Source organism: Rhodovulum sp. P5, assembly GCF_002079305.1.
GTDB lineage: Bacteria > Pseudomonadota > Alphaproteobacteria > Rhodobacterales > Rhodobacteraceae > Rhodovulum.
Map to the genome: position 1 here is coordinate 879,827 of NZ_CP015039.1, position 226,463 is coordinate 1,106,289.

Consider the following 226,463-nt stretch of genomic DNA (forward strand, 5'->3'; position numbering starts at 1 on the left):
GGGCCTCGGGGGCCGCTGTCGCCACCTCTTCGAAAATGTTGCGAGACTTGGTGTCGCGGGTCTTGCGCATGGACCGGCCCCCTTGCTTTTTCGCGGGCAGACTAGGCGCGGCGGCCCATGGCCGCAAGACATACAAGTGCCGCCTTTGGGCATGGTTCTGGGGACGCCGGAGCGGCGTGAATCACCGTTCCATCGACGGGCCTTGGGTCAGCCCAAGGCTAACGCCCCTTGACCCCGCGCATCGGTTGTCCGGCCCGAGCGATACCTCGCGGTCAAGACTTCGGGCCGCCCCTTAGTCCGCCCGATCCCACCACCGGGTCAGTTGCCGCATCATCCCGTGGAAGATCTGGACGTCGGCGCGGGTCAGGGGCATCCGGCTCCAGACATTGCGCAGGGCCAGCTTCATCCCCGGCGCCTTGGTCTCGGGGAAGAAGAAGCCCGCCTCCTCCAGCCGCGACTCATAGTGGTCGGCCAGTTTTTCGACCTCCAGCGCCGTGGCCGGATCGGCCCCGGCCATCTCCATCCGCTCTGGCACGATCTCAACCGTCTGGCGGCGCCATTCATAGGCGGTCAACAGGACCGACTGCCCAAGGTTCAGCGACGCGAACTCCGGGTTCACGGGGATCGAGATGATCGCATTTGCCCGGGCGATATCGTCGTTTTCCAGCCCCGCCCGCTCCGGCCCGAACAGCACCGCCACCCGGCGCCCCTGCCCGATCATCTCTCGCGCCTGTTCCATCGCGCGTTCGGGGGTGACGATGGGCTTGGTCAGGCCGCGGCCCCGCGCCGTGGTGGCAAAGACATGGTCGCAGTCGGCCACGGCCTCGGCCGTCGTCTGCGTGATCCCCGCCTGATCCAGCAGACGCCCGGCGCCCGAGGCCAGTGCAACGGCCCGCGGGTTGGGCCAGCCATCGCGCGGGTCGACCAGCCGCATCCGCTCCAGCCCGAAATTGTACATGGCGCGCGCGGCCGCCCCGATATTCTCCCCCATCTGGGGCCGGACGAGGACAAAGACGGGCTGCGCGATCATGGGGTGCCTTTCCTAGGGAACGGGGCGCGTGATACGCGGGCGCCGCGCGTGGTTCAACCCGTAGCCAAGCCCGCCAAACCCCGCTATAGCGACCGCACGTCAAGAAGGAGCCCAAGAATGGCCGATCCCGAGCGCCCGCAAATCTATCTGGTCACGCCCCCTGCCTTCGACCTCGACACCTTTCCCGACCGGCTGGCCGCCGTGCTGGATGCCCATGAAATCGCGTGCTTGCGCCTGTCGATGGCCACGAAGGACGAAGACAGCGTGGCCCGCGCCGCAGACACCCTGCGCGAGGTTGCCCATGCCCGCGACGTGCCGCTGGTGATCGAGACGCATGTCGGGCTGGTCGAACGGCTTGGGCTGGACGGGGTCCACCTGGCGGACGGCTCGCGTAACGTCCGCAAGACCCGCAAGGCGCTGGGTGCCGATGCAATCATCGGGGCGTTCTGCGCGGCCTCTCGCCATGACGGGATAACCGCGGGAGAGGCTGGCGCCGACTACATCGCCTTCGGCCCGGTGGGATCGAGCGCACTGGGAGACGGGACGCGGGCAGAGCATGACCTGTTCGCCTGGTGGTCGGAAATGATCGAATTGCCCGTCGTCGCCGAAGGCGCGCTGGATGCTGGCATCATCGCAGAGCTTACCCCCGTCACCGATTTCTTCGCCATTGGAGAGGAGATTTGGGGTGAGGAGGACGCCGCAGCAGCGCTTGGACGGCTGATCGCCGCGATGGAGTGACACGCAGGGGTGATGCCTAGATGCGCGCCGTCTGCCATTCCCGCCAGATGAGGAACAGGGCGCAGATCACCAGCGCCACATCGATATAGGCCCCGAGGAAGAAAATACCGAACAGGCCGAAATGCAGCGTGGCAAAGGCTGCGAAAAAGGTCAGAAGCCTTGGCCGCGGCGGCGTCGCCAGACACAGCAGACCGCAGATCATCAGCAGCGTGGGGCAGTTGACGACGCCCAAGGGCGACACGATAGCCGCGTTCAGCAAGATCGGGGGCTCGACCCAGTGCAGGTACCAGAAGCCGAAGAGAAGCCCGAGGGTCGCAACGCCCTTGTCGATGCGTCCAAGCGCGGTCAGATCGAAAGCGATTTGCCCCGATAGCAACACCCGTGCGCCCAGCAGGAAGATCGCCGAGAACACCAGGGTATTCGGCGGCAGACCGTACAGGACCGAAACGACAGCCGCAGAGAGCGCCAGATAGGCGATCAGGCCCGCAAGAAGCCGCGACCTGAAGCGTTCGAGAACAAGGCCCGCCGTCAGAACCACCGGCACCGCGACATGCAGCCCGCCGGAGTATAGGCGCAGGTCATGGGCGATCCCGGCAAGCACCGCGCTGATCTCGGCTGGCGGCTTCATGAAAGTCATCGCCACCGATACCGCAAGGAGGACGGCGGCCCCGCCCCATGCCAGTTTCGATTTGTCGAACGCAACCATATCGCGACGCCCAGCCTCGGCTCACGGTCTATTACAACAGTCTGCCGGGTATTCGCGTCAACGGTGTGACGCCTGAACCTCTGTCAGCGCCCATAGCCCGGCCGATCAACGTTCAGACGACGACCGCGGTCAAACTGGCAAAGCCCCCGTGCCCATCGCAAGGTCAGACGGCAACCCGGACCGAACCGACGCCTCACAGGCTTTCGCCAAGGCCTTGCGGTCAGCGAAATCGGCCACCTTCAACGGCGGGTGATAGACCAGTTCCACACCGCCCTGCGGTTTCGCCGCCAACACCTTCAGCAGATGCGGACCGAACCCCATATCGCCCCACCAGCCGTAAAAGGCCGGGTCTTGCCCTTCGGGCGCCGAATAGATCACCGTGACCGGTTGGATATGCAGAATGTCCTTCAGTTCATCCGTGAAGAACGCCGCGAAAAGCGTTGTCTTGAATGGCAAAATACGCCGCCCGTCGGTCGAGGTTCCCTCCGGAAAGAACAGCAGCTTATGGTTCGCCTTCAGCCGCTTTTCGAACAGGTTCGCCTGCGCCTTGGCCTCTCGCCGGTCGCGGTTGATGAACACCGTGCCGGTCGCCCTTGCTAGCCAGCCGATGCCGGGCCAGTCGGCGACCTCGGCCTTCGAGACGAAGTAGATCCGTTTGCGGGCGTTCAGCGCGAAGATGTCCAGCCAGGACGAGTGATTGGCCACCACAGCGCCGCGGGCGCGCATCATCCGGCCGCGCACCGAATAGCGCATGCCCAGAATGACAAAGGCCATGCGGCAGACAAATTGCGTGATGAATGGCGTGACCGGCCGATGCCAGCCAAAGATCGGACGCTCCACCAGTCGCACCAGCAGCAAGAGCCCGAGACATCCGAAGGTCACGACCCCCAGCGCAAGCCCGCGCCACAGAACCCGCCCCCAGACCCAACCGCGGATCACCGGCATGTCGGTGGGCTCCGCCCCGCGCCAGGTGGTCACGTCTGCCTCCGCATATAGCGCTCGCGGCTTTTGGCATTCATCCGGCCGGTATCCATCAACAGGCACACATCGGTGGTGTTGAAGGCATGGTCGACAAACGCACCCTCTCCCACGAAACCGCCGAGGCGAAGATAGGCCTTGATCAGAGCGGGCATGGCCAGCATGGCGCGCTTGCGGTCGATGGTCTCGGGCGCGATCAGGTCCATGGTCTGAAAGACCTCAGGCCGGACGCGCACGCGCATGGACTCGGGCGCAAGGAAGTTCTGGTGCAGATAGGACAGCGGTTCGGCCAGGTCGTCGATATCGGTGCCGTGGAAACTGGCCACCCCGAACAGAACCTCCACCCCGTGGTCCAGCACGAAATCCGCAAGGCCGTTCCACAGGTGATAAAGCGCGGTGCCCCCGCGATAGTCCGCATGAACGCAGGACCGTCCAAGCTCCAGCAACTTGCGGCCGCTCGCCTTCAGCGCGGTCAGGTCGTATTCGTCCTCGGAATAGAACTTGCCCAGACGCGCGGCGCCATCGCTGGTCAACAGCCGGTACACCCCGACCACGTGATCCAGCGCCGCCGCGTCGCGACGCGTGTCGATCAGCAACAGATGTTGGTAATGGGGGTCGTATTCGTCCCGCTCAAGCCGGGCCTCGTGGTCGACAAGCGGACCGTCGCCACCCAGTTCGGCTACGAAGACCTCGTAGCGCAGTCGCTGCGCAGCGCGCAAATCGTCGTCCGACGCGGCCAAGCGAAGCTGGAAATGCTCTTCTGGCGGTTGCATTTAGATGTCTGGCTCCCGCGCCGTTTCCGTTACGGCATCGGTGCCTTCTATGGTGCCCGGCGCATGAGTGCAACTGTGCTACCCTGACACGGGCACAAGCGGCATTAAGCCGGCGTTAACGATGTTGATGCAGCTTGGGCGCCAGCCTTAGACCCTCAGGACTCGAATACCGGCATGAGCTCCACCCGCCCACCGTTTATGACCACCTTGCCCGCATCGCGGAAATTGACGGTGATCCGCCCGTCGATGACCGATTGCACCTGTCCCAGCCCCCAATCGGGGTGTTCGGGATTGCGCACCAGCATGCCGGGCTCCAGAATATCGTTAATCGGATGCATTGCGTTCCTTTCCGCCGTAGGGGAAGCCCAAAATGACTGACCTCACCGCCCTTGTCGGCTCTCGTATCTGTCACGATCTAATTAGCCCGATCGGGGCCATCGGCAACGGGATGGAGCTTTTGGCGATGTCCACAAGCGCCGCCCCCGGCGGCGCCCCGACCGAGGAACTGGCGCTGATCACGGACAGCGTAGAGCGGGCGAATGCCCGTATCCGGCTGTTCCGCCTGGCCTTCGGCGCCGCACCCCCCGAGGCAGAGGTGGCCGGGCGGGAGGTTTGCGACATCCTTGCCAACTACTATGGCGGCGGCCGGCTGACCGTGACGGCAGACCCGCCTTCGGGTTTGCCCCGCATGGATGCCAAGATCGCGCTGCTTGCCGTTCTGTGCGCCGAAACCGCCTTTCCACGGGGCGGCCGCATCGCGCTGACCTTCCAGCCGGGGGAGGTCACCCTGTCCGCGGAAGGGCCGAAGATGACGCTCGAAGACCGGCTCTGGCACCCGCTGACGGAGCGCAGGTCCCCCGCGGACGAGCTGCGTGCAGCAGAGGTGCAGTTCGCGCTTCTACCCCTCGCGGCGATCGAGGCCGGGCGCTATATCAAGCTGCGCCATACCGAGACGCGGCTTGACCTGACGATCTGAGAGAACGTCTAACGGGAAACGCGGCCGTCAGGGCCGCGTCGTCCCGTCACCATCGACAAGATACTTGAAGCTGGTCAGTTGCGTTGCCCCCACGGGGCCGCGCGCATGCAGCTTGCCGGTGGCGATCCCGATCTCGGCGCCCATCCCGAATTCGCCCCCATCGGCGAACTGGGTCGAGGCATTGCGCATCAGGATCGCGCTGTCCAACCGTTCGAAGAACCTCGCCGCGGCCGCGTCGTCCTCGGTTATGATCGCGTCGGTATGGCCGGAGCCGTAGGTCCGGACATGGTCAATGGCCGCGTCGATATCGGCCACCACCTTTGCGGCGATGTCCATATCCAGATATTCCCGCCCCCAGTCGTCCGCGGTCGCAGGCGTCGTGCCCGGCAGTTTCGCCAGCGTCTCATCCGCATGAACCCGCACGCCCGCCGCCACCAAGGCGGCCACCAGATCGGCGCCGAGGGTGTCCACCACGTCCGCATGGATCAGCAGGCATTCGGCCGCACCGCAGATACCGGTGCGCCGGGTCTTGGCATTCAGCACCACATCCAGCGCCTTTTTCGCATCCGCCGCGCGGTCGACATAGACATGCACGATGCCTTCGAGATGGGCAAAGACCGGAACCCGCGCCTCGCGCTGCACAAGGCCCACCAGCCCCTTGCCACCGCGGGGCACGATGACGTCGATGAAGTCGGTCATGGTCAACATCTCGCTGACCGCCGCCCGGTCGCGGGTGGGCACGCGCAAGATCGCGTCCTCCGGCAGCCCCGCCGCCCGCAACCCCTCGACCAAACACGCATGCAGCGCGCCGGAGGAGTGGAAGCTTTCCGACCCGCCGCGCAGGATCACCGCATTGCCCGCCTTCAGGCACAGCGCCCCGGCATCTGCCGTCACGTTCGGGCGGCTTTCATAGATCACGCCAATCACGCCGAGCGGCGTACGCACCCGGCGAATATGCAGGCCAGAGGGCATGTCCCACTCCGCCATCACCTCCCCCACCGGGTCGGTCTGGGCGGCCACGGTACGCAAGCCCTGCACGATGCCTGCGATCCGGTCCTCGTCCAGCTTCAGCCGGTCGAGCATGGCCGGGCTCAGCCCCTTGTCACGGCCGAACGCCATGTCCTTGGCATTGGCGTCCAGAATGTCCGCCTGCCGGGCAAGCACCGCATCGGCCGCGGCCTCCAACGCCTTTTGCTTGGCCTCGGCCGGGGCGAAGGCCAGGTCCGCAGCGGCGGCTTTGGCCCGGCGGCCCAGATCGGCCATGACGGCGGGAATGTCGTTCAGATCCTTCATGTCGCCATATCGTCCCTGTGGATGAGCGCAGCCCGACCGGGATAGCCCAGAATTGTCTCTATGTCACCCGAGCGGCAGCCCTGGATCAGCCGCGCCTCTGCCCCCGTATAGCGCGACAGCCCGTTGCCCAGCCCCTCGCCATTGGGTCCCAGGATCGCAACCGGGTCGCCGCGCCCGAAATCGCCGGTGACATTCGTCACGCCCGCGGGCAGCAGCGACTTGCCCTTGCCGAGCGCCGCCATCGCGCCATCGTCGATGGAAACGAACCCCTGCGGCTTCATCGATGCGATCCAGCGTTTGCGCGCGGCCTGCGGGTCGCCCTTGGGGCGGAACCACGTCGCGGGCGCCCCCTGTTCCAGCGCCTGCACCGGGCGCAGGCGGGAGCCTTCGGTGATCGCCAGCGCGCAACCCGCGCCGGTGGCGGTCTTGGCAGCCATTAGCTTGGTCTTCATGCCGCCCTTCGACAGGCCAGACCCGGCATCGCCCGCCATCGCCTCGATCTCCGGCGTGATATCCTCGATCATGTCAAAGCGGTGGGCCGTCGGGTCCTGCGCGGGATTGGCCGTGTAGAAGCCGTCGACATCGGACAGAAGTACGGTCACATCGGCGCCCACGGTCACGGCCACCTGCGCGGCCAGCCGGTCATTGTCGCCAAAGCGGATCTCGTCGGTGGCGATGGTGTCGTTCTCGTTCACGATCGGCACCACGCCCAGTGACAGAAGCGTCGCCAGCGTGGCCCGGGAATTCAGATACCGGCGCCGATCGGCGGAATCCTCCAGCGTCACCAGCACCTGCGCGGTGGTGATTCCGTGGGGGGCAAGCGTGTCCTCATAGGCGCGGGCCAGCCGGATTTGCCCCACCGCCGCCGCGGCCTGCGCCTGTTCCAATGGCAGCGCCCCGGCCGGCAATTTCAACGCCGCCCGCCCCAGCGCGATGGAACCGGAGGAGACCAGAACCACATCGGTCCCCCTCGCCTTCAGCATCGCGACATCCTCGGCCAGAGCGCGCAGCCAGTCGGCCCGCAGCGCGCCGGTTGCACGATCCACCAGCAGGGCCGAGCCGATCTTGATGACGATCCGTGTCGCGTTGGTCAGGGACGCCAAGGCTCTACCTCCACGCCCGCGGATTTGTGGCGCAGGCGATCCTCGTCGATCTCGGCCCGCAGCGCGCGCAAGACCTCGGTCACGCCTTCGCGGGAAACACCGGACATGCACAACACGGGCCGGCCGACCTCTGCCTCCAGCTCCGCCTTCTTTTCGGCCCGCTCTTCGTCATCCAGCGCGTCGATCTTGTTCAGCACGGTTACCCGCGGCTTGTCGGCCAGATGGCCGCCATAGGCCTCTAGCTCATGGATGATGGTATGATAGTCCTCGGCCACGCTGTCGGAGGTCGCATCGACCAGATGCAGCAGCACGGCGCAGCGTTCGACATGGCCCAGAAACCGGTCGCCGATGCCGCGCCCCTCATGCGCGCCCTCGATCAGGCCGGGAATGTCGGCAATCACGAATTCCACACCGTCCACGCCCACGACGCCCAGATTGGGGTGCAGCGTGGTAAACGGGTAATCCGCGATCTTGGGCCGGGCGTTCGACGTCGCGGCAAGGAAGGTCGACTTGCCCGCATTCGGCAGACCCAACAGCCCCGCATCGGCGATCAGTTTCAGCCGCAGCCAGATCTCGCGCTCCACCCCCGGTTGGCCGGGGTTGGCATGGCGCGGTGCCTGGTTGGTGGAGGTCTTGAAATGCAGGTTGCCAAAGCCGCCATTGCCGCCCCGAGCCAGCAGCACCCGCTGGCCAAGTTCGGTCATGTCGGCGATCACCGTTTCCTCGTCTTCCTCAAGGATCTCGGTGCCCACGGGCACGCGCAGGACGATGTCGTCGCCGCTGGCGCCCGTCTTCTGGCTGCCCTGCCCGTTCTTGCCGTTCTTGGCGAAGAAATGTTGCTGATAGCGGAAATCGATCAGGGTGTTCAGCCCCTCGACCGCCTCGGCCCAGACATCGCCGCCGCGCCCGCCATCGCCCCCGTCGGGGCCGCCGAACTCGATATATTTTTCCCGGCGGAAGCTGATACAGCCATTGCCGCCGGCACCGGACCGGATTTGGACCTTTGCGAGGTCAAGAAATTTCATGGGAAGCCTCGAAGGTTCTGCGCATCAGGCGATACTGGATCTTGGGCGCGGGCTCAAGCCGGGCCAGAGACCGACCCGCGCCTGTGCCCATCCGGACAAACCCCAGTTTCTCCAGCACGCGGCCAGAGGCGGGATTGTCTGCGAAATGGTCCGCGACGACGATGTCCAGACCGGAAAACCGGGCGAATGCCCCGGCCAGAAGACCCCGCGCGGCCTCCGTCGCCAGCCCCTGCCCCCACATCGCCGGATCGAGGAAGTAGTTCAGGGAGACCGGCGCCCCGACCAGCCCGGCCGCACCGATCAGCGGGCCGTCCCGGTGCTGAAGCGCCACCCGGAACCCGACCGTGCCGCGATAGGGCCAGCGCGCCACCCAGTTCCGGGCGGCATCGTCACTCCAATCCAGCGGGATCGACCCCATCATCGGCGCCACCCGCGGGTCGCGCCCGATCCGCACAAGATCGGTAATATCACCGGGATCGAAGGGGCGGAGGATCAGGCGCGGCGTCTGCACCCGGAACTCGTCCGCCCCGGCCATGACTCAGCCGAGTTTCTTCAGATAGGTCCAGGTGCCAACCTGCGCGTTGCGCGCAACCGAGAACGCCTCGGCATCGCCGATATACTCGAAACCGGCATTGGTCAGCACCCGGGCGGATCCGGGATTGTCCTGAAAGACCTCGGCAAAGACCGTGTTGGCGTTCTGCGGATTGGCGGCCAGAAGGGCATTCACCGCCTCTGACGCGATGCCCGTGTTCCAGAAGGCCGGCGCGACCCAATAGCCGATCTCGGACTGATCCCGTTCCATCCGGTCCAGCGCGATTGTGCCCAAGACCTCCGACAGGCCATGATCGGCGCCGTCCATGACCCACACATCCTCGGACCGCGCGGGATTGCGGGCACGTTCGATAAAGGCCTCGGTCGCGCCGGGCGGCAGCGGATGGGGGATCGAACGCGTGAACCGGGCCACGCGCAAATCCCCGGCATAAAGGTTCAGCAGACCGGCGTCGGATCGGCGTACCGGCCGAAGCACAAAACGCTCGGCCTCGATGACGGGCTGACTTGAAATGGTGTCAATCTTCATACCGTTCCTCCTCCGAACCGACTGACCGGGGCATATGCCTGCTGGTCTGCGCCGGACCTGTTCCCCCTCCGGACAGGCACGCGCGTCGTTTTCTGCAATCCACCGGTCAAAACCACGGGCGAAATGCACGCCCAACCCCAAACCAGAATAGCATTCCAGATGGCCGCCGGTATGATCTTGCGCAAGCGCGAGGGCGAAATTCGCCCCATCAGGACACCGGGTGTTTCCCCTTTAAAAACAATCCCCATGGCCCACATGGCCTTGTCCCTTTTAACGAAACGAGGGACCGGCTGTCTGCCGATCCCCCGCCTTGTCTCGTCTCGCCTTGCGCGGTGTCGGCTTACTCAGCGGCCTCCGCCACCGGGAGAACCGAAATGAACGTGCGGCCCTTGAGCCCCTTTCGGAAGCTCACCGCGCCTTCGCAGACGGCGAAGATCGTGTGATCCTTGCCCATGTCCACGCCTTCGCCCGGCCAGAACTTGGTGCCGCGCTGACGCACGATGATGTTGCCCGGGATGACCTGCTGGCCACCGTAGATTTTCACGCCCAGACGGCGTCCGGCGGAGTCGCGACCGTTACGCGAGGAGCCGCCTGCCTTCTTGTGTGCCATATCGTCGTCTCCTCTCGCTTAGCCTTTGGCCAGGGTCTTGGCTTGCTCGACCCAGCCCTCTTTCTCGATCTTGCCCTTCAGGCCCAACCGGTTGTCCATGGCGATGACCTGCTCCGGCGTCCAGCCTGCGATTTGGGCGAAGCTCTTGATGCCCACTTCGTGCATCTTCTTCTCCATCGCGGGGCCGACACCGGTCAGCTTTTTCAGGTCGTCGCCAGCCGGGGCCGCAGCCGCCGCAGGGGCTTCGGACTTGGGCTCTGCCGTCGGCGCCGCGGCCTTGGGCGCGGCTGCTTTCGGGGCGGCCGCCGCAACAGCGGCACCCGAAACGCTGCCCGCACCGATGGCGGCCTTCACGCCGGTCTTGTCGCCGCCGGTTTCCAGCAGGTCGGTCACGCGCAGCAGCGTCAGTTGCTGGCGGTGGCCCTTGCGGCGCTGCGAGCTGTGCTTGCGGCGACGCTTGACGTAGTGGATGACCTTGTCACCCTTGATCTGGTCGATCACCTCGGCCTGGACGGCCGCACCGGCGACGGTCGGCATGCCGACCTGGGACCCGATCATCAGAATCTCGTTGAATTGCACCGTTTCACCGGCATCGGCGGCCAGCTTTTCGACGCGCAGCACGTCGCCCGACTGGACCTTGTACTGCTTGCCACCGGTTTTGAGGACCGCGAACATGGGCCTTCTTCCTTTTCTCTCTTCCGCGTCCTTCGGCCCCGCCTGACTGGCGGCGTTCATGGCATCTGCGCCTTCGGACAGCGCGCCCCGCAAGGGACGGCATCAACAACAATGGCCCGAAGCGTCCGCCCGGGCCGGAGACGTGCGTATGTTCGATTTTCCGCGACAAGTCAAGCCTTGCGGCGGTCAGATATCCTCCCCCGCGAGGAAAAGCGCCGCAGCCATGCCCAGTTCGCGCGAGATATCGGTAAAGACCAGATCGAAGCCCGCGAAAAGGGCCGTGTTCAGCGCCTGCCCGGCATCGGTCTGCGACAGCGCGATATAGCTTTCAAGGGCGCTGTCGGGCAGCGGATCATAGGCCATGGCGAGATAGGCGAACAGCCATGTCTGCATCTCGTCCCGGATCTCGGGCGCCTGGCTGGCCACGTCGATCAGCATGTCTTCCTCGGTGAAATCGCCGTCGAAGGCGCCCCCGCGGGACAGGCCGGTATAGAAGGCAAAGTTGGCGTTCAGCGCACTGACCACATTGGCCTCGACCAAGCCGTTGGCGGCCTCGAACCTGTCCAAAAGCGCAAGCCGCGGGTTTCCGTTGCTTTGCATCGCTTCCAGCCGCGCACGGCTTGCGGCCTCCACATCGGGCAACAGCAGCGCGCGGCGAGCCGACAGTTCAAGGCGGATGATCCGCGCGCCGGTATCGGACCGGAAGAACCCCGTCAGCGTGTCAAGGTCGCGCGCGTCAAGTTCCGCCGCCAGACTGCCCCGCAGAATACGCACCATCCGGTCGGTGTCATAGGCCCGCGCGACGGCCTCTTTCCACAGGGCCCCGCCGCGACCGGGGAAAAGCTCCTCCTCGATGGTCGCGCCATAGCCAAGCCCCTCCTCGTGGACGATCTCGACCAGTTCGTCAAAAGCCATCGCCTGCAAAAGCGCATCGACCTGCGGCGCCGCGAAGACACGAACCGGAGAAAGCAAGAACAGCACAAGAAGGACGGGCAGAACGGAAAGACGCTTCATCGCGGACCCCTGACTTTGGTTATCAAAGGGTAACGCCTGTTAACGATTGCGCCAAGAAAAAGGCAGCATATGGTTACCCCGACCGACGTCTGCGCCCTGCGATCACCCCGCCAGATGCAGGTTGACGCGGCGGTTCTGCTTTCCCTTCTTCTCGATCTTGCCAAGGCGCACGGGGCCGATTTCCCCGGTCCGGGCCACATGGGTGCCACCGCAGGGCTGTAGATCGACCTGCTCGTCCACCTGCCCGATCCGGATCAGTCGCACCCGGCCCGCGCCCATCGGCGGCTTGACCGACATGGTCTTCACAAGCCCCGGATTGGCGGCCAGTTCCGCATCCGTGATCCAGTCCTCGGTCACCGGAAGGTCCCGCGCGATCAGGGCGTTCAGTTCCGCCTCCAGCGCTTCCTTGTCCTCCGGCGCCTCGGGCATGTCGAAATCGAGCCGGCCCTTCTCGGTGCCGATGGCGCCGCCGGTCACCGGCAACGGGATCACCACCGACAGCAGGTGGAGGGCGGTGTGCACGCGCATATGCGCATGGCGGCGATCCCAGTCGAGGATCTGGGTCACCGACGCGCCGACCGGCGGCAGGGCCTCGCCCTCTGCCGGGACAAGGACGATATCGTCGCCATCGCCCTTGACCGCATTGGTCACCGTCATCTCGCCTCCGTCCCAGACCAACCGACCGCTGTCGCCCGGCTGGCCGCCGCCCTGTGCGTAAAACAGGCTCTCTGCCAACACGACGCCCTGATCGGAATGGGAGATGACGCCAGAGGGCGCCTCGCGCAGGTAGGGATCGGTTCGGAACAGGGGGGCTGTCATCGGGGGCCGTCTCCTTCGTCGACATCGCCGTCCAGGTCGGGGCGCGGATCGGGTTGCGGTTCGTCATCCTGACGGGGCAGCGACGGGGCCGGCCCCGACATTGCCACGGCCGCAGCCGGCCGCAGGGATTCCGGGTTGCGCAGCCAGATATCGCGCTGGGCGAACGGAATCTCCAGGCCCTCTTCGGTAAAGCGGCGCGCGATTTCATGGTTGAGTTCGGTGCGCACCGTCAGGCCGTAGTTGATGTCGCGCAGGATGACCCGCAGCTCGAATTCCAGCGCGTCCGCGCCGAACCCCTGAAAAACCACCGTCGGCGCAGGATTGACCATCACCAGCGGATGACTTTGGCCGATTTCCATCAGGATCTGCTCGACCTTCTTGGTGTCGCTGCCATAGGCGACGCCGACATTCAGGATCACCCGGCCCGTCAGGTTCTGCTTGGTCCAGTTCGTCACGGTCCCCGAGATCAGATCCGCATTCGGCACGATCACGTCGGTCCGGTCGAAGGTCTGGATCCGGGTGGAGCGGACAGAGATCTGCTTGACGATGCCCATCGTGCCGCCGACCTCGATCCAGTCGCCCTGCGTCACGGGGCGCTCCAGAAGCAGGATGATCCCCGAGACGAAGTTCTGAACGATGGTCTGAAGACCGAAACCGATACCGACCGACAGCGCCCCGGCCACGATGGCAAGGGACGACAGGTCGATGCCCGCCGTGGTGATCGCCAGAACAAGGGCGAGCGTCATGCCGACATAGCCGATGATGGACAAGAGCGATTCCTGCCCGCCCGGGTCGATCTTGGTCTTCGGCAGAACGGTGGACCGCAAGGTCCCCTGCACCACCCGCGTCAGCGTGAAAAGCAGCGCGAAGACGATGATGAAGGTCAGGAAGTCCGCGGGCGAAATCCGCGTCTCGCCAAGGCTGAACCCTTCTTTGAAGGACGACCAGACCTCGGTCAGGTCGGACACGCGCGCGCCCCAGATCAGCGCCAGAACCGGCAGCGCCAGAAGGGCCAGCACCATGCCGATCAGAACAGGGATCAGCGCCTCCACCCGTTCCTCACCGGCCGCGGCGCCGCCCGTCCCGGTCATCAGGTCGTAGATGTCCACCACAAAGCGCTGCAGCACAAGAACGAAGCCGAACAGCGCCAGCGTCAGGATCGACGGGAACACAAGGTAATTGGCCGCCTCGGTATAGCCGATTGCGCCAAGCGTCGGGCCGATCAGGCCCACGACGATGGCGGCATTGCCCTCGAACCGGATCATGCGGTTGCGATAGGGCCTTTCACCGCTCGCCGTATCCTCGGCCCTTGCATGGGCCAGAAGAAGCTGCCCCATGCGGGCAAGCATCAAGCCCCCCGCCAACACTAGCGCAAAGCCGGAGACGGCCAGCGCTTCGGGCGAGAAATTGTTCTTCTCCGCGATCGCCCCAAGCAGGATTTGCAGCGCGAGGATCACACCAAGGATGCCGGAATTGATCCGGCCTTCTGCCATACGCTCCGGCGTCAGGTTGAAGATCGGCCGGCTGACACCCTGCGCCATGAACACCCGACCGCCCAGCCAGCGCGCAAACAAGATGGTCAGCCCGAGAATGGGCAAAAGCGCCACAAGCGGTTCTGTCCGCACCCCCGCCAGCGACGATGAATTGAGCGCGGCGGTCAAGAAGAAGACCCCCGCGAACGGCAGCGCAATCTGGCCAAGGGACACAAGCCCGGAATAGGCCGTGCGGCCCCGGCTTTCCTTTTGCCGCGTCAGGGTCACGGTCAGCCGTTCCATCCAGTGCCGACTGCGCAAGAGCAGCACGCCGGCCAGCACGAGAAACAGGATCGTCGCCGGCAGGGATCGGCGCATCTCGGTCCGGACGATGGGGTTTTTCCAGTTGTCGTGAACCTCGCCATACCAGCCCCAGAGCGTGCGCTGCCATGTGCCCAGCGCGTTCGGCCAGTTGACCGGGTTCAGCGGTGACGGCCCCAGTTGCAGAAGGGCCTTGGCCTGCCGCTCCCGAATGATGGTGTCGATCTCCTCGATCAGGCCATCGGCGAGGCTGTGCGCCTCGACCGCGCGCAGTCCCGGCGCCTGAAGCGCGGCAAGTTGCTTGTTCAGCTCGGTGCGGCGGGCGGCGATTTCCTCTGGCTCGGTCGTGCCTTCGTCGGGCACCGGCCCCAGCGCCGCGATCTGGTCGCGAAGCGTCTTGATCCGCGCCGCGTTGGTGTTCTGGGCTGTCAGGAAACGTGCGCGCCAGTCCGCCAGATCGCTTCGAAGCTGTTCGAACGCGGCATTGGACGCCTTTCCGGCCGACACGGCCTCTTCCGCACGGGCTGCAAGACGCTCCCACGCCTCGTAGTCAGGGGCGCCCTGGTCGGTCGCGCTGGCCTGCGCGAAAACGGGGGACCTGCCCCCGCCGGGTGACACCAGCAGGACAAGACCCAAAAGAAGGCAGGCAATAACACGGTTCATTCTTCAAACACCTCAGGCAGGGAACGTGGGCTTGCGGCAAGCCAGGGCGGGACAGGCAGGTCCTTGTCCCGCAGGAAGTCCGGATTGAACAGGCGCGATTGATAGCGTGTGCCGTAGTCGCACAGCACCGTCACGATGGTGTGCCCCAGCCCCATCTCGCTCGCCATCCGCATCGCGCCCGCGACATTGATCGCAGAGGAACCGCCAAGGCACAGCCCTTCGTCCTGCAGCAGATCGAACAGCACCGGCAGCGCCTCCCGGTCCGGGACGCGGCAGCAGTAATCGGGCCGCAGCCCTTCAAGATTCGCGGTGATCCGGCCCTGGCCGATCCCCTCGGCGATGGAGGACCCTTCGGATGCCAGTTCGCCGGTCGTGTAATAGCTGTAAAGCGCGGCGCCGTCCGGGTCGGCCAGACCGATCTTCACGCCCTTGGGTTGCAGCGCCATCGCCACGCCCGCCAACGTCCCGCCAGAGCCCACGGCACAGATGAACCCGTCAAGCTTGCCGTCGGTCTGGGCCCAGATCTCGGGCCCGGTGCCGTCCACATGGGCCTGACGGTTGGCGGTGTTGTCGAACTGGTTCGCCCAGACCGCGCCGTTGGGCTCCGTCTCTGCCAGACGGGCCGCAAGACGTTCGGAATAGCGCACGAAGTTGTTGGGGTTGCGATAGGGTTTGGCCGGCACCTCGACAAGCTCTGCCCCGGCGAGGCGCAGCATGTCCTTCTTTTCCTGGCTTTGCGTCTCGGGGATCACGATGACCGTGCGAAAGCCCATCGACGCGCCCACCAGTGCCAGGCCGATCCCGGTATTGCCCGCCGTCCCCTCGACAATCGTGCCGCCGGGTTTCAGGGTGCCGCGGGCGATGGCGTCGCGGATGATCCAGAGGGCCGCGCGATCCTTGACCGACTGCCCCGGGTTCATGAACTCCGCCTTGCCCAGAATGTCGCATCCCGTGGCGTCCGACGGTCCCTTCAGACGTATCAGCGGCGTGTTACCGATCAAACCCGCCAGATCTTTCGCCAGTGCCATGCGGCCTCCCCCCCGTTAGAGCCTGTTAGCTTAAGTCGCGCGGACGCGAACTCAACCCGGCTTGCGCAAACGTTCCCGGTTCCGCGCCAGCCACAACAGCGTCAGGATCAGGGGCGCGTTGCCGATCTCGCCGCTTTCGACAAGCTCCATCGCGGTGTCGAAGGGCACGACATGGGCGCGAATATCCTCTCCCTCTGCCACCAGACCGCCAAGGCCCCCGGCGCCCTCCGGCAGGTCGGCTTCGCCCACATAGGAATAGATGAACTCCGCCTTTGCGCCCGGTGATGGGTAGTAGCCATAGACCTTGTGCAGTTGGCCGACCTCGACACCGGCCTCCTCCACCGCCTCGCGGCGCACGGTGTCCTCGGGAGTCTCGCCGGGGTCGACAAGGCCCGCGATGGCCTCCACCGACCAGCACTCGCTGTCGCCGCGGGCGTAGGGCCCCGCCCGGAACTGCTCGATCAGCAGGACCGCGTCGCGCACCGGGTCATAGGGCATGACCGTTGCCGCATCGGCGGTGAAGAAGGCCGCGCGGTTCATCTCCTCGCTCATCGTGCCGTCGAACCGGCGGTGGCAGAAATCGTATTCCTCGACAGCAAAGAAGCGCGCATAGGGTTGCCTGCGTTGGTGCAGGACGATGTCGCCGGGCTGTGTCTTCTTGCGCAGGCGGGTCGGCGCGGGGTCACGGGCGCGCAGCGCGGCGGCGGCCCTGGCCAGGATCATCCGGTAACGGCGGGCGTTCACCTCTGGCGGGCGGTCGGGAAAACCCAGCATGACCTCGTCGGCGGCCAGCGTGACGATATCGCGCCATTGGTCGTCCCAGTCCTCGAACCGCCACGGCCCGTCCGGCTGAAGGCGGTCACCGGTGGGGCGGTACATGGTGGCGACCTGCGCGCCCGCATCGGTGGTGACGCTCACCCGCGCCGCGCCATAACCATAGCCCCCTTCGTAATAGTCGAGCCGGGCGCGCGCCTCTGCATCCAGCCCTTCAATGCACAGACCCGGCGCAATGGCGCCCGGCTGCGCGCAGATCAGCGGGAAGGATTCGCCCCGGGCCCGGCACACCACATGGTCAGCCAGCCGGGCGTCTGACACGGTCAGCGCGGCAAGATCGCGATCCAGTACACGGGCCAAAAGGGGCAGATGGCACAAGGTGCCGTACAAAAAGATCGGGTCCAACAGATCAGGTCCTAATTCCAGCGCCGAGAAACGGCTTCCGTCAGCAGGGCGGCCAGAACACCGCCGATCAGGAGGGTCGCCAGCGCAAGCGGCGCGGTCAGAAGGATCAGAGCATAGTCCCCGAACAGTTCCACCATGCCCGCCAGCGCCTCCATGACGTCGGAGTATCGCAACGCGATGGCCCGTTCCAGTGCTTCGACAATCGCAAAGGTCATGAGGGCACAGAAGGTCAGCACGGCCACACTGCGCACAGCCAGCGTCACGACCGCCGAATAGCCCCGGCCTGCAAGCCGCCCCATCACCAACCAGCCCACCGCCGCCCCCAGCGCCGTATCCACCTCCACCATCCGACCGGCGGCAATATGGTCTGGCAGGACCGCCCGAAGCGCGAGCGACGCCGCAAAGGCCACCACCGCAAGGGCGAGGGTGGCGACAAGCTTGGCGGCGGTGGGCATGGCGGTCCGGTCGGGGGCTCAGGTCGGTCTGGTGACTGTCAACTGGGTGACGTCGCAGTTTCCGCCGTGAAAGGTCGCCGCGCAAGAGGTGAGATACATGTTCCACATCCGCCGAAACCGCGTGTCGAAACCCAGCCCCGAGATCTCATCCCATTTGGCATTGAAGGTTTCGTGCCAGCGCCGCAGCGTCTGGGAATAGCTTTCCCCGAATTCCACCGACCGCGAAACCTCCAGCCCGGCCTGGCGGGCCTGATCGCGCAGGACCGTGGCGCTGGGCAGCATGCCGCCGGGGAAGATGTATTTCTGGATGAAGTCGACGCCCTTGCGGTAGATCTCGAACCGGCGTTCCTGAACGGTGATGATCTGCAAGGTCGCGTGGCGGCCCGGATGCAGGCATTTGTGCAGGGTCTGGAAATAGATGGGCCAGTATTTCTCGCCCACCGCCTCGAACATCTCGATCGACGCGATGCCATCGTAACGGCCCTGTTCGTCGCGATAGTCCTGCAGCTTGATCTCTACCCGGTCCTGCAGCCCCGCGCGGCGGATGCGTTCCACGGCATAGTCATGCTGTTCGCGGCTGATGGTCAGCCCCGTCACCCGCAACCCCCGCTGACCGGCGGCGTATTCGGCAAAGCCACCCCAGCCGCAGCCGATTTCCAGCACATGATCGCCCGGCTTCACCCCCATCTCGTCCACCATGGAGGCGTATTTCAACTCTTGCGCGTGTTCGAGGCTTTCCTGCCCGGTGCGGAACAGGGCCGAGGAATAGGTCATGCTCTCATCAAGCCACAGCGCGTAGAAATCGTTGCCCAGATCGTAATGCGCCGCGATGTTCTTGCGGGCCTGCCGCTTGGTGTTGCGTTGCAGCCAGAAGCGCAGGCGTTCATAGGCCCGCACCAGCCCCTGCCCCGGGAACCCGTCATAGATCTCATCATTGTCGGCATGGACCAGATCCATAAAGGCCTGAAGGTCGGGCGTGGACCATGCGCCATCCAGATACGCCTCGCAGAACCCAAGATCGCCCTCGCGGATCAGTCGGGCAAAGACCTCGTCATCATGGATGTCCAGTTCCGCTACTGGGCCGGGGCCGCGCCCTTCTGCCCGAAAGCGACGCCCGTCGGGCAGCACGAAGTCCAGCCGACCATGGGCCATGTGGCAGGCCACATCGAAAACCTGCGCGAAATAGCGCGGCAGGTCGTGCTGCCCTTTCGTCGATGTCAGTACGGTCATTCCCGGTTCCCCCTGTTCCTCGTTACCGCTTGATTATAGGCCGCGTTTCCCGCCACGCCCTAGAAATCGCGCGCCTCGTACGCCGCAAGCGCCCGTTTGCGCCCGTCTTCCACCGTCACGACCGGATCGGGATAAGGGTCGCCGGGCAACAGCCGCCAAGATTTCGGGATCGCGTCGAAATAGGACAGCGCCGTCTTTGACGGTGCCCGCCGCCCTTCCGCGATCCAGGCATCAACATAGGCGCGCTGCGGGTCGAATTTCTCCCGCTGGGTGATCGGGTTGAACACCCGGAAATAGGGCGCGGCATCCGGACCCGACCCCGCCGCCCATTGCCAGCCCATCGCGTTCGACGCCGGGTCCCAGTCGATCAGGCAGTCGGCAAACCAGTCAAGCCCGATCTTCCAGTGGCTCATCAGGTTCTTGGTCAGGTAAGAGGCCACGATCATCCGGGCGCGGTTGTGCATGGTGCCGGTCACGTAAAGCTCCCGCATGGCGGCATCGACGAAGGGGATGCCGGTGCGGCCCTGCTTCCACGCGGTGACCTCTGGCGTGGTGGCGTCCGCGTTCCACGGGAAGCGATCCCAGCCCTCTCGCCAGTTGCCGGTCGCGATATGGGGCGTGTGCCACAGCAGGTGATAGCCGAATTCGCGCCAGACCAGTTCCTTCAGGAAGGTCTCCGCCCCTTGCTTGCCTTCTTCCATCGCGCGACGGCCCGCATGCCAACAGGTGCGCGGGGAGACCTCTCCATAGGTCAGGTTCTCCGACAGGCGGGACGTGCCGTGCGCCGCAGGAAAATCTCGCAGGTCCTTGTAGTCGGCGATCCGGTCGGCAACGAAGGCGCCCAGACGGCCCAGCGCGGCGTCTTCCCCCGCCAGCGCATGTTCGGCGACAACTGCCGCGCCACGGCGCATCGCAGCGCCCATCTGCATGTCCGAAAGATCGTCGGAGGCAGGCCAGTTGTCAGGCGCTGGGATGTGTCCCGGCGCGGGCGTCGGCTCCGGCACGGCCTGTCCCCGCACCGTTTTCCAGAAGGGCGTGAAGACCTTGTAGAAATCGCCGGTCTTCGTCTCCACCGTCCAGGGTTCGAACAACAGGTGCCCGGCGACCGAGCGTGCCTCCACCCCGTCGTCCTTCAGCGCGGCCTTCGCGGCCTTGTCGCGCTCGATGCTTGGCGCGTCATAGACGCGGGTCCAGACAACGGCACCGGCCCCTGTTTCCCGTATCAGCGCGCGCAACACGTCAAGCGCACGCCCCCGGCGCAGGATCAGGCGCGACTTGCGGTTGGAAAGGGTCTTGCCAAATGCCTCCACCCCCAGACCCAACCGCCATTTCGGCGCGGACCCAAGCGTTTCTGCCACCTCATCCAGAATGAAGACCGGAATGACCGGGCTGCCCGCTTCGCAGGCGGCCTGAAGCGCGGGGTTGTCCGTAAGACGCAGATCGCGCCTGACCCACCAGAGGACGGGGGCATGCCCTGACATGTTTCTTGTTATCCGTTGCCTGAGGGATGGCGTTTCAGACTTCGCTATCTAGGGCGGCGATCAGGCGGTCAACCTCTTCGGGCAGGGTGTAGTGCAGAAGGCTCAGCCGCAGAACGCCCTTGGCCGGGTCTACCCCCATCGCCTGCAAGAGCCGCGGCGCGTAGAAGTCGCCGCCCCCCGCCAGAACGCCGTGCCGGGCAAGGCGTGCGGCCGCCTTTGCCCCCGGTTCCGACAGGGCGAGCGAAACGGTCGGCACGCGCCCCGCCGTCGCCTGATCAGGCCCCAGCACCCGAAGCTCGGGCCGGGCGCAAAGATATGACATCAGCGGAGAAAGGATCGCGGTCTCCCGCTCTCGGATCAGGTCGGCCACCATGTCGGCACGCGCGCGGGCATCACGCCCACCGCGGAAGTGGTGCTCATAGACCGCATCGACATAGTCGCAGATCCCGGCACAGGCCGCGACCTGCGCATGATCGGGCCCGGCAGGGGCGAAGCGCTTGACCGTGTCATCGCCATTGAACCCGTGCCCCTGATTGGGCAACTGGTGGGCCAGTTCGCGCGCAACGCACATCACGCCCTGATGCGGCCCGAAGGTCTTGTAGGCCGAGAACAGGTAGATGTCGGCGCCCAGCGCGCCCACATTCGGCAGCCCGTGCGGGGCAAGGCTGACCCCGTCGACGCAGGACAGCGCCCCGGCGTCTCTCACCATGGCGCAGATGGCGGCGGCGTCATTGACCTCCCCCAGAATGTTGGAGGCATGGGGAAAACAGACCAGCGCGACCCGGTCGTCCAGCAAGGCCGACAGCCGGCCGGGGTCCAGATGCCCGGTGTCGGGGTCGACCTGCCATTCGCGGATCTCGACCCCATCCTCGGCCAGCCGCCGCCACGGGCCGGTATTGGCCTCGTGATCCTGATTGGTGACGACGATGGCCGCGCCGTTGGGCAGCCATTGCCGGAACGCCTGCGCCAAGACATAGGTGTTGGCGCTTGTGGACGGTCCGAAATGCACCTCGTCCCGGCCCACGCCCAGATGCGCGGCAAGCCGGGTGCGGGCCTCGTCCATCTCCTCGCCGGCGAGTTGAGAGGTCGCGTAGGCGCCGTAAGGCTGCACCTTTCGCTCGTTATAGAACCGGTGCATCCGCCAGATCACGTAGCGGCAGGAAAACGATCCCCCCGCGTTTTCGGCGAAGACCTTTTCGCGCAGGTCCTTGTGTCCGAAGGCCGGAAACTGGTTGCGGACGAAGTCTGCATCGAAGGCGGCCATCGGGTCCCCGGACAGAAATTGGCGGTTAGATCCTCTCTAATCGGCGTGCTGGCCCGTTACAACCAGTTGAAATCTAAGCTGATCGGGCTAGCACGCCGAAAAAGCGGGCAGATTCAGCGTCGCTCGCTCATCAACCCCCGGAAAATCGCGAAGCACATCAGGAGCAACACGAGGGTAAACGGCAGACCCGTCGAGATCACCGCCGCCTGAAGCGCGGTCAGGCCGCCGCCCAGAAGCAGCACGATCGCAACCGCCCCCTCGAACGTGGCCCAGAACACCCGCTGCGGCACAGGCGCGTCGATCTTGCCGCCCGCGGTGATCGTGTCGATCACAAGGCTACCGGAGTCCGACGAGGTCACGAAGAACACGATCACAAGCACGATCCCGATCACCGAGGTAATGGTCGCAAGCGGCAGTTCCTTCAGCATCTCGAACAGTTGCACTTCGAGAGAGGCGTCCTGCACGGCGGTATAGCCATCCTGAACGACCTGCTGGATCGCGACGCCGCCAAAGACGCTCATCCACAAAACGCAGACAAGGCTGGGAACCAGCAGCACGGCGATCACGAATTCACGCACCGTGCGGCCACGGCTGACCCGGGCGATGAACATGCCAACGAAGGGCGACCATGAGATCCACCATGCCCAGTAGAACGACGTCCAGCCCTGGGCAAAGTTCACGTCGTCCCGCCCGAACGGCATCGACAGCGCCGGCAGGTTCTGGATGTAGGCCCAGAGATTGGCGCCAAACCCCGTCAGGATCGCCATGGTCGGGCCAACCAGCAGCACGAAGACCAACAGCAGGGCCGCCAGCCCCATGTTGATCTCCGACAGCACCTTGACGCCGCCATCAAGACCGCGAACCACCGACAGCAGGGCAATCGCCGTGATCGCGGTAATCAGAAGCACCAGAAGCATGGTGGAGTCGACCGCAGGATCGGCGTTGCCGTAGGGAATGCCAAGGAACGCGCGGGTGCCCGCCTCTGAATCGCCAGTGCCGAACAGGAAGGTCAGGCCCGACGCGGCTTGTTTCGCCCCCAGCCCAAGCGAGGTGGCCAGCCCGAACAGCGTGGCGAAGACCGCCAGCGTGTCGACCACATGGCCCCACCAGCCCCAGATGCGTTCCCCGAAAATCGGGTAGAAGGCGGAGCGGATCGTCAGCGGAAGCCCCTTGTTGTACGTGAACAGCGCCAAGGCAAGCGCAACGATGGCGTAGATCGCCCAAGGGTGCAGACCCCAATGGAAGATGGTCGCCGACATGCCGAGCCGGATCGCCCCGGTTTCATCGCCGGCCGCCGCCCCCAGCGGAGCCCAGTCGGTACGCACGCCGTCTTCGCCCACCGTGATCCCGCCCATCGAGGTCGAATAGTGGCTCAGCGGTTCCGACACGCCATAGAACATCAGCCCGATGCCCATGCCCGCGGCGAACAGCATCGCGAACCAGCCGATATAGCTGTAGTCGGGTGTCGCCTCGTCCCCACCCAGCCGCACATTGCCCAACGGCAACACGATCAACAGCAGGCAGAACAGCACAAAGATGTTGGCCGCGCCAAGGAAGAACCAGTCGAAGGTGCTGGTCAGGAACGGGCGCAACCGGCCGAACATGTCTGCCGCCTGATCGGGCAAGGCCAGCGCGTAGAACACGAAGGCCACGATGGTCAGCCCCGAGACCAGGAACACCGGATTGTGGATGTCAAAGCCGAACGGGCCGACGCTGCCCTCGATATTGTCCTGCCCGATGGAATAGTCGGTGTCGATCAGGTTCACCTCCCCTTCGGGCTCGGGAATTCCCTCGGGTGTCAGATTGTCTGTCATGAATTGTCCTTTTGCTATCGCCGGGATGGAATGACTGCGGCGCGCCTCAGTCCTCGTGCTCGCGCACAAGGAAGATCGAGGCATGGGCATGCAGCGCCAGCTTGCCCCCGTGGGATGGCCACACGTAATCGCCAAGGGTCGGCATGTGGGACCCCATCACCACCAGATCGGCGCCGATTTCCTGCCGGACCTCGCGGATCGCGTGATCCAGATCGACGGCGGGATCGTGGCTGACCACGGTCTTGGCCGCGGCGGTGATCCCGTGCTCGGACGCCTGGCCTTTCGCGAAGGCGTCAAGCTTGTCGGCGAATTCCTCCGGACTGTGGGCCACCTTTCCGGGCTGCGGCGTGGTCACCGCGACATAGGTCACCCCGATGCCGTAGTGGCGGGCGAGGTCTGCTGTGGCCTCCAGCGCCCGCGTCAGCCGGTCGATATGGGCCAGATCGACCGGGGCCAGTATGTGATTGAACACATCGCACTCCCTTTTGGGACGCCCGGAACGGTCTGCGGCGCAGCGCACCGCGCGCAGCCGGGCGCGCGTGTCGGATTTACGGGGAATGGTTCGTGTCCGCGCGATTTCCCCTGACCGAGAGCCTAGCAGAAATGGTTAACCAGACAACCACGGGGATCGGAATGGGTGCAATGCGCCCGACACCGCTTTGCTTTCAAAAGGAAAGGCGCCCTACCGAACGGCAAAGGGCGCCTGCCGCCGTTCACCGCGGTCAGGCGCCCCATTTATCGGTCTGTGCGCGGGCGGCGGTTCGGGCCGGTCAGGCGTTGACGTCGACGACCACGCGCCCCTTGACCTTGCCCTTCAGGATATCGGCGCCCAGCCCCGGCAGATCGCCCAGCGTCGCGGGCTGGATCATCGCCTCCAGCGTCTCCATCGGCAGGTCTGTAGCAATCCGGCCCCAGGCGCGCACGCGGTCCTCATACGGGCGCATCACGCTGTCGATGCCCAGCAGATTCACACCCCGCAGGATGAAGGGCGTGATCAGCGCGCCCTCGATCACCGCCCCCCCGGCCAGACCCACGGCGGCAACAGAGGTGCCGTATTTCATCTGCTTCAGCACCCGGCCCAGCATCACACCGGCCACCGCATCGACGCAGCCCGACCAGCGTTCGCTTTCCAAAGGCTTGCGGGTGACCTCCGCAAATTCCTCCCGCGGGACGATCTCGGTCGCGCCCAAGCCGTTGAGGTAGTCCGCCGTCTCCGGCCGCCCGGTGACGGCCGCAACCTCATGGCCCAGCTTGGCCAGGATCGCCGTTGCCACCGACCCCACACCGCCCGCGGCCCCGGTGACCAGCACCGGCCCCTGCCCGGGTTTCAGCCCGTGATCTTCCAGCGCCATGACCGACAGCATCGCGGTGAAGCCCGCCGTGCCCACCGCCATCGCCGCGCGTGTGGTCAGCCCGTCGGGCAAGGGCACCAGCCAGTCGGCCTTGACCCGCGCCTTTTGCGCATAGCCGCCCCAGTGCACCTCTCCCACGCGCCAGCCGGTCAGCACGACGCGGTCGCCGGGTTTGTAACGGTCGTCGGCGCTTTCCTCGACCACCCCGGCGAAATCGATGCCGGGGACATGGGGGTAATTGCGCACCAGACCGCCACCGGGGCCGACGCACAGGCCATCCTTGTAGTTCAGCGTGGAATATTCGACCGCGACGGTGACATCGCCCTCGGGCAGGCGGCTTTCGTCAAGCTCCTGCACGGCGGCATGGGTCTTTCCGTCCTCGTCCTTTTCGACGACCAGCGCCTTGAACATCTCGTTCTCCTCCCTCGCAAAACCTACCCGAGCAGATCGGGCATCAATATCAGATCGGACGGGGCGGTGGTGGCCCCGGCTGCGGTCAGCATCGCATGGATCTGCCCGCGGTGATGGGTCTGATGGTTGAACATGTGCACCACACACATCGACAGCGGCAGCGTCATATCGCGCTTCTCTGCCCCCGAATACCATGTCAGATCGCCGTCAAGGCTGCCATCGCGCAGGGCCTGCGCCCAGCGGCTGATCCGGGCATCGGTGATCTGGCGTTTGGAGCGCAACTCCGCCCATTCGGTGACGAATTGGGCGCTGTCCGACAGCCCCGGCTTCGGCCGCTCCCACCCGTCGAGGCGCGACATCCACATGTGATCGGCCCACAGAAGATGCGACAGCGTCCCCCGGATCGAGCCCCAGAACGCGCCGCCGTCAACCTCACGCGTTTCTTCGGGCAGGGCCCCTGCCGTCTCGAAAGCGGCACGGTTCTGCCAGCGGTTATAGCGGGCCATCATCTGGCACCACGCGGGCGTGACCACGGCGTTCTGCATCTGGGCCTCTCCTTGTTGGACTCCCCTTTTGGCAGAGCTTCGCACCCGATGCGACCCCCCATCATGTCCGCCCCACGATCCCCCTTGAGCGGTTCCCTGCCTGAAGCTACCGTGAGTTGAAACCAACCCAGCAAAGGGGAAGACGACATGACTTTCCGCACGGTGCTTGCCGGAACGACGGCCCTTTTCATCGGACAGGCCGCGTGGGCGGCGGATCCGGATCTTCTGGTGTTTGACTATTCGGGGTTCGAGGATCCCGCCTTCCACACGAAATATGCTGCAAAACATGGCCAACCGCCCAGCTTTACCTTCTTCGGGGACGAGGAAGAGGCCTTTCAGAAGCTGCGCTCGGGCTTTCGGGCCGATGTCAGCCATGTCTGCGCAGGGTCGGTCAACAAATGGGTCGAATCCGGCATTCTTGAACCCTGGGACATCGCCAGGATCGAGGCCTGGGGCGATCTGAACGCCGACCTGACCGGCACGGACGTCGCCGATACCGGGCAGCAGGTCTATTTCATTCCCTCCGATTTCGGCTCCACCGCCATTGCCTACAACACCGATGAGGTCCCGGCGGAGGATGTCGCCACGCTCGACGTCTTCAAGAACCCCAAATATGCGGGCCGCGTGACCCTGCCCGACAATGTCGATGATGCCTATGCGCTGGCCTATCTGGCAACCGGCACGACAAACTGGACGAACGCCACCGAGGCGCAGTTCAAGGCGGCCTCCGACTGGCTGCGCGAGGTGCATCCCAACCTGCGCACCTACTGGGTGGATCCGGCGGAACTGGCGCAGCTTCTGGCCTCGGGCGAGGTTCTGGTCGCCTGGGCTTGGAACGAAACGCTGCCGACCATGGCCGAGGAAGGTTTCCCGATCGGGTTCGCCCGGGAACCCAAGGAGGGCTCGTCCCTCTGGCTGTGCGGCTATGTCAATCTCAAGGATGGCGAAGGGTCGGAAGACAAGGCGTACGACTTCATGAACGCGCTTCTCGACCCGTCCTCGACCATGGCGCTGCTGGATGCGGGCTATGGCCACTCCAACGCTGCCGCGATGGATGGCGTCGGGTACGAGGCTTTGACCGCAGTCGGGCTTGGCCCGATCTCCGCACCGGTTCTGGCGCAACTGCCGATGCCGGGCGAGTTGCGGGAAAAACAGGCTGCGGAGTTCGAGAAGATCAAGGCGGGCTTCTGATTCCATTCTGACATGACCACGTTTCGACGCGCCGCCCCACCCGGGCGGCGCAGTCTTTCTGGCCGCACTTCCCCGACTTCTTTTTTCGAAACGTCGGGTCTTACGGTGTTCCCACGGTGCCGATGAAAGGCGGAATTCCTCCCATCGGCCGAAAATCGGTTAACACTAGGGTCTTTTCCCACCGTCCCGCTCTGGTAGAGTGAAAGCGCGCGACCTTGCGTCGCGCGCCTGTTCGCCACAGGTTCGCCCCAAGAACTGAGAGGTGACCGACATGACGACACATGTGCAACATCTGGCCTTTGCGCTTGCACTTCTGGGCACGCCCGTTGCGGCGGAAACGCAATTCGGGCCGCTGATCGACGCCCCCGGTCTGGCCGCCGCGCAGGACACGATCAATCCCCTGATCCTCGATATCCGCCCGGGGAAGGTGGAAGGCAGCGATCAGACCGTGTTTGAGGCGGGGCATATTCCCGGCGCCGTGGCTGCCCCCTACAACCTGTTCCGGGGACCGAAGGAAAACCCCGGACAACTGGTGCCCGAGGACCGGCTGACCGAGGTCCTGCGCGCGGCGGGCGTAACGAAGGACCGGCCCACGGTGATCGTGTATCAAGGCCGCGACCAGTCCGATTTCGGGTCGGCCGCGCGGGTCTACTGGACCTTGAAATCCAGCGGGGTCAGCCCGCTGGCCATCCTGAATGGCGGCATGAATGCGTGGGCTGCCGCCGGTCTTCCAGTCGAGACCGGGCCCGTGGCGGTCACAGCCAGCGACATCACCGTCAGCTTTTCCCACGAGTGGCTGGCCACGACCAGCGATGTCGAGGCCATCGTCGCGGGGCGCGAAAGTGCCGAGTTGATCGATGCCCGGCCGCAGACCTTCTGGGAGGGGAATGCGAAACATGCCGCGGCGACGAAACCCGGCACTCTGCCACAATCGCGCTATTTCTCGCAGGCGAACTGGTTCGGCGACAGCCAGCCGTCCTTCATCAAACCGGATCTGGTCGAAACGCTGGCCGCCCAGAACGGCTTTGCCCCGGACGATCAGCTCGTGTCGTTCTGCAATACCGGCCATTGGGCCGCGACCAACTGGTTCGCGCTGAGCGAGCTTGCGGGGATCGAGGGCACGCGGCTGTACCCCGACTCGATGGTCGGCTGGTCGACCTCGGGGCATGAGATGGCCAACGTGCCGGGACCGATCCGCAACCTCTTCAACAAGGTGACGGGCAAGTATTGAGGATGGAATGACCGACATGACCCTGACGGCGCGGCAGGCGCCGCGTCTTCGGGGCCGCAGCCTCTCGATCCTTGCCATTGTCGTCGCCGCGCTGACGGTGGCGGCGATGGCAGGGCCCCGGTATGGGCTTCTGCTGCTGATCGGGCTGGGTCTGGGGGCAACGCTGGAAGGTCTGCGGTTCGGGTTCACCGGCCCCTGGCGGCGGATGATCCTGTTCCGCGACGCAACCGGGATCGTCACCCAGATGATCTGTATCGGTCTGATCGCGCTGGCCGCGTTTCCGATGCTGGCGGCCCATCCGACCGAACTGACCGGGGCCCATGCGCCGGTCGGCTATGCGATGGTCGGCGGGGCGTTCGTGTTTGGCGCCTGCATGCAGATCGTTCTGGGCTGCGGGTCGGGTACGCTGGTGAATGCCGGCAGCGGCAATGCCGTCAGCGCCCTCGCCCTGCCCTTCTTCGCCATCGGCAGCTTCTTCGGGGCCTATCACCTGACATGGTGGACGGGTCTCGGCAGCCTGCCGGTGGCGGTGCTCAGCGGCACGACGGGGTTGGCCCTGACCCTTGTGGCGCTGGCCGCCGTGGCTGGCGTGGCGCTGGCAATCGCCGAACCGGGCAAGCGGATGATGCCCAAGCGACTGTGGGCCGCGGCATTGATCATCGCAGCGCTCGCGATCCTGCACCTGGCCGTCGCCGGACAGCCATGGGGCGTGGTCTACGGTCTGGGCCTTTGGGTGGCCAAGGGCGCCACGGCTTTGGGGGCGGATCTGTCGGGGTCAGCCTTCTGGTCGGCGCCTTCCAATCAGGAACGCATCGCCGAAAGCGTGCTGACCGATGTCACCTCGCTAACGGATATCGGGCTGTTGGTGGGGGCGGCGCTGGCCGCGTGGTGGCGTGACGGGCTGACCGCGCAGGTCAAGGGCCATCCGGTCGGCGCATGGATCGCCGTGATCGTGGCGGGGTTCCTGCTGGGCTATTCTTCGCGCCTTGCCTTCGGCTGCAATATCGGGGCGTTCGTCAGCGGCATCTCGACCGGCTCGATCCACGGCTGGGCATGGTTCGCGGCGGCCTTCGTTGGGTCGTGGTACGGGATCAAGCTGCGCCCGTTCCTTGGGCTGGAGGCACGCAAATGACCCGCCTGCCCGTCGTGCTGATCCTGCTTTGCGCCGTGGCGGGGTTTCTGGCCTTCGATCTGGCAAGCTCTCGCCCGCTCGACCCCTATTCGGCGCCGCCGATGCTGGCCCTTGGTTCCGGGCAGGCTGTCAGCGGCGCCCATTGCGCCAGCCTTCCGGGGAAGTGACGGCAACGCGTATCGCGCTTGAACCGCGGCCGCGGCGCGCTTATGTTCAGCCTGTCTCGCAAGGGACTATGGCGATAAACGCGCCCGTAATAAGCGGATCGGACCCGGGGGCGGTACCCGGCGGCTCCACCAAACATCCCACATTGGCGGGATCATGGGGCCGAAACAGGATCGACGGACGTCTAAAGGGGTTAGCTTTTGCCCGGTGAGCTACCACCGTTATCGGTGCAAGCATGATAGTTGCCAATGACAACCGTGCTCCGGTGGCGCTGGCTGCGTAAGCAGTCCGCAAAACCAAATCTAAGCCCTTGCGTCTAGCAACGTAAGGCGGGGTTCGCAGGCACCTGGCAACAGAAGCCTGCACTCTTCCCCGAAAAACATCCGCGCCATCTTTCCGTCGTCCGCCCGACTCGCGCCGATGCGTGACCGTTGCTTGAGAGCCTTCCACGTTCACGTCAATCCGTGCAGGTGCGCCCCTGAAACCCGGCATGGAATAGAAATCGGAAACATGACGGTCCGCTGGGATTGTCTATCCGCTAAGCCCTTTTGGTTTTGGATGATGCGCTGTGCGTGGGTTAAGCTGCCCCATAACACACTCCCACATCCCGCCGTTCTCCCCAACGCGAATTTCCCGTGAATACCCGTATCGCGGCGGCATTTTGAATGATACCATTTCAAACAGGGAGAGTATCATGCAGCAAAATTTTCGCACCACAACCGGGGCCTTTGCGGCGGTCTTCGCGCTTGCCTGCGCGCCTGCCAGCGTCCACGCCACATCCCTGAGCGACCTTGTCGCCGGGGCCACGCTTGTCCTTGACGACCTTGTCCTTTCGGATTTCGTGTTCATCGATCATCCGGACGCCAGCATCTTCCCCGATGACGTGATCATGACGGCCGACCGGATCGATCTGTCGCTGTCGGCCAGCGGCGAGGATGCGAAGCTCACCTTCGTGATCGATCCGCCAACCGGGCTTTCAATCGGTGGCAGCCTTGGGTTTTTCGAGTTCGCGGTGGATTTCACCGCCTCGGTGGTCGCGCCGTCCCCCCGCACGATCATCGGCGCGGCCTTGGGGGACGGCGATCTGTTCGCCAGCGGCGACCGGGCAGACACGGCAGTAGAGTTCGCGCCGGGGGGCTTTTCCAACCCGGCCTTCGACACCATCGAAATTTACGAGGATCCCGGTTTCCTGGCAGAACCCTCTCGCACGGCCGATGCCACCGCCTTTGCCGGGACCAGCACGCTTCTGTTCGAAAGCAAGATCGACGGGATCACGCAAGCGGCGGGTGAGGTGGCGGGGCTGGGCACGTTCGCGCTGACCCTCGATCTCGACGGGCAGCCCCCGACACCGAACGTGCCGGGGCCGGCAACCCTGCCCCTGATGCTGGGGGCATTGGCCGGGCTTGGCCTGGTGCGCCGGCGCGGCTGACGCGCCGCGGGATAAGAGCTTCAACAACCGCAAACAGGGAGAAACCCGATGACCTATCCGACCAAACCGCTTTCGGCGGCCCTTTTGGCCTGCGCGGCGCTCTTGGCACCGCTGGCCGCGACGCCCGCCAAGGCCGGCGCCGAACCCTTCATCGGAGAGATCATGATGGTCGGGTACACCTTCTGCCCGCGCAGTTGGGCCGAGGCCAACGGGCAGCTCTTGCCGATCAGCGAATACTCGGCCCTGTTCTCGCTTTATGGCACGACATATGGCGGCGACGGGCGGACGACCTTTGCCCTGCCCGATCTGCGCGGGCGCGTTCCCATGCATGTCGGATCGGGGCCGGGCCTTTCGCCCTTCCAACTGGGCCAGAAGGGCGGCAGCGAGGCCAACACCCTGACCGCAAACCAGATGCCCCCACACACCCACAGCCTGAACGCCACCACGGCAGACGGGGGCAGTGGCGATCCGACCGGCAACCTGATGGCCGGCACCGGGCGAACGGAAATCTACGCCGCCGGTTCGCCCAATGCGCAGATGTCCCGCGCGGCCGTCGGGTCCGCCGGCGGCGGACAGGCGGTCAACAACATGCAACCGTTCCAGGTGCTGCGCTTCTGCGTCGCGCTGCAGGGCATCTTCCCGTCGCGAAACTGACGGTGGACCACCTGCTCCGGCCCATGTTCACGCTTCGCTAACCGTTTTGCGGGACAACGCAAACGTCAAGCGTGAGGCTGGAAAGCATGGGCCGGATCAGACAACTGGAAGCGTGGTATCGTCGCGTCTACATCGACGGGGACATGGACGCCGTCGGCGATCTTTTCACCGAGAACATGCAGGAACAGGGCCTGATGCCGGGCATGCAGGTCAATCCTGCAGAGTTACAGGTTTTCGCCACGGCCCTTGTTCATCTGGTAGAGGACCCGTCCATCCGGATCGTCAAGGCCATCGAGTCCGATGACTGGCTGTGCGCTCTGATCGAAACCGGGGGCACGCGGCCCGACGATGGCCGCCCTGTCCGCGCGATGGGTCAGCTTATGGCCCGGTTTGAGGGTGACCGCATTGCCGAAGCCTATAACAGCTTCGATTTCATTCACCTGTTCGAGCAACTCGGGCTGCTGCCCGAGGACAGCGTCGCCATCGGGATGAGCGGCCAGAAAATCGGCTGACCGCCGCGCATGTCATGGCCGTGCCGCAATCGCGCGGCTATGTATCGGACATGGCCGGACCTACGCTGCCCGAGTTGACCCGCGTCTTCGCCCGTATCGGCATGCTGTCCTTCGGCGGACCGGCAGCGCAGATCGGTCTGATGCATCGGGAGCTTGTCGAAACCCGCAATTGGCTGGACGAAGACAGGTTCCTGCGGGCGCTCAGCTTCTGCATGCTTTTGCCCGGCCCCGAGGCGATGCAACTGGCGACCTATGCCGGTTGGCGCCTGAAAGGCACGACCGGCGGGCTGGTTGCCGGCAGCCTGTTCGTGATCCCCGGGGCACTGATCGTTCTTGTCCTTGCCGCGGCCTATGCCCGATGGGGCGACGTACCGCTGGTGCAATCGCTGTTTCTGGGCGTGCAGGCGACGGTTGTGGTGGTCGTGTTGCAGGCCCTTGCCCGGCTGGGGCGGAAGGCCCTGAAGACACCGGCGCGATGGGCTCTTGCGGGTCTGTCCTTCGGTGCCCTTTACGCGCTGACGCTGCCGTTTCCCCTGATCATCGCGCTGGCCGCGGGCTATGGCTATCTCACCGCGCAGGGTGCGCCGGTACCGCGCACCGCGGGCGTGCCCCACCGCGGCAACACGGGCCGCACCGCGTTGACATGGGCCGGTCTGTGGCTTGGGCCGGTCGCGGCGCTCTGGCTCTTTGCCGATGGCATTCTTGCCCAAATCGCCCTCTTCTTTTCCAAACTGGCCATCCTGACCTTCGGGGGCGCTTACGCGGTCTTGGCGTGGATGGCGCAGGAGGTCGTGGCGCAGAAGGGATGGCTAACCCCCGATCAGATGATCGATGCGCTGGGCCTTGCCGAAACCACGCCGGGGCCGCTGATCCTCGTGACCCAGTTCGTGGGGTTCCTGGCAGGGCATCAGGCGGGCGGCCTTTGGCTTGCCGTGGCTGCGGCGCTGGTCACGCTTTGGGTGACCTTCGTGCCGTGTTTCCTTTGGATCTTCACCGGCGCGCCCTTCATCGACCGCTTGGCCGGATTTCCGCGCCTGTCAGCGGCCCTTGACGCTGTGACGGCCGCGGTTGTCGGCGTGATCCTGAACCTGTCGCTGTGGTTTGCCGCCCATGTCGCCTTTGGCGAGTTGACCACCGTGACGGCCGGCATCTTTCACCTGACCGTCCCGGTCTGGAGCAGTTTCGAACCGCAAGCGGCCATCCTTGCCGGGTTGGCGGCCGTTCTGCTGGTCGGCCTGCGCTGGCCCCTGCCCGTGGTGCTGATCCTGATGGCGGCGGCGGGCGTCGCGCTCTGAAGGGCAAATTTTGCGCACCCCCTTTCCCTGTCATCCGAATCCCCTATGCTAGGATCAGTTCAACCCAAAGGGTTTCCCACGATGACCGACCGGATCGATTACGGCAATCTGATGCATGAGGCCATGCGCGGCCTGATCCGCAGGGTTCTGAGCGATGTCGAAGCGGGCGGACTGCCGGGGGAGCACCACTTCTTCATCACGCTCGACACAACTTATCCGGGTGTCGCGATCGCCGATTGGCTGCGCGAACGCTATCCGGACGAAATGACGGTGGTGATCCAGCACTGGTACGAAAACCTTGAGGTCGACGAAGACGGGTTTTCGGTGACGCTCAATTTCGGCGACAGCCCCGAACCGCTTTACATCCCGTTCGATGCGATCCGCACCTTCGTTGACCCGTCCGTCGAATTCGGCCTGCGGTTTGAAACGCAGGACAGCGGCGACGACGATGAGGATGACTTCGAGGACGACGAAGCCGCCCCCGAAGTCGTCGAGGCCGAGGAAGACCGCGGCGCGGCCGAAGTCGTCAGCCTCGACAAGTTCCGCAAGTAATCACTCCCCCCGATCCTTCAGGATCAGGCCGAACAGACGCCCCTTGACCGTCCAGCTGACGCCAAAGGCCCAAAGTGCCGCGGCCTCGCACCAGAAGGTCATGTTCCAGGCCGACCACCATTCGCCGGTAGAACCCAGCAACCGGGTCGCAAGACCGTTGATCCCCATCGTGGCCGCGGCCAGCAGGATCACCGTGCCCGATGCATAGTAGATCACGTTGCGCGTGGCCTTGACCCCGGTCAGCTTTTCGCCACCCGCCTTGGTCTGGCGCGACACGACCACGCGCGGGAACACGCGGAAACTGTACCAGGCGAGGAACCCGAAAAGCACGCTGGCGCTGATATAGTGCACGTTGTCCACGCCCGGGAACAACTGGAACGTCGCGACCGCGCCGGCGGGGTCGACAGTCGTCCCCGGTGCGACCTGCCCCGGCAGTTCCAACACCGCGCGGGCAAGGAACGCGCCTTGGTCGACACAGCCATGACCCGTGGTCGGAAACAGGGCAACACCCAAGGCCCCCAGCCCGGCCAGCGAGGCAAGCACGTTTTCCCAGATGTTCTGCCCCCGATAGGCGAACAGGAAGGTCGCGATAGAGGACAGCGACACCAACAGAACGATGCCGAGGAACGGTTCGTAGTAATAGTGGCTGATCGAGTCGCGGAAACAGATCCCGAATTGCCTGGGCGCCCAAAGCATCACCCAAGGCATCGCGAAAGCTACCAGTCCCACCAGCGTGGCAAGCACCCGCTGATTGATGGAGTAGTGTGGGCTTTCCGTGGGATAGTAGCTGGGAGTCGGTTGATAGGTTTCGGTGGCCAGATTACGCAAGAGCGCCATGACATCTTCCCCCTCAAGGTTGATCCGCGCGCAATTGTAAAGGTCGAAGGCCGCCAGTATAGCATGGGCGCGAACGAGGACAGAGAGGGAATTCGATGACCGCCACCCGCACCGAGACCGACAGCTTCGGCCCGCTGGACGTGCCCGCCGACAAGTATTGGGGCGCCCAGACCCAGCGCAGCCTGATGAACTTTCCCATCGGCTGGGAACAACAGCCGGTCGCCATCGTGCGCGCGCTGGGGGTGATCAAGCAGGCCTGTGCCGAAGCGAACATGGCACTGGGAAACCTGGATGAAACCCGCGGCAAGGCCATCGTTCAGGCGGCCTCCGAGGTCGTGGCGGGCAAGTTCGACGACAACTTTCCGCTGGTCGTCTGGCAGACCGGATCGGGCACCCAGTCGAACATGAATGCCAACGAGGTGATCGCCAACCGCGCGATCGAGATCCTGGGCGGCACCATCGGATCGAAGGACCCGGTACATCCCAACGACCACTGCAACATGGGCCAGTCGTCCAACGACACCTTCCCCACGGCGATGCATATCGCCGCCGCGATGACGGCGCGCGATGTCCTGCTGCCGGGGCTGGAAAAGCTGGCCGCCGGGTTGGAGGCCAAGTCCGAGGAATTCAAGGACATCATCAAGATCGGCCGAACCCACACGCAAGACGCCACCCCCCTGACGCTGGGGCAGGAATTCTCCGGCTATGCCCATCAGATCCGGCAGGGGATCGCGCGGGTTCAGGCCGCCCTGCCCGGCATCTACGAACTGGCCCAGGGCGGCACCGCCGTCGGCACCGGGCTGAACACGAAAAAGGGCTGGGGAGAGTCGGTCGCCGCCAACATGGCGCGCATCACCGGCCTGCCCTTCGTCACGGCCCCCAACAAGTTCGAGGCGCTGGCCGCCCATGATGCGATGGTGTTCATGTCGGGCGCTTTGGCGACCGTGGCCGGGTCCTGCTACAAGATCGCGAACGACATCCGGTTCCTCGGCTCCGGCCCCCGGTCCGGGCTTGGCGAACTGATCCTGCCGGAAAACGAACCCGGGTCGTCCATCATGCCGGGCAAGGTGAACCCCACGCAGGCAGAGGCGATGACGCAAGTTGCGGCCCATGTCATGGGCAACGACGCCGCGATCAAGTTCGCCGGCAGCCAGGGCCATTTCGAACTGAACGTCTACAACCCGATGATGGCCTATAACCTGCTGCAGTCGATGCAATTGCTGGGCGATGTCGCCGACAGCTTCACCGAACGGATGCTGAACGGCATTCAGGCGAACGAGGCGCGCATCGAAAAGCTGATGACCGAGAGCCTGATGCTGGTCACGGCACTTGCGCCCACCATCGGCTATGACAACGCCACCAAGGTTGCCAAGACGGCCCACAAGAACGGCACGACGCTGAAGGAAGAGGCGATCAATCTGGGCTTCGTGGACGAGGCGACCTTTGACGCTGTGGTCCGCCCCGAGCAGATGATCGGCCCCAAGGACTGAGCCGAAGCGCCCTGACGGCAAGGAACAAGCGATGCGCCCCCGCGGCGCATCGCCATCAAACTTCCCCCATCACGCGTTAACCATGAGGCCCGGCATGCTTTGTCGGATCTGCGGCATTGTGGCAACTTCATGGCGTAATGTGCTTAGTTCAACGGGGAGTTCCTCAACCATGAAGACGATTGCTACGGCAGTTGCTGCCGCAATTTTCGCCACATCGGCAAGTGCCGCGACCCTTTCCCACGATGCCGACGATTTCACCGGCACCAAGACGCCCGCCTTCGGCACGCTGGCCGATCCGGTCGCCACCTTCTTTATCGATCAGGGCGTCGACTACAGCTGGGGCAATGTCGAAGGCGTGTTCGCCGATGGCGCCGAGGGTGCCCTTTGCGGCATCAACGGCTCCAACTCCTGCGATCTGGTGACGGATGTCGACGGGCGTATCGTCGTGGCCGGGACCACGACCCAGGGCCTGACCAGTTCCATCATCGTCGAAGCCGGTTATGCCGCGGCGGGTTCGCTGACGCTGTCGGTCTTCGACGTGAACATGAACCTCATCACTTCGGCGGTGAACGGTTCGCCTGCCGGCCCGAACGGCCGTCAGACCATGTCGATCGATCTCAGCGGCTCCAATGACATCGCCTTCTGGTCGGTTTCCGGCGCAGACTCCTATGGCGTCAACTACGTCGAAATCGGCACCCCGGTTTCGGTCGGTGCCGTGCCGCTGCCGGCCGGCCTGCCGCTGATCGCCACCGGCATGGCCGCGTTCGCCGTCGCGCGCCGCCGCAACAAGGCCTGATCGCCAGCCGCCCCGGTCCGGCACCCTTGCACCGACCGGGGAAATGCGAAAACACTTGGCGCGTCCTTTCCGAAGGGCGCGTTATTCTTTTCGGGCGTGGGATGGTTCACATCCGCGCATGTTTCAGGTGAAGGGACAGACGGACCGATGACCGGCAAAGTCGTCAATCTGCGACAGGCACGCAAGGCAAGGCAACGGGCCGATCAGCGCGCCAAGGGCGACGAAAAGGCCGCGAAATTCGGCAGGACCAAGGCCCAGCGCGCAAAGGAAGAAGCCGACGCAATCCGCGCCCGCGACCATCTTGACGCCCACAAGCGCGAGGACGAATGAGCGGACGGCCGGTCAAACGCTCACTGACGCTGCGGGGGCACCGCACCTCGGTCTCTCTGGAAGACGAGTTCTGGGCGGCATTTCGCGAAATCGCCGCCAAGGAGGGCAAGCCGCTGAACGCACTGGCCGCCGAGATCGACGAGGCGCGGGGGCTTGAGATGGGGCTCGCCTCGGCGATCCGGCTATACGTATTGCGCCACTATCGCGGGCGGGATTAAGGCTTACCCCAGCGCCGCAAGCCCCGGGAATGTCTCCAGCAACCAGTAGCTGAGCGCACTGAACGCGCCCGTCAGAAGCGCAAGCCCCACCGCGATCAGAAGTGCCCCCATCGCCTTTTCGATCAGGCCCATATGCTTTTTCAAACGGTTCATCACGCCCATTGCCCGCTGGATGAAGAGCGCCGCCAGCAGGAACGGAATGCCAAGGCCGGCCGCATAGACCGCCAGAAGGATCGTCCCGCGGGCCACGTTGGCCTCGGACGCCGCAAGCGACAGGATCGCGCCAAGCTGCGGGCCGATGCAGGGCGTCCAGCCAAAGGCGAAGGCGAGGCCGAGGATGTAGGCGCCGAGGGCGGAACCGCCCCGATCGCCGGCGTCCAGCCGCGCCTCCCGATCCAGAATGCCGATCCGGAAAAGCCCGACGAAATGCAGGCCCAGCACGATCACGACCAACCCCGCGATCCGGCCGAAAAGCTCTTGGTTTTGCAGGAAGAACGCACCGAAAGCCGAGGCCGTGAAGCCAAGCAGCAGGAACACCGTCGACAGCCCCAGAACGAAGAACAGCGCCGAGATAACCGCCCGGCCGCGTGCGGCAACCCCCGATGTCAGATCGCCCATGGATATACCGCCCATATAGGCAAGATAGGGCGGCACGATGGGCAACACACACGGGCTGAGAAAGCTGAGAAGACCGGCGGCCAGCGCCACCAGCATCGCCGGGATCAGCCCCGCATCGATCAGTTCTATTCCGAACATGGCATTGTCCTTTCCCGCTGCGGCTTAGCCCAAGCCATCGCCGCCGTCACGCGCGCCACGCTCACAATACCGTGGACATGCCGACGCATGGCGAACCTGTCTGATCCGGATGGGGGATGTGTTTGGTCGGAGAGCACGGCGGCGATGCGGCAGGCCCGGCCCCGTCGAACGGGCCGGGCCAGTCATCGTGTTACCGGCCGAGCGACCACCAGCCGCGGCGCTTGGGCTTGTCGTCGTCGTCGCTCTCGGCCGTTTCTTCAACGGCAGGCTCCGGCGCGCTTGCGGCGAGCGGCACGGGGTCTGCAACCGCCTCGGGCACGGGTGTGTCCTGCGGCTCGGGCTGGATTTCGGGTTCTTCTTCCGCAACGGCGGGGGTCGGAGTGTCGTCGGCCACGGTCGGTTCATCGGGCACGGATACCGAGACCTCTTCGCTCGTCACGATTTCCAGAACCGGCCCCGGCGTTTCGACGGCGGCCTCTTCCACCACAGCCGCATCGGGTTCGGCCACTGCTTCCACGACGGCCGGTTCGCCCTGCTCCGCATCCTCGGCGGCGGCATCGCTGCCGGCGTCTTCCGCTGTGTCCTGCCCGCGCCGCGGCTTGCGGTTGCGAGACCGGCGGCTGCGGCTGCGTTTCGGCTTGGCGTCGGCCTCCCCATCGCTGCTCTCGGCCGCGTCGTCGCCGCCATCCTCGTCGCCGGAGTCGTCTGTGCCGTCCTCCGCGGACTCGTCAAAGCTATCGCCATCCGATGTCTGCGAAGACTTCTTCTTGCGACGGCGCCGGCGGCGCTTCTTCGGTTTTTCACCGTTGTCCTGCACCGGGGCTTCGGTCTCTTCCGTTTCCGGCTCGACCTCCTCCTCCTCAACCGTTTCGATCATGTCGGAGGTATCGACGGAAATCACCGGCGCGCTGACCTCAGGCACCGACCGAAGCGCCGTCTTGAACCGTTCGATGGAGAAATCGGGCGAGATCAGGAACGGATCGGCCTCTACCCGGACCGACAGGCCATACCGGGCCTCAATCTGGGCGACATGTTCGCGCTTCTGGTTCATCAGATAGTTGACGATGCCGATGGGCGCCTTGACCAGAACCTCGCGCGACCGGCCGCGGACGGCCTCTTCCTCGATCTGGCGCAGGATGACCAGCGCAAGGTTGTCGTCGGACCGGATCAGCCCGGTGCCGTGACAATGCGGGCAGGGTTGGGTCGTCGCCTCTATCATGCCGGGGCGCAGGCGCTGGCGGCTCATCTCCAACAGGCCAAAGCCCGAGATGCGGCCAACCTGGATCCGCGCACGGTCGTTTTTCAGCTTGTCTTTCAGGCGCTTCTCGACCGCGGCGTTGTTCTTGCGCTCTTCCATGTCGATGAAGTCGATGACGATCAGACCCGCCAGGTCGCGCAGCCGCAACTGCCGGGCGACCTCATCTGCGGCCTCAAGGTTCGTCTTCAGCGCCGTTTCCTCGATCGAGCCTTCCTTCGTCGCCCGGCCAGAGTTCACGTCGATGGCGACCAGCGCCTCGGTCACGCCGATCACGATGTAGCCGCCCGATTTCAGCTGAACCGTCGGGTTGAACATCGAACTCAGGTAGCTTTCGACCTGATAGCGCGCGAGGAGCGGCAGCGGATCCTGATAGTGCCGCACATTCTTGGCATGGGACGGCATGATCATCTTCATGAAGTCCTTGGCCACGCGATAGCCGCGTTCGCCCTCAACCAGAACCTCATCGATCTCGCGACTGTAAAGATCGCGGATCGAGCGTTTGATCAGGTCGCCTTCCTCGTAGATCGGGGCCGGCGCGATGGATTTCAGCGTCAGTTCGCGGATCTGCTCCCACAGGCGCTGAAGATACTCGTAATCACGCTTGATTTCCGACTTGGTGCGCTGTGCGCCCGCGGTGCGGATGATCAGGCCGGCGCCTTCCGGCACATCCATTTCGGACGCGATCTGTTTGAGTTTCTTGCGATCTGTCGCGCTGGTGATCTTGCGACTGATGCCGCCCCCGCGGGCCGTGTTGGGCATCAGCACGCAATAGCGGCCGGCGAGCGACAGATAGGTCGTCAGCGCCGCACCCTTGTTGCCGCGCTCTTCCTTGACCACCTGCACCAGCATGATCTGCCGGACCTTGATGACCTCCTGGATCTTGTAGCGGCGCGGGCGGGGTTTGCGGGGCCGGATTTCTTCGGCCACGTCTTCCTCGGCGACGGACTCGATCTGGTTGTCGCGCAGGGCGTGGTCATCGTCGTCCCCGGCGGTGTCGTCCTCGTGGTCGTCGTCTGCACCGATGTCGTCGGCTGCATCTTCGGCGATCACGTCATCCTCGTCTTCGGACACCCGGGCGGATCGGGATGGCCGGCGGCTCCGGCGCGGCTTCGACGCCGTCGCGCCGGTTTCCGATGCTTCGTCCGGCGATACCAGCGCCGTCACCTGGTCGTCTTCTTCGTCGAGATCGACGACATCCATGCCCGGGATGTCCAGCCCGGGTTCGCGGCTTGTCACGGGGTCATCGCTGCGCGCCGCGGCCGCCATCGTTCTGGGCGGAGTGTCGTCGTCTTCGCCACTCCCGGCTGCCTCTTCCGATGCCGGTTCGGCTGCCGTGTTTTCCTCAGCCGGGGCTTCTTCCACCTCAGCCGGGGCTTCGGCCGCGTCGGAAACCGTGTCAGGCGCCTCGGGGTCGGTGACAACTGCCTCGCCCTCGGGTGCCGATTCTTCATCCTGCGCGGGGACATCCGCGACGGGTTCACCGACCACTTCCGGGGGTTCCTGAACGGCCGGTACCGGATCGGCAGCCTCCGTCACCTCGGCAACGTCCGGCGTATCGGCGCTGGCCATATCGGCTTCGGCAACATCGGGGGCGGCAACGTCGTCACCTGTCGGCTCGACCGTCTGCTCCAAAGCCGCGTCGGTCGCGACCGCAACGGCGTCCTGCGTATCCTGTTCCGCACCCTCGGTCGCTACACTCTCGTCGGAGGGCGCCGGGGACGCGTCGGGCTGAGCATCGCTCGACCGGCCACGGCGCCGCCCGCGGCTGCGCCGCTTGGGCTTTTCCTTCTCAGCCGGATCATCCTCGTCGATCTCGGCCGCGTAGGCCCTTTCCTCGGCCAGCAGGGCCTCCCGGTCGGCGACCGGAATCTGGTAATAGTCGGGGTGGATTTCCGAAAAGGCCAGAAAGCCGTGCCGGTTGCCGCCATAATCGACGAACGCCGCCTGAAGCGAGGGTTCGACCCGCGTAACTTTTGCTAGATAGATGTTACCTGCAAGCTGACGCTTGTTGACGCTTTCAAAGTCAAACTCGTCAACCTTGTTTCCGTCCACCACCACGACGCGGGTCTCCTCCGCGTGGGTGGCGTCGATGAGCATTTTCTTTGCCATTTTATCTCTTTGCACCACGGCACGACGCCGCGCCCCGGGGGGCGCAGGCGACATGGTGGTTGTCTTGTTGGGGCGCTGGCGCATAGCCGGTCGGCCCGGGCGGCGGCGCCTGGCCTGCCCTGTCCCTGCCTTACCTCAACCATGCGCTCCATCGCGGTTCTTCTCCGATGCCGCGCCGGGCGACATCCTTTGGTTTATCCCGGCCATAGGTCTGCGCCGGGGATTCGGGTGGCCCCGTGGGCCTGTCGGTCTGTTTCATGCGGACAAAGGCAGGTAGGTCCTGCACACCGCGAAAAACAGCAAAACTCGAAAAGATCGGCGCCGCACAATCCAAAGCGACCACCGTCGTTCGACCTTAGCGGTAGAAGTCGGTTGAACACAATGCTTTTTTCCTTAAGGAAAGCTGTCTGCCGGACATTGAGTCGGCCTTCGACGCGCAAGCGGAACGCTGACCAACCGCTGCCTTCACGGCTGGCCATTACCGCCCGGCCTGCCTTGGGGGGGCGTGTCCCGCAAGACGTTCAGCCACGAACCGCTCGTAATCCTCACGCTCCATCGGACGGCTGAGCAGGAAACCCTGCCCGACGCTACAGCCGTTGTCGGCCAGCCAGCGCCGCTGGGCCTCGGTCTCGATGCCTTCGGCCACCACGTCGATGGCAAGGCTGTGCCCAAGGGCAAGAATGGCCTGAATGATTCTCTCCGTCGCCTTTTCGGGTTTTCCAAGGCTCGCCACGAAGCTGCGGTCGATCTTCAACTCGCTTGGGTTGAGTTCGTTGAGATAGGCCAGCGAGGAATACCCGGTCCCGAAATCGTCGATGGAGATCTTCACCCCGTTTTCGGTCAGACGCTGCACGCGCTCTGCGATTTCGGAGGAGAACCGCATCATCGCGGTCTCGGTAATCTCCAGCATCAGCAGTTCTGGCGGAATGTTGTTGAATTCCAGAAGCGACAGAACCGTCGGAACGAAGCTGGCCGAATGCAGCGAGAAGGCCGAGATGTTGACCGAGATCGGAAGTGCTAGGCCCCGCTCCATCCAGTGCCGCTGCTGGGCGCAGAAAAGCTTCAGAACCCGCAGGTCAAGCGCGTAGCTTAGACCGTTCAGTTCGGCGATCGGCACGAACTCCATCGGGCCGACCTCCCCAAGCTTGGGGTCGCGCCAGCGCAGCAAGGCCTCCGCCCCGACGACGGCACCGGGCTCGCGGATAGAGAATTTCGGCTGGAACACCAGCCGGAAATTGTTGTGCGACAGCGCGTGGCGCAGAGCACTGAGAATCCGCAACCGCCGCTCACTGTTGGTGCGCATGCCTTCGTTGAAATGGGTGATCCGGTCCCGACCGTTGGACTTGGAGACATACACGGCCAGATCGGCATTGCGCATCAGGTCTTCCGCGGTCGTGGCATCCGCGGGAAGATTGCTCAACCCGACGCTGCAGGTCAGAAGAAGTTGCGTTCCTGCAATTTCGTAAGGTGTGCGGATACGGTCGAGGATGCGCGACAGGCAAGCCTCTGCCTCCTCCGGCGAATGATCGGTCAGGAAGAACAGAAACTCATCCCCGCCGAAACGCGCGATCTGGCCATTTCCGTCGACGGCTTCCTCCAGCCGGCGGGCGAAGGCCAGCAACAGGCCGTCGCCCACTTCGTGGCCCATCGCATCGTTGATGTCCTTGAACCCGTCGATATCCAGGAATCCCAGCATGACATTGCTGCCATTCTTCAGGGCGGCATCGACGGCGTCGCGCAACTGCCCCATGAAGCCGGAGCGGTTGAGCAGACCGGTCAGCGGGTCGCGGCTGGCAAGGATCGTCGCCTCATCAAAGGCCCGGTGCAGGGCCGACTGCACCTCGATCAGGGCGGTGATGTCGGTGGAAATGCCTCCGATGGCCAGATTTCCGCCCTTACCGTCGAGAATCGGGAATTTCTGGATCAGGAAACTGCGCTTTTCACCATCGGGCGTGACAAAGGTGCTTTGTGTGGACCGTTCCTTGCCCGAGACGAGAACCTCGATATCGAGGGCCCGCGATCCCAGCATGCCCTGCATGATCTTCTGCCCCTCGTCCTCTTCTGCGGCGGCCTTGAGTTCGGTCTTGGCAAGATTGTTGCTCCAGGCAAGATTTCCGTCGAGGTCGACCGCGTGCATCAGGGTCGGCGATCCGGCGATGAAAGCCTCTTGAATGAACAGGCTTTCGGCCCGCTTGCTGTCGTCCGTCCGGTCGACAAGCACCATCTGCACCTTGGCCTTGTGGCCAAGCCCGGCTGGCAAGCGCTGCAAATGGGCGTCCAGAACGCTCGGGGCACGCTGCTTGCCCTTGGGACAGAGTCCCGTGACGACACGGGCCGGCGCGGTGCCGGCGGGCGGCGCATCGGCCTTTCCACAGGATGAGATGAAGTCGAACAGCCGGCCCGATCCCTCATCTTCCAACAGCCGGTAGATCGACAGGTTCAGGATCTTTTCCGGCGCGATCTCGCCCAGGACGGCGGCACAGGCGCGGTTGGCCATACGAACGACCCCGGCGGAATCGAGGATAAGAATCGCAAGCGGCGATTCCTCGAAGAATGTTCTGAACCGCAGCACGTCCCGTTCGGCGTCTTGCACCGCGTCGGACAGTTCCTGCTTTTGAACCTCAAGTTCGACCTTCGCCGCCTCATCGCCGCGGAAAGGCTGTGGGGGAAGGTCGGCCGTATCGAAATCGGGCCAGACGGCTGACCACGGATCGTCCCCGACAGAGGGTCCGTCATCCTTCGAGCCTTCGTCGCGTACCGCCCGTGCAGGCGATGCTGTTGTCTTTAACGGCCGTTTCATAAGGTCGTATCCGTCACCGCCCCCGCGCGCCCAAAGCCATGATGCCCCGTGGCGGCCTCACTACCCGAATTTCGTGAACCATGACTTACAAAGGGTTAATCAACCGTAGATTGTATTACAATTTCTTTCCCGCTTGTTCTCGATCCTGATCCGCCGAACACAGCCCCTTTCGGGCGGCACACCTGTTAGGCCACGGGAAGCATAACGCGAACGCCATGCCGCAATAGGGTAGCCTGAACCTTGCGACGACAAGTCCGGAACGGATGCAAAGACCCGGTCTGCGCCAGAAGACGTTGCGTTCCTGACAAAAAACAGGGATGCCCTGCGGAACTGAAACGGACCGAGACAGCTGCAATGACTACAGATCGCGTCAAGAACCCCCAGTTACGCTCCCGCATCATGGACGCGGAAGACGCCGCCGCGATGATCCACTCGGGGGACACGGTCGGGATGAGCGGTTTTACCGGGTCCGGCTATCCCAAGGCCCTGCCGCAAGCCCTCGCCTGCCGGATCGAGGAGGCCCACGCCGCAGGCGATGCCTTCCGAATCCGGCTCTGGACCGGGGCTTCGACCGGGCCGGAACTGGACGGCGCTCTGTCCAAGGCCGACGCCATCGAATACCGACTGCCCTACAACTCCGACCCGGTCGGGCGTGACAAGATCAATCGCGGTGAAATCGACTATCTCGACATGCATCTCAGCCATGTCGCGCCGATGGTCCGCGAAGGGTTCTTCGGAAAACTCGACACCGCCGTGATCGAGGTGACGGCAGTGAACGAGGACGGCTCGTTCGTCCCGGCCACCTCGGTGGGCAACAACAGGTCCTGGATCGACCACGCGGACAAGGTCATTCTCGAGGTCAACAGTTGGCATGACGAGCGGTTGGAAGGGATGCACGACATCTATTATGGCACCGCCTTGCCGCCGAACCGGGTACCGATCCCGATGCTGGCGCCCGATGACCGCATCGGCCAGCCGACCTTTCAATGCGACCCCGACAAGGTGGCGGGGATCATCCTGACCGACCTGCCCGACCGCAACGCGCCGTTTTCGGCGATCAACGAGACCTCTCGCACCATCTCTGGCCACCTGATGGAGTTTTTCGAGCATGAGGTGAAGATGGGCCGGCTGACCGACCGGCTGTTGCCGCTGCAATCGGGTGTGGGCAACGTCGCCAATGCTGTGCTGGACGGGCTGAAGGATGCGCCCTTCCACGACCTGCAATCCTATACCGAGGTATTGCAGGACGGGATGCTGGACCTTCTGGATTGCGGCAAGATGGCCGCGGTGTCGGCCACGGCGCTGTCACTCAGCCCCGAGGCGGCGCAAAGGTTCCGGGACAACCTGGAGACCTACCGCGACAAGGTCATCCTGCGCCCGACCGAGATTTCCAACCACCCAGAGGTCATTCGCCGGCTGGGCTGCATCGCGATGAACGGGATGATCGAGGCCGACATCTATGGCAACGTCAACTCGGCGCTGGTCATGGGCTCGCGCATCATGAACGGCATCGGCGGATCGGGCGATTTCGCGCGGAACGCCTATATCTCCGTCTTTGTCTCTCCATCTGTGGCCAAGGGCGGCGCGATTTCGACCATCGTGCCGCAAGCCAGCCATGTCGATCACATCACGCAGGACGTGCAGGTCATCGTAACCGAACAGGGGCTGGCGGACCTGCGCGGCCTTGCCCCCCGCAAGCGGGCCGAGACGATCATCCGCAACTGCGCACATCCCGATTTTCGCCCGCTTCTGGAAGACTATTTCGAGCGGGCGAAACGGGACGCGTTCGGCCTGCAGACCCCGTCTCTCCCGCGCGAGTCCCTGTCATGGCACCAGCGCTATATCGACACCGGATCGATGCTGCCCTGAACGCGCGTCGGCCCGCCCCCTGCGGCTGCGCGGGGCGGGTTCACCCCGGGAAGGACGCGATGAAATACCCCGCAACGACCGCCGTGCCGATCACACCGGCCACATTCGGCCCCATGGCGTGCATCAAAAGGTAATTGCCCGGATCGGCGCGCTGCCCCTCCACCTGGCTGACGCGCGCGGCCATCGGCACGGCCGACACCCCCGCCGAGCCGATCAGCGGATTGATCTTGTTGGCGCTGACAAGGTTCATCAGCTTCGCCATCAGAACACCCGCCGCCGTGGCAATGCCAAAGGCCACCACCCCGAGGGCAAGGATCTTCAGCGTATCGGCATTCAGGAACCGCTCCCCCGTCATGGTGATCCCGACGGAGGTCCCCAGGAAGATCGTGACGATATTGATCAACTCGTTCTGCGCGGCCTTGGTCAGACGTTCGGTCACAAGGCTTTCGCGCAGGAAGTTGCCCAGCATCAGCATCCCGATCAGGGCAGAGGCCGCAGGCACCAGCAAGATGACGACCACGGTCACCAGACCTGCGAAGATCAGCTTTTCAAGCCGCGACACCTCTCGCAGGGACTGCATGCGGATCTTGCGCTCCTTTTCGGTCGTCAGGGCGCGCATGATCGGCGGCTGCAACAGCGGCACCAGCGCCATATAGCTGTAGGCGGCCACGGCAATCGGGGCCAGAAGCTCCGGCGCCAGCTTGTTGGCCAAGAAGATCGAGGTCGGCCCATCCGCCCCCCCGATGATGCCGATCGCCCCGGCCTCCATCGGGGAAAACCCGATCGCCGTGGCACCAAGGAAGGTGGCGAACACCCCGAACTGCGCGGCCGCGCCGAGTAGAAGCGTCCGCGGATTGGCGATCAGCGGCCCGAAATCGGTCAACGCGCCGACGCCAAGGAAGATCAGCGGAGGAAAGATCTCGTATTCCACGCCCTTGGAAATGTGGTGATAGAGCCCGCCCAGGCTGTCTTCCCCCGGCGGGTTGACCAGCCCCTCGGTCGGGAGGTTCGCCAACAGCGCACCAAAGGCGATGGGGATCAGCAAGAGCGGTTCGAACTTGCGATAGACCGCAAGATAGAACAGCCCCACGACGATGATCCACATCACCACCATCTGCCATGTGACGTCCGGGATCGCCGTCAGCTGCCACAACTCTTGCAGCCGGGACGTGTCGGGGGCCGTGCCGTCCATGCCGGGCGCCCGTCAGGACAAGGTGACGAGGGCTTGCCCCTCGGTCACGGTTGCACCGGCGGCCACGTTGATTGCAGTGACGGTCCCGTCCCGCGGCGCCCCCACGGTCGTGTTCATCTTCATCGCTTCCAGCACCAGCAGCGTCTCGCCCGACTTCACCACCTGTCCCACGGCGACCTCGATACTGACGACGGTTCCGGCCAGCGGGCTGCCAACGGCGCCGGGCGCCGCCGGGGCAGCAGGCGCGGCAGCCGGCGTTGCCGCGGCCATTGCGGGCCGGCTTTGCGGCGCCGCGGCGACCTTGGGGGCCGGGGCTGGCGCGGCGGGGCTGTCCAGATCTTCGACCGTCACGTCATAGGCGATGCCTTCCACGGTGATCCGCAGGCGTTTCATCATGTCCGTCCTCTCAGAGTATCCCGGGTCGCATCGCCCGGCAGCGGGCGCGTCGGGCCCCAGTTCGTGCGGATGCGGTGGGCGGCAAAGGTCTCGATGCGGCCCTCCATCGGCCAGCCGTCGACCAGATGGGGCGGCGCCGCGACATGGGTGATGCGGTATCCGCTGCCAAGCTCGTGCGCCACGGCCGCGGCAATGGCGGCCAGATGATGGGGCGGAATGCCGTCATCCGCGGCCTGGCTGGCTTGCGTGGCGGCCGCCGTCTTTCGTGCGGCCCGCTTCGCCGCACGGGCGAAGAACAGACCGATCAGTTCGCACGCCCCCCAAAGCGCGGCGAGCACCAGCATCACGATGGCGAAGCCCGTACCGATCAGTTCGAGGTTTTCGAGCATGTCCGGACCGTCAACCTTACAGGGGAATATTGCCGTGTTTCTTGGGTGGCCGCGTCTCGCGCTTGGACATCAGCCCCCGCAAGGTCAGCGCAATGGCGCTGCGCGTCTCTCGCGGCTGGATGACATCGTGCACGAAGAGCATCCCGGCAGAGAGATAGGGCGACGCGAATTCCGCCCGGTACTCCGCCGCCAGTTCAGCGGCGCGGGCGGCGCGATCCTCCGCCTCGGCCAGATCCTTGCGATAAAGGATGTTCACCGCCCCTTCGGCCCCCATCACCGCGATTTCCGCGGTCGGCCATGCCAGCACCCGGTCGGCGCCCATATCTTCGCTGCACATCGCGATATAGGCCCCGCCATAGGCCTTGCGCATGATGACCGTGATCTTGGGCACCGTGGCGGAGGCATAGGCGAACAGCATCTTGGCCCCGTGCCGGATGATGCCACGCTGTTCCTCATGCACACCGGGCAAAAAGCCCGGCACATCGACCAGGTTGACCAGCGGAATGTTGAACGCATTGCAGAAGCGCACGAACCGCGCGGCCTTGTCGCTGGCATCGATGTCCAGCGCGCCGGCCTTGACCATCGGCTGGTTGGCGACGAACCCGACCACGATGCCGCCGATCCGCCCGAAGCCGATCACCATGTTCGGGGCGAAGGCAGCGCTGACCTCCATGAAATCGCCGTCATCGACCAGATGCGCGATGACCGACCGGCAATCGAAGGGCATCTTGGGATCTTCGGGCACCAGTTCGTCCAACGCCGGATCGTCGACAACACAAAGCTCCGCCTCCGCCCGGTGGGGCGGGTCCATCATGTTGTTGGAGGGCAGGAAGGACAGCAACCGGTGCACGATGGCCACCGCGTCGGCGTCATCTTCTGCGATGAAATGGATGTTGCCGGCGACCGAGGCATGGGCATCGGCCGATCCGATCTCATCCATCGTGGTGGCCTGACCGGTGACGGCGCGGATGACCTCTGGCCCGCAGATGAACATATGCGCATGTTCCCGCGTCATGATCAGGAAATCGGTCAGCGCAGGGCTATAGGCTGCGCCCCCGCGCACGGGCCCGCGATGACGGAAATCTGCGGCACCACGCCGGACAACTGCACATTTCGATAGAACACCTGCCCGTAGGCCGACAGCGCCCCCACCCCTTCCTGGATGCGCGCCCCGCCGGAGTCGTTGAACCCCACAACCGGAACACCCGCCTTCAGCGCGTGGTCCAGCATATGGCAGATCTTGCGCGAATGCACATCGCCAAGCGATCCCCCCGCGACCCCGAAATCCTGGCTGAAGGCCGCGACCGGGCGACCGTCGACAAAGCCCGTGCCGGTGATGACCCCGTCGCCCGGGATCGACTTCTTCTCCATCCCGAAATGGCGGGTGTTGTGCCGGGCATGCAGACCCGATTCCTGGAACGTGCCGGGGGAAAACAGCGTGTCGATCCGTTCGCGCGCCGTCATTCGCCCCTTGGCATGTCGGTCCTCCGCTTTCTGCGCACCGCCCCCTTCCAGAGCGGCGGCCCGCCGTTTCTCCAACGCCTCGGAAAGATCCCGGGAAATCGCCATGAAACAATCACTTCCGCATGTCTGATCCCGGCCGGGCGGGACATATCGAGTTCAGGTGCAAACCGCCCCATCCGTATAGCGACCCCGCTGGCAAGGCGCTAGGGTCGGCGCGGCGCGACAGGCCCACAAGCCCAAATTTCGGGCAGCGCTAACCTGTCCACAGGCCGCGTTTATCCCGGACGTGCATCCAATCTGGGGATACGTGCGAACCGATCGCCCCGCGATGACACCTCAGAAGTCCCGCAGAGACTTCGGCAGCAGAATCCGCCCCATCAAGCGATTGGCCGGGTTTCGCGCCTCTGCAAGGAAGGCGACGGGATAAAGCTCCATCTTCTTGCGGGTCTTTTCGCCCTGAAACGGCCCCGACAGCAGCCGATATCCCAACCAGATCAACCGACCGGAAAGCGAAAACCGGTACATGTCGCGCGCGCTGTTCTGCGCCGACCCCGCCGCCTGTTGTACAGGCGGGTTCCTGACGATGGTTCGGCCCGCCGAGGTCAAGAGAAATGCATCGTCGGGCAGGCGTGGCGACCGCTGGCCCAAAACCACATCATACGCGCCAAGGCACCGGATCACCGAGAAGTCGATGTTGCTGACGATCTTCGTCACGGCCCCGTCGGTGTTGATCTCCTTGTACTCGGACTGACCGAAGCTGTAGGCCTTTGAAATGAGGTAGTGAACGAAGCGCAAGACCTTGTCCTCGTCCACGACCAGCCTCTGCTGGCACAGCTCCACCAGTTCTTCTGACGTCGTGGCCGCCCAGCAGATGCCGGGATGGGCATAGAAGGCCTCGCCACACACGATCACGGGTTTACCGAAGGCGGCGGCGATCAAACCCGACCCGGAATTGATGACCACCATGCGTTCGCACAAGTCGATCAGGTCGTGGATATTTGCGCCGTCCGGACACCAGACCACGCCATCGAGTTCGGGCCTTTCCGTTTCCAGCGGATGCGTCTTCACGACAACGACATACCGGGTGCGGTCAATGGACGTCGCGAGGTCATTCACCCAATCGAGAAACGTGTCGAAATCTCCAACCGGGCCGGCAAAGGTGGTAATCGCCACGTCCTTGGGGCGCTGGAGGGCGACGAAGATGACCTTCCGCTCGCCCACGCCAAGGCGATTGCGCCAATATTCCGGCCCCATGGACGTGTCGTTTTTCTCAAGGTGTTTGTCATCCTCGCGCAGCGATCTGATATAGGCGCGCGCGTGACGTTCCTGCCCGGGCTCAAGGGGGTGGTTCCACAACTCGCGACGATAAAGCCCGCTGCCCGCCAGAAACCCTTCCCGGTCGAAGAACCACGAGTCCGGCAAGGCCCCCCTGTCGAACGCAATCGTCCGCAGGCCGCGGCTGCGGAAAAGGTCATAGATCGCCGCGCGCTTCTCGTTTCCATAGGGGTTGAGGAAGACGGTTTGGGTGATGCTCTCCCGTTCGACAAACGCGGCGACATCCTCTGGCGTGTTGAACGCATCTTCAGGCAGGAACTGATGCTTGCCCAAGGCGGGCAGCGCCATGCGCAGGGCATTCGCGGGCCGCGCCAAGGGCGACATCAACAGCAGCGTGTTTTCCTGAACCTGTATGTCGCCGATCGGTTTGATGACGTGGACGGCCTTGTCGTAGTCCTCCATCCGCCGCCGGAGCATGCTGAAATTCTGTGAACTCACACCATAGGCGCGGTCATGAACTTCACGGCGGGGATGATCCAGATGCACCATGCAGATGCCGCGCATCCAGATATCCTGTCCGAACAGCGCAAAGAACGCACGGAAACCGCTGAAATTCCCGTTCGCATAGGGGATGCCCTCGTAATACCGGTTGCTCCGGGGCGCACGCCGGCAAAGGCTTTCAAGCCTGTGATAGAATTCGAAGTCTTCCGCGCCATGCCCCCTGAACGCCGGGTCGTGGCCGCCTGAGACCAGATAGAAGTAGCGGTTGATCACCGTGGCCGAGGATCCCAATGCCGCATGCTGGAAGAATGCCCTCTTTCCGCGAAGCACGCTGTTATGGGCGTGCCAGTCCGCGTGCTCTGGGTCTTTCGCAAAAAGGTCGAGATAGGTGCGTGTTCCGGCATCGGTCAGGAAGATGGTCGGCACCGTGAAGAAGTCGTACCCCTTTCGGTCAAGCTTGCGGGCCGCCGCTTCCTTGTAGATCCTCTGATACGTGTCCGCCGAACAAAGAAAATCGACATCGTGGAACATCACGATATCAGTCTTGGCATGCTGGACGCCAATGTCGCGCGCGCGCCCGATGCTGAACGGTCCGTCGTCGTCCACCCGCAGAATTTCGACGCCCTCGTGCCGCTCGGAAAAGCGCGCCAGTTCGCCAACGCGTTCCGCACAGGTCCCGAAATCGACGATCAGGATCTGAAACCGGTCCTTGGGGATTGTCTCGGCGATGCGATCCAGCCGCTCGATCTCGTCATACAGGCGGATTTCGGACAGGCGCAGCGGTAGGATGACGGTAATCATGTCGTTCAAGCCCGTGTGAAATGCACGACGGCCCCGACCGAACAGTCGGGATCGTAAAGCAGCCCTTCCCGGGACAGGGTCGCGAATATCCTGTGAATGCCCTCAATTCCGATGACGGATTTGTGCACCTCCAGCAGGACGGAACGCACCCCGCGCAGGTCAAGCCGGTCGAAGATATCGACCTCGCCGCCTTCGATATCGGCGATCACAACGCTTGGGTGTATCCCGTCCAGCAAGCCCTGCATATCGCGAACCGGAACAGTGACCTTTTCCCGATAGGCCGAACTGTCCGAAAGCGACGACCCCCAGAAATTCGTCCGCAGATAGAAGGCCACCTCGTCTTGCGCCGCGGAAACAAGGTCAAGCCGCCCCGTCCTTGACAGGGCAATCGCATTCTCGACAACCGCATCCACAGCGTTAAGGGCATGTGTTTTCGCGATGATCGGCACCAGTTCCGGGTTGCCTTCGATCACGTGGCAGCTTTCCAGCTTCACGGTCTTGCTGGCCAGGGAGGAGAGATACCCGATCCCGCCCCCAAGTTCGAGCAGCCGGTCGCCGTCGCGGAGGATGCGCACAAGCTGGTTCGCCTCAAGCCGCTCATAGCGTCCGGCGCTGATCGCTTCGAGGATCGGAGGTGTCAGCAGATGAGGCGGCAATTCGATCTTGATACCGCGCAGGGTGAACGTTTTCAGTTCCATTGACACGCCCGAGAGTTGTTCCGTTCAGGTTCGTGTCCTAGCCTCTTCCATGTCCACCTTGCAAGGACGGCGTCGGCACGGGATGACGCGGCGGGTGGGTCTGTTCATCTGAAGGTGGCAAAGCTGGATGGCAGGGCACGGGCGAAACGACCCGCAGCCAAGGGAGGCACCGCGAGGGCGCCCCGGGCGTATCGGTCTTGCGTTCCCGCGTTATGATCGGTGCAACCGGAAGGGATTGCCGTGGTCAAACAATGTCCCAGTTCGGCCCGACATCGGCGATGACGTGATAGGTTTCGTCCCCCTCCCGCATCTCCCAATAGGCGACACGGCCGCTGTCCTTGCGCCAGAGAACATCATCGGTGCCGTCCCCGGTGAAATCGCCCGTCCCTTCGATCCCCCAATCGGTGGTCGCATAGCCGATGACGCGGAAGGTCCCGCTCCCGCCGTCCATTTCCCAGAATCCCACGGTGCCGGTGTCTTTGCGCCAAAGAACGTCGTCGGTCCCGTCGCCGTTGAAATCACCGGTGCCCGCGATCAGCCAATCGGTGCCGGCATAGCCGATGACGTGGAACGCCTCATCCCCGTCATGCATCTCCCAATAGCCCGCCGTGCCGGTGTCTTTCCGCCACAAGACATCGTCGGTGCCGTCCCCGTTGAAATCACCTGTGCCCTCGATGCTCCAGTCACTGCCGGCATACCCGATCACGTGGAAGGTCTCGTTTCCGTCGTGCATCTCCCAATATCCAACGGTGCCGGTGGTCTTTCGCCAGAGGACATCATCGGCCGCGTCACCGTTGAAATCGCCCGTGCCCGTCACCGTCCAGTCGCTACCGGCATGGCCGATAACGTGGTAGGTTTCGTCACCGTTCTGCATCTGCCAGAACCCCACATTCCCGGCGTCCTTGCGCCAGAGAATGTCATCGGTGCCGTCCCCTGTGAAATCGCCCTTGCCGCGAATGGTCCAGGCAGTATCGATATCGGCGATGACCCTATAGCTCTCATCCCCCTCCTGCATCTCCCAGAAACTGACGCGCCCGCTATCCTTGCGCCACAGGATGTCGTCGGTGCCGTCCCCGGTGAAATCCTGACGGTCGCCGCTGGCCAGCGTGATTTCGGTGCTGCCCGCGCTGCGCCGAATGAAAAAGCCGGCCCCCGAGAAATCGCCCGAAAGCGTCAGGGCGCCATCGGAATTCCCGTCCAGATCGGTATCGAACGCGATCCGCGTTTCGGTCGTCAGAACCGTGATATCCAGAACGTCGGATTCGTCGTTGAAGACGATCCGGTCAAGCCGGGTGAAATCGGCGATCCTGTCGCCGATCAGATCCGCCGCCCCCGCTGCACCCAGAAAGATGTCACGCCCGGTGCCACCGGTCAGATCATCCGCCCCCGCACCGCCGGACAACAGGTCATCGCCGCCGTTCCCCTCTAACGCGTTTTCACCTGCATTGCCGCGCAGATCATTTGCCCCGGCATTGCCGAACAGGTTCGCGTCGAAGACGCCAAGCAGGCCGGCATCGGCGATCCCCGAAACCAGCGTCATGTCGACCGACACCAGAAGGCGGTCGCCATCGACCACGTCGAGCTTGGCATTGCCGCCCGATGTATCGACAACCACTTCGGATGTGACCTGATCGACGACGATCTCAACCGAGGTGGTTGCCGAGGCCGAAACCGCCAGCGCATATCCCCCGGCCGCCGCAGTCGACACACCGCCCAGGCCGGCGTGTATGCCGATGCCCGACCGTCCCTCGCCCACCGTGTAAAAGGCGTCGCCATCGAGGTCTTGATAGGCCACGCCGGTCACGAACACCCCGTCGCCGGATCTGGCGAAATCAACGGTCAACATCGACGCATCGTATGTGTCGCCGTCATCGGCGGTGAAATCGCCCCGGACCTGTGCAAGGCCGACCTCCCGAAAATCGGGATACAGCAGGTTCTCCCGGTGATAGGGGCTCAGGAACAGGCCCTGGTGATGGTCTTCGGCGGCCTCCAACAGGTCAACACCGCCGAGATGGATGCCGAACCATGCAAGGTTTTCGCCATAGGACCACGCCCCCGAAAGGGCATAGCCAGCGGACAGGAGCCTTTCCTCGACCGTCGACCCGCCCTCACCGGTATGGCTGAAGACATCGGCGGCGAGCATCCATTCGGAATGGTCCTGCGCGGCGGCCTCAAGATAGGTGTTGGGCGCAAGGGCGGCCTTGGGAGTGGCGGAAATCGTGCCCGGCTCCAGCCCCTCATTCAGGTCGATCCCGAAGCGGGCGGCCTCTCCCAAGGGATCCATCCGCGCGCGGTTGAACAACTCGATAAGGTATTGTTCGAGGTCGGTGATGGCCATCCTGCAATCTCCTCCGGATCGACCCGGCCGGCCGCCGCATGCCGCTCCGCTATCGGCCTCTCCCGTCGGCGCGGCAGGTGTGGAACGATCCTCTCAGCCTCTGGCATGCCGGGCAAGACAGGCTTGCCCGACCTCTTTGCCAAGCAGGACGCCAAGACGAAACCGTGCGGCGCTAGGCGCTCAGACTGGGTGCGCCATAGGCAGTCTTGCCGCGGAACCACAAAACCATCGCCCTGGCACCGCCTGGATGGAGACCAGCCGAGGGCCCCGAAGTGCCTATCTCAACCGGTGGTCCATCATGGCCGATGGCTGCGCACAGCCGGCCTCTCCGACGATCTTTGCAGGAACCCCGGCCACGGTCGATCCCGGCGGCACATCCTGCAACACGACCGACCCCGCTGCGATCCGCGAACAGCAGCCGACCGAAATGTTGCCCAGAACCTTGGCCCCTGCCCCGATCAGAACGCCATCGCCGATCTTGGGGTGCCGGTCTTCCTCTTCCTTGCCGGTCCCGCCAAGGGTCACGGAATGCAGCATCGAGACATTGTCGCCCACCACCGCGGTCTCGCCGATCACGATGGAATGGGCATGGTCGATCATGATGCCCTGGCCAAGCCGCGCCGCGGGATGAACATCCACCCCGAACATTTCCGACACGCGCATCTGGACGAAATAGGCCATGTCCTGCCGCCCATGCCCCCAGAGGTAATGACCGATCCGGTAGGCCTGCAACGCCTGAAAGCCTTTGAAGAACAGGATCGGCTGGATGTAGCGATGGCAGGCCGGGTCACGCTCCACCACCGCGGTCAGATCGGCCCGTGCCGCCTGCCCCAGTTCCGGCGCATCGGCATAGGCCGCGTCCGCGATTTCGCGCAGCAGTTGTTCCGACATCTCACCGGAGGAAAGCTTCAGCGCGAACCGATAGGCCAGCGCATCGTTCAGCCCGTCATGGTGCAAAAGGCTTGAATGCATCAACCCGCCCAGAAGCGGTTCGCACACGACCGCTTCCTCCGCTTCGGCGCAGATCCGCTTCCAGACCGGGTCGACTTCCGTCAGGCGGCGCTTGGTTTCAGCCATCGGTGTTCCTTTCTTCGCTGCCCCGATCCTACAACAAACGGTCCCGGAAGGCCAAACCGCGGCCGGGCCCCGACTGCAAAGGTATCCCAAGGATGGGGTGGACGTCATCCTAGACCAACGGCGGCGGTCACCATGTTCAAGAATTCGGCACCGTGCGAATGAACCGCGCCGAAAAACCCGAACGCCCATCTGCGAAAGGCGGTCGACTCGGCCAGCCGGGCACAGCCGCCATTTGCCTTTGCCCTCCGAACCTGCTTGGATCGCAAGATGAAAGCATCCGCCACCAATCCTCCCCGCCTGTCCGCCATCGACATGTCGCCCAAGATGGGCAAGAAACATTATCACAAGGCGCTGGAGGAGCTTCAGCTTCGCATGACCACGATCCAGCAGGCCTATCTGTTTTCCGGCGCCAAGGCGGTCATCGTGTTCGAAGGCTGGGATGCCGCGGGCAAGGGCGGCACGATCCGGCGGATGTCGGCCGCGCTTGACCCGCGCAGCTTCAAGGTCTGGCCCATCGGGGCGCCGCGGGACTACTACCTCGACCGCCATTACCTGCTGCGCTTCATGGAACGGCTGCCGCCCAAGGGCGCCATCTCGGCCTTCGACCGGTCGTGGTATGGACGGGTGCTGGTCGAACGGGTGGAGGATCTGACGCCCGCAAGCCGCTGGCGCATGGGCTATGACGAGATCTGCGATTTCGAGCGGATGCTGCTGATGGACGGCACGCGGCTGGTGAAGCTCTTCTTCCACATCACGCCGGAGGTGCAGCTTGAACGGTTCGAGGAACGCCTGCGCGACCCGCTGAAACGGTGGAAGCTGACCTATGAAGACTTCCGCAACCGCGAGAAATGGGATGCCTACTCGGAAGCCATCGACGAGATGTTCGCCCGCACCTCGACCAAGGCGGCGCCGTGGCATGTGATCCCGGCAAATGACAAGCGCCATGCCCGCATCAGCGCGCTTCGCCACATCGTTCAGGGCCTCAGCGATGGCCTGAAGATCGAACCGGTGGTCCCCGATGGCCGCGTGCTGGACGCGGCCGACCGGGTTCTGAACGTCGAAGCCGACCTGATTGCAAGCCTGCGCGGCCGAACGGAGTAGGGCACGCCGGGTGTCTTGCCCCGGCTTCCGGTCGTGGACAGCCCGCGCCCTTGGTCAGTGCCAATCGCGGCAGAGATACTTGATCTCCATGAATTCCTCCATCCCGCGGCGTGCCCCCTCGCGCCCGAGACCGGATTGTTTCATGCCCCCGAACGGGATCGGGGCGCCGGTAACCTTGGTCCGGTTCACGGCGATCATCCCGAATTGCAGCGCCCGCGACACGCGGTAGATGCGCCGCGGGTTCAGGCTGTGGACATAGGCCACCAGCCCGTATTCCGTCGCGTTGGCCCGGGCGACGACCTCTTCCTCGGTCTCGAAGGGCGTGATCGGTGCGACGGGGCCAAAGGTCTCCTCGGCCATGATGCGCGCGCTGTCGGGCACATCGGTCAGCACCGTCGGCGCATAGAAAAGCGGCCCCAAGGGCAGGCGCTTGCCGCCGCAGGCCAACCGTGCGCCCTGCGCCACGGCATCGGCAACATGGTCCTCCTGCTTGGCGAGCGCGCGGTCGTTCATCAGCGGTCCGATATCGGGGTCATCCACGCCGCGCCCCACGGTCAGCGCCTCGGTCGCCGCGATGAACCGGCGGCAGAAGTCGTCATAGACCGGACGCTCGACATAAATGCGGTTCGCGCCCAGGCAGTCCTGCCCCGAGGTCGCGAACTTGGCCTTGATCGTCTCGGCAACCGCATGGTCCAGGTCGGCGCCGGAAAACACGATCACCGGCGCATGCCCGCCCAGTTCCAGCACCAGCCGCTTCACCGTTTCGGCAGACTGACGATACAAGAGCCGTCCGATCTCGGTCGAGCCGGTGAAGGAGAGCGCCCGCACCCGCCGATCTTCGGTCCAGGGACCGACCACGGTTGGGGCATCGCCGGTGACCACGTTGAACACGCCTGCCGGCACCCCGGCCCGTTCGGCCAGTTCGGCCAGCGCCAGCGCGGAAAAGGGCGTTTCGGCCGACGGATGCGCCACCACCGTGCAGCCGGCCGCCAGGGCCGCGGCCGCCTTGCGCGTCAGCATGGCCGAGGGGAAGTTCCATGGCGTGATCAGGGCCACCACCCCCACGGGTTCCAGCCACAGCTCCACCTCGGCGTCGGGCAGATGCGAGGTCACCCCTTCGATATTGGGCCGCTTGGCCTCTTCGGCGTAGAACTCGATGAAAGACGCGGCATAGTCGATCTCTCCCCGCGCCTCCGACAGAGGTTTGCCCTGTTCGATGACCATGATCCGCGCAAGGTCCTCCCGTGCTGCGATCACCAGATCGAACCAGCGCCGCAGGATGACGCTGCGCTCCTGCGGCAGTTTATGCGCCCAGCCCGGAAAGGCCGCCTCGGCGCACGCCACCGCCCCGCGTGCCTGCGTGCCCGTCATCGCGGCAACGGTCCCGATACAGGCACCGTCGGCGGGGTCGCGCACCGTGATCGTCGTTTCGCCCTCCACCCATCGGCCGTCGATGTAGGACCCACTCCGCAGGAGAGAATGGTCCGCAATCCCGGCGCGTGTGGCAATCGTGTCATCGGTCATATGCAATCTCCCTTCGCGGGAAACCTCGCATGCCATAGCCGGGGATAAAAGCAGATCGCAGGGCAGCGCCGGCGCGGACGCGTCAGGCGCCGACTTACGTTCCGAACATGGCATCCGCCGCCCAGACGCAAGATAGCGTGTTGCAGAGCGTCCCGGGCCGGGCCATCAAGCCCGCGAGCGCTGCGCGGCGCAACCTGCCTTCGGTCCGTGCCAACGGATCCTCCGGGCGACCGCCGCGGCGAAATCCGAACATCACGCGGAACGGAGTACATGGAAATCGAGATCGACGTGAAAATGAACTACACCCTCGGCCCGGGGGCAACGGCGTGCCTGGTGATCGGTGCCGCGGACACCGACGGTCAGACCGTTCTGGACAGCCGGCTTGAAACCAACGCGGCGGAACTGAACCGGATCGACGGCGAGGCCGGGGTTGGCCAGCGGATCTGGGTCCAGCTTTCGCAGGATACCCTGTCCCTGACCTATCACGCGCGTGTCGATGTCAGTCGGGCGAATACGCCTCTTGAGTCCCTGGCCGCCGTGCCGCTTCATCAGCTTCCGGCCGAGGCGCTCTCCTTCCTGCGTCCGTCGCGATACTGCCAGTCCGACATGTTTCCCGCCTTTGTCGCGCGCCGGTTTGGCGACCGGGAGGGCGGGGCCAAGGTTGCCGCCATCCGCGACTGGGTGGCGGCGGAAATGGCCTATGTCCCGGCAAGCTCCGGCCCCGCGACGACCGTGATCGATACGTTCGCCGCCCGCGAAGGGATCTGCCGCGACTACGCTCATATGGTCTGTGCGCTGGCCCGCGCCTCTGGCATTCCGGCACGCTATGCCTCGGTCTATGCGCCCGATGTCGACCCGCCGGATTTCCATGCCGTGGCCGAGGTCTGGCTGGACGGGGGCTGGCAACTTGTCGATGCCACGGGCATGAGCCGCCCCGATGACATCGTCCTTATCGCCGCGGGGCGCGATGCCTGCGACGTGGCCTTCCTCGAAACCAGTCTCCCGGCACAGTTGGTCGAACAGACGGTAAGCGTCGGCCGCCGATAGCGTGTTGGCGGGGACGTGAAAGAAAATTGCGGCTGGGCAGTGGGGTGCCCTGCCGTGGCCCTTTGCGATATGCTAACCTCAACCCACGCCATCCCGGCGAAGGCTGTCGTTCCCTTGAAGCAAGGCCCGATCCATGACCCGTCTGACGCCCGAGGGCGAGAAAATCGTCGCTGACATCGCCGACCGCCACGCGGTATCGAGCGACGCGGTGCAAACCCTGCTCTTCGCGCTCGTCCAGGGGGGCGGCACGCAGGCCCAGTTCAACCATCCCGACCTTGGCGGGATGGGGCAATGGTCGGCGGGCGGCATGACCATGATCGGCGACATGTTCAACAACGCCCTGAAAGCGAAGGTCGACGCGCTGTGTTCCGATCTGTCCGATGCACTGCGCACGCACACCGCCATTGCACCGACCGCGCACCCGGCCATGTCGCAAAGCCAGTCAAGCGGACCCAGCCTTTTTGTTTCGGGATCGGGGATTGGGGGGCAGGCATGGCCATCCGAGCTGGGAACTCCGTCCTCCACCGGCAGCCAGAATGACATGCGCTATGCCGTGTTCCCCGACACCCAGCGCCTTGCCATCGATGTCGGCGGCAAGATCGACATCTACGATACCGGCGACCATCGGATCTCGGGCGTGTCGCAGCAGCAAAGCGGCGACAGGACGCTGACCTTTGTCAGCCAGCACGGACCGGTTTCACTTGCCGGGCTGCGGAAACTGTCGGTGGAGGAGGCGGAAGAGCCGGCAGCACGTCCCGCCCCTAACGAAGCGGTTCCGACGGATAGCCCCGCAGACGCGCAAGCCACCGAGGCCGCGAAACCCGCGCCGTCGCCGGCGGCCGTGCAGGCACCGCATCCTGCCGAACCGGTGGAAGGCCGCGCCTCTGGCGCAGAAGACACCATTGCCCTGATCCGGAAACTGTCAGACCTCAAGAACGATGGCATCCTGACCGAAGAGGAATTTGCAGAGAAGAAGGCCGAGTTGCTGAAGCGATTGTAACGGGCGGCCGCTGTTACGCAAATCGGGTGTTGGTCACGCTGGTCATCTTCACGGAACGTACTTGCCCCAAGCCCTCGCCCACAGCGGTGCAGCCATTGCTGACGGCGACCCGCAAGCTATGCGCGGCGACCTGCCGGTCGGGCTCCTGCACCACTTGGCCTTCTTGCGGGCGTTAGGGGCGCCCCGCGGGATGGCGGCCACGGCGCCCGGCCAAGGGGCATATCGGCAGAATCGTCCGCCGCGTCCCTCGGAACCGGCGCGGCACGGCAGATGCCGGTCATGCCCGCCGCCACCTGCGAATCCGCGTGACAAGTGCCGCGCCCGCGGATAGGCAACCGGGTCTCGACAGGGAGGAAAAGATGCCGCCCGCCGACGCGCCGCCACCAGCCGCCCGCAAACGCCAGGGCGAGATAAGTCTTCAGGACATCCGCGCCTTCGTGGCCGTTGTGGAACGGCAGAGCTTTTCCAAGGCCGCGCGATATCTGGGTCTCAGCCAGCCGACGGTGTCGATCCGGGTGCAGAACCTCGAAACCCAGTTCGGGCTGCGGCTGATCGACCGCAGGCAAGGCTCCCAACCCACCGCCATGGGACGCGGGCTCTACAATCAGGCGCGGCGGGTACTGACCGAGCTTGAGGCGCTAGAGACCATCGCGCGCGACCTCGAAGCGCTGCAGCAGGGACATCTGCGGGTGGGGTTCAGCACGCCGCCCGCCGCGATGGCACTGATTGGTGCCTTTCGTCGGGCCAATCCCGGCGTCCAGTTGGACCTTGTGCAGTCGCATACGTTCAACCTGCTCGACCGGCTGAAGCGCAGCGAGACGGACGTCGCCATCATGACCCTGCGCGCGCCACCGCCCGAACCCTTCGCCCATGTCACGATTTCGCGCCAAAGGCTCGCCGTGATGGTGCCCGTGGGCCACGCTCTGGCCGGTGCGGATGCGGTGCCCTGGGCGCGGGTCCTGCAGGAGCCTCTGATCGTGCGGGCACAGCCCTCGATGACCTATACCCAGATCGAGACCGAACTGGCCGCCAAGGGCCTGCCGCTGCAGCCCTTCCTTGAATTGCCATCCCGGGAATCGGTGAAAGAGGCGGTGGCCTCCGGGCTGGGGCTTGGCATCGCGTTTGCCGCCGAAACCGGGGCGGACCGGCGCATCGTGGCGCTGCCCATCGCAGATGCCGAGGACGGCGCGGCGGTGCATGTCGTCACGTTGGGCGACATTGCCGGGCTGCCGGCGATCGACAGCTTTCTGACCCTCGCCCGCGACTTCGCCAAGACCTGACGCGGCTGTCACGGAGCATTCATGTAAAATTCCAATGCGCGTTACGCAGGGAATTTAACCTTTCAATATGCCGCTTCGGCGCTGCGATGGAAGGATTGGCATGCTCGACGCGTTCTCGGCCCCCGGACAGTTCTGGCGTGGCAACCTGCACGGCCATTCCACCATGAGCGACGGGCGGATCGGCCCCGAAGAGGCCTGCGCGGCCTATCGCGACGCGGGCTACGACTTTACCTGCCTGACCGATCATTTCCGCCCGAAATACGATTACCCGGTCACCGACACGCGCCCGTTCCGCAGCGAGGGTTTCACCACGATCCTCGGCGCCGAACTGCACGCGCCCGAAACCTCGCGCGGGGTGGACTGGCACATCCTCGCCGTCGGCCTGCCACCCGATTTCGCACGCCCCACCGAGACCGAGAGCGGGCCGCAACTCGCCCGGCGTGCCCGCGCTGCCGGCGCCTTCGTCGCCATCGCGCACCCCCACTGGTACCAGCTTCAGCCCGAGGACGGTGTGGCACTCGATGCCGCGCAGGCGGTCGAGGTCTACAACCACACAAGCTTCGTCCACACCGACCGCGGCGACGGGGCGGTGTTTCTCGACACGATGCTGAGCCGCGGCCTGCGCCTGAACGCCATCGCCGTCGATGACAGCCACTGGAAGAACGGCGACGCGTTCGGCGGCTGGGTCATGGTCAAGTCCAAAACACTCGATCCCGACGCGCTGCTCGCCGCGCTCCATGACGGGCATTACTACGCCAGCCAGGGCCCCGAGATCCACGCCATCACCCGCGAGGGCGACGAGATCGCGATCAGCTGCTCGCCTGCTTCCGCGATCATCCTTGTCGGCGACGTCAGCGAAAGCGCCCGCGCCCACGGCACCAACCTGACCCGCGCCCGCCTGCCGCTGGAGCGCTTCAAGGGCGGCTGGTGCCGCGCCGTCTTGGTCGACGCACTGGGCCGCCGCGCCTGGTCAAATCCGCTCTGGCCCTGACCCCATACTGCCACTGGGAGAAACCCAATGAAGACCTTCCTTGCAACCACCGCCCTTGCGCTGACGCTGGCCGGCACGGCCACCGCGCAGGAGTTGCGCATCGGCCTGTCGACCTTCGAGGACAGCCTCGACCCGCAGGACACGACCGGCAATTCCGGCGCGCCCATCCTCTATGAAATCTTCGATGCCCTGATCGAGCGCGACAGCTTTTCGAACCCGCTGACCTTCAAGCCGGGGCTCGCCACCGAATGGACGCAGATCGAACCGACCGTGTGGGAGCTGAAGCTGCGCCGCGGCGTCATCTTCCACAACGGCGACAGGTTCGATGCCCATGACGTGGAATTCTCGCTCGACCGCATGTTCCACCACGAAGATCCGGAGTTCTTCTCCGCCTGGGGCCGCTGGGCCTATAATTTCAAGGATGTCGAGGTGGTCGACGACATGACCGTCCGCGTCCACACCCACCGCCCCGAGCCGATGTTCGAAACGCTGATGTCCGCGCGGTCCTTCGGCATCGTGTCCAAGGACTACTATGAGGAGAAGGGCTTTGACGATGCGGCGCTGACCCCGGTCGGCACCGGCCCCTACAAGGTGACGAATTTCGTCCCCGATGAAACGCTGACGCTGGAGCGGTTCGACGGATACTGGGGGGAAGCCGCGCCGCTCGACAAGGTCGTGATGACCTATGTGCCCGAGGTCGCCTCGCGCGTCACGGGCATCGTCAATGGCGAGTTCGACATCGTCACCAACATCCCGCCCGACCAGACGCCGGCGCTGGAGAAGCCCGGCATCAAGACCATGGGCGTCACCTGGCCGATGTTCCATGTCTATGTCATCGCCATGAACAAGGCCCCGACGGACGACGCCCGCGTGCGGCAGGCGATGCGGCTGTGTACCGACCGGCAGGCACTGGTCGATGGCCTCTGGGGCGGGCTATGACGGCGCGCCGATCATCGCGCAGTTCCCCAACCGCTATTACCTCTACGGGGCTCTGTTGCACAAAGCCGCTGGCGACGGAGCTACAGAGGTGGTCGCGGGAGTTTGGACCTGGTGTTAAGCTGTAGCACCTGAGGAAGAACGCACAGAAATGACCAAACGGAAACGCTATTCGGCAGAGTTCAAGGCGAAGGTGGCTCTGGAAGCCATCCGCGAGGAACTGACGACGGCCGAACTGGCCAAGAAGTATGACATCCACCCCACGATGATCAGCGGCTGGAAGCGGACTGCGATCGAGAACATGGCTTCAGCCTTCAATGGCCACGCGACTGCTGAGCCGGCGATATCGGCGGCAGAGGTTGAAAAGCTGCACGCCAAGATTGGCCAGTTGGTCGTGGAACGGGATGCTCCGCAGCGCTTACGCGGCCCCACTGGGGCCACGGTCGCTGCTACGATGTCGGAAGCCTCCAGTCTCATCCCCGGCACTGGAGGCAAAAAGCGGTGAAGAAGGGCCATCCTGATCTCAGCGTCCGGCGGCAATGCAGCCTGCTGTCGCTGGCCCGCTCGAGCCTTTACTACCAGCCACGCGGCGAAAGCGCGGAGAACCTGAAGGTCATGGAAATCATCGACCGGCAGTTCCTGGAGACGCCGTGGTATGGGTCCCGACAAATGGCCCGGCACTTGGCTCGCGAGGGACATAGGTGCGGACGGCATCGTGTGCGGCGGCTGATGAAGCTCATGCGGTTGGTGCCGATCTACCAGGAACCGAAGACCAGCAAGAAGCACCCGGAGCACAAGATATATCCATATCTTCTGAAGGACTTGCCCATCACCCGGCCGAACCAGGTCTGGTGTGCTGACATCAGCTACATTCCCATGCGCCGGGGATTTCTCTATCTCGTGGCTGTCATGGACTGGCATAGCCGGAAGGTGCTGAGTTGGCGGCTCTCGAACAGCATGGACGCGGGGTTCTGCGTGGAGGCGTTGAAAGAAGCGCTGGCCAGATACGGCACCCCCGAGATATTCAACACCGATCAGGGTTCGCAATTCACCAGCACCGATTTCACCGACGTGCTGCGCGATGCGACGGTGAAAATATCGATGGATGGTCGGGGGCGCTGGATCGACAATCGGATGATCGAGCGGCTCTGGCGATCCCTCAAATACGAATGCGTCTACTTGAACGCCTTCGAAACCGGGTCCGAAGCCCGAGAAGGGATCGGCGGCTGGATCACCTACTACAACGAAAGACGCCCACACTCATCACATGGGCTCCTGACGCCGGACGAGGCCTATGGTAGACAATCTCCGGACCTGAAGGTCGCCGCCTGAAATGAAACCCATGCTATAGCTTAGCACGGCGGCAAACTGGTCGAAATTCCAGGACCACCTCTCTCCCCGAAAAGGTCACGGGTCTTCGGGAACTGTGCCCAGAAGCCCCGAATGTCTTTCTTGGTCTTGAGCGGGGATTGATCTTGCACTTGCTGAGCCGCCTCGTCCTTCTCAAGGGCGGCGGTCAGTTCGGCTTTCGCGGTTTGTGAATGTAGGTAGGTCATTGCCGTTCCTCTTGCGTTCTCCACGCGGATCGGCGATCCTAAAGCCGATCCTCGGGGGCTTCCCTAAGGGTTCAATCCGTTGCTGGGTTTCGTCGCAGTTCCCATCAAGTAATCAGGGGCGATGCTGTTGGCGCAGCTTCGTCCCTTTACTATTCAGCCGGGCAGATCGGTGAGCAATCCAGCCCTTGAAGGGTGGTGCAGATTTCAGCCCACCCGCTGAGCAGGCGGCTGATGGCAGCCCATGGCAAGGGCATCCCTCAGGTGTAGCACCCCAGAGCGAACAATATCCGCCGGGATGGTCCGGGGATTTTTCCGGGAATATGCAGGCACATTCCGGGATTTTGGTTCCCCTTGAGGGGTGTTCTTACCTTGGAAGGGATATGTGTTTTCCAAACAAAGCCCTTTGTTATTAAGGGGATGTTTGGCTCCGGCGGTAGGATTCGAACCTACGACCAATTGATTAACAGACCTTTATGTCACACGGAAATTTATTGTTTGTACATAAGTGGTTAACGCCGTAGTTCATGGCATTAGGAATCACCCATAAGTCACCCGTTTACGGTTTGACTCCCGCCTGTTTTCGTGCCGCTCGGGACTTGCCAGCACCCGTGTGCCTTTTTGTGCCGAGCCACGTTTCATGGTCATACGCATAGCTAATTCCTGCCCGTCATCTTCGAAAAGGTGGCCGTACACGTCCAGCGTGAAGGATGCCTTGGCGTGCCCCATGTAGCTTTGCAGTTGTTTGAGGTTCGCACCCTCTTTCACCAACCAAGATGCGTAGTGGTGCCTAAAGGCGTGAAACTGCCGGTCGCGCCGGGGCTTCACGTAGTGTGGGTCAGACCCTAAATCTGCCAGTTTGTCCGCTCGGTCTTTCAGCGCTTCCAGCAAGCGGGGATAGAGGGTGGGTAGGCTGATCGGGTTGTCGGCTGCCGTTCCAAAAACAAGCGTGCGGTTATGGGTTTTCAGCCAAGGCTCCAGTATCTCACAAAGCTCTGGGTTCATCGGCACCCACCGTCGACCGGCGGCAGTCTTCGTCCGTTTGCTTCCCTTTCCCTCCGGTGCACTTTCGCGGATATGCACACGTCCTTCCTGCGGTGCGTAGTCCTGCCTGCGGAATGCGCGGGCTTCGCTAATACGTGCCCCCGTGTAGACCAAGAAATAGACCATCGGACGATACCGCGCCCACGTTCGTCGGGTTTGCTTATTCGTATCCTCGGCTAGTGAGTCCGCCGCCGCTAACAACGTGTAGACCTCGTCCGGCGAGAAGAACTTTTGTTCGGCTGCGTCCTTCTCTGCCTGTGCTTCTTGCTTGGTCCGTTTGTTCTTAATCGGGTTCTCAGGGACGTGTTCAAGATGGCCCTGATCCTTGGCGTAGGTCAAAACCGCCTTCATCAATCGAAGAGCTTCTGTGCGTGTCCGGGGTGACATACCGGTTTCATCGCACCCGCGATAAACAAGCTTGTAGTCGTCATCGTTGACGTTGGACACGCGCTTTCGCCCTATGCGAGGGTAGACGTGTTCGCGCAAAACTGACCCGTACGTTTTCAGCGTAACGGGTTCCTTTGGGTCTTCGCCGGGTTCCGGGTGTTCGAGGCTGGATAGGTAGGCGGCACCAGCTTCTTTGAATGTGGGGACCTCGGCAGTTCGAACGCGGCTAATTCGCCGACGCTTGCGCGGGAACTCAATTTCCTTCTGCGACCTGAATTCCGCAGCCTCCCACCGGGTCGGAAAGTTGCGTTGAACTTCCTTGCCCTTGCTGCCTATCCAGCGAACCGCGTAACGTGTTTCGCCTTTGGAAGTCGGTGGCAGCGGTACAATCTTTGCCATTCGGTCACCTAAGAATCAATTGGTCGTGTAGAGCATAGCGTGCAGACCGTTGGGCTTTTAGACTCCTTCATGGCATAACTGTGGAAATACAGAATTCCGGTCGCGGAAACAAAGGTGCTGGTGGCCACTATCTTGTGTCCGATTCCCAGTGATCCGCCAGATTATCCCTGCGTTGCCTTAATGTTCTCTTGATGTTCTCCTGCCAGTATGGCACACAGATTCCCAGAGCAGAACAAGGAGCAGGGGCATGGAATTCACCGAACTTCGCGAGGAAACAGGGCTCAGCGTGCCCGAGGTGGCCGGGCTTCTAGGGCGTCCGCCGCGCACGGTGTACAACTGGGAAGAAGGCAAGGGCGGGCCGAAGCCTGCCGAGATCGAAAAGCTCCTAGCCGCCAAGCCAACCCCCAAAATACCCGCTGGTGAACCGTCCTTCCGTTTTATTGACCTCTTCGCGGGAATCGGCGGACTTCGCCGCGCATTCGATATGGAAACGGGTGTCGGCGGTGAATGTGTCTTCACGTCCGAGTGGGACAAGTACGCGCGCATCACTTATTCGCAGAACTACGGTGAGCCGGAAGACGAGATTGCGGGCGATATCACGCAAATCAGCGAAACCGACATTCCGCAGCACGAAGTGCTTCTGGCCGGGTTCCCCTGCCAACCGTTTTCCATCGCCGGGGTGTCCAAGAAGAACGCCTTGAATCGCCCTCACGGCTTCGCCTGCGAATATCAGGGCAACCTGTTCTTCGATGTGGCGCGCATCGTCCGGCATCATCGCCCCAAGGCGATCCTGTTAGAGAACGTCCGCAACCTTGCCAACCACGACAAGGGCCGGACCTTCAATGTGATCCGATCCACGCTGGAAGACGATCTGGAATACGACATCTTCCCGATGATCCTAGATGCCAAGTCGTGGGTGCCTCAGCACCGTGAGCGCATCTTCATTGTCGGTTTCCCGCGCGAACGCGGGATCAAAGACTTCAGCCTGCAATCCCTTAAGGACCGCGACCCGCTGAGCGGCCCAAAGCTGGGCACGATTCTGCACCCGGAAGATGGAAGCGAAAAGGCCGAAGGGCATTTCACTGTTGGCCCGAAAGCAGAAGTGTCGGACAAATACACGCTTTCAGAGCACCTGTGGGGTTATCTGCAAGACTACGCCGCGAAGCACCGGGCCAAGGGCAACGGGTTCGGGTTCGGCCTGAACGGCCCCGAGGACGTCGCCAGAACGCTTTCCGCGAGGTATTACAAGGACGGGTCAGAAATCCTGATCCGCCGCCCCAGCGGCCCGCCGCGCCGCCTGACACCGCGTGAATGCGCCCGCCTGATGGGCTTCGACAAGCCGGGCGAGAGCAAGTTCAGGATTAAGGTTTCTGACACGCAGGCATACAAGCAATTCGGCAACGCGGTTGTGGCCCCCGTGGCAACTGATGTGGCGCGTCTGATGTTGCCCCATATCGCAGAGGTCGCGGGCGTGGCTGAGGCAGCGCAGGAGGCGCTTGAGATCGCTTGACGGACGTTCACGACCCGGAGACACGCAGCCGCAACATGGCGGCTATAAGAGGGCGGGACACAAAGCCTGAGAAGCTGTTGCGTTCCGCGCTGCATCGCGCCGGGTATCGGTTTCGTCTGAAAGCGCCTCTGCCGGGCAAGCCCGACCTGACGTTGAAGAAATTCCGGGCTACGATATTCACGCACGGGTGTTTCTGGCACATGCACGACTGTCCCCGGTTCAAACAACCCGGCGGGGACAACGCCGAATTCTGGCGGGCCAAGCTGATCCGCAATGCGGAGCGCGACCGGGAGGTTGCGGAACAGCTTTCAGCGCTGGGCTGGCGGCAGTTGGTGGTATGGGAATGCGCGCTGATCGGGCCGGGGCGGCTTGATCTGCCCACGGTTGTGGACAGAATAGGGCAGTGGCTAACGTCCGGTGCAGAAACGGGCGAGATAGCCGGAGAATTCGAGTGACGGGGCAGTTGTATGGACTTGGTGGATTGGCTGGATGAACACGCCGAAGGGTGGTTCTGGTATGTGAAGCGCCTGTCAGGTAATGACACGCTGGCGAACGGGTCGCATCAGGCCGGGTTTTATATTCCTAAGTCGGTGTTCTTCCGGCTGTTCCCTGCGCTGGAACAACACACCCACGACAACGCGGACGCATGGTTTGACCTGACGATTGACAGCCACCCCGACGCGCGGAATGTCCGCGTGGTCTGGTACAACAACAAGCTGCGCGGCGGCACGCGGGACGAAGTCCGCGTGACCAATCTGGGGGGCGGTCAGTCGGCACTTCTGGACCCGGAAAGTACCGGCGCGCTGGTGGTGTTCGCATTCCGACAGGTTGAAGGTGGCAACACCGATACATGCAACGTCTGGGTATGCCGCAACGAGGTCGAGGAAGACCTTGTCGAGCGCGAGACCGGACCCGTGGAACCGGGACGCTGGACCACGTGGCCACCTGACGGGGGCTTGTTCGCGCTTCTTCAAGCCGCCGTCCGCGCCGATTGCAGACTTGCCCGGCACGAACTTCCGCCGGAGTGGCTGGCTAAGTTTCCGACCGGTGCCGAGATCATCCGCAAGGTGATCGAACTGCGCCCGGACAGCGAACTGGCGGTGGACAGGCGCTTACTGCGCCGCCGGGATTGCGAATTCGAGCTATTCCAGTCGCTGGAAGAGGCCGTGGAGCTTCCCCGTGCGCAGGCGGGTTTCAGCACCATTGCCGACTTCCTTGCCGCCGCACAGACTGTCCTGCAACGGCGCAAGGCACGTTCCGGGAAGTCGCTGGAACTACATATGCGGGAAATCCTGATCGAAGAATCCTTTCAGGAAGATCGGGATTTCACATACCAGCCAAAGGCGGGGAACAACCCGGATTTTCTGTTCCCTAATGAAGCCGCCTATGTGGATGACACATTCCCGCGTGAGCGGGTCCGAATGCTGGCCGTCAAGACCACCTTTAAAGATCGCTGGCGACAGGTCACGGAAGAATGCGCCGATCTGCCGACACGCCACCTTCTGACGCTGCAAGAGGGCGTGTCGGAAGCGCAATTCAAGTTGATCATGAATGCGGGCATTCGCCTCGTGGTACCTGAAAAGCAAATCGAGAAATATGCGAAGAGCATCCGCCCGTATGTGCTGACGGTGGAAGCCTTTATGGCGGACGTGCGCACCGCCTGATTGGGGACAAATACCCCGACCGAAAAACCGCGTTATTTTGACATTGCGGGTGGTTTTGTGGTATGAATGCCACATCGTTCGGCTTGCGGGGCAGGCCGACATTTCCCCGGTGGGGCGGTGCCGTTTGAGGGCGATGAACCTTCCAATCAAACGAGACACCCATGGACGCTGCGCTTTCCATGCGGGATGTGGCGTCGGTCTGTAATCTGTCAGATCATGCCTGCCGGAAACTCTTCCGGGACCCCGCTCTTTCACAAACGTACACCGAACAGCCCGGCCCGAATGCCGGACGTCCCCGCCGGTATTGGCGGCTGGTTTCATTGATCCCGGTCCTGCGGGGCAAGCATTTCTTCACTCCCGTAATGGAGCGCGATCTTGTCGCCCTCGATATTCAACGCCGCAACAAGGAAATTGAAAATGCCTGATAAGACGCAATCCAAGATCACACGCGATGCCCTCCATGCCGGAGAACGGGAGCGCCTTGCCAACGTGGAGAAAGCCTTTCGCATCCACGCCGCCGCGTTGCATGGCGACGCGTTGTCGCCCCTTATGGTCGATACGCTGGTCAACGGCCTGACCGACAATGCCGCCGTATTTTCGCATCTGGTCACCGGCAATGTTGAAGAACTGGACCCCGGCAACTCAGCGGCTATGCGGCGCTTTACGCGTTCGGTTATCGAAGCAGACGAAATGGCACAGCGCAACCTTGAATTCACGCTGGGGCACCGCAAGGCCGCTCTCGAAGCTGAATTTCTTGCTGGGCTCAAGCAAGGTGAAGCTCTCCGTCTTCACCGGCAGAACCTTCTTGAAAAGCGCAAGGCTGCCTATGTGGCGGAAAGGCTCGATGCCCGGTTTGCCTGACGCTCCCGGATCACTCCCAATGAGCCGCGACCGGGAAGAACGCTTTGCGCGGTTGGTCGCAATCGACGGACTCACCTATCTCGCGGCATGGTGTGAGTCAGCGGAAGGGTATCCAAAGCCGGAACCAACACCCAGCGCCCGCGTACAATCGAGCCGCTATGCGAAGCGAACCGCCGACCGCCGGGCTTGGCTTTCGAAGCGCAAGGCAGACGCCGCAGCCCCCCGCGAAATCAGCACCTCGCCGCAGTCAGTCCTTGTGCTCATGGATGACGTAACAAAGGCGCTCATGTGTGCTGCACAGGTCGCCACGGCCCATGGTGCCGACCGGCTGGCGACGTCCATCAAGGCCTCGCTGACCCGGCATGTCGGGCGACATGACCGCGTGTCCACGCGGGTGGACCGTCCCAACGCCGCGCCAAACAGCGCGAATGATGCGGCCTACGTGTTCGCGCGCCGTATCTTGGAGGCGGACGCCAAATGAGTTCGCAGTTGGAAGCATTGGTCTATGTCGTGTCAACGTCGCTCTCGGAAATGAAGGCCCTGCTGGCGTCGGTAAATGACGCCGACCCGCGCACCATTGACGCAAAGCTGCGCCTTCTTGAGGCGGTGGCTTCAAACCTCAGTTCGGGAGCGGATCGGCTGAGCAAGCATTTGGATACCCTGCCACCCGATGATCCGAACGCCGTGCAAAACGGTCCGCAGCCGCCCGAAGATGATGACGGGCTGTTGCTGAAGGCGGCATTGTGCCTTGGGGAGATCGTGGGAGAACCGCCGCAATGACTGTCTACCATCTTGGCCCGTTCGGCCAATTCTTGAACCTTGCGGGGGGCGAGGTGCCGTTTGTGCATCTTCCCGCGACAGTTGTCAGCACAGAAGCGGGCACGCGGCGCGAATGCTACGATGCCACCGATCTTCGCGCCATCCTGACGGCCCACAACGATGCCACGGGGCGGCATTATAGCGTGGAAGACGTTCTTGATTGGGCGCTGGATCAGTCATCGCCCATGACGTGCAAAGACGTGACTTCTAACCTGTTTCGAACGTCAGTTGACGCGCGATGGTTCACCTACTGATCATGAAATGTTCACATGATATGGCGACATTTCATGAATGATACTCATAACTACCGCTGAGATTGTGCCGATATATGGGACAAACGAAGATCATAGAGCCCATTGTTCGCGAATTCGTCGCCAATGGCTTGTGAAAGTTTAGCTCGGCGCGAATTTATCGCTTGACATTCAAAATAAGTCAACCGAATGGGGCTGACTCAATGATTCGAATGTGGTAAAAAGAAGATGACCCGCCTAGCCTTGCAGGGCTGTATCCGAGAAAGAGAGGATACGCGGCGGGTCAGTAATATGAACGGACCATTGATACCCCAATCGGCGCCAGCGCGTCAATAGAACCTCGGGCGATGGTCGAAACGAGAGAACCAGAATGCAGTCTACTGTTGCAACCTCGCCCGAGGAATACTCGGGTAAAAATCCCGGCCCGAAAATGCTTGCCTCGTGGGCCGCGCAAAAGCGCGGAGAAACCGGCGTAATCGAGATTGATCGCCCCCTTGATGATCCCGCGTGGAACTGGGCGCCTGACAACCATAACGTTGTCGTATCTATCGAAAACGCGCGTAAGCGCGCCGCGTATCAAGCATCGCCCGAATATGCAGAACGCGAACGCCAGATCGCCGACCACCGCGAATGGCTGGCGCTTCTGGATCGGTTGGACGAATGGGACCGCGACATGCTAATTGAAATCGAGCGCGAACTGGCCCTGTTGAACAAGCCCGAGGTGGTCGCCGAGCGCAACGCCCACATCCGCGCGACCAATACGACCGGCAAAATGATCCGCGAAGAGATCGGCGCCGATGGTAAGGTGACCCGTGAAACCGTTGAAGTCGGAATCCGGCGCGAAAACAGTGTGGAAAAGTTCCTCTCCGATCTTGCGGTATTTAACCATGCAGCCCGCGACGATGGTCTCGACTCCGATCTGATTCAGGCAGTGGTTACACCCCTTTTGGACGTGGCCAGCGCGCATGTAAAAGGCGACGTGCATGAGGCATACGCCGCCGCTCAGGCTGCATATGCGGAAGAACTGCGCGCGCTGAAAGAGCGTGTCGCCGCGCGCGAGGCCAAGGCCAAAGATACCCGCGCGCCGATCTATCGTCATATTGACAAGGCGGTTGCAGGCTTCCCGCCCCACGCCATGCGCGATGATATGTATCAATCGATTCATGTGCTTGCAGCCAAGCATAAACTGGGCGACGAACCGGGCGCGCAGGGATACTTGAAAGAACAGATCGCGGCCAATGCGGGCTGGTCCAAACCTGCGGCGGGGAAGCTGATCAAGGAAGTCTGTATTGCCGCTCGCTCTGACGCGCCAACCAAGAAAGGTAAAATCCCCGTGGTCAATGAATGGGGCGAACCTGATATGGCGGAATGGGGAGAAGAAAAACTGGCGGCGAAAATGGTTCACGGTGTGCCGGTTGTCTTCCAATTCGAAGGCGACGTTTGCGCGGCTCGCCATGGCAAACGGCAGATGTTGAGTGACCGCCAATTCGCCGCTGTTCTGAATGACAACACGAAATGGGCAAAATCCGAAGGTGACTCCAAACGGGCTGTCTTCGCCCCGAAAGAGGTGTATGAGCATATGTTTCATCGCCAACCCAAGTCCTACGCGGAATTGACGGGCATCTGCACCGCACCCTATTTCGGGCCGGATGGCCGGTTGGTTGCCGAAGAGGGCTATGACGCAGAGACGCAAACGCTCCTGCAACTCAACGGGCTGGACGTGGGGCGCGTTAGCGCCTCGCCGTCCGAGGACGAAGTGCGGGAAGCCTTGCGTTTGATCTTCGAAGAGGCGTTCGGCGACTTCCCGATTGGTGGCATGGATCGTGACGGGATCGTGGAGTCGATGGTGGACGGCAAAGGGGATGCGAACCCGGACGCGGCCCACCTTCTGGCGATGCTGTTGCAGCCCTTTGCCCGCGACATGATTCAGGGCGTGACGCCCATGTATGCCGTCACCAAGCCGTTGCCCGGCACCGGCGGCGGGCTCTTGCTCGAAACGGCTTCGCGTATCACTGACGGCGAACCCGCCGCCATGCTGGCCATGCCTTCCACCGAAGACGAACTGACGAAGACGGTTAGCACGCTGGTGAACGAGGGCGCGCGCTGGTGCCCATTCGACAACCTCAACGCCGCCGTGATGCTGGGCAATCTCGCGTCGGCACTCACGACTCCGACATACCGGGCGCGGCTTCTGCATTCGAACCGGACAGTTGAAGCGCCAATCCGCTGGGTCTGGGCTGCGGTTGCAAACAACATCAAAGGATCAAGCGAGAACCTGCGCCGTATGGTCATGATCGAACTGGACGCCCACACAGCCGCACCTCAAAAGCGCGGCGGCTGGCGTCACAATGATCTGCCGGGCTGGGTGATGGAAAATCGTGGCAAGCTGGTCTGGGCTTGCCTGACGCTCATTCAGAACTGGGTAGCGAAAGGCGCGCAACCTTGGAAAGGCGCGGCGCTCAACTCGTTTGAAGGATGGTCGCGCGTGATGGGCGGCATCCTGCGCGACGCGGGCGTGCGTGGCTTCCTCGACAACCGCGACCGGCTGCGTTCCTATGCCGCCACGGCGCAGGATAGCGGCGCGCAGACGCTTATGGACGTGCTGGCCGCTAACTACCCGAACGGGCAGTTGTTCCGCGCCGGGGGAACGGCTGCCGTTCGCGGGCGTGAAGGAACTGTGGAATCCATCAAGGACGTTCTGGAAGAATCTGGCGAAGACGGCGGCGCGCTGGCAATCGACGGCTGGGGATGGTCCAGCGGCGATGACGGCAAAATCCGTTACGGGCGCTCAACCGGTATCGCCCGCAACTTCCGGGATGCGGCGCGGGTGCCTTGGGAATGTGGGGAATGGGAAGTCGCATTCGAAGAGCACCCCGACCCGCAATCGTCCAAACAATTCTACTGGATGATGCGCAAGACCAAACGTCCGACTTGATCACAGGCCGCGTTAGCGGCCTGTTTCATCCATGGGGCGGATCATCTGTTGAGGGGCAGACGACGCACGCCTGACGGCGTGCGTTAGCCGAGCTTTTGTGAGTTGGGAACATGATACTGCGCAGGGACATGTTACCAAGTCGGACCCGACAACATGATGCAGGGTCATGTTCCCAAGTCGCCGGGTCACTGCATTCGCGGGCATTGGCGCCCGTCAGGGCGGTTTTTGCGGACATACATGTCCGCATGTCCGCAAGCCTTATAAATAAGGGGTTTGCAGGAGCGAATTCAGCGTTGCGGACATGATTCTAGAACAAAGTCACTTAAGGAAGGTTCTTATTTTCACGAAGGCCAAAATTCGGTGCATGGTCATGCTATCAGGTTTGCCGCCTCCGCCCCACGCGCTCGCCAGCATGTCGAAAAAATATGTGAATCTGTAGGTCAATCTTGGATTCATGTCCGCAAGTCCGCAAACTAGGCGGGCACCCCTATTAACTACCAGAAATCATTCATTGAATCTCTGCGGAGATATGTCCGCAAACGCGCGGATTCAAGTCCGCACATGTCCGCAAGCCTTATAAATAAGGGGTTTACACAATCTGCGGCCTTCGCACGCCCGGTTCTTGAACTGCTAAGCAATGCCGCCTATGTTGTCAGAAGGAGCCGTTCGCCTTGGCTAAGAGCGACCAAAAAGACGGCAGACTGCAAAGCTGCTAAACCTCAACTCTCTGCGAATTGCGGGCATGGTGGCGGTTAAACGCTCTTCGACACTGACGAAGCCCCGCAAGGAACAGGAGTGATCCATGTCCATTTCCAAACTGTGTGCAGATCATCTGCGCCAAGTGCATGAGCGTGACTTTGGCCAGAAGCTGAAAGCTTCCCATGCCCGTGAAATCGTGGCGGCGTTCTTCGGCTACCGGAGCCATGCTGCACAACTTGCAGAAACCAACTATCCCCTGTCCGGGATTGAAGACGCCACCGTCATGGTGCCGGATGTGTCCCGGATCGAATGGCGGTTGGGTCGGTTGAATGGCCTTCCCCCGAACCTGCCGTCCGCAATGGAGTTGGCGCGCATTATCACTGACTTTTTGATCGGGGAGAATTGGTTCGGCGGCAAGGTGTGGCTCTATGAGACGCTGGGCAACTTTGTCGTGGAAGAGTATTTGCGGGAGAACGACTCCTATATCTCCGACGAGCTTTCCGGCGAAATGGCCGGCACCAATGCCTATTTCGAGGACTTCCCGGACTACGAACCGCCGGACGTTATTGAAGGGCAAGACGAAGTGCAAGTTGTAGCCAACGGCACCCTCTCGGGCAGCCAAGACCTCGACCGGCCCTACGTGGGGCATGAAATTGGTTTCAGTGTAACCATGACGCTGAATCGCGTCGCCGGGCGTACATGCTTCCAAGAGCCGGACATTGAAGTGGGCGGGGCCGTTGATGACGGCTTCTACGGCTTCAATGACGAAGCGGAACCGACGCTGACCGAGTGACCAAATCAAGTGACTGCCCGGCTCACTGTCGGGCAGGCGCACGCGGTTAACAGTGTTCCCGTGGGTTATCCGTCTAAATCGCCGCACCACCACCCGCGTCCGCTGCCCGATGGAGCCCTTCCAAACGAATTCAAACCCTGCGTTTGTTGGGGTGTCATGGTACCGCAATGCCCGATCCGCTCGATACAGCGTCGCGCATCTTGCCCGATAAAAAACGCTCCGACGCTCGCCGCAAACGCGCGCCAGATTTATTCTAGATCGTTACAGATCGTGACAATTTCGCGCTCAGTTCTGGGTAACCCTCATGACGGGCGTCGATTTTTTTGAACTGACTCTCGCCCGTTTCTTTTTGAACGCGAACGTGGTTTGATTTTTCGACGCGTGCGCATCGGCTTACCCTATGCCCGGCACGACCCACCCTCGATTTTCCAATCAGTCGACATATGGGGAACCGAGGGGATTTCCAGACTCGGGACAGTGAAATTCCCCCTAGAGCATTGAAAAGACTCACGAATCATGCTGGCGTGTAATACAAGATTGCCAAGGGTCCCCTTGGCAGTTTTGGAATTGGAGCGCTGGTAATGAAAATCGTATCTCTAATTCGCGTCAGCACCACGAAACAACAGCGCAGCGGCCTTGGCCTTGAAGCGCAACAAGCGACGATCAAGGCATATGCCGCCGCTAACGCGGCCAACGTTATTGCCGAATATGTAGAGGTAGAATCGGGCCGGAAGGTGGACCGTGAAGAACGCGACAAGGCGTTGCGGCACGCTCGTGTCACCGGGGCGAAACTGGTCATCGCCAAGTTGGACAGATTGGGTAGGAACGCTGCATTTCTTATGACTTTGAAAGAGTCCGGTGCCGATTTCGTCGCGCTAGACATTCCGAATGCCAACACCATGACTGTGGGCATGATGGCGGTCATGGCACAGGCTGAGGCAGAAGCGATCAGCGAGCGCACCAAAGCCGCCATGGCAGCCGCCAAGGCCCGTGGCCAGACCTTCGGCAATCCCAACGGCGCAGCCGCGCTCCACGCCGCAGGCAAGGGCAATACTGACGCGGTGCGGGCGATCAAAGGCAAGGCTGACGCCTTTGCCGCCGATCTATCCGACACGCTGGCAGATGTGCACGCCGCAGGCCACATCACGTTGAAGGCTCAAGCTCAGGAACTTAACCGCAGGGGTATCAAGACCGCCCGTGGGGGGCGTTGGCATCCGTCCAGCGTGGCGAATCTGCGGAACCGGCTGGAAGGCCACCAGAGCCACGCTGGACCCCTCTGATGCGGGACGGTTCACACCGTCAAGGGTGCCATTATCGCCCCTCGCTCACTCACCACACCACCAGCCCACCCACCCGTCACCCCGCCATGCGTATGGGCTGTTTGCATGGTATCTTGGCACTGGGGCGCGTCAGCGCCCGTGCACGGTGCCAAGCTGCATGTTCAGTCATGATCGCGCTGACGAGCGCTCCTGTCCGTTCTGATCCTTTATCACGAATCCAAATCACCCCGCCGCCAACGAGGGTAGCGTGGCACCGGCGCGCGCGGTCGGTTCGCCTGTTTGGTTGAAGTGAAATACCGCCTGAGACGTCCCCGGCGACCGAGGGACTAGGGGGCCGCGTAGCGGCCTGCTGAGCGCCTGTCCTGCTCGCCTGTCTCGCTTGGTCGCGGAAGGGCAAGATGGGCCGTCAGAGAGGCTTCCGGGGGCTCCAAGGGGGGAATATACCACTTAACTAAAAACCCCTCAGTTGCCGCAGCGGCCTACCTGAGCAAAATGTTGCAGGGTTGCCGGGGACCGCGCAAAGCGCGTCAATCGCTACGCGAGGGACCCACGCAAACGAAACGCAGGGGACCCAGCGTCCACCGGAATCTTTAGCTGAGTGGAATTTTCCGGGTTTGTTGCACACCTTTTTTCCCACGGGTGTTTCAACTCGTGAGTGTGCTTGATCGCATGTCACCGAAAGGATAACCTTCGGGTGAAAGAAGGCAACGGGGCAGGCCGTTGAATCCAAAGAAGAGGCAAGCCAATGGCGCAAATTGAGGCCCGGCACAAAACGCCAGTTCCGTTCCTCACCCAATATGCATCGGAGCGGTCGCTGTCCCCCGAAATCCAAGGGTATTACTCCCATGAAACGGCAATGTGGGTTGTGAAATCAGGCAGTGTTGAAACCCCTCTGATCGACCACGCGAAGGAAACCGTCGAACTGGTCACGAAGACCATGGTTGAGCGAGAAACTGACGACGAAGAAAGCGCTTTTTCCTCGGCGGAATTGGCGACCAAGACTCGCACCCAATCTGAACAAGATGACGCGAGCGCCTTTGTTGGTCTTGAAATGGCGACGAAAACCGAAGCGCAACTGGAACACGATGATACCTCGCCCGAGGTTACAGGGCTATTTCTGTAGTGGAGCGCCACCATCCCTACTTGATAGTCACGAATAAAAGGGACCTGACCTCCGATTTCATCGTTCGAGAAATCCGCAACCGGGGTCTGCCGTTCCACCGCCTAAATACCGAAGACGTTGCACAGTTGTTGTTCACCCAACGCCTTGGCGACGCAACCACTCTATGCAACGGTGACACCCAGATAAAATTGGACACCGTCCGCGCGGCCTATTTTCGAAGGCCCCTTCCCCCAGAAGTGAAACCGGATGGTTTGTCGCATTCTTCCGTCACCTATATCCGCGAAGAATGGAGCTACTTGCTTCGCTCGCTGTATCTGGAACTCGGTGAGAAGTGGTTCAATCATCCAAACAGCGTCATACTAGCAGAAGACAAACCCCGTCAACTCCGGCTTGCGCAAGAGGTTGGTTTCACGGTGCCCGAAACCGTTATTACGAACGAATTGGATTCAGTAGAGCGGCTTTTTTCTGACGGTGACGTCATCGCCAAACCGATGAAGCAATCCTTGCTGGAAGACCCTAGCGGCCCCGGAAGCGTGATCTACACTACCACCATCCACTCTATCGAAGAAATCGACCCAACGAACCTCCGCGTGGCCCCGGTGATCTTCCAACGGAGAATAGACAAGCGGTTTGATTTGCGTGTGACCGTTGTGGAAACAAGGGTATTCGCCGTTGCGATCAACTCCCAAAAGTTTGCGAAGACGGAAACGGACTGGCGGCACAGCTCAGTCACGGAGCTTGAACACGAGGTCTTTGAACTCCCCGAGGAAGTAGCCAAGCAATGCGTGGAAGTTGTCCGTCGATTGAATCTTCGATATGGCGCGATTGATCTTGTGTTGGATGCATCGGGCGCGTTTTGGTTCTTGGAATGCAATCCAAATGGTCAATGGGCTTGGATCGAAAATCGAACGGGCTTGCCGATTGCAGCCGCAATTGTGACCGCAATGGAGAACATATCGAAGTGAAGATTCTCGATTTCATATGGCCCCACGTTGGCAAAGTGCCGCCTGACGAAACCCTGACAGGCGAGCTTGAAAGCATCGCGGCAGCGTCATGGGGAGAGAACACCGCTACGTTCCTAGATGAAGCACGACGGTTGCGTGACGTTGAAACGGGGCGAAAGAATGCAGTCGAAACCAAAAGCCAAATCTACCTTGCGGCATTGCTGGCGCTTATACCTATTTTGGTTTCCTTGACTGAAAACGCCACCCTGAAAGGCATCATGGCCTTTGATACGTGGTATAGGATCGTCGGCTTCGTCCTTTTCATTTTGGGGCTCGCGTACGGGATTGGTGCCTTTGTATCGTCTTTTCGTGCGTTGACGGTTCGCGCCTTCCACCGCGTTGATGTAGGTGAAATCGTCAATTCTGGGACCCGCGAGGACCCCCTTGCGGACCTGACAAAGGAAATCCTGAAATCGGTCCGGCAAGATCGGCAGAACGTTAACCACAAGGTCAGCTATGTGATCGTTACACACCAACTTCTTTTCAGAATGGCGCTATTGTTACTTTTGGCCTTGGGCTTGATCACGTTCGCATCCCCTGCCAGCGACTTGTTTGAGGCCGTGAAATCGGCTCTTTGCGGTTAGAAGCGCACTCGCTCCACTCATCGCCAAGCCTTCGACAGGACACCATGGAACCGCATGAGGGAGTCGAAAGTGCGCGGCACCACGTATTTGTAGGCGGGCACATTATATCGGCGCTTAATGATGGCAGCGAAGCGGTTGGCGAGGTCCGGCAGATCATCAAGATTGTCGGGCGTCACGTCGATTTCAACGGTGTAGTTGAGGCCGGATTCCTGTTCTTCGATCTCATGTTCGGCATACCACTGCGAAACCGCATCGCTCTGAGGCACGCCGCCGATCAGGCTCAAGTGAACCACGTCCGCTTCCTCGACAAAAGCGAACATCTGGCAGAACCACAGGAATAACTGCCCGCGTGCATCGTAATCACCACGCCCACGGTCATCCACTATGAACGGGGCATCGTTTTCAAGCTTCTTGTATCGCCTATCGGCAAAACCGTCGAAGGCGTCGAAAAGCAGGCCCTTTAGCTCAAGTTTGGTGGCCACTTTTTGCCCTCACCATCATGGCCTCTTGTTAAATCGGTCTGCGGCGTCCTTAATCCGCTTGCGCTCTTTCCGCTCAACCGCTTTTGCATTCGCCTCGTCGTCGCGCGCTTTCGCGGCAAGTGTCCTCTGTCTTTCGTTCACTTCGCCAGTGATCTTTTCAAGTTCAGTCACCAGCCCATCGTCAAGTTCGTCAAGGTGGCAATGGACGACGAGGCCGTCACCTTGAACCAATGCCCGGCGTTTCTGCATGTAAAAGTGCTGCGCCCACGTCTCGTTGAAGTCGCTCGCCCAAGCCGCCGTCGGCTGCGGGGACAAGGAGAGGAAGACATAGTGCAACGCCGACTGTTCGTCCTTGCGGGTCCGATCCGTATCCATTCCGGTGATTTTAATGGGCTCATACTGCGCGATGCTCATGGTTTTTGCCCTCGTGTGTCATTGATTGCGGGAATCATATACACCCGAAAGGTGTGCCGCCAGCGTGAATTCCATGCCTAGCACCTCCGCTTGATGGAAGCGCCTCGTAACTGTAAGGGTCGAAACAACACACGCGGAGGTAGTCATGGCGACGACGGTTTATTTCGAAGAGGAAATCAAAGATCAGGGCGGCAAGGAAACTCTGTTCGTTGAGTTCGGGCGATCCTCTTGCTATTCGGGGAGCCCGATTCCCGGCGGAACTGGCGTCGATAGCATCTATCTCACGGTTGAAGACAAGACTGTCATCATGGATCGGGAAACGGCAAGGAAATTTGTGGAGGCTGCGGTTTCCGTTGGCCACTACCACGGGTTGCTCGATTAGGCGCAACCCCCATGGGCATCATAGACAGCACCTACTTTCGCATTCGCTGCCCGCAGTGCGGCACCGTCAACATCGCGGAGACGCATCAACGTGGTTCGAACTGGAGTCCCGGTAGCTGGGGCTCGATAAGCGGCGGGGGCGACTTCTCACTGAGCGTCAAGGATGATGACGTATCGGGGCCGGATATCGTGTCTGCGACCTGTAAGCAGTGCGGTGAAGCGGCTGAGGTTGAATTACACGGGTTTGCCAAGCCGAAGGACTGGTAGCCCGGCGGTGCGCCCTAACGGGCGCTAATGGCCATGTGCCTTTTTGTTCCGCCTCACGAATCGTCACATCCAAACGCGGCAGATTCAGGCCGGAGTCACCCCATTTGGAGTCACCCCTAAGTCACCCGTTTATGTGCCAAAAGGTCGAAAAACGCCGAATGAATCAGCACATTGGCTGTCAAGCGGAATATTTTCGCGTAGCTAAACTTCCGCCAAGTCCTTGACTGGAAATGGAAAAATTGGCTCCGGCGGTAGGGATCGAACCTACGACCAATTGATTAACAGTCAACTGCTCTACCACTGAGCTACGCCGGAACGTGAGGGGGCGTATAGCAAGTCGGTTTGCCGACGTCCAGAGGGTTTTGGCGATAAAATTCGGGATGCTTGTCAGGTCCGTGCCCACGCCGTATCGGCGCCAAGCGGGCCCACCGCCTCAACCGCTTCTTTGTCTTTCAAATCAATTAGGTGCGCCAGGACGTTGCGGGTTGCTGCGGGCAAAAGCGCGCGCGGCGTGTCGATGTAGATCCGCTCCGTCAAGGCCTCTGCCGTGGCGGGCGCATCGGCCAGTGCCGCCACGATCTGCGCCTCGCGGTTCTTGCGATGGGCAAGCAGATCGGCGACCCGCTCGGGTCCGTTCGCTACCGGTGCCCCATGGGCGGGAAAATAGGCGTTCTCGGACCGCGCGGCGAGCTTTTGAAGGGACCTCATGAACGCCCCCAGATCGCCGTCGGGCGGCGACACCATCGAACTGGCCCAGCCCATCACATGGTCGCCCGTGAACATTGCGTCCTCCCACGCGAAACACATGTGGTTGCCCATATGGCCGGGGGTGTGCAGCGCCGTCACCTGCCAGCCGGCGCCGTCGATCACATCGCCATCGCCAAGCAGGATGTCGGGTACAAAACCGGCATCGATACCCTCACCCCCGCCGAGGCCGGGAATGTCCGCAAGATCGGCGCGTCGCCCGGCCGCACTGTCACCGAAGGCCAGAACCGGCGCCCCGGTCAGGTCGGACAATGGCCGCGCCAGCGGCGAGTGATCGAGATGGGAATGGGTCACAAGGATATGGCTGACCCGTTCGCCGGGCCCAAGTGCTGCCAGCAGGGCCTGACGATGGGCCGGCATATCGGGGCCCGGATCGATGATCGCGACCGTCCCCTGCCCCAGAACGTAGGTGTTCGTGCCACGAAAGGTCATCGGCGACGGATTTGGCGCAAGCACACGCCGCAGACCGGGGCGGAGGGTTTCCACGATGCCCGGCGTCGGGTCGAAGGGGGGCGGTGCTGGCATCCGTGCTTCCTTCGTGCGCGCTCTCTCGCTATGGCTTTAGCATGAGCGAAAGCTGGATCAAGCGGATGCTGCCGCGCAGCCTGTATGGACGGGCCGCGCTTATTCTGGTGTTGCCGGTCCTGACATTGCAATTGGTGGTGTCCATCGTCTTCATCCAGCGCCATTTCGAAGACGTCACCCGTCAGATGACCGGGGCCATCGTCCTTGAACTCGTCTATCTGGATCGGCTTGTCTCGGCCGCGCCCGACAAGCCCGCCGCCTTGCAGCAAGTACAGGCCGTTGCCGAACCGCTGAACTTGCGGGTGAGGTTCGACGGCACGCCACCGGTCGGCGAAAGCCGGCGCTACTATGATCTCTCCGGCAAGACCGTGACATCGACCCTGCGCAAGGGCCTGCCCGGATTTTCAGGCATCGACCTTGCCAGCAATACCAACATGGTGCGCATCGCCCTTGAAAGCCGCTATGGCCCGATGGACATCAGTTTTGACCGCAAGCGCGTGTCCGCCTCGAACCCGCATCAACTTCTGGTTCTCATGGTGTTCACGGGTCTCTTGATGACCGTCATCGCCAGCCTCTTTCTGCGCAACCAGTTGCGGCCGATCAAGCGGCTGGCCCGGGCCGCGGATGCCTTCGGCAAGGGGCGGAGCGTGCGCTACAAACCCTCCGGCGCGACAGAGGTTCGGGCCGCCGGGCAAGCCTTCCTGGACATGCGCGAGCGGATCGAGCGCCAGATCGAGCAGCGGACCATGATGCTGTCGGGCATCAGTCACGATCTGCGCACGCCCCTCACCCGCCTGCGTCTGGGGCTGTCGATGATCGACCCGGCCGAGGACACGGCGGCCATGCTGCGTGATCTCGACGATATGGAGCGGATGATCGAGACCTTTCTCGATTTTGCCCGTGTCGAGGCCCTGGACGATCTGCAATCCGTCGACCCGGCAGACCTACTGGACCGTGTGGCAGGGGCGGTACGCGATGGCGGGCAGCGGGTCCATGTCACAGACTGCTGTCGCGGGACTTCCGCAATGCTGTGCCCACTCGCAGTGGAACGGGCGCTGCACAACCTCATCAACAACGCGCTGCGCCACGGCACGACGGTGGAGGTCGGTCTGGACATCACCGACCGCCATGTCACCTTCCGGGTGGAGGATGACGGGCCGGGGATTCCCGAGGACCGTCGAGAGGAGGCGTTGAAGCCGTTTCAGCGGCTCGATACGGCCCGCAACCAAAACTCCGGGATCGGGGTCGGCCTTGGCCTTGCCATCGCGGCAGACATCGCCCGCAGCCATGGCGGCGCATTGCGGCTGGGGCAAAGTGCACGGCATGGCGGTCTTCTGGCGGAGCTGGTGCTGGCAAGATGACCGTCTGACCGGCAGCAGGCCAGCGGCCCGTCATGGATCATCAGTCGCGTGGGGAATGATGCCGCTTCCGCGGCACTGCACGCCACCTGAAGCGGTCTTGTACATATTCAATCGCGAACCGGGCTTGCAGCCGACGGCCCTGCCGGTTTAAACCGCTGCGCAGTCGGGCGATTAGCTCAGTTGGTAGAGCGCCTCGTTTACACCGAGGATGTCGGGAGTTCGAGTCTCTCATCGCCCACCATTGCAACCCATTGAAATCTGGCAAGCTACTGCCCTATAACACTTTTGACCGCTCCCACTGGTACATAGGGGTGGTGCAGACATGGGATGGAATATGCCGAGTCCGGTCTTGATCGGGTCAACCTACTACTTGCGGGTTCATGTCCCGCGGGCTGTTGCTGACAAGGCGAAGGGGACGCGTGTCACTCTTCCCGTAGGAGAAATTCACAAGACGGTTCAGGTAGGCGGTGCGGTCAAGGTGTCGCTCAGCACCAAAGACCCGGCGGAAGCCAAGCGCCGGTTCGTTCAAGCCTTCGCTGCCGTTGAGCGTCACTGGCAGGCCCTCCGCCAAGATCATCTGACAGCGCTTAGCTTCAAGCAATGTGTGGCCCTCGCGGGGGAAATCCGCGCCGACTTCATCAAGATATTCGACGAGGAACCCGGGAGCCCCGAGACATGGCAGCGCGTCCGTCTCCTGAACAAGGAAGCCCAAGAAGCCACCCAGTCGCCGTTTGCGCGGCTGATGATCCGGCCTGATAGGGACACCGGCAATCGACCGGCCCTTGAGCTTCGGTTTGGTGGCTTTGTGGATACTGTTTTAGGCCGACATGGTCTCGTTATAGACGACGAGTCCCGGGGAAAACTCCTTCAACGGATAGCCGCTGAGATGGACGATGCCGCCCGCATCAACTTTCAGAAGGCCCGGGGGGACTATGGGGAAACAGGACTGACCAAGCCGTTTCCCAAGTTCCAGCCGCCCGAGGCTGCGGAAGGCCCCCAGCGGGATGCGCCTGCCAAACTCACGTTTGAAAGCGTAATCAGCGAAGAAGTCCACCGCAGGACCATGGGCAGGGATGCGAAGCCGCTGCCACCCAACACCGAAAAGAAGTTCCGCCGGGTCGCTAGGGAGTTCGCGAAGCATCGGAAAAGTGATCTTGTCGAGACGGTCACGGCAAGGGAGGCGAACGACTGGATGCGAAAAATGCAGGAAGTTGGGGAACTGTCCAACCGGACCATTGCTCAGCGCATCCAAAACCTAAAGACGCTGATCGAATGGGCACGGGGACAGGCGCTGGGCGACGTATTCCCCTCAGGGAACCCCCTAGATGTCCTCAAGGCACCCAAGGGTGCCCCTGTGCCCCTTGGGGAGCGCACGCTCCGCATTGAGGAAGCGCGGGCAATCCTGAGGGCCGCACGGGGGGAGGCCAAGCCGGAACTGCGCTGGCTGCCGTGGCTGATGGCCTATTCGGGGGCGCGAGTGAACGAGGTTGCCCAGCTTAGGGCCGATGATTTCTTTCAGGTCGGAAATGATTGGTTCTACCGCCTGACGACAAAGGGCGGTCGGAAGTTGAAGAACCAACACAGCGCCCGGCGTGTCCCCGTCCATCCCGACCTGATCGCAGAAGGTCTTCTGGCCTTCACCGGTGCAGCGAAAGCGGGGGAACGGCTGTTCCCCGAGCGCTCACAGGCGAACCTTCGGGACTGGGTGCGAAAGTCAGTGGGCCTGAAACGCGAAGCGCTGGCCCCGAACCATGGATGGAGGCACCTGTTCGAGGACATGGCCCTAACCGCTCAGATGCAGGAAGCGGCGAAACGCTACATCACGGGGAGGGCATCGCGCGGTTCCGACGATGACTACGGCAAGAGCGACGCCATGCTGCCTGCGTTGGCGGTCGAGATGCGAAAGCTGCCGCCCTTCCTTGAGGGGTAGCCTCGGGGGATGCACTCGGGGGTGAGGAACGCCCAAACCGGCGCAGGCGTTCCCCTCTCTTTTTTGGCGACCGCTATTGTCGGCGCTGGGCTCAGACCTTTACCAGCTTACATCGAGCCACGGCTCGCGAACCCCGGGGCGAACCGGGAGACGCTCAAGAAACCAGAAGAGCTTACCAACGCGCCCCCAAATCACGCCCCCGGGAACTCGCTGGAATACCCCCGGGTCTTCGTCATAAACGCGGTGTTGGCGGTGGAGTGAGATTGTCTGGCGGTAGCCCCGGAAAGCGGGCATCCGGATGGTGGCATAGAACATGACAGTTCCCCTTTGTTTTGCACTCGGGGGAAGCGACAATCTGTCCGGTATCGGAAAGACTGATTTCCTCCCAAGGGTTAACCGTATTCTTGCCAGCCCGCAAGGCGTCTAGTACTGCTTTCATCGGAAAGGCATGGAGGCAGCATGTTATTCTTTGATCGTGGCACGTGGCTGACCTCCACACTTGCTCTAATCGTCGTCATCGCGCCTAGCGTTTCACTTGCCGAGGAAAGGCTTGAAGATAGAGTGCTTCCATCATGTGAGTTTGTAACTGAAATGGCAGCAGCGATCATGACCGCACGCGTGACTGGCTCACCAATCAATGAGTTGATGGCGAAAACTGATGCAGCCGAACGCCGCAGCTTTAGGTGGATGCTAAGGTTACTCATATACGACGCCTATTATGGGCAAAGTAAAGCCCTTGGGGATGAAATACCCGAAGAGCTTTGGAAGAAGAAGCTTTGGATTGAATCTTTCAAGATGGGCTGGGAAATGGACTGCATGAGAGTGAAGCCGTGGTTGGACAAATATGGTGATGAGCAAAGCCAGAATGAATGACTATTTCGTTTTTTCTCGGCGGCTCAGAGTTTGAGGTTTGCAAAGGCTTGCCGGATATTTGAGGGCCGCTCAGGGCTGCCCCCCATGATCCGATAGACACTGGCCCGCCCGATCCCCAGCCGCCGGGCAATCTCGGTCGCGCCGACCCCTTCGGCCCTCAGCTTTCGCACCTCGTCGGCCTTGGCCTGTGCGGTGGGTTTGCGGCCCTTGTATTTCCCCGCGGCCTTCGCCTTGGCAATGCCCTCCCGCTGCCGCTCAAGCATGATCTCCCGTTCGAACTCAGCGACACCCCCAAGGACCGTCAGCATCAACTTGCCGGTGGGGGTGGCGGTGTCGATCCCCATGCTCAGGATGCGCAGGGCTGCGCCGCGCTCCGTCAGCGTGTCGAGGATTTCCAGCAGGTGCGCCACTGAGCGGGCCAGACGGTCCAGCTTGGTTACGACCAGCGTGGTCCCCCTCGCGGACGTAGGACAGGGCCTCAGCGAGCTTCTCACGGGCTGTCACGTCCACCGAGGACACCTGTTCCACGAACACCCGGTCGCACCCGGCGGCCTCAAGGTCCCTTTGTTGCCCCTCAAGGCCCGCCCTCTGGTCCAGCGTCGAAGTCCGGGCATATCCCACCAACATCGTCTCACCTCCATCAAGACTGTCTCACAAGATCTTAAACGTTATAGGGCGCAGCGTCTCAGAAATGCAAGACCATGTTTATGGGACATTCTGCGCCGGGCGGTGAGACGACTCACTAGACCTTGCCCTGTGGGACACTCTGGGGGCATCCGGCAGGCCAGCCTTTGCCCCGGAGTGTTCACAGGATCGGGGATGGGGAAGGTGGCGAGCGCTGAGCCGTCGCTACGGTGGGGGCATGGGGGAAACTCAGGCGAACGCCCCAGCGTATAGGTGTGACAGATTTTCTGTGGAAATATCCGATGGGGTGGGGGCGGCCTCAGGGTCGCACTTGGTGCCTGTCCTGTGACAGTAGAGACGGAGGCCCAGCAGACCATTCATCCCCAAGATGCCCTCGGGGACCACTCGGGATGCAAACGAGGGAATGCCCTGTTTGGGGTTGGGGGAGGTGCTGCCCTGACAGATCAGCGTTGCCAACCCAAGGGGACTCTCAGGGGAACCCCAAGAATACTTAAGCACCTATAACCAAACAATAATAACCCTCAGGTTACTCTCAGAGACATCTTTAAGAATCTATAGAAATCTCAAACGGCCCACCCATCCGTAGGGGATGCAAATTCTAAGTCATTGATAAAGATCCAGTTTCTCAAGATGCAGGGTGCGACAAGCCGAATACCCAAACTCCCCCGCGAAGCCTGACCTGCACCTGCGCCGAAGTCTCCTTGTGCATATCTCAAGCGGCCCCGTAGACCTGTGGATTTGCCCCGGACAGGCCCACTCGATGTGCCACAGGTGTCACGGCCCCAGAGAGCACCCTAAGGCACTCTCAGGGCCAAATCCCCCTACTCCCTTACATGACGGGGACGGGGTAGTTGAACGGTTCCGGTTTGGGTTGGTCGGGGTCTTCCGCCTCCCTCCGGTGATAGGTCACAAGCTTCACAGCGGTTGCGAGGTCAGAGGACCGCGCTTCCCCTTCGCGAATGCGGCGCAAGAGTTCTTGAGCCACCTCAAGATGGAGGGTGTCGAGTTCGTCTGTGCTGAGTTTGGTCATTCTCAACCTTTCCAGTAATCGTAAACTTGGCGATAAAGGTCGATCCAGCCGCGCGGCGTCATTTCCCCGCGAACATGGCGACCGAAGGCGTGATTGATGACCGCGCGGACCTTGGGGTCCCCAGTGGTACGGGCATGGTTGAGGAAGGCCAGCCGCTGCGGCCCTTGCCCATCGCCGGTGTCGAGCACGGCGGCGGCGCTTTCAGAAACCTTCCCAATGGCCTCTTGGACCAGCCGGTCGGCGGTGTCATGGTTCATACCCATCTCAAAGACAAGCGACCTTCTCAGGTCTTCGCTAAGGGCCCCATTGTGGATTGCTTCGTCCGCAGCGGCCTCAAACAGTTCAATGCCGCGGTCCCCAAGTTGAAACAGGAAGGCATCCCGAAGCACCCCAACGCTGTGCGGCAGTTCAACTGAAACGTCAGCCGGATCAACCGGGGTTGCTTGTTCTGCAACCGTTTCCCCGTGGGCCGCAACGTCTGTGCTGTCTGTTGGGTACAGCCCCGCCTCCCGGGCCGCTGCTGCGGTTAATTGAAAGCCGCTTTCGAGAGTGAGTATATCATCGTCCCGGTGCGTGTCCCATGTCGCGTGGACATACCGCCCGTCTCGCTGGACAACCGAGGGGTTTCCGCGTGCTTCCTCGGGGGACAACCCCGCTTGGACGCTGTGTTGTTTCCCCTGCGCCTTCTTCTCTAGGGAGATGCCGCGGACCCGTGCCTCTGGGACATGTTCAACGGGTTCAAGTTCAAAGTGGTTGGTGTTGGTCATCGAAAGTTCCTCGTTCAAATGAGCAATTGCGCGGCGCTGAGAAGCTGGCCGCCGTAAATCCAGTCCTTGGTAACCGCAAATTCCACCGCGTTTGCAAGTTGTGCGCCAATGGCCCGCCGAATGCCTGCCATCCCGTCCGTCTTGTAGGTTCTCTTCGGGCCGCCCGGGGTTTGTCCGACGCGCCGGAAGGCGGCCCGGCGGGTGACAAACTTCCCGGCATGCAGATTCACGAAGCGGTTCAGTTCGGTTGCCGGTTTCTGCTTTCCGGGTGGTGTGTAGAAGCGCAGTTCAGCCCAAAGGCGGACGGCCATCCAACGAAGCATTGCCGCCCCGTTTGAATGTCCCCGCTTCTGGAAATGGGCCAAGAATACATCCGCCTTGGCCCTTTGGGTGTATCCGGGAGCCCCCGAGAGTACGAAGAAGGGAACAGCAAGGCGGGCAGGTTTCATTAGTTTTGCCTGTGCTGCATCCCAGAGCGCAAGGCGGTCAGCAAAGATGGTCCCCGAAAGCCCCTCGGCGGGCTCAGACAACCACCGCACCAAAAGACCTTCCAGCGCCTTGAGTTTGGCTGGCGTCGGCGGGGTAAGGGTTGGGTGGCCGTGCTCCCGGTAGCGTCGGCGGTGTGCATTGCAGTAGGTGCTTGCGTCGTCGCGTAGACAGTTGCACCCCGGGACGGCACAGGGTTTTTCCCGGTTCTCCGCGATATAGGCGCGAAGCTTTTCGGCGCGTTCTTTCGGGCGGCGCTGGGTTTCTTCTAGAAGGGCATTCATGTGGGTGTCCCATTGCTGTTCAGGACGTCCGCAAACCTGTGGATTTGCGGCGAGGGGGCGCGTTGCGGCCTCGGGGTGGGTGGAGGGTGCCCGGGGGAACTTGGGGGCACCCATGGGGGCAAATCCCAGACCGGGGCATCATCCTCTGCGATAGGGTCGGAAGCGCATGTGAGCGCCGCAACTTGATTCTTCGGCGGTCAAACCCGCCCATTTGGAAAGCGGGGCAGGACTGAAACAGGGTGTCGAGCCGCGAACGAAGGCGACGAGTGTGTCGGGGGGATATCCTTCTTTGAGAAGGCCCCGCGAGATCGGGCAGGGGCCTTTGCGGTCGGGCCGGTTAAGGTCGATGGTAATGGCAGGCATGAGCTGTTCGGGTTGGGGTGCTAGATGCGCTGGGCAGCTTGTTGGGGGCTGTCCTACGAGAGCCGCAGCACGCAGAAAAAAACTGCAAGCGCGGGAAGTCGCTTCAACGAGAAGAGTCTTGATGAATGGAGCGAGCGAGAAGGCGTTTTTTTAGTCCTGTAGGGGATACTAATTCGCTCAGCCTAGACAGGCGGCTTGTAATCGGCCCGGCCCCGGTACAGGTTACTGGTACATAGAGCGGCCAAAAGGTTCGGGAAAGTAAAGCTAAATCAGTGGGTTGGGCTTGGTCTTTGGGAGTTCGAGTCTCTCATCGCCCACCATCCGACCTAGAAGATACCCTCACCCAAAGGGCGTTCTCATGCCCGTTCGATCACCAGCGGCACCTCAGTTCCGCCCAGCCTTGAAAACGCCCGCTGGCGGCAGGTGAAGACAAGGATCTGCTGATCGGCCGCCACGTGGTGAAGCGCTGTGAACATGCGCTCGATCCGGTCGTCATCTGAATGGACAAGCGCATCGTCAAGGATCACCGGCACGCTCTGCCCGGCGCGGGCGTAGAGGCGCGCAAAGGCCAGGCGGGTCAGGATCGCGACCTGTTCGGCGGTCCCACCGCTCAGGATACCGATATCCTCCGCCTGACCATTGCGGGTCAGCGCCGAGGGCAGAAGCGTCGTGTCATCAAGCGTCAGATCCGGGGCGTCATGGATCAAGGCCAGAAGTGGCAGGAGTTCCCGTTTGACCGGTTCGAAATAGGTGTCGCGGGCCGCGCGACGCGCGTCTTCCAGCGCCGCCCTCAGACGGGCAAGGGCCCGAACCTCCCGCGCGTAACGGGCAGCCCGGGCTTCGGCCAGTTCAAGACGGCCGCGCAGATCCGAAAGGCGCTCTTCCACCCCGTCCTCGGCCCGGGCGCGGATGAGGCCGTCCAGTTCGAAGATGCGCTCCGACAGGGCCTTCAGCCGCTCCTCGGCATTGCGCACGACCCCTTCCGTTCGCGCCAGTTCCGCCTCCAGCATCGCGATATCCGGGGCGTCCTCCATCAGGCGGCGGTGGTCCCGGGTAGCCTTTTCCAGCGTTTCGTCCAACTTGACCCTCAGCATGCGGGCCTCTTCGATACGGGCCGCGTGCTGGTCCTGCGGGCCGCGCGCCTCCTCGGCATCAGTCAGGCGGGCTTTGGCAAGGCGCAGGCCGGTGCGGGCTTCGGCCAGGGCGGTCTCTGCCCGGGTCAGGCGGTTCCTTTCGCTCTCCAGCAGGTTCCTTGCATCTTCGAACTCGGCAACGGCCCCCTTCAGCGCGTCGGCAAGCGCCACAGGATCGCCCGGCTCTGCCGCCGCTCCGTCCTCTGCCATCTGCGCAAGGTCGGCGATTTCGGCCCGCAACGCCTCCACCCCGTGCGGGGCGAGGTTTTCAAGCAGCCGGTTCGCCATCTCGATCACGCCCTGATCGGTGCGCCGTGCCGCATGGGCCGCCCGTGCCTCGGCCAGCCGGTGAACGCCAGCCTTGCGAAGAAAGTCATCCAGATGCGCTTCGGCCCGCGCAAGGTCGGCGGACAAACCGGCCTCGACCCCGCGCCCCCCCGGGTCGAGGTCAAGGCGCCCGATGTCGGGCACGTCCAGCGTCACGGGCTCATGCAGGGGCACCGGCTGTCCGTCCGGCAGCGGTGTCCCGTTCAGAAAAATCCGCCCGGCCCCGGCATAGGTCGCGACAACTGTCACGGCCAGCGCATCGCGTCGGGCCAGCAGGCTGCGCACCTCGTCGGCGGCCGTTTCGATCGCGCGCAAGGCCTGTTCCGTGACCTTTGTTGCCGCGACCCGGGCCTGCGCCGCGGCACGTGCCTTGGCCTGCTCCTCGGCCGTATCCAGCCGTTGGCGCAGGTCGGCAAGGCGCACCGCGGCGTCCTTTGCCCTTGCTGCCTTTTCCGCCCGGTCCAGCGATTGGCGGAGACGGGCCACGCCAGTCTCCGCCACCGTCTGCGCCTGTCGCGCCGCGGCCTCGGCCTCTTGCGCCTGTCTGAAAGCGTCCTCCGCCTGCCGATCCTCGACCATTGCGGCCTCTACGGCGGCTTCGGCCTCGGTGCAGGCCCGGGCTTGCGCCTCCAGCCCCACAAGCGTCGTGGCCGACGCATCGCGTTCCAGCATGGCAACCCGGACAGCGGTTTCCGCCTGCGCGGTCTTTTCGCCATGGGCCCGCGCCGCCCGCATCTGCGACCGGGCGGCTTCCAGCGCCGCCTCGCGCGCCTTCTGATCGGCCGGGTCAGTCAGGCGGGCACGTTCCGCCTCGGCCGTCCGCCGTTCGGCGAGGTCTTCGCCAAGTTCGGCAACCTTGGCGTCTAGGTCGGCACAGGCCGCGCGAAGATCTTCCGCCTCGTCCTCGGCCTGTTTCCACGGCCCGCCCGCCTTCGGCCGACCGGTCGAGGTCGCCAGCGCGTCATAGGCCGACCCGCAGGCCTGCATCACCGTATCCATCCGCCGGCCGCCGGTCATCATGTCGATTTCCCCGGCCAGCGTGGACATAAGGGTTCGCCGGGCCTCAAGCGCGGTGTCCCAGTCCCGTTTGCTGGCCGCGCCCGCCCCCTCGGCGCCCAGCGCCGCCGCCCCCTGCCGCACCCACAGCAGACCGGCCGGCCCGCCAAGCCCCCCGGTGACAAGGCGGTCGATCCATGCCTCGGCCTCGTCATCCTGCGCCACCACCCGACCCGTGGCCGTATCGGTGACCCGCGCGGCACGCTTTGCCAGCCATGTCTTCTCGATCCGGAACATCCCCTCGACCGTCTCGATATCGGCCGCGACGGTGACGCCCCCGCCGGAATGGGGGCGCAGCGCCTTGATCTCCTTGTTCGCGCTGCCATGGGGCTGAAAGAAAAGCGCATGCAGCGCGTCGAAGACGGTCGACTTGCCGGTCTCGTTCGGTGCGGACAGCACCGTCAGGCCATCGCCGATGTCCTCGATCCGGGCCGTTTGGCCCGCGAAGCGGCGGACATTTGTCAGGGCAATGCTGCGCAGTTTCATGCAACCTCCGACGCGATGCCGTAGAGCAGCGAGAGGGCGGCCTCGGCGATGGCCCGGTCTTCCCCGTTCAGGTCTGCATTCTGCGCCTCGTCCAGCAGCACCTCGGCCGCCCGGCGCAACGCCCCGGCGCGGTCGATCCGGTCGAGGTCCGTGACATCGTGGTGAAGCCCAAGGCGCGAAAGATCCGCGTCGAACCAGGCGAAATCGTCTTCGACCTCCGCAATCGCCGCCGTCAGCGCGGACCGCTCGGCCAGTGACATCCGGCCGGTTGCGAGCAGATTGAACAAGGTCTTGCGCCGCGCGGCGGCGTTGGGCAGCAGTGCTGTCAGCGCGTCCCCCGGATGTTCTCCCGGCAGGAAATCGCGGCACGCGGACAGCCACGTATAGTCGCCGGTCGGAACCGGGGTGACCGAGGGCACTGCGCCCGGCCCGGCGATCTCGACCAACAGGGCGGCGGCCTGCGCCTCATGCTTGAAACTGTCGGCTTCGGGCGTGCCCGAATACCACAGCCGGGGGCCGATCCGCCTTTGCCCATGCCAGTCCCCCAGCGCAAGATAATCGAGCCCTGAGCGTTCGGCCCGGTCGGGGGGGATGACGGCCGCATCGCCCTCTTCACTGAAATCGGTAACCGCCCCATGGGCCAGCCCGATCCGGACCGCGCCGTCCTCGGTCGGGCGGTCCAGTGTCGCCGTCAGGTCCCGGCCCGGCCGGCGCGACGTGCAGGGCGCCGGCAGGATCTGCGCGCCATCCACGGCAATAGGGTTGGCATCCGTCGCAACGCGCAGGTTCGGCGGCGCCTCCGCCGCGATCCGTCGCCAAAGATCCGTGGCCGCCAGCGAGTCATGATTTCCCGGCAACAGGACCCATGTCAGATCCTCTGCCTCCCTGATGGCCTGAAGCGCCTGCCGAATGGTGCCCGGCGATGGCGTCTCGGCATCGAACGTGTCGCCAGCCAGCAGCACCGCCTGCGCCCCACCCTCTCGCGCCGCCGCTGCCAAGCGGCCAAGTGACAGGTAGCGTGCCTCGCGCAAGAGCGCGGGCAGATCGCCCCCGAAACGGCCAAAAGGCTTGCCCAGATGCAGATCGGAACTGTGAAGAACCCGGATCATCAAATGTCTCCCGTTCATGTCGGTGCGGCCGCCAGCGGCGGTCAGCGTCCCCCAAGGCAATTGGCGATGCCGAACACGCCACACCACCGGCAGGCATCCCCGTCTCACCCTCTCCGCGACTCGCCGTGGCGACCGCGTGGTCCTGTCTAGACGGCCAGGGTGACAGAAATGGACAGGGTTGGTCAGCCGGCGCTTGGCGGGTCCGCCGGGCGGCCTTCATGGCAGGGCGGCAAAGTCGGGCCGCCTGTGGTCGTTCACCAGCCTGCGCAGATCTTCGGGTTCCAGAACCTCCACCTGATCGCCCCATTGATAAAGATGCCACGCCATTTCCAACCAACCGGAGGCCCTGAACCGCACCACCAGCGCGCCATCCGGGTCTTCGCTCATCTCTTGCCGTGGATGGAAGACGAACTCCCGCGCGACACGGGCGGCGGATGGGGTGAACCGCCAGACAACCTCGCCATATTCCGCCTCTGCGTGAAACGCCCCGAAGGCCCGGGCCGCGTGGTCATCAAGGTTGAACTCCGGGTCGCGCTGAAAGGATCGCGGTTCAAGCCGGGCCGTTTGCAGGCGGTCCAGACGGAAGTGCCGGAACACGCCGTCTCCGCCTTCGTCCCGGGCCACAAGGTAGCGGCGCAGGCCAAGCAACAGGCCATAGGGTTCCAACACCCGCTCTCGTGGGGCGTTGTCACGCTCCCCGGCATAGCTGACGGTCAGGATATGCGGGGCCTTCAGTGCCTCGGCGATGGTCGACAGCAGCTTGAGATCGGCGCGCACCCGCGGCCCGGGGCGAGAGGCGAAGCCATAGGCCTCCAGCACCGCCTCGGCGTCGGCCTCGGCCCGACGTGCATGGGGGCCGGGCATCGCCGACAGCAGACGGTCACGCAGGGAGGTCAGGGCCTTGACCTCATGCGCGGCACCCTCACGCTCCGCCCGCCTTATCGACATGTCGATGGCGGCCAGTTCGCTGTCACGTATGCCCTGCGACAGCATCAGCCGCGCATCGTCACCGCGGAGTTTCCAGTATTTACGTCGCTGGTCGTCGGTGCGCGTCTCGACATTGGCAAACAGGTCTTCCAGCGCCTTGGTCATCCGCTGCGCGGTGCGGCGGTCGACCGAAAAGGCGTCCTCGATTTCCTGAAGGCTGACGCCGAAATGGCGGGCGGCCGACATCTCGGCCAGTCGCAGCAGGTCGGAGGCTTTGGCGAAGGACATGGCATCGACATGACAGAAATTGACGCCCTGCCACCTTAGACGGTCACCCCCTGCGTGTCGATCCCGTAGGAGCGGTGCGCGCTGAATTCAAAGCGCCTTGAGCGCCGCAAGCATTTCCGTCCGGAACCGGCTTTCCGAATACCGGCGTTCGTACAAGGCCCTTGCCGGACCGCGCATCGCCGCGAGCGAGGGTTTTTCAAGGGCGGCAAGCGCGTCTTCCATCCCGACGGGGTCCAGCGGCATGACAAGGCCGCTGTCACCGGGTTCGATCAACTTCGGCAGCCCGCTGGCCTCGGACAGCATGACCGGGGTCCCGGCGCGCAGCGCCTCGATCAGGACCATCGGCAGACCCTCCCACCGGGAGGGCATCACGACGAGGTCGGCGAAGCGATAATAGGCCGCGATCTGATCGGCCGGGACCCATGAGTGAAAGGTGATCCGCCCCGGCGGCAGGCCTGCGGCGGCATCTTCGCCCTCGCTGCCGCTGCCGACCACATGCAGGTGCAGACGGGGGTTCCGGCCCAGCGCCCCGGCGAACGCCGCCAGAAGCAGATCCAGCCCCTTCTGACGCTCGAACCGGCCGACGAACAACAGGTTCAGGCGGTCGGCGCCGGTTTCAAAGGGCGCCGCGTCCGGCCACGTCGTCAAATCCGGAAGCGCGTTTTCAACGACGACATGTCGCCGGCCATAGCCGCTGGACAGCGCAACGGCACGGTCGTTCTCGGCGATGTTCACGATCAGGTCCGGCAGGCGCGACAACTGCCGTTCGGCCGCAGTCACAAGCACGCGACGCGCACCGGTTTCGCGCAACTGGCCCCAGCAATGGGCGGTGTAGACATAGTGCCCCGGCACGCGCCGGACCCTGAGCCAGGCCATCGCCCCGAAGGAAAAGGTGGAGTGGAACCAGATGATGTCGGGCCGAAACGTCACGGCCTCTGATCGCGCCACGCGGGCGAGGTTCGAAACCGCGCGCAGACCGCGACGCTCTCGCGCAAAGGTCACCGTCGCAAGCTCGGGCAGAAGATAGTCGGCCTGTTCGTCGGGAACGACAAACCTGTTCTCGACCCCGGCCTCCTGGTTGCAGACGGTGCCGAAGGTGTTGAGGAAGGTGGCGATACCACCCTTTACGACTTCGGCGACATGGAGGATCTTCATGGTCCGTCTCCGCGAAGTGAGGGGATCAGGCTTGTGCGGTAGGGTATTTCGAAACGCCGCTTGAGCACGACACCATAGCCCGCAAGCAGCGCGACCTGGGATGCGACCAGCGCGATCGCAGCCCCCGTCAGCCCGAAGCCCGGGATCAGCACAAGCGAAAGTGCGACGTTCACGGCGATACCGACAAGGATGACCGGCGTGGCGATCAACGGGCGGCCCTGCGCGGTGAGCGTTGGATAGATCAGCTTGGTCGCCGCGGCGGGACCGATGGCCAGCGCGGTGATCTGCAGAACAGGAACGGCCGGGGCATAGGTTTCGCCGAATGTCAGGGCCACAAGGGGCGCGGCCAGAAGCATCACCACAATCGACAGCCCGGTAAAACCCCACAGGACGAAGGCCGCGATCCGGGCATTGGCACGCATGGCCGCCGCGCGATCCTCTGCCCGTACCGTGTCAGAGAACAGGACGAAGCCCGCCGCCATCGCGACCTCGCCCAGAACGTCCGACAACCGCTGGCCGACGAAGAACTGCCCCGCAGCCTCTGCCGACGCCAACCCCTCGACCAGAAAGAGAGAGATGCGTGTCGATAAAAGGATCAGGAAGACGTTGACCGCGAAGGCGAAGCCATGACGCACCATGGGGACGATCCGCGACGGTTCCGGCCGGGCAAGCCCCCCCCAGCGCAGCCCCATGACAATCGCGACGCCACCCGCCAACAGATAGCTGCCCGCCAACGCCACCAGAACCGCGCCAAGGCTGGCCTGCCCGGTCAGGGCAAAGCCCGCAACGGCCACCAGAAGGAGCATCGGCATCAGGCTGTCGGTCAACCCGAAGGCCGTCGTGCGCCCAAGCCCAAGCAGGACCCCCTGCATCAGGATCACCGCCATCGCGCCCAGCATCGCCACGGGAATGACGAAGGCCAGCCCCACCGCGCCCACGGGCGGTGCAACCAGAAGGACCCCGACCACCGAAAGTGCCGAGAGCACCGGCCAGAGCGTCAGCAGGTTGGCCACCACCTGTCCGGGGGTGTCCTTCCCCTGCCCCAGCCACACCGCCGCCGCCTGCCTGAGCCCGATGGACCCGATCTGGGCGGCCAGAACGATGGACGCCGTCAGGATGCCGTACCAGCCGAAGTCCGACGGATCGAGCATTCGGCCAAGCAGAAGAAATGCCACGAACTGCGCCACACGCGCCATGCTCCGGCCCACCAGAACGGCCGCGATCCGCCGCAAAAGTTGACCCGTCGTCCCCATCAGCGTGGCATCACGAGAGGCGAAAGGGACCGCCAACACCAACCACCACGCTCACGCATCGCTACGGTCGATCCGGTCAAGCAGGCTCCGGTCGAACCGGCCCGCATCGGTGAATTCATGGGCGGGGCGTTCCTCTCCGCTTTCGGTCAGGTGGCGCACCTCGCAATCCATGGCAAAGCCGGTCCGGTTCTGCACCGTCCCGCGCACCAGCGCAATCAGGGCCAGCACCTCATCCGATGTCGCCCCGCCGCGATTGACGATGAAATTGGCATGGAGCGGAGAGACCTGCGCGCCGCCGATGGCCACGCCTTTCAGCCCGGCCGCCTCAATCGCCTGGCCGGGCGGGCCGACCTTGTCGTACATCGCCGGGTTCGACAGGAAGGTGGAGCCGCAATTGGGCAGGTTCTTGGGAAATTTTCGCCGACGCGAGGCAAGGATCTCGATCATCTCGCGCATGATTACGCCACGGTCGCCCGGCTCCAATTCCAAGACAACGTCGGTGACGATGGCGCCACTGCCCTGAAGCGCCGAAGTCCGGTACGAATAGCCGAGATCCGCGTGCGCCAGTGTCCGGCTCTCTCCATCCCGCGTCACGACGGTCACGTGGCGCACATGGGTTCCGATCCCCTTGCGCTGGCTGCCGCCGTTCATCACCACAAGACCGCCAAGCCGACCGGGGATGCCGACGACATGTTCCAGACCCGCAAGACCGCGCAGCGCCAGTTGGCGGGCAAAGGCGGGCACCCAGATCCCGGCACCGGCGGTGACCCGTGTGCCGGCAAAGGCAAGCGCATCAAGGCCGGGCCCGATCCGCAGGACGATGCCGCGAAAACCCCGGCTGTCGAACAGCATGTTGCTGCCATCGCCCATGACGAAAAGCGGCAGGTCACAGTCGCGCGCAACCGACACGGCGTGGGACACCTGCCCGGTCGTTCCGGGCGTCACGACGATATCTGCCGGTCCGCCGATCTGCCATCGGGCAAGCGGGGCGAGCGCTACATTGCGGTCAGGACGCATACCGCCCGATGCAAGCGCCGCGACAGCCGCCTCCAGCCGCTGCGCGTGCCCGGATGCGGGGGCCCGAATGGGCGTGTCTTGATGATCCTGCCTCATGGCGCGTCGTGATCGTCCCTAGCCCAAGACCCCGGTGCGTGACCGCCTGGCCGGCCCTTTCGAACCTGCATGCGCGTCGATAGCCTACTGATGCGGCAATGCAGCGAAAAAAGCAACGCGCAACGGGATACAGCCCGTTTCGCCGCCGGACCAACGCTGCAGTTGCAGAAAATTCGCTTGCAACACGGCCGCTTTCGCGCTGAGTTTTGCGCGAATTGACGATTGGTCGCACCGGGGCGATTCCTGCACGGTGCTGTATTGTACGAACCGGCCAGGCATCGCCCGGGTCAGGAGAGCATTATGATCCGGTGGCTTTTTGGCGGTGCCGAGACGAGATTGCGCGCGGCGCGGCGACTGCTCCTCGCCTGTCAGCACCGGGGTTGGTGGTGGGCGGCGAAGATCGTCGCCAATCATATCCAGCGGCGCTATGGTGTGTTCCTGCCGCCAAGAGAGGCGGTTCCGCTCTCAACCTCGTTTCCCCATCCCGCTTGCATCGTGATCGGCGAAGGCGTCAAGCTGGGTGAGCGGGTGACCATCTACCAGGGCGTGACCTTGGGCGGGGCCCGGCGCGGCGACTGGCAGGCAGGCCGATACCCAGTGATCGACGATGACGTGACCATCTTTGCCGGTGCGTTGGTGGCCGGCGACGTGTCTGTCGGTAAGAACTGCACAATTGGCGCGAATGCTGTCGTTCTGACAGACGTGCCCGAGGGACGGACCGCCGCCGGGGTACCGGCGCGCATCCTTCCGCAAAAGACCGAAGCCTAAGGGGGCTGCCTTGTCCGAAATCAAGCTTCTGAAAGTCAGACGGTCCCGTCTTGAGGGCGAGGTGCGGCTGAACGGGGCAAAAAACTCTGCCCTGCGCCTGCTGGCGGCAAGCATTCTGACCGCCGCGCCGGTCCGGCTGAGCAATTACCCATCCGGGCTTCTCGATGCACAGGTGCACGAAGACATGCTGCGTGTGCTGGGCAAGACCGTCACCGCCGAGGGACCGGAAGCCGTGCGCATCGCCGATGCGGGCACGCTGAAAGGCCGGCTTGACTGGGATGGCCGTTCGATCCGTAACACGCTTCTGATCCTCGGCGCGCTGACCGCACGGCTTGGCGCGGGCGCCGTCCCGCTGCCCGGCGGCTGTCGGCTTGGCGAACGGAAATACGACTTGCATGTGATGCTTCTGGAACGCTTGGGCGCGCGCGTATGGGAGGACGGCGATTACCTGTGCGCCGAAGCCCCGAACGGCCTGACCGGCGCCGACATTCATCTTGCCATCCGGTCCACCGGTGCAACCGAGAACGCGATCCTCGCCGCCTCTCTGGCCAAGGGGACCACGCGCATTTGGAACCCCCATATCCGCCCCGAGATTCTGGATCTTGTCGCCATGATCAACGGGATGGGCGGCAAGGTTACGGTCCACGGCCAGGAACATATCGAGGTCGAGGGCGTAGAGGAACTGGGCGGCACCGACCATGCGGTGATCCCCGACAACATGGAGGCGGTAACATGGCTGGCCGCGGCCTCGATCACCGGGGGCGATGTCGAGATCCACGACTTTCCCTTCGACGATCTTGAGGTCGTGCTGGCGCATCTGAAAGCCGCGGGCGCGCAGCTCTACCGCGGCGAACGCTCCATGCTCGTGCGAGGGCGCAACTGCTATCCGCTGGAAATCAGCACCGGCCCGCATCCGGGCATCAATTCCGATGTGCAACCCATCCTTGCCGCATGGGCGCTGCGGGCCAAGGGCGAATCCCGGATCGTCGACCTGCGCTTTCCGGGCCGCTACGGCTATGCCGAGGAACTGGCCCGGATGGGCGCGCAGTACGAGGTGACGGGCGATATGCTGCGGCTGTTCGGAACCGGCGGTCAGTTGACCGGCGCCGAGGTTCGGGCGCTGGATTTGCGCGCCGGGGCTGCCCTGACGCTGGCCGGGTTGATGGCCGAGGGCGAGACGGTGATCACGGATGCATGGCAGATCGGACGCGGCTATATGGATTTCGTGCCGAAGCTGCGTGCGCTCGGCGCCGATGTAGAGGCCTGCTGAGCGGTCATGGCCCGGGTCACGATCATAAGCGCCTATCACAAGCGGCCCGACGCGGTTCAGGTCACGCTGGAGGCCATCGTAAACCAGGCCTATGAAGACTGGCGGGCCCTGATCTGGGATGACGGATCCCCCGATGCGACATGGCAGGAGTTGCAGCGCGTTGCAGCCGACATTGACGACCCGCGGATAGAGGTGTTCCGCCACGAACCCAATATCGGCTTTGTCCGCGGTATGAATGAGGGCCTGCGCCGGGCCGATACGGAGTATGTCGCGGTCGTGGGGTCCGGGGACGCCTTTATCCCGGACCGGATCGCCCGACAGGTCGCCGCGCTTGACGCCGATCCCGGGGCAGCCTTTTGCACAACCGCCGCGGTCTCCATCGACCCCGACACGGGCGAACGGTTCGAGGACAACACCTTCACCCGCGACCGGATCGAAGCCGCAGACCTCTTTCACAGTTGCCCCTTCACCCATGGCTCCGTCATGTTCCGGCGCAGCGCGGTCGAGGCCGTCGGGGGCTACGAGCCCGCCTTCACCTGGAGTTCGGACTGGGATTTGTTCAACCGGTTGTTGGCCGATGGCCATGCGATCCATCTGACCGATCCGCTCTATCTGCGATACGCCCGGGCCGATGGGGCGAGTTTTTCCCCGAAAAAGTCGATCCTTCAGGTAAAGTTTGCCCATCTTGCCCATGCGCTGCGTGAAAACCCCGCGGGCCGGGAAGCTTTGCTGGACAAGGTTCGGCGCGAAGGTCTTGATGCCGCACTGGCGGAACGGCGCGCCGACATCGCCTCCGATCTCTATACCCGTCAGGCCAAACTCTACATCCTCGGCCGCCGTGCACTTGGCGACGAACTTGGCGCGCTTATCGGCGATGAGGTCCCGCCCTCGGCGAAGTGGCGTGTCTCGCTGGCCGGTCTTCGCGCACTCAGCGGCCTGCCGCTTGTCCGGCTGTACGGGCTGGCGCATGCTGCCAACCAGATGCGAAAGCGGCTGCGCCAGCGCTGATCGGCCGGGCAGGACGCAAGCAAGAGGCCCGTAGACGGATGGTGGCACGATACCGGGATATCTTCATCCTTTTCAGCGCCCTCTTCTACGTCGCGATCATTGCCGGCGGTCAATCGACCTTTTCGGCCACCGCAAGTCTCGACAGTCAGGCGATCGAGCGGCTGGCACAGGACGGCGAAACCTCCGGCGGATCCTATGCCGCGATGGCGGCGGTCTACCTGATGATCCCGGCGGGCCTGCACAAACTCGTCACGCTTCTGATCGGCCTGGCCTGCATCGGCGCCTATTTCTGGCAGGTCCGGCGGCGTGAGGCGGCGCTCTCCATCGCGTTCCTCTCGCTTGCGCCGTCGATCCTGACGCTTGCCACCTTCCAGAAGGACACGGTTCTGGCGCTGTTCGTCCTGTCGGTCTTCGCCATCTTGCTCAGCCGATGGCCCAATCTCTACAAGATCCTGGCGATCCTTGCGATATACGCGCTCTACGCATCGCTTTTCCGAAACTACTATTTCATCATCGCCGTGTTCTTCGTGATGCTGATGGTCCTGCGGCGTGGGAACCGCGTGGCCCTTTTCTATGGGCTTCTTCTCTTTGCGGTCAGCTTTGTCTTCGTCCCACCCGACGTGTACGAGACGCTGCAAGGCTCACGCGACGTGGTCAACACGTTCCGGCTGAACCGCCCGGCATGGCAACAGCCGCGCACGGCCTTTCTCAACCCCGTTCCACCCGACAGCCTGTGGAACTTCGCTGTCAACTATGTCTACGCGATGTTCCGGCTGAACCTGTATGTGCTGGTCTCACCCGGGGCGAAGGAGCTTTTCCTGCTGCTGAACGCCGTCTTCTACATCGGCTTCTTTTCCTGGGGTTATATGCGTCGCACCGATGCCGCGATGCTTGCCGGCGCACTTGGGGTCGCCCATCTGTTGGTGCTGCATTTCTTCGAGCCCGACAACGGCTCCTATGTGCGGCACCTCGGCTCGACGCTGCCCTACCTGACGATCTGCATCAACGCGTATTTCGCCAACCGACGCCTGAACCTGTTCCAGTCCCTGCGTTCGACGCCGGACGAGATGACGGCCGATCCGCCACGCTGAGCGGGCGCGCCGAAATAGAAAGAGCCCCGATTTTCATCGGGGCTCCGCATTCTAACCGACCGGACACGGTCGCAAACGGCCACTACCTAAACATAGGCGCCGGTCTTGGTCACCGTGATACGGTAGTCAGCCAAGACGAGGTCGACGGGATCGGCGGTCGGATTGAAATGCACCAAGGCGACCTTGTCGTTGGCCAAGACATAGGCAGAAAGCATCACACCGGAGAGGCTGCCCTCGCGTGTTACCTCCACATGATCGGAGGTTGTCGCACCGGCCACGGTCAGCCCCGTCACATCCGCTTCGCCGGCCGCGATGCTTGGCGGATTGTACGGAATCTCGGCGTACGCCATTTGACCGCTGTTGTCGCGGATCCATGGGCGAACAGCCGGATTTGCGCCAAGGATGCGCGACCCGACGCTTTCCGCAAACCTGTTTCCAACGACCCAGAAACCACTGGCGATAGAACTGCCGAGAAGGATGCCTGTCGTGCAGTCTTCGATCACGTTCTCCCGGCATACGCCACCGCCGGAAATGGACGGCACAAGGATGCCGCGCCCCCAGCCTTTGACGATGTTTTCCCGGATCGTTGGGGTCGCGATGTCCTTGTCGGTCACCGAGATACCAACCTGATCGGCGACCGGTGCGGCCCCAAGGTTGATGACCGTATTGCGAGTCACCTGTGCGTTGACGCATTCCTCGACCATGATCCCGCAGGATGCATGGCTCTTGACCACGTTGCCTTCGACGACCGGGCGGATATTGACGCCGCCGCCGTATTCCGACACGCGAATGGCGGCCGTCACGATGGTCGCCGTCTCATCCTCGCACAACGCCATGTTGTTCCGGAAGGCACAGTCGGTCTGGAAGCTCGAACTGCCGCTGCCCTCCATATGCATGACCGCGTGACATACCGATCCGGCCGCCAGCCAGATCGTGTTGTTCTGCATCGAACAGTTTTCGACGGTCTGCAGGAATTTGAGCGGCGCCGTCGTCCGGGACCAGTTGGCCCAGTCTTCGTCGGTGTTCGTCCAATAGACCGCATTGTCCGACATCGTGCAGTTGACGCAGCCCTCGACAATCGACAGGCCCCACCAGGTTGACCCATGCACGACATTCCCCGTCGCCGTCGCCCCGGTCATGCCCTCGAACGTGATCCCGCGCCGCCATGCGCCCTCGATCACGTTTCCGGCGACGGTAACGTTGGCATGGGGATAGGCGCCCGGCGTGGCGGCGTAAGGCTCCAGCCGTTCCGCGTGGATTGCAATGCGGCCGTCATGGCCCGCCTTCAGGGACACGATGTTGCCCACGATCGTGGACCCTGCCCCCCAGATCGTGATGCCATCGCCGCGGTCCTCCCCGTAGGACAGTTCGCTCTTTGCGCCCTGCCCCGCGCCGAGGCAGTCCTCCAGCCAGTTGTGATGGATGCGCGCGCGATACCATTCCCCGGTCGAGCGCTGGGAAATCGGGTTCTGAAACCCCTTGATATGGCACCCTATGACGGCAACGTCATGGGCCTCGATCTCGATCGCATAGGGCCGCGCCGTTGCGGCCGCAACATTGCCAAGTTCGCCGGGGTTGTCCATGCGAAGCCCGCGCAGTTCGGTCCCGTGCCCGGTCACCTTGATTGCCGCCTTGCCGTCGATCCCGCCCGTGAAGTTCAGACAGCCAGCACCGGAAAGACACAGCTTCTTGGCAACGACCACGCCATCCTCAAGGTCCAGGCGCCATCCCGCCGGATGATGCAGCGTGGAACCGGCGTCCAGCCGGTCGAGAATCCCCTGATAGTCAGCCGCGCCCGACGGGGCGAAGGCGGCAACCTCAAAGCCCTCTTGCCCCGGTTCGACGTATAGCTTTACACCGCCTGCGGTCGTCAGGTGGTGATCCGTCGCCTCTGCTGCGGCAACCTTGTAGGTGAACCCCTCCGCACGGGTCGTCAGGACCTCTCCGGCCTTCACCGGACGTTCGCCCCCATAGCTCAACGCGTCATTCGCACGAAGGCTTGTGACATCGTCGACGTTTCGATCCGCAAGACGCTTCAGATAGGTCGTCCTGTTGGCCAGTTGCAGGGCCTGCTGGTTCAACGTACCAACCGGTCCGGCAACGGAAAACGCGCCGATTTCGATGACGCGAACGGCGTCCTCCCAGGCACCAGTTTCAGATAGATCAGCCATTGCTCGTATTCATCCTTCCACGCTCTTATCCTGAGAATTTTCGAACCGGGCCGCGATATGCCGTGACCCGGCAAGACGAAGCCGCCGGTCCTGAAGAAGCCGCATCGATCACGCCCCGACCTGACCTGTGAACATCGCCGCCCCTTGGACGAACCGTTTCCGTGGTCCGTTCGCGGGGCTGGACTATCCCAAAGCGCGGTTTGCGGTTTCTTCACCGCCCGTGCGCTGCAACCAAAGGCCCGTCAGAACCGCGACCGGCAAGCAAGCCGCGCCGTCATGCGGTTGCTTCCTCGGGCCGCCGCCCTTACGGCGAATTCCATGACGGAAGATCGACGGCCCCCTCCCGCCCAACACAGCCCGATCAGCCCCAGTAAGGCATCACAAGAGGTTGGCCCGGCGTATTCGTCGTGGCTCAATAGGCGCGACAAGCGTGGGCAAGCGCGGATATCTATCTTTGCCGCCAAAGTCTCTCTTGCAATTGGGTAACGGGCAGGAGTAGCAAGGCGCCCACGGAGAGGTGGCCGAGTGGTCGAAGGCGCACGCCTGGAACGCGTGTAGGCGGGAAACTGTCTCCAGGGTTCGAATCCCTGTCTCTCCGCCATAATTTCCTCAGGGCGTATTTTCCCAAATTGTCCGTGCGTTATCTCTTCGCGTATGCGGGGATAACCACCCGTTGTCACCACATGCTCATGAGAATGCAGCGGGCAGTATGATAGCGAACCGGGGAAAGTGACTCGTCGGCCCTCTTCGGAAAACCTGCTGCGCCGCTCCGCATGGTCCCGCGGATTTCAATCCCTCTGCACGCGCGCCCAATCCATACTGCCTTATCAACCGCGCGCGCATGACGGACAGTGGCACCGTCAAGAACGGCTTCAAGACACGGCATCGCCGCGCTGCAGACCGACGAACAAACGGGAAATTCGTCTTCCCATGCTCTGCAAACGGCCTCAGATGTTTGAAATGAACAACGCTTTCTTCATCCAATTCGTCCATCCATCGGGGTGGCCCTTCCGTATTCGGCCTGTAGAGGTGACCCCGAACGGGGTCTCGAAAGCCCCGCGGATGAGACTGACAGCCCGGCCCGCTGTGATGGGAGACCGACATAATGGACGACCTTCGAGAATCCGCGCTTGACCTCGTCCAGTGCGAGCAGGAGCCCATCCACATTCCCGGGGCCATTCAGGCATCGTCGGTCCTGCTCTTGTTCGACATGCAATCGGGGAAGTTGGCCGCGGCAAGCGACAATCTCGAAGACCTGTTCGGCGCTTCCGTTCATGACCTGATCGGCGCCGAGATGGAGCGGTTCTTTTGTGAACGGGACGCTGTCGCGCTCCGGACCGGACCCGAACGCCCGGACGCATGGACCTCGCGGTATCTGGAGCTTCGGGACGGCATCGAAAAATGGGTCACGCTGTTCGAAACGGACGGCCTTCTGGGTGCCGAGATCAACACCTATGAAAGCTCAGACCACGATTGCGTGGACTTTGGGCTTGATGTCGGCAAGGCGCTTGGAGAAATCCACCGATATACAGATCGGCTCGGCCACGCCACGGAAGAAAACATTCGCGAAATCGCCGAGATCGTGACTTCCCGGTTCCGGGAATTGTCGGGCTATGACCGCACGATGATGTACCGGTTCGACACAGACTGGAACGGCGAGGTCATCGGAGAGTCATTCGGTGAGCGCCTTGACCATTCGTTCCTCGGCCTGACCTTTCCGTCCTCCGATATCCCGCGTCAGGCCCGGCACCTTTTCCAGCGAAACCGGGTCCGCCCCGTTATCGATGTCGAGGGCGAAGCCGTATCCTTGGTCCCCGCCTTGAACCCGCGAACCGGGCACAAGATCGACCTGTCCGACTGCACGGTCCGCGGGGTCTCACCGGTTCATATCGAATACCTGCGGAACATGGGGGTGCGCGCCACGCTGACCATTGCGCTGATCGTGCGCGACGAACTCTGGGGATTGCTGACCTGCCATCACTATGATGGCCCCTACCGCTTGACCCCGGGCCGGGCGTCTGCCTGCCGATTGTTCTGCGAAGCGATCTCGGCAGCGCTGTCGCGGATCGTCGAGCGCTGCGAGAGCGAGACCGTTGAACGCGTGCGCAACCATCTGCGGCAGTTCCGCAATGACGTCCTGCATGCGCCCAGCAGGTCCGATTTTGCGCACTTCCTGCAAGATCAGGCGCAGACCCTGCTGAATCTGATGAACTGCGACGGTATGATCTTTCACTTGAATGGGGCCGACAATGTCTTTGGCGCCGTACCGAAACCATCCGTTCTTTCCTGCATCAGAGACCGGCTTCCGAAACAGATGCGCCTCGTCCAGCGGGACATCTTCAGCACCCATTTCACGGCCGGTCTCTGGCCGGATTTGGCCGAGGACGTGAAGGCAGAAGCCGCGGGCCTGCTGCTGTTCCAGCCCCCCGAAGGCAATTTCAGCCTTCTGCTGTTCCGCAGGGCGCGGCAGGTCGAGATGACATGGGCCGGGGATCCGTACAAACGGGTCAGCCCCGAAAAAGAGGGCGAACGCCTTCACCCGCGCGGTTCTTTCGACCTTTGGAAGGAAACCGCGCAGGACCGCGCCGCCCCCTGGGAACGGGAAGCCGCCGTCGCCGCCCGGGAACTGGCGATGGGGCTGAACGAAATCGACTGGCTTTTCGAATGGCAAAGATCCGAGGCGGAGCTTGCCGCCGCGCGCGCCGAAACCGAATACAACGCCCTTCATGACACGCTGACGGATCTTCCAAACCGACGTTTCCTTCAACAACGCCTCGAAGAGGCAGACGGCGGGCCCTTTTCGACCGAGCCGCCCGCGGCGCTTATCCATATCGATCTGGACGGGTTCAAGGAAATCAACGACACGCTGGGCCATTCCGCCGGCGACGAGCTTCTGGTCGAGGTAGCCTCGCGCCTGAAACACCTGATCCGGCGGGACGATTTCCCCGCGCGCATCGGCGGCGACGAATTCGTGGTCCTCGTCGCGCGTGGCACCGGGCAGGACGAGTTGCACGCGATCGGGCAGCGCATTGTTGATTTCATGGCGCGTCCCTTTGAATCGGAAAGCGGCGAATGCCGGTTCGGGGCCAGCGTCGGGGTTGCGCTCTACGATCCGCATATCGCGATTGACGAGCTTTTCCATCGGGCCGACCTCGCCCTCTATGAATCCAAGCACACCGGGCGTGGGCGCGTGACCTTCTTCAGCGACGAACTGGAACAGCGCCAGCGAGAGCTGCAACTCTTGGGCGGAGAGATCCGGGACGGGATCGACAGCGGGCAGTTCCAGGTCTGGTATCAACCGCAAGTCGATGCCGCCACCTACCAGTTGACCGGGCTGGAGGCTTTGCTGCGCTGGCACCACCCCACGCGCGGTGTGCTGTCGCCCGCACATTTCCTTCAGCATTCCGAAGACATGGGCATGTTGGCGGCGCTTGATCGCATCGGGATGGAAACGGCGCTTGCCGATCTGGCCTGGCTGCATGCGCGGGGTCACGACATCCCGAAGATCTCGCTCAACGTGTCTGCCCGCCGGCTTCAGGACCCTGACCTCATCGAAACGATCCGCGAGATGGGACCGGAACGAAACGCCTTGAGTTTCGAGTTGCTGGAGTCGATCTATCTGGACGAGGTCGACCCGGTGATGGAGGCGAACCTGCAAGGGCTGCGGGACCTTGGCATTCCCATCGAGGTCGACGATTTCGGAACGGGGCGCACCTCGATTGTCAGCCTCGTCTCGTTGCGCCCCGATCGGCTGAAGATCGACCGGCAACTTGTCGAACCGGTTGTCAGGTCGGACGCGGCGCGGCGACTGATCGCGTCGATTGTCGAAATCGGGCAGTCGCTGGACATAGGCATAACCGCGGAAGGAGTCGAGACCGAAGACCATGCCCGGATCATGCATGATCTGGGATGCACGGTTTTGCAGGGTTTCCACTTTGCGCGCCCGATGCCGAAATCCGAACTTGCGACATTCCTCGATGGCCGTGAGAACAATGTTGCCTGAGCCCGAAAAGGCCGCGCATGCCGACGCCTGCCTTGCAGCCCTGAAGGCCGCGACGGCAAACGCTCATGCAGACATTGAGGACGTCCCGCGCCTTGCCGCCCTCATCTCACCCGACCTGACGCTGAGGGCCTATGGGGAGGTGTTGCAGCGCTTTCACGCCCATTTCGCGGCGTGCGAGCCCGATCTCCTTGGCTGTCTGTCAGGGGTCGTCCCGGCCGAAGCGCTGGAGATCAGAACCAAACTGCCCCTCTTGCAAGCCGACCTTGCCGATCTGGACCTTCCGGTGCCCCGGCTTGCTGCGCAGAAAGGCCCGGACTGTGCGGCCTCTGCCGCAGGATGGCTCTATGTCCACGAGGGGACGTCTCTCGGCGGGCGCGTCGTGCTGCGAAGCCTTCAGACCACCCTCGGCCCTTCACTGGGTTCGGCCAGGCGCTATTACGAGGGATACGGCAAGGCGACCGCCGCCAGATGGAAGGAAAGTCGCCGCCTTATCGCAGGATTGATAACCGACGAGACGGCACTGGAGCGCGCGATTTGGGGCGCCTGCCGTGCCTTTGCCCAGATCGAAGACGTCATGGTCTCGGATAATCCCGGCCGGTCTCATCTGGCAGCCTGGTCTGCTCTCCTGAAATGCCCTCAGTCTCAGGTCGCTTGTTCGCCGCCATGCCCGGCTGCGCGCGGTCAGGTGCCCGACAGCAGTGACGTCGGATAGGCGATGGAAATGGTTTCATCCGCAAAATCCGAAAAGCTCTGGTTCCAATGGTGGCCGGGCCAGAGGATCTCGACACTTCCGGACCGGGGGCGATAGGCGGCCGTGTAAAGCGTGCCAAAGCCCCGATCGAACGCCAGAGAATAAAGCGGTGGGCGAAGAAACGTCCGGATGAACTTTTCCTGCGGTTCGGGGTGCAATGTCAGGCGCTGCAAGAGATAGCGTTCACGCTCCACCGTGGCGGTCAGGCGGGCATGGCTGTTCCACTCCACCCGCTCCTGATGGTTGGTGGCGACGGCGGCATGGGTGACCAAGGTCGGCCGGTCGGGGGCAAGATAGGCGGTCAGATAGCGCCGCTGCGCATCGATCACAGTGACGTTGTAGCTCATATGACACGGGACTCGCTTTAGGACATCGGCGGCCTGCGCGACCGTGGTGCAGGTCTGCAGCACGTAACGCAGGATCAACGGTACCCCGAACCCCTCGCCCACCGCCTGCCGGCCGCCAAAGGTAAGCGAAACGGCCAAACCATCCTCGTTCATTCCGTCGACCAGCCCGAACAACCCGTCGGACATGCCGATCACCCGTCGTCCCAACCAGGCCGTTTTCAACAGGAGTGCATCGATGGCCCGCGGGTCGTAATCGTAATTCCGCACGAGGAGCGGCTGGTCACCAGGCCAGATCGCCTGGCTGCATCCCGACAGATAACGCGGCGGCGCGAAGAAGCTCAGAAAGCGCGCCTCCCGATCCCCGCCGCCGGCAAGCTCGGACAGCCGTTCCCAAAGCGGAACGAGTTCAGGCATATGGGTCTGCAGCGCGCGCCGGCATTCGATATAGGTGGGACGGCCGGAAAGGCCCTCTCTCGCCCACCAGTTCAGATAGGCCGACCGGTATTCGTCGAAGAGACCTGCCCATTTCGGGCCGGGACTGTCCTCGTCCATTGCTCGGAATGTCACCATGTCCTGAGTCTCGCGGAAAGCGGGGAGGGAGGCAAGCGGATCGGCGCGCATCACGGGCCTGCACAACGCGCGACACCCTGCAGGTTTTGCCGGATACTTCCGGACGGGAAAGGCAATGAAACCTGAAACCGTCACCATCGAAGCGCCGGTCGACGGGTCGTTTATCACCATTTGGGAGCACTACACCGCGACCGCCCGCTTACCCCGAAGGAACTTCGCACCCGACGACTGGTGCTGTGCTGTCGCCGAAAACGACCTGCGCGTCGGCAATACCTACCGCGCGCGGATGGGGATGACGGATGGCAGCTTCGGTTTCGATTTCGTCGCGGTCTATGACGAGGTAGTGGCACAGGAGGCCCTGTCCCTCGTGCTTGCGGATGGACGCACGGTCCGGGTGACCTTCACTCCCACAGTCGGCGGGACAAAGGTAACCACGGTATTCGATGCCGAGACCGAGTATTCCGTCGAGCAGCCACGCGACGGGTGGCAGGCGATCCTGAACAACTTCAAGGCTTGCGCCGAGACCGCCTGACACCCATCGCAGGCCTTACATGATCTTGAAGGCCGGGTCTTGAAAGTTCTGCGGCTCGGTCAGCCCGCGGGCCTTGAAGCTTGACTTGATCCCCTCGATCCAGCGCTTGGATTTCTCGGTCAACTGGAAGTTAGCCGTCATCGACCGGCCGCGCGTGACGAGGATGCCCAGGTCGGCGCCCTCATAGCGGTAATCGCCGACATTCGAGATGCGCAGGAAGAACGCCTCATCCTCGGTCTCCACCGCCCGGCGGTGATAGTCGAAGCGGTCAAAGACCACCTGCCCGTCCGGCAGCATCCGGTAGATCCCCGATTGCGGTGCCTCGGTGATGATGTCGACCGAATCCTCGGTGTGCTTGATGACCATCTGGGACCAACTGTCGATCATGTCGGGGTCGGCCCAGCGGGCGTTCAGTTCCTCGACATCCAGTTCGAACGGCTTCTTGGAGAATTCCAGAAGGTGGAACAGGAACAGGGGCGCATCCGCATGGGCAAAGGCGGCATGGTTGGTCATCGAGCTTGCGCCGGTGATCCGCGGGTTCAGCTCACCCAGCCAGATGTCGCCATTCTTCTTGTCGATCAGGAAGTCGAGCTCGAAATAGCCGCGATAGCCTTCCTTGCGCAGTTGCTCGCCGAACTGGAAGGTCAGTTCGCGGGCGCGCTGGCGGGTCTTGGGCGGGAAGGCGGTCGAGAAGATCTCGTTCCCGCACCAGCCGCCGCGATAGGGGGTGAGTTCCTTGAACCCCACAAGCTCCGTCATCAGCGGGCCGACGATGGTGCCCTGCGACGTGGCGCATGCCTCGATGGCCGAGCCGCGGCAGTCGATCCGCTTCATGATCTTGATCTCGCCCTGGCCGACGATCTCATGCTCATGCTTGCGGAAATCGGCCTCGGACTTGATGAAGAATGTCGTGTGGCCGCTGTCACCGAAGGCCGATTGCAGCACGAGGTCGTCACCCAGCCCCGCCTCCTTGCAAAGGTCCTGAAGGTGGGCGTAGTCCTTCACCTCCGACAAGGTGTTCGGCACCGACGGCACGCCGGCCTTGTTGCCCACGCGCACCGTCTCGATCTTGTTGTCCATCGCTGTGCGCAGCTTGGCCTTGGGGAACCAGACCTCGCCCCCCAGTTCCTTGGCCAGTGCCTCGGTCTTTTCGTCGAACATCAGGAAGACGAACTTCGGCTTGCCGCCACGCGCCTTCACGTAGTCGACCACTTCCTTGTGAGACAGCAGATAGTTGTTGATGTCCTCGATCGACTGAAACTCGTCATGCGGCAGTTCCGAGGGTACCAGAACATTCGGATGGCGCCCGTCGAAACAGTCCATATAGCAGATATACTTGAAGTTCTTGACCCATTCATCGAGCCCGAGCAGGTTGAAATTGGTCGCCGAGACGAAATAGATCGGATCCCGGTTCGTATGGAAAAACCGCCGTATTTCCGAGATATTCTTCAGGGTCTTTTTCGGCATCGGGGAACCTCCCTCAGTTCTTGTCTGCCATGACAGCCTCAAGGGCCGCTTTCGTGAATACGCGCAGGCCCAGATCGGCGCGGTAGCCGTGGATCTCGCTGACATCGAGTGCGCGCATGAATGCGAGGATCTCGGGGCTGATCACCTGCCCGGGCACGAGGATCGGAAAACCGGGCGGATAGGGGATGATGAAGCTGGTCGACACCAGTTCCTCCCCCTCTTCGAGCCGTTTCATCAAGGTATCGTCCAGTGGCAGGTAATCGCAATTGTCCTCGTCATAGGCGAGGAAATAGGCGCTTCGAATATCGCCTTCGGGTGTATCCGTTCCGGCGCGGAACGCCTCGTGGAAACAACTGAAATCGGGCAGCGGCGGAACATGTTCCACCAAGGCCGATACGCGGTTCTGGAACGACCTCTTTTCCATCTTGGAGGCATCGTCCAGCAGATCGTCAAGGTCGTTCGCAATCTCGACCAGAACCTCGATGAGATAGGCGATAGAGGACCGCGTTGTGCCGATATTGGTCATGAACAGGACGGTGTTGCGGGACGTCTTGTTGATCTGGATCCCGTATTTGTCCATCAGGATCTTGGTCTTGAACGTGTCGCCGTCCCAGCCCGTTCCGCCCACGGTCAGCGTGATCCGCGTCGGGTCCAGCACGAATTCATCATCCTGCCACATCGCCGATTTGTCGGTCCAACCCTGCTTGGGGTCGTAATAATGGGTCGATGTCGCGGCGCGGTATTCCTCGGGAATGATGTCGGCCACCGTCAGGACCTTGAAGTACTTTTCCAGCAGGGGATGGGTCGATACCGCACGGCGGATCGCCATCGCGCTTTCCACCTGCCGCTGCACGAACTCGAAACCTTCAAGTTCGACCTGCCGCCGCCCGACATCCAAAGAGGCAATGATCTGGTAGTTCGGCGATGTCGAGGTGTGGGTCATGAAGGCCTCGTGGAAGCTCTGCTCCACCTCGCCCTTGAAGTCCTGATCGTTGACATGGATCATCGACCCCTGCCGCAAGGACGTCAGCGTCTTGTGCGTCGATTGCGTGGCGTAGGCGCGCACCCGCGCGTCGGGCGGCGGCACCAGCCGCGTATTCAGAAGGGTCGCCTCATCCGCCCCTTCCAGTTCGGCCTGCTGCGCCTCCCAAGCCTCGGCCGTCTCGGGCGTGCGCAGCGTTTCGCGCAGGGTGTTGGCCACGTCCATCGCCGTGCGTTTGCGGTAGGTCGGTTCGAACCGGGCGAAGGCAAACCACGCCTCGTCCCACAGGAAGATCAGGTCCTTCTTGATGGCGAGGCATTCTTCCATCACCCGCTGCACGTTGTAAACGACCCCGTCGAACGTGCAGTTGGTCAGCAGAACCATGCGCACCTTGTCGAGTTTGCCAGCGGCCTTGAGTTTCAGCAGGTGATGCTTGATCTCGCGCAGCGGCACCGCGCCGTACATCGAATATTGGTGCAGCGGGTAGCTGTCCATATAGACGACATCCGCGCCAGCCAGAACCATCCCGTAATGGTGCGACTTGTGACAGTCGCGATCCACCAGAACGATGTCGCCGGGCTTGACCAGCGCCTGCACCACGATCTTGTTGCAGGTTGAGGTTCCGTTGGTCGCGAAATAGGTATGTTTGGCGCCGAATGCGCGGGCCGCCATGTCCTGCGCTTCCTTGATCGGCCCCTTGGGCTCCAGCAGGCTGTCGAGCCCGCCCGAGGTCGCCGAGGTTTCAGCAAGAAAGATGTTCGGCCCGTAGAAGGCCCCCATGTCCTGAATCCAGTGCGAGCGCGAAATCGACTTGCCGCGGCTGATCGGCATGGCGTGGAACACGCCGGTGGGCTGCTTGGAATACTCTTTCAGTGCCGTGAAGAACGGCGTCTTGTAGCGTCGTCCCACCCCCCGCAGAATGTTGAGGTGGAGTTCGAGAAAGTCCTCCTGATTATAGAACACCCGTCGGCAGCGGCCGAGATCGAGCCCCGCGATTTCCTCTGCCGAACGGTCGGTGATCAGATACGCATCGAGTTCCGGTCGGATCTTGGCAATCAGCCTGCATGCCTCAGGCCCATATTCGTAGGGCTCGATCTCATCCACATGTTCCGCATCGCCCACGCGCTTGAGATATTGGCTGAGGATCGGCAGTTCATTCTTCGATTTGAGTGTCAGGCCCGGGCGGACCACGACCGCCTGCACATTGTAGTTGAAGAGGATCCCGATCAGCGCATCCTCAAGCGAGGGAACGACCACGGGTTCGTAGATGAACGGGTCTTCCGGGCGCCTCATGCGCTGCAGACTGTGACGCAGGAACCGCTCCTGATGCTCGTTGACCTCGTCGACGATCAGAACCTCGAAATAGGGTCGTCCAAGGGCCCGCGCCTCCGGCGACAGCGAGGCTTCGTCCTCGGTGTCGTCCTGCTCACCGTCTTCCGAGGTCAACGGGATCGTCCGCCGACGGTAGGTGCCGGAGGTCAAAGCGCGCGCCACACGCCGGACGGCGACCAAAAGATCCTCGCAATTGCCGTGGTCGAGCAGACGGCGCAGATGCGCGAAATTCGCCGCCCCCGGAAAGGCCCAGTAGGCCTCGATCAGGGCGAGCGCATCGAGAAGATCGCGCGCCGTTGTCTGGAATTTCTTGCCCTTGCGACTGTCGGGGCCGTGCCGCACAAGCCCCTCTGCCGCCTCGCGCAGCGCGCTCCACCGGTCGGATCGGAGTTGGATCGCGCTGTAATAGTCGCGGATCGACGGCAGGTGCACGCTTTCTCCCTGCAGGTTCATATCCTGTCTCCTCCCCTTTTATGTTCGGTTCTCGTTGGGCGTGTCCCCGATCACTCCGACCCGGTTTTGCCCTGAAAGACCGAGAAATTATGCGGCGACACTTCGGGCCATTCCTCATAGCCCAGCGCCGTGCGCGGATCGGATGCCTTCAGCCCCCGCGCCGATCCTTGTCGCGGCGTCTCTAACGGCCCAAGCGTGTGCAGATAGGCATCCGATCCGCTTGCGCGATCATAGACGGGAAAATCGACATCGCGGTCGCGGAAGCTTTTCAGGACCTGGCCAAGGCCCTTGATCCCGGTCTCTCGCTGACGGCGAACCTGATCGAGATCGACCTCGATCGGGAACATGTCTTCCTGCCCGGCGGCCTGGTGCAGCACCGTCGCCGCGGGATCGACCACAAGCGACCGCCCAACACCGCCTGCCGCCAGCCCGTTCACGTCGAACACGTAGCACTGGAACTGCGCCGCCGTCGCCCGCGCGATGGCAAGTTCCGCATCCCGGTCCGTCGTCCCGGTCAGCACGGGGTGCAGCAGCACCTCTACCCCCTGGCTGGTCAACTGCCGCGTGGTTTCAGGGAACCAGATATCGTAACAGATCGACAGGCCGAAACGACCGATCTGGGGCACGTCGAACACGCAAAATTCGGTGCCCGCTGCAATCCCCGCCTCGTAGGGCCGGAACGGGAACATCTTGGAGTATTTCGCCACGATGTCGCCGTCTGGGTTGATCACGACGGAGGTGTTGTACACCTGCCCGTCATCCCGGCGTTCGAACATCGACCCGGGGATCAGCCAGATGCCGAACCGACGGGCGTCGTCCTGAAACTGCTGCAGCGCATCATTGGGGAAAGGCTGTGCATAGCGGTCAAGCGGACCGAAAGGGGCAAGTTCGGAAAACAGCACCATCTGGGTCCACGGGAACCGCGCCATCAGCACGTCGATCCGGTGGCGCATTGCCTCGACATTCGAGTGAAGCGCCGCGACATGCATCTGCACGCCGGCAATCGCAAATGGTGTCATCTGTCTGTGGTCTCCGTCTGGAACGCGCCGCGCCCTGCGGCGCGACGCAAGGAACTGCCCTTGGGCATCAACGCACCACCATGACCGGCCGATCAGCGTGGCGGACAACCTTGTCGGCATTCGATCCGACAAGGAAGTTGCGCAACTCGTCAGGCGGTTCGGATGCCATGACGATCACGTCGGCGTTCAACTCCTTGGCCGCCGACAGGATGTGTTCGGGCACATGGCCGTGGCCGACATGGGCGGTGGCATGCGCATCCTTTCCCAATTCGCGGATGATGAAGGCGTCGAGGTCGGCCTTCATCGCCTGCAGGGCTTTTGCCTCGAAATCCGCCGGAAGGTAGGACGCGATCATCGGCGATCCCAGGTCGTGGACGATCCCAAGAATGTGCAGCATGCCCGACGCGCCGCACAGACGTCGCGCCATGGGCAGGGCCTTTTCCCAGCTTTCCGGATGATTGAGGTCGATAGGCAGGAGGATACTGTCGAACATGGTCGCTCTCCTTCAGGCCGCAGCCGGCGACTGTGCAGGGACGCGCCGCCGCTGCATCCAGACAACCAGCGCCAGAACCAGAAGCGCCGGAATGTACATCAGGTATTTCGTGGGCTGCCAGACCGGGGCCAGAACCTCGACGATTTCCTGATCCCAGTCGAGCCCGGCCTCTTGCGCCGGACTGCCATAGGCCACGTTGTCGATGATCGTCTTGCCGTCCCTGTCGACATACTCGACACCCGCGGCCAACAGGCGATCGCCGCCGGTCTCCCCCTCGGGCACGGACAGGAGCGCGGTGAAGGTGACCGGATCGCCCACCATGTTCAACCCGCTGACCGTCAGGCGCAGATCGTCACCGGGCTGTGCCTCTGCCATCGCCTGTTCGATCTGCGCGGGTGGCACCGTTTCGAACGGCGGCGCGATCATGTCCATCCAGTAACCCGGACGGAACAGGGTGAAAGCGACAAGCAAAAGCATCACCGTCTCGTGGATGCGGTTGCGTGCAAGGAACCAACCCTGTGTCGCCGCCGCGAACAGAAGCATCGCAACAGTGGCAATAATGAAGACGAAGATCCCCTGCCCCCAACCAACATTGATCAGCAGAAGGTCGGTATTGAAGATGAACAGGAAGGGCAGCGCCGCCGTCCGAAGCGAATAGAAGAACGCCACGACCCCGGTGCGGATCGGATCGCCCCCGGACACCGCCGCAGCCGCAAAGGAGGCCAGCCCCACGGGGGGCGTCACATCCGCCATGATCCCGAAGTAGAACACGAACAGGTGCACCGCGATCAGCGGCACGATCAGCCCGTTCTGCTGACCAAGGGTCACGATGACCGGCGCCAAGAGCGCCGAGACTACGATATAGTTCGCCGTGGTCGGCAAACCCATCCCCAGGATCAGCGACAAGACAGCAGTCAGCGCAAGAATGGCCATGATGTTGCCGCCCGACAGCACCTCGACCACATCGGCCAGAGCCGAGCCGACGCCGGTCTGGCTGACTGCGCCGACGATGATACCGGCTGTCGCCGTGGCGATGCCGATGCCGATCATGTTGCGCGCACCGGATTCCAGCCCCTCGATCAGCTCGCGCACACCTGTTGCGACCGCCGAACCAAGTTTGCCCTCGCCACGGAATATTGCCTCCAGCGGACGCTGCGTCACCAGGATGAAGACCATGAAGGCCGCCGCCCAGAAGGCCGACAGGCCGGGGGACAGCCGGTCCACCATCAGAGCCCAGACCAGAACCACCACCGGCAACAGGAAGTGCAGGCCGGAGCGGATCGTCGGCCCCGGCAGCGGCAGTTTCGTCACCGGCGCATTCGGGTCCTCCATCTTGAGCCGTTCCTCACGGCAGGCGACGAAAAGCAGCGCCAAATAGGCCAGAACCAGCAGGCCGAACACGATATATCCCGCCGCGTCGCCAAAGGCCGGTCGCATCCAGCCCATGCCGTAATAGACCGCGAAGGACAGCCCACAGATCACCGCGATGGTGAACGCCAGCGACAACAGCCAGGCGACCAGCGGTTTGGGCTCATATGCCCGGGGCAGGCCCTGCATGTTGGCCTTCATCGCCTCCAGATGAACGATATAGACCAGCGCGATATAGCTGATCACGGCCGGGACGAAGGCGTGCTTGACCACGTCGAAATAGGGGATGCCCACATATTCGACCATCAGGAAGGCCGCGGCCCCCATCACCGGCGGCATGATCTGCCCGTTGACCGAGGATGCCACCTCGACCGCGCCGGCCTTTTCGGCCGAAAAGCCCACACGTTTCATAAGCGGAATGGTGAAGGTGCCGGTGGTCACCACGTTCGCGATGGAAGAGCCGGAAATCAAACCGGTCATCGCCGAGGAGACAACCGCGGCCTTGGCCGGTCCGCCACGCATGTGGCCCATCAGCGAGAACGCCACCTGGATGAAGTAGTTGCCCGCCCCGGCCTTATCCAGGAGCGACCCGAAGAGCACGAAGAGGAACACGAACGAGGTCGAGACGCCCAGAGCGATGCCGAAAACGCCCTCGGTCGTGATCCATTGATGGTTCACGACTTCGCCCAGCGAATTGCCCTTGTGGGCGATGATCCCGGGCATCATCGGCCCAAGGAAGGTATAGGCGAGGAACACGGTGGCCACGATCATCAGCGCCGGGCCCAGCGCCCGGCGCGTAGCCTCCAGCAGGATCATCAGGCCGATGGCCGCAACGACATAATCTTGCAGGATCGGTGCACCGACCCGTGTCGCGATGCCGTCATAGAAGACGTAGAGATATAGCGAGGCGGCCGCGCCGAGGATCCCCAGCGCCCATTCCCAAGGCGGTATCCTGTCCTTCGGAGACCCGGCAAGGATTGCCGCGACCATGCTGACACCGACGATGGGCACCCACCAGACCGGTGTGCCGGGCTTGGCCCCATAAATGAACAGGACCGTCAGCAATATCGGCACGCCAAGCCCCAGCGCCAGTTGAACCGGCGTGCGCGCGGCGGGATAGGCAAGGAAGGCAAGAAACAGCGCAAAGGCGAGGTGGAAAGACCTCGCCTCCGTATCGTTGAAAACACCGAAGCCCAACTGGAAGGGCAAGGGAGAGGCGATCCAGAGCTGGAACAGCGACCAGATGATCGCCACAACCATGATCAGCCGTGCGATCCCCGCCGAAGGGACGCGTCCCCCGGTGTCTGAGGATGCGACCAGGTCGTCCAGTTCCGACTGGCTTAGGCCGCCGCGCCCGGCCGCCGCTTCGAGTTGCTTGTCTTCCTCTGCCATCTACTACCCCCTTCACCGCGGCCGAACCATCGCGCCGCCCCACCGTTTCGGTAACATGCGCCCCGCCGCGGGGCGCATGGAGTCGATCACGTAAAGGGGATCACTCGATCCAGCCGCGCTCGCGATAGTATTTCTCGGCGCCCGGATGCAGCGGTGCGCTCAGACCGGCCGAGATCATCTCTTCTTCCTTGAGGTTGGCGAAGGCCGGGTGCAGGCCCTTGAAGCGCTCGAAGTTGTCGAACACGGCCTTGACGACCTCATAGACCACGTCATCGGGCACGTCGGAGGAGGTCACGAACGTCGCCTTGACGCCGAACGTGTCGACATCTTCTGGGGTGCCCTTGTACATGCCGCCCGGGATCACGGCCTTGGCGTAGAACGGGTTGTCTGCAACCAGCGTGTCGATGGCCTCACCCGTCACGGGCACCAGCAGCGCATCCACGGTCGAGGTCGCCTCCTGGATGGACCCGTTGGGATGGCCCACGGTGTAGATGATCGCATCCACCTTGTTGTCGCCCAAGGCGGCAGACTGTTCGGCGGGTTTCAGTTCGGAGGCCAGCGCAAAGTCATCTTCGGACTTGCCCATGGCCTTCAGCACGACATCCATGGTGGCCCGCTGGCCGGAACCCGGGTTGCCGACATTCACACGCTTGCCGAACAGATCGTCAAAGGTCGTAACGCCGGAATCGGCGCGGGCGACCACGGTGAAGGGCTCGCCATGCACCGAGAAGACGGCGCGCAGCTTGTCAAATTGCTTGCCCTCGAACTGCGACGTGCCGTTATAGGCGTGGTACTGCCAGTCGGACTGGGCCACGCCCATATCCATGTCGCCCGCCGCAATCGCGTTGATGTTGGCGATCGACCCGCCCGTGGACGGCGCGGTGCATTTCAGGCCCGTCTGGGCGGTGTTGCGGTTCACCAGCCGGCAGATCGACTGACCGACCACGAAGTACACGCCCGTCTGGCCACCGGTGCCGATGGTGATGAAGCGTTCCTGCGCCGTGGCCGCGGTTGCGAAAAGCGCCATCGACGCGCCCAGCGTCGCAAGCTTGAGTGGTTTCATGGGTCTTCTCCCTGTACCTTCGTGTTGAGAACAGGTTTCTGCAAACACCTGTTCGTTTGTACGGCCACGCTAGCAGCCCGGCGAGTCACGTCAAAGAAATTCCAGAACACGACGTCCGGTGCTCTGAACGCGACCCACCTGTTGACGCACCGCCTAAAATGTCGGCGGCGTACATGCGCTGATGATAACGCATGGCGCGTCGGAAATGTTCCGAAACCGGTGCGGCAGCCGGCTGTCGAACAGGTAGCCGTCGCCGGGATTGAGCACGCGGACCTGCTCACCCACGGAAATCTCGATCAGGCCCGAGACGACGATTCCCGCCTCCTCGCCTTCGTGGCGCAACATTTCGGGCCCGGTATCGGCACCGGGGGGATAGGTCTCGTGCAGGACCTGAAGCGCGTGGCGAGAGGCCTCCCCCAGTTGCCGGAGCGAAACCCGCGCCGCCCCGTCCCCAAGCCCGATGTCCTGTGGCGACAATTCGATGAACTCGTCCGGAGCATAGAAGTATTTCGGGGCGCGTTCCTGTTCGACGGTCGAAAAGAACTCCGACAGGTTCATCGGGATCGCATCGAGCAAGCTCTTGAGCGATGCCACCGACGGGCTGGACTTGTTCTGCTCGATCAACGAGATCGCGCTGCTGGTCAGGCCGGCGCGCCCGGCAAGTTCCCTCTGCGACATGCCCCGCGATTCTCGCACTTCCCGCAGGCGATGACCGATATCCAAGTGATAAATTCCCTCATGGAGCGTCAAGTTTATTAAGCGGCTGAAGCCGCCCCCGGTCAACAGAAATTTTTTATCTCACAAAAACATGATATTGACGCCACCGTCCGCGGACACCACCTCGAATGCCGACACCTTTATTGACAATTATAATGGCCTTGTGGCAAATAAACTGGCCATCACGCGCCACAGGAGGCCTGCCATGACCACCGCCACGAAGCCGCGCAAACCGCGTTCCCGCCCTTCCCCCAAAACCGCCACAACGGTCGCAGAACGGGCCACGACCGTCAAAACCACAACCGCCACCCCGACGGCGAGCAACGCGGCACTCTGGTCGCGGCGCGACGCCGCGGTCGCCCGCGGCGTGGCCTCTGCCGCCCCGATCTTTGCAGACCGGGCTGAGAACGCAGAGCTTTGGGATGTCGAAGGCAACCGCTATATCGACTTTGCCGGCGGCATCGCGGTGCTGAACACAGGGCATCGTCACCCCAAGGTGGTCGCCGCCGCGAAGGCACAGGAAGACCGGTTCACCCACACTTCTTTCCAGGTCGTGCCGTACGAATCCTACATCGCACTGGCCGAGAAGCTGAACGCGCTGGCCCCGGGCGATTTCGCGAAGAAGTCCCTTCTGGTGACGACCGGCGCCGAGGCGGTCGAGAACGCCGTCAAGATCGCCCGTGCCGCCACCGGCCGGCCCGGCGTGATCGCCTTCACGGCCGGCTATCACGGCCGTACGCTGCTGACGCTGGGGCTGACCGGCAAGGTTTCGCCCTACAAGAAAGACGTAGGCCCGTTCCCGGGTGACCTCTACCGCGTGCCGTTCCCAAGCACGCGCGACAAGATCACCGTCGAGGATTCGCTCCGCGCGCTGGAAATGCTGTTCCTGACCGATGCGCAACCCGACCGAGTCGCGGCGATCATCCTCGAACCCGTCCTCGGTGAAGGCGGCTATTACCCGGCACCGGCCGAACTTTGGCAGGGGCTGCGCGCGATCTGCGACCGGCACGGTATCCTGCTGATCGGCGACGAGATCCAGTCGGGTTTCGGCCGCACCGGGACGTGGTTCGCAGTCGAACATTCCGGCGTCGTTCCCGATCTCATCACAGTGGCGAAAAGCATGGCGGGCGGTTACCCGCTGGCCGGCGTGATCGGCCGGGCCGAGGTGATGGACGCCCTGGCCCCCGGCGGCCTTGGCGGCACCTATGGCGGAAACCCGGTGGCCTGTGCCGCCGCGCTCGCCGCCATCGAGGCGCTGGACAGCGAGGGGCTGCTGACCCGCTCCGCCGCCCTGGGCGACACCATGCGCACACGGTTCTCCGAGATCGGCGCAAGGGTCGCGCCGTGGCGGATGTGGGACATCCGCGGCCTTGGCGCGATGCTGGCGGTGGAATTCGTCACCGATTTCGAAACCGCCGCGCCGGATGCCGCCCTGACCAAGGCAGTTGTGGCGCATGCGCTGAAACGGGGCCTGATCCTGTTGGCCTGCGGTATGCATGGCAATGCGCTGCGGATCATGGTGCCGCTGACGGCGTCGGACGAGATCATCGAAGAGGGGTTCGCGATCTTCGAAGCGGCCCTGGCCGACGCCATCGCGGAGACGGCGGCAGCCTGAATCAGACAGACGGGGCGCGCCGCAGCGTGCGCCCCGGTTGCTTTTTCCGGCAAGGCAGGCAGGCTGGAGGGGTGCAAGGCCCGATCGGGCTGCTATCAGAGGATCCGCCGATGTCGCATATCTTTCCCAGGCACACCCGCCAATTGCCACCCGTCGCCGTGTCGGGCGATGGCTGTTATCTGATCGACGCCTCGGGCAAGCGATATCTCGACGCGTCCGGCGGCGCCGCGGTGTCCTGCCTCGGCCATTCCGATCAGGCGGTGATCGACGCGATCAAGACGCAACTCGACACGCTGGCCTTCGCCCATACCGGGTTCTTCACCTCCGAACCCGCGGAAAAACTCGCCGATCTGCTGATCGCCAATGCACCGGCCGGGATCGACCGCGTCTATCTCGTCTCTGGCGGGTCGGAGGCGACGGAGGCCGCGATCAAGCTGGCCCGGCAATACTGGGTCGAGAAGGGGGAGCCCAAGCGCGGCCGCCTGATCGCCCGCAAGCAAAGCTATCATGGCAACACCATCGGCGCGCTCAGCGCGGGCGGCAACGAGTGGCGCCGCGCGCAGTTCGGCCCGCTTCTTCTGGATGTCAGCCATATCGACCCCTGCTATGCCTACCGCTATCGCCGCGATGACGAGAGCGCCGAAGACTACGGCAAACGCGCCGCGCAAGCGCTGGAGGACGAGATCCTGCGGGTCGGCCCCGAAACCGTGATGGCCTTCATGGCGGAACCCGTGGTGGGCGCGACAGCGGGTGCACTTGCGCCAGCGCCCGGCTATTTCAAGCGGATCCGGGAAATCTGCGATAAATACGGTGTCCTTCTGATCCTTGACGAGGTCATGTGCGGTATGGGCCGCACCGGCACGCTTTTCGCCTGTGAACAGGATGGCGTGTCGCCCGACATCGTCTGCATCGCCAAGGGGCTGGGCGCGGGCTATCAGCCGATCGGCGCGATGCTTTGTTCCGCCGAGATCTATTCCGCCATCGAACAAGGCTCGGGCTTCTTCCAGCATGGCCACACCTATATCGGCCATCCGACTGCCGCGGCCGGCGGGCTTGCCGTGGTCAGTGCGATCCTCGAGCGTGGACTCGTGCCGCGGGTGCAGGCTCAGGGCGAGAAACTGGCGACCAAGCTTGCCGAGCGGTTCGAGCAGCACCCCCATGTGGGCGATCTGCGCGGGCGGGGCCTGTTCCGCGGCATCGAACTGGTCGAGGACCGCGCGACCAAAGCACCCTTCGATCCATCGCGCGGTGTTGCGGGCAAGATCAAGAAGGCGGCCTTTGAAGAGGGACTGATCTGCTACCCGATGTCGGGCACAATCGACGGGCGGCAGGGCGATCATATCCTGTTGGCGCCTCCCTTCATCGTTGAAGACGACCAACTCGACGAACTGATCGACAAGCTGTCACGCGCCATCGCGGCGGTGATCTGACGCAACGGCGAGCGGATGTGAGGCACAGAATGTCAGAGATTTCCGATTTCGCCCCGATCAGCGACGCTGGCTGGCCCGAAGCGGTGGAGGACCTGCGCACGGGTTTTGCCGGCGGGCTGAACGTCTATCGCACGATGGCGCATCACCCCGCGCTTCTGCGCGCCTGGGCGCCTTTGCGCGAGCATGTCGTGAACCGCTCGGCCCTGGGCAAGGAACGGCTTGAAGTCGTCATCCTGCGCACCGGTTTCCGGCTGGGGTCCGATTATGAATGGGCGCAGCATGTGGTTCGGGCGCGGGCCTGCGGGTTGGACGATGCGCGCATCCGGGCGGTCAAAGGCCCGCTTAAGGACATGAACGCAGGCGACCGCCTGCTTGCCGGCGCCGTGGACGAGTTGTTCGCAGACAAGGCACTCAGCGCAACGACGCAAACCGATCTTGTCGCGGGCTTCGGCAAGGCCGGCATGCTCGACCTGATCGCGACCGTGGGGTTCTACAGCACGCTTGGCTACATGCTGAACAGCTGCGGCACACCGCTGGACGATGACATCGCCGCCGAACTGGCCGCACACCCCCTGCCCGGCTGAGCCGATGGAACAGGTCCGCCGCGGGGCCCGTTGAACTGTGAGAGACACCTGCCCGGCGGCGCCGCATCCGCGCCCCGGCCGACAAGAGGATGAAGACCCAATGCTGGACGACCAGACCAACCTGTCCAATTTGCTGAACGATCCCGATCTGCTGGCGACGAAGGCATATCTGGCCGGCGAGTGGAGCGATGCAGACGATGGGGCGACCTTCGCCGTCACCAACCCCGCCCGCGGCGACGGGATTGCCCATGTTGCCGATCTGACCCGGGCAGAGACCGCCCGCGCCATCGATGCCGCCTACGCCGCGCAGAAAGACTGGGCCACCTGGACCGGCAAGGAACGCGCGGCCGTCCTGCGCAAATGGTACGACCTGATGGTCGCCCATGCCGATGACCTTGCCACGATCCTGACCGCCGAGCAGGGCAAGCCCCATGCCGAGGCGCGTGGAGAGATCCTTTACGGGGCCTCCTTCATCGAATGGTTCGCGGAGGAGGCCAAGCGGGTCTATGGCGAAACCGTCCCCGGCCACCAGCGCGACAAGCGCATCACCGTGATCAAGCAGCCGATCGGCGTGGCCGCCTCGATCACGCCGTGGAACTTCCCCAACGCGATGATCACCCGCAAGGCCGGGCCGGCACTGGCCGCCGGCTGCGCCTTTGTTGCGCGGCCCGCCGCCGAAACACCGCTTTCGGCGCTTGCGCTTGGGGTTCTGGCGGATCGCGCCGGAATTCCCAAGGGTGTTTTGTCGATCATCCCGTCCTCGCGTTCCTCCGATATCGGCAAGGAGTTCTGCGAGAACCCCAAGGTCCGCAAGCTGACCTTTACCGGCTCGACCGAGGTGGGTCGTATCCTGCTGAAACAGGCGGCCGACCAGGTCATGAAATGCTCGATGGAACTGGGCGGCAACGCGCCCTTCATCGTCTTCGATGACGCCGATCTGGACGCGGCGGTCGAGGGGGCGATGATCTCCAAGTACCGCAACAACGGGCAGACCTGTGTCTGCGCCAACAGGATTTATGTGCAGGCCGGGGTCTATGACGCCTTCGCCGAGAAACTTGCCGCCGCGGTCGCGAAAATGCCGGTGGGTGATGGGCTGTCGGGCGACGCCCAGCTTGGGCCGTTGATCAACGACGCCGCGGTGGAGAAGGTGGAAGAACACATCGCCGACGCAGTGTCGAAGGGCGGGTCGGTCATGACCGGCGGCAAGCGGCATGCCCTTGGCGGCACCTTCTTCGAACCCACCATCGTCACCGGCGCCACGCGCGAGATGGCGTTTGCCAAAGAGGAAACCTTCGGCCCCCTTGCGCCGCTTTTCCGGTTCGAGACCGTGGACGAGGTGATCGAGTTGGCCAACGACACGATCTTCGGGCTGGCGGCCTATTTCTACGCGCGCGATCTGTCCCGCGTGACGAAAGTGCAGGAGGCGCTGGAATACGGCATGGTCGGCGTAAACACCGGCCTGATCTCGACCGAGGTCGCCCCCTTCGGCGGGGTCAAGCAGTCCGGTCTCGGCCGGGAGGGAAGCCACCACGGCATGGATGAGTTCCTGGAGATGAAATACATCTGCACCGCGGTGTAAGTAGTACCGGCGGTGCAAGTCCCGGGTGGGCCGCCCTACGGTCGCAGCCCGGCCTCTTCATAGAACCGGCGGGCTGCCCCATGAAGCGGGGCAGTCAGCCCGTCGTGCAACATCTGTCCGGTGTCGAATTCCGCGAAAGACGGGTGGCGGGCCCGAAACTCCGCCAATCCGTCCACCAATGCCTCGGCCACGGTCCGCACGGCCGCCGGCGGGGTTCGTGACGTTGTCACGAGCGTCGCGGCCAGCGCAAACGTATCGACACTTGAGGTTTGGCCCGGATAGGTCCCGCCGGGAATTGCATAGCGGAAGAAAAACGGGTGCTCCGCGACAAGCCGGTCTGAAATCTCCCGGTCCACCGGAACAAGGATGATGTCGCAGGACGACAGGATATCTTCTACCGCGAGATTGGGATGGGCAATCACCAACACCGCCGCGTCGATATCCCCGTCACACAACGCCTTGGCCAGCTCCGTCGCCCTCAGGTCGGCGATATGGGCGAAGTCGGCAGCGCCCCACCCCATTTCCGCCATTACCATTTCCATCGTGGCACGCCCACCTGACCCCAAGGGACCGATGCTCACCCGCTTGCCAACAATGTCGGACAGACGTGCGATCCCGCTCGTGCCGCGGGCAAGGATCGAGAACGGCTCTGGGTACAGTGACATGACAGAGCGCAGGGACCGGTCGGGACCGCGCCCTTCGAACACATCCGTTCCGTTCACGGCGTGGAACTGCCAATCCGACTGGACGATGGCAAACCCTGCATCGCCCCGCCGCAGCGCCTGAAGGTTCTCGATCGAACCGCCGCTTGCCTGGGTCAGGCAGCGCACCCCCGACGTCCAGCGGCGGGCGTTCACCAGCGCGCAGATCGTGCCGCCCGCGTAGTAATAGACCCCGCTGCGGTCACCGGTGAACAGTGTGACAAGCCGGGGCGGCACATTGCCCGCCCCTTGGGCCGACAGCGCATAGAATGACAGGGCAAGAACCAGAAGCGCGCGGGTGAAAACCGTCTTTCGCAAGGCATTGGCGAGCAACATCCTGGCATGTCCTTCAGGCAGTTCCGGAACCGGAACGAGGTTAACAAGGCAGGCGAGAAAGGAAAGCCTGCACCTGACATGTTGCCTCCAGCCCGACTTCGGAGAAATACTGAAGATATCGGGGGGTGCCGGGGGCCTCATGGAAAGCTATCAGCGACTGATCGACGTCATTTCTCTGGAAAACCTGCATATGCGGGCAGAGCATTGGGCTCTGACGCGGTTGCTGGTCCGGGAAACGCTGCTCCAAGTCGCGGTTCTGGTCGCGGTCATGGCGCTTTGCCTTCTGGTCGCACGCATGGCGCGCCCGCGTGTCCGGCGGCTTGTCGGTTGGAAGGGGCTGCGGCGCCGGTCGCGGCGAAACCTGCGCGGCGCCCTCGTGGAACTCGCCGCCCCGATCCTTGGTCTGCCGATCATCGGCGCGCTGGCCTTCGGGGCCCGCCTGTCCGGTCTGCCAAACGGTCTGATGATCGTCGCGCTTCAACTGCTGCTGGCATGGATTGTCATCCGGCTGCTGTCGCAGGTCATTGGCACCGCATTCTGGTCCCGCTTGGCCTTTGCCGTGGCCTATTTCATTGCCGCGGCCAGCATTCTCGGCTTTCTCGAATCGCTGATCGTTGGGCTTGACCGGCTGGACGTCACCTTTGCATCGATCCACCTGTCCGCACTCGACCTTCTGCGCGGGATGGTGCAACTCGCTGTCCTGGTCTGGGCGGCCCTTGTGATCGCCCAACTGGGCGAGAACTATGTCCAAGGCGCACGCGGCATGGCGCCGTCCCTGCGGGTTCTGACCGGAAAGCTGCTGCGGCTCGGGCTGGTTGCCACCGCGTTGCTCATCGCCCTTACGAATATCGGCATCGACATCACCGCCTTCGCACTGGTCACCGGCGCCCTCGGGGTCGCCCTCGGCTTCGGCATGCAGAAGACGGTGTCCAACCTCATCAGCGGGCTGCTCCTGCTGATCGATCGGTCGATCAAACCCGGGGACGTCCTTGAACTGACCGATCCCGGCAACCGCAACGTCCAACTCTTCGGCTGGGTGACGGCGCTGAACGCACGCTACGTGTCTCTGACCACGCGCGATGGGACCGAATGGCTCGTCCCGAACGAAGAGCTTATCTCGCAACGGATCGTCAACTGGTCCTACAATCACCAACGATTGCGCTTGCTGACACCGATTGCGATCTCGTTCGACTGCGATGTTCGCCTGGCCATGGAGATCGCGGTGAAAGCGGCCCGCAAGACGCCCCGCGTCCTGCAAGACCCCGCGCCGGTCTGCCGTTTGATGAGCTTCGGTGACAGCTGTGTGAACCTGGAACTGCGGTTCTGGATCGAAGATCCCACGAACGGGATCATCAATGTGCGAAGCGATGTGCTGGTGTCGGTGTGGGACGAGTTCCGGGCAAACGGCATCCGGACCCGCCTTGGGCATCGCGATCTTTTCATCAAGGGCGACTCGGAACTCACGGTCCGCATGGTCCCCGCGTCGGACGGCCAATCCACCTAGACGGCAAGCGTCGGAGATTTGAAAAGGGGGGCGGTCATTCAGACAAGAGTTTCGGCGCAGGGCCGGAATATGGCCCGCAGCTTGCCCTCACTAAATAGCGACGGAAAAAACAAGGCGCTGCGCACCATACCGCGAATAGACTGATCGTCTAAATGAGATAGATGGTGCCGCAGGGGAGGATTGAACTCCCGACCTCACCCTTACCAAGGGTGCGCTCTACCACTGAGCTACTGCGGCCTCTCGTGTGGGCGGCTGATTAGACGCTATCGCGCCGCGACGCAAGCGCTATCTGGACGGTTTTTTTCCGCTACGCTAGAGAAGGGGCATGGCAGAAAAGACCCCGAAAAAGAGCCGCCCGAAAGCGGAGAACCCGCGGCAGGAACGTCTCAAGCAGGCGTTGAGGGCCAATCTGGCAAGGCGCAAGGCGCAAACCCGCGCGCGCAAGGGGCAGGACGAGCAGAACTGATGGACAAGATCGTGATCCGCGGCGGTGTGCCGCTCAAGGGAGACATCCCTATAGCCGGGGCCAAGAATGCCTGCCTCGCCCTGATGCCGGCGACGTTGCTGACAGATGCGCCGCTGACGCTGATGAATGCGCCGCGACTGTCGGACATCCGGACGATGACGACGCTTCTTCAATCGCTTGGCGCGGAAGTGTCGACCCTGCATCGGGGCAAGGTGCTTGCCCTTTCCTCCCATGACCTGACGAGCGAGCGCGCCGAATATGACATCGTGCGCAAGATGCGCGCCTCGATCCTTGTGCTCGGGCCGCTGCTGGCCCGGACCGGGCGGGCGGAGGTCTCGCTTCCCGGCGGATGTGCCATCGGGGCGCGGCCGGTCGATCTGCATCTCAAGGCGCTGGAGGCGATGGGCGCGGAACTGGACCTGCGCGATGGCTATGTCCATGCAAAGGCGCCGGGCGGCCTGAAAGGGGCCGTGGTCGAGTTTCCCCATGTCTCGGTCGGGGCGACTGAAAATGCGCTGATGGCGGCCACGCTGGCCAAGGGCACCACGGTGCTGAAACGTGCGGCGCGAGAGCCGGAGATCGTGGACCTTGCCCGCTGCCTGCGCGCCATGGGCGCCCAGGTCGAAGGCGAAGGCACCGACACGATCACCGTTCAGGGCGTCAGCGCGCTGGGCGGGGCAACGCATCGCGTCGTCACGGACCGGATCGAGCTTGGCACCTATATGCTGGCCCCTGCTATCACGGGCGGCGACGTGACCTGCCTTGGTGGGCGGCTGGACCTTGTCCCCGCCTTCGCCGAGAAACTCGACGCGGCCGGTGTCTCGGTTGAAGAGACCGACAGGGGTGTCCGCGTGTCCCGCAAGAATGGCGGGATCGGCGCGGTCGATGTTGCGACCGAACCCTTCCCCGGCTTTCCAACCGACCTGCAGGCGCAGATGATGGCCCTATTGTGCACGGCAGACGGGGTCAGCCATCTGGAGGAAACGATCTTCGAAAACCGGTTCATGCACGCGCCCGAACTGATCCGGATGGGTGCTCGGATCGACGTGGCGGGCGGCACCGCGACGGTGACAGGTGTCGAACGCTTGAAAGGCGCGCCGGTCATGGCGACGGATCTGCGTGCCAGCGTTTCGCTGATTCTGGCGGGTCTGGCGGCAGAGGGCGAAACGGTTGTCAGCCGTGTCTATCACCTCGACCGCGGCTACGAGAAGGTGGAGAGCAAGCTTGGCGCCTGCGGGGCGCGGATCGAACGGGTCGACGACGAATGACGCAGGATGCGAGCTTTCAGGACGGAGCCGAGGAGCCGCTGCGGCTGGTGGCGCTCGACGCCGATGACCTTCAGGTGATCTCGGCCCTTGCGCAGGATGCCGTCCTGCCGGTGACCGAAATGACTTGGGACCGGCGTTCACGGCGGTTTTCGATGCTGTTGAACCGGTTCCGCTGGGAAGATCGGACGGCGGCGGAACGGCGCGGGCGACCGGTGGAACGGGTCCGGTCGGTGCTGAGCGTGAGTGGCGTCGACCATGTGGCCAGCCAGGGGTTCGACCGCCGCGATGACGACCTTGTCCTGTCGCTTCTCTCGGTCACGTTCGAGGCCGGCGAAGACGGCGCCGGGCGTGTCGCGCTGACACTCGCCGGGGACGGGGCCATCGCGGTCGATGTCGAATGCCTTGAGGTGACCCTGACCGACGTCACCCGCCCCTATGCGGCGCCGTCAGGCAAGACACCGGAGCATCGCTGAGCCCCCGTCCGCACACCGACGCTTTGGGGTGTTCACCCTCCCCGCGATTGCCGCTACACAGAACGGGACAGTTTGCGAGGGACAAGATGCCCGTATTTCTCGATACAAGTGCGCCGGGGTTCGAGGACGATTTCGCGGCGCTTCTGAGCGCCAAGCGTGAGGACAGCCCGGACGTGGACGACACCGTCGCCGCGATCATTGCCGATGTCCGCGCGCGCGGCGACGCGGCCGTGATCGAACTGACCGACCGCTTTGACCGGCTGAGTCTGACCCCTGAGACGCTGGCCTTTTCGGCCGAGGAGATCGAGGCCGCCTGTGCCACGGTTCCCGATGACGAACGCGCGGCCCTTGAACTCGCCGCAGAGCGGATCCGGGCCTATCACGTCCGCCAAAAACCCGACGATGCCACATGGACGGACCCCGAAGGCGCGACGCTGGGCTGGCGCTGGACGCCAGTGTCGGCGGCGGGGCTTTACGTGCCCGGGGGGCTGGCCTCCTACCCGTCTTCGGTCCTGATGAACGCGATCCCGGCACAGGTCGCGGGGGTGGAGCGGCTGGTGATCTGCGCGCCCACGCCCGAGGGCAAGGCAAATCCGCTGGTGCTTCTGGCCGCGAAACTGTCGGGGGTGGACACCGTCTATCGTATCGGTGGGGCCCAGGCGATTGCAGCGCTCGCCTATGGCACCGACACGATTCAGCCCGTCGACAAGATCACCGGGCCGGGCAATGCCTATGTCGCCGCGGCGAAACGGCGGGTGTTCGGCAAGGTGGGGATCGACATGATCGCCGGTCCATCCGAAATCCTCGTGATCGCTGACAAAGACAACGACCCCGACTGGGTGGCCATCGATCTTTTGTCCCAGGCCGAGCACGATGAAAGCGCGCAATCGATCCTGATCACCGATGACGCGGAGTTTGGCCGGGCCGTCGCCGCCGCGGTCGATCGGCATCTTGAAACCCTGGAACGCCGCGCCATCGCCGGGGCAAGCTGGCGCGATTTCGGCGCCGTCATCACGGTGCGAAATCTCGACGAGGCAGCCGAGCTTTCCAATCGCGTCGCGCCCGAACACCTGGAGCTTTGCGTTGCCGACCCAGATGCACTGTCGGAAAAGATCACCCATGCCGGCGCAATCTTCCTGGGCCAATGGACACCGGAGGCCATCGGCGACTATATCGGCGGGCCGAACCACGTTCTGCCGACCGCGCGGTCGGCCCGGTTCTCCTCGGGCCTAAGCGTGCATGACTTCATCAAGCGCACGACGCTGGCAAAGATGACGCCCGCCGCGCTGAAGGCCATCGGACCCGCCGCCGAAACGCTGGCGATCTCGGAAAGCCTGGAGGCACACGGGCTGTCGATCCGCGCGCGGCTGAACCGGTTGAACGAGGCAGAGACATGACCACCGCGCGCCTGACCCATGTGGAACTGGACGATTCCAACCTGCCCCCGCCCACGCCGGAGATCGAGCAGGAACGGAAGGTCGCGCTTTTCGACCTGATGGAGGACAACTCCTTCGGCCTGCCGGGGCGCGAAGACCGGCCAGCGCCGGACGGCCCCTATCGCCTGACGCTATCGATCCGCGAAAAGCGGCTGGTGTTCGACGTCAAGACCGAAACAGGTGATCCGGCGGCAGAGTTCCATTTGTCGCTGTCCCCGTTCCGGCAGGCGGTGAAGGACTATTGGCAGATCTGCGAAAGCTATTTCGACGCGGTCAAGCGCCTGCCCCCCAGCCAGATCGAGGCCATTGATATGGCCCGTCGCGGCATCCACAACGAAGGTGCGCGCATCCTGCAGGAACGGCTCGACGGTAAGGCCGATCTCGACATCGATACCGCGCGACGGCTGTTCACCCTTGTTTGCGTCTTGCATCACGGGGGTTGAGGTGCCGGGGAAAATCCCGTCCTCCGTGTTGTTCTGCTGCGACCACAATTCGGTCCGCTCCCCCATGGCCGAGGGGATCATGAAGAAGTTCTATGGCGATGCCAGTTTCGTTCAGTCGGTCGGCGTCCACAACGACCGGGAGGTCGACGGCTTTTCCGTCGCCGTGTGCGAGGAACTGGGCGTCGAGATCGACCGCCATCAGGCCCGCTCTTTCGACGAGATGGAGGATTGGGGCGACGACCTGTCGGGCTTTGATCTGATCATCGCGATGTCACCGGCCAGCCTGCGCCGGGCACAGGAACTGACGCGCTACTATCATCTGGACGTGGAATACTGGCCGATCCTCGACCCCACAGGTCTGGGCGAGACCCGCAATGACAAGCTGGACGCCTATCGCCAGACCCGCAACCAGATCATAGACCGGCTGATCGACCGGTTCGGAAAACCAAGGGAGGGCCACAGACCATGAGCCATGACGTGATCGAACGCTATTTCGCGGCCTTCAACGCGGGCGACACCCCCGGCATGCTGGCCGAACTGTCCGAAGACATCGACCATCATGTGAACGAAGGGAAGATCCGGCGCGGCAAACCGGCCTTTGCGGAGTTCTGTGCCCACATGTCCCGCTGCTACCGCGAGACGCTGACCGACATGGTGATCTTCACGACGGCGGATGGCACGCGGGCAGCGGCTGAATATGTGGTCAACGGCACCTATCTGGAAACCGACGAAGGGCTGCCCGCGGCAACCGGCCAGACCTACCGCCTGCCCGCCGGATCCTTCTTCACGCTCAAGGACGGCAAGATTTCCCGCGTGACCACCTATTACAATCTGGCCGACTGGCTGGCGCAGGTGTCATGAGCCTGCAATTCCGCGCGCTGACCGGCCCCGACCTGACCGCCGCGCTGGACGATCTGGCGGCCTTGCGGATCAGGGTCTTTCGGGACTGGCCGTATCTTTACGACGGCGACCACGCCTATGAACGGCGCTACATGGAAAGCTACCGCGACAACGACCGGGCGATCCTCGTGGCTGCCTTTGACGGCGATCGCCTTGTCGGGGCCGCAACGGGTACGCCGATGGCGGATCATGCCGACGATTTCGCCGCGGCGTTCGAGGGGCAAGACCACGCCCTTGGGGACATCTTCTATTGCGCCGAAAGCGTTCTGCTGCCCGAGTTTCGCGGCCAGGGTGCCGGCCACACCTTTTTCGACCTGCGAGAGGCGCATGCCCGCAAACTGGGTCACAGATACAGCGCGTTCTGCGGGGTCGTGCGCCCCGACGACCACCCGCTGCGCCCCGCGGGCTATCGCCCGCTGGATCCGTTCTGGCGCAAGCGGGGCTATGAACCTCTGCCAGGCGCGGTGGCATGGTTCACATGGAAAGACGTCGATCAGCCCAACACGACCCGCCACCCGCTGCAATTCTGGATCAAGGACCTATGAGGATCGCGGCGGCCGCCTATCCGATCGATTGGCATGACAGTTGGTCAAGCTTCGAGGACAAGCTATCGGCTTGGGTTGCAGAAGCCGCGGACGCAAAGGCCGAACTGATCGTCTTCCCAGAATATGGGGCGATGGAACTGGCCTCACTGGCGGGCCCGGCCGTCGCAGGCGATCTGGAGGGCGCGCTTCGCGCGGTTTCTGACCTGATGGAGCGGGCAGACGCGCTCCATGCCCGCCTGGCGATCGAACATGGCATGCACATTTTGGGGGCCAGCGCGCCGGCCTGGGCCGGTGAACGCCCCGTGAACCGCGCCCGCCTGTTCGGGCCAGGGGGTCAGACCGACTTTCAGGACAAGCAGATCATGACCCGGTTCGAGCGGGAGACATGGGATGTACACTCCGGCAACGCGCTGAAGCTTTTCGAGACATCGCTTGGCCGGATCGGCGTGCTGATCTGCTATGACGCGGAATTTCCCCTGCTGGCGCGGGCGCTGGTCGAGGCCGGGGCGGAGATTCTGCTCGTCCCCTCCTGCACCGATACGCTGGCGGGATACTGGCGGGTGCGCGTGGGCGCCATGGCCCGCGCGCTGGAAGGACAATGTGTCGTCGTCCATGCCCCCACCGTCGGCATGGCCCCGTGGTGCCCCGCGGTCGATGAAAACACCGGCGCCGCCGCCATCTATGGTCCGCCCGACATCGGGTTTCCGGCCAGCGGCGTTCTGGCCGAAGGCAGGATGACCACCCCCGGCTGGGTCCATGCCGAAATTGATATTGCGGCGATCAAGCAGGTGCGCGAAAGCGGGCAGGTTCTGAATTTCCGCCATTGGGACGAACAGGCCGACCGCATCGCCCGCGTCGTCCGGACCGAATTCAGCGCATTTAGTCCTTGAACTACAGGTTAATCGGGCGCATCTACTTGGTCGCCCGGAATCTGGCCGGGCATACCAAAGATGGAGTAACCATGGCCAAGGAAGAAATGCTCGAATTTCCTGGCGTCGTGAAGGAACTCCTGCCGAACGCGACATTCCGGGTCGAGCTGGACAACGGCCATGAGATCATCGCACATACGGCAGGCAAGATGCGCAAGAACCGCATCCGCGTTCTGGCCGGCGACCGGGTTCAGGTCGAAATGACCCCCTACGATCTGACCAAGGGTCGGATCAACTATCGCTTCAAGTAAGCCTTGCGGCTGATCCTCGGCTCTGCAAGCCCGCGCCGGAGGGAGCTTCTGGCGCAACTCGGTGTCGTGCCGGACGACATTCGCCCCGCCGATATCGACGAAACGCCCCGCAAGACTGACCTGCCCCGCCCCTATTGCGCCCGTATGGCCACCGAAAAGGTCCGCGCGGTCACCGCAGCCGAGGACGAACTGGTGCTCTGCGCCGATACCACGGTGGCGCTGGGGCGGCGCATCCTCGGCAAGCCGGCGACGGCCGCAGAGGCCGCGGAATTCCTTCTGGCGCTTTCCGGGCGCCGGCATCGCGTGATCACCGCCGTGGCGCTGAAGCTTGGCGGGCGGCTTTGGGAACGCGATGTCGTGACCAGCGTCAAGATGAAGCCTTTGTCCGATACCGAACTGAACGCCTATCTCGCCTCGGGGGAATGGCAGGGCAAGGCGGGCGGCTACGGCATTCAGGGCATGGCCGGGACCTTCATTCCGTGGATCAACGGCTCGTTTTCCGCCGTGGTCGGCCTGCCGCTGGCCGAAACCGCCGCCCTGTTGGCTGGCGCGGGCTATCCTATCTACAGGGCAGACGCATGAAGGGCAGTGCCGCCTATCTCGACGCGATCAACGGGCGCAAGGCCGCCGCGCTGATGGTTGACGGGAAACTTGAAGACCTGCTGATCGATCCCCCGTCCGACATACCGGCGCCCGGCGCAGTCTTCCGCGCCGTGGTCGACCGGCAGGTGAAGGGCCAGGGCGGCGTCTTCCTGCGCCTGCCCGAGGGGCGCGCGTTCCTGCGGCAGGCAAAGGGACTTACGCCCGGCCAAGGGATGCTGGTTCAGGTCACCGGCTATGCCGAACCCGGCAAGGCCGTGCCGGTCACATCGCGCCTGCTGTTCAAGAGCCGCTATGCCATCGTCACCCCCAATGCGCCAGGGATCAACGTCTCCCGCGCGATCCGGGAGGAGGACGAACGCGACCGTCTTCTGCTGACCGCCCATGAGGCGATGGCCGACGCACCGGACGATCTTGGCCTGATCTGCCGCTCTGCCTGCGCCGATGTCGAGGCGGAAACCATCGCCGAAGACATCGCGTCCATGCGCGAGATGGCCGAGGCGATCACAGTCGAGCCTGCGAACGGGGCGCCCGAATTGCTTCTCGATGCGCCCGATGCGCATCTGCGCGCCTGGATCGACTGGGCCGCGCCCACCCCCGACAGCGTGACCGACACGCCCGGCTGTTTCGACGATGCCGGCGTGGCAGAAGCCATCGACGCCCTCACGGGACCGGCGCCCCTGCCCGATGGCGGTACGGTGTTCGTCGAGCCGACCCGGGCCCTTGTGGCGGTCGACGTGAACACCGGCCGCGATACCTCGCCCGCAGCTGGTCTGAAGGCGAACATCGCCGCGGCCCGCGCCCTGCCCCGGCTGTTGCGTCTTCGGGGTCTCGGCGGTCAGATCGTCATTGACTTTGCTCCTATGCCCAAACGCGACCGCGTGCGGGTGGAACAGATCCTCAAGTCCACATCCCGGTCCGATCTGGTGGAAACCACATTTGTCGGCTGGACGCCCTTGGGCCATGCGGAACTGACCCGCAAACGGGAACGCCTGCCCCTGACCGAGCTTATGGCCCGATGACCTGCCCGATCTGCAAGAAACCCTCCTCCCCCGACTACCGCCCATTCTGCTCGCGCCGTTGCGCCGATATCGACCTCGGCAAGTGGCTGTCGGGCAGCTACACGATCCCCGGAGAGTCCGTTGCAGTCGCGGATCACGACGAGGCCCAGCGTCCCCGCAATGGTGAACCCGGCGACAGCTAGGGCCGTCCGGCGGAGAGCGGTAGCAGCCGCGTCCTGGAACACTCTATCAACGTGAAAAAAGGCGAAGTTTCCCGCCTGCCCCCTCTGGACACCACCCCGTAGCTCCCTTACACACTCTCCACCCACGGCGATGATCGCCGGTCCCGTGCCCGGGTAGCTCAGGGGTAGAGCAGTGGATTGAAAATCCTCGTGTCGGTGGTTCGATTCCGCCCCCGGGCACCACAGTATCCTGAAATCATTCCGATGCCTGCTCCTGTGGCGATTTGTGCGGCGTTAAACAGAATGCGAATACACCGGTATCATACCGTCCCGACAGTCACCGGATTTCGCACTTCCCGACCCATCTGCCAAAAGCCATTGTACAGGCGCAAACGCCAAAAAGAATGCCGGCACAGCTAGGCAACGAAGCACCGCATGGCAGGATGGTGGGTGATGAGAGATTCGAACTCCCGACATCTTCGATGTGAACGAAGCGCTCTACCACTGAGCTAATCACCCGGTGCGGCGCGTATTAGACGTCCGGCGCAGGGAGTGCAAGGGGAAAACAGGTGCGAATCTGACTGGTAGCGGCGGCAGGTCGAGGCTTCATCCCGCCAGCGTGCCACGCAGGCCCCGGACGTGAAAACACCGGGCGCGGGGCCCGGTGTTTGTCGTTCATCTCAGGGGCGGCTTCGCCTCAATGCGCCGCGATCTGGCCTGTGTCTTCATGGCCGGCGGCAGAGGCCGCCTTTGCGGCCGCCTCTTCCGCTGCCTCGTCCCATTCTATGGGCTCGGGCTCACGGATCAGGGCGTGTTTCAGGACGTCGCGCACATTGGCCACGGGAATGATCTCCAGCCCCTCTTTCACGTTGTCGGGGATCTCGGGCAGGTCCTTCTCGTTCTCCTCGGGGATCAGAACCGTCTTTATCCCGCCGCGAAGGGCCGCGAGCAGTTTCTCCTTCAAGCCGCCGATCGCCAGCACATTGCCGCGCAGCGTGACCTCGCCCGTCATGGCGATGTCCTTTCGGACGGGGATACCGGTCAGAACCGAAACAATGGACGTCACCATCGCGATGCCCGCCGACGGGCCATCCTTGGGCGTCGCCCCCTCGGGCACGTGGACGTGGATATCCCATTTCTCGAACCGGGGCGGCTTCACACCGATCTCGGGCGCGATGGACCGCACGAAGCTGGAGGCCGCGTCGATGGATTCCTTCATCACATCGCCAAGCTTGCCGGTGGTCTTCATCCGCCCCTTGCCGGGCAGTTTCAGCGCCTCGATGGACAGAAGATCGCCGCCCACCTGCGTCCAGGCAAGCCCGGTCACCACGCCGACCTGATCCTCCTTCTCGGCAAGGCCATAGCGGAACTTCTTGACCCCAAGGAAATCCTCAAGGTTTTCCGGCGTGACGGTGACCTTGTCGGCTTCCTTCTTCACCAGCTTGGTCACGGCCTTGCGGGACAGCTTCGCGATCTCACGCTCAAGGTTCCGCACCCCGGCTTCCCGGGTATAGCGGCGCACGATTTCCGTCAGCGCGTCGTTCGAAAGCTCGAATTCCTTCTCCCGCAGACCGTGGTTCTTCATCTGCTTGGGAATCAGGTGGCGCGTGGCGATTTCCTGCTTCTCGTCCTCGGTATAGCCGGCAAGGCTGATGATCTCCATCCGGTCCAAAAGCGGCCCCGGCATGTTGTAGGAGTTCGCCGTGGTCAGGAACATCACGTTGGACAGGTCATATTCGACCTCAAGGTAATGGTCCACGAAGGTGGAGTTCTGTTCGGGGTCCAGCACCTCTAGCATCGCGCTGGCCGGGTCGCCGCGAAAGTCCTGCCCCATCTTGTCGATCTCGTCGAGCAGGATAAGGGGATTGGTCGACTTCGCCTTCTTCATCGACTGGATGATCTTGCCAGGCATGGAGCCGATATAGGTCCGACGGTGGCCGCGGATCTCGGATTCATCCCGCACACCGCCAAGGCTGATGCGGATGAACTCCCGCCCCGTCGCACGCGCAACCGATTTGCCCAGCGAGGTCTTGCCCACGCCCGGCGGGCCGACAAGGCACAGGATCGGGCCCTTCAGCTTCTTGCTGCGCTGTTGCACGGCAAGATATTCGACGATCCGTTCCTTGACCTTTTCAAGCCCGTAGTGGTCGTCGTCCAACACCTTCTCGGCGCGGGTCAGGTCCTTCTTGACGCGGGTCTTCTTTTCCCACGGGATCGAGAGAATCCAGTCGAGGTAATTGCGCACGACCGTTGCCTCGGCCGACATCGGCGACATCGACTTCAGCTTCTTGATCTCGCCCTCGGCCTTTTCCAGCGCCTCTTTCGAGAGACCGGCATTGTGGACGCGCTCTTCCAGCTCGGCGATCTCGTTCTGGCCTTCGTCGCCATCGCCAAGTTCGCGCTGGATCGCCTTCATCTGTTCGTTCAGGTAGTATTCCCGCTGGGTCCGCTCCATCTGGCTCTTGACCCGGGTCTTGATCTTCTTCTCGACCTGCAGAACGCTCATCTCGCCCTGCATCAGGCCAAAGACCTTTTCCAGTCGTTCGGACACCGACAGCGTTTCAAGAAGCTCCTGCTTCTGCTCCACCTCTACGCCCAGATGGCCCGAGATCAGGTCCGCCAGCTTGGCCGGTTCCCGCGTCTCGGAAACCGTCGAAAGCGCCTCTTCGGGGATGTTCTTCTTGACCTTGGCATAGCGTTCGAACTCTGCCCCGACCGAGCGCAGAAGCGCCTCAACCGCGGCGGCATCGCCCAGTTCCTCGGTCAGTGCCTCGCAACTGGCCTCGAAGAAGCTGTCGTTGTCCAGAAAGTCCGTGATGCGCACACGCGCCTTGCCCTCGACCAGAACCTTCACGGTTCCGTCGGGCAGTTTCAGAAGCTGCAGGACATTGGCCAATACCCCCGTCCGATAGATGCCGTCTGCCGTCGGCTCATCCACGGCCGGGTCCATCTGGGCCGACAGCAGGATCTGCTTGTCGTCCTGCATGACCTCTTCCAACGCGCGAACGGATTTCTCACGCCCCACGAAAAGCGGCACGATCATATGCGGAAAGACCACGATGTCGCGCAATGGCAGGACAGGATAGGACTGGGTGATTTGCTCGGTCATTCGTATTCCCGTGATATGGCAAGGAAACTCTGGCCCCGGTTCCCGGCGGCCTTTGGCTCCCTCCTCTCTGGTACGACTAGGTGGGCCTTGTGCCGCACTATTCAACCAGACTCTGTAAGCATTTCGATACAGAATGCCTCGCTCGGTCCGAACAAGCAAGCGTCCAGTTCCTCACTATCGCTGACTGAATTCACCTGCGAATGCGGGCGCTCAGCGGGTCTCCGGCGCTCTGCCGCGACCGCAGCCAGATGGCAGATATCCGAATTTCCAACGTCGCGTATGGCCCAGATTATATTTTATTATCAATGCACTAAGCAAAGCCACTTGATAACCAGACAGGTGTTCAGGAGGGCGAAGCAAGGCACGCCCCCCTTGGACTGCACCGCTGGCTGCGGGACTTGTTCATCAAGATGAACGGAAGATGAACAGAAGGTTAACCACGATACAGGTCGTAAGGATGACCATGAACCGCTTGCCCGCGGCGTTGCTTGCCTCCGCCGCAGCTGCATTTTCGCCTCTGGCCGCCACGGCAGACAGCGACCAAGCGGCCATCGAAGCCTCGGGGCCTCCAATCATGCGCAAGCGTCCTTCGTAAGCCTCACCCGTTCCGATTTCGGAGCAGACCCATGCCGGGGGCTTTGCAGTTCGGCACACCTCCGGCTGCGCGAGCCGCTGGCCGTCGTGTCTTGCGATCGGCTTTGGAGGAACAAGATGCCGTCTCGCGGGAAGACAAGGGGCGTTGGTCGTGGCCCCCGGTGTCTATCCACCGGGACCTGACGACCGGCGCTTCAGAGCGGCGGGATATCGCCTTCCTCGCGCAAGCGGTGAAACTCGTGCGCATAATCGGCAAAGCGACCGTCGACAATCGCGGCCCGCAACCCGGCCATCAACTCCTGATAGTAATGAAGGTTGTGCCAAGTCAGCAGCATGGAACTGATGATCTCGCCCGCGCGGAAGACATGATGCAGATAGGCACGCGAATAGCTGCGGCAGGCCGGGCAGGCGCAGGCCTCGTCCAGCGGGCGGGGATCGTCCGCATGGCGCGCGTTCTTGATGTTGACCACACCGCGGCGGGTAAAGGCCTGCCCTGTCCGCCCCGACCGCGAGGGTAGAACGCAGTCCATCATGTCGACCCCGCGGGCCACGGCCCCGACGATGTCATCGGGCTTGCCCACCCCCATCAGATAACGCGGCCGATCCACGGGCAGCATGTCGGGCGCGTAGTCCAGCACCTCGAACATCGTCTCCTGCCCCTCGCCCACGGCCAGCCCGCCGATGGCGTAGCCGTCGAACCCGATCCCGGTCAGTCGTTCCGCGCTTTCCGCCCGCTGATCGCGGAAGACGCTGCCTTGCTGGATGCCGAACAGGGCGTGGCCCGGCCGGTCGCCGAACGCTTCGCGCGACCGCGCGGCCCAGCGCATCGACAACTCCATGCTGGCGCGGGCCGTCACCTCGTCGGCCGGAAACGGCGTGCATTCGTCGAACGCCATCACGATGTCGGAGCCAAGAAGGCGCTGGATCTCCATGCTGCTTTCGGGGCTCAGCATGTGGCGGGAGCCGTCGATGTGAGACCGAAACGTCACCCCCTCCTCGGTCAGCTTGCGCAACTCGGCCAGGCTCATCACCTGGAACCCGCCGGAATCCGTCAGGATCGGCTTGTCCCAGTTCATGAAGCGGTGCAGCCCGCCCAACCGGTCGATCCGTTCCGCCCCCGGGCGCAGCATCAGGTGATAGGTGTTGCCAAGCAGGATATCGGCCCCGGTCGCCGCCACGCTTTCCGGCATCATCGCCTTGACGGTCGCCGCCGTCCCGACCGGCATGAAGGCAGGCGTGCGGATTTCGCCGCGCGGCGTGTGGATGACACCCGTGCGGGCCTTGCCGTCCGTTTGGTCGAGGGTGAAGCTGAACCGCGTCATGCCCGCCCGAATACAGACGGATCGAACGCCGCACAAGCGCCCGCCCCGTCCACGGCGTCAAATCTGTCACTGCAACCGGGAATTGGTTAACACCCGGAATCGGTGTATTCTTTTCCCCGGAAAGACAATGGGTTGTCTTGAAAGGGGAATATCATGATGAGCGGCGCGATCTACATCCTGTCGATGCTGGGGGGCATCGCGGCAATCGTCGGGGGGTCATATTCCTGTTCCGGCAAAAGGTCGTGGTGACAGAAGAGGGCCATGTGACGGACATCGAGATCCCGCTGCTGGGCAAGGTGAAAAGCAACTACCCCTCGGTGATCATCGCCTTCATCGGCGCGGCGATCCTGATCTACACTGTCTCCCGCGTCGATCCGGAGGTGCCGACCATCGACCTGTCGGCCGCCGTCGGCGTGGCAGAGGGCACCCAGACCAGCAGCTTGCCGGTGATCATCGCCGCGGTGCCCCAGCAATATCTGGGCCTGACAACGCTGGACGAGGCCGGCCGCGGCAAGTTCGACTTCAAGGTCGAGCGTACGCACGACACCGCCTACAACGTCGTGGTCCTGCAACCGGTGGAGATCACCGAGGACGGGATCACCCGCTATCAATCGATCCACGGTCCCGCCGAGATAACCGAAGACCAGAAACACCTGCTGTTCGAGGGAGTGCTGAGATGACCCGCCTGTCGATCCTGACCGCCGCCCTGTGCGGCGCCCTTGCCCTGCCCGCCGCGGCCGCCGATGCGGTCAAGGGCATGGTGGTGACCCAGACCAACACGCCCGTGCAGGGCTATCCCGTCATGATCGTGCGCGAACGCGACGGCGCAACCTTTGTCGCCATCACCAGCTATGGCGGCTTTTTCACCATGGGCGGGCTGCTGCCCGGCGCCTACCGGATCAAGGGCGCGACGCAAACCGGCGACTGGCTGACCTTTCAGCTTCCCCCCGGCAAGGGCGCGATCATGGACCTGCCCCGGATCGTCGTGCAGACCGGGCGCGTGGTGAAATAGCCCCGGCCGCCCGCGGATGAGAGGACAGCACACCGACCGCCTGCGCGCGGCGTTCGAGCGGAACAAGGCGCAGCCAAAGGCGGCGACGCCCGGCCCGGACTACATCGCGCGTATCGACGCGCTGACGGTGGCGGGCCGCACGAACTGGTTCGGGCTTCTCGGCTATCTGGTCTTCGCCTTCATCACCGTGCTCAGCGTCGAGGATGCCGATTTCTTCATCGCCAATCGCCAGACGCAATTGCCGCTGGTCAACATCTCGATCCCGACGCTCAGCTTCTTCCTGTTCGCCCCGATCCTCGGCGCGGCGCTTTACATCTACCTGCACCTCCACGTGCGGAAAGTGTCAGAGGCGCTTGTGGCGCCGGAGCCCGCGCCCGATGGCGTAACGCTGGAACGGCGGATCAAACCCTGGCTTCTGAATGACCTGATCCTGCGGCGGCATCATCCCAAGGCCATCGACCGGCGCGACCTTGATCGGTTCTCGGACATGGTAACGATTGCGCTGGTCTGGCTGGCGGGTCCTTTCGTGCTGGGCGCGATCTGGACGAACTCTTTCGTGGTGCACAATTTCTGGCTGACCTCGCTTGCCGGGTTGTGCTTCTTTGGGTCCATCCTCGTCGGCGCCATTAGTTGGCGAAAGATGGAACAGGATACCTGCGCGCCCATCAAGCTCGCGACACTCGATACGGCAAGGATGTACGCCCGGGCCGTACCGTTGCTGATTCTGGTGCTGCTTTACGGCGCACTGGCAACCAAGGGGTTCCCCTTGCGGCCTGACTACAGGACGTTTTTTAGCAACGCACCTCTAATCATGCCGGTCCGCCCGTTCGCGGTTTCGCCGAACCTGCGAGAGGCTCAACTGTCGACGCTGCCGACCGATCAGGCCGACCCGATCGTCGCGCGGGCCAAGTATCGCGGCGACTGGTGCCGACGCGTTGGCCATCCTCCCCTGATCTGCGGGACGTTGCCTTCTGATCGGACGGAGGTTCCGCCGTTTCAGAGATCCGACCGCCTGAAATGGTGCGCCGACCAGTCCACACCGCTCGATCAGGACGCATGCGAAACCTACTTCGCGACGAAAGACACAGAATTCGAACGGGAATGGCGGGATTTCCGAGGCGCACAAATCAAAGCTCTGCCCAAACCGGACATGCGAAACCGCGATATCCGAAAGGCAGACCTCTACGCAGCGTCCTTGACCGGCGTCGACTTTTCCGGGGCGCAAATGGAGGGGGCGGATCTCAGCGGGGCGCAGATGGAGGGGGCGGTCCTCTGGAGGGCGGAGATGGCGGGGGCGAGCCTCAGAGGGGCGCAGATGGCGGGGGCGTACCTCCGCGGGGCGCGGATGGAGGGGACGGACCTCAGCGACGCGCGGATGGAGGGGGCGAACCTCAGCTTCAGCCTGTTGACAGGCAGGCAAGATGCGCCGACCTTGTTAAAATCCACGGCCCTCAGCGCGAGCATAAACGATGGCGGCGCTGAGGGCCGTGGATTTGACCGAAGCCACCTTCGACGCGAGGACCGATTTCCGAAACACCTTTCTCGATGGCAGCGTGAAGGTGACCGACGCCTTCCGGGCGCAGATGGGCGACCCCTGTCAATGGCGCAAGGACGTGCTGGGCGATACAGAGTTCTTCGCCCGCTGGCGCGGCTGGTTCGAGGTCAGACCATACCCGAACTTTTTTGAGGATTGGAACGACATCGCCCCAGCCAAATGGCGCAACGTCACCCCCATCCCCCCGCCGCCGGGTTGCGCATGGAAGACCGGGCCGATGCCGGGTGCCGCACCCGCGCAGCCTTGAAATTAACGTCCGCCCCTGCCACGCTCCCGCCAACCGGAACAACCGCAAGCAGGCATGATGGACGACACGACCGAACCGCACCCCTCCGAATTCCGTCTGGGATGGGAGGAATGGGTGGCCTTTCCCGGCCTCGGCCTGCCCGCGATGAAGGCCAAGGTGGACACCGGCGCCAAGACCTCGGCGCTGCATGCCTTCGACATCGAACCCTTCGGCCCGGCCTCCCGCCCCAAGGTGCGCTTCGCCGTTCACCCGATCCCGGGGCGGGAGGATCTGTCGATCCCCTGCTCGGCCGAGATCGTGGACCGGCGCGAGGTGATCTCCTCCAACGGAGAGTCCGAATGGCGTTTCGTCATCAGCGCCGATATCGAGGTCGGCGGCCGGTCCTGGCCCATCGAACTGACCCTGACCCATCGCGGCGGCATGGCCTATCGCATGCTTCTGGGTCGGCAGGCCCTGACCGAGGATATCGTGGTCAGCCCCGGCGAAAGCTGCTGCCAGCCGGTCCTGAGTTACGACGTCTACCACACCGCCGAGGTCAGCCACGTCGCCCCCGCCCGCACCCTGCGCATCGCCGTGCTCAGCCGGGAGGCGCACAGCTACTCCACCACCCGTCTGGTGCAGGAGGGCGAAAAACGCGGCCATGTGATCGAAGTGATCGACACCACCCGCTGCTACATGGCGCTGGATGCGCTGTCGCCCGAGGTCCATTATGACGGCCAGCGCCTGCCCCGCTATGACGCGATCATCCCGCGCATCGGGGCGTCGGTGACGAACTATGGCACCGCGGTGATCCGCCAGTTCGAAACCACGGGCACCTATTGCGTGAACGGGTCCGAAGGCATCACCGCCAGCCGCGACAAGCTGCACGCGCACCAGATATTGGCCCGCCACCGCATCGGCATGCCGATGACGGCGTTTGCGGCCTCCCCCAAGGACACCAACAACCTGATCTCTCTGGTCGGCGGCGCGCCCTTGATCGTGAAACTTCTGGAATCGACGCAAGGCAAGGGCGTGGTGCTGGCCGAGACGAAAAAGGCCGCGGAATCCGTGATCTCCGCCTTCCGGGGGCTGAAGGCGTCCTTCCTCGTCCAGCGTTTCGTGAAGGAGGCCGCAGGAGAGGATATCCGCTGCCTCGTCGTCGGCTCAAAGGTCGTGGCCGCGATGAAGCGCAGCGGGGCGGAAGGCGACTTCCGCTCCAACCTCCACCAGGGTGGCCATGCGGAAAAGGTCCGCATCACCAAGGAAGAGCGGGAAACCGCGGTCCGGGCGGCGCGCGCCTTCCGGCTGAACCTTGCCGGCGTCGACCTGCTGCGCGCCGAGGACGGCCCGAAGGTGCTGGAGGTCAACTCCTCCCCCGGGCTGGAGGGGATCGAGAAGACGTCCGGCAAGAACATCGCCGGGTTGCTTTACGACGAGATCGAGAAACGCGTGCGCCCGATGCCGCTTCCAAAGGGGCGGCGCAGGCGATAGCGCACACTCTACCGTCGACGCCTTGCAAGCAGCGGAACGCCGCCACATGTTAGCCATGTGTAAATGGCATGACAGACAGAGCCGCCATCGCCATGGTATGATGGCAAGATAATTTCAAAAAACTGGGGCAGATTGAACAGAATGAAACCCGGGCATTTTGGGTCCAGAGGAGGAGCTGGTACCTTGGAAACAAACGAAAACACCACTCGCGACAAAGTTGCCGAACCAGAAGCGCACGACCGGAGGTTGATTCGCACGAAACTTGGGCCGATGCCTGCAGAAGCCCTCCGCGCGATGGAAGATTACGGGCTGAGCGACGCCGAAATCGGACAGTATTTCGGGGTGACACCGTCATCGATCCACAGGCTCAAGCAAAGGCTGGATGCGAACGACCCGGCCCGCGAAGACGCCTGACGCGGCAAGAACGAAGAACGCGGGCCACATCGCAGGATGTGGCCCGACGCATTTCAACCCGGCTGACCCGATCGACCTACAGAACCGTATTCACGGCGCCGCCGTCGAGCAGGATGTTCTGCCCGACGATAAAGCCCGCATGCTGCGAACACAGGAATGCGCAGGTGGCACCGAATTCCGCGGGCGTTCCGTAGCGACGCGCGGGGATCGTGGCGGCACGCCGGGCCTGTGCCTCTTCCAGCGAAATGCCTTCGCCCTCGGCCACCCCCTTGTCGAGCGCATCGGCCCGGTCGGTGGCATGAATGCCCGGAAGCAGGTTGTTGATCGTTACCCCGTGGGGGGCAACCTGCCGTGACGTCCCCGCGACATAGCCGGTCAGGCCCGCGCGGGCCGAGTTCGACAGCCCCAGCACCGCGATCGGCGCCTTGACCGACTGGCTGGTGATGTTGACGACCCGGCCCCAGCCCCTGTCCATCATGCCCGGCACCAGCGCCTTCATCAGGGCAATCGGCGTCAGCATGTTGGCATCCAGCGCCATCATGAAATCGTCGCGGTCCCAGTCGGTCCACATACCCGGCGGCGGACCGCCCGCATTCGTCACGAGGATATCCACCGTTCCGACCGTGTCGAGCACCCGTTGCCGCCCGGTCTCATCGGTGATGTCGGCCGCAACCGCCATGACCGGTACGCCATAGGCCGCGCGGATATCGGCGGCAGCGGATTCCAGCGCCTCCGCCCCCCGCGCATTCATTACCAGTTCGACCCCGGCGGCGGCCAGTGCCTCGGCACAGCCTCGCCCAAGGCCCTTTGACGAGGCGCAGACTAGCGCCCGTTTGCCCGCGATTCCAAGATCCATCATCATCTCCTTCATTTGCGTCGAGAGCCATCGCGCGCGGCTCGATGCATGGATACCGACGCGGCCTGACGCAGGCCGGTTTGCTGTCACGACACCTAGAGCTTCGGCGGCGTTCGCGCCACCTGTGACAAGCCCTTGTCCGGCACGCCGCCGACCCCGGCGAAGACAGCGGGGCTAATGCACGAGACTGTCTGCCACCGCAACGGGTTGTCGCTGCATGACGTCGATCTCGGATCACGATTTCAGGAGTTTATGGTGCGGTCGAGAAGACTCGAACTTCCACGGGAGTTACCCCACAGCGACCTCAACGCTGCGCGTCTACCAATTCCGCCACGACCGCACGTCATGTGATGGTGAAGGGTGGAATAGCGGGTCGCGCCGCGGATGTGAAGTGGAATTTTCGGCTTTTTTCGCGTTGGGCCGCGCCGCGTTCATCACGGCCGGCGCGGCCCATTTGTTCAAGCTTCAGTTGTCGATGGAGAACGTCGGCAATGCGGCCGGTTGCGGGTCGTTCGCCCCGGCACCGGACATGCTGGAAGACCTGCCGCCGACCTGATAGGCGGCCTTCCGGATCAGGTCCGACCGCTCTGGCTGGCCGGGTGCGAAGACCGGGATGGCCCCGCGGTCAACGGCCCCGAAGCCGATGTCATACCAGTTCATCGCCAGATCGGTCCGCTTGGACGCCCCGAAGCCCTGGCTCAGGTGATGGCCCAGAAGCTCGGCATAGACCTCTTCCCCGAGCACAACGAGAATCAACGCCGAACCGATCGCGACATCCATGTCGTCCGTCCGGTATCCCACCGACAGGCAGATCTTGGCAGTTCCCGCAAGCTGCGCCGGCGACATACCGGTTTGCAGGACGAAACTGCCCACATCCTTCATCACGTCCGCGGTCGGTTTCAGCGACACCGCGGCGACATAGTCTTTCAGGACCGGGCCGAAGGCCTTGCACTGGTCGGCGATCTGTTCGCTGGACATCGCGCCCACCTTGTCGGCCAGTTCCTCGCCCGAGGCGATGGCATAGGTGCGGGCCAGGCAGAACTGCTCGTTCAAGGCGAAATTGGCGTCGGACATCGAAGCGGCGGTGGTGAACCCGCCATTGGTGTTGGTCAGCAGGCTGACCTTGTTGCAGTGGGAGGCCAGCGACTGCCCCGTGCCCTGCCCCATGAAATTCGGCAGCGCCGGCTTGGCCGCGGTGGCGGCCGTCGCGGCCACAGCGCCAACGGCCGCGCCGGTCGCAACGCTGGCCGCACGCGGGGCAACCACGGTCTGTGTCTGCGGTACCGCAGCGGCCGGCGGGGCGATCACCACGGTCGTGGTGGAGGGCGGCTGTATCTGCGGTTGGATCGGGGCCACACCACCGGTGGCAAGCTGTTGCTGATAGGTCTTCAGCAGCCCGCGCATGCCATATCCGCTGGCCGCGGCCATCTGCGCCGAAGCCGCCCCGCCCGCAACGGCGCGGTGATAGGAACTGACGAGGAAGTCGCGTTCATAAGGGCTCAACCGGCCAGTCACGGGATAGCCCATGAAGGCCTGGTATTGCGAGATCGCGTTTCGCGACCGTTGCCCCATCACGCCATCGACGGTTCCCGCCGGGAACCCGAAATAGTTCAGTGATGTCTGCGTCTCCCGGTTCTGGGCACGCGTGGCAGACGACACGGTCGTCCGCCTTTGGGTGGTCTTTTTCTTGTGCGCCTCGTTGACGATGGCGCCCCCGATGATACCGCCCAGAATACCCACGGCGACATCCCCGGCATCCGCCGCGACACGCCCGGCACTTGTAATGGTCAGACTGGCCGCAAGACAGGCCATTGCAAATTGACGTTTCATGATGACATTTCTCCCGCGTAGGACAGCAGCAAACGACCCGCGGAGGCCGTTTTCCCGACAATCAGTGTCGGAGGCGTCTCGCGATTGTGTCAAGGAGTATCGATCAACCATGGCGCCGGAATGGCAAGTCTTTGACGGTTTGGTCCCGTATGAGGAGGCCTGCGAGAGGATGGAGGCCCGCGTCGCCGGGATTTCCGCAGGCACAGCGGCAGAGGCAATCTGGCTTCTGGAACACCCGCCCCTCTACACCGCAGGCACGTCGGCACGGCCGGACGATCTGACCGATCCGGGCCGGTTCCCGGTGCATCAGACGCGGCGGGGCGGACAATTCACCTATCACGGCCCGGGCCAGCGCGTGGTCTATACCATGCTCGATCTCACCCACCGCGGCCGGGACGTGCGCCGCTTTGTCTGGCAACTGGAAGACTGGGTGATCCGCACCCTCGACGAATTCAACGTCAAAGGGGAACGGCGCGTGGGGCGCGTCGGCGTCTGGGTCGTCCGTCCGCAACTGGCGCCGTCACCGTCCGGCGCCCCGCGAGAGGACAAGATCGCCGCGATCGGCGTGCGCATCCGCCGCTGGATCAGCTTTCACGGCCTGGCCATCAACGTGGAACCGGACCTGACGCATTACGACGGCATCGTCCCCTGCGGCATCGCCGATCACGGGGTGACCAGCCTTGTGGATCTCGGCCTGCCGGTCAGCATGGCCGATCTCGATGTCGCGCTGGAACGGACCTTTCCGAAGGTCTTCGGATAGGCCCGAGCCGTCAGTGCTTCGTCTTGCTGCCGGCGATGTCCTTTAGCGAGGGGCTGCCCTCGATCAACAGGGCCCGGTCGCCGTTGGGATGCGCGGTTTCCTGAAGCTCCATCAGGTCCTTCTCGTATTCCTCGGCCTTCAGCTTGAAGAACCGCTGGGCCAGATCCTCGTACATCTCACGCGCAAGCAGCAGCCCCAACACCAGCGCGGTGATGAAGAAGATGAAGTGCTGATAGATGAAGAGGAATGTGAACAGATGAACCACGATCAGCAGAAGCGCAGAACCGCGCAGGATCAGGGCCGGCCATTGCTCGGCCTTCACGTTCTTGATGTATTTCAGCATCTGATGTCTCTGTATCGCTTGTTGCCGGCAGGATAGCGCCCATAGCAGTCGGGAAAAAGCACTCCTGCACCTGTTTCTAGTCTCTGCTGTGTTACCAAGCCACTACCGCCAGATGGGTTTCCCTGCGGAATGGACAAGCCCTGCGGGGATCACGGATGTCAGGTCGTGCCGCGATGCGGGACATATCGCACATCATGCCGCAGCGCGGCAATCCCTTCAGGCGAGGCGATCCTTGACCATCGGTCCCACGGCCCCGAAATCCATCTGACCGGCATATTCGGCCTTCAGCACGGCCATGACTCGCCCGACATCGCGAATGCTCTCGGCACCGGTCTCGGACAGGGCGGCATCGACGGCCTCTTGCACTTCCTCATCGGTCAGTTGTCGCGGCAGGAATTCCTCGATCACCGCGATCTCCGACCGCTCGCGCTCTGCCAGGTCAAGACGGCCGCCCTCTTCATAGGCGCGGGCACTTTCCTGGCGCTGCTTGATCATCCGGCCGAGAATCGAAAGGATCTCGTCCTCGCCAACACCGGTCTCAGACCCGTCGGAGCGCAGGGCGATATCCTTGTCCTTGATCGCGGCATTGATCAGGCGTAGCGTGGCCAGACGCTCCGCCTCCTTGTTTTTCATCGCGCTTTTCAGCGATGTCGATATCCGGCTGCGCAAATCCATCAGGGTCCTCGTGTCACCGGTCGCGTCAGGCTGTGCACCATAACGATCAGCCGCCGCAGAGGCAAGCGGACGCCAAAGCACTAAGTTACTGAAATAAGGTGGTTTTGCATTTTGCCTCGCCCCTTGATTCTTGGCACGCGCGGCCATAGTCTCCGCCGGATTCCGCGATCAGGAGACCCCCATGCCCGGCACAGCACGCGCCCCCCGCCCGACCGCTTGCCTGACCCTTGCCGATGGAACCGTGTTCTACGGAAAAGGGTTCGGCGCCACCGGTGAGAGGGTGGCAGAGCTGTGCTTCAACACGGCAATGACCGGCTATCAGGAGATCATGACCGATCCCTCCTATGCCGGGCAGGTGGTCACCTTCACCTTCCCCCATGTGGGCGATGTCGGCGTGAACCCCGAAGACGACGAACAGGCCGCGCCCGTGGCCGACGGTATGGTCGTGAAATGGGACCCGACAGAGCCCAGCAACTGGCGCGCCGCCGATACCCTTTCGGACTGGCTGGCCCGGCAAGGGCGGGTCGGCATCGGCGGGGTCGACACCCGCCGTCTGACCCGCGCGATCCGCCAACAGGGTTCCCCCCATGTCGCCTTGGCCCACGACCCCGAAGGCCAGTTCGATATCGAGGCGCTGGTCGCCAAGGCGCGCGGCTTCTGCGGGCTGGAGGGGCTGGATCTGGCCAAGGACGTCACCTGCGCCCAAAGCTATCGCTGGGATGAGATGCGCTGGGCATGGCCGGACGGCTATCAGCGTCGCGAAGGTCCCGGGCACAAGGTCGTGGCCATCGACTACGGCGCGAAACGCAACATCCTGCGCTGCCTTGCCTCGGCGGGCTGCGATGTCACCGTTCTGCCGGCAACCGCCACGGCAGAGGATGTTCTGGCGCTGTCCCCCGACGGTGTGTTCCTGTCGAACGGCCCCGGCGATCCCGCGGCAACGGGCGCCTATGCCGTGCCGATGATCCAGGGCGTGCTGGAGCGGGACATTCCCCTTTTCGGGATCTGCCTTGGCCATCAGATGCTGGCACTGGCGCTCGGCGCGAAGACGATCAAGATGAACCACGGCCATCACGGCGCGAACCACCCGGTGAAGGATCTGGAAACCGGCAAGGTCGAGATCACGTCGATGAATCACGGCTTCACCGTCGACAGCCAAAGCCTGCCAGCCGGCGTCAAGGAAACCCATGTTTCGCTGTTCGACGGGTCGAATTGCGGCATCCGCATGGCCGACCGCCCGGTCTTTTCCGTCCAGTACCACCCAGAGGCCAGCCCCGGCCCCCAGGACAGCTACTACCTGTTCGAACGGTTCGCCGCGGCGATGGCGGAACGGGCCTAACCTTCGTTCCCGAAGGCCGCGTCACGCATCGCGGATACCGCGTTGGCATGGGCATCGAAGCCTTCGTATTCCGCGAAGCGTTTCGCCTTGGGGGCCAGCAGGTCATAGCCGCGGCGGGTCACATGGCCCAGCCCGATGGTCTTCAGATAGGCATGGACACCAAGCGGCGAATGAGTCAGCGCCGCGGCATTCGTCGGCAACACGGCATTGGGTCCCAGCGTGAAGTTCCCGATGCAGATCGGGGTATGGGCGCCCAGCAGGATTTCCCCGGCATTGCGGATCGCGCCAAGATAATCCTGCGGCACCTCGGCATGGATTTGCAGATGTTCTGGCGCATAGGCGTTGACGAAGTCGATCGCCGCCCCGAAGTCCGGCGTCAGAATCACCCCACCCCGCGGGCCACATAGGACCGCCTGCGAGAAACCGGTGCGCTCCTCCCCCATCGCCGCCCAATAGCCGGGGATAGCGGCAAGGGCATCCTCTGCCACGCTGCGGGAATTCGTGACGAGCCATGCGGAACTGTCGGGTCCGTGTTCGGATTCAATCAACAGATCCAGCGCGGCGACGCGCCCGTTGGCGGTCTCGTCGGCAAGAATGATGGACTCGCTCGGCCCCGCGGGGGTGCCGGGGTCCAGCCGGTCGGACAAGAGCCGCTTTGCAGCAACCACCCACGGGCTGCCCGGCCCGACCATCTTGGGCGCCCTTGGTACGGTTTCGGTGCCATAGGCGACCGCCGCGACGCCTTGCGCGCCCCCGCATTTATAGACCTCTTCCACCCCGGCGATCCGGGCGGCGACCAGCGTGGCGGCATCCACCTTGCCGTCCGGCCCCGGCGGGGTCACGATGAAGGGGCGGCCGACACCTGCCACCACCGCCGGGATCGTCGTCATCATCACCACCGATGGAAACGAGCCCTTGCCCCGCGGGACGTAGCAGGCGACCGAGTCGATGGGCACGACCTTTTCGCCCGCAAACACGCCCGGATGCATTTCCTTCCACCACATCTCCTCTGGCATCTGCGCCTGATGGAACCGGCGCACGTTGTCGGAGCAGAATTCCAGAACCTCGATCATCTCCCGATCCACCGCATCGAAAGCCGCGTCGAAATCGGCCGGCGTCGCGGCGATGGCATCCGCCGTCACGGGCGATTTGTCGAACTGGTTGGCAAACCGGGCAAGGGCCGCGTCGCCCTCGTCCCGGACCGCCTCGATAATCGGTTTCGCCGCTTCCAGGATCGGGCCAAGATCGCCCTCGGTCCGCTTCAGCAGCGCGGCGCGCCCCGCGTCATCCAGCGTGGCATACTCGTGAAAGGTGACGGTGGTCGGCATGGGCAGGCTCCGGTTCATTTCGAGCGCAGGAAGATTTCCAGCCCGACCAGAAGGTCGAGCAACAGGACCGCGACCAGCGCGATCACGATGTAGAGGACGGACACCGCGGCAAGGTCGGGTGTGATGACGCTGCGGATGGAGTTGTAGATCTGCACCGGCAGCGTGACGGTACGGCTGTCGGTCAGAAACAGGCTGACGAGGAATTCGTTGAAGGCGAGGATGAACATCAACAAGCCGCCGGTGATTACCCCCGGCATCACTGCCGGCAGCGTTACGGTCAGGAAGGTCTGCAGCGGCGGCGCTCCGCAATTCATCGCGGCGTTTTCCAGTTCGGGGTCGATGGCGTTGACGCTTGCCGCGACCGACCAGATCATGAAGGGCAGGTTGATCACGCACAGCGCGACGCCCACGGGCCAAAGCTGGCCAAGGATGCGGATTTCTCCAAAGAACAGCATCATCGAGATGCCGGAAACCACCAGCGGGATGGTGAAGGGCAACAGCAGGTAAACCTGAACGGCATTGCGGAACCGCAGGCGATAACGCACGGTCGCCAGCGCGGCCAGTGTGCCGACCGGCAGGCTGACCAGCGTGCAGATGACCGAGACATAGAAGGTACGGACAAGCGCGCCCTTGAAACTGTCAAGCTGCCACAGTTCCCGATACCAGCGCAGCGAAAACCCCTCCGGCGGGAACTGGATGATCTCGCCTGACGTGAAGGACGCGCCGATCACGATCAGCGTCGGCAGGCTTAGGGTGATCAGGCTGACCGCGACCAGCCCCCAGATGACCAGACGCTTCGACAGGCTGCCCCTCATGCGTCCTCCCCCCGCACGCCGAGCGTTCCCGTGCCCGCAATCAGGAAGACACCGGCCACGATCAGGCTGCCCAAGGTGACCAGCACCATCGACAGCGCGGCCCCAGCCCCGGATTGGAGATCTGGAAGAAGCTGTCATAGATTGCCGAGGCGATGAAATCCGACGTGCCGCCACCCAGTATCTCGGGCATCGCGAAATCCGTCAGCGTCAGCGTGAAGACCACGACAGAGGCACCCGTCAGCCCCGGGCGCGCCATCGGCAGAACCACATGGCGGAAGGTGGATACCCATGTCGCGCCAAGGCTTTCGGAGGCAAGCTCGATATCCTCCGGGATCGCCGCGATGGCCGGCACAATCAGCAGGATCGCAAACGGCAGCATGTATTGCACCAGCCCGAAGATCACCGCCGGGTAATTGAACAGAAGATCGAAGGTCGGCAGGCCAAGCCCCGAAAGCGCGGTGTTCACCAACCCCTCCCGCCCCAGCACGATCAGCCAGCCATAGGCACGCACCACCTGCCCGATGAAAAACGGCAGAAACAGCGCGATCAGCAGGAACTTCCGAAGCGCCGCAGAATGGGTCCGCACGATGGCATAGGCATAGGGGAAAGCGAGGAAGACCGAAATGAGCGTCACCAGCAGAGCCCCCCAAAGGGTTCGTCCCAGCACCCGCGTATAGACCGGACGGTCAAGGATCGTCTGATAGTTCGTCAGGCTATAGGCCTCTTTCAACCGGTAGGTCGCAAGGTCAAGCTCGTGCAGGCTGAATTCCACCATATAGCCCAAGCCGATCACCAGAACGCCCACCAGAAACAATGCCGGCGCAAGCAGGCCCCAGGGCGTCAGCCGCCGCAGGCGCGCCGGCCACAGGAAGGCCGCCGCGGCCTCAACCGCGTCAAGAACGCGCCATTGGATCGGAAGATTGCCTCGGGACATCTGCGCAGGATGCATGGGGGCGGCAAAGACCGCCGCCCCGACGCGTCAGCCCTGGAATATCTCGCTGAACTTCGCGAACCAGATCGGCTGGTTTTCCACCAGGACGGGCGAGGGCACCGACACCAGCTTTGCGAAATCCTCGGGCTTGGTCGGGTAGGACGGATCGCCCACCAGATCGGCCGGCGGCGCGATCCCCGGATAGACCGGCGGCAGGCCCAGAAGCGAACACCACTTCGCCTGCGCGTCCTTCGACAGGGCGAAATTGACGAACTGCTTGGCCCAGTATTCCTCGTTCTCCGGCAGGCCCTTGGGCACCCACAACCCATCGGTGTCGACCTTGCAGCCTTCCTCCGGCACGGTCCATTCCACGTCGATGTCGCTTTGCCGCGCGGCACGGGCGTTCACCGAGATCGTGCAGGCAATATCGATCTCGCCATTCTGGAACCATGTCGTGAAATCGGCGTCCTCGCCCAGAAGTGGCGCGTTGGCCTTGAGCTTGCGGTAGAATTCATACCCCGGTTCCATGTTGCCGGGGATGTCTTCGAATGTGCCGCCGCCGGCGATGACCGAGATCGGGTTGAACCCGATGCCGTCATCATAAAGGGCGATGCGCCCCTTGAACTTCGGGTCCAGCATCACCGTCCAGCTTGCCGGGGGGCCATCGGGGAACGCCTCTGGCCGGTAGGCGCAGACATAGACATAGGCATAGGTGTTCACCAACGGATAGCCGTCCAGCCCCGTGGGCTTGGCCAGCGGCAACAGCCCGTCAAGGTTCGGCAGATCGGACAGGTCGACCGTCACGCCACGGAGCGCCGAGATCGTCGCGTTGGTCGTGGTGTCCCAGTTCACGTGGATCGGCGGGATGCGCCCCTGATCGACGGCCGCCCAGATCTTTGGTTTGATCTCGTTATCCTCGGTAAAGTCCAGCCGCACGGGAATGCCGGTTTCCGCCGTGAAGGGATCGGCCACGCCTTCCTTCAGCGCATCGCCCCAGGCCCCGCCCCAGGCGCGCACGATGATCTCCGACGGTTTGTCCTGCGCGCGCAGGATGCCGGGCATGGCCAGCGCCCCCGCTCCGGCGGCGCTCAGCTTCAGGAAGGTGCGCCGGGCGGTGCCGGGCCGTGGTGTGCGTGTCATGTCAGATCGCTCCCTGCTGGTTGTCATGCGTTACAGTCGGCTGCGCCTGCCCGGTCGGGAAGGCGAAAAGGTCGCGCGCCGCCCATTCAAGGCGAACCGGCTGGCCTTCGTCGAAGACGTTGTGGCTGACCGGATCGTGGTCGAAGATGCTGAGAACCGCGCCGTCCAGCGCCGGAACCTCGACCAGATAGACCATCCGCTCCCCCTCGAAGATGCGCTGGCGAACTTGGCCCTCGACGGCGTTCTCCCGCTTCGGCGTGCCGGCCACCGGGCCGATGGCGATCTGCTCGGCCCGGATCACGCAGTCGACCGGGGTGCCCTTCGCCATCGCCGGGCCATTCGCCAGCAAATCGCCGCCCCCGACCCGAACCGTCAAGGCGCCCTCCCCCTGCCCCGCCACATGGCCAGAGAGCATCGAGGTCACGCCGATAAACTGCGCCACGAACGGATTTCCAGGCCGGCGGTACAGCGCGACCGGCGTGTCTGCCTGCTGCACCCGGCCCCCGTCCATCACCACGATCCGGTCCGACATCACCAGCGCCTCCCGCTGGTCATGGGTCACGTTGATCGTGGTCACGCCAAGCTCTTGCTGGATCCGGCGGAATTCAAGCTGCATGTCCTCGCGCAGCTTGCGGTCCAGCGCCGACAGGGGTTCGTCCAGCAGCAACAGATCGGGGTTGAAGACCAGCGCCCGGGCAATCGCGACCCGCTGCTGCTGCCCGCCCGAAAGCTGATGCGGGCGGCGGTCGCGATAGTCGCCAAGACGCACAAGGCCCAGGTAGTCATCGACCAGACCCGGGATCTTCGCCGGATCGAAGCGGCGCATCTTCAGCGGATAGGCCACGTTTTCCGCCGCGGTCATGTGCGGGAACAGCGCCAGCTTCTGAAACACCATCCCAATGGAGCGGCGATAGGGCGGCACCGTGTCCATCGCCACGCCGTTGATCCGGATCGTGCCGCTGTCGGGCACCTCGAACCCCGCGATCATGCGCAAAAGCGTGGTCTTGCCACAGCCAGAGGGGCCGACCACCGTCATGAACTCCCCCCGCCCAAGCGAGAGGGACGCCGCCGAAACGGCCGGTTGGCCGCGAAACGTCTTTGAGACGTCGGTAATCTCAACCATGCGGCTGGCGGACTGCACGTTCAAACCCAAACCCCCGGAACCGGTGCGATGGTCCTCCCGGGGGACAGGGCTGTCAAGCGGTCCCATGCCCCCGCCGCCACGACGCCGGGGTCAGATCGAGGCAAGATAGCCGCCATCCACATAGATTATCTGGCCAGTCATGTAGGCCGACGCGTCCGAGGCCAGAAAGACCGTCGCGCCGACCAGATCCTGCAACTGCCCGAACCGGCCCATCGGGATCTTCGCCTGCATGCGGGCCTGCCAGTCCGGGTTCTGGTAAAAGGCTTCGGTCAGCTCTGTCCGGAAATAGCCGGGACCAAGCGCATTCACCCGCACACCCGCCGCCGCCCATTCCGCGGCCAGTGCCCGCGTCATGCCGAGGATCCCGCTTTTCGACGAGGTATAGGGCACCGCCGTCGGCACCCCCACCGCCGAGGTCAGCGACCCGAGATTGACGATACTGCCGGGCCGCCCCGCCGCGATCAGCGGACGGGCAAACCCCTGGGCGACGAAAAACGCGCCTTTCAGGTTCGTGTCCACGATCCGATCCCACAGGTCTTCTTCCAGGTCGAGAGAGGCGCAGACCTCTTCCATCCCGGCGTTATTGACCAGGATATCGGGGATAACGTCCAGCGCCGCGATGGCCGCCTGCATGTCGCGGATCGAGGTGACATCGCTGACATCGGCCTCGACCACTTTCGCACTGCGGCCCAAGGCTTCGACCGCCGCGCAGACCTCGCCCAGCCGGTCGGCCGACCGTCCGACGGCTACGATGTCGGCCCCGTGCGCGGCCAGCCCCTCGGCCAGCGCGCGACCGATGCCCCGGCTTGCGCCGGTCACCAGCGCCACGCGCCCTGTCAGATCGAAACTCACCCCCGCCATATGCACCCCTTGGCTGTCATCCGGTCCACCGCCAGAGCCAGTGAACCGCTGCGCAACGGGTCTGTCAAACGACAGTTGGCGTCAGGCGTCTTCACCCCCGGTCCGGCCCGTCGCCCGCCGGATCGTCGTGTAAAAGAGCGGCACAAACAGGATGCCAAGGATCGTGGCACTAAGCGTCCCGCCTAGCACGCCCGAGCCGATGGCATTACGCCCGCCCGACCCGGCGCCGGAACTCAGCACGAGCGGCAGAACGCCCAAAGAGAACGCCATAGAGGTCATGATGATCGGCCGGAACCGCTGGCGCGCAGCCTCCTTGATCGCTGTATAAAGCCCCTCGCCTTCCTTTTCCTGCCGGTCGCGGGCGAATTCCACGATCAGGATCGCGTTCTTTCCGGTCAGGCCGATCACCGTCAGGATCGCCACCTGAAAGAACACGCCGTTTTCAAACTGTCCCAGCCAAGCGCCAACCAGCGCCCCCAGCACCCCGATGGGCATGGCCAGCATCACCGCGAACGGAATCGCCCAGCTTTCGTAAAGCGCGGCAAGACACAGGAACACGGCGGCCAGCGACAGCGCGTAAAGCAGCGGCGCCTGACTGCCCGACTCCCGTTCCTCCAGCGACAGGCCGGTCCATGACACGGCGTAGCCCGGGGGCAGCTGTCCGGCCAGCCGCTCGATCTCGGCCATCGCCTCGCCAGTGGAAACGCCGGTTGCGGGGCTGCCCTGCAACTGCATCGCAGGCACACCGTTATAACGGTTCAGGCCCTGCGGTCCGAACTCCCAGCTTGCGGTGGTAAAGTTGGAAAAGGGCACCAGACCGCCAGAGGCATTCCTGACCCGCCAAAGCTCGATATCCTCGGGCGTGGCCCGCGCCTCGGGCTCGCCCTGCACATAGACGCGCTTGATCCGGCCCCGGTCGACGAAGTCGTTCACATAGCGCCCCGCCCAGGCGATGGACAGAAGGTTGCCCACATCGGAGGCCGACAGCCCCATCGCACCGGCCGCGCGCCAATCGACATCCAGATTGAACTGTGCCGCGTCTTCCTGACCGTTGGGCCGGATGGAGGCGATCTTCTCGCTTTGGCTGGCCATCCCCAGAAGCTGATTGCGGGCGGCCAGCAATTCCTCATGCGTCTGGCCATTTCGGGCCTCCAGGTAGAAATCGAAGCCCGAGACGTTGCCCAGTTCGATCACCGAGGGCGGCACGATGGGAAACACCCGCGCATCCCGGATCTGGCTGAACGCACCGAAGGCCCGGCCGGCGATGGCCTGAACGCTCTGATCCGGTCGTTCCCGTTCCGACCAGTCCTTCAACTGGACGAAGGCGATCCCGTTGTTCTGGCCCCGGCCCGCGAAGCTGAAGCCGACCACGCCGAACATGGAATTCACGTTGGGATCGTTTTCAAGATAGTGGTTCTCGACCTGTTTCACGACATCCAGCGTGCGTTCCGCCGTGGCCCCGGTGGGGGCCTGGATCAGCGTGAACAGGATGCCCTGATCCTCGTCCGGCAGAAAGCCCGTCGGCGTCTTGACGAACAGCCACCCCATCGCGACCGCCATCATGATATAGATCAGCCCGATCCGGAGCGGGCGCCGCACGATATAGCCGACAGACGCGCCATAGCCGCCGGTCAGTTTCTCGAACGCGATGTTGAACCAGCCGAATGGCCCCCGATGGGTGTGCACGGCATCCTTGCCGCGCAAGAGCGTGGCACAAAGCGCCGGCGTCAGCGTCAGCGCCACCAGCACCGACAACGCCATGGCCGAAACGATGGTCACCGAAAACTGCTGATAGATGACCCCGGTGGAGCCGCCGAAAAACGCCATCGGCACGAACACAGCCGACAGAACCAGCGCGATACCGATCAGCGCCCCGGTGATCTGGCCCATGGATTTCCGCGTCGCCTCGCGCGGGGAAAGCCCCTCATCCTCCATGATGCGCTCGACGTTCTCCACCACGACGATGGCGTCATCCACCAGCAGACCGATGGCCAGCACCATCGCCAGCATGGTCAGCGTGTTGATGGAGAAGCCAAAGGCCGCCATCACCCCGAAGGTACCCAAGAGAACGATCGGAACCGCGAGCGTCGGGATCAGCGTCGCGCGGATGTTCTGCAGGAACAGCAGCATGACAAGGAAGACCAGCAAGATCGCCTCGAACAGGGTCTTGATGACCTCCTTGATCGAGATCTCGACGAAAGGCGTGGTGTCATAGGGAATGACGTAGTCGACGCCTTCGGGGAAGAACTGCGCGGCTTCCTCCAAACGCTCTTTCACGAGGTTTGCCGTATCAAGCGCATTTGCGCCCGGTGCCAGGCGGATCGCCATACCGGCCGCGGGTTGGCGGTTGAACCGGGCAATCGTGCCATAGCTTTCCGCCCCGATCTCGACCCGAGCGACGTCCTTCAGCAGAACCAGCCCGCCATCGGTTTCGGCGCGCAGCACGATGCCCTCGAAATCCTCGGGCGTGGACAGCAGCGACTGCGCGGTGATCGTGGCGTTCAACTGCTGGCCTTCAGGCGCGGGCAGTGCGCCGAAAGACCCCGCCGAGATCTGGGCGTTTTCCGCCGAGACGGCAGAGACCACGTCAGAGGGCGTCAGTTCATAGGCCGCAAGTTTCGACGGGTCCAGCCAGATGCGCATGGCATATTGCGCGCCGAAGACCTGCACCTCGCCCACGCCCTCGATCCGTGAGAACGGGTCGACGAGGTTTGTTACCATGTAGTCGGACAAATCCACCTGTTCCAGCGCACCATCGGTGGAGATCAGACCGATCACCATCAGGAACCCGGCAGACGATTTGCGCACCGTCACCCCCTGCCGCTGCACTGTTTCCGGCAGCAGACTTGTGGCCTGTGACAGCTTGTTCTGCACCTGCACCTGCGCAATGTCGGGGTCGGTCCCGGTCTCGAAGGTCAGGGTGATCTCTGCCTGCCCCTGCGAGGTCGAGGAAGACGAGAAGTAGCGCAACCCGTCCAGCCCGGTCATCTGCTGTTCGACGACCTGCGTGACCGTGTTGGCGACGGTCTCAGCCGAGGCACCGGGATAGCTCGCCGACACCGTGACCGAGGGCGGCGCGATCTGCGGATATTGCGCGACCGGCAGGCTGAAGATCGACAACAGCCCCACCCCCATGATCAGGATCGCGATAACCCAGGCGAAGACCGGGCGGTCGATGAAGAAACGGGCCATGTCGGGCGCTCCTGCGGGTTCAGTTCTGCGGCTGGGGGTCTTGGCGTTCTTCGGGCGTCACGGTCGCCCCGGCGGCGATCTTCTGGAAACCCGCCACGACCACGCGGTCGCCATCGGCGACACCACCGGTGACGATCCAGACATTGCCGCGGTCGCGCTCCACGTCCAGCACGCGCGCTTCCACCTTGTTTTCCGCGGTGACCACCATCACGGTCGGACGGCCGCGCCGGTCACGGCTGACGGCCTCCTGCGGGACGAGAAAGGCGTTTTCGACCATGCCGGTGGGCAGGTCCACCTGAACATACATGCCCGGCAAGAGCAGCGTGTCGGGGTTGGGAAATTCCATCCGCAGGACCACAACGCCGGTCTGTTCATCGACATGGGGTTCGGCCGCAGTCAGCGTGCCGGTCATGTCATACCCGCCGCCGTCGGGCAGGCGCAGGGTCACCGTCGGGTCGACCCGTTCCAGATCGGTCGCCAGATGCCCGCGCCGCCAGCGCACGATCTCTGCCGCCGACATGGTGACATCCACATAAACCGGATCAAGCGTCCGGATCACCGCCAGCGGATCGGACTGCCCCGCCGTCACCAGCGCCCCGGCCGAGGTCAGAGAGCGGCCGACCGTCCCAGACAGCGGCGCCTTGATCGTTGTGCGTTCATTGTCGATCTGCGCGGCCAGAAGCTGTGCCTCGGCCACCTTCAGCGCCGCCGCGGCACTGTCGCGTGCGGCAACGGCATCGTCCACGTTCTGCTCGCTGGTAACATTGCGCTGCAGCAGTTCCTGCAGGCGCCGCGCCTCTTTCTCAGCCGCCTTCAGCGCGGCCTCGGCCTGCGTCACGGCGGCCTCGGCCGCAGCGACCTGCGCCTCATAGCTGGCCGCATCGATGCGGTAGAGCGGCTCCCCAAGCTCCACCACGGCGCCTTCCTTGAACAGCCGTTCGGTGATGATGCCGGCGACCTGCGGCCGAACCTCTGCCACGCCGGAGGCCACAACGCGGCCCGGCAGTGTCGAGGTCAGCGTCACATCCTGCGCCTGAAGCGTGACCACCGTCACGGCTGTGGGCGGTCGCCCCCCCTGCCCGCCGGGGGCCTGGGCTTGGGCGACGGGCGCAAAGGCCAGCGACGCGGCGCAGAAGAGCGGGAGCAAACGGCGAAGGGCAAGGCGCATGGGGGAAGGACCTGTCGGATGGTGAAGCATGGGAGGAAAGCGCGGGACAATTTACAAAACCCGTGAGTTTTGTTATTCGCAAATCTTCCGCCGCGCAAGTCGCAATTCTTGCGCAGTGTTCTGTGACCCCCTGAACAGAAGGCCCGCCATGGACAACGCACCAGGCGAAGCAGCGCCGCGCCGGGGCCGCCCCCGAAGATGGCCCCCGAAGACCGTGAAGCCATGATCCTGGACGCGGCCGAACGGGTACTGCTGACAAAAGGCCTGCCCGGCACCACGATGGCCGCGGTCGCACGAGAGGCCGGGATGTCCAAGCGCACGCTCTATTCCGTCTTCGACGGGCGTATCGCGCTGTTTTCCGCGCTTGTGCGGCGGGTGCGGGCGATGGTCGTGGCCCCGTTGGAGCCGGCCCAGCACTCCCTGCCCCTGCGCCCGCGCCTGCGTCTGCTGCTGGCACCGGACCGGCGGCCCGCGGCGGGGTCGGCCGCGCTGGAAATCCTGCGCGTCGCCGTGGCCGAGGCACCCCGCCATCCCGACCTGGCCACCAGCGTTCTGGAGGAAGGCCCGCGCGCCATTCACCGTCTGATTCGCAACGAACTCGACCGCGGTGTGGCGGATGGTGAAATCGCGCTGGACGACACCGGGGCCGCGGCGGCCTTGCTGGCCGACATGGCGCTGCGCTGCCCGCTGGAAAAGCTCCTGTCTCCCGAACCGCCCAATGACGATCCCGAGGCGATGCGCGCCCGGGTCGACAAGGCTATCGACGTTTTCCTTGGCGGGATCGGCGCATACACGCCACGGGTGGACTGAAGCGACAGCGCAATCACGGCATGCTGCGTCGATTCCGCTCTGGATCGCGGCCAATACCGCTATAGTTGACCAAGAATCCCATTCGGACACGTATGACGATGCGCCCCCAGACAAGCCACGATATCGGACGGTTCGACAAATCCTTCCTGATCCACATGATCAAGGATTTCTTCCTTGTTCTCGTGGCCGTGACGATCCTCGAATTCGGTCTCAAGGCGGCGCTGGTCTACTACAAGTTCAAGGTCGATGGCGAACGGCAGGCCGCAGTCGTGGCCGAGGATCTGGCCGAGAACGTCCGCGCGATCATGAGAAACGAGGGCGGACCGGTCGCCGCGCGCACGATGTATCCGATCTTGGACCGCAACTGGGACGACCTCGGCTACAAGGTCGCGATCGAACCGTCGGATGTCACGATACGCTCGATCGAGCAGGGCTTCGGCTTCGTGCCGGAAGGCATCCCTGCGGCTTGGCCCGACGGGCATTACCGCGAAGCCACCGTTCGTATCGAGGCCGAGACGTTCTGCCTGACCTGCCATAGCGAGGCGAATGTCGGCGATGTGCTGGGCCAGGTGCGGGTACGTAACTATCTGGACCGCGATTTCGCCTTGTGGTTCGAGGAGATCACCTTTTCTGCCGGTCTGGCGGTGGGCAAGATCGTCCTGCACTCGATCCTGCTGTTTTTGATCCTGCGCGCCCGGATGGAGCCGCTCTTGCGGCTGCGGTCAGTCGTGTCGAACCTCGCCCGCGCCTTCGGCAGCCTGACCGAACGGGCAGAGGTGCGCACCGCCGACGAATTCGGCGCCCTCGCCCATGACCTGAACCTGTTTCTCGACCGGATCAACCGGCTGATCGACGAGCTTGATCACGTGCTGCGCCGGGTGGTGGCCGTCAACGACGATATCGTCAAGCTGCAGGGCGACTTGCGCGGCCGGATCGACGGTGTCGTCTCTGGCACCCGGCAGTTGGAGCGCGATGCGATGCTGCGCGCCAAGCGGGAACCCTTGTTGTCGGAAGAGTGGTTCGACGCGGTGCGCGCCAGCGTGGCGGAACTGGATACGCGGCTGGCCGAGGTCGGCCATCAACCTCAGGCCGGTGAACTTCTGGAAAACTTGCGCGCCGTCATCGGCAATGCGGATGCGCAGATCAAGACAAGCGAGGCGCTGTTCGAAGGTCTTGCCGCCCTGGGCGATGAAACCGAGGCGTTGAAAGGCGCAATGGCAGAAATGGCCCGGATGGAAGAGCGCCTGAAATCGATCATGGAAAGCGGCGGCATGCTGGTGCGGCGCCTGCGGCCCGATCTTGTCGATCAGAACACGCCGTCGGGGGCGCGATAGGCCACGACAGCGCCTGCGCGCCTTGTCGCGAACGGCAAAAGGCCCGGCACAGGCAACAGCCGGCCGGGCCCTTCAAACACAGCTCTGCATTTACTTCTGGGTGAAGACCTGCCCCGGCACGATCTGACCGGCGGTCGTCCGAAGAACCTTGCGTTCCTGGTCCGCCCCGGGATGCACCAGAATTGCCAGAACCGCTGCAACCAGGCCGGACACGCCCAGCAGCTCAAATCTCAGAAATTTCATCTGCTCTGCCTCATCATTCTCAGGATGATTTATCGACGCACTGTCGCACCGGAAGAGGTAGGTATCAATTGTGGTGCAAGAAAGGAGCAAAAGCGTTGCCTTTGCGCCTCAGGCCCCGCGCAGCGCCCGTTGCAGCTTGACCGGCTCGCTCCGGGCCAGTCGGATGAAATGCGCGATATAGGGCTTTCCGGCGTCCTCTGTGCGTGTCGCGGCATAGATGCGGCGCGTCAGCCCCCCTTCGGTCAGGCGACGCACTGCGAAATCCCGGTCGTTGCGAACCTCGCGCACCACCCAGTCGGGCAGCACGGTCACCCCGCGGCCAGAGGCCACCAGCATCAGGATCACCGCGGTCAGTTCTACCGGGCGCACGCTTTGCGGCTCTACCCGCGCAGGGTTCAGAAGCCCCGTGAAGACATCAAGCCGCGCACGGTCCACCGGATAGGTGATCAGAACCTGATCCGCGAAATCCGCGGCCTCTATGACCGATTTGGCCGCCAAGGGGTGCGAAGCGGCGCAGACGAACACCGGCTCATAGTCGAAAAGCGGTGCAAATCCGATCCCCTCGATCTCTTCTGGGTCGGAGGAAATCACGACATCCACATCTTCTCGGGACAGCGCGGGCAATGCCTCGAACGACAGGCCCGGCCGGATATCCACGTCGATTTCGGGCCATGCCTTGCGGAACACCTCCAAGAGCGGCAACAGCCAGTCATAGCAGGCATGGCATTCCAGCGTCAGGTGCATCCGCCCCGACCTTCCGGATTTCATCCCCTCGATCTCTCCTTCCAGCGCGGCAATCTCGGGCAGTACACGCTCGGCCGTTCGAAGCAGCTTCAGCCCCGCGGGCGACAGCCGCAAGGGCTTGGTCCGGCGCACGAAAAGCTCCATCCCCACCTGTTCTTCCAGCCCCTTGACCTGATGGGACAGCGCCGATTGCGTGATGTTCAAACGCTCGGCTGCACGGGCCAGACCGCCGTGATCATGGATCGCCTTGATGGTGCGCAGATGGCGGAGTTCGAGGTGCATCTTGTTACAATACTCATATAGATGATGAGAACTATGAGTTTGTTTCACAGACGGGTCTATGCGACAAGCTCTGGAAATGCCGAATCCGTCCGGAGAGCCTGCCATGTCTGCCCCCCGCGTATCTTTCGAATTCTTCCCGCCGAAATCCATCGAGGCGAGCTTCAACCTGTGGGACGCCGTGCGCGGCCTTGCTCCGCTCAAGCCGGAATTCGTCTCGGTCACCTACGGGGCCGGCGGCACGACGCGCAAGCTGACCCATGACGCGGTGGAGACCATCCACAAGCATTACGGGCTGAACGTGGCCGCGCATCTGACCTGCGTGGAGGCAAGCCGGGCCGAGACGATGGAGATCGTGGAGTCTTATGCCGAGGTCGGTGTAACCGAGATCGTGGCGCTGCGCGGCGACCCGCCCAAGGGGGAAGGCAAGTTCACCCCCCATGCCGAGGGGTTCCAGTCGTCCTGCGAACTGGTGGCCGCCTTGGCCGAGACCGGCAAGTTCAAGATCCGCGTCGGCGCCTATCCCGATCCGCACCCGGAATCGAAGGGGGCGGGCGACGATGTCCGCTGGCTGAAGAAGAAGTTCGAGGCCGGAGCGCATTCCGCCATCACCCAGTTCTTCTTCGAGGCCGATACCTTCTTCCGCTTCCGCGACGCCTGCGAGAAGGAAGGGATCGACGGATCGAAAATCATCCCCGGCATCCTGCCGATCGAGAAATGGGGCGGTGTGCGGAAATTCGCGAAGAACTGCGGCGCCCATGTCCCCGCCTGGGTGGACGAGGCGTTCGAGAAGGCGATCCGCGACGACCGCGAGGGTCTTTTGGGCAAGGCGATGGCGACGGAGCTTTGCACCGAACTGATGAAGGGTGGCGTGGAGGATTTCCACTTCTACACCCTGAACAAGTCCTACCTGACGCGCGACATCTGCCACGCTCTGGGCGTACAGTCCGCCGCGCAGTTAGAGGAAGTGGCCTGAAAGCCACTTGATCGGTGAGATGCGCCCGCCTGGGCGGGCGTCTCATCCTGCCTAGGCATTCCCTTGCAACATCTGCCACACGCGTTTCGGCGTGAACGGCATGTCGGCCCGGCGCACGCCCTTGTCCCACAACGCATCCTGAACGGCGTTCGCCACCGCGGCGAGTGCGCCCACGGTGCCGGCCTCGCCACAGCCCTTCATGCCCAGCGCGTTGGCCGTTGACGGCACGGATTCGGTCGTGAAGGTCAGGAACGGCATGTCATCGGCGCGCGGCATGGCGTAGTCCATGAAACTCGCCGTCAGCAACTGGCCATAGGCGTCATGGCCGACCTCTTCGCAGATCGCCTGTCCGATGCCTTGTGCCACGCCGCCATGCACCTGCCCCTCGGCCAGCCGCGGGTTCATCAGGTTCCCGAAATCATCGGTGACGGCGTATTTCACAACCGCTGTCTTTCCCGTCTCCGGGTCGATCTCGACCTCGGCCACATGGGCGCCGTTGGGATAGGACCGACCGGGAAGCGTATATTCCGCCTTGTGCCGCAGCAGGTCCTGTCTCCCCGCCGCGCGGGCCATCTCCACCGCCTCCAGCAGCGTCGGGGTCAGGTTCGATCCCGGCGCGCGGAAGGTCTCGCCGTCGAAATCCACCTTGTCGGCCTCGACCCCCATCTCATCCGCAAGGAAGGGCGTGAAGGCCGCCACCATCTTCTCGACCGTCGCCAGCGTCGCGTTCGATTGCGTGGTGACAGAGCGCGAACCGCCCGTGCCCCCGCCCTTGGCGATGCGGTCGCTGTCGCCCTGAATGACACGGATCTTCTCGACCGGGATGCCGGTGCGGTCCGACAGGAACTGCGCATAGACCGTTTCGTGCCCCTGCCCGCCCGACTGCGTACCCACATAGAGGTTCACCGTGCCGTCGGCGCAGAATTCGACATCCGCACCTTCTGTCGGATCGCCTAGGATCGACTCGATGTAGTAGCAAAGCCCCAGGCCCCTGAGCCGACCCTGGGCAGCACTGTCCGCCTTGCGGGCCGCAAAGCCAGAGACATCTGCGACCGTCCGGACCCGGTCCAGCACCCGCACGAAATCGCCCACGTCGTAGAGTTCTCCACTTGGCGTGCGATAGGGAAATGCGTCCGCCGCGATGAAGTTGCGCCGACGCAAATCCCACGGGTCGACGCCCAGCGCCCGCGCGGCATAGTCCATCGCGCGTTCCAGCGCATAGATCGCCTCGGGCCGTCCGGCGCCGCGATAGGCATCGACAGGCGTTGTGTTGGTGTAGATGCCCTTCACCTGCAACAGCGCGGCAGGAATGTCATAGGTCCCGGTCAACACCTTCGCGAACAGTTGCGACTGGATCGGCTGGGCGAATTCGGAATTGTAGGCCCCCAGATTGGACAGCGTCGTCACCCGATAGCCGGTGATCCGATAGTCCGCGTCGAAGGCCAGTTCCACGGTCGAGGTCAGATCGCGCCCGGCATTGTCGGTCAGCATTGCCTCCGTCCGATCCGACATCCAGCGCACGGGGCGGCCCGTGACGCGCGCCGCCTGGGCGATGACATAGTATTCGGGATAGGTGAACCCCTTCATGCCAAAGCCGCCGCCCACATCGGGGTTGGTCACCCGCACGGCGTCCTCGGGCAAGTGGAACATCCTGGCCAGCTTGGTCTTCTGGCCCCAGACCCCCTGCCCGTTCACGCACAGATGCACGCGCCCGTCCTGCCATTCGGCAAAGGCGCCCCGCGGCTCCATCGAATTGACGATGATCCGGTTGTCGGGAATCTCGACCGAGACGACATGCGCCGCCGCGTCGAAGGCCGCGTTCACGGCGTCCTCGTCACCCAACAGATAGTCATAGGCGACATTGTCCGGCGCTTCGGGGTGGATGTCCGGCCCGCCGGGGCTGACGGCCAGATGCGGCGCCTCTTCGTCCAGATCGAATTCGATCATCTCCACCGCGTCGCGTGCGGCGTTCAGCGTCTCGGCCACGACCACCGCCATCGCCTCCCCCACGAAACGGACACGGTCCTTGGCCAAGAGCGGCCGCAGCGGCGCCGCGCCCCGCGACCCGTCGCGGTTCTTGACCACCGTCGCCGCCATGTTGATGTCGATCCCCGCGGCCTCCAGATCCGCCACGGTCAGCACCGCATGGACCCCGGGCGCGGCCTTCGCCTCCTCCACATGCAGCGCGCGGATTTCGGCATGGGCATAGGGCGCACGCAGGAAGACCGCATAAAGCGCCCCTTCGGGCACGATGTCGTCCACATACCGGCCGTGGCCAGTCAACAGGCGCACATCTTCGAGGCGCGTCACCGTCTGGCTCTTGCCGAATTTCGATTCCATGAGGGCCTCCCTGTTTGCGTTGGCCGGAGGGTAGCCGAGCCGCGGCGCCTGTCCACCCCCGGCAGGGGTTGGCCTTGCCCCCGCCTTTCGCTAGATCACGGCGCAAGTCAGCCTCCGGAGATCACGCGATGCCCATGGAAAAGACCTTCGACGCCGCCGCGGCCGAACCGCGCCTGTATGACGCCTGGGAAAAGGCCGGCTGCTTTACCGCCGGGGCCAATGCCTCGCGGGCCGAGACCTTCTGCATCATGATTCCGCCGCCGAACGTGACCGGCAGCCTGCATATGGGGCATGCCTTCAACAACACGCTGCAGGATATCCTTGTCCGCTGGCACCGGATGCGCGGCTTCGACACGCTGTGGCAGCCGGGGCAGGACCATGCGGGGATCGCGACCCAGATGGTCGTCGAACGGGAACTGGCCAAGCAGGGCAATCCGGGCCGGCGCGAGATGGGGCGCGAGAAGTTCCTTGAAAAGGTGTGGGAGTGGAAGGGCCAGTCCGGCGGCACGATCATCAACCAGCTCAAACGCCTCGGCGCCTCCTGCGACTGGTCGCGCAACGCCTTCACCATGTCGGGTGCGCCGGGCGCGCCTGCGGGGGATGAGGGCAATTTCCACGATGCCGTCATCAAGGTCTTCGTGGACATGTACAACAAGGGCTTCATCTATCGCGGCAAGCGGCTGGTGAACTGGGACCCCCATTTCGAGACCGCGATTTCGGATCTTGAGGTCGAGCAGGTCGAGGTCGACGGCCACATGTGGCGCCTGCGCTACCCGCTTGAGGGCGGCGAAACCTACGAACACCCGGTAGAGTTCGACGAGGACGGAAACCCCACCGCGTATGAAACGCGCGATTACCTCGTCGTCGCCACCACCCGGCCCGAAACCATGCTGGGTGATACCGGCGTCGCGGTCCACCCGGACGATGCACGTTACAAGCACCTGATCGGCAAGACCGTCCGCCTGCCGCTAACCGGGCGCTCCATCCCCATCGTCGCCGACGAATATGCCGACCCGGAAAAGGGCACCGGCGCGGTCAAGATCACGCCCGCCCACGACTTCAACGACTGGGAGGTCGGGCAGCGGACGGGCCTGTGCGCGATCAACGTGATGAACACCCGTGCGGGCATGTGGCTGAAGGACAATCCCGACTTCGCCGAAGGCTGCGACCCCGACCTGATCGCCAAGGCCATCGAGCGGCTGGACGGGCAGGACCGGTACGAGGCGCGCGAGGCCATCATCAACGAGGCCACCGACAACGGCTGGCTCGACGGGATCGACAGCGACCGCCACATGGTGCCCCACGGCGACCGCTCCAAGGTCGCGATCGAACCCTACCTGACCGACCAGTGGTTCGTGGACGCGAAAAAGATCGTCGGCCCCGCGCTGGAGGCCGTTCGCGACGGGCGCACGAAGATCCTGCCCGAACAGCACGAGAAGGTCTATTTCCACTGGCTGGAAAACATCGAGCCCTGGTGCATCAGCCGCCAGTTGTGGTGGGGGCACCAGGTGCCGGTTTGGTATGGGCCGGAGGGCGCCCATGACGGCGAGAGCCTGCTTAGGCCAAAGGAGTTCTGCGGAGCTAACGAAGAAGCGGTTCGAAAACTAGCTGAAGAGTTCTATGGGCCCGGTGTTGACGTCGTCTTTGGCAAGCAACCTAATCGGAATTTCACGGGTGAGTCTGCCAAAGAAAAGGCGTCCGAGGCCAATTTTATCGAACGAGGCGCACGACCGACCGCAACCCTCTGGCGCGACCCCGACGTCCTCGACACCTGGTTCTCCTCCGGCCTCTGGCCCATCGGCACGCTGGGCTGGCCGGAACAGACCGAGGAACTGCAGAAATACTTCCCCACCGATGTGCTGATCACCGGCTTCGACATCATCTTCTTCTGGGTCGCCCGGATGATGATGATGCAGCTTGCCGTGGTCGACCAGATCCCGTTCCACACCGTCTATGTCCACGCCCTCGTCCGCGACGAGAAGGGCAAGAAGATGTCCAAATCCCTGGGCAACGTGCTCGACCCGCTGGAACTGATCGACGAATTCGGCGCCGACGCCGTCCGCTTCACCCTCACCGCCATGGCCGCGATGGGGCGCGATCTGAAACTCTCGACCCAGCGCATCGCCGGCTACCGCAACTTCGGCACCAAGATCTGGAACGCCGCGCGGTTTGCCGAGATGAACGGCGTGTTCGAGGGCTACAAGCCCGACGGCTCGATCCCGCAGCCGACCGAGACCGTGAACAAGTGGATCATCGGCGAAACCGCCCGCGTGCGGCAGACGGTGGACGAGGCATTGACCGCCTATCGCTTCAACGACGCCGCGAACGCCCTTTACGGCTTTGTCTGGGGCAAGGTCTGCGACTGGTACGTCGAATTCTCCAAACCGCTGCTGATGGACGGCACGCCCGACCAGCAGGCAGAGACGCGCGCCACCATGGCCTGGGTGCTAGATCAATGCCTGATCCTGCTGCACCCGATCATGCCCTACATCACCGAGGAGCTGTGGGGCACGCTGGGCGAGCGGCAAAAGATGCTGGTCCATGCCGACTGGCCGACCTATGGCGCCGACCTGATCGACACCGCCGCCGACCGCGAGATGAACTGGGTCATCGCCCTGATCGAGGACGTCCGCTCTGCCCGCGCCCAGATGGGCGTGCCCGCTGGCGCCCAGATCCCGATGCTCCATACCGAACTGGATGATGCGGGCCGTGCCGCGTGGAACCGCAACGAGGCGCTGATCAGGAAGCTTGCCCGCATCGAAAGCCTGTCGGCCACCGACGCTTTCCCCAAGGGCTGCATCACCGTGGCGGCCGAGGGCGGAAATTTCGGCTTGCCGCTGGCCGATATCATCGACGTGTCGGCCGAAAAGGCGCGGCTGGAAAAGACACGGGCCAAGCTGCAAAAGGAACTCGGCGGTCTGGAAGGACGGCTGAAGAACCCGAAATTCGTGGCCAGCGCCCCTGAAGAGGTGGTCGAGGAAACGAAAGAACTGGCCGAGGCGAAACGGAACGAGGCCGGCAAGCTCAGCGCCGCCCTCTCCCGTCTTGCCGAACTCGCCTAGGCTGGCACGGGCTGCTGTAACCGGCGCCGCAAGAGCGCGTCGAGAGACAGCGGCCCGCCGCCGAACATCGCCGGAACCATCAGTATGGTGATCCAGACCAGCCGCTGGTCGAGGATCTGCGCATCCGGCATCCGGTCGAACCATCCGCCCAGCGTCGCCGGGTCACCCAGCGCGCCATGGCCGAACAGGTCGGTGGCGGTCTGTACCAGAACGAAGCCGATCATGCCGAGCGCGGAGAGCCGCGTGGCCAGCCCCAGCACCAGCAGCGCAGGCAGCAGCAGCTCCGCCCATGTGCCCGCCAGCACCGTCAGATGCATCCAGAAGGCCAGTTGGCCGGGGTCGTACCCCGCCATTTCCAGCGCGCGGGGAAAGATCTGCGCATAGGCGCCGAGGGCGGGCTGAAAGATACCGGCAACCCCGTCGCCCAGCTTGGTACTGGCCGACGCCCAGAAATAGAAAAGCAGCGTGGCCGCAAAGGTAAACCGCGCCAGCGTTGTCAGGACCGGCCGACCGGCCCGTTCGATCCGCAGCGCCGCGGCATCGTGGAGTTTCAAGACAGCGTTCATGGGATCCTCGATAGCTCAAAGCCGGCGACAACACCCGTCGCCAGCAGAACGGACAGGACGGTCTGAAGAGTGGTGTCATCGACAGGCGCCGCCGCGGCCCCAAGCGGCTCCCCGGTTTGAAGGGCCGAGATCACGGCGAAGCCGCCGGGCGGCAAATCATGGGGCAGCGGGTCGTATCCGGGCCGGGCAATCAGGCTCTCCTGCGCGCCGGGCTTGGGGTGCGGTCCGCCGTGATGGGCCCGCCAGATATCCGCGATGGGCCAGTCCGAGCGGATCACCCGCATTGATGGCACAAACCGCAGCCTCAGATCGGGCAACCTGTCAGGCGGAACAGCCGCCAGCGTCTGCGGATCGACCGGATCGGCATCCGCGGCGTGGTAGCTTTCACGCAAGCCGTATTCCAAGCGGGCGATGTCGGGCAGATAGGGCAGCGACTGCACCGGCGGAAAGTTTGTCAGGAATTCCGGCAGGTCCGCACCGTAAAGCATCAGCCGGGGCGACTGCGGCGGATGGCGGCGCACGAATTCCCCCGCCATCGCTTTGAAGAAGTCCGGCCCGACCAGCGCATGGACGACCGGAAACCCGGCCTCCAGCGCGTCGATCAGGCCGCCGACCACGTTGTTGCGATAGACGTCGAAGCGCTTGCCCGCCTGCATGCCACCAAACCCGGTCAGCCCCGGGGGCACCGCGCGGGCGGGGTCAAGCAGCGCCCCGGCAAAACCCGTCTGCCCGCTCATGGTGCCACGCGCTCCATCACATTCGCCGCGCGGGTGGCCTCGGCCGCCAGTACGGGCCAGTCGGGAACGTCGGTATCCCATTCGATCAGCGTCGGCATCGCCCCCGTCCGCGAAATTGTATGCGCGTAAAGCGCCCAGACCGGGTCGGCCACCTCTGCCCCGTGGCTGTCGATCAAGAGCGGTGCACCGTATTCATCGGTCTGCACATCGTGGCCGCCAAGGTGGATTTCCCCCACCGCCGCCACCGGGAAGGCATCGACATAGGCCACCGGATCGGCCCCGCGATTGGTGCAGGCGACATGCACGTTGTTGACGTCGAGCAGCAGGCCGCAGCCGGTACGCGACACGATCTCCGCCAGGAAATCGGTCTCGGTCATCTCGGTCTCGGCGAAGTCCAGATAGGTTGCCGGGTTCTCCAGCAGCATCCGGCGGCCCAGCACCTGCTGCACCTGATCGATGTGGTCAAAGACGCGGGCCAGCGTTTCCGCTGTATAGGGCAGCGGCAGCAGGTCGTTCAGATACGCGCCGTCATGGGTCGACCATGCCAGATGTTCCGAAAAGCTCGCCGGTTGCAGCCACCCCAGCAGATGTTTCAGCCGCGCCAGATGATCGGGGTCAAGCGCGCCTTTGCCGCCGATCGATAGCCCCACCCCGTGGACGGAGATCGGGAACCGCTCGGCCAAGGCGCGCAATTGCGCCAACGGTCGGCCGCCCGCGCCCATGTAGTTTTCGGCATGGATTTCCAGCCAGGCCACCGGCCCCGGATCGGTCTGGATATCGGTGAAATGCTGTGCCTTGAACCCAACGCCGGGGCGTGGCGGCAAGGCGGAACGGGTGATGTCAAGCATGGCTCTCTCCGTTTGGGGATCCCCGGCCCGGGAACTGCCCGGGCCGGGATAGGCGCCTTGATCAGGACGGAAGATCGCGCTTCAGCGGCTCAAGCGAGCCCATGCGGTCGCCCGGCAGGTCCATGCTTTCGCAGGTGCCGGAGGGCACCAGTTTCCAGGCATTGCCCTGATAGTCGACCTTCGAGGTACCGGCACAGGTCGTGCCCGGACCGGCGGCGCAGTCGTTTTCACCCGCAAGCGAAACGCCATAGCATTTTTCGTTCGCCTGGGCATGGGCGGGCACGGTGGCGTGGGCGGCAAGCGCTGCTGCAACGGCCCCGGCCAGGACGACGGATTTGGTGGTGTCGGACATGGAAAATCTCTCCCTTGGTGTTTTCCCGGTGTCGCCAGTTTCGCGACACCCCAAGTGAGCCGTGAGCGCTGCTCAACTACCAGTCACAGGACGGTGCGCCACGCCTGCGTGAGCCCGTGTCATGACTCGCAAGGGCGTTGAGCGCTTTTCAGGATTCGAATGCAGATGGGGAAACCATATTGATTTCCAGATGGTTCGGGGCCGATTCGCAGAAATGGATTTAAGAAGCGCTTCGCCTCTGACCGCGGCGGAAAGGCCCAAATGTTTCAGCCTCAAGGCTCGTTCTGCAACAAAGGGCAACCGCCGAGAGCACCAACGCCACAGCCCCCCCGCAAACTCGTGAAATCATGGCCACGGTCGGCCCTGCACAAATCGGGTGCCGTGACGCCCCAAAATGCGAAACGGCGCGACCGAAAGGCCGCGCCGCAGATCAGATCATTTTAGACGTCGTCGCGTCGATCAGGCGGCCCGCTGGCGCAAGAGGCCCGTCCCGGCCAGCGCGGTAAGCAGCAGCCAGATACCGGCAGGCAGCGGCACGACCGGCTGCTGGCTGGGATCGGTGTACTGGCCGCCATGACTTTCGATGAAGGTACGGGCGGCGCTGTACTGCGTGCCGGTCCAGTACGAGGTGGCGCCGTAGACGCTGAGCGGATCGGTCACGAGGATACCGCTGGCAACACCGACGATGTACCACTCGCCGTCGACCTCGACGAACAGCGCGCCGCCGCTGTCCCCCTTGGCCAGCGACCCTTCGTAATCGAGCGGGGTGGCGGAGCTGTTGACCGTACCGCCACCAAGGCGGTTGGAGGTCGGATCGCCCGGCTCATCGAAATCGGACGACAGGATGTTCGAGGTGTCAGACCAGAAGCCATCGCCGCTGTAATAGCCGTAGCCGTCCCAGTCGATGACGTTGTCCATCGCGCGGCGCTTGGAGTCGATGCTGTAGACGGCACCGGACGAGCCCGTCCCGTGCAGCCCATAGCCGACCGCACGCGCCACGGCGCCCTGCACGTCGCCCAGATACAGATCGAACGTATCGAGCGTCGAATGCTCGCTCAGCGTGAGGACCGCGATATCGGCCCCGTTCAGAAGATCGCCATGGGCCGAATCCGGATCAAGCGTATCGATGGCCGAGGTCGTGTAGGTCTTGATGACGTTGCCGTCCGCGTCCCGCTCGGTCACCGTGGCCGACGTCCAGTCGCGGGCGCAGTGGTCCGCGGTCAGAACCTTGTTCGACGCAATCAGGGTGCCGGTGCAAAGACCGCCATTGTTGCCGACGATCTGAAGCACGCTCATGAACGCAGTATCGGAATAAGCAAGTGCGACAGCGGCGTCGTCGCCCGTCTCGCCACCAAAGGACATGTCGTCCCGAACGGTGATGGCGCCGGCCTGCTGCGCGGCAAAAAGGGCGACGGTCGCCGCCAGTGCAAATCGGCCGTCAACGGCCCTCAAAATTCTCGTAAGCAAGTTCATGTCTCCCAGCCATTATTAATATCACCCATTTTAGGGTACATTAAACTTGGTCTGAACTTAACATGAATCTTACGAAAATTTGAGTTGCCGTCGTGGACACAGGGTTGAACCCGACACGCTTGACACGACCTGAATTCGCAACCGCACGCCCGCGTTGAAAGCGCGGCATAGGATCGCCACGCCGCGCTTTCAGAATTCAAGTCTCGATCTACACCAGATCGGGGGCCTTGGCCTCTTCGACCAGCTGGGCGACGATCTCGTCAAGGGAGACGGTCTTGGTCGCCTTTTCGCCCAGCCGCCGGACGGTGACGGTGCGTTCATCGACCTCGCGCTGACCGATGGCCAGGATGACCGGCACCTTGCCGACCGAATGCTCCCGAACCTTGTAGTTGATCTTCTCGTTCCGGGTGTCGGCCTCCGCCCGCAGGCCGGCCGCAATCAACAGGTCGCGAACCTCGTGCACGAAGGCGTCCGCGTCGGACACGATGGACGCGACGACCACCTGCCGCGGCGCCAGCCAGAAGGGCAGCTTGCCCGAGTAGTTCTCGATCAGGATACCGATGAAGCGCTCGAAAGACCCAAGGATCGCGCGGTGGAGCATCACGGGGCGATGCTTTTCGCCGTCCGCGCCGATGTAGCTCGCGCCCAGCCGCTCGGGCAGGTTGAAATCGGCCTGGAAGGTGCCGCATTGCCATTCCCGCCCGATCGCGTCGGTCAGCTTGAAATCGAGCTTGGGCCCGTAGAAGGCGCCTTCGCCGGGGTCGACCTCATAGTCGTTCCGCACCGACAGGATCGCCTTTTCCAGCGCGGCCTCGGCCTTGTCCCACACTTCGTCGCTGCCCACCCGCACCTCGGGGCGCGTCGACAGCTTAATGTCGAAGCTGCTGAAACCCGTGTCCTTGTAGACGTCCGAAAGCAACTCGATGAACCGGCCGCATTCCTCCTCGATCTGGTCCTCGGTGCAGAAGATATGCGCGTCGTCCTGGGTGAAGCCCCGGACCCGCATCAACCCGTGCAGCGCGCCATGCGCCTCATACCGGTGGCAGGACCCGAATTCGGCGAGACGCAGCGGCAGATCTCGATAGGATTTGAGTCCCTGATTGAAGACCTGAACATGACAGGGGCAGTTCATCGGCTTCAGCGCGTTGATGCGCTTTTCGTTGGCGTGCTCCTCGTCGATCTCGGTGATGTACATGTTTTCGCGATACTTGTCCCAGTGGCCGGACGCTTCCCACAGCTTCCGATCCACGACCTGGGGCGTGTTGATTTCGCGATAGCCGGCCTTGTCCAGTTTCCGGCGCATGTAGTCCTGCATGGTGCGGTAGATGGTCCAGCCATTGGGGTGCCAGAACACCATACCCGGCGCTTCCTCCTGAAAATGGAACAGCTCCATCTCGCGGCCCAGGCGGCGATGATCGCGCTTCTCGGCCTCTTCAAGGAAGGTCAGGTAGTCCTTCAGCTCCTGCCGCGTCTTGAAGGCAACGCCATAGATCCGCTGCAGCATCGGGCGATTGGAATCGCCGCGCCAATAGGCCCCGGCCACCTTCATCAGCTTGAACGCATCGGCGGGCACCTGGCCGGTATGCTGCAGATGCGGCCCGCGGCAGAGGTCCTGCCAATGGCCATGCCAGTACATCCGGATCGGCTGCCCCTCGGGGATCATGCCGACCAGTTCCACCTTGTAGGGTTCGTTGTTCGCCTCGTAATAGGCAACCGCACGATCCCGGTCCCAGACCTCGGTCGTCACCGGGTCGCGGCGGTTGATGATCTCTTTCATCTTGGCCTCGATCGCGCCCAGATCCTCGGGCGTGAAAGGCTCTTCCCGGTCAAAGTCGTAGTACCAGCCGTTCTCGATCACCGGTCCGATGGTGACCTTCACATCCGGCCAAAGCTCCTGCACCGCGCGGGCCATGATATGCGCCAGGTCATGCCGGATCAGTTCCAGCGCGGGGGCGTCGTCCTTCATCGTGTTGATCGCGATGGAGGCGTTTTCGGTGATCGGCCATTGCAGGTCGTGATGTGCGTCGTTGACAGTCGCGGAAATCGCCTTTTTCGCCAGCGAGGTCGAGATATCGGCGGCCACCTCGGCGGGGGTGATCCCGGCCTCGTAGTCGCGCGCATTGCCATCGGGGAAGGTGAGAGTAATCTGGCCCATTTTCGGCCTCCTCGTCGTTTTGGCGCCCACGGAACGCCCGGTTGCGGGTTATGGTCGATGCTTCTAGTGAACCTGCATTTCGGATATGTCAACTATCGCTTGCCCTTCATCGACGAAGCCTATCTGTGAAACCATGACAACCGAGACAAAGCACTTTTCCGACCTCGCCTTCGACTTGCTGACCGAAGACAGTGGGGCACCCGCCCGGGACATCACCGAAACGGCGCGCGCCCGCGAAAGCGGCAACTTCCTGCGCCATGCCGGGGCGCTTTCGCTGTCGAAACTGGCAGATGGGCTGATCGACCCCAAGCTGGTGCTGAGTTGGCTGATGGGCACGCTGGGCGCACCCGCGGCCCTGATCGGCCTGCTCGTTCCCGTGCGGGAATCCGGTGCGCTGTTGCCGCAACTTCTGACGGCGCCCCGGATCCGCGCCATGGGGCGGCGGAAATGGGCATGGGCGGGCGGCGCGCTTGGCCAAGGGCTGGCGGCGCTGGCGATCCTTCTTGCCGCCCTCATGCTGAGCGGCTGGGCCGCGGGGCTGGTGATCGTCGCGGCACTGGCGGTGCTGGCGGTGTCGCGGTCGGTCTGCTCGGTCTCGTACAAGGACGTGCTGGGCAAGACCGTGGACAAATCCCGGCGCGGGACCGTGACGGGGCTGGCCGGTAGCATCGCGGCCGCCGGGGTGCTGATCTTCGCAGGGCTCCTGATCTCCGGCACGGTGCCGCGGCTCGACCTTGTGCTTGGCGCAATCGCCCTGGCCGGCTTGTGCTGGATCGGGTCTGCGTCGATCTTCGCCACGATGACCGAGGAAGACCGGCCCGGAGAAACCGCAACCGGGATCGGGCTGTCCCAGATTGGTCTTCTGTGGCGCGATCCGAGGCTTGGGCATTTCGTGATGGCGCGCATCCTGCTGCTGCCCACCGCGCTTGCCCCGCCCTATCTGGTCATGCTGGCGGACCAGGCCGGGGAAGACAGGCTCGGCGCGCTTGGCGCGATGGTGCTGGCATCCTCTCTTGCCGGGTTGACCTCGTCCTGGGTGTGGGGGCGGCTGGCTGATCGGTCCAGCCGTCTGGTGCTTGCCATCGCCGGGGCCGTGGCCGCGGCCTTTCTGGGGCTTGCCGTCATGCTGGACACCGGCGGGCTGATGGGCACGGTCTGGGCCGCGCCAGCTGTGCTGTTCGGTCTGATGATCGCCTATCAGGGCGTCCGGCTTGGGCGGTCGACCTATCTGGTCGACATGGCGCCAAGCGACAACCGCGCAGTCTATACCGCCGTGGCAAACACGACCGTTGGCGTCGCCCTGATCGCGGCGGGGGGCTTTGGCATCGTCGCAGCACTCATCGGCCCGGCCCTGACGTTGGCGGCCTTTGCCGGGATCAGCGCCTGCGGCGCACTGCTGTCATTCACGATGAAAGAGGCCTAGACCGGACAGGTGGCGGTTTCCACGGCCTCGACCACGCTATCCACGACCTCGACCAGCAGCACGTCATCCTCGCATTCGGCCATGACGCGGATCAGCGGCTCGGTCCCGGATTTGCGGATCAGCAGCCGGCCCTTGCCGTTCAGGCGCGCCTCGGCATCGGCAATGGCCTTTGTGACCTCCTGGGCGTCAAGCGGGTCGAAACCGTCCTCATAGCGGACATTCTTCAAGAGCTGCGGCACGCGTTCGAACCGCCGGGCGAGTTGCGAGGCCGGCTTGCCCGTCTGCACCATCGCCGCAAGGAATTGCAGCCCCGCCAGAAGCCCGTCACCGGTGGTGCAGAAGTCGGTCATGACGATATGGCCCGACTGTTCCCCGCCAAGATTCCAGCCGCCCCGGCGCATCGCCTCGACAACATAGCGGTCGCCGACCTTGGTGCGCTCCAGCCGCAGGCCCTGCCCGGTCAGATAGCGTTCGAGCCCCAGATTGGACATCACGGTCGCGACCAGCGTTCCGTCCTGCAACCGCCCTTCGGCCGCCCAGCGTTCAGCGAATAGCGCCATAATCTGATCGCCATCGGCCACGGCGCCGGTTTCGTCGATGATCATCACCCGGTCCGCATCGCCATCAAGGCAGATGCCCAGATCCGCACCGGACGACAGGACCGCCGCCGCCGCGGCCTCTGGCCGGGTAGAGCCGCAGTCCTCGTTGATGTTCAGACCGTTGGGCGACACCCCCACGGGCACCACGTCGGCCCCCAGTTCCCACAGCACCTCGGGCGCCACCTTGTAGGCGGCCCCGTTCGCGCAATCGATCACCACCTTCAGACCGTCCAGACGCCGCCCCGACAGGAACGTGGTCTTGGCATATTCGGCATAACGCCAGACACCGTCGTCGATCCGCTTGGCCCGCCCGATATTCTCCGGGTGGCTCGGCTCGACCCCGTCGTCGAGGATCGACTCGATCTCGAACTCCGCCTCGTCCGACAGCTTGAAGCCATCGGGGCCGAAGAACTTGATGCCGTTGTCGTGATGGGGGTTGTGGCTGGCCGAAATCATGATGCCCACATCGGCCCGCATCGACCGGGTCAGAAACCCGACCGCGGGCGTCGGCACCGGCCCCAGCAGCAAAACATTCATGCCGGTGGAGGTCAGCCCGGCGGTCAGCGCGTTTTCCAGCATATAGCCCGAAAGCCGGGTGTCCTTGCCGATGACCACGCGGTGCTTGTTCAGACCGTCGGTTCGGAAATACCGCCCCGCTGCAGCCCCGAGCTTCAGCGCCATCTCGGCCGTCATCGGATAATCGTTGGCGCGCCCACGGACCCCATCGGTCCCGAAAATTCGTCTAATCACCTGGCTCTCCAATATCTTTCAGCGCCATATCCAGCCGCAGCGCCTGACGTGTTTCCGCCACGTCGTGCACGCGCACGAACTGAACCCCCTGTGCGATGGCCGCCAGCGCCACGGCAACGGACCCCGCCATGCGCGCCTCTGCCACGTCCGCCTTGCCGATGGTCCCGATGAAACGTTTTCGCGACGCCCCCAGAAGGACCGGACATCCCAATCCGTGAAACAGCGACAGGCCGCGCAGCAGGGCCAGATTATGCTCCAGCGTCTTTCCGAAACCGATACCGGGATCGACGACGATCCGAGACCGTGGAATACCCAGATCCTCTGCCCCCGTCACGCGTTCAGAGAGAAAGTCGTAAACATCCAGCAGCACGTTTTCATAGCTGGGCGCATCCTGCATCGTTGCGGGGTCGCCCTGCGCATGCATCAGACAGACGGACACCCCGGCCTCTGCCGCAAACGGGCCAAGGGCCGCGTCGAAGGTGAAGGCCGCCACGTCGTTGATCATGGCGGCCCCGGCCTGAACCGCGGCACGGGCCACCGCAGCCTTGCGGGTGTCGATCGACACCGGCAGGCCGATCCCCGAGTCGCACAGGGCGGAAATGACGGGCGCGGTGCGCGCGGTCTCTGCCTCTGCCGGGACGACTTCCGCCCCGGGCCTGGTCGACTCCCCGCCGATATCCAGAAGATCGGCCCCGTCGGCCAGATGCCTTGCCTGCGCCAGCGCGGCCGCGGGGTCAAAAAACCGACCGCCATCGGAAAAACTGTCCGGCGTGACGTTCAGGATCCCCATGATCCGCGGACGGTCCATGGTCAGGCCGGCAATGGCGGCGCGTGGGGTGGTTAGCGCTGCAAGGGTCTCTCGCGGGATGGCATGGGCGGGGATCAGTTGCGGCGGCGCGTCACGGCTCAACTCTTCGGCCCGGTTGAACCAACCCCATCCCCCGGCAAGGGACAACGCATCGGGCGGGCGCGCGGCGTCGGTCTGAACGATCGGTCGGAAATAACGACTCATGGACTTTTGATCCGTGACGGCGGGCGCGATGACAACCCCTCAGAGACAGGCAGCCGCCCCGTCGATGGCCAAATGCTCGATTCCGGCGACTTTCGGCTCGCTTCCGATGGCGACGATGCGCGCCGCCTCCAGCCCCCGTGCGAACCAGTGTGCCAGCGCAAGCGCATCGCGCGGGCTGACCGACGGGCTTTCCACCGAGTCCAGCACGATCTTGGACGGCGCCCAGACCGACACCTGCCCATGCTTCATCGCCCAGTCGATCTCTGTCCGGCTGCCGCGCACCACGCAGCGATCATCACGGCCCGCCAGAACCCAGGCGTTCTGCTCGATGGCCAGCAGATCGATGCGGCGTTGGGCCGGTGAAATGGCGGATCGGGGTGCCGGCGTATCGGACGGCCCCACGCACAACACCACCGGATGCGGCCCCTGCTCCAGACGGTCCAGCCAGCGCGGCAGGTCGGGGGCCTGGATCGCGGCATTCGACAGGAACACCACAACCGGGTGATGCGACGGCTCTGCCATTTCGTCGACGGGCAGCACCAGCTTCGGCGCATCCGCCGGACGATCCCGCACGATTTCCACCCCAAGCGCCCCGGGCCCGCGGTCGAGCTTTTCGATCCGCACGAAGACCCGCATCGCCTGCGGCTCCCCCAGAAGGCGCGTGGCGATCCGCTCTGCCAGCGTTTCCAGCAGGTTCAGCCGTTCAGAACTCAACTCGGCCGCAATCGCCTCGGTGATCGCGTCATAGGACAGGACCCTGTCGACATCGTCATCCAGTGGCGCGGGGTGCGGACGCACCTCTACCACCACGTTGAAGCGGATGCGCTGCGATGCGCCCCGTTCGGCCTGAAAGGCCCCGATCTCGATCTCGACCACATGGTCGCGAAGCGACAGCCGGTCCCGCACCGGGCGTGCCGGGTCCATCGCCGCGGCCCGTTCTGACGGGTGGGCGAAGGCCAGTCTTATCTCATCGGTCATGGGTCTCTCCGGGCGGTGTATCCCCGTGTTATCGGGGGATACACGCGCAGACCATAGCCGTTGCGGCAGGGCATGGGCCAGAAACGACCGTCGAACTCAGTTCGAAACGGTCCGCGCGCCGGGCTGACGATAGAAATGGTGAACGCCGATGGTCGCCGTCCGCGGGAACGTGCGCGCCCAGCGCGGGCTCACGCTGAGGGTATGGTAATGGGTGGCCCCGTTGGTCAGCTTGCGCGGCGCCCCGTCCAGCATCAGCTTGGCGATCTTGCCAAGACGCTCATAGATGCGCTTTTCGTTGATGACCTCGGCACGGCCGTCACAAGTATACGTGAACTGACACTGATACCGTTTGCCGGTACCCTGATGGATGACACCGCAGACGGTGTTCGGATACAGGGGGGATGCGACCCGGTTCAGGATCACCTCGGCCACCGCAAACTGGCCCTTCACGCTTTCGCCGCGGGCCTCGAAATACAGCGCCTCGCTCAGGCATTGCCATTCGTCGCCGCCTTTCGCGGCGGGGCGGGCATCGACCCAATTCGCGTCGTACTGGACTTTTGGCGTGTTGCGCCGAAGCTGCGGACGGATCAGTTGCTTCAGCCGCTGAGAGCCGACCTGCTTCAGTGCCTTTTTCTCGGTGCCGAACAACTCGACCAGATTCCGGTCGAGTACAGCGGTCGGGTCGTTGGAATGGGATCCCGTCATCTCGGCCTGCGCGGACGAGACGGACAGGAGGCCCGCAACTATGATGGCTGCCATTCGGCTTGTCGGATTATGCATTCGCCCCTCGTACCTTGGCCAATGATTACCTCAGCCCCAACGGTGCTGACTAATGAAGGGCGCGCCGCGAGTCCACCCAAGTGGCCGAAATGCCACATGCAGATGCGGCCCCAAGGCCACGCAAACATGGGAATTTCATCGAATTCCAGTTGAAATCGGCGAAATTTCGATGTGCGGAAATCCGCTCATTCCGAGAGCCGCGGCGCCCCCAACGCCAGTTGAGCAGCGGCCAGCCGCGCAACCGGCACACGAAACGGAGAGCAGGACACATAGTCGAATCCCGCCCTGCGGCAGAAATCGATCGACTCGGAATTGCCGCCATGCTCTCCGCAGATCGACAGGACGACATCGGGGCGCGCCTGCCGTCCGCGTTCGGCCCCCATCAACAGCAATTCACCAACCCCATCGGTATCAAGGATGTGGAACGGGTCTTCCGCAAAAACGCCCTGCTTTACGTAAGAGCCCATGAACCGCCCTGCATCGTCACGCGACAGGCCATAGGTCATCTGCGTCAGGTCGTTCGTTCCGAAACTCAGAAACGCTGCATACTGGGCGATTTCATGGGCGCGCAGGGCCGCGCGGGGTGTTTCCACCATCACGCCAAGGCGATAGTCGAAATCGACGCCCCGTTCGGTGCGCACCGCCGCGGCCAGCGAGTCGATCCGCGTCTTGACCAGTTCGACCTCCCGCATGGCTGAGACGAGCGGGATCATGATCTCGGGCACCACCGGGGCGCCATTGCGGCTGCTTTCGATGGTCGCCTCGAAAATCGCGCGCACCTGCATGTCATAGATCTCGGGCACCGCGATCCCCAGCCGGACACCGCGCATCCCCAGCATCGGGTTGAATTCAGACAGGGCCTGCACCCGGCGGTTCACATCGGACACGGGCAGGCCCAGCGCCTCGGCCAGTTCGCGCACGCCTTCGCGCGACTGGGGCAGGAACTCGTGTAGCGGCGGGTCGAACAGGCGGATGCACACGGGCAGGCCCTGCATGATCTCGAACAGCCGGTGGAAGTCGTCCCGCTGCATCGGCAACAGACGTTCCAGCACCGCGGCCCTGTCGTCGGGGCCGGCGGCAAAGATCATCTCGTGCATGACGGTCAGGCGATCTTCCTCGAAGAACATGTGCTCTGTCCGGCACAGCCCGATCCCGTCGGCGCCAAATCTGCGCGCGGTCTGGGCATCGGCGGGCGTGTCGGCATTGGCGCGCACGCCGATATCGCAGGCGTCCTCCGCCCAGTTCATCAGCGCCTTGAACGCATCGTCCAGCGCCGGTTCCAGCATCTTCACGGGGCCAAGGATGACCTGACCCGATGTCCCGTCGATGGTGACGATATCGCCCTCATGCAGCTTGCGCCCGTCCGCGGTGATCAACACCCCGTCGCGACGCACCAGCCGGATGTCGGACACGCCGACCACGCAGGGCACCCCAAGGCCCCGTGCAATCACCGCCGCGTGGCTGGTCATGCCGCCGCGTTCGGTCATCACCGCGGCCGCGGCATGCATGCCCCGGATGTCCTCGGGCGTGGTTTCGCGGCGGACAAGGATGCAAGGCTCCCCCCGCGCGGCGCTGGCTTGGGCTGCCGCCGACCCGAACACCAGCCGCCCGGTGGCCGCGCCCGGACTGGCTGCGATACCGTGGGCAATCACGTTGCGCGGGCCACTGGGATCGACCTGTCGGTGCAACAGTTCGCTGACGGCGCGCGGTTCGATCCGGGTCAGCGCCTCTTCGCGGGGAATGATCCCCTCATCGGCCAGCATCACGGCAATCCGCACCGCACCCCGGGCCGTGCGCGGCACGCGGACTGCATCGAGGATCTTCAACTCTCCCGCCTGCAACGTGAAATCGACCTGCATCTCTTCGCGCAGGTTGATCCGGCAGGTATCGCCCACCCGTTTAAGCCGGGCGATCAGATCGGGCAGGCGGTCTTCCAGCGCCTCGCCCCGGTCGTCATGGATCAGGTAGAGCGACCCGTCGCGCCGGTTGAGGGCATCGCGCCCCTGGCTTTGCGACAGATAACGCCCGATGATCTTGCGCTGGCCGGTCGCCCCATCGACGAACTGGATGACGCCCGACCCGCTTTCACCGGTGCCGAAGCCAAGCGCCATGTCCTGCACCAGAAGGCCAAGACCTGCATCGGCCGGTGCGCCGCGGGCCTGCCGCAGCAACCGCGCCGTCGTCGCCCCCCATGCCCGCGCCATGGAGCGCAGCACTTCCAGAAGCTGGGTCGCGGGGTCCTGGGGAAACGCCTCGTCGGTCTCCTCGGCATAGGCGTCAAGCGCGGCCCTTACCGACTCTGGCGTGGCGTCGTCCTCTTCGAACATGTCCGGGTCAAGCCGCGCGACATGCACCGCGAAGGACTGGATGAACCGCAGATAGACCGCATCGGCGGCCGCCTGGCCATGGGTTTCGCAAAGCTGCGCGTGCCGCGCGTCGTTCATCCCGATATTCAGGATCGAGGCCGGCCCACCCCATTCGGTGTTTTCCGAACTCGGCCGGACCGACACCAGCGGCGCCGGGCCGAAAAGCGACAGAAGGTCCCGGGCATCCACCCGTTCCCCCAGACCGATGCGTCGCACGGCGTCGAAAGACAGCGCAACGGTTCGCGGCACCGGCAGATCCAGCCGGACAAGCCGCTGAAGGCATTTCGCGCGCATGCCATGATGCGCGACAGAAATGTGCTCTTCTGCCGTGATTTCCACGAAATCGACGATGTCTGCGTGTTTCTGCACCGCAGCGACCCCTTGCTACACTTGCAGCATACGCCGAAGATAACGGCAGGCAAGCGAAGCTTGGGTTAACGCACATTATCCTTCGATACGGTTCAGATCGGCCACCGAAAGGCAGGTTTCCCGGATCATGTGCAAAAGGTTCAGCCGGTTTCGCCGCACGATATCGTTGTCCGCGTTCACCTGCACCGCCTCGAAAAACGCGTCGATGGGTGCCCGCAACGCCGCCATCGCCGCCATCGCCGCGGTGAAGTCCTCGGCCTTCAGCGCCGGATCGATGGCCGCCTTCGCGGTGTCGAGCGCCGCAAAAAGCGCCGTCTCTGCCGGGTCCTCGGCGAATTTCGGATCTGCGCCAAAGCGGTATTCGACCCCGTCCTTTTCCTCCGCCTGGGTCAGGATGTTGTTGGCCCGCTTGAACCCCTGAACCAGGTTTTCGCCGTCTTCGGTCTTCAAGACCGTATTCAGCGCCTCGGCCCGCGCCACCAGCAGGGTCAGGTCGCAATTGTTCGGCATGGCAAGGCAGGCATCGATCACGTCTTGGCGGATGCCCTGTTCGCGCAGGTGCACCTTCAGCCGGTCGTGCAGGAAGGCCCGCAGGTCGTCACTGACATCCGGTTCGTGGTCGGTGATCTTGTTCAGCCATTTCGGCCCGTCCCCGTCGATCCGGTCAAGCACGGTGCGGACCGCCGCGCCAAATACCCCGTGACTGGCGATCAGGCTCAGCAGATCGTCGCGAAGCGCCTTCTCCTCCTCGCCATGGGTCTCGATCTGGTGGCGCAGTATCTGCGCGTCGTTGAGCTTATCAAGGCTCAGCCTGATCCGGTTGGTCAGCACCAGCCGGATCACCCCCAGCGCCGCGCGGCGCAGCGCGAACGGGTCTTTCGAACCGGTGGGTTTCTCGTCGATCGACCAGAAGCCGGTCAGCGTGTCCAGCTTGTCGGCCAGTGCGACCGCGACCGACACCGGCGCGGTGGGCACCTCGTCACTTGGCCCCAGCGGCTTGTAATGCATCTCGCAGGCCGCGGCGACCTCGGGCGGCAGCCCGGCGGCCTCGGCATAGTACCGGCCCATCGTGCCCTGCAATTCCGGGAACTCGTAGACCATTTCGGACGCCAGATCGAGCTTGGCCACCCGCGCCGCCTGTTCGGCGCGTTCGGGATCGGCGCCCACCATCGGCGCAATCTCGGACGCCAGCGCAGCGATGCGGGCGATCCGGTCAGCCTGGCTGCCCAGTTCGCTCTGGAAGGTCACATGGGTCAGCGCCTCGCGCCATTCCTCCATCCCGGCGCGGGCGACGCGCAGGTCGTTTTCCCAGAAGAACGCCGCATCCGACAGCCGCGCGGACAGCACCTTGGCATTGCCCTTCAGGATGGTCTCGCCATCATCGGGCGTCTCGCGGTTGGCCACGGTGATGAAGCGCACGATCCGCCCCGATTTCGGATCGCGGACCGAGAAGAACTTCTGATGCTCCTTCATCGAGGTCTGCAAGACCTCGGGCGGCAGGTGCAGAAAGTCGTCCTTGATCCGGCCCATCAGAACCACCGGCCATTCCACCAGCCCGGCAACCTCGGTCAGCAGGCCCTTGTCCTCCATGACCTCAAGCCCGCTGGCAAAGGCCTCGTTGGTGGCCGCGTGCCAGATATGTTCGGCCCGTTCGTCCTGATCCAGCATGACCTTGGCCGCCTTCAGACGGGCGGCATAGTCCTCGAACCCCGTCACCCTGATCGGCCCGGGCGCCATGAACCGGTGGCCGTGGGTCACATCGCCCGACCGGATGCCGTCGACATCCATGTCCACGACCTCGGCCCCGGCCTCATCGCTGAGGATGCACAGGATGGAATGTAGCGGCCGCACCCAGCGCAAGCTCCCCTCGCCCCAGCGCATCGACTTGGGCCATGGGAAGTTGCGGATCACGCCTTCCAGCACCTCGGCCACGATGTCCGCCGCGGGGCGCCCCGGCTTCTCGATCACCGCGAACCAGACCTGCCCCTTTTTGTCGTCGCGCGCCTGCAATTGGTCCTTTGTCAGACCGGTGGACCGCAGGAATCCCGACAGCGCCTTTTCGGGCGCATCGACCCGGGGGCCCTTGCGTTCCTCTTTAAGGTCCGGGCTGCGCGCCGACAGGCCCTCGATCGCCAAGACCAATCGGCGCGGAGTAGAGAAAGCCTGCGCCCCGCCATAGGTCAGCCCGGCCTCGACCAGGCCATCGGTCACGCGTTTCTTCAGCGCGTCGCGGGCGCCCGCCTGCATGCGCGCCGGGATTTCCTCGGAAAAGAGTTCAATCAGCAGGTCGGGCATCTCAAACCCCCTCGGCCGCGGGGGTCCAGCCCCCGGCATCGGTTTCGACGAAGGCATCGGCACACCGCTTGGCCAGCGCGCGCACCCGCCCGATATAGGCTTGCCGTTCGGTCACGGAAATCACACCGCGCGCGTCCAGCAGGTTGAAGAAATGGCTGGCCTTGATGCACTGGTCATAGGCCGGGTGCACCATGATGATGCGCTTGCCCGTCCGCGGGTCCTTTTGCGGATGGTCGAGGATGCGGACGCATTCGGCCTCTGCCACCTCGAAGAAGTGGAACAGCTTCTCGGTATCGGCGACGTCGAAATTCCAGCGGGAGTATTCCTCCTCGGTCTGGCGGAACACGTCGCCATAGCTGAGCGCAATCGGCGTCTGCGGGTTGTTGTAGGGCATGTCCATGACATGGTCGATGCCAAGGACATACATCGCCAGCCGTTCCAGACCGTAGGTCAACTCTCCCGACACCGGGTGGCAGTCATGACCGCCGACCTGCTGGAAATAGGTGAACTGGCTGACCTCCATGCCGTCGCACCAGACCTCCCAGCCCAGGCCCCAGGCGCCGAGCGTCGGGCTTTCCCAGTCATCCTCGACAAAGCGGATGTCGTGATAATCGAAGTCGATCCCGATGGCGGCAAGCGAACCGAGGTAAAGCTCCTGCAAGTCCGGCGGGCTGGGTTTGATCAGCACCTGATACTGGTAATAGTGCTGCAACCGGTTGGGGTTCTCGCCATAGCGCCCGTCGGTCGGCCGGCGCGAGGGCTGCACATAGGCCGCGGCCCAGGGTTTGGAGCCGAGCGAGCGCAGGGTGGTCGCCGGGTGAAAGGTGCCTGCCCCCACCTCCATGTCATAGGGCTGTAGAATCGCACAGCCCTTTCCGGCCCAGTAGGCCTGAAGCCTCAGGATGATGTCCTGAAAACTCGCCGGTTTACCGTCCGTCATTGCGTGCCCTGCCTTCGTGCCGTGGGAAACAGCGCTTCAATAGGCAAGCGATGCAACAGGGTCAATCGAAGCTGCCACCGGCATGCAGGTTTGTGGTGCATCACCCGCCCGCTTTGATAGGGTCGCGGGCACAAGCCGCAACCATAACGGCAGTCAAGGCAAGCACGGGGCGCCATCGACCGATGAAGACATTCGCAACGATCCTCCTTTTCCTCCTGACCACCCTTCTTCCGGCGCAGGCGCAGGAACGCGCCTGGGTCCAGATCGAGGCGCATCCGACACAGACCACCGCCGAGGAGCGCAGCCGCGCCTATGCCGGGCTGTTTCCCAATGTCGCCGCCTATCGCATCCCCTCGGGCTGGTACGCCATCGCGCTGGGCCCCTACACGCCCGATCAGGCCGAAAGCGCACTGCGCCGCCTGCGCGGGGAACGGCTGATCCCCGGCGACAGCTTCCTCAATGACGGCACGAGTTACGGTCAGCCGGTCTGGCCCATCGGGGCGGCACCCACCGTCCCGGTGACGCCCGCCCCAGTGACCCCGGCACCGGTCGCCGAAGCGCAAGACCCCACCGCCCTGCCCGAAGAAACCCCGGCCGAGGCCCGGCGATCCGAACGGGATCTCGACCGGGGCGGGCGGATCGAAATTCAGACCGCCCTGCAATGGGAAGGTTTCTATACCTCTACCATCGATGCCGCCTTTGGCCCCGGCACGCGCCGCTCGATGGCCGACTGGCAGGCCAGCCGGGGGTACGAACCCACCGGGGTGTTGACCTCTCGCCAGCGGGCAGAGTTGATTGCGCACTATCGCAAGCAGATCGATTTCCTCGGCCTGCGCGAGATCGAAGAGGCCGAGGCCGGCATCCGGATCCGCATGCCAATGAACCTTGTCGACTTCGACCGGTACGAACCGCCCTTCGTGCACTTTGAATCGCGCGACGACAGCGGCGTGCGCGTGCTGCTGATCAGCCAGCGCGGCAATCAGGCCACACTCTTTGGGCTGTACGACATCATGCAGACGCTCAAGGTCGTGCCCCTTCAGGGGGAGCGGCAGCGCCAGACCAACCAGTTCACGATCACCGGCCGCAATGCCGAGATCGAGTCCTACACCTACGCCACGCTGACCGGCGGCGCGGTCAAGGGGTTCAGCCTGATCTGGAAGCGCGGGGAACAGGACGAGCTGATGAAGAAGGTCGCCCAGATCATGCGCGACAGTTTCGAAGCGCTGCCCAATGCCGCGCTGGATCAGACGATGGCCGAGATCGGGGCAGAGCAGCGGGCCGACATGATGTCGGGGCTTGAGATCCGCCAGCCCGACAGCACCCGGACAGGCGTCTTCGTCGATGCCGAAGGCACGGTGCTGACCGCGGCCCCCGGCCTGACGGCCTGCAGCCGCATCACCATCGGGTCCGACCTGCCGGCGACGCTGGGCGCGCGGGACACCGCGCTGGGGCTGGTCCTGCTGCATCCGATCACGCGCCTTGCCCCCATCGACCATGCTCGCTTCAAGCCGGACGTCCCGCGCCTGCGGAGCGAGGTTTCGGTCGCAGGCTTTTCCTATGGCGAGGTTCTGGACCTGCCGGTGCTTACCCGCGGCACACTCGCCGATCTGAGGGGCCTGAACGGGGAAGAAACGGTCGACCGGCTGGAAATTCAGGTTCTTCCCGGCGACACCGGCGGCGCGGCGCTTGATGCCGCCGGCGCGGTCATCGGCATCCTGCTTGCCCCGCAGGAGGGCCCGCGCCAGTTGCCGGAGAATGTGCGCTATGTGGCCGATACCGACGCGATCATCGCGTTCCTGACCGCCAACGGGGTGGAGCCCGACATGGCAGAGGGCCAGGCCGCCCTGCCCCCGGCGCAACTGAACCGGCGCGCGGCCGACATCACGGTGCCGGTCTCCTGCTGGAACTGATCTTGGACGGGTGCGGCGATCGGGCCTGCACCCGCCCGACGCCGTTCCGCGTCTTTGCTGAAGCGGCCGCTTTCAAGACCCGGCGGGCTCAAACCCGCCAGAAGGTGACGGTCAGGATCGCATAGACCGTCAGCAGTTCCAGCCGGCCGATCAGCATCGCGACCGACAGGATCCATTTCGCAATATCGTTCAGCCCGGCGAAATTGCCCGCCGGCCCGATCTGGTCGCCCAGCCCCGGCCCGATATTGGCCAGCGCAGCCGCCGCCCCGGAAAGCGAGGTCGTGGCGTCCAGCCCCGTCGCGCCCAACAGCACCGTCACCGCCCCCAGCGTCACCACGAAATAGACGAAGAAGGACATGACCGAGGACAGCACCTCGTCATCCACCCGCCGGCCGTTATAGCGCGGGGTGAACATGCCGTGGGGGGCATAAAGCGTCTTGATCTGCACCCGGATCGCCGAAAACAGCAACTGATAGCGGAACACCTTGATTGAACAGGCCGTGGACCCAGCGCAGCCACCGATCAACCCGATGAAGAAGAACAGGATCACCGGAAGATTGCCCCAAAGCTGGTAATCCACGCTGGCATAACCGGTGCCCGATATGATCGAGGTCACGTTGAAGATGCCCTCGCGAAAGGCGTGTTCGTAGTGGTCACCGTTCACCAGAACCCGAAAGGCGGCGATCACCAGCACAAAGGCCGCGATGATCGCCAGATAGGTCCAGATCTGGCTGTCGCGCAGGATCGGCTTGGCCTGCCCGGCCAGAAGCTGCACGTACCGGACAAAGGGCAGACTCGCCAGCATCATGTAGACCGAGGCCACGTATTCCGGAACGCCCTGATAGACGCCGAAGGATGCGTCATGGGTAGAGAACCCGCCCGTGGAGACCGTGGTCAGCGCATGGTTCAGCGCATCGAAGAACGGCATGCCCACGGCGTTGTAGGACAGAACGCAAGCGAGCGTGAGAAAGACGTAGATGCCCGAGATGCGCGAGGCGATCTCGACCGCGCGCGGAAGCACCTTGCCCGAGGTATCGAACGCCTCCGACCGGAAGATCTGCATGCCCCCGACCTTGAGCTCGGGCAGGAACACCATCGCCACGACGATGATCCCCACGCCACCGAACCATTGCAGCATGGACCGCCACAAGAGCGTGCCCGCCGGCATGTCGTCGAGCCCGGAAAAGACCGTGGCGCCGGTGGTGGTCAGCCCCGACATCGCCTCGAAAAACGCGTCGACCGCCCGGGCATCGGGCACGCCCAGCATGAAGGGAAGCGCGGCAAAGACCGGCAGGACCAGCCAGACACCGGAGGTCAGGAAGAAGGTCTGCTGGATCGACAGACGTTCATCGGTACCGTTGGCACAGGCCAGCGCGATCAGCCCACCGGTCATGCCGGTCAACAGCGCCGATTCGAAGAAGGCCGGCCAATTGCCGTTGCCAAGGTAAAGGTCCAAACCCATCGGCAACAGCATGGTCGCGCCCAGAACGGCGACCAGCAGGCCGATGACATATCCGACAGGGCGCAGATCAAACATGCGCGCAGTTTGTCGGTGGCGCCGCGGCTGTCAAGCGGCCCGCGTCACCGCGCGTGGATCAGGGTCGTGAAGAGCTTCGGGTCGAGGCTTTCAGAGGCAAAGGTATCACCTTCCGTCAGCACGCTGACCGCATCGTGGCTGTGCAGGCTTTCCTGATGGCTGGCAATCACCCGGAAATCGCCGACACGGGGGTCACGCTCCAGCGCCTCGGCGAACAGCCGCGCAGCATCTTCCACGAAAATGGGGTTGGCCGCGTTCAGTTCGGCAAAGGCCTGCTCATCCTCCCGCTTGACCATCACCTGGGTCTCGGTCGGCACGGCGCTGCGGCACATCTCGATCAGGTCCTCGAACCACAGGCAGTCGCCCGCGGGGTCGAGTTCGACCGAAAGCCGTGCAACCGACCGCTGGGAATGCGGCGTGGCCAGTTGTCCGCGCTCCTGCCGCGCATGTTCGGACAGTTCCAGCGAACAGGGGCAGGTGGAGGAATAGACGTAGTCCAGATGCACGATCTTCTTCACCGCGCCGGCGGTTTCCACCAGTTCCAGCGCGAAGTCGTAATACTGGTAACCGTCCAGGCCCGACCGCAGCGAACTCACCTTCATCGGGAAGGAAAACCGCATCATGATCCGGGCGTCGAGGCTTTCAAGATCGGCCTTGTAGCTTTCCAGCGCGGCCTCGATCACCTCGAAGCTGAAGGTCCGCTCCGCATGGGCATAGAAGCTGCGCATGATGCGCGACATGTTGATGCCCTTCTTCTCCGCCTCAAGGCTGACGGTCCCGGTGACCGACGTCTCTAGCGTCAGATCGCCGTTGTGGCGGGTGTGAAACCGGATCGGCAGGCGAAAGTTGGAGATCCCCACATGCTGAATCGGACGCTTCGCACCACGGATCAGGCTGGCCGGGCCGTTCTGCAGATCGGGCATCGTGGCCTTGTAGGCCGCGTCGGCCTCGAACCGGTGGGGATAGGACCGGCTGAGATCGGGATAGGCATTCAGACCGCGCGTGCCCATCAGGGCCGAAATCGTGGGGTCGAGCGTGTCGCGTTCGACATCCGACGCACTCTCCGCCCAGTTGCGCAGCGTTTCAAGCGCACGCTCGGCGTCGTCGCGGGTCGGGTGCCGGTCGATTTCACGGCTGTAGATGTTCATCGGGTGCCCTCCCCCAGTGGTCATGTCATGCGCTGGACGGCAGACAAATGGGGGCCTGCCTGCGGAAGTCCAGCTTTTTCCAGACTTTTTTCACACACGACCGCGTTACATCCGACCCAGGGCGGCCGTCAGGTCGGCAATCAGATCGGCGGGATCTTCCAGCCCGACGCTCAACCGGACAAGCCCCGGCGTGATCCCCAACCGGGCCTTGGTCGCATCCGGAAGGCGTTGATGGGTCGTGGTGGCGGGATGGGTTGCGATGCTCTTGGCGTCGCCAAGGTTGTTCGAGATCTTCCAGATCTCAAGCGCATCCAGCATCGCGAAGGTGGCATCCTTGCCGCCCGCCACGTCGATGGACAGCACCGTGCCCCCCTCCGGGAACAGGGCGTTCTGCGGGTGGCTGGCCAGCCCGGGATAGATCACGCGGGCCAGACGCGCGTCGCCCTCCAGCGCCTCGGCGATGGCGCGGGCAGAGGCCGCCTGCGCCCGCACGCGCAAATCCAGTGTCTCCAGCCCCTTCAGCATGACCCAGGCATTGAACGGGCTGATCGCGCCGCCGGTGTGTTTCATATAGGTCTCGACCGGGCCGCGAACCTCATCGCGCCGGCCAAGGATCGCACCGCCCAGACAGCGCCCCTGCCCGTCCACATGCTTGGTGGCCGAATAGACGACGATGTCCGCCCCCTGTTCGATGGCATCGGAAAAGACCGGCGTCGCGAACACGTTGTCAACGATCACCCGGGCGCCTGCCGCATGGGCGATCTCGGCCACGGCGGCGGTGTCGATCACCTCCAGCACCGGGTTCGACACCGTTTCAAAGAAGACCGCGCGGGTCCCCGGCGTCACCGCGGCGCGCCACTGGTCCAGATCGGTGCCATCGACGAACACGACCTCCACCCCGAAACGGGGCAGGATGTCCTCAAGGATGAACAGGCACGACCCGAACAGCGCCCGCGCCGCGACAACCCGATCCCCCGCGGCAACGCCGGACATCAGCGCCCCGTTGACCGCAGCCATGCCGGAGGCCGTGGCAAAGCACGCCTCTGCCCCTTCGATGGCGGCAAGCCGGTCCTCGAACATCGCCACGGTGGGGTTGCCGTAACGGGCATAGATGAATTCGTCCTGACCCGCATCGACGAACCGGGCCTCTGCCGCTTCGGCGCTGGGATAGTCGAAGCCCTGCGTCAGGAACAGCGCCTCCGACATCTCGCCATACTGGCTGCGGCGCGTTCCGCCATGCACCGCTTGCGTTCGCTTCGACCATGTCATCGCCTGCGCCCTCCCGAGCAAATAAAAAACCCCCACCGTCAAAGACGCCGGGGGCACAGCCCTGACCTCTTTAGCGGCATGTTTAACGTGGCCCGCAATCCGGTGTACAAATCGCCACACCCGCCTCGGTAAGACCAAAGTCCGATAGCGTCAAGGCAGGTTCGGCACCGAACGCCACGCTTTCGCACCGGTCACGGTGTCTTGTCCGGGGAAATGGCGCGGGCTCTTGCCCCTTGCCCGACGCGCCCCACCCTCTAGGCCGCAAGCACGGAGACCGCATATGCCATCGCCCATCGAACTTCACTACTGGCCCACCCCCAACGGTTGGAAGATCGCCATCGCGCTGGAAGAGATGGGCCTGCCCTACACGGTGACGCTGGTGGATATCGGCGCGGGCGACCAGTTCGCCCCCGATTTCCTGAAGATCGCCCCGAACAACCGGATGCCCGCCATCGTCGATCCCGACGGGCCCGACGGTGCACCCGTGTCGGTCTTTGAATCGGGTGCGATCCTGCTCTACCTCGCGCGCAAGACCGGGCAGTTCCACGGCCGGACGGAGCGGGAGCGGATCGCCGTCGAGGAATGGCTGATGTGGCAGATGGGCGGCGTGGGGCCGATGGCGGGACAGGCGCATCACTTCCTGAAATATGCGCCGAAGATGACGCCGCCGCAGGACCTGCCCTATGCCAAGGACCGCTACCGGGCAGAGGTTGCGCGGCTTTACGGCGTGCTGGACCGGCGCTTGGCCGATCACGCTTATGTCGCGGGCGATTTCTATTCCATCGCGGATATGGCGGTCTGGCCGTGGGCCTGCCTGTGGGAGGGGCAGCAGCAGACGCTGGAGGACAAGCCGAACCTGGCCCGCTGGCTGGACGATATCGGCGCGCGCCCCGCGGTGCAGCGCGGCCGGGCGCTGGCATCCGACAAACGGCGCGATTTCTCGGGACAGAAGGACGCGCAGGACATGTTGTTCCGGCGGGCCTGATCCGGCCTCAGGCCTCGATCCAGATCGTCACCGGCCCGTCATTGATCAGCGACACCTTCATATCCGCCCCGAAGCGGCCATTGGCGACCTCGACCCCCTGCCCGGCCAGCGCCTTCGAGAAATGTTCGTACAGCCGGTTGCCCTCGTCCGGCGGGGCGGCCGCGGAAAAGCCGGGGCGGTTGCCGCGCGAGGTATCGGCGGCCAGCGTGAACTGGCTGACCACCAGCGCCCCACCGCCGGTGTCGAGGAGCGAGCGGTTCATCTTGCCCGCCTCGTCCTGAAAGATGCGCATCTTCGCGATGCGGGCGGCCAGTTTCTCGGCCTGCGCCTCGGTATCGCCCGCCATGGCACATACGAGGATCATCAGCCCCGGCCCGATCTCGCCCACGACTGCACCGTCGATCCGGACGGCGGCCTCGCTCACCCGCTGGACCAGCGCCCTCATGCCAGATCCTCCGCCCAGGGCGGGTTGGCCCCGGAGCGCGAGACGGTGACCGCTGCCGCCCGGATCGCCAGCGTCAGGGCCGCGGTCATGTCCTCGGGCGACAGCGCCGCGATGGCAGGTTTTCCAAGCAGCCCCTGCCGGTATAGCGCCGTCAGGATCCCGGCGTTGAACGTATCGCCCGCGCCGACCGTATCGACGACCTCGACCGCCTCTGCCGGCACATCGCCCCGCCCCTGCGGGCCGAACGCGCTGGCCCCCTGCGCGCCACGGGTCAGCAGCACCAGGTTCGGCCCCCGTTGCAGCAGGCCTTGGGCAAGTTCGGCGGGATCGCCCGGGCCATCCAGCCATGTCAGGTCTTCGTCGGAGATCTTGATGATGTCGGCCACCGCGATCATCCGCCCAAGCCGCGCGCGATAGGCGGCCTCGTCCGCGATGAACCCGGGCCGGATATTGGGGTCGAGCATCGTCACGCGCTGGCCGGCCTCGCGCAGCATCAACGCCTCATAGGCCGACCCGCAGGGTTCGGCCATCAGCGAGATACCCCCGCAGAACAGCGCCTGAACCGTGTCGGGCAGGGCCGGCAGGTCGGCCGCGGTCAGCATGCGGCCCGCGGTGTTTTCATCATAGAAGGCATATTGCGCATGCCCATCCGTCAGCGTCACGAAGGCCAGCGTCGTCGGCCGGTCGGACCGGACGCAAAGCGCGGCATCCACCCGCGACTCCGTCAGCGCCCGCGCCAGCATCTGCCCGAAGAGATCGGTCGACAGGCCAGAGAGGAACCCCGCAGGCGCCCCAAGCCGGCCCAGCGCGATCCCGGTATTGAACACCGCACCACCGGCATGGGGGGCAAAGGCGGCCTCCCCCCCGGCCGTCGTTCGCGGCAGCATGTCGATCAGGGCCTCGCCCGCGCTCAGGATCATGACCTCGCCCTCCCTTTCGGTTTCCCAAGCCTTAGCCGCGGCACGGGCCCTTCGCAAACCCCGCGCAGCATTTGACACCGCTCATGGACCGGCCCGCGGCCTTGCTGCGTGGCTTTTTAAAGAGAGCGGGCGTGGGGAAATTCCATGTTGCGGGCTTCCGACCGTCACGCTTGCACCCGCAATGCCACAACCCCAACGATGAATAACACCAAACCGGACGCTCACCGCACAGGCGAAAGGCGATGACGGATAGCGCCCCTTCTCTCCCTCCGCCTGTCCCTGATCCCGGGGGCAGGGTTTCGCATGCGAAACTTTCAGGCTTCGTCGCTGTCGGTCCCGTATTTCTTGAACAGGCCCCCTTGGGTCATGAAGAACGCGAAGATCGCGATGGTCAGCCCGAAGGTCTTGAAGTTCACCCACATGTCGGTGGACATGGTGCGCCAGATCACCTCGTTCGCGATGGCCAGCCCGGCAAAGAACAGGGCCAGACGGCGGGTCAGGATCATCCAGCCCTCGCGCATCATCGGCAGCGCCTCGTCCAGCACGTATTGCAGATAGGACTGCCCGCGCAAAAGCCCCACCCCGAGGATCCCCGCAAACAGCAGGTAGATCGCCGTCGGCTTCATCTTGAAGAAGCGTTCATCGTTCAGCCAGACCGTCAGCCCGCCGAAGACGACCACCAGCACCGCCGTCGCGATCTGCATCTTGGAGATATGGCGCGTCAGCACCCAGAGGATCCCCGTTGTCAGCAGAAGCAGCGGAATGAACCCCGCGGTCGCCAGGATGAACCCGTCATACTCGACGCCACCGATGGTGAACGTCTTCTCCCGCAGCCGGATATAGGCGATGAAGAAGGCCGCGATGGGGCCCAGTTCCAGCGCCGTTTTCAGGATCGGGTTGATCTTGCGTTTCTCCGCCATGGCCTCAGCCCCCCATTTCCACGATCACCGCGCCCGCCGCGATCAATGCCATCAGGGCCAGCCTGCGCGGGCCCACCAGCTCGCCCAGTGCCAGCCATCCGATCAGGGCGGCAAACACGGTCGAGGTCTCGCGTAAGACAGCCGCTTCGCCGACCTTGTCAAGACGCGTGGCCATCATGATCGCCCCGAAACTGAAGAACGCCACGAACCCGCCCGCAAGCCCGCGCAGCATCAGCGGCCCAAGGTCCGGCCGATCCCCCATCCGCAGCCAGCGCGTTGCCGCCAGCCACGGCATCACCGTCAACCCGTCGATCATGAAGAACCACGCAAGGAAGGTGAACGGGTCGGCGGAGGCGCGGATGCCATAGGCATCATAGGTGGTGTAAAGCGCGACGAACGCCCCGGTCAGCACGGCGAGGGCCAGCGCCGGGCGCAGCGTGTCGCGGTCAAGCTGCCAATGGATCAGGTTGTAGACCGCCAGCCCGAAGATGCCGGCGAGAAGCACGCCAACGCCCAGCCATTGCGTGACGGTGAAGGTTTCACCGAACAGCAGATAGGCCCCGATCACGGCAAAGAACGGCCCCGTCCCCCGCACCACCGGGTAGACGACCGTATAGGCGCCCTTGGTGTAGGTATATCCCTGCGCCAGCTTGTAGCCGAGATGGATGAAGAACACGGTGACGAAGATCGGCCACATATGCGGCTCCGGCCACGGCACGACGAACAGGGCAACCGGCGCGGCCATCGCCCCGTAGGAGAAATCGATCGCCCCGCGCGACAGCCAAGGATCGTGCCGCCCCTTTTGCAGCGCGCCAAAGACGGCGTGCAGGAACGCCGCGGCCAGCGCCAGCAGAAGCGCCAGCCGATGCCCCGCCTCGGTCCCCTCGATCCCCGCGATCCACTCGGTCATCGCCCGGCCCTTTCTCGACAGGGCCGTCCGAAGACGCTAACCATGGCGGTATCGGGAGCGGAGCGCCCAATGCTCGACAACATCCTGTCCGACCTAAGCGATCCTTTTGGCGGACTGCCCGCCGAGGTCGCCCTGCTGCGCCTTGTCTCGGCCACGGTTCTGGCGGGCCTGATCGGGCTTGAACGGCAGGTTCGGCACAAACCGGCGGGCCTTCGCACGCATATGCTGATCGCCATGGCCGCCTGTCTGGCAACGCTTGTCGCCCTGCAACTGATCGAGGCTGCGGATCCGGCCAATGCGACCCTGCGTTTCGACCCGCTGCGCCTTGTCGGCGCGATCACGTCGGGCGTGGCGTTCCTTGCCGCGGGCGCGATCCTGACCCATGGCGGCACGGTCGAGGGCCTGACCACCGGTGCGGGCATGTGGCTGGCCGGGGTCATCGGGCTTGCCTGCGGCGCGGGCAGCATCCCGCTGGCCGCCACGGCGGCGCTGATCGCGCTCATCGTGCTCGCCCTGCTCCGCCTCGTGGAATAGGCCCGGCCGGCACAGGCGTTACGCATCTATCCCCGCCAGCGCGTTGGCGAAGTCTTCGGGTTCGAACGGGGCAAGATCGTCGATCTGTTCCCCGACGCCGATGGCGTGGATCGGCAGGCCGAACTTGTCGGCCAGCGCCACCAGAACGCCCCCCTTGGCGGTTCCGTCGAGTTTGGTCATCACCAAGCCGGAGACATCGGCAAGCTTCTGGAAGATCTCCACCTGGCTCAGCGCGTTCTGCCCGGTCGTCGCGTCCAGCACCAGAAGCGTGTTGTGCGGCGCGGTTTCGTCCCGCTTGCGGATCACGCGGACGATCTTTTCAAGCTCTGCCATCAGGTCGGCCCGGTTCTGAAGCCGCCCGGCGGTGTCGATCATCAGAAGGTCATAGCCCTCTTCCTCAGCCCGGGCCATCGCGTCGAAGGCAAGGCTGGCGGGGTCCGATCCTTCGGGCGCCGTCATCACCGGCACCCCGGCCCGGTCGCCCCAGACCTGAAGCTGTTCGACGGCCGCAGCGCGGAAGGTGTCGCCCGCGGCGATGACCACCGACTTGCCCGCGGCGCGGAACTGGCTGGCCAGCTTGCCGATGGTGGTCGTCTTGCCCGACCCGTTCACCCCCACCACCAAAACGACCTGAGGCTTTTTCGGATAAAGCGGCATCGGGCGGGCCACGGGTTCCATGATCTGCGCGATCTCGTGGGCCAGAAGATCCTTGATCTCGTCCACCGAGAGGCGTTTGCCGAACCGTCCCTCTGCCATGTTGGCGGTGACGCGCATCGCGGTGTCGACGCCCATGTCGGCCGTGATCAGCAGTTCCTCAAGGCTTTCCAGCATGTCGTCGTCAAGTTCACGCCGGATGACGACCTTCTTGCGCTCACCCCCGCCCAGCACCCGGCCAAGGAAGCCCTTGCGCGGGGCATCCTCCACCACCTCCTCGGCCTCTCCGCCCTGTTCCAGTGCCTCCAGCGCCGAGATGGACTTTTCATAGGGCATCTCCACCGGGGCCGAGGGCGGCATTTCGATGGGCGGGGCAGCGGGCACTTCCGCCGGTGCCTGGGGAAGCTCCACGGGCGGCGAGGGCGGCACCTCGACTGGCGGGGGCGGGATGTCTGCCGGGGCGGGAGGCTGCTGAGGCTCGGGCGTCGGAACCGGTTCCGGTTCGGGCACGGGCTCTGGTTCGGGCAGGGGTTCGGGTTCGGGCGCCGGTTCAGGCTCCGGTGCGGGCACGGGGTTCGGCTCGGGCTCTGGCGACGGCCCAGGTTCGGGCGTGGGGTCCTCGGGCGGGGCGGCCGGTTCGTCCGGTGCCACGGGGGCGGGCTCTTGCGCAACGGGGGCTTCGCGTCTTCGTCCGCAGTGTCACGGGCCGTGGCGTCCGTCCCCTCCTCGGCAGGCTTCTCACCGCCCAGACGGCGCGCCCAGCCAAGCAGACCGGACCCTTTCCGATCCTTCGGGGTCTCGTCCTCCGGCGTCTCATCCGGTGTCACGGCCACCTCAGGCGACACGGGCTCCGGCAACACGGGCTCAGGCGTTTCGACGGCGGGCGCGGCCTCTTCGGCCGGTTCCTGCGGCGCCGGTTCGGGGGCGTCGGCCGGCGGCGCTTCGGCCGCCTCCTCCGGTGCTTCGTCCTTGCGCGACCGCCCGCCAAAGGGCCAGCCCGCGAACCCGCCGCGCGCCGTGCGATCCGATGCGCCTTCCGGGGCCGGGGCCGGGTCGGGCTGTGTCGCCACCCGGTCGGGGCTTTCGGTTTTCAGGGGCGCGGGCTCTGCCTCCGGCACCGGGGCCTCGACGGCCGTTTCCGCGGGCGCGTCATCGGGCACGGTGATCTCTTCGGCCTCACCGCCCTCCTGCACAATCGCTTCCAGCCCCTCCTCGATCTTCGAGGATGACTTCTTGAGCCTTTGCCTGAGTTTACTGAAGAACGCCATGTCGCCTCCTGCCCGGTCGCGGCCTGCGGGCCTTGCCCTGACCTATGCGTAATCGGCAGGATTTGGAAGGGCGGACTGCGCGCCGTCCCGCGACCACTGGCCAAGCGGCGCCAGCTTTGACAAGATGGCAGGGGAACCAAACGGGATGCCCCGATGCTGCGACTTCTTGCGCCCCTTTGCCTGATGGCTGCGCTTGCCCCCCACGCCCGCGCCGCCGAACCGATGAGCGCGGCGGAGTTCGAGACCTACTCGACCGGCAAGACGCTGTACTATGCCACCAACGGCTTTGCCTATGGCGCCGAACAGTATCTCAGCGGGCGCCGCGTGATCTGGACGTTTCTCGACGGCGAATGCACCGAGGGCGTCTGGTACGAGTCCGGCGGCCAGATCTGCTTTCAGTACCGGCACGATCCCGAACCCCAATGCTGGAGCTTTTTCCGCAGCGGCGGCGGGCTGACCGCCCGGTTCGAGAACGACCCCGATGAGACCGAACTGATCGAGGTCGACAAGAGCGGCGAGCCGCTGATGTGCAGCGGCCCGCAGGTGGGTGTCTGACACAGCGCAGGGGACGCGGCCATCAGAACAGGCTGCCCTGCCCCGGTTCGGGGTCGGACTTGCGGCTGCGCCTTGCGGGGCGTCCGCCCACGTCCAGCCGTCCGTCCTGAAACTCGATCTCCAGCCTTGGGGCGGCCTCGGCCGCAGACTTGGTCGTGATGACCGCGTCACCACTGCGGACCACGGCATAGCCCCGGCGCAGCGTTTCGGTGTAGCTGAGGCCCTGCCGCATGCGCTCCAGCGCATCCAGCCGCGTGCGACGGCGGTCGATGTCGGCCGCAAGGGCCGCGCCAAGGCGCCTCTCAAGCCGGGCCAGCTCGCGCCGGTCGGTCTCGACCCGGCGCTGCAGCGCGTCGGGCCTCAGGCGCCGCGCGGCGGCCTCCAGCGACAGACGCCGATCCCGCAGCAGACGGGCAAGCGCGGGCTCGACCCTGCCGGCCCGGTCGGCAAGCCGGCGCGCCTCTTCCGCGATCCGGCGGCGCAGGGCAGAGGGGCGCAGGGCCGCAGAGGCCTCTGACAGGCGCAGCCGTTCGCGCGCAATCCGGGCGCTGAGTGCCGCCGGCAAACGCTCCGACGCGCGGTCAAGCCGCTGGGCCGCCGCCTGCAGCAGCGTCTCGGGCCGGGGCAGCGCGCGGGACAAATCGGCCAGCCGCTGCCGGTGCTGCTGCAACAGGCGAAGCGTTGCACGCGACCGCCGCGCCTCCTGCCCGTCGACCCAGGCGCTTAGTTCCAGCCGCACGGGCACGGCCATTTCCGCCGCCGCGGTGGGCGTGGGCGCGCGCCGGTCGGCGGCATGGTCGATCAGCGTGGTGTCGGTTTCATGCCCCACCGCCGAGATCAGCGGGATGTCGGACTCCGCCGCGGCGCGCACCACGATTTCCTCGTTGAAGCCCCACAGATCCTCAAGGCTGCCGCCGCCGCGCGCCACGATCAGCAGATCGGGCCGCGGGACCGGGCCGCCCGGGGCCAGCGCGTTGAAGCCCCGGATTGCGCGGGCGACCTCTGGCGCGCAGGCCGCGCCCTGCACGGCGACGGGCCAGATCAGCACATGGCGGGGAAACCGGTCGCGCAACCGGTGCAGGATATCGCGGATCACCGCGCCCGAGGGCGAGGTCACGACCCCGATCACCGCGGGCAGATAGGGCAGGTCCTTCTTGCGCTCGGCGGCGAACAGCCCCTCGGCGGCAAGGGCCGCCTTGCGCTTTTCCAGCATGACCATCAGCGCGCCCTGCCCCGCGGGTGCGAGATCCTCGATCACCATCTGATAGCGCGACTGGCCGCCGAAGGTCGTCAGGCGGCCGGTCGCGACAACCTCCATCCCCTCCTCGGGCTGGGTGGAGAGGCGACCGGCCGCCCCCTTCCAGATCACCGCGGCCAGCACGTTCCGTTCGTCCTTGAGGTCCAGATAGATGTGGCCGGAGCGGGGACGGCTGACGCGCCCGACCTCGCCGCGCACGCGGACATTGGAAAACGCCCCCTCGACCGTGCGTTTCACGGCACCGGAGATTTCCGAGACGGAGTATTCAGGGGCGTTCGGGCCGGGGCCCTCGTCATCGATCAGGTCGGACATGGGCCCTTGGTGCCCCGAAATGCGCGGCCGTTCAACAGCCGTCGCACTCATCCCCCTCCCCGTACAGGTACGGCGCCAGATGGCCGCGGGCCAACGCGTTCAGATAGGTCGACACGCTGTCGGGATGGGTCAGGTCGATGCGCAAGGCGCCGCCCGAGTTTCGGGCCAGCAGCGCGGCCCCGTCGACCAGGGCGGCCTCTGTCCCCGGGCCATAACGGCCGTCGACGGACGCAGCATAGAGGTCTGCAATCCGCAATTCGTCCTGCATCTTGCGGCGGCGGGGTTTGTCGAAGGCGTTGAAGCCGATCCGCAGCCAGTCCGGCGCGACGAGAGGGGCGGCCAGCGCGGGCCCGGCAGCAAGGGCAAGCGGAAAGGCCAGAAAGGCGCGTCGTTGCATCGGAACTGTCCTGTTTTCAGATCGGGATCAGGCCAGCCTTGCGCCACAGATTGGCGCCCGGATGGAAACAGGATGGCAATTCGGGGCAGAACGCCGCGCATCTTATCAGATTGCGCCGCTGCCTTGCCCCCTCGCCCGGCCACGGCTAGAGAACCGGGCAAAGAGCGGCGAAAGGGGCGAAAGATGAACATTCTCATCCTTGGCGGTGGCGGGCGGGAACATGCCCTGGCCTGGGCCATCCTGCAAAATCCGAAATGCGACCGCCTGATCGCCGCGCCCGGGAATGCCGGGATCGCCGATATCGCCGAATGTGCCGCGCTGGATATCGAGGATGGCGGCGCCGTTGCCGCCTTTGCCGAGGAAAACGCCATCGACTTCGTCGTGATCGGCCCCGAGGCGCCGCTGGCCGCTGGCGTCGCGGACCGGTTGCGCGCCGCGGGCATCCTGTGTTTCGGCCCCTCACAGGCCGCCGCGGCGCTGGAAAGTTCCAAGTCCTTCACCAAGGCGATTTGCGATGCCTGCGGCGCACCCACCGCGGCCTATGCGCATTTCACCGATGCCGATGCGGCGAAAGACTACGTTCGCGCCCAGGGCGCCCCCATCGTCGTCAAGGCCGACGGGCTGGCCGCGGGCAAGGGGGTGATCGTCGCCGAAACCATGGATCAGGCGGTGGACGCCATCGACGACATGTTTGGCGGCAGCTTCGGCGACGCGGGCGCAGAGGTGGTGATCGAGGAGTTCATGGAGGGCGAGGAAGCTTCCTTCTTCGTGCTGTGCGACGGAACGGATGTCCTGCCCATCGGCACCGCGCAGGACCACAAGCGCGCGGGCGACGGCGACACCGGCCCCAATACCGGCGGCATGGGGGCCTATTCGCCCGCCCCGGCGATGACGCAGGCCGTGTGCGACAAGGCGTTGAACGAGATCGTCACGCCGACCATGGCCGAGATGGCCCGGCGCGGCACGCCCTATACCGGGGTCCTCTATGTCGGCCTGATGATCGCAGACGGGCAGCCGCGGCTGGTGGAATACAATGTCCGCTTCGGCGACCCGGAATGTCAGGTGCTGATGATGCGCCTTGGCGGTCAGGTGCTGGACCTGCTGCTGGCCTGTGCCGAGGGGCGCCTGGCCGAGGCCCGCGTGAACTGGGCCGACGACCACGCGATGACCGTGGTGATGGCGGCCAAGGGGTATCCCGGCGCCTATGAAAAGGGATCCGTCATCGCGGGGCTGGAGGCGCTGCCCGAGGACAGCATGAACATGGTGTTCCACGCAGGGACGAAACGGATCGACGGCAAGGTCACCGCAGCGGGCGGCCGGGTGCTGAACGTCACCGCCCGCGGCGCGAGCCTGGCCGAGGCACGCGACCGGGCCTATGGCATGGTGGACCGGATCGACTGGCCCGAAGGCATGTTCCGCCGCGACATCGGCTGGCGGGCGCTTTGATCGGGCCATTGGCGCGGTTCGGTGTAACGCTGTCTGACCGACCTAGCGACAGGCCAGAACGGCCCTGAATTCGTCTCGTGTTGCGGGTCTGGCAAGGCTTCGGGCCTCGACCCGGCCAGCACGCAAACGGGCAATGACGATTCGGGACCAGTCAGGATCGGCAAGCACCATCTCTGGCCCCGTGCCGCAGTCGCGCACCCCGCCCGAGATCACCTCGTCCCCGATCCGGTGATTGGTCACCCCGTCGGCTTGTGCAATCTCGGCAAACTGCCCGTCCTTGAACCGCCAGATGCGCAGCACGCGCGCCAGATGCGGCCGGTCGACATAGGCGATCTCGACCCAACCGTCGCCATCCAGATCGGCCGCGCCGACAGGCGCCAGCCAGCGATAGGGCGTGCCGATGAAGGGCGTCGCGGCGATCAGCCCGTCGGGCCCGTAGATCGACAGCCGGGCACCTTGGGCAAGATCGCTTTCCACCGCGATGACCTCTGCCCTGCCGTCACCGTCGAGATCGGCCAGACGCGGTGCGGTATCCTCGAACACCCGCGTCTGGGGGAGCACGACCCGCCGCCGGGTGCCGTCGCCCATGTGCAGCACCAGCGCGCCGTATTCCACGTCATCGCCCAGCACGCCATGGGCGTAGCGGGTCGTCGGGTCACCGTAGCGGGCCGAAACGATTTCGGCCCCCGCCGGCGCGGCCAGAAGCGCGGCCAGAAAGACGGCCGCGCCCCGCATCAGATCTGCTTTTCGGGCATCTGAACGATCAGTCCGTCCAGCGCATCGGTGACCTTTACCTGACAGGTCAGGCGCGACCGCTTGGGATCGGTTGCATAGGCGAAATCGAGCATGTCGGCCTCCATATCCTCGATCGCGGGCAGGCGATCGACCCAGTCGGGATGGATATAGGCGTGGCAGGTCGAACAGGCGCAGGCGCCGCCGCAATCGGCATCGATGCCGGGGATGGAGTTGTCGCGCGCGCCTTCCATCACCGTCAGGCCGTTCGCGACCTCGACGACATGTTCGGTGCCGTTATGCTCGATATAGGTGATCTTCGCCATGCGTGCCTCGTTCGGATGTCCAGTGGTCGGGGCCGACATAAGGCAGCCCTGCCGGATTTTCCAGCAAAAGCGGAACGCTTGCCAAAACACCAGTTTGTTCTATTTTTGTTCGCATGCAGCCCGATTGGCCCCGCCCCCCGTCCTGCCTGCCCCATGCGATGCTGGATCTGCCGCCCGCGGGCGCGCGGATCTGCGTGGCCGGTCTGGTTCTGGTGCGTCAGCGCCCCGGCACGGCCAAGGGCGTGGTTTTCGTCACGCTGGAGGATGAAACCGGCGTGGCGAATGTCGTGGTTTGGGCGAAGATGTTCCAGCGCCATCGCCGCGCGGTGATCGCGGCGCGGCTGATGCGGGTGACCGGCCGGCTTCAGCGAGAGGCCGGCGTGACCCATGTGGTGGCCGAGGACATCGAGGATATTTCCCACATGCTCGACGAATTGTTGCAGCACGAAATCTGCCGTGCCGCGGACCAGCCCTGAGCCATCGGACGCGCGACCTTCGATCAATGCGCCGGCTTCACCATATCGCGTGGCCGTGGGATCGGCCCATTGATGTCGCGGCGGCCATGCGGCCTTGTCCCGCGCCCGGGTCCCTCGCGCAAGGCTCCCACATCGGTGCGGAACCCGCAGGTGCGGGGCGTGCGGGGCCTACTCGGCCGCCGCGCCGTACCGGTCGAACTGCGACCGTTCCCGCAGCAACTGCCCCAGCAGGGCCACCGTCTTTTCGCCGGCGGCGTCATGGGCTGCGACGGTCGCCTCGCCCTGCAGAACCTCGTGAATGGCCGCGATCAGCGTATCATCCTCGACCACACCGGCCGAGGCCATGCCCCAACCGCCGAAAGACCGCTGGGCAATCGGTTTGCTGAACAGCACCTGCACCTCGCTGTGGCGCGGGTCGCGGACGATGCGTTCGAACAGATCATCGAGCTTGTCGCTATCGCCCTCCAGCACCTGGGCGAAATAGCCTTGCGAACAGACCAGCGCCCCGGTGATCCCGCGCGCGGCGTTGCGCACATTGGCGGCCGAAACGATTTCGGCAACCACGGCGGGAAAATCACCGTTGATCATGTTCCTGCTGACATAGGCCATGGAGATCAGTGACTCCGTCATGCCCCTACACTCCTTTGTTGCGTTTCCAAGACGTCCTGCAGCGGGCCAAGTTCCATCGGCGCCGCGAAATGATACCCCTGACCGAAATCGACCCCCATCGACTCGATCCGTTCGGCCTGCCATGCCGCTTCGATGCCTTCGGCAACCGTTTCCAGCGACAGCGCGAAGGCAATCGCCTCGATTGCACCGATCAGCCGTTCGGCATCACCGGGCCGGTCGGGCTGCATCGTATCGACGATGGACTTGTCCAGCTTCACCCCCGTGAAAGGCAGCGTCACAAGCCGGGAGAGCGAGGCCTCCCCGGTTCCGAAATCGTCGACCCATATCTTCAGGCCGAGCTTTGACAGCGCCTTCACCCCGTCGTCGATGGGCGAGCCCAGCACATGTTCGGTGATTTCAAGTTCCAGGCGCTCGGGCGCGATGTTGCCGTCCCCCAGCAAATCCCTGATCTGCAGGGAAAGCCACTCATGTCGGCTCAACTGGCATGGGGGGATGTTGATGGCGGCCGAGACATCCTTGGGCAACTCCGCCAGCGTGCGGATCGTGACCCGCAGCAGCCACAGGGTCAGCGCATCCATAAGCCCCGCCCGCTCCGCGATGGGCAGGAACAACGTCGGGCTGATGACGCCACCGGAATCCGCAAGCATCCGGCACAGCACCTCAACGCCCTTGATCCTGCCGGTCGCCAGATCGACCTTGGGCTGGAACACCGGGAAAAGCCGCGCGGCACGCAAAGGGTCCGGCACGATGTTACCCTGTTCCAGCAGGGCATCGCGCAGATCGTTCTCGATGGTGAAGACGCTCGCCGCCGCCGTCTTCATCTCGGGCGCGTAGCAAAGATGGCCAGGGCCCGTGCGCTTGGCGGCGCTGAGGGCGATGCCCGCAAGATGCAACATGTCCAGACCGGTGGCGAGGTCGGACGTGCCTTGGACAGAGCCGACATGAATGCCCAGCCGCAACTCCCGACCGCACAGCATGAACGGGCTGGAAAACAGATCCTGCAATCGCTTGATCGTGCCGGTGAAACCGTCGTCCCGGTCCACGAGTATTGCGAACTCGTTCCCGCTGATCCGGCCGATGGCGTGGGCGTCGCGCGCGGCCCCCTCGATCCGGCGGGCGGCCTTTGTCAGCAACTCATCCGCCTTGAGCGGGCCGAAACTGTCGTTGACCTCATCGAAGCGGGCGAGATTGAGCAGGATCAACCCGAACCCAACCGCCCCGCGACGCGCCACGCGGCGCTGCAGACAGGCGACGAAATCGCTCCGGGTCAGAAAGCCCGTGGTCGGATCCAACAAGGAGCCGACGTTGCACAGGGTACCGTCCATTCACGCGCTCCGCTCAGCTTATCCGTCACCTTAGGATGCGGGGCGTAAACAAGCGTTGAGGCGAAAAGATGAAAAACGCGCGATATGTGTAAGATGCAAACGACCTCAGGGCAGAGGTCCGGCGCGGAAAAGCTGCACCTTCAGACTGCCATGGGGCACTTTCGGCCCGTCGGGGGCAAAGGGCAGCCCGGTGGACCGCGCAAGACCGGCATCGCTTGTCACGATGCCGACCCGCCAGCCCCGGAACCGCTCGCGCAGAATCTCTCCCATACGGCCGTAGAGCGCGAACAGAAGCTTGCGATTGCCGATCCGCCCGCCATAGGGCGGGTTGACGATGACCAGACCGGGCGGGCCGTCGGGCGGGGTCAGATCGCTGACGGGTTGCTGGGCAAAGGCGATGACGTCGGCCACGCCAGCCCGTTCGGCGTTCTCGCGGCTGGCCTTGATGGCACCGGCATCGCGGTCGAACCCGAAGAACCGATGGGGGGGCGGCGCGACCGGTTGCGCGGCCCGCATGGCCTGCCACGCGCTTGCATCGAAGGTGGCCAGATCCTCAAAGGCGAAGCGGCGCGACCGGCCCGGGTGGAGACCGGCGGCGATCTCCGCCGCCTCGATCACGAAGGTGCCCGATCCGCACATCGGGTCGACCACGGGTTCGTCCCCGCGATAGCCGCACTCCCGCAGGAACAGCGCGGCCAGATTTTCGCGCATCGGCGCCTTGCCGACCGCTTGCTTGTGGCCGCGACGGTGAAGCGGTTCGCCCGATGTATCCACGCTGAAGGTCACAAGGTTGTCGTCGATCCGCGCCAGCAGGCGCACCTCCGCCTCGGCCGAAATCGGCACGCCGGCAACATCGCTGATGGCCCGTTCGATCCGCTGCGCGGCTGCGCCCGCATGGTAGATCTTCGATTTCCGGCAGGTCACTTCGACATGAAGGGGCCTGTCGGGGCGCAGAACATCGCGCCAGGGGAACTTTCGGGCGCGCTTGTCGAGTTGCGCAAGGTGGAACGCCCGGAACCCACCAACCCGGACCAGAACGCGCGCCGCCCCCCGCAATTCGAGGTTGGCCCGCCAGACCTCGGGCCAATCCCCGCGCAAGGTGACGCCGCCCGGCCCGGGCGTCGGCTCGGCGAAGCCTTTTTCGATGGCCTCCGCGCAAAGTGTCGGCTCAAGCCCCGGCGGGGCGACGAGGAAGATCTCAAGATCGGATGTCGTATCCATTTCACCCGAATATCCGGCGCAGGCAGCGCGGACGAGGGTAAACTTCTCCATCACCACGCCCAACCATGGCCGGAACGAAAAAAAGGGGCGCCAAAGCGCCCCTTCCGCATTCGAGAGCTGTCAACTCAGTCCGAAACCGACAGCGCGACAAAGCGCGGTTCACCCTGACGCCGCACCAAAAGCAGCAGCGACTTGCGCCCGGCGTCGCGTGCATCCTCGACCCGCTTTTCAAGATCGGCAACGGTGGTGACCTTCTGCTGCCCGGCCTCGGTGATCACGTCGCCCGCGCGCAGACCCTTTTCATAGGCCTCGCCGGTCTCATCGATGTCCTTGACCACCAGACCTTCCATCTTGGCGCCAAGATCCATCTGCTCGCGCAGCGCATCGGTCAGCGGCACAAGGGTCATGCCCAGCATCTCTGTCTGCTGCGGCGCCGCATTCGGCGTGGCGGCAGCCGGCACCGCCGCTTCGGCCGTTTCACGCCGGCCCAGCGTCACCTTCAACGTCTTGGTCGCGCCATCGCGGAACACCTCTACCCGGACGGCCTTGCCGACGGCGGTGTTGCCGACCTGACGAACCAGACCGCGGGTGTCTTCCACCTGCGCCCCGTCGAAGGACAGGATGACATCGCCGGATTCCATGCCCGCCGCAGAGGCCGGACCTTCCGGAACGTCGGTTACCAGCGCGCCGCGCGCCTCATTCAACCCCAGCGCCTCGGCCATGTCGGCGGTCACGTCCTGAATCCGCACACCCAGCCAGCCGCGGCGGGTTTCGCCGAACTGCTTCAACTGATCCACGACATTGGTCACCACGCCCGAGGACATCGCGAAACCGATCCCGATGGAGCCGCCATTGGGCGACAGGATCGCGGTGTTCACGCCGACGACCTCTCCGTCCATGTTGAAAAGGGGCCCGCCGGAATTGCCACGGTTGATGGCCGCGTCGGTCTGGATGTAGTCGTCATAGGTGCCCGACAGCGCACGACCGCGGGCCGACACGATCCCGGCGGAAACCGAAAAGCCCTGCCCAAGCGGGTTGCCCATGGCCATGACCCAGTCACCCACGCGCATCAGGTCGGAATCGCCGAACGGGACATAGGGCAGCGGATCGTCACTGTTAACCTTCAACAGCGCGATATCGGTGTTGGGGTCGGTACCGATGACCTTGGCCTCCAGTACCTCGCCCGAGAAGAACTCGATCTCGATCTCGTCGGCCTTCTCGATCACGTGGTTGTTGGTGACAATGAAACCATCCGGCGAGATCACGAAGCCAGAACCCAGCGCCTGGCTGCGCCGGGGCGGACGGTTGCCGTTATTGCCGTCGGGGTTCATGAAATCGCGGAAGAAATCCTCGAAGGGGGAGCCCTCGGGGACCATCGGATTTACGCCCTGATGGCCAGCAATCACCGTCGAAGTGGTGATGTTGACCACCGCCGGGCTGACCTTTTCTGCAAGATCGGCAAAACTGTCCGGCGCCGATCGCGCCAGCGCAAGACTGGCCTGCGCCATCAGAAGCGCGACCGCCAGCATCAGCCCCCAAACCGGACGCAGTCGCGCGGGGGCCTGCGCGACGGGGATGGAAATGGCCTGCGATGTCACGAAGATATCCTCCTGCAAGTGACGTTTCCGGCCCGCCGCATGTCTGCCCGGGCCATCTTGCCCCGACATATGGGCGCCGAAAATCCGGCGATGCAACCCGGGCGCCGTCGCATCCTGTCAACTGACCGTGATGCCCTGCGGCAGTGTTTCACCCCGCAAGCGTTCGGGCAAGCCAGACAAGCGCCGTGCCCGCCGCGACCGCACCCAGCCCGATCATGCGGCGTGTGTCGGGCGGAATCTGTCGGATCAGCTCCAGCGCCTCGTCCAGACGCGAAGGGGCCAGTGCGAACACCAGCCCCTCCACAACCAGAACCAGCCCGATGGCCAGAACGATGAAACTCACGGCCGGTCGGCCTGCTTGAGATACTCGAAGAATTCGCTGTCGGGCGACAGCACCATCGACGAGTTTTCACCCCGCAAGGCTTTGCGATAGGCATTCAGCGAGCGATAGAATTCGAAGAACTCCTCGTCTGCACCGAAAGCCTCGGCAAAGATACGGTTGCGTTCGGCATCGGCCTGACCGCGGACGATCTCGGCCTCCCGGCGGGCGTCGGAGACAAGCTCCACCACCGTCCGGTCTGCCTGTGCACGGACGCGCTGTGCCGCTTCTTCACCGCGCGCGATCTCGTCGGCGGCTTCCCGTTCCCGCTCGGCCCGCATCCGGGCGAAAGTCGCCTCAAGGTTCTGTTCCGGCAGATCGGTGCGTTTCAGACGGACGTCGATGATCTCAAGCCCCAGGTTCTGAGCCTCACCCGCGGCCGCGTTACGAATGCGCAGCATCAGCGCCGCCCGGTCCGAACTGAGGATGTCGTTGGACGACACCGAACCCAGGATTTCTCGGGTCGCGGCACGCAGCAAGCTGTCGAGGCGGGTTTCGGCGGCACCGATGCCCCCAACGCCAACGGCCTGACGGAACCGTACCACATCGGCGATGCGGTAGCGGGCGAACGCATCCACCACAAGGCGGCGGTCGTCCAGCGGCGTGACCTCAAGCGGGTCGATATCGCGGCTGAGGATCCGGTCGTCGTAGCGCACGACTTCCTGGATGAACGGGATCTTGAGGGCGAGGCCCGGCTCTTCCTTCACGGCCTTGACCTGGCCGAACTGGAGAACCAGCACCTTTTGCCGTTCGTCCACGATGAACACCGCGGAGAGCACGACCAGAAGGGCCACGACGACGACGGGGATCAGAAATGCAGTCTTCTTCATCGATCAGTTCCCCCCGCTGCGGCGCAATTCGTTCAACGGAAGATAGGGAACGACCCCGCTGGAGCCCTGTGCCCCCTCGTCGAGGATGATCTTGTCGATCCCGCCAAGGACCTCTTCCATCGTTTCAAGATAGAGACGCTTGCGCGTGACCTCGGGCGCCTTCTGATACTCCTGCAGAACGGCAGAGAACCGGCTGGCCTCACCCTCGGCCTCGTTCACGACCTGCGCGCGATAGCCCTCGGCCTCTTCCAGCAGCTGGGCGGCCTCACCCCGTGCGCCGGCGACCACGCGGTTGGCATAGGCGTCGGCCTGCTTCTCAAGCCGGTCACGTTCCTGTTCTGCGGCCTGAACCTCGCGGAAGCTGTCGATCACCTCCTGCGGCGGGTCGGCCTTGTCGAAGTTCACGCGAACGACATTCATGCCGGAGTCGTAGCTGTCGAGCGTCGACTGGATCAGATCCTTCAGCTGCGAGGCAATGGCCCCACGGTCGCGGTTCAGGATCGGCGCCAGTTCGGACTGGGCGATGATCTCGCGCATGGCCGATTCCGACACGGCACGGATCGTCGTTCTGGGGTCGCGCAGGTTGAACAGGAACTTGGCCGGATCGTTGATGTTCCAGACCACCTGGAAATCGATGTCGACGATGTTTTCGTCACCGGTCAGCATCAGACCGGCATCGCCGCCAATGCGGCCCACGCCGATGTCTTCGGTGTTTTCACGGGTGACCGGGATCACCTCGTAGCTGACGACCGGCCAAGGCGCGAAGTTCAGACCGGGCTGACCGGTTTCAAGATAACGCCCAAGGAACAGCTCGACCGACTGCTCTTCCGGCTTGACGGTGTAGAAGGAAGAGAACAGCCAGATACCGATGGCTGCAAGCAGGCCCAGAACGATACCACCCTTGGTCAGCTTCGGGGCACCGCCACCGCCGCCACCATTGCCGCGGCCGCCCATCAGAACGCGCAATTGTTCCTGCCCCTTGCGCATCAGTTCGTCGATTTCGGGAATCTGGGGCGGTTCGTCTCCGGGTCCGCGGCCACCGCCGCCTCCGCCCCTGTTGCCGCCGCCGCCCTGGTTGGAGCCTCCGCCCCCCCAAGGCCCGCCACTGTGTCCAGCCATCTAGGGTGTTACCTCTTTTCTTGGTCTGTCTCGGTCGGGTGTTCTTTTGCGTCGTGCCTTAACTGGTTGTCAAAGGCTCGAATTCAAGCCGTCCTGACCGGCGCTTTCATGGTCACGAGTTCTTCGGCCATCGTGGGATGAACCGCAACGGTCCGGGCGAAGGCCTCTTTCGTCGCGCCCATCTTGATCGCGATGCCCGCAAGCTGGATCATTTCACCGGCATGATCGGCCACGATATGGCAGCCCAGAACCTTGCGCGTGTCGGCACAGACGATCAGTTTCATCAGCACGCGGTCCTCGCGCCCGGCAAAGCTCGTCTGCATGGGGCGGAAGGCTGTGGCATAAACCTCGATCGGGCCAAGGGCGCGGGCCTCTTCTTCGGTCAGGCCGACCGTCCCGAATTCGGGCTGGGTGAACACCGCGCCGGGCACCAGCGTGTGATCGGGGCGGGTCGGGTTGCCCTTGAACACCGTCTCGACGAAGGCCGCACCTTCCCGGATCGCCACCGGGGTCAGGTTGATGCGGTCGGTGACGTCGCCCACCGCAAAGATCGAAGGTACGGAGGTTTGGGAATACGCGTCGACCTCGACCGCGCCATTGTCCTTCAGCCGAACGCCTGCCTCGGCCAGACCCAGCCCATCGCTGTTGGGCGTGCGCCCCGTGGCATACAACACCTGATCATAGACCGCATCATGCCCGTCGGTGGACTTGACCCACAGCCTGTCCTCGACCTTTTCGATCCGCTGCACGATGGTGCCCAGCCGCAGGTCGATACCGGAATCACGCATCGCGCCCGCGATATGGCCCCGGGCTTCTTCGTCAAAACCACGCAGGATTTGCGCGCCGCGATAGTATTGCGTGACCTCGACCCCAAGTCCGTTCAGGATGCAGGCAAATTCGCAGGCGATATAGCCGCCACCCACGATCAGAATTCGTTTCGGCAATGCCTCGAACTGGAACACCTCGTTCGAGGTGATGGTGTGTTCACAACCGGGGAAGTCTGGCACATAGGGCCGCCCGCCGGTGGCGATCAGGATATGGCGGGCCGTCTTGGTCGTCCCATCGGCCAACCGCACCGTATGCGCATCGGCCAGTGTCGCGCGGGTATCGAAGATCTCTACCCCGGCCTTTTGCAGGTTGGTTCGATAGATATTCTCCAGCCGGTCCAGTTCGGCATCCAGCTTGGCGCGAAACGCCGGCCAGTCGAACGTGCCGGTGGTGACCTCCCAGCCATAGGCACGGGCATCCTGCATCGCGCTGCGGAATTCCGAGGCGAAGACCATCAGCTTTTTCGGCACGCAACCGCGGATCACGCAGGTTCCGCCCATGCGGTATTCCTCGGCAAGGCCCACGCTGGCACCGGCTTCGGACGCCGCAAGGCGCGCGGCCCGGACCCCGCCCGAGCCGCCACCGATGACAAAGAGATCGTAGTCGAAGGACATGCCCCTCCCCTTACAGATCGGCGAAGATGTTTTCGTTCACGGCGAAATCGACGACGTCGGTCTCGGTCGTGCCGGCACCCATGTCGCGAATTTCGACCTCACCTTCGACATTGCCGATCAGGACGATGTCGCAGATGTCGATGAACAGGCCATTTTCCACCACGCCCGCGATCTGGTTCAGCATCATGGCCAGCTTGCGCGGATTGGCGATGCTTTTCAGGTGCAGGTCGAGAATCCGGTTGCCCTCATCGGTCACGAAGGGCGTGTCGCCGTCCATGCGCAGGGTCACATCGCGGCCCAGAACGTCCTGACCCTCCAATGCCTCTTCGATCAGGGCCATGGTGGTCTGCCAGCCAAAGGGGATCACCTCGACCGGCAGCGGGAAGGCCCCCAGTTTCGCGACCTCTTTCGAGGGGTCGGTGATCACGATCATCTGGTCCGACGCGGTGGCCACGATCTTTTCCTGCAAGAGCGCACCGCCGCCGCCCTTGATCAGGTTGAACTCGGCATCGAATTCGTCCGCGCCGTCGATGGTCAGATCAAGGCGCCGGGCCTGATCGAGAGTGATCAACTCGATCCCGACCTCGCGCGCCAGATCGGCGGTGCGCGTCGATGTCGGCACGCCCTTGATCTTCAGCCCCTCCTCGCGCACCCGCTCACCCAGGCACCGCACCATCCAGGCCGCTGTCGAGCCGGTTCCAAGCCCGACCTGCATGCCGTTGTCGACGAAGTCCACGGCCCGCCGGGCAGCGGCGAACTTGGCCTTGTCACTCGGGGAAAGTGCTCCGCTCATATATGTCCACTCCTCGCTGGTCATCGCCCTTATAGGAGAGTCGGCCCAGTGCTGCGAGTGGCAATTCGCTTTCGGTCCGGGTCCGGTGCGGCCTTATCCTGTGCGCTTCATCCGGTCGATCACCCGCGTCATCAAGGCCATGAGCGCCGCCTGCTCATTCGGGGACAGCGCGGCCATGGCCTCGGCATTCTGGGCCGCGGCGGCCGCGGTCGCGGGCGCTTCCATGGCGCGGGCGGTATCGGTGAGAAAGACGCGCCTGATCCGCCGGTCCTTTTCATCCCCGGTCCGCGTGATCAGGCCGTCACGCTCCATCCGTGCCAGAGTGTTCGCCATCGTCGCCTGCTCCACGTCCAGCCGGCTTACCAGATCGCGCTGCGTCAACCCCTCCTCGCGCCAGAGTTCCAGAAGAACCATGAACTGCGCCGGGGCTAGGCCCAGCGGCGCGATGCGCCGGGCAAGGCCCTTTTCGAACAGCCGCGCCATGTGGTTGGCCAGAAACCCGGCCGATGCGTCCTTGCAGAAGGTCATGTGCAGAACTGAACATTGCATAGCACGCTATGCAATGACATTCTAAATAGCATGCTATCTTATTGGAGATGACCCATGTCCCCCAAACTGCACGCCGCCGCAGGCGCACTCGGCCTCACCCTCATCGCCACGTTCTGGACGTCGACCGTGCTGGTCGAAACGCTGGGCACCCCCACACAGGTCGCCGCGGTCAAACAGGCCATCCTCTACGCACTGGCCCTGCTCATCCCCAGTCTCGCCCTCGCCGGGGCGGGGGGCGCGCGACTGGCACGCAGCCATCGCGGACCCGTGGTCGCCACGAAAACGCGGCGCATGCGGCTGGCGGCGCTGAACGGGGTCCTGATCCTCGTGCCGTCCGCGGTCTTCCTTGCATCGAAAGCGGGCGCCGGCGCGCTCGATACGGGCTTTTACGCGGTGCAGGCGCTCGAACTCATGGCCGGGGCTGCAAATTTCGCGCTGCTCTCAGCCAATATGCGGGACGGGATGGCGCTTGTCCGGCGGCGGCAACCCGTTCGGTAATGTCGCTTTCGGATCGGCAAAGCAGCGCGAACGCCCCTGCCTTGGGACGGGGAGGCCCCGCGGATGTCTCTGTCCGTCTTCAAAGTCTTCACAATCGGCATCGGCCCGTCATCGTCGCGCATGATCGGGCCGATGGTGGCGGCGGAGCGGTTTCTCGACCCGCTCAGCGCCTACCCCTTCCACGCGCATGGTCTGCGCGCATGGCTTCATGGCTCGCTTGCCTTCAGCGGGGTCGGTCATGTCCGATTGCATCGCGCGCGGGCTGACCACCGATGGCACCCTGCCGGGCGGCTTGGCCGTCAACGTGCCGAATTTCTGAAGCCGCATACGAAGGCTGCTGAGAAAGCACACGACATGCGTCTACGGTCGAAAGCTTTCGGAACATCGTCCCGAAGCTGGTCCGGGCGACCAGCCCGGGCCGCGCCCGACCCTCCCCCGGGAGGGCGCGGCCCTGCTTGCCTTGATCCATCGTTGCTTTCAAGGAACGGTTTTCTCTTGCGACCGCGGGGTTTTCTTGGTTTTTCAGTAGCCTGCTAAGGCTTCCCCCAAAACCCGACTCAAAACGTGCGGATTGGTGATGAAGTCACCGACAGGCCGATCTAGACGTGATGTATCGGGGTGTCATTTCATCGGACCTGCCTGAACCGAATCGCCAAAACCCAAGGACCACCCCATGCGCATCGCCGTCGCCAGTCAGAATTTCCGCACCGTTACCCCACATGTCGGCAAGACCCGCCGGTTCCTGGTTTTCGAGGCCGAGGCAGGCGCGCCCATCCGGGAGGTCGACCGCCTTGACCTGCCCATGGGCATGGCGTTGCACGATTTCAACGGCGAAGGGCATCACCCGCTTTACGACATGTCCGCAATCATCGCGGCCAGCGCCGGGGCGCGGTTCATCGACCGCATGGCGCGCCGCGGGATCACGGCCGCCGCGACCTCCGAAACCGATCCGGCTGCGGCGGTCGAAGCGTTTCTCAAAGGAACACTGCCCGACGCGCCCCCGCACGACCATAACCACTAACCCCCGCCCCGCGCGCGACCCAGGATACGACTCCCGCTGGACACGGACGGGCCGGCAAGGCACATCGCGGGCATGACACAGGGTTCCGACCGCCCGGTGATGGGCGTCCTTCTGATGATCGGCTTTGCCGTCACCGCCCCGGTGATGGACAGTTTCGCCAAGTTCGCCGCAGACGAAATCCCCGTGGGGCAGATCGTGGCAGCGCGGTTTTCCCTGCAGGTGCTTATCCTGTTCCCGGTGGCCGGACTCATCGGCAAACTCGGGCGCCCCAACGCGGCAGAGGCCGGTCTGCACCTGATCCGCGCAGCGCTGATCCTGATGGCGACCAGCGCCTTCTTCACGGCCCTTGGCAGCATGCCGCTGGCCGACGCCATCGCGATCTTCTTTGTGGAACCGTTCATCCTGACGGTTCTGGGCGCGCTCTTTCTTGGTGAAACGGTTGGCTGGCGCCGGATACTGGCCTGCCTTGTCGGCTTTGCCGGGGCGCTCCTGATCATCCGGCCGAGTTTTTCCGCGTTCGGGCCGGTCGCCCTTTTGCCGTTGTTCACGGCCTTCTGCTTTGCCAATTACGTCGTTCTGACGCGCCGCGTCGCCCGGCAGAGCCATCCCGTCGCCCTGCAGGCGTGGACCGCGCTCGCTGCCGTGCTGATCGTGGTGCCCGTGCTGGCGGTGTTTTCGGGGTCGGGCGCAGGTCCGCTCGACATCGTGATGCCGACTGGGCTGTTCTGGCTCTGGCTTGCCGGTGTCGGGCTTGCTGCCACGGTCTCGCATCTTTTCATCAGCGCCGCGGTCAGCCTTGCCCCCGCCGCGACCATCGCGCCGCTGCAATACCTTGAAATCGTAGCGGCGACGGCGTTGGGCTATGTTATCTTCAATGATCTGCCCGATACGCAGTCGGTCGTCGGCATCGCAATCATCATCGGTGCCGGGCTTTATGTGTTCCTGCGCGAACGGCACCTCAACCGCCCGCCACCTCCACCGCCATAAGCGCCTCGGCAACCGGTGTCAGGAATTCAACCGGTAGCAGGACCGCCATGCCCGGCCCATCCATCGTCAGCCGCACCGGCCCCGTGACCTCGTTCGATGTCCCGATCCGCCCCCCCGGCGCGAAGGCGATCCCGTCAATGGGCCAACGCAGCCCACCGCTTTGCCCCGCAACGTGCGCCATGGGGAACAGCGAAAACCGGGTGCCGGCGGGCAGGTCGAGGTCCAGCTGCCGAGGACAAACAAAGCAGATATCGTCATCCCCGATCAGGATGGTGCGTTTGTGGGGATATCGCACCAGCGTGTTGAGCGCGGCCAGCGCGTGATCGAAACGGTCCCCCAGAAACCCGACGCCAAGGATCAGCCGCGCCTCGACCGATCGCAGGCACTTCTCGAAATCGGTGCTGTCCTGCTCCGCCACCGGAAACTGGCGGTCCTTGGGGATCGCAGCGCGCGCAGCGGCGGAGATGGAATCGAAATCCCCGATCACCGCATCCGGCATGTGGCCGGCCGCAAGCGCGATATCGGCGCCGCCATCCGCCGCGACCAGTGACGGGGCCAGATCGAGGGCGCGCGCGAGGTCGGAGTGATTCACCGCGCCCCCGCCCAGAATGGTGATCTTGTCCGAAACGAGGATCAATTGTGGCGACATGGTGGCATGAATGCGTCAGGAAAGCGTCCAACTCAACGGAAATACAGAAAAATCCTCGAAAATTCCCCTTTCCGTTCACTCTTTGGAATGTGCATATGGTAAATTCGGAAGGTGGTGTGAGGAGAAAGCGAGCAATAGATGGTTGGATCGAGCAAGATCCTGACGGTCTCCTATGGCACGTTCTCATGCACGCTGGAGGGGTTCGAGGACTCCTTCGGAACGATGAAGGCCATTGCCGAGTATTTCCGCGATCTTGCCGCTGACGACCGCTATTTCGGGGCAGAACCGCCCACGCCGGACACTGAAACGCTGCAACGCATCGCCGAACGGGAAATCAGCCGCCGGGTTGAAGCCTATGACGCAGCCGATGGGGTTCATCTGCGGCCCGGTCCGGCCGAACCTGAAAAGGCCCCTGCGCCACCGGCGCTTCCGGCCGTTGAGACGTCTCCTCCCGGCGAAGACGACGTGGACATGCCGCCCCCCGAAACCGTGGCGGCCAAGCTTGCCCGGATACGTGCGGTTGTCGAAAAGGCCCGCGCTGGCGCAGACCCTACGGCGCCTGACGCCGTGGCACCCGAAAGCCTGCCTGTGTCGTCGGAGCGTGTTCCGCCAGAGGTGCATCGCGGCCAACCGGGCGTCCCCCCCTCGGCAAAGCGTGAGCCGCCCGTTCAAACGATGCAACCGGTTTCGAAATCCCCTGACCGCCCCGAAATCGAGGGTGGAGAAAGTGTCAGCGGCCCACGAATTTTCACACTTGGGCCTCAAATCCGCACCGGATTCGCGGATACGGCCTTAGTTGAGGATTCAAAGGTCACGACAGGCGGTGGTCAGCAGGTCACCGCGAGATACCCAGAAGGGGAACACTCAGATGCAGCCGGGACAGACCCGCGCGCCGTTGCAAGGATTGGCGACGACAGGTCGGACGAGCGAACGAACGGACTTGAGCGCCCGCAGGCGCCCGCATCTGCGACGGGCACCTCCAGGCCCCGCCCGAGGGCCCGGGTGTTGAGGCTCCGCCGGGCGGATCTGGTCGAAGGGTGGCGCCCTGCAGATCCGGCAGACCCTGTGGCGCCAGCAGGACGGGACCGGCAGCCGCCGTACCATGACATCCACACCATGGCATCGGCGAGGGAGAGAGAGGCGGTCGCAACCGACGCAAACGGATCGGATGCGCCCGAAATGCACTTTGGTTCAGGTAGTGATCTTTCCATGTCCGTCGTCGATCCCGAACCCACACCGTCGGCCGCTTTCGACCCGTCCTGGATGCGGGGCGAGGACAGGAACGGCAAGGATGTTGCGCTGCAGCGACTTCTTGAAGAGACCAACAACAAGCTCGAAGGGCTTGAAAACCGGCGCCGACGGGCCTCGATCGCGCATCTGAAGGCCGCGGTTGCCGCAACCGTTGCCGAACGCAAACAGAACCCCGAGGCGATCCGGGCCGCTGAGGAAGAGCGGGAAAAACACCTGTACCGCCAGGCCTTGGACAAGATCGTTCGGGGCGACCGGACCACGGCAGAGGCCAAGTCCACGCCCGGCCGGCGTCTCGCCCCGCTGATCCTGGCATCGGAACTGCGCGTCGATGGGCCCAGACCGGACCCCAAGACAAGCCCCGACACGGTACGCCCTGCCCCGCTTCAGATCGAGCCGATCCCGTTTCTGACGGGGGAAGGTCAGGCCGATACCGGAACCGACACGGTCTTCGGATCATCCGGCCAGAGCTTTGAGGCCTTCGCAACGGAACGGGGGGCCTCCGGCCTCCATGACACGCTGGAAACGGCGGCGGCCTATCTGCATGACGTCAAGGGGCAGGACAGGTTCCGCCGGCCACAGACCGTGCGCCTGGCCATCGGG

203 protein-coding genes, 7 tRNA genes, 1 other RNA gene, 3 pseudogenes and 1 riboswitch (2 of these 215 running past the window's edge) are annotated in these 226,463 nt (G+C 63.9%); of the genes and pseudogenes, 94 read left to right on the top strand and 120 right to left on the bottom strand.

The features are described 5' to 3' along the window. Positions 1-70, bottom strand: the start of a protein-coding gene (locus RGUI_RS04365; protein WP_081531928.1) for a heme A synthase. It extends 1,013 nt beyond the left edge of the window; only the first 70 of its 1,083 coding nucleotides appear in the window; it begins with the start codon at positions 68-70; its stop codon lies beyond the left edge, outside the window. 222 nt (positions 71-292) lie between these two features. After that, a complete protein-coding gene (locus tag RGUI_RS04370; protein ID WP_081531929.1) occupies positions 293-1,030 on the bottom strand; it encodes an RNA methyltransferase in 738 nt (245 codons plus the stop codon). Positions 1,031-1,147: 117 nt separating this feature from the next. Between RGUI_RS04370 and RGUI_RS04375 the strand changes: the two genes are divergently transcribed. Continuing rightward, entirely contained in the window at positions 1,148-1,768 is a 621-nt protein-coding gene (locus RGUI_RS04375; protein WP_081531930.1) for a thiamine phosphate synthase, read from the top strand. Between the two features lie 16 nt (positions 1,769-1,784). Here the strand turns inward: RGUI_RS04375 and RGUI_RS04380 are convergent, their stop codons facing one another. The 4 genes from RGUI_RS04380 to RGUI_RS04395 form a co-directional block, all read right to left on the bottom strand. Next, complete coding sequence (locus tag RGUI_RS04380) at positions 1,785-2,474, bottom strand: hypothetical protein (RefSeq protein WP_081531931.1); 690 nt, start codon at positions 2,472-2,474, stop codon at positions 1,785-1,787. Between the two features lie 129 nt (positions 2,475-2,603). Then, positions 2,604-3,419, bottom strand: coding sequence for a 1-acyl-sn-glycerol-3-phosphate acyltransferase (locus RGUI_RS04385; RefSeq protein WP_081535966.1), 816 nt, complete (start codon positions 3,417-3,419; stop codon positions 2,604-2,606). 29 nt (positions 3,420-3,448) lie between these two features. Then, a complete protein-coding gene (locus RGUI_RS04390) occupies positions 3,449-4,225 on the bottom strand; it encodes a GNAT family N-acetyltransferase (RefSeq protein WP_081531932.1) in 777 nt (258 codons plus the stop codon). Between the two features lie 155 nt (positions 4,226-4,380). Continuing rightward, positions 4,381-4,563: a DUF3553 domain-containing protein gene (locus tag RGUI_RS04395; RefSeq protein ID WP_081531933.1), complete on the bottom strand. Its 183-nt coding sequence runs from the start codon at positions 4,561-4,563 to the stop codon at positions 4,381-4,383. 32 nt (positions 4,564-4,595) lie between these two features. On the opposite strand from RGUI_RS04395, the gene RGUI_RS04400 reads away from it, so the two are divergent. Beyond that, complete coding sequence (locus RGUI_RS04400) at positions 4,596-5,201, top strand: histidine phosphotransferase family protein (protein WP_081531934.1); 606 nt, start codon at positions 4,596-4,598, stop codon at positions 5,199-5,201. Between the two features lie 27 nt (positions 5,202-5,228). Here the strand turns inward: RGUI_RS04400 and RGUI_RS04405 are convergent, their stop codons facing one another. The 20 genes from RGUI_RS04405 to RGUI_RS04500 all read right to left on the bottom strand — a co-directional run bounded on the left by RGUI_RS04405 (position 5,229) and on the right by RGUI_RS04500 (position 26,033). After that, positions 5,229-6,494, bottom strand: coding sequence for a glutamate-5-semialdehyde dehydrogenase (locus RGUI_RS04405; protein ID WP_081531935.1), 1,266 nt, complete (start codon positions 6,492-6,494; stop codon positions 5,229-5,231). Beyond that, the gene (gene proB / locus RGUI_RS04410; RefSeq protein ID WP_081531936.1) at positions 6,491-7,597 is read right to left on the bottom strand and encodes a glutamate 5-kinase; all 1,107 of its coding nucleotides are present in this window, start codon (positions 7,595-7,597) and stop codon (positions 6,491-6,493) included. The genes RGUI_RS04405 and proB overlap by 4 nt, the downstream gene beginning before the upstream one ends. Then, complete coding sequence (obgE, locus tag RGUI_RS04415) at positions 7,585-8,622, bottom strand: GTPase ObgE (protein WP_081531937.1); 1,038 nt, start codon at positions 8,620-8,622, stop codon at positions 7,585-7,587. Before obgE ends, proB begins: the two co-directional genes overlap by 13 nt. Further along, the gene (locus RGUI_RS04420) at positions 8,609-9,157 is read right to left on the bottom strand and encodes a GNAT family N-acetyltransferase (protein ID WP_081531938.1); all 549 of its coding nucleotides are present in this window, start codon (positions 9,155-9,157) and stop codon (positions 8,609-8,611) included. Before RGUI_RS04420 ends, obgE begins: the two co-directional genes overlap by 14 nt. Positions 9,158-9,160: 3 nt before the next feature. Continuing rightward, positions 9,161-9,700 carry a GNAT family N-acetyltransferase gene (locus RGUI_RS04425; RefSeq protein WP_081531939.1) on the bottom strand — a complete coding sequence of 180 codons (540 nt, stop codon included), beginning with the start codon at positions 9,698-9,700 and terminating at the stop codon, positions 9,161-9,163. A 340-nt stretch (positions 9,701-10,040) separates the two neighbouring features. Beyond that, complete coding sequence (gene rpmA / locus RGUI_RS04430; RefSeq protein WP_081531940.1) at positions 10,041-10,310, bottom strand: 50S ribosomal protein L27; 270 nt, start codon at positions 10,308-10,310, stop codon at positions 10,041-10,043. Between the two features lie 18 nt (positions 10,311-10,328). Then, complete coding sequence (locus tag RGUI_RS04435) at positions 10,329-10,985, bottom strand: 50S ribosomal protein L21 (protein ID WP_081531941.1); 657 nt, start codon at positions 10,983-10,985, stop codon at positions 10,329-10,331. A 186-nt stretch (positions 10,986-11,171) separates the two neighbouring features. Further along, positions 11,172-11,999: a DUF2059 domain-containing protein gene (locus RGUI_RS04440; RefSeq protein ID WP_081531942.1), complete on the bottom strand. Its 828-nt coding sequence runs from the start codon at positions 11,997-11,999 to the stop codon at positions 11,172-11,174. Positions 12,000-12,101: 102 nt separating this feature from the next. Next, positions 12,102-12,818, bottom strand: coding sequence for an alanyl-tRNA editing protein (locus RGUI_RS04445; protein WP_081531943.1), 717 nt, complete (start codon positions 12,816-12,818; stop codon positions 12,102-12,104). Further along, the gene (locus RGUI_RS04450; protein ID WP_081531944.1) at positions 12,815-15,274 is read right to left on the bottom strand and encodes a DUF3772 domain-containing protein; all 2,460 of its coding nucleotides are present in this window, start codon (positions 15,272-15,274) and stop codon (positions 12,815-12,817) included. The genes RGUI_RS04445 and RGUI_RS04450 overlap by 4 nt, the downstream gene beginning before the upstream one ends. Then, positions 15,271-16,302 carry a cysteine synthase A gene (locus tag RGUI_RS04455; protein WP_081531945.1) on the bottom strand — a complete coding sequence of 344 codons (1,032 nt, stop codon included), beginning with the start codon at positions 16,300-16,302 and terminating at the stop codon, positions 15,271-15,273. The genes RGUI_RS04450 and RGUI_RS04455 overlap by 4 nt, the downstream gene beginning before the upstream one ends. 51 nt (positions 16,303-16,353) lie before the next feature. Then, on the bottom strand, positions 16,354-17,481 hold the full coding sequence (locus RGUI_RS04460) for an NUDIX domain-containing protein (RefSeq protein WP_172841077.1): 1,128 nt from the start codon (positions 17,479-17,481) through the stop codon (positions 16,354-16,356). An 11-nt stretch (positions 17,482-17,492) separates the two neighbouring features. Continuing rightward, positions 17,493-17,936: a TrgA family protein gene (locus tag RGUI_RS04465; RefSeq protein ID WP_081531946.1), complete on the bottom strand. Its 444-nt coding sequence runs from the start codon at positions 17,934-17,936 to the stop codon at positions 17,493-17,495. 18 nt (positions 17,937-17,954) lie between these two features. Further along, positions 17,955-19,166 (bottom strand): cyclopropane-fatty-acyl-phospholipid synthase family protein, encoded by a 1,212-nt coding sequence (locus RGUI_RS04470; protein ID WP_081531947.1) that lies wholly within the window; start codon positions 19,164-19,166, stop codon positions 17,955-17,957. Between the two features lie 59 nt (positions 19,167-19,225). Beyond that, the gene (locus RGUI_RS04475) at positions 19,226-20,647 is read right to left on the bottom strand and encodes a deoxyribodipyrimidine photo-lyase (RefSeq protein ID WP_081531948.1); all 1,422 of its coding nucleotides are present in this window, start codon (positions 20,645-20,647) and stop codon (positions 19,226-19,228) included. Between the two features lie 34 nt (positions 20,648-20,681). Continuing rightward, complete coding sequence (locus tag RGUI_RS04480) at positions 20,682-21,911, bottom strand: aminotransferase class V-fold PLP-dependent enzyme (protein ID WP_081531949.1); 1,230 nt, start codon at positions 21,909-21,911, stop codon at positions 20,682-20,684. Positions 21,912-22,024: 113 nt separating this feature from the next. After that, positions 22,025-23,725 (bottom strand): BCCT family transporter, encoded by a 1,701-nt coding sequence (locus tag RGUI_RS04485; RefSeq protein WP_081531950.1) that lies wholly within the window; start codon positions 23,723-23,725, stop codon positions 22,025-22,027. Positions 23,726-23,771: 46 nt separating this feature from the next. After that, positions 23,772-24,197: a universal stress protein gene (locus RGUI_RS04490; RefSeq protein WP_081531951.1), complete on the bottom strand. Its 426-nt coding sequence runs from the start codon at positions 24,195-24,197 to the stop codon at positions 23,772-23,774. A 298-nt stretch (positions 24,198-24,495) separates the two neighbouring features. After that, positions 24,496-25,488, bottom strand: a complete 993-nt coding sequence (locus RGUI_RS04495; RefSeq protein WP_081531952.1) for an MDR family oxidoreductase — start codon at positions 25,486-25,488, stop codon at positions 24,496-24,498. A 23-nt stretch (positions 25,489-25,511) separates the two neighbouring features. After that, complete coding sequence (locus tag RGUI_RS04500) at positions 25,512-26,033, bottom strand: DinB family protein (protein ID WP_253798840.1); 522 nt, start codon at positions 26,031-26,033, stop codon at positions 25,512-25,514. 147 nt (positions 26,034-26,180) lie between these two features. Here RGUI_RS04500 and RGUI_RS04505 point away from each other — a divergent pair, with 147 nt between their 5' ends. The 10 genes from RGUI_RS04505 (at position 26,181) to RGUI_RS04545 (ending at position 34,194) form a co-directional block, all read left to right on the top strand. Then, complete coding sequence (locus RGUI_RS04505) at positions 26,181-27,224, top strand: ABC transporter substrate-binding protein (RefSeq protein WP_081531953.1); 1,044 nt, start codon at positions 26,181-26,183, stop codon at positions 27,222-27,224. A 271-nt stretch (positions 27,225-27,495) separates the two neighbouring features. Then, the gene (locus tag RGUI_RS04510; RefSeq protein ID WP_081535969.1) at positions 27,496-28,455 is read left to right on the top strand and encodes a sulfurtransferase; all 960 of its coding nucleotides are present in this window, start codon (positions 27,496-27,498) and stop codon (positions 28,453-28,455) included. Between the two features lie 7 nt (positions 28,456-28,462). After that, positions 28,463-29,587, top strand: coding sequence for a YeeE/YedE family protein (locus RGUI_RS04515; protein ID WP_081531954.1), 1,125 nt, complete (start codon positions 28,463-28,465; stop codon positions 29,585-29,587). Next, positions 29,584-29,754 carry a hypothetical protein gene (locus tag RGUI_RS21675; RefSeq protein WP_172841078.1) on the top strand — a complete coding sequence of 57 codons (171 nt, stop codon included), beginning with the start codon at positions 29,584-29,586 and terminating at the stop codon, positions 29,752-29,754. Before RGUI_RS04515 ends, RGUI_RS21675 begins: the two co-directional genes overlap by 4 nt. Positions 29,755-29,768: 14 nt before the next feature. Further along, positions 29,769-30,119: a transfer-messenger RNA gene (gene ssrA, locus RGUI_RS04520) on the top strand. 327 nt (positions 30,120-30,446) lie between these two features. Then, positions 30,447-31,181, top strand: a complete 735-nt coding sequence (locus tag RGUI_RS04525; protein ID WP_081531955.1) for a VPLPA-CTERM sorting domain-containing protein — start codon at positions 30,447-30,449, stop codon at positions 31,179-31,181. 48 nt (positions 31,182-31,229) lie between these two features. Further along, on the top strand, positions 31,230-31,835 hold the full coding sequence (locus tag RGUI_RS04530) for a phage tail protein (protein WP_081531956.1): 606 nt from the start codon (positions 31,230-31,232) through the stop codon (positions 31,833-31,835). Between the two features lie 71 nt (positions 31,836-31,906). Beyond that, positions 31,907-32,347 (top strand): ester cyclase, encoded by a 441-nt coding sequence (locus RGUI_RS04535; RefSeq protein ID WP_156882864.1) that lies wholly within the window; start codon positions 31,907-31,909, stop codon positions 32,345-32,347. Between the two features lie 50 nt (positions 32,348-32,397). Next, complete coding sequence (gene chrA, locus RGUI_RS04540; RefSeq protein WP_081535970.1) at positions 32,398-33,642, top strand: chromate efflux transporter; 1,245 nt, start codon at positions 32,398-32,400, stop codon at positions 33,640-33,642. An 81-nt stretch (positions 33,643-33,723) separates the two neighbouring features. Next, positions 33,724-34,194 (top strand): SspB family protein, encoded by a 471-nt coding sequence (locus RGUI_RS04545; protein WP_081531958.1) that lies wholly within the window; start codon positions 33,724-33,726, stop codon positions 34,192-34,194. Here the strand turns inward: RGUI_RS04545 and RGUI_RS04550 are convergent, their stop codons facing one another. Next, a complete protein-coding gene (locus RGUI_RS04550; protein ID WP_081531959.1) occupies positions 34,195-35,031 on the bottom strand; it encodes a hypothetical protein in 837 nt (278 codons plus the stop codon). 95 nt (positions 35,032-35,126) lie between these two features. On the opposite strand from RGUI_RS04550, the gene fumC reads away from it, so the two are divergent. The 4 genes from fumC to RGUI_RS04570 all read left to right on the top strand — a co-directional run bounded on the left by fumC (position 35,127) and on the right by RGUI_RS04570 (position 37,865). Further along, on the top strand, positions 35,127-36,521 hold the full coding sequence (fumC, locus tag RGUI_RS04555; RefSeq protein ID WP_081531960.1) for a class II fumarate hydratase: 1,395 nt from the start codon (positions 35,127-35,129) through the stop codon (positions 36,519-36,521). 169 nt (positions 36,522-36,690) lie between these two features. Further along, on the top strand, positions 36,691-37,317 hold the full coding sequence (locus tag RGUI_RS04560; protein ID WP_216640098.1) for a VPLPA-CTERM sorting domain-containing protein: 627 nt from the start codon (positions 36,691-36,693) through the stop codon (positions 37,315-37,317). A 147-nt stretch (positions 37,318-37,464) separates the two neighbouring features. Continuing rightward, on the top strand, positions 37,465-37,647 hold the full coding sequence (locus RGUI_RS04565) for a DUF4169 family protein (protein WP_081531962.1): 183 nt from the start codon (positions 37,465-37,467) through the stop codon (positions 37,645-37,647). Then, positions 37,644-37,865, top strand: coding sequence for a ribbon-helix-helix domain-containing protein (locus RGUI_RS04570; RefSeq protein WP_081531963.1), 222 nt, complete (start codon positions 37,644-37,646; stop codon positions 37,863-37,865). The genes RGUI_RS04565 and RGUI_RS04570 overlap by 4 nt, the downstream gene beginning before the upstream one ends. Before the next feature lie 3 nt (positions 37,866-37,868). On the opposite strand, the gene RGUI_RS04575 is transcribed toward RGUI_RS04570, so the two are convergent. The 3 genes from RGUI_RS04575 to RGUI_RS04585 form a co-directional block, all read right to left on the bottom strand. After that, positions 37,869-38,621 carry a cytochrome c biogenesis CcdA family protein gene (locus RGUI_RS04575; protein WP_081531964.1) on the bottom strand — a complete coding sequence of 251 codons (753 nt, stop codon included), beginning with the start codon at positions 38,619-38,621 and terminating at the stop codon, positions 37,869-37,871. Between the two features lie 190 nt (positions 38,622-38,811). After that, entirely contained in the window at positions 38,812-41,988 is a 3,177-nt protein-coding gene (locus RGUI_RS04580; protein WP_081531965.1) for a ribonuclease E/G, read from the bottom strand. A 478-nt stretch (positions 41,989-42,466) separates the two neighbouring features. Then, on the bottom strand, positions 42,467-44,788 hold the full coding sequence (locus RGUI_RS04585) for a bifunctional diguanylate cyclase/phosphodiesterase (RefSeq protein ID WP_081531966.1): 2,322 nt from the start codon (positions 44,786-44,788) through the stop codon (positions 42,467-42,469). 354 nt (positions 44,789-45,142) lie between these two features. Here RGUI_RS04585 and RGUI_RS04590 point away from each other — a divergent pair, with 354 nt between their 5' ends. Beyond that, complete coding sequence (locus tag RGUI_RS04590; RefSeq protein WP_081531967.1) at positions 45,143-46,657, top strand: acetyl-CoA hydrolase/transferase family protein; 1,515 nt, start codon at positions 45,143-45,145, stop codon at positions 46,655-46,657. 40 nt (positions 46,658-46,697) lie between these two features. Here the strand turns inward: RGUI_RS04590 and RGUI_RS04595 are convergent, their stop codons facing one another. The 8 genes and pseudogenes from RGUI_RS04595 to cysE all read right to left on the bottom strand — a co-directional run bounded on the left by RGUI_RS04595 (position 46,698) and on the right by cysE (position 56,788). Further along, positions 46,698-47,849: a sodium ion-translocating decarboxylase subunit beta gene (locus RGUI_RS04595; RefSeq protein ID WP_081531968.1), complete on the bottom strand. Its 1,152-nt coding sequence runs from the start codon at positions 47,847-47,849 to the stop codon at positions 46,698-46,700. A gap of 12 nt (positions 47,850-47,861) precedes the next feature. Beyond that, complete coding sequence (locus tag RGUI_RS04600; protein ID WP_156882865.1) at positions 47,862-48,245, bottom strand: biotin/lipoyl-containing protein; 384 nt, start codon at positions 48,243-48,245, stop codon at positions 47,862-47,864. Continuing rightward, positions 48,242-48,634: an OadG family transporter subunit gene (locus RGUI_RS04605; protein WP_081531970.1), complete on the bottom strand. Its 393-nt coding sequence runs from the start codon at positions 48,632-48,634 to the stop codon at positions 48,242-48,244. The genes RGUI_RS04600 and RGUI_RS04605 overlap by 4 nt, the downstream gene beginning before the upstream one ends. A gap of 16 nt (positions 48,635-48,650) precedes the next feature. Beyond that, positions 48,651-50,203 (bottom strand): annotated as a pseudogene (locus RGUI_RS04610) (acyl-CoA carboxylase subunit beta). 231 nt (positions 50,204-50,434) lie between these two features. Further along, a complete protein-coding gene (locus RGUI_RS04615; RefSeq protein ID WP_081531971.1) occupies positions 50,435-52,675 on the bottom strand; it encodes a glycosyltransferase in 2,241 nt (746 codons plus the stop codon). A gap of 5 nt (positions 52,676-52,680) precedes the next feature. Continuing rightward, positions 52,681-53,373, bottom strand: a complete 693-nt coding sequence (locus tag RGUI_RS04620) for an FkbM family methyltransferase (protein WP_081531972.1) — start codon at positions 53,371-53,373, stop codon at positions 52,681-52,683. A 244-nt stretch (positions 53,374-53,617) separates the two neighbouring features. Further along, positions 53,618-55,711, bottom strand: a complete 2,094-nt coding sequence (locus tag RGUI_RS04625; protein ID WP_081531973.1) for an FG-GAP-like repeat-containing protein — start codon at positions 55,709-55,711, stop codon at positions 53,618-53,620. Between the two features lie 276 nt (positions 55,712-55,987). Then, positions 55,988-56,788 (bottom strand): serine O-acetyltransferase, encoded by an 801-nt coding sequence (gene cysE, locus RGUI_RS04630; RefSeq protein WP_081531974.1) that lies wholly within the window; start codon positions 56,786-56,788, stop codon positions 55,988-55,990. Between the two features lie 267 nt (positions 56,789-57,055). On the opposite strand from cysE, the gene RGUI_RS04635 reads away from it, so the two are divergent. Continuing rightward, on the top strand, positions 57,056-57,889 hold the full coding sequence (locus RGUI_RS04635) for a polyphosphate kinase 2 family protein (protein WP_081531975.1): 834 nt from the start codon (positions 57,056-57,058) through the stop codon (positions 57,887-57,889). Positions 57,890-57,943: 54 nt separating this feature from the next. On the opposite strand, the gene RGUI_RS04640 is transcribed toward RGUI_RS04635, so the two are convergent. Next, a complete protein-coding gene (locus RGUI_RS04640) occupies positions 57,944-59,413 on the bottom strand; it encodes an NAD-dependent succinate-semialdehyde dehydrogenase (RefSeq protein ID WP_081531976.1) in 1,470 nt (489 codons plus the stop codon). Positions 59,414-59,683: 270 nt separating this feature from the next. Here RGUI_RS04640 and RGUI_RS04645 point away from each other — a divergent pair, with 270 nt between their 5' ends. The 6 genes from RGUI_RS04645 to RGUI_RS04670 all read left to right on the top strand — a co-directional run bounded on the left by RGUI_RS04645 (position 59,684) and on the right by RGUI_RS04670 (position 65,999). After that, positions 59,684-60,460: a transglutaminase family protein gene (locus tag RGUI_RS04645; RefSeq protein WP_081531977.1), complete on the top strand. Its 777-nt coding sequence runs from the start codon at positions 59,684-59,686 to the stop codon at positions 60,458-60,460. A 133-nt stretch (positions 60,461-60,593) separates the two neighbouring features. Beyond that, positions 60,594-61,460, top strand: a complete 867-nt coding sequence (locus RGUI_RS04650) for an SHOCT domain-containing protein (protein WP_081531978.1) — start codon at positions 60,594-60,596, stop codon at positions 61,458-61,460. Positions 61,461-61,819: 359 nt separating this feature from the next. Beyond that, positions 61,820-62,740: a LysR family transcriptional regulator gene (locus RGUI_RS04655; RefSeq protein ID WP_081531979.1), complete on the top strand. Its 921-nt coding sequence runs from the start codon at positions 61,820-61,822 to the stop codon at positions 62,738-62,740. 100 nt (positions 62,741-62,840) lie between these two features. Beyond that, the gene (locus tag RGUI_RS04660) at positions 62,841-63,731 is read left to right on the top strand and encodes a CehA/McbA family metallohydrolase (protein ID WP_081531980.1); all 891 of its coding nucleotides are present in this window, start codon (positions 62,841-62,843) and stop codon (positions 63,729-63,731) included. Positions 63,732-63,758: 27 nt separating this feature from the next. Further along, positions 63,759-64,670 (top strand): ABC transporter substrate-binding protein, encoded by a 912-nt coding sequence (locus RGUI_RS04665; protein WP_081531981.1) that lies wholly within the window; start codon positions 63,759-63,761, stop codon positions 64,668-64,670. 148 nt (positions 64,671-64,818) lie between these two features. Continuing rightward, a protein-coding gene (locus RGUI_RS04670) for an IS3 family transposase (protein WP_371587212.1) occupies positions 64,819-65,999 on the top strand; the annotation gives its coding sequence in 2 pieces (ribosomal slippage) (positions 64,819-65,154 and positions 65,157-65,999; 1,179 coding nt in all). Between the two features lie 761 nt (positions 66,000-66,760). On the opposite strand, the gene RGUI_RS04680 is transcribed toward RGUI_RS04670, so the two are convergent. Beyond that, positions 66,761-68,050, bottom strand: a complete 1,290-nt coding sequence (locus tag RGUI_RS04680) for a site-specific integrase (protein WP_081531983.1) — start codon at positions 68,048-68,050, stop codon at positions 66,761-66,763. A gap of 247 nt (positions 68,051-68,297) precedes the next feature. Here RGUI_RS04680 and dcm point away from each other — a divergent pair, with 247 nt between their 5' ends. From dcm to RGUI_RS04750, 14 genes are all read left to right on the top strand, one after another. After that, on the top strand, positions 68,298-69,560 hold the full coding sequence (gene dcm, locus RGUI_RS04685) for a DNA (cytosine-5-)-methyltransferase (protein WP_081531984.1): 1,263 nt from the start codon (positions 68,298-68,300) through the stop codon (positions 69,558-69,560). Continuing rightward, the gene (locus RGUI_RS04690) at positions 69,557-70,015 is read left to right on the top strand and encodes a DNA mismatch endonuclease Vsr (protein ID WP_081531985.1); all 459 of its coding nucleotides are present in this window, start codon (positions 69,557-69,559) and stop codon (positions 70,013-70,015) included. Before dcm ends, RGUI_RS04690 begins: the two co-directional genes overlap by 4 nt. Positions 70,016-70,027: 12 nt before the next feature. Then, positions 70,028-71,224 carry a type II restriction endonuclease gene (locus tag RGUI_RS04695; protein ID WP_081531986.1) on the top strand — a complete coding sequence of 399 codons (1,197 nt, stop codon included), beginning with the start codon at positions 70,028-70,030 and terminating at the stop codon, positions 71,222-71,224. 161 nt (positions 71,225-71,385) lie between these two features. Next, positions 71,386-71,649 carry a hypothetical protein gene (locus RGUI_RS04700; protein ID WP_081531987.1) on the top strand — a complete coding sequence of 88 codons (264 nt, stop codon included), beginning with the start codon at positions 71,386-71,388 and terminating at the stop codon, positions 71,647-71,649. Further along, positions 71,642-72,085, top strand: coding sequence for a hypothetical protein (locus RGUI_RS04705; protein ID WP_081531988.1), 444 nt, complete (start codon positions 71,642-71,644; stop codon positions 72,083-72,085). The genes RGUI_RS04700 and RGUI_RS04705 overlap by 8 nt, the downstream gene beginning before the upstream one ends. 19 nt (positions 72,086-72,104) lie before the next feature. Then, a complete protein-coding gene (locus RGUI_RS04710) occupies positions 72,105-72,566 on the top strand; it encodes a hypothetical protein (protein WP_081531989.1) in 462 nt (153 codons plus the stop codon). Next, positions 72,563-72,865 carry a hypothetical protein gene (locus RGUI_RS04715; protein ID WP_156882867.1) on the top strand — a complete coding sequence of 101 codons (303 nt, stop codon included), beginning with the start codon at positions 72,563-72,565 and terminating at the stop codon, positions 72,863-72,865. Before RGUI_RS04710 ends, RGUI_RS04715 begins: the two co-directional genes overlap by 4 nt. Next, positions 72,862-73,158: a hypothetical protein gene (locus tag RGUI_RS04720; RefSeq protein WP_081531991.1), complete on the top strand. Its 297-nt coding sequence runs from the start codon at positions 72,862-72,864 to the stop codon at positions 73,156-73,158. Before RGUI_RS04715 ends, RGUI_RS04720 begins: the two co-directional genes overlap by 4 nt. A gap of 367 nt (positions 73,159-73,525) precedes the next feature. Beyond that, positions 73,526-76,090 (top strand): hypothetical protein, encoded by a 2,565-nt coding sequence (locus tag RGUI_RS04725; RefSeq protein WP_156882868.1) that lies wholly within the window; start codon positions 73,526-73,528, stop codon positions 76,088-76,090. 802 nt (positions 76,091-76,892) lie between these two features. After that, on the top strand, positions 76,893-77,582 hold the full coding sequence (locus RGUI_RS04730) for a hypothetical protein (protein ID WP_081531993.1): 690 nt from the start codon (positions 76,893-76,895) through the stop codon (positions 77,580-77,582). 581 nt (positions 77,583-78,163) lie between these two features. After that, a complete protein-coding gene (locus tag RGUI_RS04735) occupies positions 78,164-78,862 on the top strand; it encodes a recombinase family protein (protein ID WP_081531994.1) in 699 nt (232 codons plus the stop codon). A gap of 745 nt (positions 78,863-79,607) precedes the next feature. Next, positions 79,608-79,985: a hypothetical protein gene (locus RGUI_RS04740; protein WP_081531995.1), complete on the top strand. Its 378-nt coding sequence runs from the start codon at positions 79,608-79,610 to the stop codon at positions 79,983-79,985. Beyond that, positions 79,985-80,950, top strand: a complete 966-nt coding sequence (locus tag RGUI_RS04745) for a hypothetical protein (RefSeq protein WP_081531996.1) — start codon at positions 79,985-79,987, stop codon at positions 80,948-80,950. Before RGUI_RS04740 ends, RGUI_RS04745 begins: the two co-directional genes overlap by 1 nt. Further along, positions 80,947-81,573 (top strand): hypothetical protein, encoded by a 627-nt coding sequence (locus tag RGUI_RS04750; RefSeq protein ID WP_081531997.1) that lies wholly within the window; start codon positions 80,947-80,949, stop codon positions 81,571-81,573. Before RGUI_RS04745 ends, RGUI_RS04750 begins: the two co-directional genes overlap by 4 nt. A gap of 17 nt (positions 81,574-81,590) precedes the next feature. Here the strand turns inward: RGUI_RS04750 and RGUI_RS04755 are convergent, their stop codons facing one another. Both RGUI_RS04755 and RGUI_RS04760 read right to left on the bottom strand, forming a co-directional pair. After that, positions 81,591-82,055 carry a hypothetical protein gene (locus RGUI_RS04755; protein WP_081531998.1) on the bottom strand — a complete coding sequence of 155 codons (465 nt, stop codon included), beginning with the start codon at positions 82,053-82,055 and terminating at the stop codon, positions 81,591-81,593. A 15-nt stretch (positions 82,056-82,070) separates the two neighbouring features. Continuing rightward, positions 82,071-82,469 (bottom strand): hypothetical protein, encoded by a 399-nt coding sequence (locus RGUI_RS04760; protein WP_081531999.1) that lies wholly within the window; start codon positions 82,467-82,469, stop codon positions 82,071-82,073. A gap of 145 nt (positions 82,470-82,614) precedes the next feature. Here RGUI_RS04760 and RGUI_RS04765 point away from each other — a divergent pair, with 145 nt between their 5' ends. After that, a complete protein-coding gene (locus RGUI_RS04765; protein ID WP_081532000.1) occupies positions 82,615-82,851 on the top strand; it encodes a hypothetical protein in 237 nt (78 codons plus the stop codon). An 11-nt stretch (positions 82,852-82,862) separates the two neighbouring features. Continuing rightward, positions 82,863-83,117: a hypothetical protein gene (locus RGUI_RS21095; RefSeq protein ID WP_156882869.1), complete on the top strand. Its 255-nt coding sequence runs from the start codon at positions 82,863-82,865 to the stop codon at positions 83,115-83,117. A 240-nt stretch (positions 83,118-83,357) separates the two neighbouring features. Here the strand turns inward: RGUI_RS21095 and RGUI_RS04770 are convergent. After that, positions 83,358-83,432, bottom strand: a tRNA-Asn gene (locus RGUI_RS04770). A gap of 72 nt (positions 83,433-83,504) precedes the next feature. Next, positions 83,505-84,407, bottom strand: a complete 903-nt coding sequence (locus tag RGUI_RS04775; RefSeq protein ID WP_081532001.1) for an MBL fold metallo-hydrolase — start codon at positions 84,405-84,407, stop codon at positions 83,505-83,507. A 41-nt stretch (positions 84,408-84,448) separates the two neighbouring features. Between RGUI_RS04775 and RGUI_RS04780 the strand changes: the two genes are divergently transcribed. The 4 genes from RGUI_RS04780 (at position 84,449) to RGUI_RS04800 (ending at position 88,571) form a co-directional block, all read left to right on the top strand. Beyond that, positions 84,449-85,768 carry an ATP-binding protein gene (locus RGUI_RS04780; protein WP_081532002.1) on the top strand — a complete coding sequence of 440 codons (1,320 nt, stop codon included), beginning with the start codon at positions 84,449-84,451 and terminating at the stop codon, positions 85,766-85,768. Between the two features lie 165 nt (positions 85,769-85,933). Continuing rightward, positions 85,934-86,009: transfer RNA gene (locus RGUI_RS04785), tRNA-Val, on the top strand. Positions 86,010-86,102: 93 nt separating this feature from the next. After that, complete coding sequence (locus tag RGUI_RS04790; protein ID WP_081532003.1) at positions 86,103-87,698, top strand: DUF6538 domain-containing protein; 1,596 nt, start codon at positions 86,103-86,105, stop codon at positions 87,696-87,698. Between the two features lie 459 nt (positions 87,699-88,157). After that, the gene (locus RGUI_RS04800) at positions 88,158-88,571 is read left to right on the top strand and encodes a hypothetical protein (protein WP_081532005.1); all 414 of its coding nucleotides are present in this window, start codon (positions 88,158-88,160) and stop codon (positions 88,569-88,571) included. 23 nt (positions 88,572-88,594) lie between these two features. On the opposite strand, the pseudogene RGUI_RS04805 reads toward RGUI_RS04800, so the two are convergent. The 10 genes and pseudogenes from RGUI_RS04805 to murB all read right to left on the bottom strand — a co-directional run bounded on the left by RGUI_RS04805 (position 88,595) and on the right by murB (position 100,897). Next, a pseudogene (locus RGUI_RS04805) lies at positions 88,595-89,198 on the bottom strand (recombinase family protein). A gap of 847 nt (positions 89,199-90,045) precedes the next feature. Next, a complete protein-coding gene (locus RGUI_RS04810) occupies positions 90,046-90,246 on the bottom strand; it encodes a hypothetical protein (RefSeq protein ID WP_081532006.1) in 201 nt (66 codons plus the stop codon). Positions 90,247-90,248: 2 nt separating this feature from the next. Further along, positions 90,249-91,013 carry a hypothetical protein gene (locus tag RGUI_RS04815; protein ID WP_081532007.1) on the bottom strand — a complete coding sequence of 255 codons (765 nt, stop codon included), beginning with the start codon at positions 91,011-91,013 and terminating at the stop codon, positions 90,249-90,251. A gap of 14 nt (positions 91,014-91,027) precedes the next feature. After that, a complete protein-coding gene (locus tag RGUI_RS04820; RefSeq protein WP_081532008.1) occupies positions 91,028-91,783 on the bottom strand; it encodes a hypothetical protein in 756 nt (251 codons plus the stop codon). A 719-nt stretch (positions 91,784-92,502) separates the two neighbouring features. Continuing rightward, positions 92,503-95,148, bottom strand: a complete 2,646-nt coding sequence (locus tag RGUI_RS04825) for an ATP-binding protein (RefSeq protein WP_081532009.1) — start codon at positions 95,146-95,148, stop codon at positions 92,503-92,505. Continuing rightward, positions 95,145-96,257, bottom strand: coding sequence for a DNA repair exonuclease (locus RGUI_RS04830; RefSeq protein WP_081532010.1), 1,113 nt, complete (start codon positions 96,255-96,257; stop codon positions 95,145-95,147). The genes RGUI_RS04825 and RGUI_RS04830 overlap by 4 nt, the downstream gene beginning before the upstream one ends. A 216-nt stretch (positions 96,258-96,473) precedes the next feature. Continuing rightward, positions 96,474-97,472 carry a YafY family protein gene (locus tag RGUI_RS04835; RefSeq protein WP_081532011.1) on the bottom strand — a complete coding sequence of 333 codons (999 nt, stop codon included), beginning with the start codon at positions 97,470-97,472 and terminating at the stop codon, positions 96,474-96,476. Between the two features lie 87 nt (positions 97,473-97,559). Continuing rightward, complete coding sequence (locus RGUI_RS04840; protein WP_081532012.1) at positions 97,560-98,627, bottom strand: glycosyltransferase family 4 protein; 1,068 nt, start codon at positions 98,625-98,627, stop codon at positions 97,560-97,562. Further along, positions 98,624-99,919, bottom strand: a complete 1,296-nt coding sequence (locus tag RGUI_RS04845; RefSeq protein ID WP_216640100.1) for a polysaccharide biosynthesis C-terminal domain-containing protein — start codon at positions 99,917-99,919, stop codon at positions 98,624-98,626. Before RGUI_RS04845 ends, RGUI_RS04840 begins: the two co-directional genes overlap by 4 nt. A 12-nt stretch (positions 99,920-99,931) precedes the next feature. Beyond that, positions 99,932-100,897 carry a UDP-N-acetylmuramate dehydrogenase gene (murB, locus tag RGUI_RS04850; protein ID WP_081535971.1) on the bottom strand — a complete coding sequence of 322 codons (966 nt, stop codon included), beginning with the start codon at positions 100,895-100,897 and terminating at the stop codon, positions 99,932-99,934. A 396-nt stretch (positions 100,898-101,293) separates the two neighbouring features. Between murB and RGUI_RS04855 the strand changes: the two genes are divergently transcribed. The 4 genes from RGUI_RS04855 to RGUI_RS04870 are packed head-to-tail and all read left to right on the top strand — an operon-like array spanning position 101,294 to position 105,130. Then, entirely contained in the window at positions 101,294-101,761 is a 468-nt protein-coding gene (locus RGUI_RS04855; protein ID WP_081532014.1) for a serine O-acetyltransferase, read from the top strand. Between the two features lie 10 nt (positions 101,762-101,771). Continuing rightward, positions 101,772-103,031, top strand: a complete 1,260-nt coding sequence (locus RGUI_RS04860) for a UDP-N-acetylglucosamine 1-carboxyvinyltransferase (protein WP_216640101.1) — start codon at positions 101,772-101,774, stop codon at positions 103,029-103,031. Positions 103,032-103,037: 6 nt separating this feature from the next. Further along, positions 103,038-104,039, top strand: a complete 1,002-nt coding sequence (locus RGUI_RS04865; RefSeq protein ID WP_081532015.1) for a glycosyltransferase — start codon at positions 103,038-103,040, stop codon at positions 104,037-104,039. A gap of 38 nt (positions 104,040-104,077) precedes the next feature. Continuing rightward, positions 104,078-105,130 (top strand): hypothetical protein, encoded by a 1,053-nt coding sequence (locus RGUI_RS04870; RefSeq protein ID WP_081532016.1) that lies wholly within the window; start codon positions 104,078-104,080, stop codon positions 105,128-105,130. A gap of 86 nt (positions 105,131-105,216) precedes the next feature. Here the strand turns inward: RGUI_RS04870 and RGUI_RS04875 are convergent, their stop codons facing one another. Then, on the bottom strand, positions 105,217-107,301 hold the full coding sequence (locus RGUI_RS04875; protein ID WP_081532017.1) for a right-handed parallel beta-helix repeat-containing protein: 2,085 nt from the start codon (positions 107,299-107,301) through the stop codon (positions 105,217-105,219). Between the two features lie 511 nt (positions 107,302-107,812). Here RGUI_RS04875 and RGUI_RS04880 point away from each other — a divergent pair. The 3 genes from RGUI_RS04880 to RGUI_RS04890 all read left to right on the top strand — a co-directional run bounded on the left by RGUI_RS04880 (position 107,813) and on the right by RGUI_RS04890 (position 112,016). Then, positions 107,813-107,902 (top strand) — tRNA-Ser (locus RGUI_RS04880). Between the two features lie 504 nt (positions 107,903-108,406). Next, positions 108,407-111,304, top strand: a complete 2,898-nt coding sequence (locus tag RGUI_RS04885; RefSeq protein ID WP_081532018.1) for an EAL domain-containing protein — start codon at positions 108,407-108,409, stop codon at positions 111,302-111,304. Beyond that, complete coding sequence (locus RGUI_RS04890) at positions 111,294-112,016, top strand: biliverdin-producing heme oxygenase (protein ID WP_081532019.1); 723 nt, start codon at positions 111,294-111,296, stop codon at positions 112,014-112,016. Before RGUI_RS04885 ends, RGUI_RS04890 begins: the two co-directional genes overlap by 11 nt. Here RGUI_RS04890 and RGUI_RS04895 read toward each other — a convergent pair. Beyond that, on the bottom strand, positions 111,986-112,972 hold the full coding sequence (locus RGUI_RS04895) for a C45 family autoproteolytic acyltransferase/hydolase (protein ID WP_371587216.1): 987 nt from the start codon (positions 112,970-112,972) through the stop codon (positions 111,986-111,988). The genes RGUI_RS04890 and RGUI_RS04895 overlap by 31 nt on opposite strands. A 115-nt stretch (positions 112,973-113,087) precedes the next feature. Here RGUI_RS04895 and RGUI_RS04900 point away from each other — a divergent pair, with 115 nt between their 5' ends. Next, on the top strand, positions 113,088-113,504 hold the full coding sequence (locus RGUI_RS04900) for an SRPBCC domain-containing protein (protein WP_081532020.1): 417 nt from the start codon (positions 113,088-113,090) through the stop codon (positions 113,502-113,504). 15 nt (positions 113,505-113,519) lie between these two features. Here RGUI_RS04900 and RGUI_RS04905 read toward each other — a convergent pair whose 3' ends face one another. The 7 genes from RGUI_RS04905 to RGUI_RS04935 all read right to left on the bottom strand — a co-directional run bounded on the left by RGUI_RS04905 (position 113,520) and on the right by RGUI_RS04935 (position 123,796). Beyond that, positions 113,520-115,076 carry a biotin carboxylase gene (locus RGUI_RS04905; RefSeq protein ID WP_256387879.1) on the bottom strand — a complete coding sequence of 519 codons (1,557 nt, stop codon included), beginning with the start codon at positions 115,074-115,076 and terminating at the stop codon, positions 113,520-113,522. Then, a complete protein-coding gene (locus RGUI_RS04910) occupies positions 114,985-117,738 on the bottom strand; it encodes an aminotransferase class I/II-fold pyridoxal phosphate-dependent enzyme (RefSeq protein WP_081532022.1) in 2,754 nt (917 codons plus the stop codon). The genes RGUI_RS04905 and RGUI_RS04910 overlap by 92 nt, the downstream gene beginning before the upstream one ends. A 50-nt stretch (positions 117,739-117,788) precedes the next feature. After that, on the bottom strand, positions 117,789-118,757 hold the full coding sequence (locus tag RGUI_RS04915; protein WP_081532023.1) for a carbon-nitrogen hydrolase family protein: 969 nt from the start codon (positions 118,755-118,757) through the stop codon (positions 117,789-117,791). Positions 118,758-118,824: 67 nt separating this feature from the next. Beyond that, positions 118,825-119,250 (bottom strand): universal stress protein, encoded by a 426-nt coding sequence (locus RGUI_RS04920; protein ID WP_081532024.1) that lies wholly within the window; start codon positions 119,248-119,250, stop codon positions 118,825-118,827. 12 nt (positions 119,251-119,262) lie between these two features. Then, positions 119,263-122,010, bottom strand: a complete 2,748-nt coding sequence (locus RGUI_RS04925) for a TRAP transporter permease (protein WP_081532025.1) — start codon at positions 122,008-122,010, stop codon at positions 119,263-119,265. 100 nt (positions 122,011-122,110) lie between these two features. Continuing rightward, the gene (locus RGUI_RS04930) at positions 122,111-123,073 is read right to left on the bottom strand and encodes a TAXI family TRAP transporter solute-binding subunit (protein ID WP_081532026.1); all 963 of its coding nucleotides are present in this window, start codon (positions 123,071-123,073) and stop codon (positions 122,111-122,113) included. 153 nt (positions 123,074-123,226) lie between these two features. Next, on the bottom strand, positions 123,227-123,796 hold the full coding sequence (locus RGUI_RS04935; RefSeq protein ID WP_081532027.1) for a cupin domain-containing protein: 570 nt from the start codon (positions 123,794-123,796) through the stop codon (positions 123,227-123,229). A 199-nt stretch (positions 123,797-123,995) separates the two neighbouring features. Between RGUI_RS04935 and gabT the strand changes: the two genes are divergently transcribed. From gabT to RGUI_RS04955, 4 genes are all read left to right on the top strand, one after another. Further along, entirely contained in the window at positions 123,996-125,405 is a 1,410-nt protein-coding gene (gene gabT, locus RGUI_RS04940; protein WP_081532028.1) for a 4-aminobutyrate--2-oxoglutarate transaminase, read from the top strand. Positions 125,406-125,515: 110 nt separating this feature from the next. Continuing rightward, positions 125,516-126,835, top strand: coding sequence for an aspartate aminotransferase family protein (locus RGUI_RS04945; protein ID WP_081532029.1), 1,320 nt, complete (start codon positions 125,516-125,518; stop codon positions 126,833-126,835). Positions 126,836-126,864: 29 nt separating this feature from the next. Then, positions 126,865-127,419, top strand: coding sequence for a carboxymuconolactone decarboxylase family protein (locus tag RGUI_RS04950; RefSeq protein ID WP_081532030.1), 555 nt, complete (start codon positions 126,865-126,867; stop codon positions 127,417-127,419). A gap of 100 nt (positions 127,420-127,519) precedes the next feature. Beyond that, on the top strand, positions 127,520-128,998 hold the full coding sequence (locus tag RGUI_RS04955; protein ID WP_081532031.1) for an NAD-dependent succinate-semialdehyde dehydrogenase: 1,479 nt from the start codon (positions 127,520-127,522) through the stop codon (positions 128,996-128,998). A gap of 35 nt (positions 128,999-129,033) precedes the next feature. On the opposite strand, the gene RGUI_RS04960 is transcribed toward RGUI_RS04955, so the two are convergent. After that, a complete protein-coding gene (locus RGUI_RS04960) occupies positions 129,034-130,035 on the bottom strand; it encodes a TAXI family TRAP transporter solute-binding subunit (protein ID WP_172841080.1) in 1,002 nt (333 codons plus the stop codon). 139 nt (positions 130,036-130,174) lie between these two features. Between RGUI_RS04960 and RGUI_RS04965 the strand changes: the two genes are divergently transcribed. Next, positions 130,175-131,539 carry a mechanosensitive ion channel family protein gene (locus RGUI_RS04965; RefSeq protein WP_081532033.1) on the top strand — a complete coding sequence of 455 codons (1,365 nt, stop codon included), beginning with the start codon at positions 130,175-130,177 and terminating at the stop codon, positions 131,537-131,539. A gap of 162 nt (positions 131,540-131,701) precedes the next feature. Here RGUI_RS04965 and RGUI_RS04970 read toward each other — a convergent pair. Next, positions 131,702-131,776, bottom strand: a tRNA-Thr gene (locus tag RGUI_RS04970). An 88-nt stretch (positions 131,777-131,864) separates the two neighbouring features. Here RGUI_RS04970 and RGUI_RS21685 point away from each other — a divergent pair. The 14 genes from RGUI_RS21685 to RGUI_RS05035 all read left to right on the top strand — a co-directional run bounded on the left by RGUI_RS21685 (position 131,865) and on the right by RGUI_RS05035 (position 140,276). Further along, positions 131,865-132,005, top strand: coding sequence for a hypothetical protein (locus tag RGUI_RS21685; protein WP_172841081.1), 141 nt, complete (start codon positions 131,865-131,867; stop codon positions 132,003-132,005). After that, entirely contained in the window at positions 132,005-133,273 is a 1,269-nt protein-coding gene (gene murA / locus RGUI_RS04975) for a UDP-N-acetylglucosamine 1-carboxyvinyltransferase (protein ID WP_081532034.1), read from the top strand. Before RGUI_RS21685 ends, murA begins: the two co-directional genes overlap by 1 nt. Next, positions 133,270-133,746, top strand: coding sequence for a DUF2948 family protein (locus tag RGUI_RS04980; protein ID WP_081532035.1), 477 nt, complete (start codon positions 133,270-133,272; stop codon positions 133,744-133,746). The genes murA and RGUI_RS04980 overlap by 4 nt, the downstream gene beginning before the upstream one ends. Before the next feature lie 86 nt (positions 133,747-133,832). Further along, the gene (gene hisD, locus RGUI_RS04985; protein WP_081532036.1) at positions 133,833-135,143 is read left to right on the top strand and encodes a histidinol dehydrogenase; all 1,311 of its coding nucleotides are present in this window, start codon (positions 133,833-133,835) and stop codon (positions 135,141-135,143) included. Further along, positions 135,140-135,625: a UPF0262 family protein gene (locus RGUI_RS04990; RefSeq protein WP_081532037.1), complete on the top strand. Its 486-nt coding sequence runs from the start codon at positions 135,140-135,142 to the stop codon at positions 135,623-135,625. The genes hisD (RGUI_RS04985) and RGUI_RS04990 overlap by 4 nt, the downstream gene beginning before the upstream one ends. A gap of 1 nt (position 135,626) precedes the next feature. Then, positions 135,627-136,094, top strand: coding sequence for a low molecular weight phosphatase family protein (locus RGUI_RS04995; protein WP_081532038.1), 468 nt, complete (start codon positions 135,627-135,629; stop codon positions 136,092-136,094). Beyond that, positions 136,091-136,486: a ketosteroid isomerase-related protein gene (locus tag RGUI_RS05000; protein ID WP_081532039.1), complete on the top strand. Its 396-nt coding sequence runs from the start codon at positions 136,091-136,093 to the stop codon at positions 136,484-136,486. The genes RGUI_RS04995 and RGUI_RS05000 overlap by 4 nt, the downstream gene beginning before the upstream one ends. Further along, a complete protein-coding gene (locus tag RGUI_RS05005; protein WP_081532040.1) occupies positions 136,483-137,070 on the top strand; it encodes a GNAT family N-acetyltransferase in 588 nt (195 codons plus the stop codon). The genes RGUI_RS05000 and RGUI_RS05005 overlap by 4 nt, the downstream gene beginning before the upstream one ends. Beyond that, positions 137,067-137,960, top strand: a complete 894-nt coding sequence (locus tag RGUI_RS05010; RefSeq protein WP_081532041.1) for a carbon-nitrogen hydrolase family protein — start codon at positions 137,067-137,069, stop codon at positions 137,958-137,960. The genes RGUI_RS05005 and RGUI_RS05010 overlap by 4 nt, the downstream gene beginning before the upstream one ends. Before the next feature lie 71 nt (positions 137,961-138,031). Continuing rightward, positions 138,032-138,250: a translation initiation factor IF-1 gene (gene infA, locus RGUI_RS05015; RefSeq protein WP_043918791.1), complete on the top strand. Its 219-nt coding sequence runs from the start codon at positions 138,032-138,034 to the stop codon at positions 138,248-138,250. A 3-nt stretch (positions 138,251-138,253) separates the two neighbouring features. Beyond that, positions 138,254-138,832 (top strand): nucleoside triphosphate pyrophosphatase, encoded by a 579-nt coding sequence (locus RGUI_RS05020; RefSeq protein WP_081532042.1) that lies wholly within the window; start codon positions 138,254-138,256, stop codon positions 138,830-138,832. Continuing rightward, positions 138,829-139,872 (top strand): ribonuclease E/G, encoded by a 1,044-nt coding sequence (locus RGUI_RS05025; protein ID WP_081532043.1) that lies wholly within the window; start codon positions 138,829-138,831, stop codon positions 139,870-139,872. The genes RGUI_RS05020 and RGUI_RS05025 overlap by 4 nt, the downstream gene beginning before the upstream one ends. Continuing rightward, entirely contained in the window at positions 139,869-140,054 is a 186-nt protein-coding gene (locus tag RGUI_RS05030) for a DNA gyrase inhibitor YacG (RefSeq protein ID WP_081532044.1), read from the top strand. The genes RGUI_RS05025 and RGUI_RS05030 overlap by 4 nt, the downstream gene beginning before the upstream one ends. A 147-nt stretch (positions 140,055-140,201) precedes the next feature. Further along, positions 140,202-140,276: transfer RNA gene (locus RGUI_RS05035), tRNA-Phe, on the top strand. 201 nt (positions 140,277-140,477) lie between these two features. Here RGUI_RS05035 and RGUI_RS05040 read toward each other — a convergent pair. The 3 genes from RGUI_RS05040 to tgt form a co-directional block, all read right to left on the bottom strand. Continuing rightward, positions 140,478-140,552 (bottom strand) — tRNA-Val (locus RGUI_RS05040). 178 nt (positions 140,553-140,730) lie between these two features. Then, positions 140,731-143,142, bottom strand: coding sequence for an endopeptidase La (gene lon, locus RGUI_RS05045; RefSeq protein WP_081532045.1), 2,412 nt, complete (start codon positions 143,140-143,142; stop codon positions 140,731-140,733). 788 nt (positions 143,143-143,930) lie between these two features. After that, on the bottom strand, positions 143,931-145,058 hold the full coding sequence (tgt, locus tag RGUI_RS05050) for a tRNA guanosine(34) transglycosylase Tgt (RefSeq protein WP_081532046.1): 1,128 nt from the start codon (positions 145,056-145,058) through the stop codon (positions 143,931-143,933). A gap of 242 nt (positions 145,059-145,300) precedes the next feature. Between tgt and RGUI_RS05055 the strand changes: the two genes are divergently transcribed. The 5 genes from RGUI_RS05055 to RGUI_RS21100 all read left to right on the top strand — a co-directional run bounded on the left by RGUI_RS05055 (position 145,301) and on the right by RGUI_RS21100 (position 149,756). Continuing rightward, a complete protein-coding gene (locus RGUI_RS05055) occupies positions 145,301-145,738 on the top strand; it encodes a hypothetical protein (protein WP_216640102.1) in 438 nt (145 codons plus the stop codon). Beyond that, a complete protein-coding gene (locus tag RGUI_RS05060) occupies positions 145,735-146,070 on the top strand; it encodes a carboxypeptidase-like regulatory domain-containing protein (RefSeq protein WP_081532048.1) in 336 nt (111 codons plus the stop codon). The genes RGUI_RS05055 and RGUI_RS05060 overlap by 4 nt, the downstream gene beginning before the upstream one ends. Before the next feature lie 16 nt (positions 146,071-146,086). Next, positions 146,087-147,757 (top strand): pentapeptide repeat-containing protein, encoded by a 1,671-nt coding sequence (locus RGUI_RS05065; protein ID WP_081532049.1) that lies wholly within the window; start codon positions 146,087-146,089, stop codon positions 147,755-147,757. A 169-nt stretch (positions 147,758-147,926) separates the two neighbouring features. Continuing rightward, positions 147,927-149,342: a 30S ribosomal protein S6--L-glutamate ligase gene (gene rimK, locus RGUI_RS05070; protein ID WP_156882872.1), complete on the top strand. Its 1,416-nt coding sequence runs from the start codon at positions 147,927-147,929 to the stop codon at positions 149,340-149,342. A 270-nt stretch (positions 149,343-149,612) separates the two neighbouring features. Next, on the top strand, positions 149,613-149,756 hold the full coding sequence (locus RGUI_RS21100; RefSeq protein WP_156882873.1) for an antitoxin Xre-like helix-turn-helix domain-containing protein: 144 nt from the start codon (positions 149,613-149,615) through the stop codon (positions 149,754-149,756). 76 nt (positions 149,757-149,832) lie between these two features. On the opposite strand, the gene RGUI_RS05075 is transcribed toward RGUI_RS21100, so the two are convergent. The 3 genes from RGUI_RS05075 to RGUI_RS05085 form a co-directional block, all read right to left on the bottom strand. Next, positions 149,833-150,612, bottom strand: a complete 780-nt coding sequence (locus tag RGUI_RS05075) for an SDR family oxidoreductase (RefSeq protein ID WP_081535975.1) — start codon at positions 150,610-150,612, stop codon at positions 149,833-149,835. 253 nt (positions 150,613-150,865) lie between these two features. After that, positions 150,866-150,952, bottom strand: a tRNA-Leu gene (locus RGUI_RS05080). 125 nt (positions 150,953-151,077) lie between these two features. Beyond that, entirely contained in the window at positions 151,078-152,442 is a 1,365-nt protein-coding gene (locus RGUI_RS05085; RefSeq protein WP_081532050.1) for a peptidoglycan-binding domain-containing protein, read from the bottom strand. A gap of 109 nt (positions 152,443-152,551) precedes the next feature. On the opposite strand from RGUI_RS05085, the gene lipB reads away from it, so the two are divergent. Then, on the top strand, positions 152,552-153,202 hold the full coding sequence (gene lipB, locus RGUI_RS05090) for a lipoyl(octanoyl) transferase LipB (RefSeq protein WP_081532051.1): 651 nt from the start codon (positions 152,552-152,554) through the stop codon (positions 153,200-153,202). Positions 153,203-153,212: 10 nt separating this feature from the next. On the opposite strand, the gene RGUI_RS05095 is transcribed toward lipB, so the two are convergent. Then, positions 153,213-153,545: a hypothetical protein gene (locus RGUI_RS05095; RefSeq protein ID WP_081532052.1), complete on the bottom strand. Its 333-nt coding sequence runs from the start codon at positions 153,543-153,545 to the stop codon at positions 153,213-153,215. Between the two features lie 216 nt (positions 153,546-153,761). After that, positions 153,762-154,220: a GatB/YqeY domain-containing protein gene (locus tag RGUI_RS05100; protein ID WP_081532053.1), complete on the bottom strand. Its 459-nt coding sequence runs from the start codon at positions 154,218-154,220 to the stop codon at positions 153,762-153,764. 181 nt (positions 154,221-154,401) lie between these two features. Between RGUI_RS05100 and carA the strand changes: the two genes are divergently transcribed. Beyond that, on the top strand, positions 154,402-155,559 hold the full coding sequence (gene carA, locus RGUI_RS05105; RefSeq protein ID WP_081532054.1) for a glutamine-hydrolyzing carbamoyl-phosphate synthase small subunit: 1,158 nt from the start codon (positions 154,402-154,404) through the stop codon (positions 155,557-155,559). Here the strand turns inward: carA and hisD (RGUI_RS05110) are convergent. From hisD (RGUI_RS05110) to RGUI_RS05145, 8 genes are all read right to left on the bottom strand, one after another. After that, positions 155,556-156,887: a histidinol dehydrogenase gene (gene hisD / locus RGUI_RS05110; RefSeq protein ID WP_081532055.1), complete on the bottom strand. Its 1,332-nt coding sequence runs from the start codon at positions 156,885-156,887 to the stop codon at positions 155,556-155,558. The two genes, carA and hisD (RGUI_RS05110), sit on opposite strands and share 4 nt — an antisense overlap. Positions 156,888-156,901: 14 nt before the next feature. Next, complete coding sequence (locus RGUI_RS05115; RefSeq protein ID WP_081532056.1) at positions 156,902-157,702, bottom strand: ABC transporter permease; 801 nt, start codon at positions 157,700-157,702, stop codon at positions 156,902-156,904. Positions 157,703-157,763: 61 nt separating this feature from the next. Next, complete coding sequence (locus RGUI_RS05120; RefSeq protein WP_253798857.1) at positions 157,764-158,636, bottom strand: ABC transporter permease; 873 nt, start codon at positions 158,634-158,636, stop codon at positions 157,764-157,766. A gap of 45 nt (positions 158,637-158,681) precedes the next feature. After that, positions 158,682-159,773, bottom strand: coding sequence for a PotD/PotF family extracellular solute-binding protein (locus tag RGUI_RS05125; protein ID WP_081532057.1), 1,092 nt, complete (start codon positions 159,771-159,773; stop codon positions 158,682-158,684). 1 nt (position 159,774) lies between these two features. Next, the gene (locus tag RGUI_RS05130; RefSeq protein WP_081535976.1) at positions 159,775-160,896 is read right to left on the bottom strand and encodes an ABC transporter ATP-binding protein; all 1,122 of its coding nucleotides are present in this window, start codon (positions 160,894-160,896) and stop codon (positions 159,775-159,777) included. A gap of 111 nt (positions 160,897-161,007) precedes the next feature. Beyond that, positions 161,008-161,778, bottom strand: coding sequence for an SDR family NAD(P)-dependent oxidoreductase (locus RGUI_RS05135; RefSeq protein ID WP_081532058.1), 771 nt, complete (start codon positions 161,776-161,778; stop codon positions 161,008-161,010). 81 nt (positions 161,779-161,859) lie between these two features. Then, the gene (locus RGUI_RS05140) at positions 161,860-164,970 is read right to left on the bottom strand and encodes an efflux RND transporter permease subunit (protein WP_081532059.1); all 3,111 of its coding nucleotides are present in this window, start codon (positions 164,968-164,970) and stop codon (positions 161,860-161,862) included. Positions 164,971-164,989: 19 nt separating this feature from the next. Continuing rightward, a complete protein-coding gene (locus RGUI_RS05145; protein ID WP_081532060.1) occupies positions 164,990-166,138 on the bottom strand; it encodes an efflux RND transporter periplasmic adaptor subunit in 1,149 nt (382 codons plus the stop codon). 198 nt (positions 166,139-166,336) lie between these two features. Here RGUI_RS05145 and RGUI_RS05150 point away from each other — a divergent pair, with 198 nt between their 5' ends. Together RGUI_RS05150 and RGUI_RS05155 are read left to right on the top strand one after the other, a co-directional pair. Continuing rightward, positions 166,337-166,948 (top strand): TetR/AcrR family transcriptional regulator, encoded by a 612-nt coding sequence (locus RGUI_RS05150; RefSeq protein WP_081532061.1) that lies wholly within the window; start codon positions 166,337-166,339, stop codon positions 166,946-166,948. 98 nt (positions 166,949-167,046) lie between these two features. Further along, on the top strand, positions 167,047-168,282 hold the full coding sequence (locus RGUI_RS05155) for a methyl-accepting chemotaxis protein (protein WP_253798860.1): 1,236 nt from the start codon (positions 167,047-167,049) through the stop codon (positions 168,280-168,282). 90 nt (positions 168,283-168,372) lie between these two features. On the opposite strand, the gene RGUI_RS21105 is transcribed toward RGUI_RS05155, so the two are convergent. Together RGUI_RS21105 and RGUI_RS05160 are read right to left on the bottom strand one after the other, a co-directional pair. Then, positions 168,373-168,525: a hypothetical protein gene (locus RGUI_RS21105; RefSeq protein ID WP_156882874.1), complete on the bottom strand. Its 153-nt coding sequence runs from the start codon at positions 168,523-168,525 to the stop codon at positions 168,373-168,375. Positions 168,526-168,633: 108 nt separating this feature from the next. Then, positions 168,634-169,551, bottom strand: a complete 918-nt coding sequence (locus tag RGUI_RS05160) for a LysR family transcriptional regulator (RefSeq protein WP_081532063.1) — start codon at positions 169,549-169,551, stop codon at positions 168,634-168,636. Positions 169,552-169,654: 103 nt separating this feature from the next. Here RGUI_RS05160 and metF point away from each other — a divergent pair, with 103 nt between their 5' ends. Beyond that, on the top strand, positions 169,655-170,524 hold the full coding sequence (metF, locus tag RGUI_RS05165) for a methylenetetrahydrofolate reductase [NAD(P)H] (protein ID WP_081532064.1): 870 nt from the start codon (positions 169,655-169,657) through the stop codon (positions 170,522-170,524). A 51-nt stretch (positions 170,525-170,575) separates the two neighbouring features. Here the strand turns inward: metF and RGUI_RS05170 are convergent, their stop codons facing one another. Next, positions 170,576-172,864 (bottom strand): xanthine dehydrogenase family protein molybdopterin-binding subunit, encoded by a 2,289-nt coding sequence (locus tag RGUI_RS05170; RefSeq protein WP_081532065.1) that lies wholly within the window; start codon positions 172,862-172,864, stop codon positions 170,576-170,578. Positions 172,865-172,992: 128 nt separating this feature from the next. Between RGUI_RS05170 and RGUI_RS05175 the strand changes: the two genes are divergently transcribed. Beyond that, positions 172,993-175,926, top strand: a complete 2,934-nt coding sequence (locus tag RGUI_RS05175) for a valine--tRNA ligase (protein ID WP_081532066.1) — start codon at positions 172,993-172,995, stop codon at positions 175,924-175,926. Here RGUI_RS05175 and RGUI_RS05180 read toward each other — a convergent pair. From RGUI_RS05180 to thrS, 6 genes are all read right to left on the bottom strand, one after another. After that, complete coding sequence (locus RGUI_RS05180) at positions 175,923-176,492, bottom strand: DoxX family membrane protein (RefSeq protein ID WP_081532067.1); 570 nt, start codon at positions 176,490-176,492, stop codon at positions 175,923-175,925. The two genes, RGUI_RS05175 and RGUI_RS05180, sit on opposite strands and share 4 nt — an antisense overlap. Continuing rightward, complete coding sequence (locus RGUI_RS05185) at positions 176,489-177,229, bottom strand: DUF2063 domain-containing protein (RefSeq protein WP_081532068.1); 741 nt, start codon at positions 177,227-177,229, stop codon at positions 176,489-176,491. The genes RGUI_RS05180 and RGUI_RS05185 overlap by 4 nt, the downstream gene beginning before the upstream one ends. Further along, complete coding sequence (locus RGUI_RS05190; protein WP_081532069.1) at positions 177,226-178,077, bottom strand: DUF692 family multinuclear iron-containing protein; 852 nt, start codon at positions 178,075-178,077, stop codon at positions 177,226-177,228. Before RGUI_RS05190 ends, RGUI_RS05185 begins: the two co-directional genes overlap by 4 nt. 61 nt (positions 178,078-178,138) lie before the next feature. Then, a complete protein-coding gene (locus tag RGUI_RS05195) occupies positions 178,139-178,429 on the bottom strand; it encodes a DUF2282 domain-containing protein (protein WP_081532070.1) in 291 nt (96 codons plus the stop codon). Positions 178,430-178,888: 459 nt separating this feature from the next. Next, the gene (locus RGUI_RS05200; RefSeq protein ID WP_216640103.1) at positions 178,889-179,896 is read right to left on the bottom strand and encodes a trypsin-like serine protease; all 1,008 of its coding nucleotides are present in this window, start codon (positions 179,894-179,896) and stop codon (positions 178,889-178,891) included. Between the two features lie 214 nt (positions 179,897-180,110). Next, on the bottom strand, positions 180,111-182,057 hold the full coding sequence (gene thrS, locus RGUI_RS05205) for a threonine--tRNA ligase (protein WP_081532072.1): 1,947 nt from the start codon (positions 182,055-182,057) through the stop codon (positions 180,111-180,113). A gap of 133 nt (positions 182,058-182,190) precedes the next feature. On the opposite strand from thrS, the gene RGUI_RS05210 reads away from it, so the two are divergent. Further along, entirely contained in the window at positions 182,191-183,480 is a 1,290-nt protein-coding gene (locus RGUI_RS05210; RefSeq protein ID WP_081532073.1) for an MFS transporter, read from the top strand. Here the strand turns inward: RGUI_RS05210 and glmM are convergent. The 7 genes from glmM to RGUI_RS05245 form a co-directional block, all read right to left on the bottom strand. Beyond that, the gene (gene glmM, locus RGUI_RS05215; protein WP_081532074.1) at positions 183,477-184,829 is read right to left on the bottom strand and encodes a phosphoglucosamine mutase; all 1,353 of its coding nucleotides are present in this window, start codon (positions 184,827-184,829) and stop codon (positions 183,477-183,479) included. The two genes, RGUI_RS05210 and glmM, sit on opposite strands and share 4 nt — an antisense overlap. Continuing rightward, on the bottom strand, positions 184,822-185,841 hold the full coding sequence (gene folP / locus RGUI_RS05220) for a dihydropteroate synthase (protein ID WP_081532075.1): 1,020 nt from the start codon (positions 185,839-185,841) through the stop codon (positions 184,822-184,824). Before folP ends, glmM begins: the two co-directional genes overlap by 8 nt. Positions 185,842-185,880: 39 nt before the next feature. Then, complete coding sequence (locus RGUI_RS05225; RefSeq protein WP_081532076.1) at positions 185,881-186,819, bottom strand: dihydroneopterin aldolase; 939 nt, start codon at positions 186,817-186,819, stop codon at positions 185,881-185,883. A gap of 96 nt (positions 186,820-186,915) precedes the next feature. Continuing rightward, entirely contained in the window at positions 186,916-187,578 is a 663-nt protein-coding gene (locus tag RGUI_RS05230) for a cell wall hydrolase (protein ID WP_172841084.1), read from the bottom strand. Positions 187,579-187,784: 206 nt separating this feature from the next. After that, on the bottom strand, positions 187,785-190,334 hold the full coding sequence (locus tag RGUI_RS05235) for a putative PEP-binding protein (protein WP_081532077.1): 2,550 nt from the start codon (positions 190,332-190,334) through the stop codon (positions 187,785-187,787). 75 nt (positions 190,335-190,409) lie between these two features. Continuing rightward, entirely contained in the window at positions 190,410-192,629 is a 2,220-nt protein-coding gene (gene glyS / locus RGUI_RS05240; RefSeq protein ID WP_081532078.1) for a glycine--tRNA ligase subunit beta, read from the bottom strand. Position 192,630: 1 nt separating this feature from the next. After that, positions 192,631-193,569 (bottom strand): glycine--tRNA ligase subunit alpha, encoded by a 939-nt coding sequence (locus RGUI_RS05245; RefSeq protein WP_081532079.1) that lies wholly within the window; start codon positions 193,567-193,569, stop codon positions 192,631-192,633. Between the two features lie 182 nt (positions 193,570-193,751). Here RGUI_RS05245 and RGUI_RS05250 point away from each other — a divergent pair, with 182 nt between their 5' ends. After that, complete coding sequence (locus RGUI_RS05250) at positions 193,752-195,479, top strand: trypsin-like peptidase domain-containing protein (RefSeq protein WP_156882876.1); 1,728 nt, start codon at positions 193,752-193,754, stop codon at positions 195,477-195,479. 88 nt (positions 195,480-195,567) lie between these two features. Here the strand turns inward: RGUI_RS05250 and RGUI_RS05255 are convergent, their stop codons facing one another. The 3 genes from RGUI_RS05255 to metZ all read right to left on the bottom strand — a co-directional run bounded on the left by RGUI_RS05255 (position 195,568) and on the right by metZ (position 199,433). Further along, complete coding sequence (locus RGUI_RS05255) at positions 195,568-197,016, bottom strand: TrkH family potassium uptake protein (protein WP_081532081.1); 1,449 nt, start codon at positions 197,014-197,016, stop codon at positions 195,568-195,570. Between the two features lie 44 nt (positions 197,017-197,060). Then, the gene (folE2, locus tag RGUI_RS05260) at positions 197,061-198,164 is read right to left on the bottom strand and encodes a GTP cyclohydrolase FolE2 (RefSeq protein WP_081532082.1); all 1,104 of its coding nucleotides are present in this window, start codon (positions 198,162-198,164) and stop codon (positions 197,061-197,063) included. A 105-nt stretch (positions 198,165-198,269) separates the two neighbouring features. Then, positions 198,270-199,433 carry an O-succinylhomoserine sulfhydrylase gene (gene metZ / locus RGUI_RS05265; RefSeq protein ID WP_081532083.1) on the bottom strand — a complete coding sequence of 388 codons (1,164 nt, stop codon included), beginning with the start codon at positions 199,431-199,433 and terminating at the stop codon, positions 198,270-198,272. A 49-nt stretch (positions 199,434-199,482) separates the two neighbouring features. After that, positions 199,483-199,561: riboswitch (SAM riboswitch) on the bottom strand. Positions 199,562-199,713: 152 nt separating this feature from the next. Here metZ and RGUI_RS05270 point away from each other — a divergent pair. Beyond that, positions 199,714-200,418, top strand: a complete 705-nt coding sequence (locus tag RGUI_RS05270) for a glutathione S-transferase N-terminal domain-containing protein (RefSeq protein ID WP_081532084.1) — start codon at positions 199,714-199,716, stop codon at positions 200,416-200,418. A gap of 7 nt (positions 200,419-200,425) precedes the next feature. On the opposite strand, the gene dtd is transcribed toward RGUI_RS05270, so the two are convergent. The 4 genes from dtd to RGUI_RS05290 all read right to left on the bottom strand — a co-directional run bounded on the left by dtd (position 200,426) and on the right by RGUI_RS05290 (position 203,613). Next, positions 200,426-200,863: a D-aminoacyl-tRNA deacylase gene (dtd, locus tag RGUI_RS05275; RefSeq protein WP_081532085.1), complete on the bottom strand. Its 438-nt coding sequence runs from the start codon at positions 200,861-200,863 to the stop codon at positions 200,426-200,428. After that, positions 200,860-201,783, bottom strand: a complete 924-nt coding sequence (locus RGUI_RS05280) for a carbohydrate kinase (RefSeq protein ID WP_081532086.1) — start codon at positions 201,781-201,783, stop codon at positions 200,860-200,862. Before RGUI_RS05280 ends, dtd begins: the two co-directional genes overlap by 4 nt. A 314-nt stretch (positions 201,784-202,097) precedes the next feature. After that, positions 202,098-202,703 carry an inner membrane-spanning protein YciB gene (locus RGUI_RS05285; protein WP_081532087.1) on the bottom strand — a complete coding sequence of 202 codons (606 nt, stop codon included), beginning with the start codon at positions 202,701-202,703 and terminating at the stop codon, positions 202,098-202,100. Positions 202,704-202,707: 4 nt separating this feature from the next. Next, the gene (locus RGUI_RS05290; protein WP_081532088.1) at positions 202,708-203,613 is read right to left on the bottom strand and encodes an EamA family transporter; all 906 of its coding nucleotides are present in this window, start codon (positions 203,611-203,613) and stop codon (positions 202,708-202,710) included. A 69-nt stretch (positions 203,614-203,682) separates the two neighbouring features. Here RGUI_RS05290 and RGUI_RS05295 point away from each other — a divergent pair, with 69 nt between their 5' ends. Next, entirely contained in the window at positions 203,683-204,147 is a 465-nt protein-coding gene (locus RGUI_RS05295) for an MgtC/SapB family protein (RefSeq protein ID WP_081532089.1), read from the top strand. Positions 204,148-204,165: 18 nt separating this feature from the next. On the opposite strand, the gene ftsY is transcribed toward RGUI_RS05295, so the two are convergent. Continuing rightward, the gene (ftsY, locus tag RGUI_RS05300; protein ID WP_081532090.1) at positions 204,166-205,452 is read right to left on the bottom strand and encodes a signal recognition particle-docking protein FtsY; all 1,287 of its coding nucleotides are present in this window, start codon (positions 205,450-205,452) and stop codon (positions 204,166-204,168) included. Positions 205,453-206,222: 770 nt separating this feature from the next. Between ftsY and RGUI_RS05310 the strand changes: the two genes are divergently transcribed. Beyond that, complete coding sequence (locus RGUI_RS05310; RefSeq protein WP_081532092.1) at positions 206,223-206,624, top strand: hypothetical protein; 402 nt, start codon at positions 206,223-206,225, stop codon at positions 206,622-206,624. A gap of 22 nt (positions 206,625-206,646) precedes the next feature. Here the strand turns inward: RGUI_RS05310 and xseA are convergent, their stop codons facing one another. Both xseA and RGUI_RS05320 read right to left on the bottom strand, forming a co-directional pair. Continuing rightward, complete coding sequence (gene xseA / locus RGUI_RS05315; RefSeq protein ID WP_081532093.1) at positions 206,647-208,194, bottom strand: exodeoxyribonuclease VII large subunit; 1,548 nt, start codon at positions 208,192-208,194, stop codon at positions 206,647-206,649. Positions 208,195-208,225: 31 nt separating this feature from the next. Continuing rightward, a complete protein-coding gene (locus RGUI_RS05320) occupies positions 208,226-208,591 on the bottom strand; it encodes a peptidoglycan-binding protein (RefSeq protein ID WP_081532094.1) in 366 nt (121 codons plus the stop codon). A 183-nt stretch (positions 208,592-208,774) separates the two neighbouring features. Here RGUI_RS05320 and purD point away from each other — a divergent pair, with 183 nt between their 5' ends. Then, positions 208,775-210,037, top strand: coding sequence for a phosphoribosylamine--glycine ligase (gene purD / locus RGUI_RS05325; RefSeq protein WP_081532095.1), 1,263 nt, complete (start codon positions 208,775-208,777; stop codon positions 210,035-210,037). A 42-nt stretch (positions 210,038-210,079) separates the two neighbouring features. On the opposite strand, the gene RGUI_RS05330 is transcribed toward purD, so the two are convergent. Both RGUI_RS05330 and RGUI_RS05335 read right to left on the bottom strand, forming a co-directional pair. Beyond that, positions 210,080-210,772 (bottom strand): VCBS repeat-containing protein, encoded by a 693-nt coding sequence (locus tag RGUI_RS05330; RefSeq protein WP_081532096.1) that lies wholly within the window; start codon positions 210,770-210,772, stop codon positions 210,080-210,082. After that, entirely contained in the window at positions 210,772-211,095 is a 324-nt protein-coding gene (locus RGUI_RS05335; protein ID WP_081532097.1) for a 2Fe-2S iron-sulfur cluster-binding protein, read from the bottom strand. Before RGUI_RS05335 ends, RGUI_RS05330 begins: the two co-directional genes overlap by 1 nt. A 113-nt stretch (positions 211,096-211,208) precedes the next feature. Between RGUI_RS05335 and RGUI_RS05340 the strand changes: the two genes are divergently transcribed. Then, the gene (locus RGUI_RS05340) at positions 211,209-211,571 is read left to right on the top strand and encodes an OB-fold nucleic acid binding domain-containing protein (protein ID WP_081532098.1); all 363 of its coding nucleotides are present in this window, start codon (positions 211,209-211,211) and stop codon (positions 211,569-211,571) included. A 168-nt stretch (positions 211,572-211,739) separates the two neighbouring features. On the opposite strand, the gene RGUI_RS05345 is transcribed toward RGUI_RS05340, so the two are convergent. The 10 genes from RGUI_RS05345 to RGUI_RS05390 all read right to left on the bottom strand — a co-directional run bounded on the left by RGUI_RS05345 (position 211,740) and on the right by RGUI_RS05390 (position 221,436). Then, the gene (locus RGUI_RS05345; protein WP_172841085.1) at positions 211,740-212,201 is read right to left on the bottom strand and encodes a BLUF domain-containing protein; all 462 of its coding nucleotides are present in this window, start codon (positions 212,199-212,201) and stop codon (positions 211,740-211,742) included. Next, positions 212,198-213,526, bottom strand: coding sequence for a bifunctional diguanylate cyclase/phosphodiesterase (locus tag RGUI_RS05350; protein ID WP_081532100.1), 1,329 nt, complete (start codon positions 213,524-213,526; stop codon positions 212,198-212,200). The genes RGUI_RS05345 and RGUI_RS05350 overlap by 4 nt, the downstream gene beginning before the upstream one ends. 105 nt (positions 213,527-213,631) lie before the next feature. Then, a complete protein-coding gene (locus RGUI_RS05355) occupies positions 213,632-214,747 on the bottom strand; it encodes a class I SAM-dependent RNA methyltransferase (RefSeq protein ID WP_081532101.1) in 1,116 nt (371 codons plus the stop codon). Positions 214,748-214,872: 125 nt separating this feature from the next. Continuing rightward, the gene (locus RGUI_RS05360; RefSeq protein WP_253799098.1) at positions 214,873-216,276 is read right to left on the bottom strand and encodes a Do family serine endopeptidase; all 1,404 of its coding nucleotides are present in this window, start codon (positions 216,274-216,276) and stop codon (positions 214,873-214,875) included. Positions 216,277-216,493: 217 nt separating this feature from the next. Continuing rightward, positions 216,494-216,688, bottom strand: coding sequence for a DUF2065 domain-containing protein (locus tag RGUI_RS05365; protein WP_081532102.1), 195 nt, complete (start codon positions 216,686-216,688; stop codon positions 216,494-216,496). Beyond that, positions 216,685-217,554: a protease modulator HflC gene (gene hflC, locus RGUI_RS05370; RefSeq protein ID WP_081532103.1), complete on the bottom strand. Its 870-nt coding sequence runs from the start codon at positions 217,552-217,554 to the stop codon at positions 216,685-216,687. The genes RGUI_RS05365 and hflC overlap by 4 nt, the downstream gene beginning before the upstream one ends. 3 nt (positions 217,555-217,557) lie before the next feature. Next, positions 217,558-218,673 (bottom strand): FtsH protease activity modulator HflK, encoded by a 1,116-nt coding sequence (gene hflK, locus RGUI_RS05375; protein WP_081532104.1) that lies wholly within the window; start codon positions 218,671-218,673, stop codon positions 217,558-217,560. Positions 218,674-218,756: 83 nt separating this feature from the next. Beyond that, positions 218,757-220,115: a glutathione-disulfide reductase gene (gor, locus tag RGUI_RS05380; protein WP_081532105.1), complete on the bottom strand. Its 1,359-nt coding sequence runs from the start codon at positions 220,113-220,115 to the stop codon at positions 218,757-218,759. Positions 220,116-220,125: 10 nt separating this feature from the next. Continuing rightward, the gene (rpiA, locus tag RGUI_RS05385; protein WP_081532106.1) at positions 220,126-220,908 is read right to left on the bottom strand and encodes a ribose-5-phosphate isomerase RpiA; all 783 of its coding nucleotides are present in this window, start codon (positions 220,906-220,908) and stop codon (positions 220,126-220,128) included. Between the two features lie 93 nt (positions 220,909-221,001). Next, positions 221,002-221,436 carry a MarR family winged helix-turn-helix transcriptional regulator gene (locus RGUI_RS05390; protein ID WP_081532107.1) on the bottom strand — a complete coding sequence of 145 codons (435 nt, stop codon included), beginning with the start codon at positions 221,434-221,436 and terminating at the stop codon, positions 221,002-221,004. Positions 221,437-221,511: 75 nt separating this feature from the next. Here RGUI_RS05390 and RGUI_RS05395 point away from each other — a divergent pair, with 75 nt between their 5' ends. The 4 genes and pseudogenes from RGUI_RS05395 (at position 221,512) to RGUI_RS05410 (ending at position 223,963) form a co-directional block, all read left to right on the top strand. Continuing rightward, complete coding sequence (locus tag RGUI_RS05395; RefSeq protein WP_081532108.1) at positions 221,512-221,955, top strand: hypothetical protein; 444 nt, start codon at positions 221,512-221,514, stop codon at positions 221,953-221,955. Positions 221,956-222,018: 63 nt separating this feature from the next. Continuing rightward, positions 222,019-222,195: pseudogene (locus RGUI_RS22060) on the top strand (serine dehydratase beta chain); the annotation flags it as partial. Positions 222,196-222,628: 433 nt separating this feature from the next. Beyond that, positions 222,629-222,976 carry a NifB/NifX family molybdenum-iron cluster-binding protein gene (locus RGUI_RS05405; RefSeq protein ID WP_081532110.1) on the top strand — a complete coding sequence of 116 codons (348 nt, stop codon included), beginning with the start codon at positions 222,629-222,631 and terminating at the stop codon, positions 222,974-222,976. 72 nt (positions 222,977-223,048) lie between these two features. After that, positions 223,049-223,963, top strand: a complete 915-nt coding sequence (locus RGUI_RS05410; protein WP_081532111.1) for a DMT family transporter — start codon at positions 223,049-223,051, stop codon at positions 223,961-223,963. On the opposite strand, the gene RGUI_RS05415 is transcribed toward RGUI_RS05410, so the two are convergent. After that, on the bottom strand, positions 223,935-224,612 hold the full coding sequence (locus RGUI_RS05415; protein WP_081532112.1) for a thiamine diphosphokinase: 678 nt from the start codon (positions 224,610-224,612) through the stop codon (positions 223,935-223,937). The two genes, RGUI_RS05410 and RGUI_RS05415, sit on opposite strands and share 29 nt — an antisense overlap. A gap of 138 nt (positions 224,613-224,750) precedes the next feature. On the opposite strand from RGUI_RS05415, the gene RGUI_RS22065 reads away from it, so the two are divergent. Continuing rightward, positions 224,751-226,463: the 5' portion of a hypothetical protein gene (locus RGUI_RS22065; RefSeq protein ID WP_253798863.1), read on the top strand. 150 nt of this gene lie beyond the right edge of the window; the window shows 1,713 of its 1,863 coding nt (coding positions 1-1,713); it begins with the start codon at positions 224,751-224,753; its stop codon lies off the right edge, out of view.

Excerpts from the sequence above, each read along its gene's own strand:
- RGUI_RS04445 (WP_081531943.1), bottom strand. The coding sequence starts at position 12,818 with ATGACAGCCCCCCTGTTCCGAACCGATCCCTACCTGCGCGAGGCGCCC.
- RGUI_RS04530 (WP_081531956.1), top strand. The coding sequence starts at position 31,230 with ATGACCTATCCGACCAAACCGCTTTCGGCGGCCCTTTTGGCCTGCGCG.
- RGUI_RS04905 (WP_256387879.1), bottom strand. The coding sequence starts at position 115,076 with ATGTCAGCGAGATCCACGGCTACCGCGCCGATCTGGGCCTGCGCGTAT.
- RGUI_RS04645 (WP_081531977.1), top strand. The coding sequence starts at position 59,684 with ATGGAAATCGAGATCGACGTGAAAATGAACTACACCCTCGGCCCGGGG.
- RGUI_RS04455 (WP_081531945.1), bottom strand. The coding sequence starts at position 16,302 with ATGGCACTGGCGAAAGATCTGGCGGGTTTGATCGGTAACACGCCGCTG.
- RGUI_RS04500 (WP_253798840.1), bottom strand. The coding sequence starts at position 26,033 with ATGCAGAACGCCGTGGTCACGCCCGCGTGGTGCCAGATGATGGCCCGC.
- RGUI_RS04385 (WP_081535966.1), bottom strand. The coding sequence starts at position 3,419 with ATGCCGGTGATCCGCGGTTGGGTCTGGGGGCGGGTTCTGTGGCGCGGG.
- RGUI_RS04550 (WP_081531959.1), bottom strand. The coding sequence starts at position 35,031 with ATGGCGCTCTTGCGTAATCTGGCCACCGAAACCTATCAACCGACTCCC.
- RGUI_RS04600 (WP_156882865.1), bottom strand. The coding sequence starts at position 48,245 with ATGATGAAACGCCTGCGGATCACCGTGGAAGGCATCGCCTATGACGTG.
- RGUI_RS04775 (WP_081532001.1), bottom strand. The coding sequence starts at position 84,407 with ATGCCAGCACCGCCCCCCTTCGACCCGACGCCGGGCATCGTGGAAACC.
- RGUI_RS04395 (WP_081531933.1), bottom strand. The coding sequence starts at position 4,563 with ATGCATCCGATTAACGATATTCTGGAGCCCGGCATGCTGGTGCGCAAT.
- RGUI_RS04855 (WP_081532014.1), top strand. The coding sequence starts at position 101,294 with ATGATCCGGTGGCTTTTTGGCGGTGCCGAGACGAGATTGCGCGCGGCG.
- rpmA (WP_081531940.1), bottom strand. The coding sequence starts at position 10,310 with ATGGCACACAAGAAGGCAGGCGGCTCCTCGCGTAACGGTCGCGACTCC.
- RGUI_RS05290 (WP_081532088.1), bottom strand. The coding sequence starts at position 203,613 with ATGACCGAGTGGATCGCGGGGATCGAGGGGACCGAGGCGGGGCATCGG.
- RGUI_RS04625 (WP_081531973.1), bottom strand. The coding sequence starts at position 55,711 with ATGGCCATCACCGACCTCGAACAATACCTTATCGAGTTGTTCAACCGC.
- RGUI_RS04570 (WP_081531963.1), top strand. The coding sequence starts at position 37,644 with ATGAGCGGACGGCCGGTCAAACGCTCACTGACGCTGCGGGGGCACCGC.
- RGUI_RS05175 (WP_081532066.1), top strand. The coding sequence starts at position 172,993 with ATGCCCATGGAAAAGACCTTCGACGCCGCCGCGGCCGAACCGCGCCTG.
- RGUI_RS04730 (WP_081531993.1), top strand. The coding sequence starts at position 76,893 with ATGTCCATTTCCAAACTGTGTGCAGATCATCTGCGCCAAGTGCATGAG.
- xseA (WP_081532093.1), bottom strand. The coding sequence starts at position 208,194 with ATGTCCGACCTGATCGATGACGAGGGCCCCGGCCCGAACGCCCCTGAA.
- RGUI_RS04710 (WP_081531989.1), top strand. The coding sequence starts at position 72,105 with ATGAGCCGCGACCGGGAAGAACGCTTTGCGCGGTTGGTCGCAATCGAC.
- RGUI_RS05060 (WP_081532048.1), top strand. The coding sequence starts at position 145,735 with ATGACCCGCCTGTCGATCCTGACCGCCGCCCTGTGCGGCGCCCTTGCC.
- RGUI_RS04920 (WP_081532024.1), bottom strand. The coding sequence starts at position 119,250 with ATGTTCGACAGTATCCTCCTGCCTATCGACCTCAATCATCCGGAAAGC.
- RGUI_RS05195 (WP_081532070.1), bottom strand. The coding sequence starts at position 178,429 with ATGTCCGACACCACCAAATCCGTCGTCCTGGCCGGGGCCGTTGCAGCA.
- RGUI_RS05005 (WP_081532040.1), top strand. The coding sequence starts at position 136,483 with ATGAGCCTGCAATTCCGCGCGCTGACCGGCCCCGACCTGACCGCCGCG.
- RGUI_RS04945 (WP_081532029.1), top strand. The coding sequence starts at position 125,516 with ATGTCGCATATCTTTCCCAGGCACACCCGCCAATTGCCACCCGTCGCC.
- RGUI_RS04485 (WP_081531950.1), bottom strand. The coding sequence starts at position 23,725 with ATGACAGACAATCTGACACCCGAGGGAATTCCCGAGCCCGAAGGGGAG.
- RGUI_RS04605 (WP_081531970.1), bottom strand. The coding sequence starts at position 48,634 with ATGCTCGAAAACCTCGAACTGATCGGTACGGGCTTCGCCATCGTGATG.
- gor (WP_081532105.1), bottom strand. The coding sequence starts at position 220,115 with ATGTCCTTCGACTACGATCTCTTTGTCATCGGTGGCGGCTCGGGCGGG.
- glyS (WP_081532078.1), bottom strand. The coding sequence starts at position 192,629 with ATGCCCGACCTGCTGATTGAACTCTTTTCCGAGGAAATCCCGGCGCGC.
- RGUI_RS04800 (WP_081532005.1), top strand. The coding sequence starts at position 88,158 with ATGTTATTCTTTGATCGTGGCACGTGGCTGACCTCCACACTTGCTCTA.
- RGUI_RS04420 (WP_081531938.1), bottom strand. The coding sequence starts at position 9,157 with ATGGCCGGGGCGGACGAGTTCCGGGTGCAGACGCCGCGCCTGATCCTC.
- RGUI_RS05100 (WP_081532053.1), bottom strand. The coding sequence starts at position 154,220 with ATGGATTTGCGCAGCCGGATATCGACATCGCTGAAAAGCGCGATGAAA.
- RGUI_RS04660 (WP_081531980.1), top strand. The coding sequence starts at position 62,841 with ATGCTCGACGCGTTCTCGGCCCCCGGACAGTTCTGGCGTGGCAACCTG.
- RGUI_RS04545 (WP_081531958.1), top strand. The coding sequence starts at position 33,724 with ATGACCGACCGGATCGATTACGGCAATCTGATGCATGAGGCCATGCGC.
- RGUI_RS04700 (WP_081531987.1), top strand. The coding sequence starts at position 71,386 with ATGGACGCTGCGCTTTCCATGCGGGATGTGGCGTCGGTCTGTAATCTG.
- RGUI_RS05285 (WP_081532087.1), bottom strand. The coding sequence starts at position 202,703 with ATGGCGGAGAAACGCAAGATCAACCCGATCCTGAAAACGGCGCTGGAA.
- RGUI_RS04900 (WP_081532020.1), top strand. The coding sequence starts at position 113,088 with ATGAAACCTGAAACCGTCACCATCGAAGCGCCGGTCGACGGGTCGTTT.
- RGUI_RS21100 (WP_156882873.1), top strand. The coding sequence starts at position 149,613 with ATGCCTGCAGAAGCCCTCCGCGCGATGGAAGATTACGGGCTGAGCGAC.
- RGUI_RS05345 (WP_172841085.1), bottom strand. The coding sequence starts at position 212,201 with ATGACGGAGTCACTGATCTCCATGGCCTATGTCAGCAGGAACATGATC.
- hisD (WP_081532036.1), top strand. The coding sequence starts at position 133,833 with ATGCCCGTATTTCTCGATACAAGTGCGCCGGGGTTCGAGGACGATTTC.
- RGUI_RS05415 (WP_081532112.1), bottom strand. The coding sequence starts at position 224,612 with ATGTCGCCACAATTGATCCTCGTTTCGGACAAGATCACCATTCTGGGC.
- tgt (WP_081532046.1), bottom strand. The coding sequence starts at position 145,058 with ATGACGCGGTTCAGCTTCACCCTCGACCAAACGGACGGCAAGGCCCGC.
- RGUI_RS04475 (WP_081531948.1), bottom strand. The coding sequence starts at position 20,647 with ATGTCAGGGCATGCCCCCGTCCTCTGGTGGGTCAGGCGCGATCTGCGT.
- RGUI_RS04725 (WP_156882868.1), top strand. The coding sequence starts at position 73,526 with ATGCAGTCTACTGTTGCAACCTCGCCCGAGGAATACTCGGGTAAAAAT.
- RGUI_RS05280 (WP_081532086.1), bottom strand. The coding sequence starts at position 201,783 with ATGATCCTGAGCGCGGGCGAGGCCCTGATCGACATGCTGCCGCGAACG.
- RGUI_RS04510 (WP_081535969.1), top strand. The coding sequence starts at position 27,496 with ATGACGACACATGTGCAACATCTGGCCTTTGCGCTTGCACTTCTGGGC.
- RGUI_RS04515 (WP_081531954.1), top strand. The coding sequence starts at position 28,463 with ATGACCGACATGACCCTGACGGCGCGGCAGGCGCCGCGTCTTCGGGGC.
- RGUI_RS04505 (WP_081531953.1), top strand. The coding sequence starts at position 26,181 with ATGACTTTCCGCACGGTGCTTGCCGGAACGACGGCCCTTTTCATCGGA.
- RGUI_RS04565 (WP_081531962.1), top strand. The coding sequence starts at position 37,465 with ATGACCGGCAAAGTCGTCAATCTGCGACAGGCACGCAAGGCAAGGCAA.
- RGUI_RS04380 (WP_081531931.1), bottom strand. The coding sequence starts at position 2,474 with ATGGTTGCGTTCGACAAATCGAAACTGGCATGGGGCGGGGCCGCCGTC.
- RGUI_RS05130 (WP_081535976.1), bottom strand. The coding sequence starts at position 160,896 with ATGGTTGAGATTACCGACGTCTCAAAGACGTTTCGCGGCCAACCGGCC.
- RGUI_RS05185 (WP_081532068.1), bottom strand. The coding sequence starts at position 177,229 with ATGAGCGGGCAGACGGGTTTTGCCGGGGCGCTGCTTGACCCCGCCCGC.
- RGUI_RS05065 (WP_081532049.1), top strand. The coding sequence starts at position 146,087 with ATGAGAGGACAGCACACCGACCGCCTGCGCGCGGCGTTCGAGCGGAAC.
- RGUI_RS05000 (WP_081532039.1), top strand. The coding sequence starts at position 136,091 with ATGAGCCATGACGTGATCGAACGCTATTTCGCGGCCTTCAACGCGGGC.
- RGUI_RS04450 (WP_081531944.1), bottom strand. The coding sequence starts at position 15,274 with ATGAACCGTGTTATTGCCTGCCTTCTTTTGGGTCTTGTCCTGCTGGTG.
- dcm (WP_081531984.1), top strand. The coding sequence starts at position 68,298 with ATGGAATTCACCGAACTTCGCGAGGAAACAGGGCTCAGCGTGCCCGAG.
- RGUI_RS05360 (WP_253799098.1), bottom strand. The coding sequence starts at position 216,276 with ATGCTGGCGGTCGCGCTTCTGATGGCGCAGGCCAGTCTTGCGCTGGCG.
- rimK (WP_156882872.1), top strand. The coding sequence starts at position 147,927 with ATGATGGACGACACGACCGAACCGCACCCCTCCGAATTCCGTCTGGGA.
- RGUI_RS04870 (WP_081532016.1), top strand. The coding sequence starts at position 104,078 with ATGGTGGCACGATACCGGGATATCTTCATCCTTTTCAGCGCCCTCTTC.
- folP (WP_081532075.1), bottom strand. The coding sequence starts at position 185,841 with ATGAGTCGTTATTTCCGACCGATCGTTCAGACCGACGCCGCGCGCCCG.
- folE2 (WP_081532082.1), bottom strand. The coding sequence starts at position 198,164 with ATGAACATCTACAGCCGTGAAATCGACCGGCACCCGACCCGCGACGAC.
- RGUI_RS05245 (WP_081532079.1), bottom strand. The coding sequence starts at position 193,569 with ATGACGGACGGTAAACCGGCGAGTTTTCAGGACATCATCCTGAGGCTT.
- RGUI_RS04495 (WP_081531952.1), bottom strand. The coding sequence starts at position 25,488 with ATGTTCAAGGCGCTGGTCGTCGAAAAGGACGAGGACGGAAAGACCCAT.
- RGUI_RS04655 (WP_081531979.1), top strand. The coding sequence starts at position 61,820 with ATGCCGCCCGCCGACGCGCCGCCACCAGCCGCCCGCAAACGCCAGGGC.
- RGUI_RS05390 (WP_081532107.1), bottom strand. The coding sequence starts at position 221,436 with ATGACCTTCTGCAAGGACGCATCGGCCGGGTTTCTGGCCAACCACATG.
- cysE (WP_081531974.1), bottom strand. The coding sequence starts at position 56,788 with ATGGCTGAAACCAAGCGCCGCCTGACGGAAGTCGACCCGGTCTGGAAG.
- lon (WP_081532045.1), bottom strand. The coding sequence starts at position 143,142 with ATGACCGAGCAAATCACCCAGTCCTATCCTGTCCTGCCATTGCGCGAC.
- RGUI_RS04375 (WP_081531930.1), top strand. The coding sequence starts at position 1,148 with ATGGCCGATCCCGAGCGCCCGCAAATCTATCTGGTCACGCCCCCTGCC.
- RGUI_RS04615 (WP_081531971.1), bottom strand. The coding sequence starts at position 52,675 with ATGATTACCGTCATCCTACCGCTGCGCCTGTCCGAAATCCGCCTGTAT.
- RGUI_RS04820 (WP_081532008.1), bottom strand. The coding sequence starts at position 91,783 with ATGAATGCCCTTCTAGAAGAAACCCAGCGCCGCCCGAAAGAACGCGCC.
- RGUI_RS04950 (WP_081532030.1), top strand. The coding sequence starts at position 126,865 with ATGTCAGAGATTTCCGATTTCGCCCCGATCAGCGACGCTGGCTGGCCC.
- RGUI_RS04720 (WP_081531991.1), top strand. The coding sequence starts at position 72,862 with ATGACTGTCTACCATCTTGGCCCGTTCGGCCAATTCTTGAACCTTGCG.
- RGUI_RS05030 (WP_081532044.1), top strand. The coding sequence starts at position 139,869 with ATGACCTGCCCGATCTGCAAGAAACCCTCCTCCCCCGACTACCGCCCA.
- RGUI_RS04370 (WP_081531929.1), bottom strand. The coding sequence starts at position 1,030 with ATGATCGCGCAGCCCGTCTTTGTCCTCGTCCGGCCCCAGATGGGGGAG.
- RGUI_RS04740 (WP_081531995.1), top strand. The coding sequence starts at position 79,608 with ATGGCGCAAATTGAGGCCCGGCACAAAACGCCAGTTCCGTTCCTCACC.
- RGUI_RS04425 (WP_081531939.1), bottom strand. The coding sequence starts at position 9,700 with ATGAAGATTGACACCATTTCAAGTCAGCCCGTCATCGAGGCCGAGCGT.
- RGUI_RS05170 (WP_081532065.1), bottom strand. The coding sequence starts at position 172,864 with ATGGAATCGAAATTCGGCAAGAGCCAGACGGTGACGCGCCTCGAAGAT.
- RGUI_RS05395 (WP_081532108.1), top strand. The coding sequence starts at position 221,512 with ATGTCCCCCAAACTGCACGCCGCCGCAGGCGCACTCGGCCTCACCCTC.
- RGUI_RS05230 (WP_172841084.1), bottom strand. The coding sequence starts at position 187,578 with ATGGCAGCCATCATAGTTGCGGGCCTCCTGTCCGTCTCGTCCGCGCAG.
- gabT (WP_081532028.1), top strand. The coding sequence starts at position 123,996 with ATGACCACCGCCACGAAGCCGCGCAAACCGCGTTCCCGCCCTTCCCCC.
- RGUI_RS04765 (WP_081532000.1), top strand. The coding sequence starts at position 82,615 with ATGGCGACGACGGTTTATTTCGAAGAGGAAATCAAAGATCAGGGCGGC.
- RGUI_RS04815 (WP_081532007.1), bottom strand. The coding sequence starts at position 91,013 with ATGACCAACACCAACCACTTTGAACTTGAACCCGTTGAACATGTCCCA.
- RGUI_RS04705 (WP_081531988.1), top strand. The coding sequence starts at position 71,642 with ATGCCTGATAAGACGCAATCCAAGATCACACGCGATGCCCTCCATGCC.
- RGUI_RS05075 (WP_081535975.1), bottom strand. The coding sequence starts at position 150,612 with ATGGATCTTGGAATCGCGGGCAAACGGGCGCTAGTCTGCGCCTCGTCA.
- RGUI_RS05335 (WP_081532097.1), bottom strand. The coding sequence starts at position 211,095 with ATGGCGAAGATCACCTATATCGAGCATAACGGCACCGAACATGTCGTC.
- RGUI_RS05250 (WP_156882876.1), top strand. The coding sequence starts at position 193,752 with ATGAAGACATTCGCAACGATCCTCCTTTTCCTCCTGACCACCCTTCTT.
- RGUI_RS04830 (WP_081532010.1), bottom strand. The coding sequence starts at position 96,257 with ATGATCCGGGTTCTTCACAGTTCCGATCTGCATCTGGGCAAGCCTTTT.
- RGUI_RS05140 (WP_081532059.1), bottom strand. The coding sequence starts at position 164,970 with ATGGCCCGTTTCTTCATCGACCGCCCGGTCTTCGCCTGGGTTATCGCG.
- hflK (WP_081532104.1), bottom strand. The coding sequence starts at position 218,673 with ATGGCTGGACACAGTGGCGGGCCTTGGGGGGGCGGAGGCTCCAACCAG.
- RGUI_RS04955 (WP_081532031.1), top strand. The coding sequence starts at position 127,520 with ATGCTGGACGACCAGACCAACCTGTCCAATTTGCTGAACGATCCCGAT.
- RGUI_RS04640 (WP_081531976.1), bottom strand. The coding sequence starts at position 59,413 with ATGACCGATGACACGATTGCCACACGCGCCGGGATTGCGGACCATTCT.
- RGUI_RS04910 (WP_081532022.1), bottom strand. The coding sequence starts at position 117,738 with ATGAACCTGCAGGGAGAAAGCGTGCACCTGCCGTCGATCCGCGACTAT.
- metZ (WP_081532083.1), bottom strand. The coding sequence starts at position 199,433 with ATGACATGGTCGAAGCGAACGCAAGCGGTGCATGGCGGAACGCGCCGC.
- RGUI_RS21095 (WP_156882869.1), top strand. The coding sequence starts at position 82,863 with ATGGGCATCATAGACAGCACCTACTTTCGCATTCGCTGCCCGCAGTGC.
- RGUI_RS04885 (WP_081532018.1), top strand. The coding sequence starts at position 108,407 with ATGGACGACCTTCGAGAATCCGCGCTTGACCTCGTCCAGTGCGAGCAG.
- RGUI_RS05330 (WP_081532096.1), bottom strand. The coding sequence starts at position 210,772 with ATGCGGGGCGCGGCCGTCTTTCTGGCCGCGCTTCTGGCCGCGCCGGCG.
- obgE (WP_081531937.1), bottom strand. The coding sequence starts at position 8,622 with ATGAAATTTCTTGACCTCGCAAAGGTCCAAATCCGGTCCGGTGCCGGC.
- fumC (WP_081531960.1), top strand. The coding sequence starts at position 35,127 with ATGACCGCCACCCGCACCGAGACCGACAGCTTCGGCCCGCTGGACGTG.
- RGUI_RS04925 (WP_081532025.1), bottom strand. The coding sequence starts at position 122,010 with ATGGCAGAGGAAGACAAGCAACTCGAAGCGGCGGCCGGGCGCGGCGGC.
- murA (WP_081532034.1), top strand. The coding sequence starts at position 132,005 with ATGGACAAGATCGTGATCCGCGGCGGTGTGCCGCTCAAGGGAGACATC.
- RGUI_RS04980 (WP_081532035.1), top strand. The coding sequence starts at position 133,270 with ATGACGCAGGATGCGAGCTTTCAGGACGGAGCCGAGGAGCCGCTGCGG.
- RGUI_RS05085 (WP_081532050.1), bottom strand. The coding sequence starts at position 152,442 with ATGAAACGTCAATTTGCAATGGCCTGTCTTGCGGCCAGTCTGACCATT.
- RGUI_RS04435 (WP_081531941.1), bottom strand. The coding sequence starts at position 10,985 with ATGTTCGCGGTCCTCAAAACCGGTGGCAAGCAGTACAAGGTCCAGTCG.
- RGUI_RS21105 (WP_156882874.1), bottom strand. The coding sequence starts at position 168,525 with ATGAAATTTCTGAGATTTGAGCTGCTGGGCGTGTCCGGCCTGGTTGCA.
- RGUI_RS04665 (WP_081531981.1), top strand. The coding sequence starts at position 63,759 with ATGAAGACCTTCCTTGCAACCACCGCCCTTGCGCTGACGCTGGCCGGC.
- hflC (WP_081532103.1), bottom strand. The coding sequence starts at position 217,554 with ATGAAGAAGACTGCATTTCTGATCCCCGTCGTCGTCGTGGCCCTTCTG.
- RGUI_RS04650 (WP_081531978.1), top strand. The coding sequence starts at position 60,594 with ATGACCCGTCTGACGCCCGAGGGCGAGAAAATCGTCGCTGACATCGCC.
- RGUI_RS05155 (WP_253798860.1), top strand. The coding sequence starts at position 167,047 with ATGCGCCCCCAGACAAGCCACGATATCGGACGGTTCGACAAATCCTTC.
- RGUI_RS04895 (WP_371587216.1), bottom strand. The coding sequence starts at position 112,972 with ATGGTGACATTCCGAGCAATGGACGAGGACAGTCCCGGCCCGAAATGG.
- RGUI_RS05125 (WP_081532057.1), bottom strand. The coding sequence starts at position 159,773 with ATGACACGCACACCACGGCCCGGCACCGCCCGGCGCACCTTCCTGAAG.
- RGUI_RS04405 (WP_081531935.1), bottom strand. The coding sequence starts at position 6,494 with ATGAAGGATCTGAACGACATTCCCGCCGTCATGGCCGATCTGGGCCGC.
- RGUI_RS04695 (WP_081531986.1), top strand. The coding sequence starts at position 70,028 with ATGGACTTGGTGGATTGGCTGGATGAACACGCCGAAGGGTGGTTCTGG.
- RGUI_RS04965 (WP_081532033.1), top strand. The coding sequence starts at position 130,175 with ATGGAAAGCTATCAGCGACTGATCGACGTCATTTCTCTGGAAAACCTG.
- RGUI_RS04620 (WP_081531972.1), bottom strand. The coding sequence starts at position 53,373 with ATGGAACTGAAAACGTTCACCCTGCGCGGTATCAAGATCGAATTGCCG.
- lipB (WP_081532051.1), top strand. The coding sequence starts at position 152,552 with ATGGCGCCGGAATGGCAAGTCTTTGACGGTTTGGTCCCGTATGAGGAG.
- RGUI_RS04590 (WP_081531967.1), top strand. The coding sequence starts at position 45,143 with ATGACTACAGATCGCGTCAAGAACCCCCAGTTACGCTCCCGCATCATG.
- RGUI_RS05350 (WP_081532100.1), bottom strand. The coding sequence starts at position 213,526 with ATGGACGGTACCCTGTGCAACGTCGGCTCCTTGTTGGATCCGACCACG.
- metF (WP_081532064.1), top strand. The coding sequence starts at position 169,655 with ATGTCTGCCCCCCGCGTATCTTTCGAATTCTTCCCGCCGAAATCCATC.
- RGUI_RS05115 (WP_081532056.1), bottom strand. The coding sequence starts at position 157,702 with ATGAGGGGCAGCCTGTCGAAGCGTCTGGTCATCTGGGGGCTGGTCGCG.
- RGUI_RS05095 (WP_081532052.1), bottom strand. The coding sequence starts at position 153,545 with ATGCTGAAATACATCAAGAACGTGAAGGCCGAGCAATGGCCGGCCCTG.
- thrS (WP_081532072.1), bottom strand. The coding sequence starts at position 182,057 with ATGGGCCAGATTACTCTCACCTTCCCCGATGGCAATGCGCGCGACTAC.
- RGUI_RS04575 (WP_081531964.1), bottom strand. The coding sequence starts at position 38,621 with ATGTTCGGAATAGAACTGATCGATGCGGGGCTGATCCCGGCGATGCTG.
- rpiA (WP_081532106.1), bottom strand. The coding sequence starts at position 220,908 with ATGAGCGGAGCACTTTCCCCGAGTGACAAGGCCAAGTTCGCCGCTGCC.
- RGUI_RS04715 (WP_156882867.1), top strand. The coding sequence starts at position 72,563 with ATGAGTTCGCAGTTGGAAGCATTGGTCTATGTCGTGTCAACGTCGCTC.
- dtd (WP_081532085.1), bottom strand. The coding sequence starts at position 200,863 with ATGAGGGCGCTGGTCCAGCGGGTGAGCGAGGCCGCCGTCCGGATCGAC.
- RGUI_RS04635 (WP_081531975.1), top strand. The coding sequence starts at position 57,056 with ATGAAAGCATCCGCCACCAATCCTCCCCGCCTGTCCGCCATCGACATG.
- RGUI_RS04825 (WP_081532009.1), bottom strand. The coding sequence starts at position 95,148 with ATGAAACTGCGCAGCATTGCCCTGACAAATGTCCGCCGCTTCGCGGGC.
- RGUI_RS04760 (WP_081531999.1), bottom strand. The coding sequence starts at position 82,469 with ATGAGCATCGCGCAGTATGAGCCCATTAAAATCACCGGAATGGATACG.
- RGUI_RS04400 (WP_081531934.1), top strand. The coding sequence starts at position 4,596 with ATGACTGACCTCACCGCCCTTGTCGGCTCTCGTATCTGTCACGATCTA.
- RGUI_RS04810 (WP_081532006.1), bottom strand. The coding sequence starts at position 90,246 with ATGACCAAACTCAGCACAGACGAACTCGACACCCTCCATCTTGAGGTG.
- murB (WP_081535971.1), bottom strand. The coding sequence starts at position 100,897 with ATGCGTCCTGACCGCAATGTAGCGCTCGCCCCGCTTGCCCGATGGCAG.
- RGUI_RS04835 (WP_081532011.1), bottom strand. The coding sequence starts at position 97,472 with ATGTCCTTCGCCAAAGCCTCCGACCTGCTGCGACTGGCCGAGATGTCG.
- RGUI_RS04390 (WP_081531932.1), bottom strand. The coding sequence starts at position 4,225 with ATGCAACCGCCAGAAGAGCATTTCCAGCTTCGCTTGGCCGCGTCGGAC.
- RGUI_RS05210 (WP_081532073.1), top strand. The coding sequence starts at position 182,191 with ATGACAACCGAGACAAAGCACTTTTCCGACCTCGCCTTCGACTTGCTG.
- RGUI_RS05135 (WP_081532058.1), bottom strand. The coding sequence starts at position 161,778 with ATGGCGGGGGTGAGTTTCGATCTGACAGGGCGCGTGGCGCTGGTGACC.
- RGUI_RS05150 (WP_081532061.1), top strand. The coding sequence starts at position 166,337 with ATGGCCCCCGAAGACCGTGAAGCCATGATCCTGGACGCGGCCGAACGG.
- carA (WP_081532054.1), top strand. The coding sequence starts at position 154,402 with ATGCCCGGCACAGCACGCGCCCCCCGCCCGACCGCTTGCCTGACCCTT.
- RGUI_RS05180 (WP_081532067.1), bottom strand. The coding sequence starts at position 176,492 with ATGAACGCTGTCTTGAAACTCCACGATGCCGCGGCGCTGCGGATCGAA.
- infA (WP_043918791.1), top strand. The coding sequence starts at position 138,032 with ATGGCCAAGGAAGAAATGCTCGAATTTCCTGGCGTCGTGAAGGAACTC.
- RGUI_RS05010 (WP_081532041.1), top strand. The coding sequence starts at position 137,067 with ATGAGGATCGCGGCGGCCGCCTATCCGATCGATTGGCATGACAGTTGG.
- RGUI_RS05225 (WP_081532076.1), bottom strand. The coding sequence starts at position 186,819 with ATGACCGATGAGATAAGACTGGCCTTCGCCCACCCGTCAGAACGGGCC.
- RGUI_RS21685 (WP_172841081.1), top strand. The coding sequence starts at position 131,865 with ATGGCAGAAAAGACCCCGAAAAAGAGCCGCCCGAAAGCGGAGAACCCG.
- RGUI_RS05355 (WP_081532101.1), bottom strand. The coding sequence starts at position 214,747 with ATGGATACGACATCCGATCTTGAGATCTTCCTCGTCGCCCCGCCGGGG.
- RGUI_RS04470 (WP_081531947.1), bottom strand. The coding sequence starts at position 19,166 with ATGACCGTACTGACATCGACGAAAGGGCAGCACGACCTGCCGCGCTAT.
- RGUI_RS05255 (WP_081532081.1), bottom strand. The coding sequence starts at position 197,016 with ATGTTTGATCTGCGCCCTGTCGGATATGTCATCGGCCTGCTGGTCGCC.
- RGUI_RS04840 (WP_081532012.1), bottom strand. The coding sequence starts at position 98,627 with ATGAAGATCCTCCATGTCGCCGAAGTCGTAAAGGGTGGTATCGCCACC.
- RGUI_RS05295 (WP_081532089.1), top strand. The coding sequence starts at position 203,683 with ATGCTCGACAACATCCTGTCCGACCTAAGCGATCCTTTTGGCGGACTG.
- RGUI_RS04930 (WP_081532026.1), bottom strand. The coding sequence starts at position 123,073 with ATGAAACCACTCAAGCTTGCGACGCTGGGCGCGTCGATGGCGCTTTTC.
- RGUI_RS04480 (WP_081531949.1), bottom strand. The coding sequence starts at position 21,911 with ATGGCCGCCTTCGATGCAGACTTCGTCCGCAACCAGTTTCCGGCCTTC.
- RGUI_RS04580 (WP_081531965.1), bottom strand. The coding sequence starts at position 41,988 with ATGGCAAAGAAAATGCTCATCGACGCCACCCACGCGGAGGAGACCCGC.
- RGUI_RS04735 (WP_081531994.1), top strand. The coding sequence starts at position 78,164 with ATGAAAATCGTATCTCTAATTCGCGTCAGCACCACGAAACAACAGCGC.
- RGUI_RS04680 (WP_081531983.1), bottom strand. The coding sequence starts at position 68,050 with ATGGCAAAGATTGTACCGCTGCCACCGACTTCCAAAGGCGAAACACGT.
- RGUI_RS05190 (WP_081532069.1), bottom strand. The coding sequence starts at position 178,077 with ATGCTTGACATCACCCGTTCCGCCTTGCCGCCACGCCCCGGCGTTGGG.
- RGUI_RS04865 (WP_081532015.1), top strand. The coding sequence starts at position 103,038 with ATGGCCCGGGTCACGATCATAAGCGCCTATCACAAGCGGCCCGACGCG.
- RGUI_RS04560 (WP_216640098.1), top strand. The coding sequence starts at position 36,691 with ATGAAGACGATTGCTACGGCAGTTGCTGCCGCAATTTTCGCCACATCG.
- RGUI_RS04595 (WP_081531968.1), bottom strand. The coding sequence starts at position 47,849 with ATGGACGGCACGGCCCCCGACACGTCCCGGCTGCAAGAGTTGTGGCAG.
- RGUI_RS04890 (WP_081532019.1), top strand. The coding sequence starts at position 111,294 with ATGTTGCCTGAGCCCGAAAAGGCCGCGCATGCCGACGCCTGCCTTGCA.
- RGUI_RS04440 (WP_081531942.1), bottom strand. The coding sequence starts at position 11,999 with ATGAAGCGTCTTTCCGTTCTGCCCGTCCTTCTTGTGCTGTTCTTGCTT.
- RGUI_RS05320 (WP_081532094.1), bottom strand. The coding sequence starts at position 208,591 with ATGCAACGACGCGCCTTTCTGGCCTTTCCGCTTGCCCTTGCTGCCGGG.
- RGUI_RS05270 (WP_081532084.1), top strand. The coding sequence starts at position 199,714 with ATGCCATCGCCCATCGAACTTCACTACTGGCCCACCCCCAACGGTTGG.
- RGUI_RS04790 (WP_081532003.1), top strand. The coding sequence starts at position 86,103 with ATGCCGAGTCCGGTCTTGATCGGGTCAACCTACTACTTGCGGGTTCAT.
- RGUI_RS05405 (WP_081532110.1), top strand. The coding sequence starts at position 222,629 with ATGCGCATCGCCGTCGCCAGTCAGAATTTCCGCACCGTTACCCCACAT.
- RGUI_RS04915 (WP_081532023.1), bottom strand. The coding sequence starts at position 118,757 with ATGACACCATTTGCGATTGCCGGCGTGCAGATGCATGTCGCGGCGCTT.
- RGUI_RS21675 (WP_172841078.1), top strand. The coding sequence starts at position 29,584 with ATGACCCGCCTGCCCGTCGTGCTGATCCTGCTTTGCGCCGTGGCGGGG.
- chrA (WP_081535970.1), top strand. The coding sequence starts at position 32,398 with ATGGCCGGACCTACGCTGCCCGAGTTGACCCGCGTCTTCGCCCGTATC.
- hisD (WP_081532055.1), bottom strand. The coding sequence starts at position 156,887 with ATGCCGACCACCGTCACCTTTCACGAGTATGCCACGCTGGATGACGCG.
- RGUI_RS04960 (WP_172841080.1), bottom strand. The coding sequence starts at position 130,035 with ATGTTGCTCGCCAATGCCTTGCGAAAGACGGTTTTCACCCGCGCGCTT.
- RGUI_RS04465 (WP_081531946.1), bottom strand. The coding sequence starts at position 17,936 with ATGCCCACCGCCGCCAAGCTTGTCGCCACCCTCGCCCTTGCGGTGGTG.
- RGUI_RS05025 (WP_081532043.1), top strand. The coding sequence starts at position 138,829 with ATGAAGGGCAGTGCCGCCTATCTCGACGCGATCAACGGGCGCAAGGCC.
- purD (WP_081532095.1), top strand. The coding sequence starts at position 208,775 with ATGAACATTCTCATCCTTGGCGGTGGCGGGCGGGAACATGCCCTGGCC.
- RGUI_RS04780 (WP_081532002.1), top strand. The coding sequence starts at position 84,449 with ATGAGCGAAAGCTGGATCAAGCGGATGCTGCCGCGCAGCCTGTATGGA.
- RGUI_RS05145 (WP_081532060.1), bottom strand. The coding sequence starts at position 166,138 with ATGCGCCTTGCCCTTCGCCGTTTGCTCCCGCTCTTCTGCGCCGCGTCG.
- RGUI_RS04525 (WP_081531955.1), top strand. The coding sequence starts at position 30,447 with ATGCAGCAAAATTTTCGCACCACAACCGGGGCCTTTGCGGCGGTCTTC.
- RGUI_RS05160 (WP_081532063.1), bottom strand. The coding sequence starts at position 169,551 with ATGCACCTCGAACTCCGCCATCTGCGCACCATCAAGGCGATCCATGAT.
- RGUI_RS05310 (WP_081532092.1), top strand. The coding sequence starts at position 206,223 with ATGCTGCGACTTCTTGCGCCCCTTTGCCTGATGGCTGCGCTTGCCCCC.
- RGUI_RS04875 (WP_081532017.1), bottom strand. The coding sequence starts at position 107,301 with ATGGCTGATCTATCTGAAACTGGTGCCTGGGAGGACGCCGTTCGCGTC.
- RGUI_RS05120 (WP_253798857.1), bottom strand. The coding sequence starts at position 158,636 with ATGTCCCGAGGCAATCTTCCGATCCAATGGCGCGTTCTTGACGCGGTT.
- RGUI_RS05340 (WP_081532098.1), top strand. The coding sequence starts at position 211,209 with ATGCAGCCCGATTGGCCCCGCCCCCCGTCCTGCCTGCCCCATGCGATG.
- RGUI_RS05410 (WP_081532111.1), top strand. The coding sequence starts at position 223,049 with ATGACACAGGGTTCCGACCGCCCGGTGATGGGCGTCCTTCTGATGATC.
- RGUI_RS04990 (WP_081532037.1), top strand. The coding sequence starts at position 135,140 with ATGACCACCGCGCGCCTGACCCATGTGGAACTGGACGATTCCAACCTG.
- RGUI_RS04585 (WP_081531966.1), bottom strand. The coding sequence starts at position 44,788 with ATGAAACGGCCGTTAAAGACAACAGCATCGCCTGCACGGGCGGTACGC.